This window comes from Nitrosophilus labii (genome assembly GCF_014466985.1).
In the GTDB taxonomy this organism is placed as follows: Bacteria; Campylobacterota; Campylobacteria; order Campylobacterales; family Nitratiruptoraceae; genus Nitrosophilus_A; species Nitrosophilus_A labii.
In genome coordinates, this window is sequence record NZ_AP022826.1 from 519,043 (window position 1) to 749,728 (window position 230,686).

The 230,686-nt window shown below is 33.5% G+C and carries 221 protein-coding genes, 2 tRNA genes and 4 pseudogenes (2 of these 227 running past the window's edge); 134 read left to right on the plus strand and 93 right to left on the minus strand.

Annotated elements, in window-relative coordinates:
- Positions 1 to 502 carry the start of a DNA gyrase subunit A gene (gyrA, locus tag NIL_RS02670; RefSeq protein ID WP_187648089.1) on the minus strand. It extends 1,967 nt beyond the left edge of the window, so 502 of the gene's 2,469 nt are visible here — the first part of the coding sequence; its start codon is at positions 500 to 502; its stop codon lies off the left edge, out of view.
- A gap of 76 nt (positions 503 to 578) precedes the next feature.
- Between gyrA and NIL_RS02675 the strand changes: the two genes are divergently transcribed.
- On the plus strand, positions 579 to 803 hold the full coding sequence (locus NIL_RS02675; protein WP_187648090.1) for a hypothetical protein: 225 nt from the start codon (positions 579 to 581) through the stop codon (positions 801 to 803).
- A 14-nt stretch (positions 804 to 817) separates the two neighbouring features.
- Here NIL_RS02675 and NIL_RS02680 read toward each other — a convergent pair whose 3' ends face one another.
- From NIL_RS02680 to NIL_RS02700, 5 genes are all read right to left on the minus strand, one after another.
- A complete protein-coding gene (locus NIL_RS02680) occupies positions 818 to 2,719 on the minus strand; it encodes a ferredoxin-like domain-containing protein (protein WP_187648091.1) in 1,902 nt (633 codons plus the stop codon).
- Positions 2,720 to 2,729: 10 nt separating this feature from the next.
- Positions 2,730 to 5,024: a molybdopterin oxidoreductase family protein gene (locus NIL_RS02685; protein ID WP_187648092.1), complete on the minus strand. Its 2,295-nt coding sequence runs from the start codon at positions 5,022 to 5,024 to the stop codon at positions 2,730 to 2,732.
- A gap of 255 nt (positions 5,025 to 5,279) precedes the next feature.
- Positions 5,280 to 6,854, minus strand: coding sequence for a DmsC/YnfH family molybdoenzyme membrane anchor subunit (locus tag NIL_RS02690; RefSeq protein ID WP_187648093.1), 1,575 nt, complete (start codon positions 6,852 to 6,854; stop codon positions 5,280 to 5,282).
- Positions 6,855 to 6,933: 79 nt separating this feature from the next.
- Positions 6,934 to 8,559: a bifunctional protein-serine/threonine kinase/phosphatase gene (locus NIL_RS02695; RefSeq protein ID WP_187648094.1), complete on the minus strand. Its 1,626-nt coding sequence runs from the start codon at positions 8,557 to 8,559 to the stop codon at positions 6,934 to 6,936.
- 257 nt (positions 8,560 to 8,816) lie between these two features.
- A complete protein-coding gene (locus NIL_RS02700) occupies positions 8,817 to 10,094 on the minus strand; it encodes an MFS transporter (RefSeq protein WP_187648095.1) in 1,278 nt (425 codons plus the stop codon).
- Positions 10,095 to 10,406: 312 nt separating this feature from the next.
- Between NIL_RS02700 and NIL_RS02705 the strand changes: the two genes are divergently transcribed.
- From NIL_RS02705 to NIL_RS02715, 3 genes are all read left to right on the plus strand, one after another.
- Complete coding sequence (locus NIL_RS02705) at positions 10,407 to 11,687, plus strand: ammonium transporter (RefSeq protein ID WP_187648096.1); 1,281 nt, start codon at positions 10,407 to 10,409, stop codon at positions 11,685 to 11,687.
- Between the two features lie 112 nt (positions 11,688 to 11,799).
- Complete coding sequence (locus NIL_RS02710) at positions 11,800 to 12,138, plus strand: P-II family nitrogen regulator (protein ID WP_187648097.1); 339 nt, start codon at positions 11,800 to 11,802, stop codon at positions 12,136 to 12,138.
- Between the two features lie 116 nt (positions 12,139 to 12,254).
- Positions 12,255 to 13,433 carry an ammonium transporter gene (locus NIL_RS02715; protein WP_187648098.1) on the plus strand — a complete coding sequence of 393 codons (1,179 nt, stop codon included), beginning with the start codon at positions 12,255 to 12,257 and terminating at the stop codon, positions 13,431 to 13,433.
- Positions 13,434 to 13,442: 9 nt separating this feature from the next.
- On the opposite strand, the gene NIL_RS02720 is transcribed toward NIL_RS02715, so the two are convergent.
- Genes NIL_RS02720 through NIL_RS02765 form a run of 10 tightly spaced genes read right to left on the minus strand, consistent with a single transcriptional unit; the run spans position 13,443 to position 27,100 of the window.
- Positions 13,443 to 16,514: an efflux RND transporter permease subunit gene (locus tag NIL_RS02720; protein WP_187648099.1), complete on the minus strand. Its 3,072-nt coding sequence runs from the start codon at positions 16,512 to 16,514 to the stop codon at positions 13,443 to 13,445.
- On the minus strand, positions 16,504 to 17,619 hold the full coding sequence (locus tag NIL_RS02725) for an efflux RND transporter periplasmic adaptor subunit (protein WP_187648100.1): 1,116 nt from the start codon (positions 17,617 to 17,619) through the stop codon (positions 16,504 to 16,506). The genes NIL_RS02720 and NIL_RS02725 overlap by 11 nt, the downstream gene beginning before the upstream one ends.
- Positions 17,616 to 18,938 (minus strand): TolC family protein, encoded by a 1,323-nt coding sequence (locus NIL_RS02730; RefSeq protein WP_187648101.1) that lies wholly within the window; start codon positions 18,936 to 18,938, stop codon positions 17,616 to 17,618. The genes NIL_RS02725 and NIL_RS02730 overlap by 4 nt, the downstream gene beginning before the upstream one ends.
- Positions 18,935 to 19,732: an acyl-CoA dehydratase activase gene (locus NIL_RS02735; protein ID WP_187648102.1), complete on the minus strand. Its 798-nt coding sequence runs from the start codon at positions 19,730 to 19,732 to the stop codon at positions 18,935 to 18,937. Before NIL_RS02735 ends, NIL_RS02730 begins: the two co-directional genes overlap by 4 nt.
- The gene (locus NIL_RS02740; RefSeq protein ID WP_197972119.1) at positions 19,729 to 21,033 is read right to left on the minus strand and encodes a double-cubane-cluster-containing anaerobic reductase; all 1,305 of its coding nucleotides are present in this window, start codon (positions 21,031 to 21,033) and stop codon (positions 19,729 to 19,731) included. The genes NIL_RS02735 and NIL_RS02740 overlap by 4 nt, the downstream gene beginning before the upstream one ends.
- The gene (locus NIL_RS02745; protein WP_187648103.1) at positions 20,999 to 21,964 is read right to left on the minus strand and encodes a 4Fe-4S binding protein; all 966 of its coding nucleotides are present in this window, start codon (positions 21,962 to 21,964) and stop codon (positions 20,999 to 21,001) included. The genes NIL_RS02740 and NIL_RS02745 overlap by 35 nt, the downstream gene beginning before the upstream one ends.
- Positions 21,954 to 24,251, minus strand: a complete 2,298-nt coding sequence (locus tag NIL_RS02750; protein WP_187648104.1) for a 4Fe-4S binding protein — start codon at positions 24,249 to 24,251, stop codon at positions 21,954 to 21,956. Before NIL_RS02750 ends, NIL_RS02745 begins: the two co-directional genes overlap by 11 nt.
- A gap of 10 nt (positions 24,252 to 24,261) precedes the next feature.
- Positions 24,262 to 24,909 (minus strand): urease accessory protein UreH domain-containing protein, encoded by a 648-nt coding sequence (locus tag NIL_RS02755; protein ID WP_187648105.1) that lies wholly within the window; start codon positions 24,907 to 24,909, stop codon positions 24,262 to 24,264.
- Between the two features lie 9 nt (positions 24,910 to 24,918).
- Complete coding sequence (locus NIL_RS02760) at positions 24,919 to 26,022, minus strand: TonB-dependent receptor (protein ID WP_187648565.1); 1,104 nt, start codon at positions 26,020 to 26,022, stop codon at positions 24,919 to 24,921.
- The gene (locus tag NIL_RS02765) at positions 26,000 to 27,100 is read right to left on the minus strand and encodes a TonB-dependent receptor plug domain-containing protein (RefSeq protein ID WP_187648106.1); all 1,101 of its coding nucleotides are present in this window, start codon (positions 27,098 to 27,100) and stop codon (positions 26,000 to 26,002) included. Before NIL_RS02765 ends, NIL_RS02760 begins: the two co-directional genes overlap by 23 nt.
- A 198-nt stretch (positions 27,101 to 27,298) precedes the next feature.
- Here NIL_RS02765 and NIL_RS02770 point away from each other — a divergent pair, with 198 nt between their 5' ends.
- From NIL_RS02770 to NIL_RS02830, 13 genes are all read left to right on the plus strand, one after another.
- On the plus strand, positions 27,299 to 28,663 hold the full coding sequence (locus tag NIL_RS02770) for a phosphomannomutase/phosphoglucomutase (RefSeq protein WP_187648107.1): 1,365 nt from the start codon (positions 27,299 to 27,301) through the stop codon (positions 28,661 to 28,663).
- 277 nt (positions 28,664 to 28,940) lie between these two features.
- Complete coding sequence (gene pyrC, locus NIL_RS02775) at positions 28,941 to 29,948, plus strand: dihydroorotase (protein ID WP_187648108.1); 1,008 nt, start codon at positions 28,941 to 28,943, stop codon at positions 29,946 to 29,948.
- The gene (locus tag NIL_RS02780) at positions 29,938 to 30,594 is read left to right on the plus strand and encodes a response regulator transcription factor (protein WP_187648109.1); all 657 of its coding nucleotides are present in this window, start codon (positions 29,938 to 29,940) and stop codon (positions 30,592 to 30,594) included. The genes pyrC and NIL_RS02780 overlap by 11 nt, the downstream gene beginning before the upstream one ends.
- Positions 30,584 to 31,429, plus strand: a complete 846-nt coding sequence (locus NIL_RS02785) for a sensor histidine kinase (RefSeq protein ID WP_187648110.1) — start codon at positions 30,584 to 30,586, stop codon at positions 31,427 to 31,429. The genes NIL_RS02780 and NIL_RS02785 overlap by 11 nt, the downstream gene beginning before the upstream one ends.
- Positions 31,430 to 31,480: 51 nt before the next feature.
- Positions 31,481 to 31,906 (plus strand): TonB-system energizer ExbB, encoded by a 426-nt coding sequence (exbB, locus tag NIL_RS02790; protein WP_187648111.1) that lies wholly within the window; start codon positions 31,481 to 31,483, stop codon positions 31,904 to 31,906.
- A complete protein-coding gene (exbD, locus tag NIL_RS02795; protein WP_187648112.1) occupies positions 31,896 to 32,270 on the plus strand; it encodes a TonB system transport protein ExbD in 375 nt (124 codons plus the stop codon). Before exbB ends, exbD begins: the two co-directional genes overlap by 11 nt.
- A gap of 9 nt (positions 32,271 to 32,279) precedes the next feature.
- Complete coding sequence (locus tag NIL_RS02800) at positions 32,280 to 33,134, plus strand: energy transducer TonB (protein ID WP_187648113.1); 855 nt, start codon at positions 32,280 to 32,282, stop codon at positions 33,132 to 33,134.
- 55 nt (positions 33,135 to 33,189) lie between these two features.
- Positions 33,190 to 34,302, plus strand: coding sequence for a nitrous oxide reductase accessory protein NosL (locus NIL_RS02805; protein WP_187648114.1), 1,113 nt, complete (start codon positions 33,190 to 33,192; stop codon positions 34,300 to 34,302).
- Positions 34,303 to 34,393: 91 nt separating this feature from the next.
- Positions 34,394 to 34,603: a hypothetical protein gene (locus tag NIL_RS02810; protein WP_187648115.1), complete on the plus strand. Its 210-nt coding sequence runs from the start codon at positions 34,394 to 34,396 to the stop codon at positions 34,601 to 34,603.
- A complete protein-coding gene (locus NIL_RS02815) occupies positions 34,584 to 35,753 on the plus strand; it encodes an ABC transporter permease (RefSeq protein WP_197972120.1) in 1,170 nt (389 codons plus the stop codon). Before NIL_RS02810 ends, NIL_RS02815 begins: the two co-directional genes overlap by 20 nt.
- Positions 35,754 to 35,833: 80 nt before the next feature.
- Complete coding sequence (locus NIL_RS02820; RefSeq protein WP_187648566.1) at positions 35,834 to 36,529, plus strand: ABC transporter ATP-binding protein; 696 nt, start codon at positions 35,834 to 35,836, stop codon at positions 36,527 to 36,529.
- Positions 36,526 to 37,491 carry a hypothetical protein gene (locus tag NIL_RS02825; protein ID WP_187648117.1) on the plus strand — a complete coding sequence of 322 codons (966 nt, stop codon included), beginning with the start codon at positions 36,526 to 36,528 and terminating at the stop codon, positions 37,489 to 37,491. Before NIL_RS02820 ends, NIL_RS02825 begins: the two co-directional genes overlap by 4 nt.
- Before the next feature lie 21 nt (positions 37,492 to 37,512).
- Complete coding sequence (locus tag NIL_RS02830; protein WP_187648118.1) at positions 37,513 to 38,001, plus strand: hypothetical protein; 489 nt, start codon at positions 37,513 to 37,515, stop codon at positions 37,999 to 38,001.
- Here NIL_RS02830 and NIL_RS02835 read toward each other — a convergent pair.
- Positions 37,998 to 38,291 carry a hypothetical protein gene (locus NIL_RS02835; protein ID WP_187648119.1) on the minus strand — a complete coding sequence of 98 codons (294 nt, stop codon included), beginning with the start codon at positions 38,289 to 38,291 and terminating at the stop codon, positions 37,998 to 38,000. The two genes, NIL_RS02830 and NIL_RS02835, sit on opposite strands and share 4 nt — an antisense overlap.
- Positions 38,292 to 38,386: 95 nt before the next feature.
- Here NIL_RS02835 and NIL_RS02840 point away from each other — a divergent pair, with 95 nt between their 5' ends.
- Positions 38,387 to 39,604 carry an IS256 family transposase gene (locus NIL_RS02840; RefSeq protein ID WP_187647782.1) on the plus strand — a complete coding sequence of 406 codons (1,218 nt, stop codon included), beginning with the start codon at positions 38,387 to 38,389 and terminating at the stop codon, positions 39,602 to 39,604.
- Between the two features lie 227 nt (positions 39,605 to 39,831).
- Positions 39,832 to 41,130: a conjugal transfer protein TraF gene (gene traF / locus NIL_RS02845; RefSeq protein ID WP_187648120.1), complete on the plus strand. Its 1,299-nt coding sequence runs from the start codon at positions 39,832 to 39,834 to the stop codon at positions 41,128 to 41,130.
- Positions 41,131 to 41,147: 17 nt separating this feature from the next.
- On the opposite strand, the gene groL is transcribed toward traF, so the two are convergent.
- Positions 41,148 to 42,788 carry a chaperonin GroEL gene (gene groL, locus NIL_RS02850; RefSeq protein WP_187648121.1) on the minus strand — a complete coding sequence of 547 codons (1,641 nt, stop codon included), beginning with the start codon at positions 42,786 to 42,788 and terminating at the stop codon, positions 41,148 to 41,150.
- Between the two features lie 11 nt (positions 42,789 to 42,799).
- Positions 42,800 to 43,069: a co-chaperone GroES gene (gene groES / locus NIL_RS02855; protein ID WP_187648122.1), complete on the minus strand. Its 270-nt coding sequence runs from the start codon at positions 43,067 to 43,069 to the stop codon at positions 42,800 to 42,802.
- 228 nt (positions 43,070 to 43,297) lie between these two features.
- Here groES and NIL_RS02860 point away from each other — a divergent pair, with 228 nt between their 5' ends.
- The 8 genes from NIL_RS02860 to NIL_RS02895 all read left to right on the plus strand — a co-directional run bounded on the left by NIL_RS02860 (position 43,298) and on the right by NIL_RS02895 (position 50,632).
- Positions 43,298 to 45,316 (plus strand): hypothetical protein, encoded by a 2,019-nt coding sequence (locus tag NIL_RS02860; protein ID WP_187648123.1) that lies wholly within the window; start codon positions 43,298 to 43,300, stop codon positions 45,314 to 45,316.
- A 194-nt stretch (positions 45,317 to 45,510) separates the two neighbouring features.
- Entirely contained in the window at positions 45,511 to 45,717 is a 207-nt protein-coding gene (locus tag NIL_RS02865) for a hypothetical protein (protein WP_187648124.1), read from the plus strand.
- 157 nt (positions 45,718 to 45,874) lie between these two features.
- Positions 45,875 to 45,951, plus strand: a tRNA-Met gene (locus tag NIL_RS02870).
- Positions 45,952 to 46,102: 151 nt separating this feature from the next.
- Entirely contained in the window at positions 46,103 to 46,585 is a 483-nt protein-coding gene (locus tag NIL_RS02875) for a phospholipase D-like domain-containing protein (RefSeq protein ID WP_187648125.1), read from the plus strand.
- Between the two features lie 4 nt (positions 46,586 to 46,589).
- Positions 46,590 to 46,802, plus strand: a complete 213-nt coding sequence (locus tag NIL_RS02880; RefSeq protein ID WP_187648126.1) for a DUF4391 domain-containing protein — start codon at positions 46,590 to 46,592, stop codon at positions 46,800 to 46,802.
- A complete protein-coding gene (locus tag NIL_RS02885; RefSeq protein WP_187648127.1) occupies positions 46,799 to 48,268 on the plus strand; it encodes an ATP-binding protein in 1,470 nt (489 codons plus the stop codon). Before NIL_RS02880 ends, NIL_RS02885 begins: the two co-directional genes overlap by 4 nt.
- Before the next feature lie 197 nt (positions 48,269 to 48,465).
- Complete coding sequence (locus NIL_RS02890) at positions 48,466 to 50,349, plus strand: site-specific DNA-methyltransferase (protein ID WP_187648128.1); 1,884 nt, start codon at positions 48,466 to 48,468, stop codon at positions 50,347 to 50,349.
- Between the two features lie 10 nt (positions 50,350 to 50,359).
- Positions 50,360 to 50,632 (plus strand): AAA family ATPase, encoded by a 273-nt coding sequence (locus tag NIL_RS02895; RefSeq protein WP_187648129.1) that lies wholly within the window; start codon positions 50,360 to 50,362, stop codon positions 50,630 to 50,632.
- A 76-nt stretch (positions 50,633 to 50,708) separates the two neighbouring features.
- Here the strand turns inward: NIL_RS02895 and NIL_RS02900 are convergent.
- Together NIL_RS02900 and NIL_RS02905 are read right to left on the minus strand one after the other, a co-directional pair.
- Positions 50,709 to 51,924 (minus strand): annotated as a pseudogene (locus tag NIL_RS02900) (IS256 family transposase).
- A 108-nt stretch (positions 51,925 to 52,032) separates the two neighbouring features.
- Complete coding sequence (locus NIL_RS02905) at positions 52,033 to 53,250, minus strand: IS256 family transposase (protein WP_187648130.1); 1,218 nt, start codon at positions 53,248 to 53,250, stop codon at positions 52,033 to 52,035.
- A gap of 368 nt (positions 53,251 to 53,618) precedes the next feature.
- Here NIL_RS02905 and NIL_RS02910 point away from each other — a divergent pair, with 368 nt between their 5' ends.
- The 3 genes from NIL_RS02910 to NIL_RS02920 are packed head-to-tail and all read left to right on the plus strand — an operon-like array spanning position 53,619 to position 55,749.
- Positions 53,619 to 54,728, plus strand: a complete 1,110-nt coding sequence (locus NIL_RS02910) for a flagellar hook-length control protein FliK (RefSeq protein WP_187648131.1) — start codon at positions 53,619 to 53,621, stop codon at positions 54,726 to 54,728.
- Between the two features lie 46 nt (positions 54,729 to 54,774).
- Positions 54,775 to 55,038 carry an EscU/YscU/HrcU family type III secretion system export apparatus switch protein gene (locus tag NIL_RS02915; RefSeq protein ID WP_187648132.1) on the plus strand — a complete coding sequence of 88 codons (264 nt, stop codon included), beginning with the start codon at positions 54,775 to 54,777 and terminating at the stop codon, positions 55,036 to 55,038.
- A gap of 9 nt (positions 55,039 to 55,047) precedes the next feature.
- Positions 55,048 to 55,749, plus strand: a complete 702-nt coding sequence (locus tag NIL_RS02920) for a hypothetical protein (RefSeq protein ID WP_187648133.1) — start codon at positions 55,048 to 55,050, stop codon at positions 55,747 to 55,749.
- Here the strand turns inward: NIL_RS02920 and recO are convergent.
- Positions 55,746 to 56,363: a recombination protein RecO gene (gene recO, locus NIL_RS02925; RefSeq protein ID WP_187648134.1), complete on the minus strand. Its 618-nt coding sequence runs from the start codon at positions 56,361 to 56,363 to the stop codon at positions 55,746 to 55,748. The two genes, NIL_RS02920 and recO, sit on opposite strands and share 4 nt — an antisense overlap.
- A 171-nt stretch (positions 56,364 to 56,534) precedes the next feature.
- On the opposite strand from recO, the gene gltB reads away from it, so the two are divergent.
- From gltB to NIL_RS02980, 11 genes are all read left to right on the plus strand, one after another.
- Positions 56,535 to 60,962 carry a glutamate synthase large subunit gene (gene gltB / locus NIL_RS02930; protein ID WP_187648135.1) on the plus strand — a complete coding sequence of 1,476 codons (4,428 nt, stop codon included), beginning with the start codon at positions 56,535 to 56,537 and terminating at the stop codon, positions 60,960 to 60,962.
- Between the two features lies 1 nt (position 60,963).
- Complete coding sequence (locus NIL_RS02935; protein ID WP_187648136.1) at positions 60,964 to 62,328, plus strand: glutamate synthase subunit beta; 1,365 nt, start codon at positions 60,964 to 60,966, stop codon at positions 62,326 to 62,328.
- Between the two features lie 5 nt (positions 62,329 to 62,333).
- Positions 62,334 to 63,056: an inositol monophosphatase family protein gene (locus NIL_RS02940; protein ID WP_197972123.1), complete on the plus strand. Its 723-nt coding sequence runs from the start codon at positions 62,334 to 62,336 to the stop codon at positions 63,054 to 63,056.
- A gap of 3 nt (positions 63,057 to 63,059) precedes the next feature.
- Complete coding sequence (gene accD, locus NIL_RS02945; RefSeq protein ID WP_187648137.1) at positions 63,060 to 63,923, plus strand: acetyl-CoA carboxylase, carboxyltransferase subunit beta; 864 nt, start codon at positions 63,060 to 63,062, stop codon at positions 63,921 to 63,923.
- A 2-nt stretch (positions 63,924 to 63,925) separates the two neighbouring features.
- Entirely contained in the window at positions 63,926 to 64,519 is a 594-nt protein-coding gene (locus NIL_RS02950) for a thiamine phosphate synthase (RefSeq protein WP_246434461.1), read from the plus strand.
- A 9-nt stretch (positions 64,520 to 64,528) separates the two neighbouring features.
- Positions 64,529 to 64,990 carry a 23S rRNA (pseudouridine(1915)-N(3))-methyltransferase RlmH gene (locus NIL_RS02955; protein ID WP_197972124.1) on the plus strand — a complete coding sequence of 154 codons (462 nt, stop codon included), beginning with the start codon at positions 64,529 to 64,531 and terminating at the stop codon, positions 64,988 to 64,990.
- A gap of 59 nt (positions 64,991 to 65,049) precedes the next feature.
- Positions 65,050 to 66,060, plus strand: a complete 1,011-nt coding sequence (locus NIL_RS02960; protein ID WP_187648138.1) for a hypothetical protein — start codon at positions 65,050 to 65,052, stop codon at positions 66,058 to 66,060.
- Positions 66,061 to 66,158: 98 nt separating this feature from the next.
- Complete coding sequence (gene dusB / locus NIL_RS02965; RefSeq protein ID WP_187648139.1) at positions 66,159 to 67,088, plus strand: tRNA dihydrouridine synthase DusB; 930 nt, start codon at positions 66,159 to 66,161, stop codon at positions 67,086 to 67,088.
- Positions 67,085 to 67,924: a CRISPR system precrRNA processing endoribonuclease RAMP protein Cas6 gene (cas6, locus tag NIL_RS02970; protein ID WP_187648140.1), complete on the plus strand. Its 840-nt coding sequence runs from the start codon at positions 67,085 to 67,087 to the stop codon at positions 67,922 to 67,924. The genes dusB and cas6 overlap by 4 nt, the downstream gene beginning before the upstream one ends.
- A gap of 578 nt (positions 67,925 to 68,502) precedes the next feature.
- Positions 68,503 to 69,762, plus strand: coding sequence for an IS110 family RNA-guided transposase (locus NIL_RS02975; protein WP_187647107.1), 1,260 nt, complete (start codon positions 68,503 to 68,505; stop codon positions 69,760 to 69,762).
- Between the two features lie 641 nt (positions 69,763 to 70,403).
- Entirely contained in the window at positions 70,404 to 70,658 is a 255-nt protein-coding gene (locus NIL_RS02980) for a hypothetical protein (protein ID WP_187648141.1), read from the plus strand.
- Between the two features lie 62 nt (positions 70,659 to 70,720).
- Here NIL_RS02980 and NIL_RS02985 read toward each other — a convergent pair whose 3' ends face one another.
- Positions 70,721 to 71,521, minus strand: a complete 801-nt coding sequence (locus NIL_RS02985) for a hypothetical protein (RefSeq protein WP_187648142.1) — start codon at positions 71,519 to 71,521, stop codon at positions 70,721 to 70,723.
- Positions 71,522 to 71,616: 95 nt separating this feature from the next.
- Between NIL_RS02985 and NIL_RS02990 the strand changes: the two genes are divergently transcribed.
- Genes NIL_RS02990 through NIL_RS03000 form a run of 3 tightly spaced genes read left to right on the plus strand, consistent with a single transcriptional unit; the run spans position 71,617 to position 76,040 of the window.
- Entirely contained in the window at positions 71,617 to 72,357 is a 741-nt protein-coding gene (locus NIL_RS02990) for a sulfite exporter TauE/SafE family protein (protein WP_197972125.1), read from the plus strand.
- A gap of 13 nt (positions 72,358 to 72,370) precedes the next feature.
- The gene (gene uvrA, locus NIL_RS02995) at positions 72,371 to 75,184 is read left to right on the plus strand and encodes an excinuclease ABC subunit UvrA (protein ID WP_187648143.1); all 2,814 of its coding nucleotides are present in this window, start codon (positions 72,371 to 72,373) and stop codon (positions 75,182 to 75,184) included.
- 43 nt (positions 75,185 to 75,227) lie between these two features.
- The gene (locus NIL_RS03000) at positions 75,228 to 76,040 is read left to right on the plus strand and encodes an HDOD domain-containing protein (protein WP_187648144.1); all 813 of its coding nucleotides are present in this window, start codon (positions 75,228 to 75,230) and stop codon (positions 76,038 to 76,040) included.
- Here the strand turns inward: NIL_RS03000 and NIL_RS03005 are convergent.
- A complete protein-coding gene (locus tag NIL_RS03005; protein WP_187648145.1) occupies positions 76,030 to 76,362 on the minus strand; it encodes a hypothetical protein in 333 nt (110 codons plus the stop codon). The two genes, NIL_RS03000 and NIL_RS03005, sit on opposite strands and share 11 nt — an antisense overlap.
- Positions 76,363 to 76,422: 60 nt before the next feature.
- On the opposite strand from NIL_RS03005, the gene polA reads away from it, so the two are divergent.
- Together polA and NIL_RS03015 are read left to right on the plus strand one after the other, a co-directional pair.
- Positions 76,423 to 79,086 carry a DNA polymerase I gene (gene polA / locus NIL_RS03010; protein WP_187648146.1) on the plus strand — a complete coding sequence of 888 codons (2,664 nt, stop codon included), beginning with the start codon at positions 76,423 to 76,425 and terminating at the stop codon, positions 79,084 to 79,086.
- A gap of 144 nt (positions 79,087 to 79,230) precedes the next feature.
- On the plus strand, positions 79,231 to 82,368 hold the full coding sequence (locus NIL_RS03015; protein WP_187648147.1) for a cytochrome c biogenesis protein CcsA: 3,138 nt from the start codon (positions 79,231 to 79,233) through the stop codon (positions 82,366 to 82,368).
- Between the two features lie 19 nt (positions 82,369 to 82,387).
- Here the strand turns inward: NIL_RS03015 and dnaJ are convergent, their stop codons facing one another.
- A complete protein-coding gene (dnaJ, locus tag NIL_RS03020) occupies positions 82,388 to 83,509 on the minus strand; it encodes a molecular chaperone DnaJ (RefSeq protein ID WP_187648571.1) in 1,122 nt (373 codons plus the stop codon).
- 176 nt (positions 83,510 to 83,685) lie between these two features.
- Between dnaJ and recR the strand changes: the two genes are divergently transcribed.
- The 3 genes from recR (at position 83,686) to NIL_RS03035 (ending at position 87,605) form a co-directional block, all read left to right on the plus strand.
- Positions 83,686 to 84,255 carry a recombination mediator RecR gene (gene recR, locus NIL_RS03025; protein ID WP_187648148.1) on the plus strand — a complete coding sequence of 190 codons (570 nt, stop codon included), beginning with the start codon at positions 83,686 to 83,688 and terminating at the stop codon, positions 84,253 to 84,255.
- Positions 84,256 to 84,360: 105 nt separating this feature from the next.
- Complete coding sequence (locus NIL_RS03030; protein ID WP_187648149.1) at positions 84,361 to 85,710, plus strand: class II 3-deoxy-7-phosphoheptulonate synthase; 1,350 nt, start codon at positions 84,361 to 84,363, stop codon at positions 85,708 to 85,710.
- Between the two features lie 143 nt (positions 85,711 to 85,853).
- Positions 85,854 to 87,605 (plus strand): oxygen-binding di-iron domain-containing protein, encoded by a 1,752-nt coding sequence (locus NIL_RS03035; protein WP_187648150.1) that lies wholly within the window; start codon positions 85,854 to 85,856, stop codon positions 87,603 to 87,605.
- Here NIL_RS03035 and NIL_RS03040 read toward each other — a convergent pair.
- The 10 genes from NIL_RS03040 to gatC form a co-directional block, all read right to left on the minus strand.
- Entirely contained in the window at positions 87,596 to 88,030 is a 435-nt protein-coding gene (locus tag NIL_RS03040; protein WP_187648151.1) for a DUF4395 domain-containing protein, read from the minus strand. The two genes, NIL_RS03035 and NIL_RS03040, sit on opposite strands and share 10 nt — an antisense overlap.
- On the minus strand, positions 88,020 to 89,204 hold the full coding sequence (nhaA, locus tag NIL_RS03045) for a Na+/H+ antiporter NhaA (protein WP_197972126.1): 1,185 nt from the start codon (positions 89,202 to 89,204) through the stop codon (positions 88,020 to 88,022). Before nhaA ends, NIL_RS03040 begins: the two co-directional genes overlap by 11 nt.
- A gap of 334 nt (positions 89,205 to 89,538) precedes the next feature.
- Positions 89,539 to 90,330: a shikimate dehydrogenase gene (locus tag NIL_RS03050; protein WP_187648152.1), complete on the minus strand. Its 792-nt coding sequence runs from the start codon at positions 90,328 to 90,330 to the stop codon at positions 89,539 to 89,541.
- Positions 90,327 to 91,748: an anthranilate synthase component I family protein gene (locus tag NIL_RS03055; RefSeq protein ID WP_187648153.1), complete on the minus strand. Its 1,422-nt coding sequence runs from the start codon at positions 91,746 to 91,748 to the stop codon at positions 90,327 to 90,329. The genes NIL_RS03050 and NIL_RS03055 overlap by 4 nt, the downstream gene beginning before the upstream one ends.
- Positions 91,745 to 92,461, minus strand: a complete 717-nt coding sequence (locus tag NIL_RS03060; RefSeq protein ID WP_187648154.1) for an SPOR domain-containing protein — start codon at positions 92,459 to 92,461, stop codon at positions 91,745 to 91,747. The genes NIL_RS03055 and NIL_RS03060 overlap by 4 nt, the downstream gene beginning before the upstream one ends.
- A 107-nt stretch (positions 92,462 to 92,568) precedes the next feature.
- Positions 92,569 to 93,816 carry a serine hydroxymethyltransferase gene (locus NIL_RS03065; protein WP_187648155.1) on the minus strand — a complete coding sequence of 416 codons (1,248 nt, stop codon included), beginning with the start codon at positions 93,814 to 93,816 and terminating at the stop codon, positions 92,569 to 92,571.
- Positions 93,813 to 95,333, minus strand: a complete 1,521-nt coding sequence (lysS, locus tag NIL_RS03070; protein ID WP_187648156.1) for a lysine--tRNA ligase — start codon at positions 95,331 to 95,333, stop codon at positions 93,813 to 93,815. The genes NIL_RS03065 and lysS overlap by 4 nt, the downstream gene beginning before the upstream one ends.
- Positions 95,334 to 95,346: 13 nt before the next feature.
- The gene (locus NIL_RS03075) at positions 95,347 to 95,970 is read right to left on the minus strand and encodes a CvpA family protein (RefSeq protein ID WP_187648157.1); all 624 of its coding nucleotides are present in this window, start codon (positions 95,968 to 95,970) and stop codon (positions 95,347 to 95,349) included.
- Between the two features lie 163 nt (positions 95,971 to 96,133).
- Positions 96,134 to 97,201, minus strand: a complete 1,068-nt coding sequence (locus NIL_RS03080) for a type IV pilus twitching motility protein PilT (protein ID WP_281389206.1) — start codon at positions 97,199 to 97,201, stop codon at positions 96,134 to 96,136.
- 13 nt (positions 97,202 to 97,214) lie between these two features.
- Entirely contained in the window at positions 97,215 to 97,505 is a 291-nt protein-coding gene (gene gatC, locus NIL_RS03085) for an Asp-tRNA(Asn)/Glu-tRNA(Gln) amidotransferase subunit GatC (protein WP_187648158.1), read from the minus strand.
- 148 nt (positions 97,506 to 97,653) lie between these two features.
- On the opposite strand from gatC, the gene NIL_RS03090 reads away from it, so the two are divergent.
- Genes NIL_RS03090 through NIL_RS03120 form a run of 7 tightly spaced genes read left to right on the plus strand, consistent with a single transcriptional unit; the run spans position 97,654 to position 103,363 of the window.
- Positions 97,654 to 98,259: a tetratricopeptide repeat protein gene (locus tag NIL_RS03090; protein ID WP_187648159.1), complete on the plus strand. Its 606-nt coding sequence runs from the start codon at positions 97,654 to 97,656 to the stop codon at positions 98,257 to 98,259.
- Complete coding sequence (locus NIL_RS03095; RefSeq protein ID WP_187648160.1) at positions 98,259 to 99,263, plus strand: hypothetical protein; 1,005 nt, start codon at positions 98,259 to 98,261, stop codon at positions 99,261 to 99,263. Before NIL_RS03090 ends, NIL_RS03095 begins: the two co-directional genes overlap by 1 nt.
- Positions 99,260 to 99,592 (plus strand): hypothetical protein, encoded by a 333-nt coding sequence (locus NIL_RS03100; RefSeq protein WP_187648161.1) that lies wholly within the window; start codon positions 99,260 to 99,262, stop codon positions 99,590 to 99,592. The genes NIL_RS03095 and NIL_RS03100 overlap by 4 nt, the downstream gene beginning before the upstream one ends.
- Positions 99,579 to 100,199 carry a type III pantothenate kinase gene (locus NIL_RS03105; RefSeq protein ID WP_187648162.1) on the plus strand — a complete coding sequence of 207 codons (621 nt, stop codon included), beginning with the start codon at positions 99,579 to 99,581 and terminating at the stop codon, positions 100,197 to 100,199. The genes NIL_RS03100 and NIL_RS03105 overlap by 14 nt, the downstream gene beginning before the upstream one ends.
- On the plus strand, positions 100,193 to 100,807 hold the full coding sequence (gene hisG, locus NIL_RS03110; protein ID WP_187648163.1) for an ATP phosphoribosyltransferase: 615 nt from the start codon (positions 100,193 to 100,195) through the stop codon (positions 100,805 to 100,807). The genes NIL_RS03105 and hisG overlap by 7 nt, the downstream gene beginning before the upstream one ends.
- Before the next feature lie 2 nt (positions 100,808 to 100,809).
- A complete protein-coding gene (locus tag NIL_RS03115) occupies positions 100,810 to 101,493 on the plus strand; it encodes a class I SAM-dependent DNA methyltransferase (RefSeq protein WP_187648164.1) in 684 nt (227 codons plus the stop codon).
- Positions 101,494 to 101,497: 4 nt separating this feature from the next.
- A complete protein-coding gene (locus NIL_RS03120) occupies positions 101,498 to 103,363 on the plus strand; it encodes an HDOD domain-containing protein (protein WP_187648165.1) in 1,866 nt (621 codons plus the stop codon).
- A 21-nt stretch (positions 103,364 to 103,384) separates the two neighbouring features.
- On the opposite strand, the gene rpsR is transcribed toward NIL_RS03120, so the two are convergent.
- The 5 genes from rpsR to NIL_RS03145 form a co-directional block, all read right to left on the minus strand.
- Entirely contained in the window at positions 103,385 to 103,657 is a 273-nt protein-coding gene (rpsR, locus tag NIL_RS03125; protein WP_187648166.1) for a 30S ribosomal protein S18, read from the minus strand.
- Positions 103,658 to 103,670: 13 nt separating this feature from the next.
- Positions 103,671 to 104,135, minus strand: coding sequence for a single-stranded DNA-binding protein (gene ssb, locus NIL_RS03130; protein WP_187648167.1), 465 nt, complete (start codon positions 104,133 to 104,135; stop codon positions 103,671 to 103,673).
- A gap of 12 nt (positions 104,136 to 104,147) precedes the next feature.
- Positions 104,148 to 104,513, minus strand: a complete 366-nt coding sequence (gene rpsF, locus NIL_RS03135; protein WP_187648168.1) for a 30S ribosomal protein S6 — start codon at positions 104,511 to 104,513, stop codon at positions 104,148 to 104,150.
- 77 nt (positions 104,514 to 104,590) lie between these two features.
- Positions 104,591 to 105,568, minus strand: a complete 978-nt coding sequence (holA, locus tag NIL_RS03140; protein WP_187648169.1) for a DNA polymerase III subunit delta — start codon at positions 105,566 to 105,568, stop codon at positions 104,591 to 104,593.
- 107 nt (positions 105,569 to 105,675) lie between these two features.
- Positions 105,676 to 107,625: a ribonuclease R family protein gene (locus NIL_RS03145; RefSeq protein ID WP_187648170.1), complete on the minus strand. Its 1,950-nt coding sequence runs from the start codon at positions 107,623 to 107,625 to the stop codon at positions 105,676 to 105,678.
- 137 nt (positions 107,626 to 107,762) lie between these two features.
- On the opposite strand from NIL_RS03145, the gene ilvC reads away from it, so the two are divergent.
- From ilvC to NIL_RS03170, 5 genes are all read left to right on the plus strand, one after another.
- On the plus strand, positions 107,763 to 108,785 hold the full coding sequence (ilvC, locus tag NIL_RS03150; protein WP_187648171.1) for a ketol-acid reductoisomerase: 1,023 nt from the start codon (positions 107,763 to 107,765) through the stop codon (positions 108,783 to 108,785).
- A gap of 39 nt (positions 108,786 to 108,824) precedes the next feature.
- Positions 108,825 to 109,808 (plus strand): divergent polysaccharide deacetylase family protein, encoded by a 984-nt coding sequence (locus NIL_RS03155; protein WP_187648172.1) that lies wholly within the window; start codon positions 108,825 to 108,827, stop codon positions 109,806 to 109,808.
- Between the two features lie 95 nt (positions 109,809 to 109,903).
- Positions 109,904 to 111,241: an SLC13 family permease gene (locus NIL_RS03160; RefSeq protein WP_187648173.1), complete on the plus strand. Its 1,338-nt coding sequence runs from the start codon at positions 109,904 to 109,906 to the stop codon at positions 111,239 to 111,241.
- Between the two features lie 8 nt (positions 111,242 to 111,249).
- Positions 111,250 to 112,020 carry a DNA-processing protein DprA gene (locus tag NIL_RS03165; RefSeq protein ID WP_187648174.1) on the plus strand — a complete coding sequence of 257 codons (771 nt, stop codon included), beginning with the start codon at positions 111,250 to 111,252 and terminating at the stop codon, positions 112,018 to 112,020.
- Between the two features lie 62 nt (positions 112,021 to 112,082).
- Positions 112,083 to 112,541 carry a hypothetical protein gene (locus NIL_RS03170; RefSeq protein WP_187648175.1) on the plus strand — a complete coding sequence of 153 codons (459 nt, stop codon included), beginning with the start codon at positions 112,083 to 112,085 and terminating at the stop codon, positions 112,539 to 112,541.
- Between the two features lie 4 nt (positions 112,542 to 112,545).
- Here the strand turns inward: NIL_RS03170 and NIL_RS03175 are convergent, their stop codons facing one another.
- Entirely contained in the window at positions 112,546 to 112,701 is a 156-nt protein-coding gene (locus tag NIL_RS03175) for a hypothetical protein (RefSeq protein WP_187648176.1), read from the minus strand.
- 132 nt (positions 112,702 to 112,833) lie between these two features.
- Here NIL_RS03175 and NIL_RS03180 point away from each other — a divergent pair, with 132 nt between their 5' ends.
- Both NIL_RS03180 and NIL_RS03185 read left to right on the plus strand, forming a co-directional pair.
- A complete protein-coding gene (locus NIL_RS03180; protein ID WP_370686705.1) occupies positions 112,834 to 113,937 on the plus strand; it encodes a S1C family serine protease in 1,104 nt (367 codons plus the stop codon).
- Positions 113,938 to 114,012: 75 nt separating this feature from the next.
- Entirely contained in the window at positions 114,013 to 115,134 is a 1,122-nt protein-coding gene (locus NIL_RS03185) for a multiheme c-type cytochrome (RefSeq protein WP_187648177.1), read from the plus strand.
- On the opposite strand, the gene NIL_RS03190 is transcribed toward NIL_RS03185, so the two are convergent.
- Entirely contained in the window at positions 115,124 to 115,630 is a 507-nt protein-coding gene (locus tag NIL_RS03190) for a ferritin-like domain-containing protein (RefSeq protein WP_187648178.1), read from the minus strand. The two genes, NIL_RS03185 and NIL_RS03190, sit on opposite strands and share 11 nt — an antisense overlap.
- Positions 115,631 to 115,896: 266 nt before the next feature.
- Between NIL_RS03190 and NIL_RS03195 the strand changes: the two genes are divergently transcribed.
- Positions 115,897 to 116,319 (plus strand): Fur family transcriptional regulator, encoded by a 423-nt coding sequence (locus NIL_RS03195; protein WP_187648179.1) that lies wholly within the window; start codon positions 115,897 to 115,899, stop codon positions 116,317 to 116,319.
- 65 nt (positions 116,320 to 116,384) lie between these two features.
- Here the strand turns inward: NIL_RS03195 and xth are convergent, their stop codons facing one another.
- The 8 genes from xth to hemW form a co-directional block, all read right to left on the minus strand.
- Positions 116,385 to 117,164 carry an exodeoxyribonuclease III gene (gene xth / locus NIL_RS03200; protein ID WP_187648180.1) on the minus strand — a complete coding sequence of 260 codons (780 nt, stop codon included), beginning with the start codon at positions 117,162 to 117,164 and terminating at the stop codon, positions 116,385 to 116,387.
- Positions 117,145 to 117,333: a hypothetical protein gene (locus NIL_RS03205; protein ID WP_187648181.1), complete on the minus strand. Its 189-nt coding sequence runs from the start codon at positions 117,331 to 117,333 to the stop codon at positions 117,145 to 117,147. The genes xth and NIL_RS03205 overlap by 20 nt, the downstream gene beginning before the upstream one ends.
- Position 117,334: 1 nt before the next feature.
- A complete protein-coding gene (locus NIL_RS03210) occupies positions 117,335 to 117,817 on the minus strand; it encodes a SixA phosphatase family protein (protein ID WP_187648182.1) in 483 nt (160 codons plus the stop codon).
- A complete protein-coding gene (locus NIL_RS03215) occupies positions 117,817 to 119,004 on the minus strand; it encodes an NAD(P)/FAD-dependent oxidoreductase (protein WP_187648183.1) in 1,188 nt (395 codons plus the stop codon). The genes NIL_RS03210 and NIL_RS03215 overlap by 1 nt, the downstream gene beginning before the upstream one ends.
- Positions 119,005 to 119,074: 70 nt before the next feature.
- Positions 119,075 to 120,103 carry a tRNA preQ1(34) S-adenosylmethionine ribosyltransferase-isomerase QueA gene (gene queA / locus NIL_RS03220; RefSeq protein WP_187648184.1) on the minus strand — a complete coding sequence of 343 codons (1,029 nt, stop codon included), beginning with the start codon at positions 120,101 to 120,103 and terminating at the stop codon, positions 119,075 to 119,077.
- The gene (tatC, locus tag NIL_RS03225) at positions 120,090 to 120,836 is read right to left on the minus strand and encodes a twin-arginine translocase subunit TatC (RefSeq protein WP_187648185.1); all 747 of its coding nucleotides are present in this window, start codon (positions 120,834 to 120,836) and stop codon (positions 120,090 to 120,092) included. The genes queA and tatC overlap by 14 nt, the downstream gene beginning before the upstream one ends.
- Positions 120,829 to 121,212, minus strand: a complete 384-nt coding sequence (gene tatB, locus NIL_RS03230; RefSeq protein WP_187648186.1) for a Sec-independent protein translocase protein TatB — start codon at positions 121,210 to 121,212, stop codon at positions 120,829 to 120,831. The genes tatC and tatB overlap by 8 nt, the downstream gene beginning before the upstream one ends.
- Before the next feature lie 86 nt (positions 121,213 to 121,298).
- Positions 121,299 to 122,351 (minus strand): radical SAM family heme chaperone HemW, encoded by a 1,053-nt coding sequence (gene hemW / locus NIL_RS03235; RefSeq protein WP_187648187.1) that lies wholly within the window; start codon positions 122,349 to 122,351, stop codon positions 121,299 to 121,301.
- A gap of 138 nt (positions 122,352 to 122,489) precedes the next feature.
- Between hemW and NIL_RS03240 the strand changes: the two genes are divergently transcribed.
- From NIL_RS03240 to NIL_RS03315, 16 genes are all read left to right on the plus strand, one after another.
- Entirely contained in the window at positions 122,490 to 122,960 is a 471-nt protein-coding gene (locus tag NIL_RS03240) for an RNA pyrophosphohydrolase (protein WP_187648575.1), read from the plus strand.
- Between the two features lie 104 nt (positions 122,961 to 123,064).
- On the plus strand, positions 123,065 to 124,270 hold the full coding sequence (locus NIL_RS03245; protein ID WP_187648188.1) for an aspartate kinase: 1,206 nt from the start codon (positions 123,065 to 123,067) through the stop codon (positions 124,268 to 124,270).
- Positions 124,271 to 124,363: 93 nt separating this feature from the next.
- Positions 124,364 to 124,909, plus strand: coding sequence for a HobA family DNA replication regulator (locus NIL_RS03250; protein WP_187648189.1), 546 nt, complete (start codon positions 124,364 to 124,366; stop codon positions 124,907 to 124,909).
- Positions 124,906 to 125,514 (plus strand): DNA polymerase III subunit delta', encoded by a 609-nt coding sequence (locus NIL_RS03255; protein WP_187648190.1) that lies wholly within the window; start codon positions 124,906 to 124,908, stop codon positions 125,512 to 125,514. Before NIL_RS03250 ends, NIL_RS03255 begins: the two co-directional genes overlap by 4 nt.
- Positions 125,515 to 125,560: 46 nt before the next feature.
- Positions 125,561 to 126,700, plus strand: coding sequence for a dihydropteroate synthase (folP, locus tag NIL_RS03260; RefSeq protein ID WP_187648191.1), 1,140 nt, complete (start codon positions 125,561 to 125,563; stop codon positions 126,698 to 126,700).
- On the plus strand, positions 126,697 to 127,857 hold the full coding sequence (locus NIL_RS03265) for a class I SAM-dependent rRNA methyltransferase (protein WP_187648192.1): 1,161 nt from the start codon (positions 126,697 to 126,699) through the stop codon (positions 127,855 to 127,857). Before folP ends, NIL_RS03265 begins: the two co-directional genes overlap by 4 nt.
- Before the next feature lie 328 nt (positions 127,858 to 128,185).
- A complete protein-coding gene (locus NIL_RS03270) occupies positions 128,186 to 129,175 on the plus strand; it encodes an MBL fold metallo-hydrolase (protein ID WP_187648193.1) in 990 nt (329 codons plus the stop codon).
- Positions 129,176 to 129,284: 109 nt separating this feature from the next.
- A complete protein-coding gene (locus NIL_RS03275; protein WP_187648194.1) occupies positions 129,285 to 130,382 on the plus strand; it encodes a PilZ domain-containing protein in 1,098 nt (365 codons plus the stop codon).
- Complete coding sequence (locus NIL_RS03280; protein ID WP_187648195.1) at positions 130,379 to 131,236, plus strand: cytochrome-c peroxidase; 858 nt, start codon at positions 130,379 to 130,381, stop codon at positions 131,234 to 131,236. The genes NIL_RS03275 and NIL_RS03280 overlap by 4 nt, the downstream gene beginning before the upstream one ends.
- Positions 131,229 to 133,280: an EAL domain-containing protein gene (locus tag NIL_RS03285; protein WP_187648196.1), complete on the plus strand. Its 2,052-nt coding sequence runs from the start codon at positions 131,229 to 131,231 to the stop codon at positions 133,278 to 133,280. The genes NIL_RS03280 and NIL_RS03285 overlap by 8 nt, the downstream gene beginning before the upstream one ends.
- Before the next feature lie 65 nt (positions 133,281 to 133,345).
- Positions 133,346 to 135,328: an NAD-dependent DNA ligase LigA gene (gene ligA, locus NIL_RS03290; RefSeq protein WP_187648197.1), complete on the plus strand. Its 1,983-nt coding sequence runs from the start codon at positions 133,346 to 133,348 to the stop codon at positions 135,326 to 135,328.
- A 7-nt stretch (positions 135,329 to 135,335) separates the two neighbouring features.
- The gene (gene tlyA, locus NIL_RS03295) at positions 135,336 to 136,055 is read left to right on the plus strand and encodes a 23S rRNA (cytidine-2'-O)-methyltransferase TlyA (protein ID WP_187648198.1); all 720 of its coding nucleotides are present in this window, start codon (positions 135,336 to 135,338) and stop codon (positions 136,053 to 136,055) included.
- Positions 136,052 to 136,885 (plus strand): bifunctional riboflavin kinase/FAD synthetase, encoded by an 834-nt coding sequence (locus NIL_RS03300; protein ID WP_246434462.1) that lies wholly within the window; start codon positions 136,052 to 136,054, stop codon positions 136,883 to 136,885. The genes tlyA and NIL_RS03300 overlap by 4 nt, the downstream gene beginning before the upstream one ends.
- Before the next feature lie 55 nt (positions 136,886 to 136,940).
- On the plus strand, positions 136,941 to 138,989 hold the full coding sequence (locus tag NIL_RS03305) for a thioredoxin domain-containing protein (RefSeq protein WP_187648199.1): 2,049 nt from the start codon (positions 136,941 to 136,943) through the stop codon (positions 138,987 to 138,989).
- A gap of 21 nt (positions 138,990 to 139,010) precedes the next feature.
- The gene (cmoA, locus tag NIL_RS03310; RefSeq protein WP_187648200.1) at positions 139,011 to 139,718 is read left to right on the plus strand and encodes a carboxy-S-adenosyl-L-methionine synthase CmoA; all 708 of its coding nucleotides are present in this window, start codon (positions 139,011 to 139,013) and stop codon (positions 139,716 to 139,718) included.
- 76 nt (positions 139,719 to 139,794) lie between these two features.
- Entirely contained in the window at positions 139,795 to 141,627 is a 1,833-nt protein-coding gene (locus NIL_RS03315) for a GGDEF domain-containing protein (protein WP_187648201.1), read from the plus strand.
- Here the strand turns inward: NIL_RS03315 and NIL_RS03320 are convergent.
- Genes NIL_RS03320 through NIL_RS03330 form a run of 3 tightly spaced genes read right to left on the minus strand, consistent with a single transcriptional unit; the run spans position 141,621 to position 143,323 of the window.
- Positions 141,621 to 141,872 carry a hypothetical protein gene (locus NIL_RS03320; protein WP_187648202.1) on the minus strand — a complete coding sequence of 84 codons (252 nt, stop codon included), beginning with the start codon at positions 141,870 to 141,872 and terminating at the stop codon, positions 141,621 to 141,623. The two genes, NIL_RS03315 and NIL_RS03320, sit on opposite strands and share 7 nt — an antisense overlap.
- Positions 141,869 to 142,888, minus strand: a complete 1,020-nt coding sequence (locus tag NIL_RS03325) for a DHH family phosphoesterase (protein ID WP_187648203.1) — start codon at positions 142,886 to 142,888, stop codon at positions 141,869 to 141,871. Before NIL_RS03325 ends, NIL_RS03320 begins: the two co-directional genes overlap by 4 nt.
- 33 nt (positions 142,889 to 142,921) lie before the next feature.
- Positions 142,922 to 143,323, minus strand: a complete 402-nt coding sequence (locus NIL_RS03330; protein ID WP_187648204.1) for an RrF2 family transcriptional regulator — start codon at positions 143,321 to 143,323, stop codon at positions 142,922 to 142,924.
- Between the two features lie 170 nt (positions 143,324 to 143,493).
- On the opposite strand from NIL_RS03330, the gene rpsO reads away from it, so the two are divergent.
- The 6 genes from rpsO (at position 143,494) to NIL_RS03360 (ending at position 149,758) form a co-directional block, all read left to right on the plus strand.
- Positions 143,494 to 143,763: a 30S ribosomal protein S15 gene (gene rpsO, locus NIL_RS03335; RefSeq protein ID WP_187648205.1), complete on the plus strand. Its 270-nt coding sequence runs from the start codon at positions 143,494 to 143,496 to the stop codon at positions 143,761 to 143,763.
- A 224-nt stretch (positions 143,764 to 143,987) separates the two neighbouring features.
- Complete coding sequence (locus tag NIL_RS03340; RefSeq protein WP_187648206.1) at positions 143,988 to 144,803, plus strand: HrcA family transcriptional regulator; 816 nt, start codon at positions 143,988 to 143,990, stop codon at positions 144,801 to 144,803.
- A gap of 3 nt (positions 144,804 to 144,806) precedes the next feature.
- The gene (gene grpE / locus NIL_RS03345; RefSeq protein ID WP_187648207.1) at positions 144,807 to 145,361 is read left to right on the plus strand and encodes a nucleotide exchange factor GrpE; all 555 of its coding nucleotides are present in this window, start codon (positions 144,807 to 144,809) and stop codon (positions 145,359 to 145,361) included.
- Between the two features lie 276 nt (positions 145,362 to 145,637).
- Positions 145,638 to 147,530: a molecular chaperone DnaK gene (gene dnaK, locus NIL_RS03350; RefSeq protein WP_187648208.1), complete on the plus strand. Its 1,893-nt coding sequence runs from the start codon at positions 145,638 to 145,640 to the stop codon at positions 147,528 to 147,530.
- Positions 147,531 to 147,659: 129 nt separating this feature from the next.
- Positions 147,660 to 149,252: a methyl-accepting chemotaxis protein gene (locus NIL_RS03355; protein WP_187648209.1), complete on the plus strand. Its 1,593-nt coding sequence runs from the start codon at positions 147,660 to 147,662 to the stop codon at positions 149,250 to 149,252.
- A complete protein-coding gene (locus tag NIL_RS03360; RefSeq protein ID WP_187648210.1) occupies positions 149,249 to 149,758 on the plus strand; it encodes a DNA-deoxyinosine glycosylase in 510 nt (169 codons plus the stop codon). The genes NIL_RS03355 and NIL_RS03360 overlap by 4 nt, the downstream gene beginning before the upstream one ends.
- Here NIL_RS03360 and NIL_RS03365 read toward each other — a convergent pair.
- Genes NIL_RS03365 through NIL_RS03375 form a run of 3 tightly spaced genes read right to left on the minus strand, consistent with a single transcriptional unit; the run spans position 149,717 to position 152,535 of the window.
- A complete protein-coding gene (locus NIL_RS03365) occupies positions 149,717 to 150,043 on the minus strand; it encodes a hypothetical protein (protein WP_187648211.1) in 327 nt (108 codons plus the stop codon). The two genes, NIL_RS03360 and NIL_RS03365, sit on opposite strands and share 42 nt — an antisense overlap.
- 51 nt (positions 150,044 to 150,094) lie before the next feature.
- On the minus strand, positions 150,095 to 150,613 hold the full coding sequence (gene msrA / locus NIL_RS03370; protein ID WP_197972155.1) for a peptide-methionine (S)-S-oxide reductase MsrA: 519 nt from the start codon (positions 150,611 to 150,613) through the stop codon (positions 150,095 to 150,097).
- Positions 150,613 to 152,535, minus strand: a complete 1,923-nt coding sequence (locus NIL_RS03375; protein WP_187648213.1) for a thioredoxin domain-containing protein — start codon at positions 152,533 to 152,535, stop codon at positions 150,613 to 150,615. The genes msrA and NIL_RS03375 overlap by 1 nt, the downstream gene beginning before the upstream one ends.
- A gap of 171 nt (positions 152,536 to 152,706) precedes the next feature.
- Here NIL_RS03375 and dsbD point away from each other — a divergent pair, with 171 nt between their 5' ends.
- The 3 genes from dsbD to NIL_RS03390 are packed head-to-tail and all read left to right on the plus strand — an operon-like array spanning position 152,707 to position 156,102.
- Positions 152,707 to 154,479, plus strand: a complete 1,773-nt coding sequence (dsbD, locus tag NIL_RS03380) for a protein-disulfide reductase DsbD (protein WP_187648214.1) — start codon at positions 152,707 to 152,709, stop codon at positions 154,477 to 154,479.
- 22 nt (positions 154,480 to 154,501) lie between these two features.
- Positions 154,502 to 154,903, plus strand: a complete 402-nt coding sequence (locus tag NIL_RS03385) for a thioredoxin family protein (RefSeq protein WP_187648215.1) — start codon at positions 154,502 to 154,504, stop codon at positions 154,901 to 154,903.
- Positions 154,904 to 154,959: 56 nt separating this feature from the next.
- Positions 154,960 to 156,102 (plus strand): amidohydrolase family protein, encoded by a 1,143-nt coding sequence (locus NIL_RS03390; protein ID WP_187648216.1) that lies wholly within the window; start codon positions 154,960 to 154,962, stop codon positions 156,100 to 156,102.
- A 33-nt stretch (positions 156,103 to 156,135) separates the two neighbouring features.
- Here NIL_RS03390 and NIL_RS03395 read toward each other — a convergent pair whose 3' ends face one another.
- Complete coding sequence (locus tag NIL_RS03395) at positions 156,136 to 156,489, minus strand: phosphate-starvation-inducible PsiE family protein (protein WP_187648217.1); 354 nt, start codon at positions 156,487 to 156,489, stop codon at positions 156,136 to 156,138.
- Positions 156,490 to 156,582: 93 nt separating this feature from the next.
- Here NIL_RS03395 and NIL_RS03400 point away from each other — a divergent pair, with 93 nt between their 5' ends.
- Positions 156,583 to 156,840, plus strand: a complete 258-nt coding sequence (locus NIL_RS03400) for a hypothetical protein (protein ID WP_187648218.1) — start codon at positions 156,583 to 156,585, stop codon at positions 156,838 to 156,840.
- Here the strand turns inward: NIL_RS03400 and NIL_RS03405 are convergent.
- Genes NIL_RS03405 through NIL_RS03430 form a run of 6 tightly spaced genes read right to left on the minus strand, consistent with a single transcriptional unit; the run spans position 156,832 to position 162,866 of the window.
- Entirely contained in the window at positions 156,832 to 157,689 is an 858-nt protein-coding gene (locus NIL_RS03405) for a lysylphosphatidylglycerol synthase transmembrane domain-containing protein (protein ID WP_187648219.1), read from the minus strand. The genes NIL_RS03400 and NIL_RS03405 overlap by 9 nt on opposite strands.
- A 17-nt stretch (positions 157,690 to 157,706) precedes the next feature.
- Positions 157,707 to 158,651: a glycosyltransferase family 2 protein gene (locus NIL_RS03410; RefSeq protein ID WP_187648220.1), complete on the minus strand. Its 945-nt coding sequence runs from the start codon at positions 158,649 to 158,651 to the stop codon at positions 157,707 to 157,709.
- On the minus strand, positions 158,648 to 160,180 hold the full coding sequence (locus tag NIL_RS03415; protein ID WP_187648221.1) for an ArnT family glycosyltransferase: 1,533 nt from the start codon (positions 160,178 to 160,180) through the stop codon (positions 158,648 to 158,650). Before NIL_RS03415 ends, NIL_RS03410 begins: the two co-directional genes overlap by 4 nt.
- The gene (locus NIL_RS03420) at positions 160,173 to 160,751 is read right to left on the minus strand and encodes a phosphatase PAP2 family protein (RefSeq protein ID WP_187648222.1); all 579 of its coding nucleotides are present in this window, start codon (positions 160,749 to 160,751) and stop codon (positions 160,173 to 160,175) included. Before NIL_RS03420 ends, NIL_RS03415 begins: the two co-directional genes overlap by 8 nt.
- The gene (locus NIL_RS03425; protein WP_187648223.1) at positions 160,748 to 161,416 is read right to left on the minus strand and encodes a phosphatase PAP2 family protein; all 669 of its coding nucleotides are present in this window, start codon (positions 161,414 to 161,416) and stop codon (positions 160,748 to 160,750) included. Before NIL_RS03425 ends, NIL_RS03420 begins: the two co-directional genes overlap by 4 nt.
- Position 161,417: 1 nt before the next feature.
- Positions 161,418 to 162,866 (minus strand): ArnT family glycosyltransferase, encoded by a 1,449-nt coding sequence (locus tag NIL_RS03430; protein ID WP_187648224.1) that lies wholly within the window; start codon positions 162,864 to 162,866, stop codon positions 161,418 to 161,420.
- A gap of 210 nt (positions 162,867 to 163,076) precedes the next feature.
- Here NIL_RS03430 and amrB point away from each other — a divergent pair, with 210 nt between their 5' ends.
- Positions 163,077 to 163,871: an AmmeMemoRadiSam system protein B gene (amrB, locus tag NIL_RS03435; protein WP_187648225.1), complete on the plus strand. Its 795-nt coding sequence runs from the start codon at positions 163,077 to 163,079 to the stop codon at positions 163,869 to 163,871.
- Positions 163,872 to 163,878: 7 nt separating this feature from the next.
- On the opposite strand, the gene truA is transcribed toward amrB, so the two are convergent.
- The 6 genes from truA to glmU all read right to left on the minus strand — a co-directional run bounded on the left by truA (position 163,879) and on the right by glmU (position 169,794).
- Positions 163,879 to 164,607, minus strand: a complete 729-nt coding sequence (gene truA / locus NIL_RS03440) for a tRNA pseudouridine(38-40) synthase TruA (RefSeq protein ID WP_187648226.1) — start codon at positions 164,605 to 164,607, stop codon at positions 163,879 to 163,881.
- Positions 164,607 to 165,629 (minus strand): LptF/LptG family permease, encoded by a 1,023-nt coding sequence (locus NIL_RS03445; RefSeq protein ID WP_187648227.1) that lies wholly within the window; start codon positions 165,627 to 165,629, stop codon positions 164,607 to 164,609. The genes truA and NIL_RS03445 overlap by 1 nt, the downstream gene beginning before the upstream one ends.
- Complete coding sequence (locus NIL_RS03450; RefSeq protein ID WP_197972129.1) at positions 165,622 to 166,458, minus strand: prepilin peptidase; 837 nt, start codon at positions 166,456 to 166,458, stop codon at positions 165,622 to 165,624. Before NIL_RS03450 ends, NIL_RS03445 begins: the two co-directional genes overlap by 8 nt.
- Positions 166,459 to 167,142, minus strand: coding sequence for a di-trans,poly-cis-decaprenylcistransferase (locus NIL_RS03455; RefSeq protein WP_187648228.1), 684 nt, complete (start codon positions 167,140 to 167,142; stop codon positions 166,459 to 166,461).
- On the minus strand, positions 167,135 to 168,406 hold the full coding sequence (gene coaBC / locus NIL_RS03460) for a bifunctional phosphopantothenoylcysteine decarboxylase/phosphopantothenate--cysteine ligase CoaBC (RefSeq protein ID WP_187648229.1): 1,272 nt from the start codon (positions 168,404 to 168,406) through the stop codon (positions 167,135 to 167,137). The genes NIL_RS03455 and coaBC overlap by 8 nt, the downstream gene beginning before the upstream one ends.
- A 98-nt stretch (positions 168,407 to 168,504) precedes the next feature.
- Positions 168,505 to 169,794 (minus strand): bifunctional UDP-N-acetylglucosamine diphosphorylase/glucosamine-1-phosphate N-acetyltransferase GlmU, encoded by a 1,290-nt coding sequence (gene glmU / locus NIL_RS03465; RefSeq protein ID WP_187648230.1) that lies wholly within the window; start codon positions 169,792 to 169,794, stop codon positions 168,505 to 168,507.
- An 86-nt stretch (positions 169,795 to 169,880) separates the two neighbouring features.
- Here glmU and trmA point away from each other — a divergent pair, with 86 nt between their 5' ends.
- On the plus strand, positions 169,881 to 171,008 hold the full coding sequence (gene trmA, locus NIL_RS03470) for a tRNA (uridine(54)-C5)-methyltransferase TrmA (protein ID WP_187648231.1): 1,128 nt from the start codon (positions 169,881 to 169,883) through the stop codon (positions 171,006 to 171,008).
- A 58-nt stretch (positions 171,009 to 171,066) separates the two neighbouring features.
- Here the strand turns inward: trmA and NIL_RS03475 are convergent, their stop codons facing one another.
- The 10 genes from NIL_RS03475 to folD form a co-directional block, all read right to left on the minus strand.
- Complete coding sequence (locus NIL_RS03475) at positions 171,067 to 171,579, minus strand: hemerythrin domain-containing protein (RefSeq protein ID WP_187648232.1); 513 nt, start codon at positions 171,577 to 171,579, stop codon at positions 171,067 to 171,069.
- A 432-nt stretch (positions 171,580 to 172,011) separates the two neighbouring features.
- Positions 172,012 to 173,112 carry a redox-regulated ATPase YchF gene (ychF, locus tag NIL_RS03480; RefSeq protein ID WP_187648233.1) on the minus strand — a complete coding sequence of 367 codons (1,101 nt, stop codon included), beginning with the start codon at positions 173,110 to 173,112 and terminating at the stop codon, positions 172,012 to 172,014.
- 141 nt (positions 173,113 to 173,253) lie between these two features.
- Positions 173,254 to 174,723, minus strand: a complete 1,470-nt coding sequence (locus tag NIL_RS03485; protein WP_187648234.1) for a leucyl aminopeptidase — start codon at positions 174,721 to 174,723, stop codon at positions 173,254 to 173,256.
- A gap of 26 nt (positions 174,724 to 174,749) precedes the next feature.
- A complete protein-coding gene (locus NIL_RS03490) occupies positions 174,750 to 175,424 on the minus strand; it encodes a DedA family protein (RefSeq protein WP_187648235.1) in 675 nt (224 codons plus the stop codon).
- A gap of 86 nt (positions 175,425 to 175,510) precedes the next feature.
- Positions 175,511 to 176,710 carry a tryptophan synthase subunit beta gene (gene trpB / locus NIL_RS03495; protein WP_187648236.1) on the minus strand — a complete coding sequence of 400 codons (1,200 nt, stop codon included), beginning with the start codon at positions 176,708 to 176,710 and terminating at the stop codon, positions 175,511 to 175,513.
- On the minus strand, positions 176,710 to 177,261 hold the full coding sequence (locus NIL_RS03500; protein WP_187648237.1) for an adenine phosphoribosyltransferase: 552 nt from the start codon (positions 177,259 to 177,261) through the stop codon (positions 176,710 to 176,712). The genes trpB and NIL_RS03500 overlap by 1 nt, the downstream gene beginning before the upstream one ends.
- A 261-nt stretch (positions 177,262 to 177,522) precedes the next feature.
- A complete protein-coding gene (gene rpiB / locus NIL_RS03505) occupies positions 177,523 to 177,966 on the minus strand; it encodes a ribose 5-phosphate isomerase B (protein ID WP_187648238.1) in 444 nt (147 codons plus the stop codon).
- Positions 177,967 to 178,662 carry a site-2 protease family protein gene (locus NIL_RS03510; RefSeq protein ID WP_187648239.1) on the minus strand — a complete coding sequence of 232 codons (696 nt, stop codon included), beginning with the start codon at positions 178,660 to 178,662 and terminating at the stop codon, positions 177,967 to 177,969.
- A gap of 93 nt (positions 178,663 to 178,755) precedes the next feature.
- Positions 178,756 to 179,517, minus strand: coding sequence for a signal peptidase I (gene lepB / locus NIL_RS03515; RefSeq protein ID WP_187648240.1), 762 nt, complete (start codon positions 179,515 to 179,517; stop codon positions 178,756 to 178,758).
- Positions 179,518 to 179,561: 44 nt separating this feature from the next.
- Positions 179,562 to 180,407, minus strand: a complete 846-nt coding sequence (folD, locus tag NIL_RS03520; protein WP_187648241.1) for a bifunctional methylenetetrahydrofolate dehydrogenase/methenyltetrahydrofolate cyclohydrolase FolD — start codon at positions 180,405 to 180,407, stop codon at positions 179,562 to 179,564.
- 80 nt (positions 180,408 to 180,487) lie between these two features.
- On the opposite strand from folD, the gene NIL_RS03525 reads away from it, so the two are divergent.
- Genes NIL_RS03525 through NIL_RS03550 form a run of 6 tightly spaced genes read left to right on the plus strand, consistent with a single transcriptional unit; the run spans position 180,488 to position 186,985 of the window.
- Positions 180,488 to 180,835 (plus strand): c-type cytochrome, encoded by a 348-nt coding sequence (locus tag NIL_RS03525; protein ID WP_187648242.1) that lies wholly within the window; start codon positions 180,488 to 180,490, stop codon positions 180,833 to 180,835.
- A complete protein-coding gene (locus NIL_RS03530; protein WP_187648243.1) occupies positions 180,832 to 181,776 on the plus strand; it encodes an HpcH/HpaI aldolase/citrate lyase family protein in 945 nt (314 codons plus the stop codon). The genes NIL_RS03525 and NIL_RS03530 overlap by 4 nt, the downstream gene beginning before the upstream one ends.
- 60 nt (positions 181,777 to 181,836) lie before the next feature.
- A complete protein-coding gene (locus tag NIL_RS03535) occupies positions 181,837 to 182,439 on the plus strand; it encodes an acyl-homoserine-lactone synthase (protein WP_197972130.1) in 603 nt (200 codons plus the stop codon).
- Positions 182,429 to 184,513, plus strand: a complete 2,085-nt coding sequence (locus NIL_RS03540; protein WP_197972131.1) for a TonB-dependent receptor — start codon at positions 182,429 to 182,431, stop codon at positions 184,511 to 184,513. Before NIL_RS03535 ends, NIL_RS03540 begins: the two co-directional genes overlap by 11 nt.
- A complete protein-coding gene (locus NIL_RS03545; protein ID WP_187648244.1) occupies positions 184,513 to 185,058 on the plus strand; it encodes a hypothetical protein in 546 nt (181 codons plus the stop codon). The genes NIL_RS03540 and NIL_RS03545 overlap by 1 nt, the downstream gene beginning before the upstream one ends.
- Positions 185,051 to 186,985, plus strand: coding sequence for an EAL domain-containing protein (locus NIL_RS03550; RefSeq protein WP_187648245.1), 1,935 nt, complete (start codon positions 185,051 to 185,053; stop codon positions 186,983 to 186,985). The genes NIL_RS03545 and NIL_RS03550 overlap by 8 nt, the downstream gene beginning before the upstream one ends.
- Here NIL_RS03550 and NIL_RS03555 read toward each other — a convergent pair.
- The gene (locus NIL_RS03555; protein ID WP_197972132.1) at positions 186,975 to 187,907 is read right to left on the minus strand and encodes an energy transducer TonB; all 933 of its coding nucleotides are present in this window, start codon (positions 187,905 to 187,907) and stop codon (positions 186,975 to 186,977) included. The two genes, NIL_RS03550 and NIL_RS03555, sit on opposite strands and share 11 nt — an antisense overlap.
- A gap of 142 nt (positions 187,908 to 188,049) precedes the next feature.
- On the opposite strand from NIL_RS03555, the gene hemL reads away from it, so the two are divergent.
- From hemL to NIL_RS03570, 3 genes are read left to right on the plus strand one after another with little or no spacing between them, the layout of a single operon-like run.
- Positions 188,050 to 189,330 (plus strand): glutamate-1-semialdehyde 2,1-aminomutase, encoded by a 1,281-nt coding sequence (gene hemL / locus NIL_RS03560; RefSeq protein ID WP_187648246.1) that lies wholly within the window; start codon positions 188,050 to 188,052, stop codon positions 189,328 to 189,330.
- An 18-nt stretch (positions 189,331 to 189,348) separates the two neighbouring features.
- On the plus strand, positions 189,349 to 189,651 hold the full coding sequence (locus tag NIL_RS03565) for an AtpZ/AtpI family protein (protein ID WP_187648247.1): 303 nt from the start codon (positions 189,349 to 189,351) through the stop codon (positions 189,649 to 189,651).
- Positions 189,648 to 190,151 (plus strand): hypothetical protein, encoded by a 504-nt coding sequence (locus tag NIL_RS03570; protein WP_187648248.1) that lies wholly within the window; start codon positions 189,648 to 189,650, stop codon positions 190,149 to 190,151. Before NIL_RS03565 ends, NIL_RS03570 begins: the two co-directional genes overlap by 4 nt.
- Here the strand turns inward: NIL_RS03570 and NIL_RS03575 are convergent.
- Both NIL_RS03575 and rpoD read right to left on the minus strand, forming a co-directional pair.
- Positions 190,141 to 190,830, minus strand: coding sequence for a hypothetical protein (locus NIL_RS03575; RefSeq protein ID WP_187648249.1), 690 nt, complete (start codon positions 190,828 to 190,830; stop codon positions 190,141 to 190,143). The genes NIL_RS03570 and NIL_RS03575 overlap by 11 nt on opposite strands.
- Before the next feature lie 49 nt (positions 190,831 to 190,879).
- Positions 190,880 to 192,727, minus strand: a complete 1,848-nt coding sequence (gene rpoD, locus NIL_RS03580) for an RNA polymerase sigma factor RpoD (RefSeq protein WP_187648250.1) — start codon at positions 192,725 to 192,727, stop codon at positions 190,880 to 190,882.
- A gap of 178 nt (positions 192,728 to 192,905) precedes the next feature.
- On the opposite strand from rpoD, the gene NIL_RS03585 reads away from it, so the two are divergent.
- The 14 genes from NIL_RS03585 to NIL_RS03650 all read left to right on the plus strand — a co-directional run bounded on the left by NIL_RS03585 (position 192,906) and on the right by NIL_RS03650 (position 207,508).
- Positions 192,906 to 193,409: a 3-isopropylmalate dehydratase small subunit gene (locus NIL_RS03585; RefSeq protein WP_187648251.1), complete on the plus strand. Its 504-nt coding sequence runs from the start codon at positions 192,906 to 192,908 to the stop codon at positions 193,407 to 193,409.
- A gap of 66 nt (positions 193,410 to 193,475) precedes the next feature.
- Complete coding sequence (gene leuB / locus NIL_RS03590; protein ID WP_187648252.1) at positions 193,476 to 194,546, plus strand: 3-isopropylmalate dehydrogenase; 1,071 nt, start codon at positions 193,476 to 193,478, stop codon at positions 194,544 to 194,546.
- On the plus strand, positions 194,530 to 195,717 hold the full coding sequence (locus NIL_RS03595; protein ID WP_187648253.1) for a tRNA nucleotidyltransferase/poly(A) polymerase-related protein: 1,188 nt from the start codon (positions 194,530 to 194,532) through the stop codon (positions 195,715 to 195,717). The genes leuB and NIL_RS03595 overlap by 17 nt, the downstream gene beginning before the upstream one ends.
- Entirely contained in the window at positions 195,714 to 196,550 is an 837-nt protein-coding gene (purU, locus tag NIL_RS03600) for a formyltetrahydrofolate deformylase (protein ID WP_187648254.1), read from the plus strand. The genes NIL_RS03595 and purU overlap by 4 nt, the downstream gene beginning before the upstream one ends.
- A 16-nt stretch (positions 196,551 to 196,566) precedes the next feature.
- Positions 196,567 to 197,037, plus strand: a complete 471-nt coding sequence (locus NIL_RS03605) for a tRNA (cytidine(34)-2'-O)-methyltransferase (RefSeq protein WP_187648255.1) — start codon at positions 196,567 to 196,569, stop codon at positions 197,035 to 197,037.
- Positions 197,038 to 197,379: 342 nt separating this feature from the next.
- On the plus strand, positions 197,380 to 197,619 hold the full coding sequence (locus NIL_RS03610) for a ribbon-helix-helix domain-containing protein (RefSeq protein ID WP_187648256.1): 240 nt from the start codon (positions 197,380 to 197,382) through the stop codon (positions 197,617 to 197,619).
- Complete coding sequence (locus NIL_RS03615) at positions 197,597 to 198,019, plus strand: type II toxin-antitoxin system VapC family toxin (protein WP_187648257.1); 423 nt, start codon at positions 197,597 to 197,599, stop codon at positions 198,017 to 198,019. The genes NIL_RS03610 and NIL_RS03615 overlap by 23 nt, the downstream gene beginning before the upstream one ends.
- 2 nt (positions 198,020 to 198,021) lie before the next feature.
- The gene (gene glyS, locus NIL_RS03620; RefSeq protein WP_187648258.1) at positions 198,022 to 200,070 is read left to right on the plus strand and encodes a glycine--tRNA ligase subunit beta; all 2,049 of its coding nucleotides are present in this window, start codon (positions 198,022 to 198,024) and stop codon (positions 200,068 to 200,070) included.
- Between the two features lie 22 nt (positions 200,071 to 200,092).
- On the plus strand, positions 200,093 to 201,199 hold the full coding sequence (locus NIL_RS03625) for an NAD(P)/FAD-dependent oxidoreductase (RefSeq protein ID WP_187648259.1): 1,107 nt from the start codon (positions 200,093 to 200,095) through the stop codon (positions 201,197 to 201,199).
- Positions 201,196 to 202,137 (plus strand): ferrochelatase, encoded by a 942-nt coding sequence (gene hemH / locus NIL_RS03630; RefSeq protein ID WP_187648260.1) that lies wholly within the window; start codon positions 201,196 to 201,198, stop codon positions 202,135 to 202,137. The genes NIL_RS03625 and hemH overlap by 4 nt, the downstream gene beginning before the upstream one ends.
- The gene (locus tag NIL_RS03635; RefSeq protein WP_187648261.1) at positions 202,134 to 203,405 is read left to right on the plus strand and encodes a glucose-6-phosphate isomerase; all 1,272 of its coding nucleotides are present in this window, start codon (positions 202,134 to 202,136) and stop codon (positions 203,403 to 203,405) included. The genes hemH and NIL_RS03635 overlap by 4 nt, the downstream gene beginning before the upstream one ends.
- A gap of 226 nt (positions 203,406 to 203,631) precedes the next feature.
- Positions 203,632 to 204,534, plus strand: coding sequence for a histone deacetylase family protein (locus NIL_RS03640; RefSeq protein ID WP_187648262.1), 903 nt, complete (start codon positions 203,632 to 203,634; stop codon positions 204,532 to 204,534).
- Positions 204,535 to 204,641: 107 nt separating this feature from the next.
- Positions 204,642 to 205,751, plus strand: coding sequence for a multiheme c-type cytochrome (locus NIL_RS03645; RefSeq protein WP_187648263.1), 1,110 nt, complete (start codon positions 204,642 to 204,644; stop codon positions 205,749 to 205,751).
- A 23-nt stretch (positions 205,752 to 205,774) separates the two neighbouring features.
- Complete coding sequence (locus NIL_RS03650; protein ID WP_187648264.1) at positions 205,775 to 207,508, plus strand: ABC transporter ATP-binding protein; 1,734 nt, start codon at positions 205,775 to 205,777, stop codon at positions 207,506 to 207,508.
- A 4-nt stretch (positions 207,509 to 207,512) separates the two neighbouring features.
- On the opposite strand, the gene NIL_RS03655 is transcribed toward NIL_RS03650, so the two are convergent.
- Positions 207,513 to 207,905, minus strand: a complete 393-nt coding sequence (locus tag NIL_RS03655) for a hypothetical protein (RefSeq protein WP_187648265.1) — start codon at positions 207,903 to 207,905, stop codon at positions 207,513 to 207,515.
- A gap of 166 nt (positions 207,906 to 208,071) precedes the next feature.
- Between NIL_RS03655 and NIL_RS03660 the strand changes: the two are divergent.
- Positions 208,072 to 208,662 (plus strand): annotated as a pseudogene (locus NIL_RS03660) (helix-turn-helix domain-containing protein); the annotation flags it as partial.
- A gap of 117 nt (positions 208,663 to 208,779) precedes the next feature.
- On the opposite strand, the pseudogene NIL_RS03665 reads toward NIL_RS03660, so the two are convergent.
- The 5 genes and pseudogenes from NIL_RS03665 to NIL_RS03685 form a co-directional block, all read right to left on the minus strand.
- Positions 208,780 to 209,995, minus strand: a pseudogene (locus tag NIL_RS03665) (IS256 family transposase).
- A gap of 27 nt (positions 209,996 to 210,022) precedes the next feature.
- Entirely contained in the window at positions 210,023 to 210,820 is a 798-nt protein-coding gene (istB, locus tag NIL_RS03670; protein WP_187648267.1) for an IS21-like element helper ATPase IstB, read from the minus strand.
- Complete coding sequence (locus tag NIL_RS03675) at positions 210,807 to 211,271, minus strand: transposase (RefSeq protein WP_187647546.1); 465 nt, start codon at positions 211,269 to 211,271, stop codon at positions 210,807 to 210,809. Before NIL_RS03675 ends, istB begins: the two co-directional genes overlap by 14 nt.
- A gap of 6 nt (positions 211,272 to 211,277) precedes the next feature.
- Entirely contained in the window at positions 211,278 to 211,898 is a 621-nt protein-coding gene (istA, locus tag NIL_RS03680; protein ID WP_187647547.1) for an IS21 family transposase, read from the minus strand.
- Positions 211,899 to 212,040: 142 nt separating this feature from the next.
- Positions 212,041 to 212,850, minus strand: a pseudogene (locus NIL_RS03685) (DDE-type integrase/transposase/recombinase); the annotation flags it as partial.
- 134 nt (positions 212,851 to 212,984) lie between these two features.
- On the opposite strand from NIL_RS03685, the gene NIL_RS03690 reads away from it, so the two are divergent.
- The 3 genes from NIL_RS03690 (at position 212,985) to NIL_RS03700 (ending at position 214,876) form a co-directional block, all read left to right on the plus strand.
- On the plus strand, positions 212,985 to 213,179 hold the full coding sequence (locus NIL_RS03690) for a helix-turn-helix transcriptional regulator (protein WP_187648268.1): 195 nt from the start codon (positions 212,985 to 212,987) through the stop codon (positions 213,177 to 213,179).
- Between the two features lie 16 nt (positions 213,180 to 213,195).
- Entirely contained in the window at positions 213,196 to 214,029 is an 834-nt protein-coding gene (locus NIL_RS03695) for a hypothetical protein (RefSeq protein WP_187648269.1), read from the plus strand.
- A gap of 544 nt (positions 214,030 to 214,573) precedes the next feature.
- Positions 214,574 to 214,876 carry an STAS-like domain-containing protein gene (locus NIL_RS03700; protein ID WP_187648270.1) on the plus strand — a complete coding sequence of 101 codons (303 nt, stop codon included), beginning with the start codon at positions 214,574 to 214,576 and terminating at the stop codon, positions 214,874 to 214,876.
- Here NIL_RS03700 and NIL_RS03705 read toward each other — a convergent pair.
- The 4 genes from NIL_RS03705 to NIL_RS03720 form a co-directional block, all read right to left on the minus strand.
- Positions 214,873 to 215,685, minus strand: coding sequence for an ATP-binding protein (locus tag NIL_RS03705; protein WP_187648271.1), 813 nt, complete (start codon positions 215,683 to 215,685; stop codon positions 214,873 to 214,875). The two genes, NIL_RS03700 and NIL_RS03705, sit on opposite strands and share 4 nt — an antisense overlap.
- A 179-nt stretch (positions 215,686 to 215,864) precedes the next feature.
- A complete protein-coding gene (locus tag NIL_RS03710) occupies positions 215,865 to 216,653 on the minus strand; it encodes a tyrosine-type recombinase/integrase (protein ID WP_187648581.1) in 789 nt (262 codons plus the stop codon).
- On the minus strand, positions 216,626 to 217,072 hold the full coding sequence (locus NIL_RS03715; protein ID WP_187648272.1) for an Arm DNA-binding domain-containing protein: 447 nt from the start codon (positions 217,070 to 217,072) through the stop codon (positions 216,626 to 216,628). The genes NIL_RS03710 and NIL_RS03715 overlap by 28 nt, the downstream gene beginning before the upstream one ends.
- A gap of 275 nt (positions 217,073 to 217,347) precedes the next feature.
- A tRNA-Glu gene (locus tag NIL_RS03720) sits at positions 217,348 to 217,422 on the minus strand.
- Between the two features lie 272 nt (positions 217,423 to 217,694).
- Between NIL_RS03720 and NIL_RS03725 the strand changes: the two genes are divergently transcribed.
- The 6 genes from NIL_RS03725 to NIL_RS03750 all read left to right on the plus strand — a co-directional run bounded on the left by NIL_RS03725 (position 217,695) and on the right by NIL_RS03750 (position 220,889).
- Positions 217,695 to 218,141 carry a hypothetical protein gene (locus tag NIL_RS03725; RefSeq protein WP_187648273.1) on the plus strand — a complete coding sequence of 149 codons (447 nt, stop codon included), beginning with the start codon at positions 217,695 to 217,697 and terminating at the stop codon, positions 218,139 to 218,141.
- Between the two features lie 79 nt (positions 218,142 to 218,220).
- The gene (locus NIL_RS03730) at positions 218,221 to 218,565 is read left to right on the plus strand and encodes a hypothetical protein (RefSeq protein WP_187648274.1); all 345 of its coding nucleotides are present in this window, start codon (positions 218,221 to 218,223) and stop codon (positions 218,563 to 218,565) included.
- Between the two features lie 33 nt (positions 218,566 to 218,598).
- Positions 218,599 to 219,840 (plus strand): hypothetical protein, encoded by a 1,242-nt coding sequence (locus NIL_RS03735; RefSeq protein ID WP_187648275.1) that lies wholly within the window; start codon positions 218,599 to 218,601, stop codon positions 219,838 to 219,840.
- Between the two features lie 18 nt (positions 219,841 to 219,858).
- Complete coding sequence (locus NIL_RS03740) at positions 219,859 to 220,167, plus strand: metal-sulfur cluster assembly factor (RefSeq protein WP_187648276.1); 309 nt, start codon at positions 219,859 to 219,861, stop codon at positions 220,165 to 220,167.
- Positions 220,168 to 220,398 (plus strand): hypothetical protein, encoded by a 231-nt coding sequence (locus NIL_RS03745; RefSeq protein ID WP_187648277.1) that lies wholly within the window; start codon positions 220,168 to 220,170, stop codon positions 220,396 to 220,398.
- Positions 220,389 to 220,889: a DUF1858 domain-containing protein gene (locus NIL_RS03750; RefSeq protein ID WP_187648278.1), complete on the plus strand. Its 501-nt coding sequence runs from the start codon at positions 220,389 to 220,391 to the stop codon at positions 220,887 to 220,889. Before NIL_RS03745 ends, NIL_RS03750 begins: the two co-directional genes overlap by 10 nt.
- 6 nt (positions 220,890 to 220,895) lie before the next feature.
- Here the strand turns inward: NIL_RS03750 and NIL_RS03755 are convergent, their stop codons facing one another.
- Complete coding sequence (locus tag NIL_RS03755) at positions 220,896 to 221,495, minus strand: FmdE family protein (protein WP_187648279.1); 600 nt, start codon at positions 221,493 to 221,495, stop codon at positions 220,896 to 220,898.
- Between the two features lie 102 nt (positions 221,496 to 221,597).
- On the opposite strand from NIL_RS03755, the gene NIL_RS03760 reads away from it, so the two are divergent.
- The 9 genes from NIL_RS03760 to NIL_RS03800 form a co-directional block, all read left to right on the plus strand.
- On the plus strand, positions 221,598 to 222,260 hold the full coding sequence (locus tag NIL_RS03760; RefSeq protein WP_187648280.1) for a Crp/Fnr family transcriptional regulator: 663 nt from the start codon (positions 221,598 to 221,600) through the stop codon (positions 222,258 to 222,260).
- 9 nt (positions 222,261 to 222,269) lie between these two features.
- Positions 222,270 to 223,601, plus strand: a complete 1,332-nt coding sequence (locus NIL_RS03765) for a type IV pili methyl-accepting chemotaxis transducer N-terminal domain-containing protein (RefSeq protein WP_187648281.1) — start codon at positions 222,270 to 222,272, stop codon at positions 223,599 to 223,601.
- Between the two features lie 396 nt (positions 223,602 to 223,997).
- Entirely contained in the window at positions 223,998 to 226,808 is a 2,811-nt protein-coding gene (gene napA / locus NIL_RS03770; RefSeq protein WP_187648282.1) for a nitrate reductase catalytic subunit NapA, read from the plus strand.
- Positions 226,809 to 226,858: 50 nt separating this feature from the next.
- Entirely contained in the window at positions 226,859 to 227,671 is an 813-nt protein-coding gene (gene napG, locus NIL_RS03775; RefSeq protein WP_187648582.1) for a ferredoxin-type protein NapG, read from the plus strand.
- Positions 227,664 to 228,503, plus strand: coding sequence for a quinol dehydrogenase ferredoxin subunit NapH (gene napH, locus NIL_RS03780; protein ID WP_187648283.1), 840 nt, complete (start codon positions 227,664 to 227,666; stop codon positions 228,501 to 228,503). The genes napG and napH overlap by 8 nt, the downstream gene beginning before the upstream one ends.
- Positions 228,484 to 229,065 carry a nitrate reductase cytochrome c-type subunit gene (locus NIL_RS03785; protein WP_187648284.1) on the plus strand — a complete coding sequence of 194 codons (582 nt, stop codon included), beginning with the start codon at positions 228,484 to 228,486 and terminating at the stop codon, positions 229,063 to 229,065. The genes napH and NIL_RS03785 overlap by 20 nt, the downstream gene beginning before the upstream one ends.
- On the plus strand, positions 229,065 to 229,547 hold the full coding sequence (locus NIL_RS03790) for a 4Fe-4S binding protein (protein ID WP_187648285.1): 483 nt from the start codon (positions 229,065 to 229,067) through the stop codon (positions 229,545 to 229,547). The genes NIL_RS03785 and NIL_RS03790 overlap by 1 nt, the downstream gene beginning before the upstream one ends.
- Positions 229,544 to 230,488, plus strand: coding sequence for a WD40 repeat domain-containing protein (locus NIL_RS03795; protein WP_187648286.1), 945 nt, complete (start codon positions 229,544 to 229,546; stop codon positions 230,486 to 230,488). The genes NIL_RS03790 and NIL_RS03795 overlap by 4 nt, the downstream gene beginning before the upstream one ends.
- Positions 230,485 to 230,686 carry the 5' portion of a chaperone NapD gene (locus NIL_RS03800; protein WP_187648287.1) on the plus strand. It continues 149 nt past the right edge of the window, so 202 of the gene's 351 nt are visible here — the first part of the coding sequence; its start codon is at positions 230,485 to 230,487; its stop codon lies beyond the right edge, outside the window. The genes NIL_RS03795 and NIL_RS03800 overlap by 4 nt, the downstream gene beginning before the upstream one ends.

Below are 230,686 nucleotides of genomic sequence, written 5' to 3' on the forward strand. Positions count from 1 at the left end.
TTGGAACTCTGCTTGGCAATACATCAGGTTCTGTTAGAGTATCGTCGTAGTTTGGAACGAAATCTACCGTATCTTTATCTATATCTCTTAAAAGCTCTTCAGCCAAAGAGGTCATTCTAGCTTCGGTATATCTCATTGCCGCAGGGTTGTCTCCGTCAATGGAGCCAAAATTCCCCTGTCCGTCAACCAAAGGTATTCTCATTGAAAATGGTTGAGCCATTCTAACAAGTGCATCATAGACTGCTGTATCCCCGTGAGGGTGATACTTACCTATTACGTCCCCTACGATTCTGGCACTCTTTTTATAAGCAGCTCTGCTTGTTAGGCCAAGTTCGTTCATCGCATATAAAATGCGTCTATGGACAGGCTTTAGACCATCTCTTGCGTCTGGCAAAGCACGGCCTATAATAACGCTCATAGAGTAGTCAAGATAGCTAGCCTTAACACTCTCTTCTATGTCTATTTCTTGTATATCTTGACTCTTTTCAAAAAGATCAGCCATCAATTTACCTCTATTTAGAAAAATTTTAGATATTATATCTTTTCAACTCTTATTGATGGTTTAATTAGGGAAAGTTATGGATATAAATAAAAAAGTTTTACTTTTGGCTATCTATAAAAAAGAGGAAAACGAGAGCTTTAAAGATATAGTTTTAATGTTGGAAAATAGTAGAGTGTTTTCACTAAAAGAGGGAAAAAGGCTGTTAAAAGAGCTTAAGAAGGAGAAGTTTTTAAACGATAGCGGGCTAACGATTAAAGGATTGACGAAAGCAAAAGAGATAGAAAACGAGTTTAAGCTCTGATTTGCAGTAAAAATTTACCACAAATCGATATCTTTTAAAATTTCGCTAAACACTTGATATCTCTCTTTTATGTTTGGATGCACCATTTTATATACTATATCGGCTACCTCTTTTGGTAAATTTTTGTTAAGTTTTAAAGGATGAACAGGTTTGGATGAGCCAATAGGCCAAAAGTTGTAAACCTCGAGATATGCTTTATTAGCCGTTAACTCTTTGTATATCTCGTTTCCAAAATCAAATATCTCCAAAGGCTCAAATCTGCCGATAGGTTTATGTTTTAATAGGTTAAATCGATAATTTACTCCTTTTGTTTTAAGGTAGTAGTTAAACTTCATTAAAAAGGCTATCGCGCCGCTTGAAAATCCATTTAAGACTCTTTCGAAAAAGGTTTCGAAGTTTTCGTTTTTGCTTCTGTTTGTTTTAAACTCTTCCATAAGTTCCAAGATAAGGTATTTAGCAAATCTCAAAGGAACGGATTTTAAGATAGTACGAGCCTCTTTAGATTTTGTCAGGCTTCCTCCCATCAAAATGTCTACGCCAAACTCTACTACTCCTTTAACTTTCGCTTTTGCTCCTACAAAACCTATATCTCCAAATTCATGTATTCCGCATCCCTTTACGCAGCCGCTCCAGTACATTCTAACTTTTGCTTTGTTTGCGTCGATATTTTCGCTTAAAAATTGTGCCATTTCTATAGCATCGGGTTTATTTGGTATTACTCCAAAGTTGCATTCGTTTTTTCCGGTGCAAGCGATAAGATTGTTGAAAAAGGGAGAGTCAATATTTTTATATTTTTTAAAATAGTTGTGGTTTAAAACTTCTTCACAATTTTTTACTCCAGTGATATATAAATTTTGTTCTACCGATATTCTAAGGTCTTTTCCGAACTCCTCAGCTAAATTTGCCGCTTCTATCATATCGGTACCGCTAAATATACCCCCTGGGACTATTGAGTGAAGAGCGAAAGAGCCGTCTTTTAACTGAACTCTTCCTTGATTGTTATCAAAATGCTCCATTTTACAAAGTGTCTCTCCAGCGCTTTGGAAATCTGTTGCGCTGAACTCTTTTAGAGCTTTGATAAAATTTTCCATTCCTACGGCTTCTATCAAAAAGTAGAGCCTGTTTTTGTTTCTGTTGTCTCTAAAACCGTACTCTTTATAAAGGTTTATAAGATTTTCAAAAAACTCTACAACCTCTTCTTGAGTCAGAAAAATATCTGCACTTTTTGCGATTTTACCTACTTTCCCTCCAAGATAGACATTGTATCCGTAGATACCATCTTTCATTGCTAACACAAAACAGCAATCATGTCCATAAACATTACATCTGTTAACTACGCTTCCGCTTATAGAGGTATTAAATTTTCTTGGAAGAGTTCCTATCCACTCATCCTTTTTCAAAAAAAGTTCTTGAAGTTTTAAAAGAGTAGGGTGGCTCTCCAAAAAGTTATCCATAGCTAATCCATCAAGAGGGTCGGTGACTATGTTTCTTAAATTGTCTATTCCTGTTTGATAGGTTGTTATACCAACACTTTCAAGTTTTTCAAAAATTTGCCCAATATCTTCTATATGTAGATTTCTAAGTTCTACTTGCATTCTTGTGGTAAGGTCGATATAGTCTTTTCCAAACTCTTTAGCACACTCTCCTAAAATTTTTGCCTGGTTAGGAGTAAGTATGCCTCCTGGGATTCTAACTCTTAACATAAACTGTTTAGGCGTAAACTCATTTTTGTCAAAAAGGCCGAAATATTTCAAAAATATGTTTTTATCTTCTTCGCTAATTGCTTCATATCCTTTTTTTGCAAGCTCTTGAAGTCTTTCATAAGCCTTTTTTGGGGACAATTTAGCTTTGATTTTTTCGATTTTGTTTATTTTAGCGCTTCTTTTTTCTTTTACTTCAATCAATCTTTTTAACATATACATCCTTTTAGCTTTGAATGTTGATTTTATCTTCTATTTTGTTCTTTTCACTACTTTTTTCACAAACAGCTTCGTAAGAGATCTCTCCGGCGATATTTTCTTTTAAAACTATACCTTTTGGAACTTTTTCGGAGTGTAACTGAACGGCGGTCTGTTTGAAGTTTGGCTCGCCGCTTTTTGGATCAAATAGAGATTGAGTCAATATATTTATAAGCTGAGTATTGTAGTGAAAAGGTACAAATACCGTTCCTGGTGCGACTCTTTGTGTGACTTTTACAACTAGATTTTCAACTTTGCCTCTAGAAGAGCTTATAGTTATACGATCATAATTTTTAACTTTTAGTTTTTCGGCATCAAGAGGATTTATCTCGCACCAAGCTTCAGGAGCTAAATCGTCCAAAATCTTTATCTGTCCTGTTTTGGTTCTAGTGTGAAAATGTTCAACCGTTCTACCCGTATTTAATATAAGAGGAAACTCTTTTGATATATCTTCTTGTAGAGGCTCCCAATGGGCATTTATAAATTTTGCTTTGCCATCTTCATGTTCAAAAGGCATATCTTTGCTATAGAGCCGTTTGCATCCATTAGGATACTTTTCGTTGCACGGCCACTGAATCCCTCCCATATTTTCTATCTTTTCATAACTCATACCGCTGTAGTCGCAAAGTCTGCCGCGAGAAATTTTTCTAATCTCCTCAAATGCGTCTTTAGGCTCTTTCCAATCTTTAAAAAGAAGCTCTTTAACTCCGAAATATTGGCTAAACTCCAGAATTATTTCAAAATCGCTTTTGGAGTCGGCAGGAGGTTCTACCGCTTTGTTGGCTTTGTTACATCTTCTTTCGCTATTTGTATAACAACCCTCTTTCTCTCCCCAAGTAGCTGCAGCAAAAACTACGTCGGCAATCTTTGCCGTATCGCTCATAAACGCGTCTTGAACTACTAAAATATCCAACTTTTTTAGTGCTCTTCTAAGCATTTTTTGGTTTGGAAAACTTATCAAAGGATTTGTGCATACCACCCATAACGCCTTTATCTCACCTCTATCTATAGCTTCAATTATTTCGGTATATTTATATCCTCTGTGATCAGGTATCATCTCTATAGGCACGTTTATAAGAGCTGCGAACTCCTCTCTATCTTTTTGACTTTCGAATTTTCTGTAGCCCGGGATTGATGAGGTAAATCCGAACTCTCTGGTTCCCATGGCATTGCATTGTCCTGTTATAGAAAAAGGAGCACACCCCTCTTTGCCGATTTTTCCAGTCATAATGGCTAGATTATTTATGGCACTTACGGTATCGGTACCTTGATAAGACTGATTGACTCCCATCGTCCAACAAATAAGGCTCTTTTCGCTTTTTGCGTACAGTTTTGCAAGATTGTATAGCTCTTTAGTCTCAATTCCTGTTATATGAGCCACGTGTCCGGGTTGATAATCTTGTATATGTTTAACAAACTCTCTCCAGCCTAGGGCTCTATCTTTGATAAATCTCTCATCGTACCATCCTTGTTCCCAGATTATATAAGCTAATCCGTTTAATAGCGCCAAATCTGTTCTAGGTTTTATAGGTACGTATATATTGGCTAGTCTCGCCGTTTTTGAGCGTCTAGGATCTATCACCACTATCTTTTTGTTTTTTCTGTTTTTCATAAGATGGTGAACTATTATAGGATGGTTATCGGCAAGGTTTGCTCCTATGACAAATACCGCATCGGCTTTTGCTATATCTTCGTAGCTTCCTACCGGTCCATCGCTATCGAAACTCTGTTTATATCCCATAACCGCACTTGCCATACATAAGGTTGTATTTCCGTCGTAATTTCTAGTATCGAGTCCTAATTGGACAAATTTTCCAAGAGCGTAAAACTCTTCAGTCAAAAGCTGTCCTGTAGAGATTACCGCAACGGCGTTTTTCCCGTAAATTTCTTGAACTTTTTTAAAACCTTCAAACGCTTTTTCGTAAGCCTCACTCCAACTAACGTTTGTTAGTTTTCCGTTTTTTTTGACTTTGGGATATAGTGCTCTGTTTGAAGCGTAGAGAATATAATGTTCGCTTAAGCCTTTTGGACATAGGGTGCCTAGATTTACGTTATGAGCCGGATCTCCTTTGGTATATGTGGCTTTGCCGTTTTTAACGCCTATATAAAGTCCGCATCCCACACCGCAATAGCCGCAGGTAGATTTTACCCAGAAATCGGGTTTTTTCTCTTTAGATATTTTTCCAAAGAGTGGATCGTCGGCAAGTGCGTATTTATCCTCTTTGATATCTAAACCTAAAAAATCTTTAATCTTTCCTATCATTTTAACTCCCTCTTATTTACCATTAAACATCAGCTATTTATTAAATTGAATGCTTTAAAAATTACCAAATTTCACTCAGGCGAGTTGAAATTTTTAGTAAAACTAACGCTTAAATATCTTATTAAAAAGTACAAATGCAAGCGCCCTTACGGGGTTGAGTGCACTTTTTTCGCCTAAGGGCGAACATAAAATTTTCAAGCTAAAATTTCAAAGCCTTCGTTCAATTTGTAATTTTTCATAGGTTTCCATTACTAATCATCTTTGGTTTCCAGCAAAAAAGTTTCCTGGCATTCCGGTTTTAACGGCACTACTGTAAAATAGCAATCTTCCAGCCAATTCACTACCAAAAGATATGAGTACGGCTAAAGCGATCGACAAAAAGGCAAAACTACTTGAACCAGCATTTAACGCTATTACCGCTGTAAGAGGCAAAAATATGGCGCCTATAGGCAAAGAGTTTTTTCGAAAACCGTAAAGTTTTTTAAAATCTTTTTCTAAAAGCTTTTTAGCTCTGCTTATCTGATAATAGAAAGGATCCTCTTTTTTTATAGTGTCGTAAAATCTTTGCGACTCATAAAAGAGATACATCTGTATACTTCCTAAAAGTATCGATAATGAAAGCAAGATATTAACTACCGAGAAATCCTTCGTTAGAGTGGCAATTGCCGCTAAGATCAAAGTGCCAATATAACCGGTGCTAAAAAATCGATATGTGGTACTTTTTCTGTTCCAGGTAGGCTTTGCCGGAATTTTATAGATCATAGATTGGGCGTAGATACCGTAAGTGCCGGTTATTGCCGTTACTATCTCTAAAACCACTCTTAAAAAACCCTCTTCTTCAAAATAGTAAAACAGAGTCACTACTCCCATTAGAGCCGTAAAGATACCTAAAAAGAGCGCCTCTTTACTAAGCCAGGAAGATTTTAGGTTTTTCATAGCGCTAAGTGCTTTTACGGGACGTCCAAGATGAAGAGCAGACAATGGTAGCCCGATGGCGCTTAATGCAAAAACAGTAAAAGCCATTGCGAAATTGGGCTCAGGTAAAGAGGTGATTTTACTTGCTATATCTCCCAACAAAAGTGCCAAGAAACCGATAAAACTTACCTGAGTTAAAACTGTCATAAAAACAAGTGGCAACTCTTTGTGTGCCGGTTTTATGAGATCTCTATCGGCCGGTTCTAAAGTTTTTGGCATATTTTCGGGTAGAGTAAATCTTGTAGTGGAGTTGGTTACTCTTGCATCAATAAGTCCAGGTGCGTTTCCTTCTTCATCTATTTTGCCATTTAGCCACTCCTCTTTGTTTACTACCTCTATCTCTATAGCGCCTTCTGGACATGCTTGAACACAGGCTGTAGTTTGGTTGTTTTCTATCCTCTCAAAGCACATATGGCATTTTGTTACGATATGGCGCTCTTCATGAAAAACAGGTACGTCGTAAGGACAGTTCCAAGTACAGTATTGACACCCTATGCAAGCTTCGTCGTCGTGGATTACGATGCCGTTGTCTAGCTTTATATAGCTTTGGGTAGGACAACCTTTGAGACACCACGGATCGATACAGTGATTACAACTCATAGAAAAAAATATCTGGCTTACGTTTGGAAAAACTCCTCCTTCAACTTCTCCAACTCTTCTCCATTTTACGTCAAAAGGATTGTTGTTTTGTTCGTTGCAGGCAACTTCACAACAATGACAACCTATACATTTAGTCGCGTCAAAATGAAACCTATACTGTTCGCCCGGTTTTAACTTTGGAAGATCTATAGAGTAGTTTCCGCACTGCATACCGGTTTTGGCTTTATAGTTTATAAAACTCTCAACCGCGCTCATATTTTTCCTTGATATTTGTTTTATTTATATTATAGTAATAATTGTTCTAAAAATATTACATAAACTGATTAAAAAATAGTCACTTTAAAAGAAGCATTATTAAAATGAAATTTACAATCAAAGAGACTATAAAGGCGCTTTTATAAACTTTTACCGGTTCCTTTTCTAGCAGCGTAGCGTTTGGATCAAAATAGGGTTTTACCTTTTCCGGATTGTTAAGCTCAAAGTCCATTTCGCTGTAGTGTTGATATCTATTGGAGGGATCGATCTCTATAGCTCTTAATATTATTGTTTCGAACCATTGCGGTACGGCTCTATTAAACTCTTTTACTCTTTTTGCTCTTTTAAAGGTAGGATTTTGAAAAGGCTCAATCTCTCCATAAGGCAACTTTTGAGTGAGCACTTCGTATAGAGTTACGCCAATTGCGAATATTTCGGTAGATTCGTTTATAGAGGAGCCTTTAAATCTTTCGGGCGCTAGGTAAGATGGAGTTCCTGCTCTATTGGTTAGAGAAAATATCTCTACGATAGAGCCGAAATCAACCAATTTAAAAATCTCTTTATCTCCTCTTTTAGTTATGATGATATTTTCCAGTTTGATATCTCCGTGGACTAGATTATATTTTAAAAGATAATTTGAAGCTCCAATGAGAAATTTGGCAAGATTGATCGCCTCTTCAATATGTAGGTTTCTTTTTGAGACTCTCTGCTTTAATGTTTCGCCTTCGATATACTCCATTACATAGTATCGAACGCTTCTATTTTTAGGTATAACCGCTTTTGGAAAAAATCCTGCTTTTAATCTTTTAGCATTCCAGGCTTCTTGAACGAAAAGATCAAGAAGTTTTTTATCTTGTGCAGCCTCGGCGGGAGGAAATTTCATAACATATCTAACACCCTTTTTTTCTACCAACCAAGTTCTTTTGTTTTGTATAAGAGGTTTTATAAGTCTATATCCGTCTATGATTTCATCTTTTTTTATATTCTGCGGGATAGGTAGGTTTTGCTGTTTGAGTTGGGCTCTTATATCTAGCTCTTTAATCTCTATTACCACTGCACTTGTATCATCTGGAAGATTGTCTTTTACTTTTTTACTAGCAAACTTTATTAAAGAGTTAGCATCAAGTTTAAGTCTTTCTTTAATCTCCTCTTTGGATAAAACTGATGTAACCCCATCACTGCAAAGGAGTATCTTATCTTTAGGTTGAATGAAGTTTTCAAAAAAATATGGTTCAATACTATTATTCATACCGATAGCCTGAGTTAAAATGTTACTACCTTTTTCTAAAATATGATCAAATGAGAGTTTTTGAAGTTTCCCTTTTCTTAAAAGATAGATTGGACTGTCTCCTACGTTTGCACCGTACAATCTATTGCCTTCTATCACAACAATACTTATAGTAGTTAAAAACTCTGGTTTTTCAAACTCTAAGATAGATTCTTTGTATAAAATTTCATTTATATTTTTTATGAAAGTTAGCAAAGATTTTTCTATACTCCAGCTAGAAGGCCTGGATTTAAAATTGTTTAGCATATAGCTAACGACTCTGTTTGCGGCTTCCCTCCCGGCTTGAGCGCTTCCTACGCCGTCGCAGATGATACCTACTACTATATCGTCAAAAATCCTAACCGCATAAGAATCATCGCTTAAAAGCTCTTTTCCTTTTGCCAGTCCGAAGGCACTAACTTTAAAGTTCTCTTTCATTGTCCAATTCCAAAAAGGTCTAAAATCATAAATTGAGTGTTCTGAATAAATAGCAAATTTCGCTCAAGCGAGTTATCATTTTTGCTTTTGGCAACGCTTAAAAATTTTATTAAAAAGTGCGAACGCAAGCGCCCCTTCGGGGTTAAGCGTACTTTTTTGCTCTTATGACCAACATAAAATTTTCAAGCTAAAATGATAAAGCTTTCGCTCAATTTCTATTTATTCAGAGGTTTCAATTAGTTGTTTATATCAAATCTCTAAATCCTTCCCCCAGCTTGTAATCCCCAAGTTGTTCTCCATCTAGTCTTAACCAAACTTATGCCGATTATTGCTAATATCACTATTGTTGCAAATATAAAAAAGCCTGTATTGTAGCTATTAAAGGCCGCTTTGCTCCATCCTAACGTCTTAACTAGAGCTGTCCCTCCAAGTCCTCCGGCACATCCGACTATGCCCGTCATTATACCCATATCTTTACCAAATCTTTGCGGAACAAGTTGGAAAACGGCTCCGTTTGCCATCCCTAAAAATGCCATAATAGTAAAAAGTACTATAATGGCTATATAGAAATTGCTAACGATAGTTGCGTTTAATATCGCCATAGCCGCTACTATTCCGTAAAATATATATAGCGATTTTACCCCGCCCATTTTATCGGCGATTGCGCCTCCAACAGGTCTTAGTATCGCTCCTGCAAATATACAAAGAGCTCCAAAATATCCGGCTACTACTTTTACGTTCGACTCGCTTAAGATTTTTAGCCCTATTTCGGCCATTTCCGGTTTGTAAACATCCATCAAATATACTTTCATATAGTTTGCAAATCCTACGAAACCGCCAAAACTTACTGCATAAAAGAGACTAAACCACCAAGTATCTTTATCTTTTAAAAGTTTTAGATAATCACTCGGTTTTTTCTTTCTGGGAGTATAGATCTCCGGCGGCGCGTCCTTTGCCATCAATATATAGGTTATTAAGATAATCGTCGATAAAACGCCTCCAACCAAAAATACTGAAGGCCATCCCCAAATTTCCGCAATTTTTGGTGCAAATATATAGTCTATCACCACACCGATATTTCCCGCACCGGCAAGTCCCAAAACTAAGCCTTGTAAACGAGGTGGATACCACTGTCCGGCTTGAGGAAGAGCTACCGCAAAACTAGCTCCGGCAAATCCTAAACCGAAAGCGACGGCTAGTAATTCTTGATAGGTAATGTTTTCGCCTCTAAAAAAGGTATAAAAGAGTGAAACTATCACTATTGATTGGGCTATTATTGCGGTTTTTTTTGCTCCAATATTGTCAACAAAAAAACCTAACAAAATTCTAAGGATGGCTCCTCCCAATATAGGAATCGCAAGTAGTGTTGCCTTTTGGTTTGGATCTAGTATAAAACCTTGTTTTGCTAAAGATTCGGCTATTTCGTTAGCAAGAGGTCCAAGCATAGTCCAAACCATAAAACTAAAATCAAAATATAAAAAAGCAGCGATTAGCGTGGGTAGATGACCCGCACTCTTTAATTCACCCAGCTTCATCATTTCTCCTTGTTTTTTTGATTGTAAAATTATAACAGCTATTTATTTATAAAATATACAGAAAAATGGTTAAAAAATATACAATAGATATATTTTATTGTTTTTGCTTTTATAAATTCGCCTGTTTCTATCTATATAATAGACAGTAAAGAGATTACAGATTTATATATTTAATATATTGATTAATATTATTAGGTGGATTTATAATATACTCGTTGCTTATTAACTGGTTAAAAATTAATCAATAACAATATGAAAAAATATCTTATTTGTTGATACAATTTTCTTGAGCAAATCATAAAAGGAGAAGTGATGAAGAGAGTTTGGCTTATGCTTTTGGCTTTAATGCCATCTTTGCTTTTAGCGGAAGATAAACTAAACAGCGGTGATACCGCTTGGATGATTGTTGCTACGGCGTTTGTTATGCTTATGACGCCAGCTGGTTTAGCACTTTTTTATGGAGGTATGACAAGAGCTAAAAACGTACTAAATACCTATATGATGGTATTTATGGCGTACGTAATAGGCTCAATTGTATGGGTTTTATGGGGTTATTCACTTGCTTTTAACGGTGATGGAGCTATCATAGGTGATCTTAGCAAGATTTTTCTAAATGGAGTTACCGTAGACTCTTTGAGCGGTTCGTATCCTGAATTTGTATTTATAGCTTTTCAAGGAACTTTTGCAGCTATTACGGTAGCTATAGCTAGCGGTTCGGTAATAGAGAGATTAAAATTTTCTACGTGGCTAATATTTACAGTTTTTTGGGTAACTTTCGTATATGTTCCGATTGCCCATATGGTTTGGGGTGGTGGATTTTTGTACAATGACGGCGCTTTAGACTTTGCCGGCGGCACGGTTGTACATATGAACGGAGGTTTGGCTGGTCTTATAATGGCTTTGATGTTAGGTCGTAGAAAAGGTTATCCAAAAGAGCCTATGAAACCTTCAAGTATTATTTTAACCGCTGTTGGTGCCGCGCTACTTTGGTTTGGATGGTTTGGTTTTAACGCTGGAAGCGAATTTGCCGCAGACGGTGTAGCAGGAAGCGCTCTTTTGGTAACTAACTTTGCAGCTGCTGTTGGTGCTTTGACTTGGGTAATAATTGAGTGGATAAGATATAAAAAACCAACACTTCTTGGTGCCGCTACAGGTGCGATAGCCGGTCTAGTTGCTATAACTCCGGCAGCAGGGTTTGTGGATGTTTTCGGAGCTTTGGTTATCGGAGCTGGAGGTTCAGTTTTTGGATTTTTCGGAATTACTTGGATGAAAAAAGTTTTCAAATATGACGATAGTCTTGACGCTTTTGGTGTACACTTTTTAGCAGGACTTTGGGGAGCGATAGCAACTGGAATCTTTGCGTTGCAAAATCTTGCTTGGGACGGAAGCCCTCTAAAAGATAATGGAGATAGAGCGGCTCAGATGTTAATACAGCTTGAATCTGTCGTAGTTACTATGATCTATACAGCTGTAGCAACTGCTGTAGTTTACTTTATCTCTAGCCTTATAACTGGCGGTGGAAGAGTTGACGAAGAGACTGAGACTAGAGGTCTTGACGAAGCTGTACACGGTGAAAGAGGTTTTAATCTATAATTTGGTATCATTTTAAAAAATAGGGTGAAGGTTGAAGGTTGAAGGGCGAAAATGAAAGTTACTCTTTCTCCTTTATCCTTCTTCCTTCGTCCTTACAATAAAAGGAGAAGAGATGAAAAAAGTTGAAGCTGTTATTAAACCTTTTAAACTTGAAGACGTAAAAGAGGGATTAGCCGAGATTGGCATTACCGGTATGACTGTAACAGAAGTTAAAGGTTATGGAAGACAACAAGGACATAGTGAGTTATATAGAGGAGCCGAATACGCCGTAGATTTTTTACCAAAGATTAAGATAGAGGTTGTAGTACCGGCCGATGAAGTGGATAACGTTATAGAAAAGATTATAGAAAATGCAAGAACCGGTAAAATAGGAGATGGAAAAATATTTGTTACCGATATTGAAAAGGTAGTTAGAATTAGAACGGGTGAAACCGACGAAGAGGCTCTATAAAGCTGGTTAAAAATTGTGCATTTAGTTTAAGTTATAGTTAAAAGTGGTTAAAAAATAATCATCTATTATCCCATCCTTTTGATAGAATAATAAAAAATTTTCACAAAGGATGGGATATGGATGTAAGTCAATTTTCTTACGTTATAGATACTCTCTTTGCGCTTTTTGCGATGACTCTCATAATCTTAATGGTTCCTGGCTTTGCTATGCTAGAAGCGGGACTTGTTAGAACCAAAAACGTTACTGCCGTTTTAACCGTCAATACAATGATATATGCGGTTGCTTCTATAATGTTTTTATTAGTCGGCTATCAGTTGGCTTTTGGTGGCTGGGAAAACGACTCGATGAGTAAATGGGCTGCGTTTTTGTTTCAGATGGCTTTTGTTGGTAAAACCGTCAATATTATGAGCGGAGGTGTAAGTGAGAGGACAAAGGTTATTCCTTTGACGATTTTTACTATAGTTATGGCGGCTCTTATCTATCCGGTGGTAGTTAACTGGACTTGGGGAGCCAACTTTTTAGAGGGAACTATCTTAGATATTAGTTCGATGCACGATCTAGCAGGCTCTACTGTTATTCACTCTACGGGAGCTTGGGCGTTACTGGCGGCTATTTTGATAATCGGTCCAAGACACGGTAGATACGTAAATGGAAAAATAAAAGTTATTCCGGCTTCTAATATCCCTTTGGTAGTATTGGGAGCTTTTTTACTTTGGATTGGATGGTTCGGTTTTAACGGAGGAAGCGTTGGCACTATAAGCTCAAAAGAGAACGCCGATGCTGTAGCTTTAACGATAATGAATACCAATACCGCAGGTCTTGCGGGAGCTATTGTGGTTGGGATTATAATGTATTTAAGATATAAAAAGTTTGATATAACTATGATTTTAAACGGTGCGCTAGGAGGGCTTGTGGCAATCACTGCTGGAGCGGATCTTTTCGATATCTATACGCCTATTTTGATTGGTGCGATAGGCGGCGCTCTAGTAGCCTTTTTCGTTCCATTTTTCGATCGCCTTAAAATCGACGATCCAGTTGGTGCGCTTTCCGTTCACTTGGTAAACGGTATTTGGGGAACTATAGCTGTTGGGATATTTGTAAAAGATGTGTCTTTATGGGCTCAAATAAAAGGAATATTGGTAGTAGCGGTATTTGCTTTTATAAGTTCTTATCTAGTTCTTTGGGCAATAAACAAAGTAATTCCTTTTAGGGCAAACGATGATGAACAGTTAGAAGGTTTAGACATTTTAGAGTGCGGTATCGAGTCATATCCGGAGTTTAAAAGGGCGATATAGTTTTCGCCCTTATCTTCTTATATCTTCAATTATTATATACAATGATGGTACTAAAATAAGAGTTATAAATGTAGCAAACAAGATTCCAAATCCTAGTGAAATAGCCATAGGGATCAAAAATTTTGCCTGTCTAGATGTTTCAAAAATCATAGGCATTAATCCGGCAAAAGTTGTAAGTGTAGTTAAAAAGACTGGCCTAAATCTTTGAATAGCCGCTTCTTTAGCGGTTTTTAAGGCGCTAAAACCAAATTTTTCTCTATATTCGTTAGCAAATTTGATCATTATCAAAGAGTCGTTTACTACTATCCCAGAAAGCGCGATTATTCCAAATAGGCTTATTACGCTAAGGCTATAGCCCATCAAAAGATGTCCTAAAATGGCTCCGATGATCCCAAAAGGGATACTTATCATCACTATAAATGGTTGAATGTAACTTTTAAAAGGTATTGCTAAAAGTAGATAGATAACGGCTAATGAGATTATAAAACTAAATTTGAGACTAGATAGATTTTCTCTCATCTCAGTCTGCCTTCCTTCAAAGCTGTAATTGATACTTGGGAACTCTTTTTTTATCTCTTTTAAGACGCTATCTTGCAAATCGTTTAAAACTTCCAAAGCTTTACTTCTTGGCCTAATATCCGCTTCAACTGTAACTACTCTTTTGCCGTCTTTTCGTATTATTTCCATTGGAGAGTAGTTCCATCTTATATCTATGAGATTTAAAAGAGGAACTTCGTTTCCATCTTTGGTAGTTAGATACATATTGTCAAAATAGTAAAGAAGTTTTCTCTCTTTTAGAGGAGTTTTAGCCATAATTTTTACTTCGTCGGCTCCTACGATAATCCTTTGAGCCTCATAACCGTAAAATCTTCCTCTTATCTCTCTCGCTATAGTTTGAGCGTCAAAGCCCAAAATATAGGCCAACGGTTTTAAAACAAATCTTATCTCCTCTTTTGAGCTGGATATCCCTGCGTCTATATTGAAAACACCGGGATAGTTTTTTAAGCTTTGAGCCACCATTTGAGCCGTTTTTTTGAGCACGTTCTCATCAAAGTGGCTAAGTTCTACGGCAATCGGAGAGCCGTGAGCGCCTACCGAAGCGCTGGAGAAAAATTGCAAAGTTTCTACTCCTTCGATTTTTCCTGTCCTTTTTCTCCACTTTTTACCAAATTCTAAAGTGGACATTATCTCTTTTCTAATATCCGGATCGGCAAGATATACTCTAACTTCCGCACTATTAGCTCCTCCTCTTCCGACTCTAGCGTAGATTCCTTTGACTAGTTCATCTCCTCTATCTATACTCTTTTTAAGTTCTTGAGCGCTCTTTATGAGCTTTAAAACCGCCTCTTTGGTTTTTTCTACGTCGCTACCAGCTGGAAGTCTTATATATGCTCTAACATAGTCCGCTTCGGTGTCCGGAAATAACTGCATTCCCATTCTACCGCTTAGAGCGTAAGAGAGGGCAAGAACAAATAGAGACAAAAACAGCACTATCGTTGCGTATCTGTGACGTAAAACCAGATTTAAAAATTTCCCAAAACTAAATCTAACCCATCTTCTAAAAGCTTTTGAAAATCTTTTTTGAAAGCTTAATTTCTCTTTTTTGACTGAGTATGTTAAGTGCGACGGTAAAATAAATATAGATTCAAGCCAAGATATAACGAAAACGGCCGTTACCACAAGAGGAATAGCTTCAAAAATCTTTCCTGTTACTCCCGGCACGAAAAGTATCGGCATAAATGCTACTATATTGGTCAAGATACTAAAGGATACCGGTACCGCCATCTCTTTAGCGCCAAGCACCGAAGCGTTTAGAGGTTTGCAGCCTCTTTCTCTATATTTATAGATATTTTCGCCTACCACTATCGCATCGTCAACTACGATACCTAACGCAATAATAAATGCAAACAAAGAGATCATACTAATGGATATGTCTAAGATAGGAAAGAGTAAAAAAGAGCCCAAAAAGGAGATTGGTATCCCCATCATAACCCAAAAAGCAAGCCTAGGTTCTAAAAATAAAGACAAGGTTATGAGTACCAACACTAGTCCAAGAGCGGCGTTTTTTAAAAGTAGCTTTACCCTATCTTCAAAAACGTCCGCACCGCTTGATAATACCTCTAAGTTAAGATTTGGAGGCAAAAACTCTTTTGCCGTTTGTAGTTTTTCATCTACTATTTTTGAGATCTCTATAGGTGAGAAACTTTGCGGATTTCTTACCTCCATCCTGATTGCAGGCTTTCCGTTATAAAACGCAAAATAGTCTTCGTCTTCAAAGACCTCTTCGATTTTAGCAATATCTTTTAGTTTGACTATTTTGCCCTCTTTTGTGGTGATGATAGGGATATTTTCAAAATCTATAGGCTTTTCTCCCCTTTGGGAGAGTTTTAGTATCACCTCTCCCCTAGGCGTTTTAACTACTCCCGAAGATAACTCAAGAGAGTTGGCTCTAACTATATCGCTTATATCTTTCGTACTTAGTCCATATTTTCTTAAAATATCGTTTTTTATCTCTATGCTTATTTGAAGAGGAGATAGACCGTAAATATCGATTTTGGATATTTTTGGATTAGATAGAAGATGGTATTTTACTTTTAGGGCGTATTTGTATAAAGAGACCCGATCGCTTTTGCCGTATAGTATCAAAGAGATTGTTCTTCTTTCGTAGCTTCTTTTAGTGATTATCGGTTTTTCCGCCTCTTTTGGAAAAGTTCTTATCCTAAAGATAGCGTTTTCTATATCGTTTTGCAAAGTCTGTAAATCATATCCTCTAAAAGCTTCAACGTCTACCGTTGCGCTTCCCTCTCTTGCTACCGCTCTAAATCTTTTGATCCCTTCTACCGAGCTTATAGCTTCTTCGATAGGCAAAATTATCGCTTTTTCTATTTCGGTGGGTGATGCTTGAGGATAGGAGACTCTTATGCGAACTTCGTCTCTTTCGTAATCAGGAAAAACCTCCTGTTTTACGTAATTTAACATAAAAATCCCGCCCGCTAACAAAAAGATCATTAAAAGATTTGCTACTACTGGATTTTTTACCATCCAACTGATTGGAGTGTTAAAATCGGCCCTACATCTCATCTTTAGCCTTTGAGACTCGAACTTTCATATTTTCAAAAATGGTACTAAGATTGCTGATAACTACGTCATATCCTTTGAGATTATCGGCGCTTATGTAGGCGAACTCTTTATCCTCCCAAAGAGGCTCTTTTTGGATGATGTGTAGTCGGTTATCTTTGACGATCCAGATTTTATTGTTGGCTCTAATGGCGTATCTTGGGATTTTTGCTACGTTTTTGACTTTTTTGCCTACAATGTGGGTTTTTAGAAAATCGTTTAAAAATATCTCTCTTTTTAGCGGATCTTTTAAAAGGAAGATAAGTTTAGCTAGTTTACTAGTATCGTCTAGATCTTTTTTTATAGTAAACAAAGAGGCTTTTGTTTTGTTTTTAATTAAAACGTATGAGTTTTGATCTAAATATTTTAGTTTTTTTGGCTCTATTAGTGTTTTTATTAAAAATCTATCAGCCCTAGCGGTTTTTAAAAGAGTTTTGGAAGGAGAAACCACGTCTTTTAAAGCTACGAAACTATCTAGTACGATTAGATCGAACGGAGCTTTTATATCGCATCTTTTTATTTGAAGAAGGGTTAGCTCAAGATCGGCTTTAGCGGCTTTAAGCTGCGCTTTAGCATCTTCTATGTAAGGGATTCTTAAGACAAACTCTTTATCCTCTTTGGTTATGTTTCCCTCAAAATATCTAAACTCCTCTTTTGCTCTTTTTTGTTTTTGAATCTCTTCAACTAAATTTAGTTTTGCCCTTTTTAACGCGGCCTCCTTTTTCTCAATTTCTAGTAAAAAGTCGCTTTTATCCAGTTTTATGAGAAGCTCGCCTTTTTTTATTAGAGCTCCTTGAACTATTTTTGGATTTATCCAGATCACTTCTGAAGAGACTCTGGGCTTTATCTCTAAAACTCTAAAAGGGGTGACTTTTGATAGCTGAAATTGACTAAAATGAAAATCTCCTATAAGAGGTTTTTGAACTTTTACCATAGGAGCCCATCTTTTATGATGAGCTTTTTTGTGCATTTTAGGTTTATGCGTTAGCCACTGATAGGATTGATACAAAGATATTGCAAATAGTGTTGCCACAGCCAAGTAAAAGAGTAGTTTAATAATCTTTTTCAACTTTCATCCTTTTGCCAACCTGATGTAGTAGCTTTGTAAAAATCGACTATCAAAAGTAGAAGATCTCTTTTTGCTTTTAATATACTATTTAGATCATCTATCACTCTTATCTCATAATCGACAAGATTATACAAGCTGCTCTCTCCCGCTAAATATGCCTTCTTTTCAACTTTTAGTTCTCTTTTATCGTTTTGGATCTTTTGATTTAGATAATATAGGTATCTTTTTTGATCTTCAATCTTTTTTCTAATCTCCGCCGCCTCTTTCGTAGCCTCTAGAAGCGCTTGTTTATATTGATATAGCAGCTGTTTAGTTTTGTGCTCCGCGGCTTTTGCCGCGCTTTTTTTAGCCTCTTTATCAAAAATGATAGCGTTTATCGCCGCAGAAGCGCTTAAAAACCAGTTATCAAAAAGTTTGGATATGTTTTTTATATCAGAACTTATGGATGAGGTGATAGAAAAAGATGGATACTGCTCTTTTATAGCCGCGCCGTAGGCGTAATCTTGCGAAATCAGCCTTAGGTATAGTGACTTAATATCCGGTCTTTGGGCTATTTGTGATACGCTAATATCCGGGATTTTTATATCCGTTTTTAAGAAATCGGCTTTGACGAAGAGGCTATCTTCTATATCTTTAGATAGCAACGTTTTTAAAGAGTTTAGATAGATATTTTGATAAATCTTTGTAATTTTTAGTCTATATTCAATATCTTCAAGAGCTGTTTTTTGATTGAAAATTTGCGAAATCTTAGCCTCTTTACTAATATAGTTTCTTTTTAAGAAATCGAGTTTTTTTAAAGCTAGCTCTCTTTTTTTTACCAAAAGTTTTTCATTCTCTTTTTCGTAGCCTAAATAGATATAGTTTTTTGCTATTTCGCTGCTTATTAAGATCTTTGCGCTTTTAAGATCCTCTTTTGTAGATTTGAAACTAAACAGGTTCTTTTTTGTCTTATCTGAGAGTTTTTTGAAAAGATCTAATTCATATTTGAAAGTTATAGAACCTTCTAAATTTTCATCAATAAAGCTTTCGTTATCTTTATAATAGTTACTCTTTATTGAGGCGCTTACGGATGGATAGAGCGAAGATAGAGAATTTTTATACAGATATCTATACTCTTTTATTTTTTCCGTATAATATTTTATATCGTAACTATTTTTAAGAGAGGCCAAGATAATAGCGTTTAACTCCTCATTTTTAAAAACTCTCCACCACTTTTGGGGACGCTCTTTTTGTTGTGTATATTTTGGGATATCGATTTTTTGTTTTTCTACGTAACATCCGTTTAATATTAGAGCAATAATAGGCCAAAGATACCTCATAGCTCTTCATACGCCTCTTTTGCCAAAATAGCCGCGCCTAATGCAGTAGTGATTTGCGGATTTTTTGGAATGGCGAGCCTTCTTCCAAGCTCAAACTCTATAGCCTCTACCAAGCCTTTATTGAGAGCAGGCCCTCCGTCAAAATATATAACGTCGTTAAGTCCAACTTTTTTTGCGAGTCTAATAATTCTTTTTGCGATGGAGTAGTGGATACCGGTTACGATATCTTCCACCTTATGTTCGTTTCCTAGTAAAGAGATGATTTCAGACTCTGCAAAAACGGCGCAAGTACTGTTAATAGGAAGGGGAGTGCCTCTTGATTTGAAGTGATACTCCCCAAGCTCTTCCACGCCGATTTCAAGTTTTGCGGCGGCTACATCTAAAAATTTACCTGTACCTGCCGCACATCTGTCGTTCATAGCAAAATTTACCACGTTTCCTTCCTCATCCAGCGAAATCGCCTTTGAGTCTTGTCCGCCTAGATTTATAATGGTCCTAATCGTTCCAAACTCTTTGCCGGCATATCTCGCTCCTATGGCGTTTGCCGTGATTTCGCTAATGGTTTCGTCCGCTTCTTTAAAAAGCTTTCTTCCATATCCGGTAGAAACTATATATTTTAGATTCTCTTTTTTTAAATCGACCTCTTTTAGTAAAAGTTCTAGATTCTCTTTTGCGTATTTATAAAACATACTACCGCTACCGGCTATTTTTGAGCCTAAAATCTCAAGTTCTTCGTTTATTATAACAATTTTTATAGCGGTTGAGCCAATGTCGATCCCGGCAAAACAGTTCATCGTTTTTTTCTCCTCCTAACTTTTAAAGATTCTATAAAGGCTTCTATTCTAGTTGAGAGCTGTCCGCCTTGAGCAGGACTATAATCGGACTCAACGTATAGCATTGGGATCCCTAGACTCTCCATCTCTTTGGCTATACTTCTTTGCTCCATCTCGTAAACTTGACAACCTGCAAAAGATTGATAAACCACTCCTTCTACCTCGTAATCTATGATCAACTCTTTGAGTCTTCTTTTTCTATCTTCGTTTTGCGTAAAGATGGGGCAAGTACACCCTTTGAGATATCGATCCGCGATTGAATCGACCATATCGTACATAAACCACTCATCAACCGAAACCATATCGTTTAATAGCCTATTTGCCGAACAGCTCTCATCGGCTACTATAATGCCGTCGGCTAGCTCTATCATCATAGGAAGCTTTAGATTTGGAAATATGGGAGGAGAGCCGGTATAAAGAATTCTTGGAGATCTTTTTCCGGCCGGGTTATATTTGGCTTTTGCCTTCTCTTTTACCTCTTTATAAACTCTTTTAACCGCCTCCGTCCATTTTTCGATATCGTCAAAAAAGAAGGCGTTGGTTATGAGAAACATATCTTTGCCAAGAATCGGAGAGGGTTTTAGTTTTCTAAGTTCGTTTAAGTCGTGGTATATTTTTTGAGCTTTACCCACTTTTTTGATCGACTCTTTCACCTTTTTTCTGTTGATCTTGACTCCTAGCTCTTTTTGGAGATCTTTAGTAAATTTTCTAATAGTTCTTCGCCAATACTCTCTGCTCTCTTCGCTCTCTTTTACTCTTGGAAACTCTAGATGATACATCTCATAACCCATATCTTCTATCATCGATATGGCTTTGGTTTTTTGATCACAAGTTGTAGGATGTATGACAAGATCTAGTTTTTGTGCGGCCGGGATATCTTTATTGGAAAGCATTCCAAGAGTCGCTTTTACCAAAGAGCAGGATTTTGTAGGCATAAACTCTCCGCCAAGCTGTTCGTCGGTATAAAAACCGTTACACAATCTAACGGGTACCGCATCGGCGGCATAGATGATTTCGTAGGGAACCTGTATGCACATAGTTCCTACTGTAGGCTTATCAAAATGTAGTTTTTCTCCCTTACAGTAGATTTTTTCGTATAAATCGTAAAAATAGCTCATAGATTCTAGATTATCTTTAAAATCGTTTTTAAGAGAGTCTAAAATCTTTACCGCCTCCATAGCCTCGTGGCGTCTATGTCTTGTTTTTGGATCTTCCATTTTTCTTAATCTATTTGTCATCTTCAAACCCCATTCTTTTTGCAAATCCGCCTTTTGTAGATTTAAATATAGTCCATTTTACTATATCTACTTTTAAGGCGTCCTCTTCGGGACACGCTCCAACGCACTTTAAACAGAAAATACAGTCGTCTCTTAAAATATTTTTACTTGTGACGTCATCTGCTATATCTTTGATCTGCATATCGCATACCCTATAACAATCACCGCATTTAGTACATTTTAAACCATCTTTTTTTAGCCTCAAAAGCGCAAAGGGGCTAAAAATGTAGTGCATAGCGCTCATAGGACAAAAAAAACAAAAAAACCTCTTTTTGATAAAAGAGCCGACAAAAAACAGAATAGTAAAAGTTATACCAAAAGCGGTTAAAAACATTGCAGTTTTTGATGAAAAATCTATATACCATTGGCTAAAATCTCCAACAAACATAGGAGTAATGACTCTTCCGGGACACATTTTACAAAATGCGGCTCTCCACTCTCCGCTTAGCAGTCCAGCTCCTATCATAAGAGGAAATATTACTACAATTACCAAAAAGATATATTTTATCTTTTTTAGTTTCTCAAATTGACTTTGCGTATAAGTAGAGTAGGGGATCTTGAAAAATTTACGTAAAGATGTGATCCAATCTTGCATAGTCCCAAGGGGACAGATATATCCGCACCAGGCTTTATTGAAAATGATAAACCAGGCCAAAAAGGTTAAAAACCCGGTTAAAACTCCAATACTGGCCATACTAAAGAGTCTATCCCATCCTCTTGCAAGTTGATGTTGCAGAGGCATAAAGTAGCACATCCCTCCGTTTTCATCGTTATAACCGCAAGAAAACATCGGCATTTCTCTTCCAAGATCGATAGCTAGATATCCGCCGTATATAAAAATGACAAAGAAAAAGAGCTGTATCCAAAACCTAAATTTTCTTATATCTATTTTGTTGATTTTATCTCTAATCTTCATCTATTCTTACCTCTTTAAATGGTTTTTGCGTTTTAAGTCTGTAAAAAAGGATCCCTGCGCTTATAGCTAAAAGGAGTATGATAGAGATCAACAGCGCGTATGCGTATGATTGAAACTCGTTTCTATTAGGAGAGTATGTGCCGTAATATGTGGCTTCATATACGTTCTCATCCTTTTCATACTTTGTCGTTACCAAAAACTTTTCTCTATATCTTTTGTTATACTTTTCGATAGGAGGGTAGTAATCTTTTATAAGTTTAATAGAGGCGATCCCTTTGTCGTTTGTAAACAGACTTTTTTGCCATCCAAACTCAGTTTTTAAGGTGACTATTGCATTTTTTAGAGGTTTGCTGTCAAAAAGCACCAAAAATCTTAACTCTTCCCCGGTGGTAAGTCTTGAGTAGAATGTTTCGTTGTCGTTTCTGAGTCTTAAGATATCTATAGGTATAGATTTGTTAGTTTTGGGAGCCATTTTGTTTTTATCGTAAACCGCGTGTTCGGAGTGGTCAAATCTTTTAAACTCAAATTTAGCTACTTTTATGTAGTTTTTGTTATCTCCTTTAAACTCTCCTACGTAGTATAGAGTGTAATATCCGCTCTTTGGCATCTTGTAAGTTAGACTTAAACAGCCTCTTTTTTTTGGATGTAGGCGTTGTGTCTTAGCGTCAGCGTCTATTAGGAGAAATTTTCCTTCTATTTTAGTTACGCATTTTGGAGAGTCTAGTTCGCCGCTAACGATATAGACTCTCTTTTTAGGTACTTCTGTTGGCACTCTTCTAACATAGGCTCTTCTTTTCCCAAGTCTATCGGTTAACCAGATGGTATCTTTGTAGGTTGGGACAATCTTTTGGATATTTTGACTTTTTTGTTTCATATAAGTTGCTACGTTTTGATGATTGTGTCCTCTTGGCTTTCTACCGTAAGTATCTATTACGTAATCTCTATATAGATTTACCGAGATAAAAAAGATTATCAGTAAAGAGGCAAAAGGAAAAGCCAACAATTTTCTCGTCTTAGTAGATTCAATCAGCTCAAATCTTCTATATAAGATATAAAATGCCCATATAACGCCTATCCATCTAAAAAGGTGAAAAATCGCCAACCATTTATCTCCTCTTTTAGCCAAAGGCTCAACGTCTAGGGAAAAGCCAAAACCCCAAGCAAAACCCTCTACAATTCTTTCATAGTTTCCGGTAAAGAAAAACTCTAGCGCGTGTCCCATAGAGGCTAGTATAAAAAGAGGGGCAAAAGCGTAGCCTAGCGTATAAAAAGTGGTCGAAAAATCTTTTTTTAAGATTTTCGATGCTATCCACATCCCGATAACGGCGGCCAAAATCGTAAACAAAGTAGCGTATAAAAATGCGAACATTCCTACGGCGTCAGCACCTCCGAAATCTATAAACTTTTTAAAAAATTGAGCCGTTTTGTACCAGATAAACTCTTGAGCTATGTTGCTTCTTCCAAGTCCATGATGAAAAGCCATAGATATAGGAATAGCGGCTAAGATAAGTATATATACCCAAACTTCCGCTTTTAAGATTTTGAACTTTTTATATAGAGAAAAACCGGGTTTTGTGAAGCGAAAATTGATAGCCGCGCAAGATTTCGTACACTCCATACACAAAGTACAATCGCTCATAGAGTTTTTTTTGTTGAAGTTAAACGGGCTTAGTCCATACGGGCAGCTTTTGGCGCAATCAAAAGTTTTACACTCTTTGCAGGCTTCCTGGTATGAGCCAAACCAAGTAAAAGAGAGTTTAGAGTAGGCTCTAAGAGCGGTACCTATGGGACAGATATATTTACAATAACTCATATCTTTATAGAGATAGTAAAACAAAAAGGCTACAACCGTCATCACCGCAAAGAGGATTGCACTTCCAAGAGGGGTTCTGTAGACTCCAGGAAATATATAGTAAACTCCCCACCATCCTAAAAATAGAAGCATTATACCTATGTATCTATTTTCAAGCCAAGAGGGCATTCTCTTTTTTAATCCAAAATCGGTGATATATTTACCTAAAAAGCCGTGAGGGCATATACCGCAAAAGATTCTTCCAAAAGTTGGAAGTGTGGTTACTATAAAAAGCGGCCAAAATATCCCCCAAAATACTGCTCGCGTAAAGCTGTTCTCTTTTGTAGGCTCCACAAATCCTAGATAGATTGCGTAAAAAAAGATAAAGAGTGCCAAAATCCTTACGGTAAAAATAAACTTTTCGTTTTTAAAGATAGTTTTTAAGATAGGTATTCGAAATATATCGTTTGTAGCTCTTTTTATGTATCTTACCATTATCTATCCTTTATAGTTTTATGTTGCCAGTCAATATAAAAAGACCGGTTGTAAAAAGTAAAAGAGCCGAGGCTATCTGGATACTTTTTTTATAGCGAGCAAACTGCAAAAGCAACTCTTTTATGATGGGTGATAGGAAAAGTCCGTAAAATAGTAGTGTAAACAGTACTGCACCAATACCAAAAAGTAGTCCGTATATCAAAGCCAATATTGGTGAAGAACTGTTTGCACTAAAAGCGATTAGTGCTAAGTTGGGCGCGCATAGGTTAAATGAGAACAAAAAACCTAGTAAAAAGTAGTTACTATTTTTGACGGTTCTAACTTTGCATGAGCTAGCGCAATTTCGGCTAAAGAGAATATCGTAAAAGATCTTAAATGATAAAAAAACCACCGTTAACCCGGTTAAAATCTGCCATATCTGGTTACTGTTTAATAAGTTTTTTAAACTTTGAGAAAAGAAAAAGGCTAAAAAAGAGATAGTAACATACGTTAAGACTCTTCCCAAACTAAAAAAGGTTACAATCTTTAAAGAGGTGGTTATAGTTGAAGAGTTTATTACTAATATAGGAGTTAGAAGGGGAGCGCAAGAGAGAAAGCATAGAGACAATCCGTAAGAAAGCCCCGTAATAAAGATGGTTATAAACGCTCCCGCTTCCATTTTTAACCTTTAAAAAGAGTATTTTATACCAGCATAATAAACCCTACCTGGATCTACAGTAATACTTGCGTCTTCTGCATCAAGTTTTCCGTCTCCACTTCTATCACTAAATAGATAGACGGTTCTATAGTATTGGTTATCGGTAACGTTATCAATGCGTACGAAAAACTCTAGATCCTTTCCTCTTAATTTGGTATTGTATCTAGCTTGAATGTTTAGAACTCCGTATGACGGCATCTTTACGAAATTTGTCTCATCTGAGTAATAGCTTGATTGCCAGTACCACTCGTTGATCAGTTTCCATTTAGGAGTTAATTTGATATAGGTGAAAAGATCAAATTTATGATGAGGAGTTCTAGGTAGTTGATTGCCGTTAATTTCATAAGTCTGATCTCCCGTAGATCTATAAGTGGGTGCTAAATCGACTGTGAACGGAATATGAGAAGTATAATAGGCGTCAAGATAGGTATATGAAAAGTCAAAGGCTAGTTTTTTGCTCTTATCGCTTCCCAAAGAGAGCTCTACACCTTTACTTCTAGCATCTCCTACATTATCAAAATATACGTTAGAACCGTAAGAGTAGTATGTTCCCCCGTTTCTAGCTATAATATCTTTAGTATCTAGGATATAAGCCGATATGTCGTATCTAAAGCTGTTGTTAAGAGCATACTTTTTACCTCTAAAACCTATTTCGTAATTTATAGTAGTTTCGGTATCGATATCTGGGTTGTTCGCCGTATATCTGTTGGGATTGAAATCTGCTGCGTAAAGCTCGTAAACTCTTGGATTTCTAAATCCGGTAGAGATGTTTGTGTAAAATGTATCGTTTGAGGTTAGTTGATAGGTAGCTCCTACTCTATAAGAGAAGTTTTCAAAACTGTGATCTCTATTTACATTGTTTAGACTCCATACAGTTCCGTTATAGTCGTAACTTTGCTCTTCATACTCATACTCTTCTTTATCGTATCTAGCGTTGAAAACAGCTGTTAGTTTAGAGGTTATCTTATGCTTTGTTTCGCCGTAAATCCCTAGTCTATCTTCGATTGCATTAGAGTCGCTCCACTCTCCTTTATAGTAAGTACCCCTTCTACTAGTATAAGTTACTGTAGTGATATCGTACTCTTTTAACTCTCTTTCTCCTACGTCTAAACCTAATCATATAGGCTAGATTGCCGATAGTGTCTCTATACTCTGTTTTTAGCCCTTTTTGGTAGATATCTTCTGTACTATCTCTTGTGTAAGTATCTTCATAACCGTCGCTGTTTAGATCTTGTGGAGAGGCTTCATAGTCGTATAGATCTACGTAGTAGTAAACATTTGCCAAAAGATTTGCACCATTATCGAAATCTTTGCTATAAGTTATAAAATATTTATCTATATCTGAGTAATAGTCGTGATTCCAAGGAAGATCCGGATCGCTAGCACCGGTAGGATCAGTTTTTGCCGTAGTTACTCCGGTTACACTACCTCTTGAGCTCTCTTCATATTTTCTTGTTATATCGGCACCGAAGGTGATTTCGCTCATATCGTCTATAAAGTATGTAAATTTTCCGCTGACTGATTTTGACCAGTTTTCGCTCATATCCCAGTATCCGTCGGTGTAACGGTAAGCGGCGATTATGTTTGCTAGGTATTTTTCGGTAGCTTTATACGCTGAGGCTCTATAGTTTTGATAGCTGTAGCTTCCAAATTCGGCTTCTACTTTAACCATATCTTTGTTTTTAGGTTTTTTGGTTGTTATGATAACGGCTCCGGCAAGAGCGTTTGGTCCATATAGATAAGAGGCTCCCCCTTTTATCACTTTAATGCTTTCTATCTCATCTAAGTTAAATTTTACTTTCCCTCCGTTTTGTAAAACAGGAACTCCATCTATAACTATGGCAACTCCCGTATCTTCCCACATAAACTCTTGTTGAGCCACCCCTCTCATATGTATCTCTACTATGTCTCCTGCTCGAACATCAGCTGTGATACCAGGTATAGTTCGAAGGATCTCGTTTATGTTTTTTGGGTCGATTATCTCAATCTTTTTTTCATCGATGACATCCGTTTTTGAAACTTCCGTTTTTGGGTCGGTAAAAATATCTTCGATAGTAGAAGACTCTACGACTATATTATCTAAAGATAGCTCCTCAGCGCATATCAAAGAGGAAAAGAGCGCTACACCTAACAATAAAAAATTTTTTTTCATTTAGGTACTCCTTTTGTGGTGTGTATCGAAAGGAAGTATAATGAATAAGTGTTAATTAACTGTTAAATAAAACTTAAATAAAAATTTATATCTTAAAAATTATAAAAATATCCCTTTTTTGTTATTTTTTATCTATTTGACTTAAAGTGTGTGATATAATTTGAGCTGTTTTTTAGATAAAAATTTAAGGAGTTAACATTGCATTCGATATTTAGAGAGTATGATATAAGAGGAATATTTGATATAGAGCTTAATGAAACAATAGTTAAAAAAATAGGTTATTTTTTAGGCAAAAGAGTAAAAAAGTTTGGTAAGTATGTTGCTATAGGATATGATGCGAGGCTGCATTCTCCAACTCTTTTTAATTGGTTAACTAGCGGGTTTAACAAGGCTGGAGTGGAAGTTTTAAGTATGGGGATGGTTCCAACGCCGGTAAACTATTTTAGTAATTATCAAGAGTTTGATATTGAGGACAAAAAGATAACTCCCTCGGCTTCAGTTATGATAACAGGTTCGCACAATCCTCCGGAGTATAACGGTTTTAAGATAACGATAGATAAAAAACCTTTTTTTGGTGAAGATATATATAAGCTTGGCGATGAGGTGGTAGGTAGCGATATTGTTATTGAAGACAATGAAAAATATCACTTTATAGATGCGAAAGATAAGTATATAGAGTATATGAACGAAAAATTTTCCCATATATCTTCTTTAGATAAAAAGATAGCCGTAGATTGCGGTAACGGCGTAGCTGGAATAGTAATAGAGCCTATTTTTAACTCTTTAAAACTAGATTTTAACTCTTTGTACTGCGAGCCTGACGGAACTTTTCCCAACCACCATCCAGACCCAAGCGAAGAAGAGAACCTAAAAGATCTAAAAGAGGCTTTAAAAGAGGCTGATTTAGGTTTTGCCTATGACGGAGATGCGGATAGAATAGCTTTTTTAACCAAAGAGCATAATTTCAAAGGAGATGAATTAGCTATAATTTTTGCTAAAGAGATAGAAAATCCGGTAGTCGTCGGCGAGGTAAAATGTTCCGGGATAATGTATGAAGAGATAAACAAAATAGGCAAAGCGATTATGTATAAAACGGGACATAGTAATCTTAAGGTAAAGATGAAAGAGGTAGGCGCCGATTTGGCGGCCGAAGTTAGCGGTCATATCTTTTTCGCCGATAGATATTTTGGTTATGATGACGCTATATACGCTACACTTAGGGTTTTAGAATTGATTAAAAATGGCGTTGATTTTGATGCTCAGATTGCAAAACTTCCAAAAGTTTATAATACACCTGAAATCAAGATAGAAACTAGTGAAGAGAAAAAGTTTGAGATTATTGAAAAATTAAAAGAGTCTTTAAAAAATCCCCCCGCGGATTTTCCAAAAATAGAAGAGATTATTGATGTTGATGGAGTAAGGGTTGTTTTTGAGGAGGGTTGGGCTCTTGTTAGAGCAAGCAATACAACACCGGTTTTAGTGACTAGATTTGAGGCTAAAGATAAAGAGAGGGCAGAGTATTATCAAAAAAAGATTTTAGAAATTTTAGATATGATTATGTAACTATTAGTATATTGAACGCTCTGAAAAATTACCAAATTTCACTCAAGCAAGTTGTAATTTTTCCTTTTAGGAAAGCTTGAAAATTTTATTAAAAAGTACTAAGCAAGCGTACTTTTTTCGCTTTATGGCGAACATAAAATTTTCAAGCTAAAATTACAAAGCTTTCGCTCAATTTATAATTTTTCAGAGGTCTCTATTAGTTATTAGTGTATTGGTAATCTTTGTTTAATACACTAAATATATCATCAACAAATAAAAGATAACAAAAAGGATATAAATGCAAATAAAGCTAAATTCTCCTCTTGATATGCATCTACATTTAAGAGACGGCGATATGTTAAAAACTGTAGCGCCTCTAAGCGCCAAAACATTTAGCGGCGCTATAATTATGCCCAATCTCGTCCCACCAATAACGACTAAAGAGGCGCTTTTAAGCTATAAAGAGAGGATCTTAAAAGCTATAGGCAGAGAGAATTTTATACCCTATATGACACTCTTTTTTAAAACCGACTACGATTATGAGTTTTTAAAAGATATAAAAGATGAGATTTTAGCGATAAAGCTCTATCCTGCTGGGATTACAACAAACAGTGAAGATGGTGTGGATAATTTCAGTATAGATTCTTTAGCTCCTATTTTAGAGGCTATGAGCGAGCTTGGTATAGTTTTATGTGTTCACGGAGAGACGAACGGTTTTGTAATGGATAGAGAGGCTGAGTTTATCCCTATATACGAAAAAATCGCAAAAAGATTTCCCAAACTAAAGATTATCATGGAACATATAACCACAAAAGAGGCGGTAGAGGCTTTGGATAGGTACGAAAATCTTTACGCTACCATAACTCTACATCATCTTTTTATAACTTTGGACGATGTAGCAGGAGGTCTTTTGAGACCACATCTGTTTTGTAAACCGATCGCCAAAAGACCCGAAGATAGAATGGCATTGAGGAAGGTGGCTTTTAGCGCTCATGAAAAGGTGATGTTCGGAAGCGATTCCGCGCCTCACCCAAGAGACAAAAAAGAGGCTCCCGGATGTGCTGCCGGGGTATTTACGGCTCCCGTTGCTCTACCGGCTCTAGCGCAAATCTTTTATGAAGCGGGAGCCATAGAAAATCTTCAAAAGTTTGTTAGCCAAAACGCTCAAAATATTTACGGCGTTACACCTCCTTTAAAAGAGGTGATTTTAGAAATGGAGAGTTTTGAAGTTCCTAAAGAATATAACGGCGTCGTACCTATGTTTGCAGGTGAGAGTTTAAGTTGGAGAGTAAAAGATGTCATTTAAAATACTTCTTTTGGAAGATGATAAACTTTTTGCCGAAACGATAGAGGATTTTTTAGAAGAGGAGAACTTTATCGTAAGTGTTGTGGATGACGCTAAAAAAGCGCTTAATAGGTGTTATAAAGGAAAATATGATCTATATATATTTGACGTAAAAGTTCCTTATATGAGCGGATTTGATCTTTTAAAAGAGTTAAGAAACTCCGGAGATGATACTCCTACTATCTTTATAACTTCGCTAAAAGAGAAAGAGGATCTATCAGAAGGTTTTATGGCCGGAGCCGACGATTATCTAAAAAAACCGGTAGATCTTGAGGAACTTCTTTTTAGAATTAAAGCAATTCTTAAAAGAAGTGTTGGAGAAGAGCTTATCTCTTTTGGAGAGTTTAGATTTGATATGAAAAGAAAGATCTTAACGAAAAACGATAAAGAGATAGAGTTAAACCCAAAAGAGCTTGAACTATTGGCGCTTCTTTTAAAAAATAGAGGAAAAACCGTTACGAAAGAGATGATTTTTGAAACTCTTTGGAATCCAGACGAGATTATAAGCGAAGGGGCATTAAGGGTGTATATAAACAACATTAAAAAAACTATAGGTAAAGAGTATATAACAAATATAAGAGGGGTTGGTTACAGATTTGAAAAATAGTTCTGAAATAATAAAGTTTTTAATCTTATTTGTCATTATTAGCGCTATTTTACTTATAATCCAGTTTATAACTTTAAAATTTTTGGGATTTACCGAAGAAAATTTTATGTACGCCTCTTTAATCACTCTATTTTTTTCTATATTTTTCGGTTTTTTGCTCTCTAAATTTTCTCTAACTTCGGTGATACAAACAAATAGACTCTTAGATAGACTTTTAAAGGATACCCTGCATGAACTCAATATTCCCGTAGCTACTATTTTAGCAAACGTTAGTATGATCAAAAGAAGAGAAAAAGATGAAAAGAAGCTAAAAAGATTATCAAGGATCCAAAAAGCATCCGAGCAGCTTTTAAATCTTTACAAAGATTTAGACTATTTCATAAAAAGAGAGATACAAAAAGTTAATTATGAGGTGTTTAATCTTAAAGAGTTGGTAGAAGATAGGATAAACTTTTTTGAAGACGTAAAAAATAGTATTGAAATATATACAGATTTAAAAGAGGTTTATGTAAAAGCTGACAAAAGTGGTTTTTCAAAAACTATAGACAATCTTCTCTCAAACGCTATCAAATATAACAAAAAAGATGGTTTTATAAAAATAGTTCTTAACAAAAAAGAGCTTGTTTTCGAAGATAGTGGCATAGGGATGGATGAGAGCGAGATTGTTAAGATTTTTGAGAGATATTATCAATCTTCCGATTCAAAAAGTGGGTACGGTATAGGACTCAATATCGTTAAATCTTTTTGTGACGAAAATGGTATATTGATTTCAATAGATTCAAAAAAGGGAATTGGTACGAAAATTTCATTAAACATTCAGAAAATTTTAACTTAAAATTAACATTTTTTTGTAAAAATTAGGTAATTAAAAATTTAAAGGTTATGGATGCATGGTTTAAAAGAGCTTGTGGATTACGGAGTAATAGGATTATTGGGGGTTATGAGTTTTGTAGCGGTGTGGCTAGCGATAGAGAGATATCTTTTTTATAGAAAAGTTGACTTAAACAAATATAAAGATAAAAACGAGTTAGAGATAGATCTTAGCAACAATCTTTCTATGATTGCTACCATAGCTTCAAACGCTCCTTATATAGGACTTTTAGGAACGGTTTTAGGGATAATGCTTACATTTTATACGATGGGACAACAGGGGATGGTTCAGACTAAAGAGATTATGATAGGTTTGGCTCTAGCTCTTAAAGCAACTGCTATGGGTCTGATTGTAGCTATTCCCGCTTCTATTTTTTACAATCTTCTTATAAGAAAGATGGAAGTTTTGATTGCAAAATGGGAAAGTATGCATGAAAATTAAAAAGTTTGACTCTATAAACGTAATACCTTTTATAGATATTATGTTGGTTTTATTGGTTATCGTTTTGACAACCGCTTCTTTTATAGCTAAAGGGGCTATACCTTTAGATCTTCCTAAAGGTGAGAGCTCAAAAGAGCTTCCTTTGAAAAAGATAGAGATATCTATAACGAAAGAGGGAAGGATATTTTATAACTCAAAAGAGACTAACATTGAAGAACTTAAAGGGTTACTTGCAAAAGTTAACAAAAAAGATAATGTTGTGATTAGAAGCGATAAAAACTCAAAGTTTGAATATTTTGTTCAGGTTATCGATATCTTGAAAAATAGAGATATCGACAATATAACTATAGTTACCGTAAAATAGAAGGGCAAAATGAAAAAAAGTTTTTTTCTCTCTTTACTTTTTCATACTATTTTGTTTTCTGCCTTTTTTTATCTTTTCGAGGAGCTTGAAATTGCAAAAAAAGGGGAAAAAGTAATATCGGTAACTATGTTAGAGCTAAAAAAGGTTGCTCTTTCAAACAACTCTTGTAATTGTGGATGTAATGTTCCTAAGCCAAAAGAGGTTAAAAAAAAGGAACCGGTAAAAAAGATTGAAAAGAAGATAGAACAAAAACCCAAGCCTGAACCCAAACCTGAACCCAAACCAAAGCCAAAGCCCAAACCGAAACCCAAGCCAAAACCCAAACCGAAACCCAAATCGAAACCCAAATCGAAACCCAAGCCGAAACCCAAGCCGAAACCTGAACCTAAGCCCGAACCTAAGCCTAAGCCTGAGCCAAAACCTAAACCGGAACCTAAAAAAGAGAATACTTTTAAAGAGAACGTAGAAAAGATTCAAGAGATTAAAGATACAGATGAACTTCAAAAAGTTGCCGATACCTCTGAGCTTTGTGAAGACACTGCGGTAGTTAACAAAACTTCTGTGGCAAAACCCGCAATGAGTCAAAAAGAGTTTAATCTCTTTTTAAGTAAGATAAAAGAGGCGGTAGAAAGACACAAAAAATATCCAAGAATCGCAAGAAGACTTCGTAAAGAGGGGGTGGTAATAATTGAGTTTAAATTATACCCCAATGGAGAGATAAAAGAGTTAAAAATCTTACAAAGTGCGGGAAAGATTTTAGATAGATGTACTAAAAAATGTATAGAAAAAGCCTCTTTAGAGTTTCCAAAACCTCTAGAAACCGTAGTTTTAAAGATTCCAATCGAGTATAAACTTAGAAATTAACGTTATATTAATGTTAAGATTATATTATAAAGATATAATTTTTAAAGGAGTCGTTATGAAGATTTTCCTAAGGATATTTGCTGTATTTACACTATTGTTTGTCTTTGGCGTTTCATTGCAAGCTGCGAAGTTTTCGAAAATGTCACAAAATCCTCAGTTGATCCAAGAGGGTGATACGAAGATGTGGTGCGGTATATGTGGGATGAATTTAAAAATGTTTTACAAAACTTCTCACGCCGTAATTTTAAAAGATGGAACAAAAAAGCAGTACTGCTCTATTAGATGTTTAGCCGTAGACTATCCAAACATAAAAGATAAGATAAAAGAGATTTTAGTTGCCGATGCAAAATCGGATAAACTTATACCGGCTAAAAAGGCTTTTTACGTTGTGGGAAGCAAAGTTCCGGGCACAATGAGTAGAGTGAGTAAAATCGCTTTTGCTTCCAAAAAAGATGCTCAAGATTTCGTCAAAAAGTATGGAGGAGAGATAGTCGATTTTGATATTGCTTTTAAAATGGCTAAAGGTAGTTTGAAAAAAGATATTGCGATGGTGCAAAATAAAAAACGTAAGATGATGTATCCAAAAGGAAAAATGATATATAAAAAGATGTGTAAAGAGGATATTGATAAGTCAAAATTTAAAAATATCGCGCAGTTGAAAAGTTATATATTAAAAAGCGGTGTTTGCGGTAATGTAAAAGGTAAAAAACTTCAAGCTTTAGCTCTATATATCTGGGAGGTTAAAGGTAACGATAATAAAGAGCAAAAACTAAGAATCTCTGTTCCAAAAAAGGCAAAATGTCCCGTTTGCGGTATGTTTGTCTCAAAGTATCCTAGATGGGCTGCCGAAGTGGTTACAAAAGATAACAAAAAGCTCTATTTTGACGGCGTAAAAGATATGTTTAAATTTCTTTTAGATCCTAATAAGTATGGTTATGAAAATCTAAAGGTAAAAAGAGTTTTGGTTACCGACTATTATCATCAAGTAGCTATACCTGCAAAAAGGGCATATTACGTTATAGGTAGTGACGTTTTAGGACCTATGGGAAACGAGCTTATACCTTTTAAATATAAAAAAGACGCTAAAACATTTTTAAAAGATCATAAAGGTAAAAAGATATTGAGATTTAAAGAGATTGACCAAAAGGTGATTGAAGAGCTTGAATAGACACTTAATATATCTGTACATATTTATGACTATATCTTTTATGATAGCGATAGGGGAGTATAGCTATATTTATACAAAAAAGAGGGGTATTATGACTAAAAAAGAGGCGGTAGCGATTTTAAAGATGCCCGACCTTGCTACTTCTACTGAGGCGCACTTTATTAGGCATAGAAGCGTTTCGGATCTGTTCGAGGTTTTTGGAATGGGTCCTTCGCTACTGCCCTATTTTCCTTCTGATTATACTTATGCTCCGCCTTCTTATCTCAATGCCGGAGGCAAAATTGAACCTAAAACTCCTTGATTTTTCTATCGGTTCATTAAAAAGAAGATTTTGGAAGAACTTTTCTATCTTTTTGATCTTCTCTTGTTTAATATCGCTGCTATTTTCAATATTTTTAATCTCCTTTTCAATTAAAAAGGAGCTCTATTTAACTCTTGATTCACTTCCCGAAATCTATCTACAAAAAGTGGCTGCCGGGAAGATGGAAAATATGAGTTTAGAGAGAGTTTTTGAAGTTGAAGATATAGCCGGTGTCGAAAGCGCCTATCCAAGGATATGGGGATATTACTATTATCAAAGAGCCGGGGTCAATTTTAGCGTTGTCGGTTTGGATTTTGATCTGCCTAGTTTTAAAAAAAGTTTCAATGGGGCTATAGAGAGCTTTAGTAATGTTAGCGATAAAAAGTTTATGGTAGTAGGTGAGGGCGTAAAAAGGATCTTACAAGAAAATTTCTACACCGACTCTTTTAACTTTATAAAGCCTGACGGAGATTTTTTAAATCTAAAAATTGCCGGTGTTTTTAAAGCCGACTCCTCCCTTGAGAGCAGCGATACAATTTTGGTTCCGATAGAAATCGCAAGAGAGATTTTTGATCTTGCCGAAGAGGAGATAACAGATATCGTAGTAAAGGTTCCAAACCCTTTAGAAGTAAAAACCGTAGCCGAAAAACTAAGAAATCTCTATCCCGACTGCAGGGTTATAACAAAAGAGGATATAAAAGCTTCATATCAAAACGTTTTTGACTTTAAAAGCGGCATTTTTCTAACTCTTTTTATCACTTCTTTTTTCGCTTTTTTTATACTAGTTTTTGAAAAAGCGAGTTCCGTTGGCAGGGAGCAGATAAAAGAGATAGGGATACTAAAAGCTTTGGGTTGGGAGATCTCGGATATCTTAAAACTAAAGTTTTTAGAGAGTTCACTACTCTCACTTAGCTCTTTTATAGTAGGTTTTTTGATAAGCTATTTTTGGGTCTATATACTTAATGCGCCTCTTTTAAAAAATATTTTTACCGGTTATTCCGTGTTAAAACCAAAGTTCGAGTTGATACCAGTTTTTGATCCTGGACTTTTTGTAACGATATTTTTAGCTACGGTTCCTATATATATCGCAGCTACGATAATACCCTCTTGGAGAGCTTCGGTAATAGATCCGGAAGAGGCGATAAGATAGTGGAAAGACGGGGGTAAGGAGATAAGGTGATAAGGAGTGAGGAGGTAAGGTTGAAAAAGGATGAAGGAGTGAAGGATGAGATTATTGTTGTAAAGAATGTAACAAAAATTTACAATTTTGAAACTAATAAAGAGATCGTTGCTTTAAAAGATATAAATTTTAATGTAAAATCGGGTGAATTTGTTATTTTGATGGGGCCAAGCGGTAGCGGAAAGAGTACTCTTTTATCCGTAATAGCCGCATTAACAAAGCCGACAGAAGGAAGAGTTATAGTAAAAAATGAGCCTTTATCGAAACTTTCAGATAGATTTGCCGCACTTTTTAGGAGAGAAAATATAGGGTTTATTTTCCAAAAGTTTAATCTTTTGGAAGATTTGAGCGTTTTTGATAACGTAATATTACCGCTAATTCCTTCCGATATATCCTCAAAACTTCTTGAAGAAAAAGCGTACGAGGCGATGAGAAAGTTTTCTATAGAACATAAAAAAGATGAAAAGGTTAGAAAGTTATCGGGCGGTGAACAGCAGCGCTGCGCTATAGCTAGAGCTTTGATAAACAATCCTAATATAATCTTAGCCGATGAACCTACAGCAAATCTAGACGCTAAATTGACCGCCGATTTTATAGAGATTTTAAGAGGATTAAAAAAAGAGGGCAAAACCATAATAGTCGCTACACACGATCCGAGATTTGAAAAGTTGGATTTTATCGACACTCTAGTATATATTCAAGATGGAACAATCGTAAAAAATAGTGCGATACAAAGAGTTGAGTGATGTTTTTGACGCCGGAAGTGTTTATAAATATTTTTGTCGATTTTTTAATATATATCTTTTTTATTATAGCTTTTTATATATCGGTGCAGATTGTTAGATATTTTGAGGTACAAAAAGATACTCTTTTTCAGTACACGCTTCAGCGAAGATCCTATCTAGTTTCCGTAGTAGTAGAGTTTGGTCTTTTTTTTAAAATCATTCTCTTTTTCTACTTCATATTTACTCTTGACAAATTATCAAATATTATACCAGGCGCTATGTGTGCGGCGGGGGTGATTACCGCAAACGAGTATGGAGTTTGGCTTTTAACCGTAAAACTTTTAAATCTATTTCTTTTTGGCCTTTGGCTTTTGGCCAATAAAGAGGATTTAAACAGTAAAGATTATAGATTTACAAAATTTAAATTTAAGTTTTTTATCTTTTTATTTATGTTGCTTAGTATTGAGATTTTTTTGGAGTATCTCTACTTTAACTCTATAGATATCTCTAAAATAGTGAGTTGTTGCGGGGTTTTGTTTAATCCTGTAAAAACTTCTGCCGTCTCTTTTTTGTTGGAGATTCCAAAAGAGATTGTAGTTGCGCTCTTTTATTTTATCTTTTTACTCTCTTTGATGAGTTGGATTTTAAAAAAGAGTTTGCCATATTTTTTATCAAATCTTATCTTTTTACCTCTTTCTATATTGGTGATAATAGTTTTTTTTAGTCCGTATATTTATGAGCTTCCTACCCATAAATGCCCTTTTTGTTTTTTGCAAAAAGAGTACTATCACATAGGATATTTTATATATAGCTCTCTTTTTTTGGGTACTTTTTTCGCTTATGCAAACTGGTTTGAGAAATTTTTTTTTAAAAAAGAGTCTCAATATTTTAAAATCTCAATATTTTTTAATACAATTTTTGTAATTATTGTAACTTTATATGTTCTTATTTACTATCTTAAAAACGGAGTATGGTTATTTTAGTAGCTAAAGAAGGAGAGAAAGTTGAAAAAGTTGATATATATTTTAATTGTTTTAGCGATAATTTTTACGGGATGTGAAAAAATAGGAGTATATAAAGAGGGCAATACTGAAAAAAAAGCTTTAGAGTTTAAGCCAAAAGAGGTACAGTGCGTAGAGTGTACTATGCAGTTAGAAACTAAAGAGCATTCCGCTCAAGCGGTACTGCCAAACGGAAGAACATATTTTTTTGACGATATAGGCTGTATGGCTTTTTGGCTTAAAAAACAGAAAAATAAAGAAGATATTAAGTTATGGGTATATACCGACGATACGAAAAGATATATTGATGCTAGAAAGGCTTGCTATAGGTTAGGAGATATAACGCCTATGAATTACGGTTTTGGCGCTTATGAAAAAAAAGTTAAAAACTGTGTCGATTTTTCTACATTTTTACAGATGATGTATAGAGGCGAAAATATGACAAATCCAGCTATAAGAAAGAAGTATTTAAGAGAGGATAACCCCTCTTAGGCATACGTAGAAAAAGTTGAACCTTCAGTAATTGTTGAGGTAGTAGTTGTTTGAGTAGTTACTCCTAGTATGTCCATTATAGACGTAGTTAACTCGGCGCTATCCATAGAAGTGTAATCAAGTTGCGTAATTTGTGAGATATAGTTTTGTCTATCCTCTTTTGGAAGAGATTGCAGTTGGCTTTTTACAGTTTCTCTATCTTCCGGAGATAAAGACTGCATTATATCTTTCATTTGTGAATTACCGTTTGTGTTTGAAGCACCGTAGATAGTGTACACTAAAGTTCGCAATTTCACTTGAAGACTCTTTTTTAGATTTTGAAATCTTCAAAAGAGTTGGATAGACTTCCCAGTGAGGAATAAAGCAAACAGGAGGAAGCCTATCCATGAGGAATAATAGCAAAAAAATAGATGAAACAAAAATATTCAAAGAGATAATGACACAGTTTGTAGTTGATGAAGATCCACTTTTATCAATGATGAAATGGATGATGGAACAGTTGATGAAGATAGAGTCCGAGATGAAAGTTGGAGCTAAAAAAGGTGAGCATAATAGTGAGAGAAAAAGCTATTTCAGCGGTTATCGTCCAAGAAGATTCGATACAAGACTAGGCACTGTATATCTGATGGTTCCAAAGATCAGAAAAGGAGGCTATATTCCATTTTTCATAACAGAGAGAAAAAGGAGCGAACAGGCTTTAATTGCAATGGTACAAGAGGCATACGTTAATGGAGTATCCACAAGAAAGATAGAGCGTTTAGCCAAAGAGTTGGGGATAGAAAATATTAGTGCTTCGCAAGTATCTCAAATCAATAAAGGGCTAGATGAACAAGTAAAAGAGTTTCGAAACAGACCGCTGCAAAAAGAGTATCCATTCGTTTGGGTTGATGCTTTGTATGAGAAAGTGAGAAACTATGAAGGAAGAGTGGTATCTACCGCTATTATGATAGCTTATGGTGTGACATTGGAAGGAAAAAGAGAAGTATTGGCGATCGAGCCTTTTGTCAATGAAAGCGTAGAGAGCTGGAAGAGTTTTTTTGATAAACTCAAACAAAGAGGCATAGAAAAGATTGCCCTTCTTGTCAGTGATGCACATTTAGGGATTCAAAAGGCTTTCAAAGAGAGTTTTATTGGCGCATCATGGCAACGGTGTAAAGTCCATTTTATGCGTAATATCCTGGCTCATGTTCCACCTAAAGCAAAAGAGAAATTTGCAGCCAAACTCAAACAAATCTGGCTGCAAAACAGCAAAAAGGAAGCTTATCTTATAGCCCAAGCTATTATCGATGAATATGGCAAAAAATTCCCTGAAGCTACCCAAGTGCTTCAAAATGGATTGGAAGACTCTTTGCAGTTTTATCACTTCCCGCAAATTGATAAAAGGAGGATAAGTTCGACAAATGTGTTAGAAAGAATCAACAAGGAGATTAGAAGACGCTCTAAAGTAGTATCTGTTTTTCCATCAAGAGAGTCCTATATTAGACTCATTACCACATACTTGATGGAGTACACTGAAGACTGGGAGATTGAGAGAAGCTATATTCATCCACAAAAGCTTCAAGAGGTGATGGAAATCTATGAGGTGCAGCTTAAAGCTGCTTGATATCCAATGAAATACAACTTGCTGGAAAGTAAAATTGCGAACAAAACTTGACAGTATCGATTTAATAGTTTTAAAAAAATATAAAATTAACTATATTTTTGTTACAAAAATGGTATTTTTTAATATAAATTGATTCAATTAAAAGATTTTTTTTATACTTAATAAAAGTTTAAATATACATATATAATAATCTATATCTGTATCTAAATCAAATTTGAGGAGTTTGTATGGAAAAAAAGGCAATTTCATATATTGCTGCCGCAATGTTAGCAAGTTCGGCTTTTGGTATGGAGTTTCAGCCTCTAGGTTTTGAGAGTATTTCAATGGGTGGAGCAGGTGTTGCTTCTGCGAAAGGTTCAATGGCAGGCTACTATAATCCCGCACTTTTGGCAAAAAGCCCCAATGTAGTAGAGATAAGTTTAGGAGGTGGTGTTGGTATTAGAGAAAATAATCTAGCAGATAATCTCGATACTTTAAATAAGGCCGAATTTATTGATACGCTAGATAGAATAGCTAACAATGCTCCTGTAAGTGGCAGTAACAGTGATACTGATAAAAAAAATATTCAGCTTTCTCTTGATACGTTAAAAAAGATTGGTGATGAAAACGGTCTTGCATTGATGCCTACCGCGTTTTTCAGTGCTCAGATCAAAAATTACGCTTTAGGTGTTTTTGGCTTTGGCGAAGGAACTGCTACGGCAGTTATAGATAGAAATAGACTAGATTTGATTGTAGAAGATAACGGAAACTATTATAAATATGATCCCATAACCGATACTTATTCTACTACCAATTATAATGATTATGTAAATAACTCTATCGAATATGCGGTAAATAACGGGACTACTTATTTAAAATTAACCGGTCTTTCAGTAGTAGAGGTACCTATAAGTTATGCTCAAAGTTATAATATAAATAAAATCGGAGAGCTTAGCATCGGACTTAGTTTAAAATATATGCAAGGTATTACTTATAATGGAAGTGTAAGTATAGATACAAAATCTGGAGATGTTAACGATAACTTAGATAATGCGGATAAAACATCAAGCTCATTTGGCGTAGATTTAGGAATGCTCTATATCCCTGAAAAATTGTCTGATTTAACAATAGGAGTCGTCGGAAAAAATTTAAACTCACCGGAATTTGATACGATCGATCCAAACGTTTCTTATACCGTTGATCCTCAGGTTAGAATGGGTATAGCATATACCGGCATCAGTAGCCTTGATATTGCATTGGATGTGGATTTAACCGAAAATGAAACTTTTATAAAAGGGTTTGATTCGAGATATATAGGTGGAGGATTCAATTGGCATCCTACAAGCTGGTTTTCTTTAAGAGCTGGGCTTATGGATAATCTTTCAGACAGTACAGAAGGAGTTATATATACAGCCGGTTTAGGTTTTGGGCTTAAATGGTTTAGTTTTGATATATCTGCTCAGCTATCAAGTAAAAACGGATATTATGACGGAGAAGAGATACCTAAATACGCGAAAGTTAACTTTGCATTGGTTTCAAGATTTTAGTTAAGGGTCGAGTGGGCTTAGAAGCCCATTCCTCCACCCATTCCACCCATATCAGGCATTGCTGGAGCCGCCGGTTTTTCTTCTTTAATCTCACTAACTGTTGCTTCAGTTGTTAGAAGCAAGCTAGCAACTGATACCGCGTTTTGAAGCGCGACTCTTTCAACTTTTGCCGGGTCAACGATACCAGCTTCGAACATATCAACATATTCTCCAGTTGCAGCGTTGAAACCTATATTTTCATTATCAGCATTTTCAACATTATTAGCTACTACACCAGGATCGTATCCAGCATTTTCAGCAATCTGTTTTAATGGAGCTTTAATCGCTCTTAAGATGATTTCAGCACCTATCTGTTCATCGCCTGAAAGTTCAAGGCTTACTTTGCTTGCAGCTCTTACAAGCGCTGTACCTCCACCTATAACTATACCTTCTTCAACAGCAGCTTTAGTAGCACTTAATGCGTCATCAACTCTATCTTTTTTCTCTTTCATCTCAGTTTCGGTAGCAGCGCCTACTTTGATAACTGCAACACCGCCACTTAGTTTTGCTAATCTTTCTTGAAGTTTTTCTTTGTCATATTCGCTTGTTGTAACTTCGATTTGAGCTTTAATCTCTTTGACTCTAGCTTCTACCGCCTCTTTAGAACCTTTTCCGCCAACAATTGTCGTGTTTTCTTTGTCGATTACAACTCTATCAGCTTGTCCAAGATCTTCCAAAGTTGCGTTTTCTAAAGTTCTACCAAGTTCTTCGCTGATTACTTGACCGCCTGTTAGGATAGCGATGTCTTGTAACATAGCTTTTCTTCTATCGCCAAATCCAGGAGCTTTAACAGCGGCAACGTTTAGTGTTCCTCTTAGTTTGTTGACAACCAAAGTGGCTAAAGCTTCACCCTCTACATCTTCAGCTATTATTAGAAGAGGTTTGTTTCCTGTTTGTACAATCTTTTCTAAAAGAGGCAACAGATCTTTCATATTGCTGATTTTTTTATCATAGAGCAAAATGTATGCATTTTCTAAAACTGCTTCCATATTGTCTGCATCGGTAACAAAATATGGACTTAGATAACCTCTATCGAACTGCATACCTTCTACAACGTCAAGCTCATCGTGAAGAGATTTACCTTCTTCAACGGTTATAACTCCGTCTTTACCAACTTTCTCCATAGCTTCAGCGATCAAATCACCGATTTTAGGATCGTTGTTAGCACTGATAGTCGCAACTTGTGCTATCTCTTTTTTATCTTTAACCTCTTTAGCTATCTTTTTGAGTTCTTCTACGATAGCTTCAGCGGCTTTATCCATACCTCTTTTTACTTCAATAGGATTAGCACCTGCTGTAATGTTTCTAAGGCCCTCTTTGAAGATGCTGTAAGCTAAAACTGTAGCAGTAGTTGTTCCGTCACCGGCTTCGTCTGCTGTTTTGCTTGCAACCTCTTTTACAAGTTGCGCTCCCATATTTTCAACAGTATTTGGAAGCTCGATCTCTTTTGCAACACTTACTCCGTCTTTTGTAATGCTAGGAGCTCCAAAGCTTTTTTGGATCAAAACATTTCTACCCCTTGGTCCCATTGTAACTTTTACAGCATCAGCAAGTTTTCTAACACCTTCAAATAGTTCGTTTCTTGCTATATCACTAAAATGAATCTCTTTTGCAGCCATCTATCGCCTCCTTATTTTAAAATTCCTAAAATATCGTCTGTTTGAAGTATCAAATACTCTTTACCTTCTAGATTGATCTCAGTTCCGGAATATTTTGCAAATACAACTCTATCGCCAACTTTGATATGTCCCTCTTCTTCAACTTCAGGACCTATTGCTAAAACATTTCCTTCAAGCGGTTTTTCTTTAGCGTTATCAGGGATGATAATACCAGAAGGTGTTTTTGCAGGTTCTTCAACTCTTTCAACTAAAACTCTGTTACCAAGCGGTTGAAAATTCATTTGATCCTCCTTTTATCAGTTAATTTGTTTTTATTTTAAGCTATTAGCACTCACTCTTTTTGAGTGATAAAATTGTATATAAATAAAGCTTAAAAATAGTTTAAATATTATAAAAGTTTAGTCGTCTAGACTAAAAATAAATGATAACATAAATAAAAACTTTATAAAAAAATAGTTTAATATGTAATCTGATATAATGATAAATGTTACAAAATGAGGAGATCTGTTATGAAAAAGATTTTGATAGGCATAATTGTAGTAGTTTCTATACTGATAGTTTTAAGTTATGTAATATTCTTTACTTCATTTGGGAACTCTTTATTGAAACCTGTTATAGAATCTCAGATAAACAAAAAACTTCCTCAAAAAATCGTTTTGCAAACCTTTAAACTCTCACCAAGTGATATAAAGCTTTATATAAAGCTAGAAAAAGGCTCTTATGTAAAAGCAGAAGGAGAATACTCTTTATTTTCAAAATCGTTTGATATCGATTATGATGTTAAAATAGCGGAGCTTTCAAAAATTTCGCCTTTAACTGGCGTTAATCTTAGAGGTCCATTTGCTACGAAAGGAAGTGTTAAGGGTGATCTTAAACGTATAAACATTGTCGGAAAAACGGATATTGCAAAAAGCGACGGCCAATATACTCTTTTATTGAAAGATTTAGAGCCGGCCTCTTTAGAAGCAAATATAAATGGAATGCATATTGAAGATCTTTTATATATGGTTTATCAGCCAAGATTTTTAGCGGGGACTATTCAAATAATAGTGGATATACCTAACTTAAATCCAAAAAGTCTTGATGGCAAAGTAAGCGTAAATATGCTTGACGGGGTAATAAATAGAGAGATAATGAAAAAGGATTTTAACGTAACTTTACCCAAGACAGATATAAAGTTTGCGCTTGATGCAAAACTAGATAAGACAAAAGTGGATTACGTAGCCGATATTGCGTCAAATTTGGCAAAGATCGACTCTAAAGGAGAAGTAGATATAGATAGGTTGGCTTTTGATATAAAATACGCCTTAAACATAAAAGAGCTTGCTCTATTTCGTCCGATAGCAAAGATTAATATACAAGGTCCATTCAAAACGCAGGGAACGGTAAAGGGTGATAATAAACTTTTAGAAATATTGGGTAAAAGTGACATTGCTTCAAGCATTACCAACTATAATCTAATTTTGAAAGATTTTAAACCTGACGTTGCCAAAGTTGATATTAAAGGAGCAAAACTTGCGAAGATTTTATATATGCTTTCGCAGCCGATATATGCGGATGCCTCTATAGACGTACATGCGAAAATTAAGAGTTTTGATATGGAAAATCTCTCCGGAGAGGTTGTAACTTATGTTAAAGAAGGAAAAACTTTTCCGAAAGTTTTATATAAAGAGTTTAACTTAACAGATGCAAAAGTCGGTTTTAACGTAACGCAAAGAACGATTATTGAGAATTCTATTGCCAAAACCGTATTGAAAGTGGACTCAACAGTTGCTAAAGCTGATATGAAAAACGGCGTTTACGATATCAAAAAAAATATCTTTACATCCGACTTTACTCTTTTCGTTCCTGATCTAGATAAGCTATATTTTGCGACTAAAAAACACTTAAAAGGGGATATCAAAATAATCGGAAAAATAAAAAAGGATAAAGACTTACTAGTAATGGCTCATAGTGAAACATTAGGTGGAAAAGTAGATTTCAAACTTCTAAATGATAAGATTACCAAAAAGATAAGAGATATAAAAGTGACAGCGCTAACGGATATGCTTATCTATCCAAGAGTATTTGACTCTACAATGGATGCCGATTTAACCTATAATATAAAGAGCAAAAAAGGTGTATTAAGCGCTAAACTTTTAAAAGGGAGAATTCTGCCAAACCAAATGACATTTTTACTCAGTCAGATGGCGAAATTTGACATAACCAAAGAGATATATGAAGAAACTATAATCGACAGCAAAATAGACGATAAAGTTTTCATTTCAAATCTTGATATGAAAAGCAGGCTAACTCATATAACCTCAAAAAACGCTCTTTTAGATATGAACAAAAACAGAGTCGATACAAAGCTTAGGATTGATATAAGAAAAAGACCGGTATATGTAAAAGTAAAAGGAGATATAAACAAACCAAAAGTTAGTATTGATGCAAAAGAGCTCTTAAAAGATAAGCTCGAAAAGAAGCTTGAAAAAAAGATTCCACAAAAGTATAAAGAGCCTTTAAAGGAGATTTTAAAACTTTTTTAACATATTTGAAAAATTTATTGATTTTAGATTTCAACGCTAGATATTCTCCACATATAAATCTTCTATTACATATTAAATCTATTTAAGTCTATATAACTTTAGAAAATACTTAATTATAAATTATTATTATTTTTTGTAATAGTTTTTGAGTACTTTTATTGTAACATTTTGGTGACAAAAATCAAGGAGGGGTGATGAAAAAAATTGTTTTATTAACATTTGCTGGAGCATTGTTGCTACTAAAGGGGGAGCAGATAAATCCGTTTTGGTTTCAAGAAAACGAAGAAAACAATATCAAAAAAAGTTATATTGATCAAAGCGATAAAAATTGGATAAATCCATACTGGTTCCAAAATAGTGATGCTGCGAAAGAGAAGGTAGAAGACTACGAAAACCGATAATGATTACAAGAGCTCAAAAACTAGTGAGCTCTTGTAAAAATATAAGATTAGAACTTCTTTATGAAAATTTTTCTTTAAATATATACTAAATGTTTAAAGATTTATAATATTTATTGACAACTAAAATATTTTGAAGTATAATTTCGTCTGTTTTTAAGGCTGGGTAGCTCAGCTGGTGAGAGCGCTGGTCTCATAAGCCGGAGGTCGACGGTTCGAGTCCGTCCCCAGCTACCACTTCTTTTTTTTTTAAACTTCCTAACTCCACATATTCCATCAAATTAAAAGCAAATCACTGATTTTGTTTTTGATATAATAGTCGAATATTAATTATTTGAACTATTAAAAAAAAATAAAAAAACAATAGAAAATACAAAAAGAAAATAAAGTGATAAAAACTTTTGATAATCATTTTGAAAAAGTTGGAGATGATTTAAAAAATATCTTGAGAGATTCAAATCTTTACGTTAGTGCAAATAAATTTTCAATCTATGGATACAAAGCGTTAAAGAAAGAGTTAAATAAAATTAAAAATATGAAATTTATTTTTTCAACTCCTCTCTTTTTGGATGATACAAACAAAAATAGAAAAATCTTCGCCATCAGCAAAAAATCAATAAGCGCAACTGAATTTGAAATCGATTTAAAAAACAAAATGGATAATAGTTATATTGCAAAAGAGTGTAAAAGTTGGATAGAGAAAAAAGCCCAATTTAAAGCCGTTAAAGGGAATTTTGCCATTACAAATATGATAATAACAGAAAATGAAACTTCTTATGCTCTTTATCTGGGGATTGATGAATTTAGCAGCGCCGGATTTGGTTATAAGAAAGATAACTCTATTTTAAAGCCTATTACTAAAAAACCTTGAAGAGATGGACTCAACTTGCGTTTATCATCATAAAGGAAAAAAAGAAGATTTTCAAGAAGCAATTGAGCTGCAAAACAAAATAGAATCACTTAAAAAAGAGATAAACTCTTTAAAAAACAAAATCAAAAAAGAGAAGCAATTTAAGTATAAAGTAGATCTCAATAAACAACTTCATATATTACAAGTTAAATTAGAATCTTTGAAAGAAAAAATATGAGTATAGATAGGAGTGAAGAGTATATAGTGTCTTTAGTAAAGGAGTTATTAAAACAACCAAAAGAGAGTGAATGGTTAGAGTTTAAACATAACAATAAAGACCCTCAAATGATTGGGGAATATATAAGCGCTTTATCAAATTCTGCCGCTTTGCATAGAAAAACAAATGCATATATGATATGGGGTGTTGATGATACTACTCATAAACTTTTAGGAACTTCTTTTTCTCCATCTCAAACAAAAGTAGGCGGTGAAGCATTAGAAAATTGGCTTTTAAGATTACTTGAGCCTAAAATTGAATTTAAATTTTATGAAGTTGAAATAGAAGATAAAAAAGTTGTTTTATTAGAAATTGCTCCAGCTTATAGACATCCGGTTAGATTTAAGGGAGTTGAATATATACGATTTTTCTCTTATAAAAAAAAGTTAAAAGATTTACCTGAAAAGGAAAGAGATCTATGGAGAATATTTGATAATATTCCTTTTGAAAGACAAATTGCAGTTGATAATTTGGAAGAGAGTGAAGTTTTAAAGTATTTAGAATATACAGCTTATTTTGAGCTTTTAGATTTACCGCTTCCGGAAAATAGATTAGCTATATTAAAAGCTTTAGAAGATGATGAGCTGATTAAAAAGCAAGATAATGGTAAATTTGCCATTACAAATCTTGGAGCTATACTTTTTGCTAAAGATTTAAATAAATTTAACCATTTAAAAAGAAAAGCCATAAGAGTTATCCAATATAAAGATAATACAAAATTTGAAACTATCAAAGAGATACGGGGTAAAAAAGGATATGCAGTCGGTTTTGAAGGACTTATAGAATATATAAACAATATTTTGCCTTCAAACGAAATTATAGAAAAAGCTTTTAGAAAAACTATTAAAATGTATCCTGAACTTGCTATTAGAGAGTTGGTTGCAAATGCAATTATCCATCAAGATTTTTTTCAAACCGGAAACTCTGTTATGATTGAAATATACAATAATAGAATAGAGATAACAAATCCAGGAGAACCACTAGTTGATACTGATAGATTTTTGGATACTCCTCCAAAATCGAGAAATGAGATTTTGGCTTCATTTATGAGAAGAATAAATATTTGCGAAGAAAGAGGAAGCGGTATCGATAAAGTTGTGGCGCTTACAGAAACATATCAACTTCCAGCGCCAGTTTTTAGAGTAACAAATGGATATACCATAAGCATACTTTTTGCTCATAAAGAATTAAGAGAGATGAATCGAAAAGATAAAATTTGGGCTTGTTATTTACATGCAAGTTTAAGATATATACAAAATAATTTTATGACTAATACCTCTTTAAGAGATAGATTTGGAATCGAAGTTAAAAACCGTTCTATGGTTTCAAAAATAATAAATGAAACTTTAAAAGCAGGTAAAATTGTAATTTATGATGAAAGTGTAGGAACAAAAGCAAGAGAATATATACCATGGTGGGCAAGGTAATAAAAAATTTGTTTGATTGTTGTTTGATAAATTTGCTTCACCGTTGCTTCATTAATACTTTAAAGATATGTAGTTGGTGTATAAAAAAGCCTAAAATATGGGTGGTTGTTAATATTAATTTGCTTCACCGTTGCTTCATTATGGATAAAAATTTGTTTGATTGTTGTTTGATTTCAATAAAAGAAAAGGATTGAATAATGCAAAAATTAAAACTCAATACAAAAAATTTAGTAGATGAGAATATCCAAAAATTAGCAGACATTTTCCCAAATGTAGTGAAAGAGGGTAAGGTCGATTTTGAGCTTTTAAAGCAGATGTTGAGCGATGTTTTGATAGATGGATGCAAAGAGAGATATGGGCTAAACTGGGTAGGTAAAAGAGAGTCGATTCTCAAAGCAAACACTCCCATAAATAAAACTTTAAGACCCATAAAAGAAAAGTCGGTTGATTTTGAAAATACTAAAAATGTTTATATCGAAGGCGATAATTTTGAGGCTTTAAAAATTATACAAGAGAGCTATCTAACCAAAATCAAAATGATCTACATCGACCCACCATACAATACGGGAACTGCTATGATTTATAAAAATGATTATTCTATAAGTGAAGATGAATATCAGAATGAAATAAATGCAGTTGATGAAGAAGGAGTAAAACTTTTTAAAAACACAGACAGCAACGGACGATTTCATAGCGATTGGCTGAATATGATGTATGAAAGGTTGTTAGTTGCAAGAGATTTGCTAAGAGAAGATGGATTAATGATAATGGCGATAGACCATAACGAATTACATAACTTAATACATTTGGGAGATGAAGTTTTTGGCGAAACAAATAGATTAGGAATTATTAGTGTAGTTCACAAACCTGAAGGAAGAAATCAGGCAAAATTTTTTGGAACTAGTAATGAGTATATGATTTTTTATGCTAAGAATAAAGATAATATTAACTTCAACCAGGTAATTTTGGACGAAAATCTAAAAAATGAATATCCGTATACTGATGAAAAAGGAAATTATAAATTAAAAAACTTCATTAGATTATCTGATGGAAAATACAGTTTGAGAGTCAATAAACCAGATTTTTGGTATCCAATATTTGTAAGTCCAGATTTGCAAGAGTTGACTTTAGAAGAAAAACATAATTATTTTAAGATTTATCCAATAACCGATAGTGGACAAGAAAGAACTTGGAAAACTACACCTCAAACTACTCAAGAACGAATTAAAAATAAGTTATTAGTTGCAAAAAAAGAAAATAATTCAATAAAAATTTATGAAAAATTATATGAAAATCAAGTAATAAAAACTCATTGGATTGATAAAAAATACCACGGATATCATTATGGAACAAAATTGGTAGATAATTTACTTGGAGCTAAGACATTTGATTTTCCAAAATCTTTATACCTAATTATTGACATATTAAAACTCACTACATCGCAAAACGACATCATCCTCGATTTTTTCAGCGGTTCAGCCACAACAGCTCATGCGGTAATGGAGCTCAATGCCGAAGATGGAGGAAACAGACAGTTTATAATGGTGCAAATCCCAGAAATTGTTGATGAAAAAAGCGAAGCTTATAAAGCCGGTTTTAGAACTATTGCCGAAATTGGAAGAGAGCGCATCATCCGCGCAGCTGAAAAAATAAAATCCCAATATACCAATCCACTAGACTTTGGCTTCCGCTACTTCAAAGTCGATACCTCAAACTTCAAAGAAGCAAAAGATATAAGCGAAATAACTCAAGAAAATCTTTTTGAAACTATCGAAAACATCAAGCCAGACAGAAACGACCTTGACTTACTTTTTGAAGTTATCTTAAATCTTGGACTTGAACTAACTCTAAAAATCGAAACAAAAGAGATTTTGGACAAAAAAGTCTATTTTGTAGAACAAAACTCCCTTATAGCCTGCTTTGATGATAACATAGACGACACTTTAGCCAAAGAGTTAGCTACTTATGAGCCATTAAAAGTAGTCTTAAAAGATAGCAGCTTCAAAAGCGATAGCGATAAAATCAATTTCGAACAAACTTTTAAAGAACTCAGCCCAGAGAGTGACATTTGGGTGGTGTAAAGGAAAAGCTATGATAACAAAAATCATTATGAAAAATATCGCTACTTATGATGAAATTGGTGTAGAAATTAAAGATTTAAAAAAGGTAAATTTTTTCTTTGGTTATAATGGCACAGGAAAATCAACAGTTGCTAAATATTTGTATAATTTAACATTAGAAGAACATAAGCAAGATTCAAGATTTAACAATTGTAATCATGCTGGATATAATAAAGAAGAGCATCAAATATTAGTTTTTAATGAAGATTTTATACAAAGAAATTTTATTGAAAGTAATTCATGATAATGTCAAGAAAAATTCGCAATTTTCCTTGGGACTGTAAAATAAACTGTGTAAACCACCTAAAGCCCTTAAAACCTTAGCGTGTATATTTTTGCATAATTTCACTGAAAAATATACAAAGCTGAGGATAGATTTCACTCCAGCTTCTGATTTTTGTATTACTCCATTTGTGCTGTACCTCCTGTGTGGCAAGATAAAGAAGCTTAAAAGCTGAATCGATGGTTGGAAAAGAACCCACAGACTTTGTTCTTTTTTTAATATTTGAATTTATCGATTCTATGGGATTTGTCGTATAAATCAGTTTTCTTATAGCTTGGGGATATTTAAAAAATGTAGATAGCTCATTCCAGTTAGATTGCCAAGACTGGGTAATATGGGGATATTTTTGACCCCATTTGTCATTAAAATTTGTAAGAGCAAGCTCTGCTTCTTCTTCGGTTGATGAAGTGTAGATACTCTTTAAATCTTTAGCTACCTCTTTTCTATCTTTCCAAGATACAAATTTTAGGCTATTTCTGATCTGGTGTACAATACATCTTTGAATTTCTGCCTTTGGATAAACTGCCTCTATAGCCTCTTTAAATCCATTTAGTCCGTCTATTGCAAATATCAATACATCTTCAACACCTCTGTTTTTTATCTCATTTAAAAGTGTTAACCACTGTTTAGAACTTTCATTTTCACCTATCCATATACCAAGAATATCTTTTTTCCCTTCAAGAGTTATGCCTAGCATTATATATGCAGCAATATTTTTAACTACTCTATCCACTCTTATTTTTAAAACTGTAGCATCCATAAATATTATCGGATATATTGCCTCTAGCGGACGACTATGCCACTCTTTTGCCTTATCTATTATTGCTTCTGTTATATTGGAAATTGTCTGAATAGAAAGTTCATATCCATATAAATCATCAAGATGGTGTTGAAATCTGTTCACTCATCCCTTTTGCATATAAAGACAAAATTAAATCTTCTGTCCCCTTTATGAGAGTCTGTCGTTTCTTGATAAGCTTTGGTTCGAAGGTAGCGTTTCTGTCTCTTGGTATCTTAACCTCTATATCCCCATATTTGGACTTTAAAGTTTTTTCACTGTATCCATTACGATAATTTGGATTATCTGAAACTTGATGCTTCTCATATCCTAAATGCTCAGTTAACTCTACTTCTGTAGCAGTCTGATAAACCTCTTTTAAAAGACCTTTGAATTCTTCCAAGATCTCATCAATATCTATCCCCTTTCCCTCTTTGATAGCTTTTTTTACCTCTTCTGTATTGATATACCTCATTGTGTAAATCCTTTTTATTCTTTAATTTTATCTAATCTTTTTATAAGGATTTACACAGTTATATTTACACTCCCTTTTCCTTCCCAGCAAGTTGTATTTCATTGGATATCAAGCAGCTTTAAGCTGCGCTTCATAGATTTCCATCACCTCTTGAAGCTTTTGTGGATGAATATAGCTTCTCTCAATCTCCCAGTCTTCAGTGTACTCCATCAAGTATGTGGTAATGAGTCTAATATAGGACTCTCTTGATGGAAAAACAGATACTACTTTAGAGCGTCTTCTAATCTCCTTGTTGATTCTTTCTAACACATTTGTCGAACTTATCCTCCTTTTATCAATTTGCGGGAAGTGATAAAACTGCAGTGAATCTTCTAGTCCTTCTTGAAGCACTTCAATTGCTTCAGGGAACTTTTTGCCATATTCATCGATAATAGCTTGGGCTATAAGATAAGCTTCCTTTTTGCTGTTTTGCAGCCAGATTTGTTTGAGTTTTGCTGCAAATTTCTCTTTTGCTTTAGGTGGAACATGAGCCAGGATATTACGCATAAAATGGACTTTACACCGTTGCCATGATGCGCCAATAAAACTCTCTTTGAAAGCCTTTTGAATCCCTAAATGTACATCACTGATAAGCAATGCTATTTTTTGTAATCCTCTTTCTTTGAGTCTCTCAAAGAAATTTCTCCAAGTTTCATAAGACTCATTGATAAATGGCTCTATGGCTAATACTTCTCTTTTGCCTTCTAGTGTTACACCATAAGCTATCATAATAGCGGTAGATACCACTCTTCCTTCATAGTTTCTCACTTTCTCATACAAAGCATCAACCCAAACGAATGGATACTCTTTTTGCAGCGGTCTGTTTCGAAACTCTTTTACTTGTTCATCTAGCCCTTTATTGATTTGAGATACTTGCGAAGCACTAATATTTTCTATCCCCAACTCTTTGGCCAAACGCTCTATCTTTCTTGTGGATACTCCATTAACGTATGCCTCTTGTACCATTGCAATTAAAGCCTGTTCGCTCCTTTTTCTCTCTGTTATGAAAAATGGAATATAGCCTCCTTTTCTGATCTTTGGAACCATCAGATATACAGTGCCTAGTCTTGTATCGAATCTTCTTGGACGATAACCGCTGAAATAGCTTTTTCTCTCACTATTATGCTCACCTTTTTTAGCTCCAACTTTCATCTCGGACTCTATCTTCATCAACTGTTCCATCATCCATTTCATCATTGATAAAAGTGGATCTTCATCAACTACAAACTGTGTCATTATCTCTTTGAATATTTTTGTTTCATCTATTTTTTTGCTATTATTCCTCATGGATAGGCTTCCTCCTGTTTGCTTTATTCCTCACTGGGAAGTCTATCCAACTCTTTTGAAGATTTCAAAATCTAAAAAAGAGTCTTCAAGTGAAATTGCGAACTTTAGTGTACACTATCAATTTTATTCAAGAATTAATTAAAACTTTGATAAACCTAAATAAAAGAATTATCGTTATTACACAAATGAGGAGGTTTTCGTAAAGATAGTGTACACTACCAATATACTTGAGAATGAACAAGGAAATCAGGAGAAGATCAAAAGTCGTCTCAATATTTCTGGGAAGTAAAATTGCGAACTTTTCTTGACATTATTATATTTGATAATAAATTTTTTCTTTCTCAACAGTTATTTTGTTATAATAAATTATGATTCACTTCAAGCCGTATACCGAACCGTTCGAATTTCTTTTTTTAACTAAACCTCTTGGCAAATCAATTAGTTTCAAAACTGGAGAGACTATCAAAGCTGAAGTAATAGATGTTTTGCCAAACGGGGCTATTATAGCTCGTATTAAAGACCAACATGTAGCTATTAAAACGGAAATTCCTCTTCAAAAAGATACTACGCTTCTTCTTAGAGTTATGGATAGCTCCACTACGGATAAAAAGCTAAAACTTCAACTTATAGAACAGTCTAAATCTAGTAAAAATCTTCAATATATAGAAGAGTCAATAAAGAAATTGGATATTAAAGATAATAAAGATGTGATATTTAAAATCATAGAAAATAGCCAAAATAGAGAATTGGTTTTAAAATCATTGGTTGATAAGGGATTGTTAGAAGAGTTAAATAGTATAAACAACAAAATAAAAGAGCTGTTTTCAGTTTTAAAAAATAGTGAAGAGATATCAACAAACAACTTAAATAGAATCAGTTTGATATTTAAAGATATAAAAGAATTAAATCATAAAAATTTGGAAGAGATTATAAAAAATAGCGGGGTATTGTTTGAAACAAAGTTAAAAAAATTTGCTGAAAAAAAAATAGATTCTAAAACAATACAGAGTGATTTAAAATCTATTTTGTATGATATATTGCAAGATGTTAAAGATGAGAAAATAAAAGAAGATATTCATACCGTTTTAAATCAGATAGAGACTTTTCAGCTTTTATCAAAGATAACGGAAAGTTTTTATACCTTTTTACCTATTTTTTGGGATTCCTTAAAAGACGGAAATATCGCTATTAAAAAGAATGAAGAAAAAGATCACTATTTATGTAAAATCACTTTAGATTTCCAAGATTTGGGTTTTATAGATACGGCAGTTTTCCTGTACAAAAAAGATTTAAAAATAGATTTTTTTATAGAAAATCCGAGGCTAAAAAATCAGATCAAAAAAAATATCGAACTTTTGAAATCTGAGTTGAGTGATGAGGGCTTTTTGAATATTTTTATAAATTTTTCATCTAAAAAAGATGATAATGATTTGGAAAAACTTCTTAATTTTAAGTCAATAGTCGATATTAAGGTATAATGGGTTGGTACTTGAGAGTTGAGAGTGTATAGTGAAAGAGTATCAAATGGATAATTTAAAAAAAGAGGCCGTTGCTCTAAAATATAATCGTGAAATAGATAGTGCGCCTAAAGTCATAGCCAAGGGTAAAGGAGTTGTCGCTCAAAATATTTTGGAGTTTGCAAAAGAGCATAATATTCCTATCAAAGAAGACCCTGAACTTGTTCAGATTCTTTCAAAATTGGAGATTGATAAGGAGATACCGCCGGAGCTTTATAAAGCAGTTGCAAAGATATTAATATATATCTATAAAAGCAAAGAGAAATTATAGGAGATTAAAATGGGTTTTCATTTAAGTATAACGGGTGAAGCTAAGATCGTTAAAATCTATAACGTTACGAGACTTAATATTGAAGGTATTGATATATCTACATATAACTTGGAAGATAGGGAGGAGATAATAGAACTTTTTGAGATAGTAAACGATTTTGTAGAGTCGGGCGAAGCCGACGTATATGAGATGCATACCGAGATTCGTGGAGTAGATCCAGAAACTTGTAAACTTAAAATATCAAACGGCAAAGAGAAAGAGCTATCACTAGATGAGATAACGTTAAAAAATCGGAAATTGGATGAGAATTTACAAAATATGTTAAATGCCAATGTTGGAGAGATTTTTTTTGTAAGAACTTTTCAAGGAGAAGCGTTATGGGATTTTGATAGCGATATAGATGAAGAGAATATTGAGGCAAATCTTTTAGAGTTAGGCTACCTAGACTGCTCTTTCATGGATAAATATGAGATTATGCGGGAAGATATATACGATCTGCTTTGCGATACCGTAACTACCGATTATATCAGATATAGAGGCGAAGGGTTTGAACTTTTAGATTTTGTTTTTCATCCTATACATATCTTTTCGGAACTGTATATCGTAAAAGAGGATCCTATTTCAGAGACTAAAATATTGCAAAAAGTTGAATCGGGAGGAAGAAGACTAGCAGGTACGGACTTGGACGTTGATGAACTAGAAAACAATTAAAATCCCTGCATTATGATATTCCAAAGTTTATCAACATATATATCTTCTAAAAAAAGGGTGGAGTTTTCATCGAAAAGATACTCGATTCCTTTTCGTGGCAATATATCGGAGTGAATACATTCAGAATGGGAAGGTAAAAATCCCCTTGTTAACGAAAGATTTTTTTCTATTTTTTGTTGGCATATAAAACAGTTTAAATCTCTATGTAATCTTCCCTCTTTTTTTAAAATGGTTGTATATTTTTCTATAGCTACTCTTTTTGGATTTTGTTCTCCCCATATCGTGGCACTTTTGTTTAAAATATCAAAATAAAACTCGTCTAATTCGTATAAATCTTTTAGATGTTCAAAAAATCTTTGGATAAACTGCTGCCAAAGAATGACTCTTTGACTTTCAAAAAGCCAGCTATATCCTAAGTGAGTAATATTTCTAAGTCTAGGAAGATAAGCTTTTGTAGAGTACTCTATCTCAAAATCTATTTTATATCCTAGATTCAATATACTGTGCCTTGCACCGTAAAATCTGTAAAGAGTATATAAATGTTTTTTCGTTAAGATATTAACTATGAGATCTTCGTTTTTGGCCCTTGTTATTTTTAGGATAAAGCCTTGCATTTACTACCTTGAAGTTATTTACGAAATTTCACACATCTTTTTAAAAAATCCAAAATATATTTTTATAAGAGTTTATTAACTAAAAATGAAGTAAAATATTATAATTTTTCTATATACAAAAATAGAGTTTAAAGTTAGTTTAAACGACTACTTAAATGAAGGGGTAGATTGATGGATATTCTAAGAAGTTACAAAGACAACTGTGGATTCGGACTACTTGCCGATTTGTACAACAGGCCGAGCCACAAAAATGTTTTGGATGCGATAAAGTCATTGGAAAGAATGATGCACAGAGGCGCTATCGCAGCTGACGGAAAAAGCGGCGATGGTAGCGGACTTCTCTTTTCTCTTCCTAAAAAATTTTTAGAAAAAAAAGTTGCAGAAGCCGGTGTAGCGCTTCCGGAAAAATATGCAGTAGCTATGGTTTTTTATAAAAATGAAGATAATCTAAGAGTTTTTGAAGAGGTGTGCGAAGCAAACGACCTTAAAGTTTTATTTATAAGAGAAGTTCCGGTAGATAAAAGCGCTTTAGGCGACTTAGCTTTAAAAACCCTTCCAAAAATAGTTCAGATTTTTGTAGCGCCTGATTCTTTAATGGCAACCAAGAGATTTGAGGCTTTACTTTATTTGACCAGAAGAGAGATCGAAAATATTTTAAAAGATGATAAAGATTTTTATATTCCTACGTTTTCAAACAGAGTGATAGCCTATAAAGGGCTGGTTATGCCTACATATATTAAAAAGTTTTATCCAGATCTCGAAGATGAGGATTTTGAAGCTAGTTTCGCACTTTTTCACCAAAGATTTTCTACAAACACACTTCCTGAATGGAGACTTGCTCAGCCCTTTAGAGCAATTGCGCATAACGGTGAGATCAACTCTATAACCGCAAATAGATTTAACGTTTTGGCTAAATGTGAAGCCGTAAAAAGTGAAGTTTTCAGCGACGAAGAGATGAAAAAGATTTTACCGGTTATGGAAGAGGGGGCGAGCGATAGCAAAAGTTTGGATAATTTCTTTGAATTTTTAATAGTAAACGGTATGGATTTTTTCAAAGCGGCGAGAGCTTTGGTTCCAGCGCCTTGGCAAAACGCCCCTCATATGGATGCGAGTCTTAGGGCTTATTATGAATATACTAGTACCTGTTTTGAGGCTTGGGACGGACCTGCCGCGATTAGTATGACGGACGGGAGATATATAGGATGTGTTCTAGATAGAAACGGACTTAGACCCGCCAAATATATAGTTACTAATGATGAAAGACTGATTATAGCTAGTGAATTTGGTATTTTGCAGATTCCGGAAGAGAATATTTTAGAAAGAGGCAGACTCCAAAGCGGTGAGATGATCGCTTTAGATATGAAATATGGAAAGATTCTTAAAAACGAGGATATAAACGAGTTTTTAAAAAATTCAAACCCATACGGCAAATGGTTAAACGAAAATATGGTATATCTTCAAGAGCATGTGGATAATCCTTTCGGAAATCTTGAAGATTATAAGATAGAAGATATTGTTCATAAACAGAGATTTTACAATATAACGCATGAAGTCATAGAACAAGTTATAGAGCCTATGATAAAAGACGGTAAAGAGGCGGTAGGCTCTATGGGTGACGATACGCCATTGGCTGCTTTTAGTAAATACCAAAGAAGCTTTACCGACTTTTTTAAGCAAAAATTTGCTCAAGTAACAAACCCGCCGATAGATCCTATAAGAGAAAAAATAGTTATGAGTCTCAATACCGGTTTTGGTGAGATTCATAATATCTTAGACGAGAGTCCTAGCCATGCCGAAAGATTAAAGTCCGTTTCACCTATATTGATCAAAGAGAAACTAGACGTACTTATCTCTTACGGCGATGAAAAACATCCTAGATTTAAGCCAAATTATAAAGTAAAAAGTTTTTCTACCGCTTTTGAAAAAGATTTGAAAAAATCGTTAAACAAGCTCGCCGATGAAGTTGTCGAAGCCGTTAAAAAGGAAGGAATAAGAATAGTTATTTTAGATGATAGAGAACTTGATCAGTTCAAAAAGACTATCCCTATGGCTATGGCTATAGGCAAAATAAACCAAACACTTCTTGAAGAAAAAATCAGACATTTAGTTTCTATCATAGCCGTAACGGGAGAAGTATATGATTCGCATTCGGCTGCGGTTATGATAGGATACGGCGCGGCGGCGGTTTATCCGTATCTTTTGTTTGCTACCGTTTATGAGAATTTGAAAAAGAAAAAAGATTTAAGCGCTTATGAGATAAGAAACGAGTTTAAAAACGTATATAAAGCTTTAAACGGCGGTTTACTCAAAATTATGTCCAAAATGGGTATCAGTACGATAGCCTCTTATAGAAGTAGCGCGCTTTTTGATGTTATCGGACTTCATGAGAGTATCGTTGAAGAGTGTTTTAAAGGTTCATACTGTCATCTAAGCGGATTGACGTATGAAGATATCGAAGAGAGACTTGAAACTTATCATAAAAAAGCATACGAGATAGATTTGACTAGGAGGATTTTCCCGCTAGAACTCGGAGGCTTTTATAAATATATCGATAAGACCGAGTATCATGACTTTTCGCCAAATACCGTCAATCAGATCCATACCGCTTCCATAACCGGAGACAAAGAGGATTTTAAAAAGTTAAAGAGTATGGTTGATGGACGCGGTTTTAAGATGATTAGAGATTTTTTAGAGTTTAACAGCGATAGAAAACCTATAAGTATTGATGAGGTTGAACCTGTTCAAAATATTTTTAAAAGATTTGCAAGCGCGGCTATGAGTCTTGGTTCTATCAGTCCCGAAGCTCACGAATGTATAGCGGAAGCCATGAACAAAATCGGCGGTCAAAGCAACTCAGGCGAGGGAGGTGAAGACCCGGCAAGATTTGGAACCATAAAAAACTCCAAAATCAAACAGATAGCTTCAGGTAGATTTGGCGTGACTCCCGCTTATCTTAGAAGTGCCGAAGAGATTCAGATAAAAATTGCGCAAGGTGCAAAACCGGGTGAGGGTGGTCAGCTTCCCGGACACAAGGTAACGGAGCTTATCGCAAAACTTAGACATACAATCCCGGGAGTAACTCTCATATCTCCTCCGCCTCATCACGATATTTATTCTATCGAGGATTTGGCACAGTTGATTTTTGATCTAAAACAGATAAATCCAGACGCCCAAATAGCGGTTAAACTCGTCTCAACGGCAGGTGTTGGTACGATAGCTACAGGCGTGGCAAAAGCTTACGCGGATAAGATCATCATCTCTGGAGGTGAAGGCGGAACGGGTGCGGCTCCTCTTAGCTCGATAAAATTTGCGGGCAATCCTTGGGAACTAGGACTAGCTGAAGCGCATAACGCGCTAAAAGCCAACCATTTAAGAGGTTTTGTGCATCTTCAAACGGATGGAGGATTAAAAACAGGTCTCGATATAGTCAAAGCCGCCCTTTTAGGAGCCGAAAGTTACGCTTTTGGAACCGGTGTACTGACAATACTAGGATGTAAAATACTTAGAGTATGCCATCTAAACAGATGTACGGTAGGTATAGCGACTCAGCATAAATTTTTAAGAGACCATTATGTGGGAACCGTAGATAGACTAATCAACTATTTTACTCTATTGGCTGAAGACGTTAGAGAGATTTTGGCCTCTTTAGGGTATAGAAGTTTAGATGAGATTATCGGCAGAAGCGATCTTTTAAAAGTTGTGGATAATGAGTTTGCCAAAAAATTTGACTTTAGCTCGGTATTGCAAAGGCTTGAGGGTCCTGAAACTTGCCAAGTTAAGGCAAACGAGCCTTTTGACAAAAACGAATATGAAAAAGAGATACTAAAAGAGGTTTATCCTGCTATCGAAAATCCTGAGGTAAATGTTAGAGTAAGAAAGAAAATCGAAAATATCAACAGAAGTTTTGGTGCTAGGATTAGCGGCGAGATTGCTAAATATTACGGTGATGCCGGACTTAAAGAAGATGCTATAAAGATTGAACTTGAAGGTGTAGCGGGACAATCTTTGGGAGCCTTCTTAATAAACGGCGTAACGATTCACTTAACTGGCGCTGCTAACGATTATGTCGGAAAAGGTATGAACGGCGGAAAAATAGTGATAACCGGTAAAAAACATAGGGAAAATTTCTCATTAGCCGGAAATACCTGTCTATATGGAGCTACGGGAGGGAAACTTTTCGTAGCTGGAAGCGTAGGAGAGAGATTTGCCGTAAGAAACTCAGGGGCTTTAGCCGTCGTCGAAGGAACTGGTGATCACGCCTGCGAATATATGACGGGAGGAATAGTTGTAGTTCTTGGAAAAACCGGAATCAATTTTGGTGCAGGTATGACTGGAGGATTAGCTTTTGTTTACGATATAGAGCATGAGTTTGTGGAAAAAATAAATCAAGAACTTATAGAAGCAAGAAGAATAGATACTGACGAGTTCGATGAAGCAAGGCACTATCTAAAAAGACTTTTAAAAATATACTATGCCGAGACTAAGAGCGAAAAGGCTAGAAAAATACTTGATAATTTTAGAATGGAACTTAGAAATTTCTGGATGGTACGACCTAAAGAGTTGACGAAAGTACCTCTAAACCTTGAGGAAGGGGAATAATATGCAGAGTTTTATTTTTACTGAAAGAGTTGATCCGAAAAAGAGAGCAATAAACGAAAGAATAAAAGATTTCAGCGAAATTTACGAAGTTTACAATCCTAACGAGGCCTCGTTACAGTCTGAGAGATGTGTTCAGTGCGGAGATCCCTACTGTCACAATAGATGTCCTTTGCACAACTTTATACCTCACTGGTTAAAAGCGGTAGCAGAGGGTGATTTGGAGTTGGCTTTTAAACTTTCTAACGACTCTTCACCGTTTCCTGAAGTTATGGGAAGAATCTGCCCGCATGATAGACTTTGCGAAGGTCACTGTACGTTAAATGAAGGTTACGGAGCCGTTACTATAGGACCTGTTGAGACATATATAAGCGAAGAGGGTTTCAAACGTGGTTTAAGGCCGGAGTTTCCTGGAATCACTACAGATAAAAAAGTTGCTATTATAGGTTCGGGACCTGCCGGGCTTTCCGCCGCTACGTTTTTGTTGAGAGCGGGTATAGAGCCTCATGTATATGAAAAAGAGGATCGTGCAGGCGGACTTTTAACGTATGGAATCCCTGGTTTTAAACTTGATAAAAGAGTAATTCAAAGAAGAATAGATTGGATGATAGAAGCGGGGATGAAGCTCTATCTAAATACTGAGGTAGGAAAAGATATCACTTTTGATTATCTTTTAGAAAATTATGATGCGGTTTTTATAGGTATAGGTGCTAAAAAATCTAGAATGCCGGGAATAGCCGGTGAAAACGCAAAAGGCGCTATGCCGGCAATGAAATTTTTGGTAAATATACAAAGAAAGCTTTTCGGTGACGATTACGATACCTCTATAAATGTAAAAGATAAAACTGTTGTTGTTGTGGGTGGTGGTGACACGGCTATGGACTGTGTCAGAACTTCCATAAGAGAAGGGGCTAAAAAGGTTATCTGTGCATATAGAAGAGACGTAAAGAGTATGCCAGGAAGTAGAAAAGAGTATCAAAATGCCGTAGAAGAGGGCGGAGAGTTTATCTTTAACGTGGCTCCAAAAGAGGTTTTAACTAATGAAGAGGGTAGGGTTATAGGCCTTAAAATGGTTAAAACTATTGTTAGCGGCAAAAAACTGGAAGAGATAAAAGGAAGTGAATTTAGATTGGATGCGGATGTTGTTATTTTTGCTCTTGGATTTTCAAACACTCCTTTGGAGTTTCTATCAAAAAACGGAATAGAGACTAATGAATGGGGAGCGATTATCGTAGATGAAAATTATGAAACTACAAAGCCCGGAGTGTTTGCCGGCGGCGATTGTTATAGAGGGGCGGATTTAGTAGTTACGGCCGCGTATGATGGCCGTGAAGCAGCTAAAGCGATAATCAAAAAGATTTTAGAGTAGAAAAATTGATAGAAAAATTTTTTAAAGATTGCAAAGAGGCTAGCAAAAAGATATATACTCTTATACAAAACGGTTTAAGTGATTCATATCTTGAATACACCACTATCGGAGCCGGAGGAGATAGAAGCTTAAAAATAGATCTTTATGCTGAGAAGATATTTTGTGACTATCTAAAAAAATATGGCAAAATTGTATCTGAAGAGAGTGGAATTGTGGGAGAGGGTGAAAATGAAATCATCCTCGACCCAATTGACGGAAGCGACAATCTTTTTTCTGGTTTTCCTTATTATGGTTCTTCTATAGCTTTAAAAAAAGATGAAAAAACCTTGTTTTCATTTATAGTTAATTTTGCTAACGGAGATTTTTTTATAAAAAGTGAAAATTTTTATAAAAAAGGCTCCTTGCTTTATGAAGGTTTAAAAGATGTTAGGATTGTAAAAAGAGGAAAAATAGGGCTATTTGAAAAAGCGTACGCCAATCCTGAATTGGTTAAATATTTCAAAGAAGCCAATATCAAGTTTAGAACTCCTGGAGCCGTAGCTCTTTCTTTAGCTTATGCCCATAATGTAGAGTTTGTTTTGTTTGCAGGGAAGATAAGAGAGTATGATATAGCAGCCGGTCTTCATCAGTGTGAAGATTTAAATCTGTTTTATAATAAAGATTATATTTTAGTTAGTAAAAATGTAGAGTTATTTGATAAGATAAAAGGAATACTTTTTAAAGGATGAGAGGTGAAATTTAGCAGTTTCTTTGAAAAGATTAGAAAGTCTCAGCCTACCAAGGCCGAACAGCCTAGTCACTGGATAAAATGTCCAGAGTGTAACGCTTTGATGTATTATAAAGAGGTAATAAACAGAAAACATGTTTGCCCTAAATGCGGTTACCATTTTAGAATAGGGGCCGTTGAGAGAATCGAGATCTTATGTGATGAAGGAACTTTTGTAGAACATGATGCAAATCTTGAACCTATGGATCGTTTAAAGTTTGTAGATAAGAAAAGCTATAAAAAAAGAATAGAAGAGAATAAAAAGAAAACAGATAGAAACAGCTCTACAATAAGCGGAACTTGCAAGATTGAGGGAGTTGAAACGGAACTTGTAGTTTTTGATTTTGCTTTTATGGGAGGAAGCTTAGGTTCCGTTGAAGGCGAAAAGATAGTAAGAGCGGTAAATAGAGCCATAGAGAGAAGAAACCCTCTAGTTATAGTTAGCGCTAGCGGGGGAGCTAGGATGCAAGAGAGTACTTTTAGCCTTATGCAGATGAGTAAAACCAGTGCGGCACTTGCTAGGTTGGACAATGAAAAACTTCCCTTTATTTCCGTGTTGACGGATCCTACCATGGGTGGAGTAAGCGCATCTTTCGCGATGCTTGGAGATATCATTATGGCTGAACCTGGAGCTTTGATAGGTTTTGCGGGACAAAGAGTTATAAAACAGACGATTGGCGCAGATTTACCGGAAGGTTTTCAAAGGTCAGAGTTTTTACTAGAACACGGTCTTATAGATATGATCGTAGATAGAAACGATATGAAAAGAACGATAGCTGATCTTTTAAAATATTTTATGGACGCTAAAACAAAAACCGGAGAATTATAACTTTGACAAAAATTTACGGACTTTGCGACAAAGAGCTTTTGGACTATTTTGAAATCTCTTTGGAAGAGTACGTAAAAATTGCACATTTTTACGATGTTGAGTGGATTCAATACAGAGATAAAAAATCTGATATAGAGCAAAAGAGAGAGAACTTAAAACTTTTAAAAAAGATTTGGTCTAAGACTTTGATTGTCAATGACCATATAGAGTTAGCACAGTTTGCTGACGGGATACATTTGGGACAAGAAGATTTTTTAAGTTTTTTAGAAAGTTTTGGTTTTAGAAGCAGATATGAAGCCGTAAAGGCGCTAAGAAAGATTGTGGGTAAAAAAGTTATAGGTCTTTCTACTCATAATGAGGAAGAGATAAAAGAGGCAAATATTTTGGATTTGGATTATATAGGACTTGGCGCATATAGACACAGCGGTACTAAACAAGTAGAAAATATTCTAGGCGATAGGGTGAAGGAATTGGTAAAAATCTCCAGACATCCGGTAGCTGTGATAGGAGGAGTTAGAGTATATGACAATATTAGCTCAGCCACTTTTAAGGTGATCGGCTCAGATCTTTTTAAAAAATGGCTTACTTTTAGTTAAAGGTTTTCCTTGCATAAAATAGATATATATATGATTTCAAAAAAAGATGACAAATGTTATGAAAGTATAAGTAAAGAGTTTTTGAAAATGAGCAAAAAATACGCCTCCATAGAACTTCATACAATCTTTAACAAAAAGATAAACCAAGCACAAAGTAAAACCGAAAAAGAGGCTAAAAAAAGTTATACGGAAGCTTTAGAACCTTTTTTGAAAAACGGCTACAACATCGCTTTGGATCCTCTAGGAGTAGAGCTTGATAGCATTGAGTTTGCAAAAATGATGAAAAATTCTCCTAAGATCAACTTTTTCATAGGTGGTGCATACGGTTTTGAGGAGGAGTTTTTAAAAATGTGCGATAAAAGTATAAGTCTTAGTAGACTTACTTTTAGCCATAAAATAGCTAAACTTGTTCTTTTGGAACAGATTTACAGAGCTTTTACTATAATAAACTTACATCCATATCATAAATAATTTAATAAAGTTATGGTAAAGTTATAAAAAGATAAATATTTTTTAATATAGGAGTTAACATGCATCTAAAAAGATATACTTTTTTCTCTTTTTTGCTGATAGGTGCCATAGGGCTTTTTATCTATTCTCAAATAGAAGCCAAATACACTTTTGAAATTTTCGGAATCCCAGTAACATTGCCGATAGCCGCTTGGATTGTTTTGCCGATGTTTTTGTTGTATTTTGCTTCGCTTTTCCATATGGCTTACTACTCTTTTAAAGGTTATTTAAAAGGTAAAAAGTATAAAAAAGATTATGAAACAATTGTTAAGTCCGTTTTTAACGCAATATTAAGAGAGCCGAAACAAAACTACTATAAAACGCAAGAGTTTAGAAATCTAGGGGCCGTAACCGATAGAGCAAATATCTTTTTAAACGAGTATAATTTTGACTGCAAAGAGGATATTTTAAAAAAGGCCGCACAGTACGTAAAAGATATTGAAAGAGGAGAATACGTTGAGATAAAAGAGTTGACTTTTTCACCAACCAATCCCATTTATCAAAAAAACCTTGAGAACAGAATGGCGGAGGAACCTACCTATAGCGGCGTGATACTAAGAAAATGTAACGAGTTCGGTATAGATATGTGCAGAAAGGCTTTAAAAGTTTTTATAACTTTTGCCGAAATATCCAAGATTAAAGATTATGCGAAAATTTTCGACAAAGATACGCTTTACGAACTTTTTGAAATCGCTAAAGATGAAGAAAGAAATCTTGAATTAAATATTACGGATATTATCTACATATTGCAAGAGTCTCAAATAACTATGAGTGCGAATGATTATATCGAACTTGCTAAAAAGGTAAAAGAGCTTTATCTTCCGGATGAGAGACTTAAACTTTTCGAACTCCTAAAAAACAGTGATGAAAAAGCGGAGGTAGGATTTATTTATACTTTATTGGATCTTGAGATGATAGATAGAGCAAAAGACGAGTTAGAAAACAGCGAAGAGAACGAATTTTTGAACTTTAAAGCCTTTTTAGAACTTAAAGAGTGTGGTAGAAACTATCCGCTAGAACTTTTTGTATAGGTTTTAGAGGCTTTTTTTAGCTTCTAAAATCTTTGCTTCAAATTTGCTTTTAGCTTAAAAATATTTTAAAATACCCTCAAAAAAATCAGAGGATAATAATGAGTCTAGATTTTGATAAACCTTTGTATGTTTTAGCGCCTTTAGCCGGATTTACGGATCTTCCGTTTAGGAGTGTTGTTAAAAAGTTTGGAGCAGACCTAACCGTAAGCGAGATGATAAGCTCTAACGCCTTGGTTTATGACTCAAAAAAAACCTTTAAAATGCTTGAAAAATCACCGCTAGAAACTCCTTATGCCGTTCAGATAGCCGGAAACGACAAAGAGATCGTCAAAGAGGCGGTACTGAAACTAAACGAAATCGACGGCATAGATATCATCGATCTAAATGCGGGTTGTCCGGTTCCTAAAGTTGTTAAAAATGGTGCGGGAAGCGCTCTTTTAAAAGATATGAAAAAACTTGGCGAGATTGTTGAAACTATAAAAAAGTATAGCAAAAAAGAGTATATGAGCGTAAAAGTGAGGCTGGGATTTAGCGAAAAGATACCCGAAGATATAGCCAAGACTTGCGAAAGTGCAGGGGCGGATTTTATAACCGTTCACGGCAGAACCAGAAGCGGTTTTTTTAAAAGCGAGGTGGATTACGAGGCTATCGCTAGAGCTAAAGAGTCCGTAAAGATTCCGGTTATCGCAAACGGCGATATAGACAGTTTCGACAAAGCGGAGTATGTTTTAAGTATAACAAAATGCGACGGCGTAATGATAGGCAGAGGCGCCGTAGGTAATCCTTGGATATTTTATCAGTTAAAAAACACTAAAGCGGATGTGAGCGAAAGTATAAAAAAAGAGATAATACTCGAACACTTTGATCAAATGATAGAGTTTTACGGAGATTACGGCGCCGTAATGTTTAGAAAACATCTTCACACATATTCAAAAGGGTATAAAGGCGCCGCTAGCTTTAGAGACAAGATAAACAGAATTACCGATCCAAAAGAGATGAGAGAAGAGATAGAGAGATTTTTTTCATGAGATATATAAAGATAGCGGTTACCTCTAAAAGAAGCGCAACAAGACCTCCAAGGTTTATAGGTTCAATGGTTAGAGGCTGTTTTGGCGTATCTTTAAAAAAGATAGTTTGTATAAATCCCTCTTACGAATGCGGCGGCTGTTTTGCTAAGGATGATTGTATCTATTTTGATTTTTTCGAGAAGAAAAATCATATACACAGATTTAGACTAGATATCGAAATTGATCCTCAAAAGATCGATTTTTCTATCTATCTTTTTGAAAAAAGCTGTGATAGATACCCTTATATATTAAGCGCCGTTCATAAGATGTTTTACGATACGGGATTTGGAAAAAAGAGAGAAAAACTTCCTTTGGAGAGGATTGTTTGTAATGATACTTTGATTTTTGAAAATGGAGAGTTTTTACAGAAGAAGATTGAATCGGCTCTTTTTAGCTGTGAAACTTTTAGTAAAGATATCTGTCTATCGTTTATTACTCCACTTCGTATAAAATATGAAAATAGACTATTGACTCAAACCCCATCTTTGCGGCATCTGATCCAGTCTATCTATAATCGCTATTTAACTATATTGGGTTTGAAGCCTCAAAAGCTCCCTTTTGAGCCAAAAGGAGTAGTTGGAAGTAGCGATATAAAGTTTTTGGAACTTCAAAGATACTCAAATAGACAAAAAACTAAAATGAATCTAGGCGGTATCATAGGCGAAATGGAGATAAAAGAGATCGATAAAGAGAGTTTTGAACTTTTAAAACTAGCTGAAATCATAGGCATTGGAAAGCAGACCGTATTTGGTCTTGGAAAAATTAAAGTGACAGATATGGTCGCTGAAACTAAGTAAAATATAATATAAAAGATAACATAAACACAGTTTTCATTAAAGTTTCATTTAAGCATTAAACAAAACTTAAAGTGTCGATTTTATGGGGAACTATCTTCTTAAGAGAGGCTAAAAATGGGTTATAAAGCAAACTTTAAGAAAACTGCTGTTAAACTAGAATCTCGATTTTATGGGTATTTGAAAGCAAAATGTTGCTGTTACAACTAAGACCCGATTTGAAGGGGATTGAGACATAAAATTTAAATATCCATTTTTTTCATCCATCCATTCAGTTACAACTAAGACCCGATTTGAAGGGGATTGAGACCCTTGTTGCCCAAAACTATCAATACCACATATTTTTACAATGTTACAACTAAGACCCGATTTGAAGGGGATTGAGACTTTTTTTATTTTTCTTTTCATCTTAAACTCCTACTAATAAAATTGCTAAAATAGCTCAAGAGATAAGCAGGTAAGACCCCATTTTATATAGATCACTGCCCATGGAAGGAGGGCAAATCTCAAAGGAGTTTGTCACCTGCTTACAATCCCAATAGGTTGATTGGGCGCTAAGCCCCTGTCACGATGGAGACAGGATGAAAGCAGGCGCCTGCTTATCTGTTGAGCTTATATTTTTTTCATTTGAAAGGAGGATTGGAATGCGTTGGTTTCTTGGAATCGATATCTCCAAAAGCAGTTTCGATACCACACTGTTAGATGGAAAAAGTGGCAAACTCCATCACGATAGATTCACAATGGACAAAGAGGGGCTCGATGCACTTATGAAGCATCTTACTCCTTTGCCCAAAGACTCTCTGTTTATCGTGATGGAATCAACCGGCATCTACCATCTTCCCTTGCTCGCTTTTTTGCTAGAACAAGGGTTTACATGCAGTGTGATCAATCCCACACTGCTCAAACACCACATCCAATCCTCTACACTGAGAAAGAGCAAGACCGACCGCAAGGACGCTTTGGCCATCGCCCGGTTTGCCTCGATGCACCATGCTTCGTTGAAGCCTGCAAATCTGGACGCTTTAAGAAGTATCCGACCTCTTCTAAGAGAGCGTGAAGCTCTCAGTAAAGAGGTAGCCAAACTCAAAACAGACATCAAAGCCTTGGTCGATCAGCTCTTTCCAGAACTTTCAAAGAACACCAATATCTTTACCCGGAGCATCTTGCATCTGCTCCTGCAAGCTCCTTCACGCAAACGCGTTAGGAACTTGAAGGAGAAGAAGATTCAGCGTATTTTAGACAAAGCCAGTGGCAACAAAGTTAGACTCTCAGCCAAAGAGATTCTTGCTTTGGCTAAAAACTCTATAGGCATCAACAATCCCCATCTAGAAACAGTACTCCAATCAAAAATCAGAAGATTGGAGCATGTCCAATCTGAGATTGAAACTCTCGAAAAAGCCATCGAAGAAGCCGTGAAGGAAGAAAGGCTCGATGATGATATCCACACCCTCACTTCCATCCCTGGTATTGGGACTACTACGGCTACAAACTTTGTTGCTGAAATTGGCTCTATCAAGCGTTTCGCTTCAGTCAAACAGCTTTGTGCCTTTATTGGGTTTGACCCAGCCATCCGTCAAAGTGGTAGCTCCATTGATAGCAAAGGACATATCTCCAAAAGGGGACACGCCTCGCTTCGAAGAACCCTTTGGCAGATGGCGATAGGAGTGATTCGATGCCTTCCCAAATACAAAGCCTATTATGAAAAGAAACGTCAAGAAGGCAAAACCTTCAAACAAGCTGTTGTCGCTGTGGGCAACAAATTGCTTCGTCTGCTATTTACGCTGTTAAAGAACAAAATGCCATTTCACGAGGAATTGGCTATGAAAGGTGTAACTGCGTAACACCTCTCTTATCTATTTTTGAAAGGGTTTGTTTATAGTTGACTCCTTTTTTTATTTGTTACAACTAAGACCCGATTTGAAGGGGATTGAGACTGTCTTTCAAGCCAAAGACATAAATCTTGTACAATATCTAAGTTACAACTAAGACCCGATTTGAAGGGGATTGAGACTAGTTGTTCGAGTTCATCATCATGTGGTATATCGGCGTTTAATGTTACAACTAAGACCCGATTAGAAGGGGATTGAGACTAGCAATTTCTTTCATCGACATATCAGATTGGCACATATGTTACAACTAAGACCCGATTAGAAGGGGATTGAGACCCCACAATGTATACTTTATCCATTTTTTCTCCTTATTACTTAGAGGTTACAACTAAGACCCGATTAGAAGTGAGCGAGGGTAAAGCGAAGCTTTAGAACGATAACTGCTTATCGTTTGTGCCCGAGCGAAAGCCTTGAGTATATGCGAGTTTGAAAATCTAGGATTTTCGTGATGAGCATACGAAAGGCTGGTGTACCTAGAAGAAAATCGAGCGAGCAAAGCAAGCGAAGATTTTCGGTTATCTCACTTTGAGGGGATTTGGACTCGATGTTATTTTCTTAATCTCTTTAGGCACATTTGCCTTAAGTTTTTATTTATGAAAAATAATGGTCAAAAGTTTTGTCTATTTTTACATTTTTGTTACAATCAAAATATGTTAAAAGTGATAGAAAAAACGTTAGATTTTATATTTACGCAGGTTAGTGTCTTTGTTGTTTCTCTCTTTCTATCTATAGTAGTTATAGTTTTGCTCTATTGTGCCGATATAAACCTTGATAATGTTACGGTAGTGATCGTTGCAATTACGGGGTATGCTTTTTATATATCTACCTCATTTAAAAGTCTGTTTTAAAGAGATCTTCCCTGATGATAGTTTAAAAGCAGATTTGATAAGTTTTATATGAGGTAAGTGTTTTAAAACTCCTTGCTAGCCTTTTCTTTATAGAGATCAAATTCGTTAAGAGGTTCGTTATCGGTTTTTTGTGAAAAAATATTTTCTATATGGCTTTGACTCTCCTCTACTAGCTTGTTAAAATCCTCTTCGTTTTCTATATCGCTTTGTTTATATTTGCCTAGCAAGATATTTGTGCTTCCGATGATAACAAGATAGTTTACGCCTCTAAAAGATATAAGCGCTAGTTTATTGTGTTCGTCAAGCGATTTTTCAAATCTTATATTGAGTTCTTTCTCTTTGGGATTTTCTACGTTTATTCTCTTTTTTTTGATTTTAGGTGTTTTTTTGGCGCTAAACATAAATACGATCAAGATAAAAAGAGCGGCGCTGAAAACTCCGCCTACTATCAGCAAAAAAATATCGGAATCTTTCTTTTTTTCCTTTTTTGTCTTTGTAGTTGGTGAAAGTTTTTTTATCATCAGTTTGAGGCCGAAACCGTCGCTTGTTTTGGCGGCAAGCACCGCCGCTTTTTCTACGGTATAGATGATAAGTTCGCTATCTCTCTCTTTTGGAACAAGCTCTATTTGATAGACGAAGGGAGTGTCGATTTTTTTAAGCCATGTTTTACGAATCTTGGCGTCTTTTAAGATGATGATGATTTTTTCTTTATCTACTTTTTGAACTATAGAGCCGTTGTAAGGAGTGTCAAAATGGAACAGTACCTCTATGCTATTTTTATTTTTTAACTCTTTTATATTGACGTTTAAAATATTTGAAGCGTATATCGTTACTGTAAAGATAAAAATAGTTAAATATCTCAAACTGACTCTCCGTTTTTGTTAGATTACATTAATTATAAAAAAAATTTTATTAATACTCTCTTTTTTTGTATAATCCGTTTCAAAAAAGGGATAAAGTGGTCATAGAGCTCTCTTTGGTTGGCGTATTTGTAGGTTTTTTATCGGGTTTTTTTGGTATTGGCGGAGGAATGATACTGGTTCCTCTCTTAATGGCTTTAGGTATAGATATCAAAGAAGCCGTCGGGATATCGGTTATGCAAATGGTTTTTTCTTCTCTTTTTGGAACGTATCTAAATTATAAAAAAAATATTTTTAGATTTAATGAGGGGTTTTTCTTAGGACTTGGCGGATTTTTAGGCGCGTTTGGTAGCGGTTATTTTTTGACGTTGGTTGATTCGAAGATTTTAGAGTATCTTTTTTTATCTTTTTTGATTTTTGCTTTTTATAGATTTTTTAAAAAGAGTGTTGAAAATACTCAAGAGAAAAAATTACCGCAAACCTTACTTTTTTTTGTGGGAATGTTTATAGGATTGTTCGCTATCTCTATAGGCGTAGGGGGTTCGATTTTAGTTACTCCTATACTTGTGGGACTCTTTCATTTTGAACTGAAAAAAGCCGTTTCTATGGGACTTTTTTTCGTAATCTTTTCTTCTTTGTCCGGTTTTTTAAGTTTGTCGATTTTTGGGCATATCGATTATGTTTCAGGTTTTATAGTGGGCGTTTCTTCACTTATAGGCGTATTTTTTGGTATAAAAACGGCACATAAAATAGATGGAAAAAGATTTAAAAATCTTCTTTTAGTGCTTTACTTTGTCGTTTTTGTTTTGATTATTAAAGAGATATTTTTTAACGGGTAAAAAGAGGAGTAGTATGGATTTTATAGAGATTTTTGGAGCTAGAGAGAATAACTTAAAAGATATTCATCTTAAACTGCCTAAAAACAGACTGATAGTATTTACCGGACTTTCCGGAAGCGGAAAGAGTACGCTTGCTTTTGAAACTCTTTACGCCGAAGGGCAAAGAAGATATATAGAGTCGTTATCTTCATACGCTAGACAGTTTTTGGAGCGTTTGGAAAAGCCCGACGTAGATAAGATAGAGGGACTTACGCCCGCTATAGCGATAGAACAAAAAACGACTAGTAAAAATCCTAGAAGTACCGTAGGGACTATTACGGAGATTTATGATTATCTAAGACTTTTATACGCAAGAGTAGGGCTTCAACACTGCCATCTTTGCGGTAAGCCCATATCTCATATGAGCGCCGAGGATATTATAAACGAGGTTTTAAAACTCCCGGAAGGAGCAAAACTGGTTATTATGGCTCCTCTTGTAAGAGAAAAAAAGGGAAGTTTTTCTGAACTTATAGAAAGTTTAAGACACAAAGGCTATGTTAGAGCTATGATAGACGGCGTTATGGTAAGACTCGATGAAGATATCGAGCTCTCAAAAACAAAAAAACATACCATAAAGGCCGTTATAGATAGAGTAGTGGTAAAAGATGACAATAGAAGTAGAATAGCCGCAGACGTTGAGAAAGCGTTAAAAGAGTCTTATGGCGAAGTTGAACTGCAGATCATAAACTATAAAGATCTAAACCTTGAAAAAGAGCATATCCATTACAGCGAACACCTAGCATGTTTTGACTGTAAGGTTAGTTTTGAACCGCTTGAGCCTCTTAGTTTTTCCTTTAACTCCCCAAAAGGAGCTTGTCCCGTTTGTGACGGATTGGGTATTAGATATACTCTTGATCTTGCCAAAATCATAGACGAATCTTTGCCTATCGAAAAAGGAGCCGTTAAGATACTTTACGGATACAACAGAAGCTACTATTTTACGTTTTTAAAGGCTTTTTGCGAAGTTGTGGGTATCGATACCACAAAAACTTTCGAGGAGTTGGAGGAATATGAAAAAAAGGCTATTTTATATGGAAGCGCCGAAGAGGTTAGGTTTAAGTGGAAAACCCACAATATTATGAGAATTTGGCCCGGAGTAGTTAAAATAGCTTACGATATGTTTAAAGAGGAAAAAGAACTTAACGAGTATATGAGCGAAAAAGTGTGCGATAAGTGTAAAGGATATAGACTAAAGCCTGAGAGCTTGGCAGTTAGGGTTGCTGGGAAAACGATAGCGGATATCTTGGATATGTCGATTGACGAGTGTTATAAGTTTTTTAACGAGGAGCGACATTTTGAGTATTTGACAAAACAGCAAAAAGTTATAGCCGCTCCTGTACTAAAAGAGATAAGAGAGAGACTCTTTTTTTTGGTTGATGTAGGTCTTGGATATCTTAGTTTGGGAAGAGACGCAAGAACAATAAGCGGCGGAGAAGCGCAAAGAATCAGAATCGCTTCTCAGATAGGTAGCGGACTAACGGGCGTTATGTACGTATTGGACGAACCGAGTATAGGTTTGCATGAAAGAGATACGCAAAAGCTTATAAGAACTTTGAAAAATCTACAAAAAAAGGGAAATACGGTTATAGTAGTCGAACATGACAAAGAGACTATAGAGAGTGCTGATTTTATAGTAGATATAGGGCCGGGTGCAGGGAGATTTGGCGGAGAGGTAGTTTTTAGCGGAACTTTGGAGGAGCTAAAAAAAAGTGATACTTTGACGGCGCAGTATCTTACCGGCAAAAAAAAGATAGAGTATAAGTTTTATAGAGAACAAAATGAGTGGATAGAGATAAAAAACGTAAATGTTAACAATATAAAAAATTTAAACGTAAAAATTCCTCTTAGAAATTTTGTGGCGGTAACGGGAGTAAGCGGTAGCGGTAAAAGTTCTTTAGTACTTCAGACACTTTTGCCCGTAGCTAAAGAGATTTTAAACAGAGCGAAAAAGGTGAAAAAGGTTGCGGGCGTAGAGATTGAGGGGTTGGGAAATCTAGATAAAGTGATATATCTAGATCAAAGTCCCATAGGTAGAACTCCAAGAAGCAATCCTGCAACATATACGGGTGTTATGGATGAGATAAGAAATCTTTTTGCAAAAACAAAAGAGGCTCAGATACGAGGATATTCTCCGGGACGCTTTAGTTTTAACGTCAAAGGAGGCCGCTGCGAAAAGTGTAAAGGGGAAGGGGAGATTAAGATAGAGATGCATTTTCTACCGGATATAATGGTAAAATGTGATGCTTGTAAAGGAAAAAGATATAATTCTCAAACGCTAGAGATAGAGTATAAAGGTAAAAATATAGCAGACGTACTAGCTATGAGCGTGGACGAAGCTATAGAGTTTTTTAAAAATATCCCAAAAATCTACCAAAAGTTAAAAACTTTACAAGATGTAGGTCTTGGATATATAACTCTTGGACAAAATGCGGTTACTTTAAGTGGAGGTGAAGCACAGAGGATTAAACTTTCGCGAGAACTTAGCCGAAAGGATACCGGTAATACTCTATATATATTGGATGAGCCTACAACCGGCTTACATTTTGCCGATGTTGATAGGTTAACTAAAGTACTGCACCATCTAGTTGAGTTAGGAAATAGTGTGATTGTTATAGAACACAATCTCGACGTTATTAAAAATGCCGATTATATTATCGATATGGGTCCGGAGGGCGGTAAAAAGGGCGGAAAAATTATAGCCGAGGGCTCTCCAGAGTATATAGCGAAAAATCATAAAACACTAGGTAGTTTTACCGGTAAATTTTTGGCTAAAGAGTTTAAAGTATAATTATAAAATATAGCTAGTCAAAATAAAAAAATTAGGTGTGAAGATGAGAGAGTCGCTAGTAAAAAGGATAAGAAGTTTGCCCCCTTTACCAAAAACCGTAGAAGAGTTTGAAAAAGCCTATAACGATCCCAATGTAAGTTTGGAAGAGATAGCAAAAATTTTGTCTAATGACCCTATGATTGTGGCAAATATTTTAAAAAGAGTCAATTCTCCTTTTTACGCTCTTCGTGAAGAGATAACGGATATTACTCACGCTATATCTTTACTGGGGCTTTCTGAAGTAAAAGCGGTGGTTTTGGAAAACTCCATAAAAAAACTTTTAAATATCGATATGGAACCTTACGGTATAACCGCCGAAGAGTTTGCTCATATATCCCATCTTCAAAACCATTTGATGTATAGATGGTATAGGAAAGTAGATAGTAGAAAACTTAAAGTACTTAACTTAGCCTCTTTTTTACAGGAAATGGGTAAGATCATCATAGCCGATGAGATAATAAAAGAGGATTTAGTATATCCTTTTAAGTCGGAAATTGAGACAGCGGCTGATATTGCATCTGTAGAAAAGATTTTTGTTGAAGCTTCTACTGCTATAGTTACTGCTGAAATGTTCGAATATTGGGGATTTGATGAGTTGTTTGTAAACTCTATAAAATATTCCGACGATTTTAAAAACGCTCCTGAAGAGTGTTATGAGTATTCAAGAGCTTTATATATAGTAAAGAGTGCGGTTCCGGTAAATATGCCCCTAAAAGAGGCTGCAATAAATAGAGCGGAAAAAACCGCTTTAGAAGAAGGATTAAAGATAGAATTTTTAAGCGAGGCTATAGAGAGTTTGAAAAATATTACTTTTTAAAACACTCTAGAGCCTCTTCTTTACTCATCGCTTTTCCCCAACACATTTTCTCTTTTTTTAACATTTTAAGATCTCTTTTTAGTATATTTTTATAGTAGGTTTTGGGAAAGGTATTGCAAATAAGCAGCGAAAGCTGATCGCTTTTTTGGTTAAGAGGATATTTTTTTATACACTTTTTCGCATCTTCTAGTTTAAGGCACTCTAATCTTTTTTGATAGATTTCCATAATGGAGTTTATCTGTATTATATTTTCTTCTCTGATTTTGGAAAAATCTTTTGCAAAAACATATATCGTTAACAAAAAGGTTAATAAAATTCTCATAACTTCCCTTTTGGAAAATTTTTATAAAATTATACATAAATTTGTGCGGCAAGGATAAAGATGAAAACTTTAACGATCATAGACACTTTCGGTTTTTTTTTCAGAAACTATTACGCTCTTCCTCCTCTTAAAAGCAAAAAGGGTTTTCCTACCGGACTTTTAACCGGTTTTATAAATTTTATATACAACCTATCTAAAGAGCATCAAAGTGATTATCTACTTTTTGCATTAGATAGCGAGGGTTCCTCTTTTAGAAACGATATAGATAAAAACTATAAAGCTCAGCGTCCTGAAGCACCGCCTGAACTTTTACAGCAATTACCGGTTGCTATTGACTGGATAGATAAGATGGGCTTTAAACAGCTAAAACATGAAGGGGTAGAAGCTGATGACATAATAGCTTCGATAGTTAAATGCGCTAAAGCGAAAGGGGTAAAAGTCAGGATAGTTAGCCATGATAAAGATCTTTATCAATTGATTGATGATGGAAATGTGGTTTTATACGATCCGATAAAAAAAGAGGAGATAGACGAAGAGAGAGCTGTAAAAAAGTTTGGCGTAGAGCCTAAACATATAAAAGATTTTCTTGCCCTTACCGGAGACAGTGCTGATAATATACCCGGAGTAAGAGGTATTGGGCCAAAAACGGCTGCAAAACTGATAAATGAGTTTGGCAACGTTGAAAATATCTACGAAAATATTGATAAAGTTAAACCTGAACGCATAAAAAGACTTCTTACAGAGGGCAAAGAGCTTGCATTTTTAAGTAAAAAGTTAGTACAACTCAAAGATGACCTTTTTGAAGATTGTAACCTTAAAGAGTTTGAATTTCCGCAAATAAACCCTATATTAAAAATAGCGGATGAACTGATAGATTATAATATAACTTCTGTTTTAAACAGACTAAAAGCCAAACCTCTTATAGAAAAAAAAGAGGAGAGTGTAGAGTTTGAGGCTATTTTACTAGATAGTAAAGAGAAGATGATGGAAGTTATAGACTCAATACCCAAAGATGCTATAGTGGCTTTTGATACGGAAACGGATTCGTTAGATACCAAAAACGCAAATATTGTTGGGTTTAGTTTCTGTTTTGATAAAAAAAGAGCATATTACGTACCAGTAGGTCATAAATATCTTGGAGTAGGTGACCAAGTCTCTTTGGAGGATGCTTTAAAAGGTGTAAAAAAGATTTTAGAAAGAAGATTTTTTGGACACAATCTAAAGTTTGATCTATCTTTGTTATACGCTCACGGTTTAAAAGAGACAGTTTGCTATGCGGATACTATGATACTTGCTTGGCTGGTTGATCCTGAAAGTTCGGTAGGATTGGACTCTTTGGCGAAAAGATACTTTTCTCACTCTATGATAACTTACAAAGAAACCGTTAAAAAAGGCGAAGATTTTTCCTTGGTAAACATCGAAGAGGCAACAAAGTATGCGGCAGAAGATGCTTTTATAACTTATCTTTTATATTTTCAACTCTTACAAGAATTAAAAAATAAAGACTCCGAACATCTTTATAATGTAGCTAAAGAGGTCGAGTATCCTTTTATCAATACGCTTATCTGGATGGAGAAAGCGGGAATCAAGGTTGATATCGGATTTTTTGAAAAACTTCTTGTAAAAACACAAAAACGCTTGGAGGAACTGACAAAAAAGATTTATGAACTAGCCGGTTCGGAGTTTAATATCAATTCTACAAAACAGTTAGGATACGTTCTTTTTGAGAAACTGAAACTCCCGCCTGTTAAAAAGACAAAAACCGGATATAGTACAAATGAGTCTGTTTTAAATGAGCTAAAAGATAAACATGAGATTATAAAAGAGATTTTAGAGTATAGAGAGCTTTTTAAACTTAAAACCACATATATAGAGCCTCTTTTGAAACTTGGCTCTAAAGATAAAGAAAATCGCATATATACCTCTTTTATACAGACTGGAACCGCAACCGGAAGGCTTAGTTCTAAAAATCCGAACCTTCAAAACATTCCTGTAAAAACCGAAGTGGGTAGAGAGATAAGGTATGGTTTTATTGCAGATGAGGGAAAACTTTTGATAGGTATAGACTATTCTCAAATCGAGCTTAGACTTCTTGCCCATTTTAGTAAAGATCCCTCTTTAATCAAAGCTTTTATGGAAGATAAAGATATTCACTTAGAAACTGCTCAAAAACTGTTCGAAGAGGATGCAAAAGAGAAGAGAAATATTGCAAAAAGTATCAATTTCGGTCTCATTTACGGAATGGGAAGTAGGAAACTGGCTCAAACTTTAGGTATAAGTACAAAGGAGGCTAAAACTATAATAGAGAGCTATTTTGCTTCTTTTCCTACGGTTAAAAGTTTTTTGGAATCTGTTGAGAATTTTGCAAAAGAAAAAGGTTACGTCGAGACTCTTCTTGGTAGAAGAAGATATTTCGATTTTGCTCATGCGAGCGCCGTTCAGATAGCAGCCTATTTGAGAGAAGCCACAAATACGGTTTTTCAAGGTAGTGCTGCTGATCTTATAAAATTAGCGATGAATAAAATAAAAGAAGAAATTAATAAAAAAAATTATCCGGCAAAAATAATTTTACAGATTCATGACGAACTTATTTTCGAAGTTCAAGAGAGTGAAGCGGAAGAACTTGCCCATATTTTCAAGGATATTATGGAAAATATTTATGTATTAAAAATTCCTCTAAAGTGCAGCGTGTCAGTTTCAAAAAGGTGGGGAGAGTTAAAATAGATAAAAAAAAAGATAAAAAAAAGTTATAAAGTCCCTAAACTCGGGACTTTAAACTTAAAATCAATAACTAACTTAACAATAATTACACTCTTTAGGTAAAAACTTATTAAAATCTTATCTTCTACTAAATTCCGAGGTCTGATAATGGTTAAATATTTAAAAAGTCTTTTTTTGTCAATAAAATCTGCAATTATTTATATGTTTATTTTTGCTATATCTATAGGGGTAGCTACGTTTATAGAAAACGACTATGGAACGCAAACCGCTAAAGCTTTGATCTATAACGCTAGATGGTTTGAAATTTTAATGATTATTTTAGCGGTGAATCTTATGTATAATATTTTTAGATTTAGACTTTTTCGTAAAGAGAAGTGGATAACCGGAGTTTTTCATTTTGCTTTTATAATCATATTGATCGGTGCTGCGGTTACAAGATATTTCGGATATGAAGGGATAATGCATATAAGAGAGGGTACGACTCAAGATAAAATAGTTTCTGATAGAACATACGTTTTAGTTGATATCGTTAAAGAGGGTAAAAGCTACCATTTCGAATCTCCGATACTTCTTTCAGCAATAGGCGAAAACCGTTTTAAAAAGAGTATAAATTTAGGTAATGAAGAGTTGATATTGGAGCTTAAAAGATACGTTCCAAACGCCAAGATAGAGTTTGTAAAAGATAAAAACGGGGAAAGTGTTGTATCTTTAATGATTTCTGCTGGCGGCGAAGTTGAAAATGTTACTTTGAAAAGAGGTGAATCTATTGATCTGGGTTCTTTTGTTTTAAGTTTCGAAGATAGCGTTAAAACAGAAAAAAAAGTGGTTAAAATCGAAGAGAAAGAGGGCAAACTCTATATAGATTCTCCCTTTGAAGTGCGTATTTTAAGTATGTCCGATAAAAAAGAACAAACTCTTAATAAGCACGAAAAACTTCCGTTTGAGAGGGGAAAACTCTATAGTATAAGCGGCGTAAATATAGTGGTTAAAGATTACCAAAAAGGAGTAAAGCCGATTCTTGTCTCGAAAGGTGCGAAGGTAAAAGAGAAAAATATACAAGACGCCCTTGTGTTTGAGTTAAGCTCAAAAGGAAGAAAAAAAGAGTTAACCCTTTTTGGCAAACCTAACCAAATCGGAAATCCGGTATATACCGAATTAGGAGATATGAAAATAACCGTCACCTACGGTTCAAAAATAATAAAACTCCCTTTTGCTCTAAAGCTTGTAGATTTTCAAATAGAAAAATATCCCGGTTCTATGAGTCCTTCTTCATACGCTAGTGAAGTGGTGTTGATTGATAATGAAAAAAAAGTTGTTATGCCTTATAAAATATATATGAATAATGTCTTAGATTATAGAGGATATAGATTTTTCCAAAGCTCTTACGATATGGATGAAAAAGGTACTATACTGTCTGTTAATCACGATCCGGGAACTATAATAACTTATATAGGATATACTTTACTGTTTTTAGGGATGATTTTTCATCTTTTTACGCCTCAAAGCAGATTTATGAAACTTATACGCCTTACTAAAAGAGTGCAAAAGAAACGTCAAGCTATGCTTATGAGCTCGGTTTTGTTGGTGGTTTTATTTTTACCTTTTAGTCTGTTAGCCGCAGAAAATGAGTCAAAAGATCCTTTAAAAATAGCTAAATCTTTTGATAAAAATCATGCCGAAAAATTTGGGGAATTATTAGTACAAGATAGAGACGGAAGAATAGAACCTGTAGATACTCTATCTAGAATGGTATTGGCAAAAGTTACAAAAAAAGAAAAATTTTTGGGACTTTCTTCAAATCAAGTTTTTTTAGGAATGACGATAAAACCAAATATCTGGCAAAATATAAAAATGATATATGTACACCATCCAAAACTTAAAGAGATTTTGGGTTTGAAAAGTGAAGAAAAATATGCCTCTTTTAAAGAGTTTTTTGATCAAAACGGCAATTATCTTATAGAAAAGTATGTACAAGTAGCAGTTGCAAAAAAACCCTCTCAAAGAGATAAACTTGATAAAGAGGTTATAAAAGTTGATGAGAGAGTTAACGTATGTTATCTTGTTTATACCGGCGAACTTTTAAGAATCTTTCCAAAACCCAACGATAAAAATCAAAAATGGTACTCTCCTATTGAAGCTATCAAGACATTTCCTCCAAAACAAGCAGAGCTTGTACGTCTTATAACCGCTAGCTATTTTTCCAATATTGACGAAGCTCTTGTAAGCGGTGATTGGGAGAAGGCCGATAAAGCTTTAGAGGTTATTAAAGATTATCAAAAGTATTACGGCGCTTCTATAATACCTAGTAAAACTAAACTAAAAGCGGAACTTTTGTACAACAAGTTAGATATTTTCAATAGATTAGTTCCATACTATACGATTATAGGTTTTTTACTTTTGATCTTAATCTTAGTAAATCTAATAAATCCAAAAATAAAGATAGAAGCCGTTATAAAGATAGGTCTATTTTTTATAATTTTGGGATTTTTAGCTCAAACTTTTGGTCTTGGGCTTAGATGGTATGTGGCCGGACATGCACCTTGGAGTGACGGTTACGAGTCTATGGTTTACATATCTTGGGCTATAGTTCTTGCCGGATTTTTCTTTTCAAAAAACTCTCCGATAGCTCTAGCTGCAACCGCTTTACTTAGCGGGCTAATCCTTTTCGTAGCTCATCTTAATTGGCTTGATCCTCAAATAACCAATCTCGTTCCCGTTTTAAAATCGTACTGGCTTATGATTCACGTTTCGGTTATTACGGCAAGTTACGGCTTTTTGGGGCTTAGCGCTCTTTTAGCCTTTATAGTCTTGATACTCTATATTTTTATGAACGAAAACAATAAAAAAATACTTATTCTTACGATAAAAGAGCTTACGTATACAAACGAAATGAGTCTTATTGTAGGGCTTATTTTAGTGACAATCGGAAACTTTTTAGGGGGCGTTTGGGCAAATGAGAGTTGGGGAAGATATTGGGGATGGGATCCTAAAGAGACTTGGGCTTTGGTAACGATCCTTATCTATGCTTGTGTAGAACATATGAGACTAGTTCCTAAACTAAACGGACTTTTTTTGTATAACGTAGCTTCTTTGCTTGCTTTTTCCTCGGTTATAATGACCTATTTTGGGGTAAATTTCTATCTATCCGGGCTTCATTCGTATGCTCAAGGAGATCCTGTACCTATCCCAACTTGGGTCTATTACGCCGTAGCGCTTCTGTTTTCGTTAATAGCCGCCGCTTACTATAAAAGAAGAAAATTGAACGTAGATTTGAGGATGAATTAAAGACGGTTAGAACCGTCTTTTATTTATTGAACCAACTTTTTATTTTATCGAAAACGGATTCAAACTTTTTTTCGTGAGGTTTACTCTCTATACCGAAACTCTCTTGAAGTTTTTCTAGAAGCTCTTTTTGCTCATTAGTCAATTTTTTAGGATATTCTATCTTGATTTGTGCTATTAGGTTGCCGACTCTTCCTGTCCTTACGTTTTTAGCTCCCTCTCCTTTAAAGACAAACTGCTGTTTATCTTTTGCGCCGGATGGTAGTTTCAACTCCTTTTCACCTCTTGGAGTAGGTATTTTTATAGTTTGACCTAAAATCGCTTGAGTGAAAAATACAGGAACTTCAAGATATATATCGTCGTTGTATCTAACAAAATGTTCGTCTTCCTCAACATAGAAAGTTATATAAAGATCGCCTCTTTCGCCTTTGACGCCGATATTTCCTTTTTTACCTACTCTAATTCTATCTTCGTTGTCTATTCCCTCTGGTATGTTTATTTTAATCTTTTCTTTAACGCGTTCATATCCCAATCCTTTACATTCATTACACTTTTGCGCCGCAATTTTCCCGCTTCCTGAGCATCTTGGGCAAGTTTGAGAAAATGTCATAAATCCTTGTCTATAGAAAATCTGTCCTCTACCGCCGCATTCGGAACAGGTTATTATGTTTGCGTTTTCGGCACCTGTACCTTTGCAGGCATTACAAGGAACTTTATACTCATACTCTATCTCTTTTTGTGTTCCAAAAAACGCTTCGTTAAATGAGATAGTCATCTCTAAAGACAAATCTAGAGGATATTTTTGTTCGTCTCTTCTTCTACCAAATCCAAATCCTCCAAAACTCCCGCCAAAAACCGATTCGAAAAAGTCCATAATATCTTCGTATGAACTGTGGCTAAAACCCTCAAAACCTTGATTTTCTAGCCCTCTTTTTCCGTATCTATCATATAGAGCTCTTTTTTCTTTATCGCTTAAAACTTGGTATGCTTCATTTATCATCTTAAATTTTTCTTCAGCCTCTTTGTTTCCAGGATTTCTGTCGGGATGATACTTTAGAGCTAGTTTTCTGTATGCTTTTTTAATCTCTTCAAAAGATGCGTTTCTATTAACTTCTAAAAGTTCATAATAGTCTATATCTATCAAGATGCCACCTCTCATTTAAGTCTTTTTTAAGCAGGGCTGATTTTAGCAAAAAAAGAGTAATAAATCAATTGTACAAGAGTATGAATTAAGTTCATTTTATAAGTTTTATAACATTTAAATTTAAACTCCACATTACTTATTATTGTATAATTTCAAAAAAAATCGGAGTGTAGCCGTTGAAAAGAGGTTTTAAAAAATTTGACGAATTGGTAAACGTTTTAGAATCTTTACCCACTATAGGAAAGAAGAGTGCGATGAGACTTGCTTTTTATATGGTTATGGAAGATAGTTTTAATGCACTAAAAATTGCGCATACGATAGAGAGTGCGGTAAGAGATATAAGAAAATGCAAAAGATGCGGTGGGCTTAGCGAAGATGAGCTCTGCCATATCTGTAGCGATGAGCGAAGAGATGGATCTATGCTATGTATAGTGGAAAATGCTAAAGATATTTTGATCATAGAAGAGAGTCGTGAGTTTAATGGAAAATATTTTGTTTTAGACTCTTTAGAAGATAGGATAGATGAACTAAAAAGTTTAATAAAAGAGGAGGGGGTTAAAGAGATTATATTTGCGTTAACTCCTTCTATAGCAAATGACGCCGTTATGATATTTATAGAAGATAATTTAAAAGATTTCGATATTACTTTTACGAAGATTGCGCAAGGAGTTCCGACGGGAGTTAGTTTAGAAAACGTAGATACACTATCTTTGACTAAAGCGTTAAAAGATAGAGTCAAAGTATAAAAAAAAATTTTCTTTTGAAAAATATTATAAATTATACTACAATAGCTTGTAAAAAAATAAGAAATTTTTAGATATAATTTCGCAATTTTTATAAAGGAAGATAAGATGAGTTGGAGTCCGAAAAGTTGGAGAGATTTTCCTATAAAACAGCAACCTACATACAAAGATATAAACAGACTAAAAGAGATAGAAAAAGAGCTTAGTACATACCCGCCTCTGATTTTTGCGGGTGAAGCTAGGGATTTGAAAGAGAAGTTATCAGAAGTGGCCAACGGAAAAGCCTTTTTACTTCAAGGCGGCGATTGTGCTGAGAGTTTTGCCAATTTCAATGCGGCAAATATAAGAAATCTTTTTAAGGTATTGCTGCAAATGAATATGGTTTTGATGTACTCATCAGGTAAACCTATAGTCAAGATAGGAAGAATTGCGGGACAGTATGCAAAACCTAGAAGTAGTGATTTTGAAGAGGTTGATGGAGTAAAACTTCCAAGTTATAGGGGAGATATAGTAAATGATATAGATTTTACTTCCGAAGCTAGAGAGGCTAAACCAGAAAAACTTCTTGAAGCTTACTATAAATCTGCCGCAACTTTAAATCTTTTAAGGGCTTTTGCAAGAGGGGGATTTGCATCTTTAGACAAAGTTCATAAATGGAACGTAGATTTTGTTAAAAATAAAGATTTAGGCGAAAAGTTTGAAGAGCTTGCCTGTAAGATAACAGAATCTCTCAAATTTATGGAAGCGTGCGGGATAGATATAAAAAATACGCCGCAACTAAGTCAAACCGTGCTTTACACTTCTCATGAGGCCTTGCTTTTAAATTATGAAGAGGGTCTTACTAGAAAGGATACTTTTACGGGAGAGTGGTACGATTGCTCTGCTCACTTTTTATGGATAGGCGATAGAACTAGAGACGTAAACGGCGCCCATGTAGAATTTTTTAGAGGTATTAAAAACCCAATCGGGGTAAAAGTTGGTCCATCGATGAAAAAAGATGAACTTTTAGAGCTAATTGATAGGCTAAATCCCGAAAATGAACCGGGAAGACTTACCTTAATAGTCAGGATGGGAGCAGACAAGATAGGCGAGTTTTTTCCACCACTTTTAAGAGTAGTTAAAGATGCCGGTAAAAATGTGGTTTGGAGTTGTGATCCTATGCATGGTAACACCTATAAAACCGAAAGTGGATTAAAAACTAGAGATTTTGAGAAAATCTTAAGCGAAGTAAAACAGTTTTTTCAGATTCATAAAGCAGAAGGCACATATGCCGGCGGGATTCATCTTGAGATGACCGGTTCGGATGTTACAGAGTGTACTGGAAGTATAAGTAGCTCTATAACTGCTGAAGGATTAAAGAGTAGATACCATACGCAGTGTGATCCAAGACTAAACGCTGATCAGGCTTTGGAACTCTCTTTTATGATTGCTGAAACTATGAAAGATATTAAAAACTAAATAAAAGAGGGTTTTGTCCCTCTTTCTGCTCTTAATATTGCCCATCTTATACTTTTAAATATGATACATTTCACAAAATTATGCTATGATAATTTTTATCAAAAAAACTATTAAAAAATATTAATAAAATTTAGGAATTAACAATGGATATGGAAACTATTGATTATAAAAATCCAATAGAAATAGCTCCTAAAGTTTGGTGGGTAGGATATGTTTTACCTGATGATCCATTTCAATGTCATGTATATCTTATAGAAAACGGCGAAAATTCTATTTTGATTGATCCTGGGTCAAAACTCACCTGGGATGTCACTAGAAAAAAAATTTTAAATATAATACCCCTAGAGAATATAAAATATATTATATGTCATCATCAAGATCCCGATATAACCTCTTGTATTGACGATCTTTTAAGCGAAATAGGAACTAAAGATAGATATATCGTAACTCATTGGCGTACAGCTACCCTACTAAAACATTATAATTGGGGTATAGATTTTTATGAAGTTGATCAAAACGGCTGGAAACTAAAAGCAGACGATAGAGAAATAGAGTTTGTTTTTACTCCTTATATGCATTTTGCGGGAAATATATGCAGTTTCGATAAAAAAAATAAAATACTATTTTCAAGCGATATATTTGGGGCTTTTACGGAAACTTTTAGGCTTTTTGTAGATGACCCCAAAAAATATTTTGAACAAATGAAACTTTTTCATACTCATTATATGCCTAGCAGAGAGATAGTAAATCACGGTTTAGATATGATAGAAAAAAAAGATCCTCAACTGATAGCTCCGCAACACGGTTCTATTATTCCAAAAAAAATGATACCCTATCTTATATCACGACTTAGAAAGTTAGACGTTGGTATTTATTTACAGTTTAGCGGATATAAAAATGTTCATCGTCTTACAAAAGCAAATGAGATACTTTCTAAAATTTTTGAACAGATATCTTTTACTACAACTACTATATATGAAAAAATTGGTACCGTTATGATGTTAATGAATGAACTTTTTGCTTTAGAAAGAGTAGTGTGTTTGAGCAGTATAGATGGGAAAGTAATAATATTTGATACATTTATAGATCATCCCAAAGAGACCTTACTTGAAGAAAAAAATCTTTTTGAATTAGTAGAAGAAACATTATCAAAAGAAGGGAGTAGTTTTTATTTAAATAAAATAGTAGATGTAGATTTGCATAACGAGTATCTTGCTTATCCTTTCGTTACTTATAATGAGCATCACTCGGTGAACGGAGTATGTTATTTTCTCTTTTCAAAAGAAGAGATCATTAACGAAGAAGATAAAGAGATTTTAAAAAACTTTAAAAAACTTTTTTCTATTATGCTCATGAAAGAGATAGGGCATTATCGTATCCAAAAAGAGCGAAATGAACTATTGTACAAGGTTATTACAGATAGTTTAACAAAACTTTATAACAGATATTATTTGGAGGAGATAGCCTCTAAAGAGTTTAATAAAGCAAAAAGACATGGATATCCCTTAAGTGTTGTGATGATAGATATCGATAATTTTAAGGATATAAATGATAATTACGGACATGATGTTGGAGATATAGTTCTTAAAGATTTTGCCCGTATTTTACAAATAAATCTTCGAGAGAGCGATTTTCTTTTTAGGTTTGGCGGAGAAGAGTTTTTGATATTGATGCCTTTTACAACCAATAAAGATGCAAAAAAGGTGATTGAGAGGATTCGTAGAGCTTTATCTGGAAAAGGAGGCCTTAAGGTAGCCGATAAAACTATATATTATACATTTAGTGCCGGAATATCACAATACAGTAATGAAAAGTCGGTTATGGAGCTTATTAAAAAGGCTGATAAAATGATGTATTTGGCTAAACAAAAAGGTAAAAATAGAACTCAGTTGTAATATCGTTTTATCAAACTATAGATTTTACAACCAGCACAAAAATCAAAAAATGCTTCAAGAAGAGCAAATGTTATAAATATCAAAGAGACTATTACGGCGGGAATATGAAGTTGAAAAGTATATAAGATTATTAGATTGAAAGAGATTATAGTTCCCAAAATCTTAGCGAATTTTTTGGGAGCCTCATCAACATCCTTTTGAGGAAGATTTAAAATATCTTTACACTTTTTTGCAACAGGCTTAAATAAACCGGATTTATTACGTGATGAGAGTTTTAATATATAATCAAACAGTAAAATCAAAGGAAAAATAAACGAACAAGTTACTATAAAAACGGTAACTATAATAGCGCTAATGAAAGCCTCTATTCTTTCCAAATATGAATCTGTTCTATTTTGTGATATTGGGCAGGAATTAGCTTTCATCATTTCTCCTATCTATTTTTATAGTTTTAAGAATAATAAAACCTATAATACCAGATAAAAAAGAGCCTATTAAAATTGCAAGTTTATCGGCATATTTGTATATTTCGCTATCATTAAAAGCTAAAGAATCTACAAAAAGACTCATTGTAAACCCTATTCCGGTTAAAACCGAGACGCCATATAGCTGTATCCAGTTACTGTTTTGAGGAAGTGATGCGACTTTTAGTTTTATAGCAAGCCAACTAAAACCAAAAACTCCCAACTGTTTTCCTATAAACAAGCCAAGCATAATACCTAGAGGAACGGAACCGAATATTTCATTAATCGATATACCCCTTAAATCTACGCCGGCGTTTACGAAAGCAAAAAGAGGGAGAATAAAAAAAGCTACCCAGTAATGTAAGTCATGCTCCATCTCTTTAAGCATTGAAAACTTTTTTCCATTTTTATCTGTGGAATATAAAGGAATCATAAAAGCTAGCGCTACTCCTGCTAAAGTCGCATGAACTCCAGATTTTAATACACTTACCCAAAGGATAATTCCAACAATTATATATGCAGCCTTTTTTACTACTCCGACTCTATTCATTATAAATAAAACCAGTAGGGATATAGAAGCTATAACGATGGAAACGACAGATAAATTACTGGTATAAAATAGAGCAATTATTATAATAGCGCCTATATCGTCGATAATAGCAAGTGCCATTAAAAATATTTTAAGCGAAACCGGTACTCTGTTGCCTAATAAAGAGAGTATTCCAAGAGCAAAAGCTATATCTGTAGCGGTCGGAATAGCCCAACCGTTAAGAGCGAAAGGATCTTCAAGATTGAAAGCTATGAATATCAAAGCCGGGACTATCATGCCTCCTATTGCCGCTATTGTTGGCAATATAGCCTGTTTGATCGATGATAGATGTCCTTCTAAAACCTCTCTTTTAACCTCTAAACCTATTAAAAAGAAAAATATTGCCATAAGCCCATCATTAACCCATAAAAGAAGTGGCTTTGCTATCTGCAGGTCCGCAAATCTTATCTCTACAGGGGTGTGTAAAAAGTTGTTGTAGAACTCCGATAATGGACTATTTTGTAAAATTAACGCTAAAAAAGTAACAAAAATCAGTAAAATACCAGCCGTAGACTCTTTTTGTATAAAATCTTCTAATATTTTCAAAGCTATCCTTTTAACAATAGTTAAAAATTATTTTATACTTTAATAAAAACTTTTAATCTATAAAATATTAAATAGATTCTAAAATATAGTCTCAAGAATTAATTAAGTTTGGAGTATTAAAAAATGGAGTATTAAAAAATAATTTAATGCTCTGAAAACTACAAAATTTCACTCAGGAGAGTTGGAATTTTTAGTAAAACTAACGCTTGAAAATTTTATTAAAAAGTGCTAAGCAAGCGCACTTTTTTAGTCTTTTGGCGAACATAAAATTTTCAAGCTAAAATTTCAAATCCTTCGTTTAATTTGTAATTTTTCAAAGATCTAAATTTCATATTTATAAAGACTTTAGTCCGCTGCGCATATATTTTGATATATCTTTTTTATCATATTTAAAATCGGTAAAAATCTCAAATGCTAAAACTCCTTGATATAAAAGCATATCTTCCCCATCTTTTGCCGTTAGTCCAAGCTTTTTAGCCAAAGCCAAAAATGGGGTATTTTTAGCGTAAATAACATCAACAGCATATTTTGCAGACTCAAATAGTTTAACAAGAATATCTTCTTTCAAAGGAAGAGAGTTATTATCCAGTCCCGCACTTGTAGTATTTATAATCAAATCAAAATGTTTTATTTCAAATTTTTCCCAGGAGTAACACTTATAGCCTTTTTTCTTGAAAGTATCTAATCTTTTTTCACTTCTATTTAATATGGCAAACTCTATATTTTTTTCGTTGAATATTTCGGCTATAGCCTTAGCGGTACCACCAGCTCCTAAAATAAGAGCGTTTTTGAACTCGAAGTTTTTTATACTTTCTAAAAATCCCGATGCGTCAGTATTGTAGCCTATTAATTTGCCGTTATTCTCAACAATGGTATTTACGGCACCTATTTTTGAAGCAATTCCTCTTATCTCGTCGCACGCTTTATATGCCTCTTCTTTGTAAGGAACCGTTATATTTGCCCCTTTGAGTTTTAGTTCAAAAAATTTCTCTTTTAGCCTATTTCCGTCATTTAAAGAGTATCTAGTATAACAACTTTTTATACCAAAAGCTTTAAAAGCGCTGTTGTGCATAAGAGGCGATTTTGAGTGGCTTACCGGATTTCCGAATATACAAAAAAGAGTCATGTTTGTATCTCGCTTAATATTTTTAAAGTATTCATCAAAGCGCCAAGTTTGTTTTTGACCTCTAGATACTCTAGTTCAGGTTTACTATCGGCAACTATACCAGCGCCTGCTTGTAGTATTATCTCGTTATCTTTTATAAGAGCCGTTCTTATGGTAATAGCGCTATCCATATTGCTGTTAAATCCAAAATATCCTATACTTCCGCTATAATAGCCTCTTTTTAGTCCTTCAAACTCGGCAATCAGCTCCATAGCTCTAATCTTAGGAGCCCCAGTCATTGTTCCTGCCGTAAAAGTTGCCATAAAAAGATCGAACATATCATATTTAGGATCAAGCTCGGCCTCCACATCGCTTACCATATGCATTACATGAGAATATTTTTCAACTCTCATAAGAGCAGAAACCTCTACCGTACCTTTTTTTGCAACTCGTCCAACATCGTTTCTGCCAAGATCCACAAGCATAATATGCTCGGCTTTCTCTTTGGGATCGTTTATCATCTCATATTCGAGTTCTTTGTCTCTTTTTATATCTTTTCCTCTTTTTCTAGTTCCGGCAATCGGCCTTAGTAAAATTCTTTCGTCAGTTAGTCTTATCATGACTTCAGGCGAGCTTCCTGCGATAGCAAAATCATTATACTCCAAAAGATAAAGATAGGGTGATGGATTTAAACTTCTTAAAGCTCTATAGAAACTAAACCTATCGACTACGGCTTTTTGTATAAGTCTATTTGACATTACTATCTGAAAAACGTCTCCGCTTCTAATCATCTCTTTTGACTTTTTAACCATTTCAAAAAACTCTTCTTTGCTAAAAGCAAAATAGGCTTCATCGATGATTTTAGCCGGTTTTAGCGGAGTATAAGCATAAGTACCGAGCAGATCGGATTTTAGTTTGTTAAAGATTTGATTTTTTATCTCTTCTTCAGAGGTTATTAGTGTTAGTTTTGAGTTTTTATGTGAATAGGCTACGATAAGCTTTGGTCTTATCATATCAAAGTCTGGTATATTCGTTTCATCTTTTAGATTTTCCATATACTTTTTTAAAACAGGTTCAAATTTAGCAACCATATCGTACCCGATATAACCTATAAAACCGTCAATAAAACCTACGCCAAGCTCTTTCGAGCACTTTTTATAGTACTCAATATCGATTTTTTTATAGTAGTTTTTTAAAAAAATAAGAGGATTTTCCTCAATTTCCTCTATTTCGCCTTTTTCGTTTTTATAAAAACTTTTTCCCTCTTTATGCCATACTCTCTCTTTTTCTCCCGCAACTATATAGCTGAAATTTCCTTCACTCGTATATACTACGCTTTCGAACAAAAAAGTCGTCTCTTTGGGAAAATAGTTTTTGATCTTTTCGTAAATAGCAATAGGCGTAAATTCATCAAGTAAAAAACTATTTGAAAATATCATTCTTTTATCCTAACTATAAATGCATCTTTTTTAACTGTTTTTTTGATACTTGAAAGCGCTTTTTTAGCTTCGGCTCTTGTTTTGTAAGGTCCTATTAAAACTTTTTTTACTTCACTACTGTTTTTAATTACGGTTTTTATAATATAGTCGTATCCGCTTTTTTGAATTTTATCTAAAAATTTTTTATTTGGCGAAAACTTGTAAAAGGCGCCTACTTGAATGTAGTATTCTCCTTTAGTGACCGTTTTGTAAGTTTTTTTGTCACTTATTTTAGTATCTGCTTGAATCTCTTTTTTTTGTTGAGTCTTTTTAACTGGTTTTTTATCGAACTCTTGCGCAGGAGTAGTTTTTTGTAAATCTTCAGTTTTTTGCTCTTCTATAACCTCTTCAACTATTTTTTCAAATTTCTCTTCAGGTTCAGTTGTTTCTTCTTTTATAATAGGTACTTGTTTATAATCTTCATCTATTTTATCTTCCGTAGGTGTAGCAGACTCCGTTGCGAAAAAATCTTCATTTTCCGTTTCATTGTCGCCGGATGTTATTTTTACTATGGAGATTACAATAATCAGCAGAAGTATTACGCTTCCAGCTAGCAGAGCAATTTTTTTAATATCTATTTTTTTATCTTTTTTATCGAGAATTATATCATCAAGTTCATTTGAAAACTCTTTTTTCTCCTGTTTTTCAGGCTCTTTTGAATTGAAAATATCCATTTTGAATCCTTGTTGTGACGAAGTGGTTATTTATTATAAATAGATTTTACTAAATTATGGGTTAAAATATCGATTATAAGAGGCAAGCGAGGTACTCCTCGCTATTTTTAGTAAGTGGGTTGTTCGTAGATAACGAAATTTCTTGCAAGCTCCATAAGCTCATCTTTAACTTTTGCCTGAAGCTTGGTGTTGTTTATATCATCTAAAATATCGGCGATTCTAGTAGCGATAAGTTCAAACTCTTTCTCTTTCATACCTCTGCTAGTTAGTGCGGGGCTTCCTATCCTGATCCCGCTAGTTACAAAAGGACTTCTTGTTTCCCCTGGAACCGTGTTTTTGTTGACAGTAATTCCTGCTCTTCCTAAAGCTTCATCTGCATCTTTTCCGCTAAAATCTTTATCCAAGAAGCTAACAAGAATAAGGTGGTTGTCCGTTCCGCCGCTAACTACGTTGTATCCTCTTTTTATTAAAACTTCGGCTAAAACGGAAGCGTTTTTCTTAACCTGTTTTGCGTACTCTTTCCATTCAGGCTTTAGATTTTCTCCAAAACCTACGGCTTTTGCCGCTATTACGTGAACTAAAGGTCCGCCTTGAATTCCAGGAAAGATAGCACTGTTTATTTTTTTTGCAATATCAGGATCATTTGTCATTATCATACCGCCTCTTGGACCTCTTAAAGTTTTGTGAGTAGTAGTAGTTACCACATCACAGTATGGAAACGGACTTGGGTGTTCTCCGGCTGCTACTAGGCCGGCTATATGTGCTATATCCGCAAAAAGTATAGCTCCAACTTCGTCTGCTATCTCTCTAAATTTTTTGAAATCTATCTCTCTAGGATAAGCGCTAGCTCCACAGACAATAATTTTTGGTTTTACGATTTTTGCTATGTCTAAAACTCTATCGTAATCTATCCAACCCTCACTATTTACGCCGTAAAAAAAGCTTTGGTAAAGTTTGCCGCTAGAGCTTACTTTTGCTCCGTGAGTTAGATGACCTCCATGACTTAAATCCATTCCCAAAATCTTGTCATACGGTTTCAAAAGAGCCATATAAACCGCTTGGTTTGCTTGACTTCCAGAGTGTGGTTGAACATTTACATATTCGCATCCAAACAGTTTTTTAGCTCTTTGTATAGCTAGATTTTCTATAGCATCGGCGTTTTCGCAGCCTCCATAATATCTCTTTCCGGGATATCCTTCGGCGTATTTGTTAGTAAAAACGCTTCCCATAGCCTCCATCACGGCTGGACTGGTAAAGTTTTCACTAGCTATCATCTCAAGATGATCGGTTTGTCTTTTCAGTTCATTTTCGATTATCTGATAAACTTCACTGTCATAATCTCTTAAAATACTCATTCTTCTTCCTTTTTTTCGTTTTGTTTTGTTTCGTCTGTTTTTGGTTTCATTGCGGGAAATAAAATAACGTCTCTTATAGTGTGTTGATTGGTTAGCAGCATTACCAATCTATCTATGCCTATACCTTCTCCCGCAGTAGGAGGCATACCGTAACCCAAAGCTCTAACAAAATCTTCATCCATGTGCATTGCTTCGTCGTCAACTTCTTTATTGGCTACTTGCTCTTTAAATCTTTCATATTGATCCAAAGGATCGTTAAGCTCGTTAAAACCGTTTGCTATCTCTTTTCCGGCAATGAAGAGTTCGAATCTCTCTGCTATATTTGGATCTTCATCGCTTCTTCTAGCAAGAGGACTTATATCGATAGGAAAGTGTGTAACAAATGTTGGATTTATCAGCTTCTTTTCAACAAAATTATCAAAAAGTTCAGCCTGCAAAGAGCCTAAAGGTAGTCTTTCGTCAACCTCTATATCTTTTGATTTTAAAAACTCTATAATTTTATCTCTATTTTCAACTATTTCAGGATCAACTCCGCCTATTTGGACAATTGCGTCTTTATATTTTACTCTTTTAAAAGGTGTTGTAAAGTCAATTGTATATTCACCGTATGTTAGCTGTTTTGGAAGAGAGAGTTTTTCAAAAATATAATCAAAAAGATCCTCTGTTAGCTTCATTAAATCTTCGTAAGTGTGATATGCCCAGTAAAATTCAATCATCGTAAATTCAGGGTTGTGAGTAGCATCCATCCCTTCGTTTCTAAAGTTTCTGTTTATCTCAAAAACTGCTTCAAAACCGCCTACGACCAATCTTTTTAGATATAGTTCCGGTGCGATTCTTAGATATCTATCAATGCCTAAAGCGTTGTGGTGAGTTATAAAAGGTCTGGCGTTTGCACCTCCTGGGATTGGGTGCATCATAGGCGTTTCAACTTCTAAAAAGCCCTGTTTTTCAAAAAACTCTCTTATAAAACTAACTACCTTGCTTCTAGTTCTGAAAATATCTCGTACTTCGGGATTCATAATCATATCAAGATATCTTTGTCGATATCTTAACTCTTTATCTTGAAGTCCATGATATTTTTCGGGAAGAGGAATTATCGCTTTTGTAACAAGATTTAGTTTTTCTACATGTAGTGTAAGCTCACCGGTTTTTGTAATGAAGGGATATCCGTAAGCTTCTATGATATCACCTACTTCAATCAGCTTTTTTACTTTTTTAAACCATTCATCTCCAAGAGCGTCTTTGTTAAAATAGATCTGAACTACTCCCGTATCATCTTCAATTTTCGCAAATGCCGCTTTACCCATAAGTCTTAAAAATTTGATTCTACCTATTAAAGAAACCTTTTTTGAATAATCTTTTTTTTCTTCTAAATCTTTTACGTATGCAAATTTTTCTAAAAACTCTTTATTGGTAATCTCTTTTTTGAAACCGGTTCCATAAGGATTTACTCCCGCGTCTCTTAGTTCATTGGCTTTTTGGATTCTTAGTTTCTCATACTGGTTGTCAAAAATCAATCTCCATCCTTTACTATTTTTTTGTTTCGTTGTTTTCAAGAGTTTGTTCGATTTTCTCTTTTATCTGTTTAATAGTTTCGTTTTTGATACTCTTTTTGATATCTTCTTGTACCTGAGTGGTTTTCTCTTCCACTTTTTGGGTAATCTCTTTAGGATTTAGTTTTATGATGTAGCTTCCCGTTTTTTCCATTAAAGGGAAAAGGAGTGAGTTTTTAGTATATTTTTCAACCGTGTTTTTTGCTGCTTCGATATTAGAAACTGCGAAAACGATAACCGAAAGTATCAAAAAAATTTTTGCGGCACCGAACAAAAAACCCGCTATTCTATCTATAAGTCCCATACCGCTTGCGCTGCTTAGCTTTGCAAATAGTTTTCCAACTAGTAACATTGCTAGCCAAAAAGCCGCTAAAGTTATTAAAAATCCCACAAAAGAGAGAGCGGCAGGATTTTTTATCTGAAAAATATTTTGACTTATAAACTCACCAACATTTTGCCCGTAATGTGAACCTATATAAATACCGCCTATTATTCCTATAAGTCCAAAAACCTCTTTGATAAAGCCGTCAATGAGTCCTTTTAAACCCAAAAGAATAACAATGATGCCAACTACTAAGTCAAAATATGAGAAGCCATCCATTTTTATATCCTATAAGTTTGATTTTAAAGCGCAATTATACAATTTTTGTATAAAAAGGTAAATGGTTTAAAATAAGATAAAGAGGTTGTTAGGCAAAAGGCAATAGACGAAAAAGATTAAAAAGAACATAAATTTTATCTTTTCGCCTATTACCTAATTATGCCTACAAAGCCTGGATGAGATTTTTTAGTTCTTCGGGCCTATTGGAATATCTTAATGCATCTTCTTTTGAAATTACATGATTTTTAAGCAGTTTTAAAATAACTTGCGTTTGTGTTTGCATTCCCGTTTGTTGTTGGTTTAGTTGCATTTGTGAATAGATCTGGTGAGTTTTGTTTTCCCTTATTAGGTTTGCAATTGCTGGAGTATTAATAAGAATTTCAAATGTTGCTACTCTTCCCCCACCTATTTTTGGTATAAGCGCTTGAGAGATAACCGCGACTAAACTTGTTGAGAGCATAGCTCTTACTTGAGGCTGTTCATCTCCGCTAAATACGTCAATAATTCTGTTTACGGTTTGAGATGCCGAGTTTGTATGCAAAGTTCCAAGAACCAAATGACCTGTTTCCGCCGCCGTTAATGCCGCTGAGATAGTCTCTTTATCCCTCATCTCACCGATCAATATAATATCTGGATCTTCCCGCAACGCATATTTCAAAGCGATTGCAAAAGATTTTGTATCTGAGCCTACTTCTCTGTGGGAAAATAGTGATTTTTTATTTTCATGAACAAACTCTACAGGATCTTCAATTGTTAGGATATGTTTTCTTTCATGTGTATTTATCTCGTTTAACATGGCAGCTAGAGTAGTTGATTTACCGCTTCCTGTAGGTCCGGTTACTAGGATTAGACCTTTTTCCCTTTTGATTATCTGATAAAAGATTTCAGGGGCGTTTATATCTTCTAGTGTTGGAACTTTTAGAGGAATTATCCTAAATGCGGCTGCAATATCACCTAAAGTAGTGTAGTAGTTTACTCTGAATCTTCCAACATTTGGCACCATTAAAGCAAAATCCAGCTCACCCTCTTCTTCGAAAATCTTTTTCTGTTTATCCGTAATTATGCCGTAACACATCTCCTCAATCTGTTTACCGTCTAACTTAGGAAGATTTAAAGGAATCAGTTTGCCGTCGATTCTTATTTGTGGTTCGCTTCCGCTAACCAAGTGTAGATCTGAGGCTTTATAAGCTATAACACTTTTTAAAAGTTTTCTTATGTCCAACTCACTCATAAAAAATCCTAAATTACTCTATGATTTTTGGCACTATGAAAAAATTGTCTGAAGATTTCGGAGCGTGCTTAAGAATTTTTTTACCTATCTCTTCGTTTAACACAGGTTCGTCTTTTCTAAAAGTAGAACCTCCTTCAAGTGTTGTAAAAGTAGCTTCTAGGTTGGAGAGTTCAAGTTCGTTAAGGTTTTCTACGAATTCTAAGAATCTATTTAGCTCTTTTAATATCTCATCTTTTTTGGTTTCATCTACTTGAATTTGAGATAAAACTTCAAGTCTATGTAACAATTTAGAATCTATTTGCATATTTTCTCCTAAAAACGTATTTAGTTTTAGTTAGTTTGTTTAATGCTATTTTACCATAAATAATATGCTTTTTATGTTTCATTTGATAATATACTGCGTTATAATAATAGTAAAATTTTAGCGCATAGCGCAAGAAAAAGGGGAAAAATTGGGTGTAAAAGAGAATATAGAGTATATAAAGGAGGAGCTCTCCAACGAAGAGAAAATGCTTGAACAGATTGTCAAGGCAGAAAGGTTTTACAAAAGGCATAAAAAGACTCTTATAACATTAATCTTTGCAGCAATTTTAGGCTTTATGGCTTATGTTGGATATGAATTGGTAAGAGAGCACAACCTAAAACTCTCTAATGAAGCTTACTTGAAGCTTCTTGCAAATCCAAAGGATAGTGAGGCGTTAAAAACGTTAAAAGAGAAAAATCCTACACTTTATACCGTTTTTGAGTTTAGAGAAGCCATAAAAAATAACGACGCTAAAAAGCTTGAAGAGATAGCTTCAAAGGATATATCCATAATATCTAATATAGCAAAATATCAAGCCGCATCTCTTTTAAGGGAACAAGAAAAATTGAAAAGTTATCAATTTGATCAAAAAGCAATATTGAGGGATTTAGCTATTTTAGATGAAGCCTTTTTACTATATGAAAAAGATAGTATAAAAGAGGCTAGAGAAAAGCTTAAAAACGTAAAAGAAAACTCTATTGTTTACCCTTATGCACAATTTTTGCTTCATTATGGAATAAAAGGAAATATGTAATGAAAAAGTTTTATTTTGTTTTTTTTATCTCCTTTTTGTTTTTTAGTGGTTGTAGCTCCAAACAGTATTTTGAGCCTAAAGAGATTGCTGGAAAAGTGGAGTTTGACAAAGAATTACCGGCAAAGATGATAGATGTTACTAGAGACGGTGCTACATTAGAAAACGGACAAGTTATAACTGAGGAGGGTCTTCTTGATGTCAAGCTTCCACAAGGTTTTGAATTTATAGGAGATGGAGAAGAGTATATCGTTGGGGCTAATAATTGTGGAGATATAGTCATAATTGATAAAAAAAGTAAAAAAACTGTTTTTAAAAAACATTTTGATTTAAAAAGAGCCAGTGCCGCAAAAATAAAAGGGGATATATTAGCTTTAGTTTTTGATACTAATGAGATCATGGTTGTAGATTTTAAAAAAGATGAAGAACTTTATTCTCAAAAATCGGATAAGATCTATTCAGTAGATACTAAAATAGCTTCGCCATATTTTTTAGGAGAGCTAATTTTGTTTCCTACATTAGACGGGAAGATAATAATAGTTGATAAAGTAGGTAAAAGGGCGATAAGAAATATTTTAGTCGGTACTGAAAAGTTTTTAAATAATATCATATTTTTAAATGTTTTAAACAATAGGTTAATAGCGGCTACACCAAATAAAGTTGTTTCAGTTAACCCTAAAAATATAAATACTATAAATATTGATTTAAGTGATATTCTTTTTGTAAAAGATGCCGTTTATATTTTGGCTAAAGATGGAAGAGTAATAATGACAGACCCAGATCTTAATATCTTAAAAACCAGAAAATACCCTTTTGCCCACTTTACGGGTATTGTTTACGGCGAATATATATACATAATTGAAAAAGAGGGTTATATCATCGCTACTGATCACTCTTTAAGAGTTTCTAATGTTTTTGAACTTTCAGATAAGATAGAAGACTATATTTTTACCTCTAAGGATAAGATTTTTTACAAAGACAAGTTTTTCCAATTGAATAAAAAATGAAAAAAATTGTTGGAATTTTTAAAGATAAGAATATAGTTTTTAAAGAGTTAAAGAGGATTCTTTTAAGTGAACTTGGAATAAGAAAGAGATACGAAGTTTTTGAAGGAGTAGATATCAAAAACAGATTCTATCTTGTTTTCAAGGTAGAAAGAAAAAGCAGATTCCTCTCTAAAAACGCCGAAGATTTAATAGATATCTACCATAAAGTTTCAAAAGAGAAAGAGCACAGTTTTAGATATGTATGTGTTCTTTTTTTAACGCCTTTTTGTTCGAAAGCAAAAGATATTTTATTGAGCAAGGATTTTAAGGTAATAGATGCTACTTTGTGATATAGGAAACAGTTTTGCACATTTTTGTGATGGAAAGAGAGTTTGGAGAGAAGAGCCAGATAGCTTTTTAGAAAAATATTTGGATAAAAAGGTCTATTTTATAAATGTTAATGAAGATTTTAAAAAATCGTTAATCAAAGCTAAAAACTGGATAGATTTGGAAAAATATACAGATTTCGATACAAATTATAAAGGTATGGGAATAGATAGAAAAGTATTATGTATTGCGGTAGAAGATGGCGTCGCAGTAGATGCGGGTAGTGCGATAACTGTTGATTTGATGGAGAAAGGGGTTCACAAAGGCGGTTTTATAATTCCGGGATTTAAAAGAATCGAAGAGAGTTACTCTTTGATTTCGAAAAGACTTAGATTTAAACTCGACTTCGATATAGACTTAAACAATATTCCTCAAAACACTAAGAGTGCAATTAGTTATGGCGCTGTTAAGCCGGTGGTTTTGGCTATACAAGATTTTGCCAAAAATAAGAAAATTTATTTAACAGGCGGAGACGGAGAAAAGATTTTGCCTTTTTTGAATAATGCGGAGTATGATGAAAAATTGATATTTAAAGGGATGAAAAAGATAATAAAGGAAAAGTTATGCTAACTATTGCGCTTCCCAAAGGTAGGATAGCAAAAGAGACTTTAGAGATATTTGAAAAAATTTTCGATAAAAAGTTTCAGTTTGGAGAAAGAAAACTAATTTTGGAAGATGATAATTTTAGATTTTTACTTGTGAGAAATCAAGATGTTCCAACGTATGTTTATCATCAAGCAGCCGATATAGGTGTAGTAGGTTTAGATGTTTTGGAAGAACAAAGACTTGATCTTGTCAGACTTCTTGATATGAATATAGGTATATGTAAAGTTGCAATTGGAATAAAAAAAGAAGAGGAATTAGACTTTTCTAAACCATCTTTCAAAGTAGCGACTAAAATGGTAAATATCGCTAGAGATTTTTTTTCAAAAAGGGCTATTCCGGTTGAGATAATAAAACTTTACGGCTCTATAGAACTAGCACCGTTAATCGGGCTTGCAGATATGATTGTTGATATTGTTGAAACCGGTGAAACTATGAAACAAAACGGTTTAAAACCCGCGTATACCATTATGGAGTCAAGCGCTCATCTTATAGCCAATAAAAACAGTTTTTACGCAAAAAAAGATGAGATACTCGATATCTATGAAAAGATATCTTTGACAATAAAAGGATAGATTTGAGTTTAGATTTATACGCTAAAATTGAGCCTTATCTTGGATTTGAAAAAGAGGTGGGCGAACTTCATGATATTTTTTTGGAAAAACTTTTAAATTTAGGAGCGAAAAAGGTTCTTGATATTGGGTGCGGAAGCGGCGATTTTTTAGTAAAAGCTAAAAAAGCAGGAATAGAGATAGAAGGTATTGATCTTAGTTTTAATATGGTCCAAAACGCTTTAAAAAAAGGAGTAAATGCTTATCATAAAGACTTATGTGAAGTTGATGATAAATATGATGCGGCAGTGGCTATTTTTGATGTTTTAAACTACCTTAACTCCGAAAATTTCAAAAAATTCCTCTGTTGTGTCGATAATGTTTTAGTAAAAAATGGCCATTTTATTTGCGATATAAATACTCTTTACGGTTTTGAAGAGATAGCGCAAGGGGTTGTCGCTATCGATAAAGATAATACTTTTATATCTATAGAGGCAGAGTTTGAAAATAAAGAGTTAAGAACTAAGATAGTAATGTTTGAAAAAGGGGATAACGGTTGCTATAAGAAAAGTAGAGGAGAAATAGTACAATATTATCACGATATCGATAGCTTAAAAAGCTGTAAAGGTTTGAAACTTACGGACATGGATTTTATAGCACTTTTTTCCGATATTTCAGATAAAGTAATATTAACTTACGAAAAGGTATAAAAAAATGGGGCTTTTTGGTTTTGGAAAAAATAAAAAAAAAGAAGAAAAAGCTGTAGCCGAAAATAAAAAAGAGGAGAAATTAAGTAAAAGAAGCTATGATAGATATCATGTGCAAGGTCTTTATGTTCCAGGTTTTGGCGAAGTTTTAGATATTTCCAAAGCAGGAGCGGCAATAAAAAAAGTAGAAGTAGATGAGATAAAAAGAGAGAGTATAGATATAGAGCTTGAAAATGTAGAGGTTAAAGCTAAGATAAAAAGACAGACTCTAAAAGAGGTCGGAGTAAATTTCGAAGATGAGCTAAATACTGAAGAGATAATAAAAAAACATATTAGAAAACCTAAAAAATATATATTTAAAAACAAGATGCCCGTTTCAAAAATAGATTTTGACGAAGACGGGACACTTGAAAAGATAAAAGCTGTAATAAACTTGATGTTGGAGCTTGACGACCCAAATACTTCCGTAGAAAAGTTTAAAACTCACATAGAAGCACTACCAGTTTTAAGAGAAAAAATTTTAAAGAAAGCAAATACGGTAGAATCGGCAGGCAAATCTAAAATAGAAAATGTTACTACAGCTATTACTAGAATAGGTTTTGAAGAGACTAAAAAGGTTGTGTATAATTATATTAATGCTCAAATATCATTATCAAATGAAAATTTTACAAACTTTGAGCATTATGAGTTTTATAACATTTTAAAATCTTCTATTTTTAAAAAACTTGCTCCTCTTTTTTCTTTTAGAGATATTAGAAGCGAAGGTAGATCGCTCTTGACTACAGATATTATAGGAATAGAGCTTTTGATAAATATAGCTCCAAAAGATTTTAAAAATATATACAAATCTCCAAAAGAGCTTTACTCTTATACCTCTAGAATATATGAAGAAAAAATTTTCGGTATTAATTTTTTAGATGTAAATAGAGACTATTTTGTAAATCGTCTAGGACTATTTAGATATCTATATGATGGATATATATTGGCTCATTTATCTCGTCATCCATATCTTGAGTTTAGTAACGATTTTAATATAATGTTAAGTTCTAGAAAACTTAGATTTTCCTATATAGCATATTTGACAATTTTGGCTTTGGAGTTTATCTTATCTAAAGATAAAAAGAGTGGAACTATATTTTTAAATAGATTAAAAAGATTCGGGCTTGATAGTTCTAAAGCACTATCTTTTTTAAATGAAACCATATTTGAGGCAAATGAGATTCTTGAAAAGTTAGAAGTCGAAAATAAAATTAGACCTGTATCATATCCCAATATAGCTTTGGGGGTAGAAAAAAGTTTTGGCAAGGAGCTTCATATTTCTGCTTTTATAGAAAAGATGGATTTTGTATCGAAAAATGGGGTAAAAAGAATCGCTTTTAGGTATGAAGATCCTTTTTGTGCAATGATGTTTATAGATAATGCTTTAAACTCTTTAGAGTTTAACTTCTATGATTTGCCCTTTTGTATCGTACCATCGCAAAATCTTAAAGATGATGAGTTAAAAATAGAAACATTTAACGGTTTTGACTTGGTGATTTTTAAAGATATAGAAAAACTTCCGAAAAATATTATGGATGACTTTTTAAAATTGTGGAAAGATTTTGAAGGTAAGATTTTTGTGACATATAGTGCTTACTCAATGATCGATTTTAACCAAAAAAAGCTGCACTCCCTATTTAAAGACTATATTATAGAGATACCTTCTTGTTTTGATCATAAATATATTTATAAATCGATGTTGGAAATAGCATGTAGTGAACTAAATAAAGATTTAAATATGAATATATGTTCTGTTTCCGAATTTTTAAATGATGTTTATTCGATTGATTCAATATATAAAGTAGGCGTGGAGAAATTTTTTAGAGAGTCTTAAAGGAGCAAAAGCTCCTTTAAATTAAAACAGAGGCTTAATCTCTTCAAATGGATTTGCGATAACTCTTTTTCTATCAACTATATATGGAACGATAGCAGCGTGTCTTGCTCTTTTGATAGCCTCTTCTACCATCTCTTGATGTTTTTTACAGTTTCCTGTAAGACGTCTAGGCATAATTTTATATCTCTCACTTAAAGAGTGTTTTATAAGCTCCACATCTTTATAGTCTATAAACGTAACTTTAGCTTCGCAATATTTACAATATCTTTTTTTGAACTTTCTTTTTTCTGCCATAATTATCTCCTAACTAAAATGGTATTTCGTCATCTTCAATATCAATTTCTGGAATTTCCGGTTTAGAAGCTGTTTTTTGGTACTCGCTTTGAACCGGCCTTTGGCTGTTTGCTTCTGAAGTCGGTTCAGCAATAGGGCTTATTGTCTGTTCCTCTCTTCCCCCTATCATCTGTAAGTTATCCACAGCAACTGAGTGTTTGCTTCTTTTTTGTCCAGAAGAGTCAACCCACTGCTCGAAAACAAGCCTTCCTTCTATAAGAACTTTTCTACCTTTAGAAAGGTATTGGTTGGCAATCTCCGCAGCTCTACCAAAAAGAGTGATGTCTATAAAGCAGACCTCCTCTTTTTGTTCTCCTGTTTGAGTTTTGAATCTTCTGTTGGTGGCTATGGCCGTTTTTGCTATAGCCGTGCCGTTTTGGGTATATCTAAGCTCTATATCTCTTGTGAGATTTCCGAGCAGTACGACTCTGTTATACATAGTTATTTCCTGTTATTTGGCTGCTTCTTCAGTTGCTTTAGTCTGTTTTTGTGCTTTTTGAACCATTCTTTCCCAAGCCGCTATATCTTTTTTAGTTTCATATTTGATAGTCAAAAATCTTATAACATCTTCCGTGATTCTGTAGATTCTCTCTAGCTCTCTAACAGTTTGTGAAGGTGCTTTGAAATATATAACAAAGTAGTGTCCTCTTTCAAACTTCTGTATAGGATAAGCAAGTCTTCTTACACCAAAGTCTTCATACCCGGCTACTTCGCCACCATTTTTTTCTATAACTTCTTTTATGAAGTTAAATCTTGCCTGAGTCTCTTCTTCAGTAAGAGTAGGCTTTAACACAAAAAGTGTTTCGTAATATCTCATCTTTTCTCCTTTTGGCTATATATCCGGCAAAGCCGGCAAGGTTATTTTAGATTACTCTAAAATAGGTGCTGATGTTATCATAACAAAGCTTGTATTTTTATTAAAGTTGAAAATAAATAACTCTTTTTTTCTATATTGGAAACACTTTTTAGGACGAGTTCACTATCTTGAAGAGCTTTAAAAATATCCAAGAAATTTTGTTCTTTTAGTTTTATAGCTAATTGCACCCTCTCTTTTTCGATCTGAGGTGGAAGTTTATAGCCCAAAACCTCACGTGAATCGAATCTTCCGTTAAGTTTGATGTATGAATGAAACATAAAAAGTTGCTGTAAAAAATTTTCCAGGCCCAAAATAACTCTGATTTCGTTTATCTCTTCCTCTTCTAACTTTTTTAAAATTTTCAAAATAGGCTTTTTATTTAAAAGATCAATATAAAATTTTTCAAGATTGATGGTATTAAGAGGATAGACAAGTTCATCTATCTCCTTTGAGCCTATTTTTTCTTTATTTATTGACAATTTTTCAAGTTCTTTCAAAGCCAACTCTATATTTATATCAAGCCATAAAAGAAGATGGTTAAGAGAGTAGTTGTCTATATCTATCCCTTTTTTTTGCGCAAATGCGGAAAGTATGGCTTGTGCTTCATAGAGAGTTGCCTTAAAAAATCTAACACTTTGAGCTCTTTTTTTCTTATCGAATGATTTTTCCACTTTTTTTGCATCGTTTGAGTAGAGTTCAAATATAAAAAAACTGTTTTCGTTTTTGTTGCAAATATCTACTAAAGTATCAAGTTCGTTTTTTGGCAACAATTTTTCATGTTTGATGATTAAAAGATTGGTATCTCCAAACAAAGATGATTGAGAAAGATAGTTTTTTGCCCCCTCGAAACTGTATTCGTCAAAATAGTAAACCAATCTATTCTCTTTGTCAGGAGAGAGTAGTTGGGCAATCTTGTTAGAGTATTCCTTTATATAAAAAGGCTCTTCGCCATAAAGCAGTATAGATTTTAGATTGTATCCTTTGTTTAAAAGCTCGTCTAGGGCTTTTTTGTACATAAGTTGCCTTTGTTTACTTAATTTTCCAATGGAATGCTCTGAAAAATTACCAAATTTCACTCAGGTGAGTTAAAATTTTCTATTAAATTTGTAATTTTGCAGAAATCTCAATTTATAATTGATGAATCTTCTTCAACCCTTCTTGTAATTTTCCCTATAATTTTTGTAGTAGCGATATCGGCATCTATAATTTCAATGTATAGCTTATCAAAAAGTTCCACATCCACTTTCGGTAGAAATACTCTAGCTCCAGCTATTTCATCTTCAATTACCGCAATAGGTGTAGATTCCGGATCGGTAACTATAGCAAAAAACTCTTTTTTGATATTTTCTTTAGCCCATCTAGCAAATTTTCTATCCATAAAATCCCACTCTACTTTTGCGGCTTCACGCTCTAGTTCACTTATTTTAACCGTTAGTGGTTCAATGTTTCTCATAATGAAATCTAACCGTTTTTTATCGTTTTTTAAGATAGCTTTTAAAAGCCTGTGAAGCGTAAGATCGGAATACCTTCTAATAGGCGAGGTAAAATGGGTATACGCTTCAAATCCTAGACCGAAATGGCCTATATTTTCAGCCGTATAAGCTGCCTGTTTTTGCGTTCTTATTAAAAGTTTGTCAACATATTGTTTGATATTTTTTTCACTTGCTTGTTCTTGAATCGATAAAAATAGAGAGTGTAACGATTTGAACTCTTTTGTAAAAATTCCTATGGTTGCTAGTTCGTTTAAAAGTTCTTCGATTTTTTCTGGACTCGGTTCTTCATGTGTTCTAAAGATTCCGTATTCGAACATTTTAGCGGCGGCTTTGTTGGCCAAAAGCATACAATCTTCTATTAAAGCGTGTGAGGGGGTGTCTGTTTCGATATGTGTAGCGAGAAGATTATGGTTATCATCTAACTCCATTCTTATTTCAGGATTTGAAAACTCAAATCCTTTTTGAAGCCTTTTTTCTCTTATTTTTGAGGTAAGTTTGTAAAGAGGAAGAAGAAACTCCAAAATCTCTTTGTCTGTTTCGTCTAAATTATCAAATTTTCCATCTAAAAACTCATCGACTCTGTCATAGCTATATTTTCTTCTAGATTTTATTATTGCGTCAAAAAACTCCTCATTTTTGGGTTCTAAATTTTCATCTAGTATTATTTTACACACAAATGCTAGTCTTAAAACGTCTGGTTTTAAAGAGCAAACCCCTTCACTTAACGCTTTTGGCAGCATAGGTATTGATTTATGGGGAAAATAGATAGAAAAACCTCTCTCTTTTGCTTCCTTGTCTATATGTCCGTACATTGTTACATATTCGCTTACATCCGCAATAGCTACATATAGCGTATTCTCTTTTATATCGTAATATATCGCATCGTCATGATCTTTTGCAGTTACAGGATCTATAGTGCAAAATGGCAGATGTGAAAGATCTACTCTTTCAGGATAGAGCTCAGGTTCAATGTAGTCAGGATACGCTTTTGCTTCAAGTTCGGCTTCAGCTGAAAACTCCTCTTTTTTGTTATATAGAGCCAAAGAGATTTTTTCATCAACTTTTGGATCATCCAAAACACCTAAAATTTCAGTAATTATCTGATGTTCATTGTCTATTTTTGCTACCGTTTTATCAGGGAGTTTTTTTAAAGATTTTTTTGAAGCTTTAACAGCAAGCGGTAGGGCGGTTTTTATATTTAAAAACTGCAGTTTTTCGGCATCAAAGACTCCTACGCTAAATTTAAATGCTTTTTGGACTATAAAAACTACCTTAGCCGAAGGTCTTCCTTTTGATTTGAAGATCCTTTTTGCTATGACTAAATCCCCTTTAGCGGCACCATTTAAATGTTCTGGCTCTATCAAAAGATCTTTTGCCTTAATGCCAATTTGCTCTAGATATCCAGTTCCGTTTCTGGAGATATCTACTTTTCCTACTCTGTATCTGGAGCTGATTTTTAAAACTTTTCCGTCATCTTTTACGATTTTAAGTTTTATAAGTTCGTTTACCAAAGGCCAGTCACTTCTTGGGACATCTTTTTTCAAAATACCTTTGATAAGTTTTATCATTAATTCTTTCATCTTTTTCCTATGTTTGATTTTTCCAAATTGAACGATTTACTATGCATAATTAATATATTATATCAAACTTGCTTTTTTTAGTCTATTTTTACCTCTTTTTGGATAGAATTAGCCAAAATTTTCAAAAAAGGAAGAATATGGCTCTAAATATCTATTATGATAAAGATTGCGATTTAAATATCATAAAGAGCAAAAAAGTAGCAATTATAGGTTTTGGTAGTCAGGGACATGCACATGCCGAAAACCTAAGAGATAGCGGAGTAGATGTAAAAATTGGGTTATACAGAGGCGGAAGAAGCTGGGAGAAGGCCAAAAACAAAGGCTTTGACGTTTTGGATGTTGCAGATGCGGCTAAATGGGCCGATGTTGTGATGGTTTTGATACCAGATGAGATTCAAGCCGATGTTTACAAAGCGGATATCGAACCTTATCTTGAAGCCGGAAACGCTTTGGCTTTCGGGCATGGATTTAATATTCATTTTGGACAGATTATTCCAAAACCTGAAATTGACGTTATTATGATAGCACCGAAAGCTCCAGGTCACACTGTTAGAAGTGAGTTTGTAAAGGGAGGGGGTATTCCTGATCTAATAGCAGTTTATCAAAACGCTACTGGAAATGCCAAAGAACTTGCATTAAGTTATGCTTGTGCTATAGGTGGCGGTAGAACTGGGATTATCGAAACAACTTTCAAAGATGAGACAGAAACGGATCTATTTGGAGAGCAAGCCGTTCTTTGTGGTGGTGTAACGGCTTTGGTTCAGGCTGGATTTGAGACTTTGACAGAAGCCGGATATGCTCCTGAGATGGCTTACTTTGAGTGTTTACACGAACTTAAACTGATCGTTGATTTAATGTATGAAGGCGGTATTGCTAATATGAGATACTCTATAAGTAATACGGCGGAATATGGCGATTATGTAAGTGGACCTAGAGTTATTAACGAAGAGTCTAAAAAGGCTATGAAAGAGATCCTAAAAGAGATTCAAAACGGGAAATTTGCAAAAGATTTTATTCTTGAAAGACATGCCGGATATGCAAGAATGCATGCTGAGAGAAACAGAATGAAAGAGTCTTTGATAGAGCAAACCGGCGAAAAACTAAGAGCTATGATGCCATGGATCACTGCAAATAAAATTGTTGATCAAGACAAAAATTAAACAAAGAGCTCTTGCTCTTTGTTTAAATGAGAATAGAATTTGGCTAAAAGAAAGAAAAGAGCCTATCAAAAAAGAAAAACTACAAAAAAATTCAATCTTCAATATCTAAATCTAAAAATCTTTTTTTTAATTTTAGTAGTTTTTTTATTTTCTGGTATAAGTGGTTACATTTTTTATAAAATAGGATTTGATAAAGGGTACGAGAAAGCCTCTTTGATTGCTAAAAGTAAGATAGAGGCAATAAAAAATGAGGAAAATCGAGCTCTGCAAAAACATTTAAAAGAGTATATGTCTGAAATAAAAGATTATAAGCAAAATGTTTATAAAGAGATTAAAGAGAAAAAAGAGATAGAACAAAAAGTTTTTGTCACTAAACCTAAACTGGCGATTATTATAGATGATGTAGCTTTTTACTACCAGGTAAAGGAGTTAAAATCGTTAGATTTTCCAATAAACCCTTCTTTGTTTCCGCCAAGTAACAGGCATCCTAATACTCCAAAATATGCAAAAGAGTTTAAATTTTATATGGTTCATTTGCCATTGGAAGCTAAAAATTTTTCATCTGCGGAAGCACAAACGCTTTTGACCACTTCTACTTATAATGAGATAGAAGATAGAATAAAATATATAAAAAAGTGGTTTCCCGAGGTGAAATATTTAAACAATCATACGGGTAGTGCGTTTACTGCCGATAAAGAGGCGATGAAAAGGTTGATAACGGTTTTGCGAAAGTATGGATTGAAGTTTATTGATAGTAGAACAACCGCTTTAACCAAAGTGGAAGTTGTAGAAAAGGAGTTTGGAGAAAAGTATCTTGCAAGAGATGTTTTTTTAGATAATGAACAAAATATCGACTATATAAAAGGTCAGCTAAAAAAAGCCGTCAAAATAGCAAAAAAAAGAGGTTACGCCATCGCTATCGGTCATCCACATCCAAAAACTATCGAAGCTTTAAGAAAGTCTAAAGATATTTTAAAAGAAGTGAAGTTAGTATATATTGATGAGTTAGATATAAAACATTAGTAATTGGTATATTGGTTATTTGTATATTGAGAAGATGCAAAAATAGTAAACTAATATACAAATACACCAATATACTAAAGAAATAAAGGCAAATTATGCGTAAGCTATTAATTGCTATGGGTATATCTTTACTCCTTTTTGTTTTAAGTTCTTATGTGTTTGAACCACTCCAAGCAAGACTAATAGGAGTTGTTGCCTTTTTAGTGGTGTTATGGAGTAATGAAGGGCTTCCTTTAGGGATAGTCTCTTTATTTCCTCTTATACTTTTTCCAGCTTTAGGAATAGTTGAGTTAAAAAGTGTTGCTCCAAACTACTCTAAACCTATCATATTTTTATTTATAGGCGGTTTCTTACTTGCAGTTGCTATGCAAAAGACAAAGCTACACGAAATAATCGCCCAAAAACTCTTATCTTTTTTTCCAAATACTCCAAAAGGGATAATTTACTCTTTGGCTATAACTTCGGCAGCTCTAAGTTCATTTTTATCAAATACTACAGTTACGCTTATGATAATGCCGATAGCTCTTTTTTTAACGCATAATCTTAAACTTAAGGTAAGGTTTTTGATAGCGACAGCTTACGGTGCTAGCATAGGAGGTATTTTTACCCCAATCGGTACTCCTCCTAACTTAATATTTTTAGGGTTTTTAGAAGATATAAGCATAAAAGCTCCTACGTTTTTAGAGTGGATGATGTTGACTCTTCCTATCGTAGCCTCAATGCTTCTTGTTGTTCCTTATCTTCTTTCAAGAAGCGTAAAAGATGAGGTTTTAGGTGCAAAAGTTGGTGCTAAAATAACATCTTTGACAACACAGCAGAAAAAATTATCTATAATTTTGATAGTTCTTATTTTGCTTCTTGTTTTAAACGCTCCCATAAAACCTTTTTACAGTGGATTTGGATTAAATGAGAAGATAATTTTGCTTCTATTTGGTATTTTGCCATTTTTGCCTGGAGTAGGTATATTGAAATGGGAAGATTTCAAAGAGATACCTTATGAAATTGTCTTTTTGTTTGGTGCAGGATTTAGTATAGCTACAGCATTTATAAAAACCGGCCTTGCCTCCACTTTGGCATCATACTTTGAAATCTTTTCGGGTGTTCCTATGTTGCTGATTCTTTTTTTAGTGGCACTATTTGTCTCTTTCTCTACGGAAATAACGAGCAATACCGCTTTAACCTCCATAGCTTTGCCTATCTTTTACGAATTTGCCAAAAATAGCTCACTAAATCCAGAGATTTTACTATTTACAGCGACTATTGCGGCTAGTTATGCTTTTATGCTTCCGATTGCCACACCTCCTAATGCCATAATTATGTCTAGTAGAGTCATCAAAGTAAAAGAGATGGTAAAAATCGGTTTTTTTATTAACTTGATCGGAGTATTTGTGGTATCTTTTGTGGCTATAGTTTTTTGGAACAACTATTTTTAGGTTTTTTTATGAAAGAAATAGAAGCAAAAAAGATTGAAGAGTTTAAAGAGCTTAATTTAGATAAGATTTACTATATAGGGGATATCTCTCTTTTACAAAAGCCTAAAATCTCTATAGTTGGAACCAGAAGACCGTCAAACTATACGAAAGATTTTACTTTTAAACTTGCAAAAATGTTATCACAAAGAGGATATGTTATAGTAAGCGGTGCGGCTATGGGGGTGGATGCTTTAGCGCATAAAGGTGCCGAAGCTAAAAATACTATAGCCGTTATGCCGGGTGGAGTAGATATAAGATATCCAGCGGTGAATATATCTTTGATAAAGAAGATAGAAGAGAACGGTTTAGTGATAAGCCGTTTTGAGAAAGGTTTTAAACCCGCTCCTTGGAGTTTTGTTGTTAGAAACGAGATGGTTGTGGCATTGGGAGAGTTTTTGATCATAACCCAAGCCGATATAGGTAGCGGTTCGATGAGAAGTGCCGAGATTGCCTTAAAACAGAAAAAGAAGATCTATGTTTTGCCGCACAGAGCAAATGAGAGTTTAGGAACAAACTATCTTTTGAAAAACTCTTTGGCTGAGCCTATTTACGATATTGATGAATTTTGTGAAAGATTTAAAACTTTAAACTTAAAGAGCGATCCTTTTACTGAGTATCTAAAAAGTTCTCCTCTTTACGAAGATGCAGTAAAAAAATATTCTCAAAAAATTTTTGAAGCCGAAGTAATGGGAGATATAGAGATAATTAGCGGTAAAATTGTATATAAAGGAAATCGGTAAGAGTTTGAAAAAGAGCTACAATAGCCTAATTACAAAGATAAAAATTTTTATTTGGAGGTGTTATGAAAAGAGTTCCTTTGGGAAAATATGCAAAATTTTTAAGAAAAAGCAGGTTTGAAATAATTAAACTTACACTTCAAAACAAAATTGCTTTTGAAGAGGTAGTTGAAAACGGTAAAAAAATAACATATATTTTGGTAGATGATGAGACTTATGAAAGTATATACTCTAAAAGCGCCAAAAATGATAATAATATAAAACTATATTGCAAAAAGAGTGAAGAGTTTTTAAAAAGTTTAAAAGAAAGTGATTTTGAAAAGATAAAAATATTGGTTTTAGATGATGAAAAAGTTCTGTTTTTAAAAGATTTTGTAAAAGATATTGTAGATATTGAGGCTGTTTTTGAAGGTGATGAACAAATTGTAATAGTGTTTAAGGGATTGAAAGATAAAAAAGTGCTTCTTTTGAGATTTGAAGAAGAAAAAATCAAAAGTATTGCCGCACCTAAAAGATGCGGCTAAACTTTTACTTTTTGGAAGTTTTTTGTTGGCTTGTTTTTGATTCGATATAATCTTTTTTGATCATCTCTTTCTCGCCATCTTGGAACCAGTATGGATTAAGATACTCTCCTGCGAAACTTACCGCTGCAAATGTAACCAAACCTAAAACTATCTTTTTCATAACATCTCCTTGTTTTTTTATTTGAACATGAGAATTATACTCATTATTGCTTAAATAGGACTTAAATTGTCCTAATTAAATTTTTTGTTTTTATAAAGCCTATTTTTAGTAAAATTTCTTAAAAAAAGAGGGATAAAGGTGAATTTTTATAAAAGAGTTTTAACATTTACACTTGCTTTGATGCTTTTGATGATTGTTTGGGAAATGATTCCTTTTTTGGAAGTTTTGATATCTGCAAAACCTAAACCTGTAACTCCAAGAGGTGAGCTCAGTTCCATAGAGAAAACAAATATAGAGATTTTTGAAAAAAACAAAGATAGTGTTGTATACATATCAACACTACAAACCGTTGTGGATTATTGGAGTCTTAGCGTATTTAACGTGCCAAGAGGAACAGGTAGCGGGTTTATTTGGGATGAGTTTGGACATATAGTGACAAACTATCACGTTATAGAGGGAGCAAGTGAAGCTAGAGTAAGACTTAGTAACGGTCAAGATTACGATGCAGTTTTAGTTGGTGCAGATCCTAGCCACGATCTAGCTGTTTTAAAAATAAAACCTATTCCCGGGGTTATGAAGCCGGTTATTATTGGTAGTAGCAAAGATTTAAGAGTAGGGCAGATAGTTTATGCCATAGGAAATCCTTTCGGTTTAGATTGGACTATGACTACAGGAATAATTTCTGCTTTGGATAGAGTTATAGATGAGGGAGAGGGAGTAAAAATAAAACATGCAATCCAAACTGATGCGGCGATAAATCCCGGAAATTCAGGAGGGCCTTTACTAGATAGCGCTGGAAGAGTTATAGGTGTCAATACCGCTATTTATAGTCCTAGTGGAGCGAATGCCGGTATAGGCTTTGCTATACCTGTTGATCTGGTAAATAGAGTCGTATCTCAGCTTATTGCTTATGGTAAATATATAAAACCTACTCTTGGGATAGAGAGTGATGATAGGATGAATGCTCTTTTAAAAAAGAGATTCGGTATTGAGGGAGTGGCTGTTTTAGGAGTACAACCTGGAAGCGGTGCTTTTAAAGTAGGATTGGTTCCCGCAAAAATCTATGCGGACGGTTCTATAATGTTTGGAGATATTATAACCGCTATAGATGGAAAAAAAGTGGCTACTTTTAAAGAGTTGGAAGAGTATCTCGATGAAAAATCTATAGGAGATGAAGTTGTTATAGAAGTTTTAAGAGGCAAAAAACGTATGAAAATACCCGTTATATTGGGATAGCCGATTTTTAATATTTATCAATCACTAAAATATATTTTTTTATAATATCACAAAAAAATTTTAGGAAATAGTAAAATGAAAAAGAGTTTTTTATTGCTTCTAATTTTAACTATCTCTATTTTAGCGGAAGAGTTTACCGCAAATAAGGTATGTAAAGCTTGCCATCCTCTGATATATAAAGAGTATGTGAGTTCAATGCATTTTAAATCTACTATTTTTAGAGATAAGATACACAGAAAAATATTTTCGATTCACCCTCTTTCAAAAAAAGAGAGATATCAGTGTGCAAAATGTCATACTCCTACTGATAAAGAGCTGTTAAATAAGTGTGAGTCTTCACAAAAAGCTATGCCTAAAAGTGATAGCAAAGGACAACAAGAGGCGATTTCATGCTCTTACTGTCATAGGATTAAAGATATAAAAGAGCATGCTAAAATGAATCAAAATATTATTAACGATAAAAAAAGATATTTTTACGCCGATGATAAAAATATAGAGGGAGTTAAAGAGTATAGTATAAAAAAAGGTGTTTTCGTATCTAGAAGCGGCTCTCCTTATCATACTATTGATACTACCAATGAACTTTTTAAAAACGGTAAAGTCTGTTTAGGATGTCATTCTCATAAGCGAAACCAAAAAGATTTCCTTATATGTAAAACGGAGTTTGAGGATAGCAGTAAGGAAAACTGTATAACTTGTCATATGCCAAAGGTTGGCGGAAGTTTTGTAAATCATATAGATACTAAAATTCATAGGTATCATGGGTTTAGCGGAGTTTTCAACACTCCAGAGTTTTTGAGCAAATATATAGAGTTAAGTATTAAAAAAGATAAGTTTTTAACTATAAAGATAAAAAACAGAGCACCGCATAATATTTTTTTACATCCTATGAGAGTTGCTGCTTTAAAGGTAACTATAACAAATAAGGGAAAAAAAATAGCAGAGTTTGAGAAGAGATTTTTAAAGATTTACGGCAAAAACGGTAAGAAAGCTCCACTTTGGGAGGCTACTGAGATTTTAAAAGATACTACGTTAAAAGCAAAAGAGAGTAAAAATGTGACTTTTGAGTATATTCCTAAAGAAAAAGACGTTATAAAAGTTGAATTTGGATTTTATATTATAAATCCCGTTTTAGCTAAAAAACTAGATTTAAAAGAGTTTTCAGATTTTAAAGTTTTACGAACAGTTATCTTTTAAACTGTTCGATAAATTCGCTGATATCTTCATAAAGTGCTTGTAAATCTTCTTCATGCTCAACTTCATCGGCTAAAATGGAAGATACTATATCATAGGTCACTATATCTTTTCCTTGAGTCATTTCAGCCAATTTAGAGTAGATATCAATTGCACACTGCTCACCTTTGATGGCTTGGTCCAATATGTTTAAAACATCAGGATTTGTAGGGGCTTCATAACTGCAGTTTGCATAAGAAAACCAATCTTTTGGATGAAGTAAAGGTGTTCCACCAAGCTGTAAAATCCTATCTGCTATCATAGTTGCATGTCTAAGCTCATCTGCCGCATGTTGATTTAGTTCTGCTACAACTGAATCTTTCATAATACCTTTTATTACTTTAGACTCTATAAAATATTGATAATATGCCAACCATTCGTCAGCATATGCTTTGCTTAAAAGTGCAATAACTTCATTTGCATCAATTCCTTTTAGTATACTTATACCTTTTCTTGCCATTTTTCTCTCCTATTTTATTATTGTTTAACAGACAAAAATTAAAGGAAAAAATTTATCCTTTTAGAAAGTATTGCATTATGTTGCTTAATTTAGTATTAAATAAGAAAAAATATCAACTAAAAAATTTTGTGTCAAATAATATATATTATTTGACAAAATTGTAAGTTTATAGTATATATAGGTTTAAGTGTTAAATATCTATAGTCAAGAGATATTAAATGATAATATGTTAAAAATCTTGATTTAAAAGTAAAAGAGGGGAATTTATGCAAGAATTAGATTTTTCTAATCTACTAAAAAAGTATGATCTTAAAGCAACACCACAAAGAGTTATTTTTTTAAGAGAGTTGCAAAAGGCGGGACATTTGAGTATAGAAGAGCTAGAAAGTAGAGTTAAGAGCGTCATTCCTACTATATCTACCGCAACGATATATAAAAATATAAATTCGATGGTTCAAAAAGGTCTTTTACATGAAGTTAAACTTCCAGGAATAAAAACAAAATATGAGATTACAAAAAATAGACATGCTCATTTTTTTTGTGAAAGCTGTCAAAAAGTTTTAGATATTGAAATAAATACATCATGTATTTATCAAGAGATAGATAAAGAGTTTAGTATAAACGAGGTTAATATTTCTATTCAAGGAATATGCAAAGAGTGTATGAAAGATAATAAAAAAGTATCTTGATTTTTCTACTCTGAATATTTTTAAAGTATATATAAGCTATAGGAGATTATTTCGATGATTTATTATTATATTTCAAAGACCGCAACTACTGGTGCATGATCGCTAGGGGTAGGTTTACGTCTGCGTCTCGTCCACATATCTACTTCTATGTTTTTAGAATTTAAAGTTAAAATAGGAGAAGTCAAAATATAATCTATCCTCATTCCCTCATCTCTCCAAACAGCAGCGTTTCTATAATCCCACCAGGTAAATCCATGTTTTTTTGGATGAAATTTTCTATATAAATCAACCAGTCCAATTGATAAAAGTTCTTCAAAACTTTCCCTCTCATCATCCATAAATCCCACTGTTCCTCTTAACACCTCAGGCTCCCACACATCTATCTCATCTCGAGCCACATTCATATCTCCTACTAATGCTATCTTATCTACGCTAATATCAAAACCGTTTAGGATATACTCTTTTAGGTGTCTGTAAAACTCCAATTTATAAGCGTGTCTATCTCCTTCAATATCGCCGTGTGGAACATATACGTTTAATATATCTATACCTTTGATCTTTGCTCTAATGAATCTCTTTTCTTTATCCCAGTACTCATCGCCAAAACCTTTTTGAACATTTTCAAAACCTAGTTTTGAGCAGATTGCTACCCCGTTATATGCTTTTTGTCCGTAAACCTCACACAAAAACCCTAGTTTTTCAAAATCTTCAAAAGGAAAATTTTTATCTTCGCACTTTAACTCTTGTAGGCATAAAACATCAAGTTCTATCTTTTCGGTAAGCCATCTTAGGAGAAGATCTTTTCTAGCCCGAATCGAATTGACATTAAATGTGGCTATTTTCATTCTCTTCCTCTTTTAAAGAATCTAAAATGATTTTATTTAATTGGTCTTTATCTATCTCTTGATGCGAGATCTTTTTTTTAGGTTTTCTAAATTCAAGATAGGTACCTACTAATACAAAAACGATGATAAATATTAAAATAGCAACTCTAGATACTGTATCAGTGCTCATTTTAAATATTTAATCTTTTAAGTAGTTTGGGAGATAGAAAAGATTTAAGTTCCATCTCTTCTAGATTTATACCTTCACACTCTATAATAGAGGATTTTTTAACATCAATACTTAGAAAACTACATCCTAAAAGTTCACCCACAATTTCAGAAATATCCGGTTCATGTCCTACAAGAGCTATATTCTCATAATTTTCATACTCTTTTATCAAAGTTTTAAAATCTGTATATGATGCTCCCGGATTTAAAAGCGGCGTGGTTTGGTAAATTGCCTTAGGATAATATTTGTGAATAATTTTAGCGGTTTGTATAGACCTTAATGCTTTTGAAGATAAGATAATCTCTATCTCAAATATATGAGAGATTTTTTCAAAAAAATCTTCGCTAACTTTGATACCTTTTTCACTTAAAGGTCTTAACATATCATCATCATGCCACTCTTCTCTTTTAAAAGCTTTTGCATGTCTTACAAACAATATTTTCATCATAAAGCCTTTTTGTAAAGTTTCAAGATTTTATATCCTTTCAAAGCTTTAATTTTCAAAGGTATTTTATAATACTTCTCTATGCCTTTTTTTATAAGCCATCCCAAAACTCCATATATGTTAAATCCAAAGGGAGTTGAAACTATCGCAAATTTTCCACCTAGTGCTATAGCTAAACCTCTTAGCTTAATATCTACTTTTTCTAAAGGCTCTCCGCTTATATGAAAAATAGTGTTTTTTGCAGCCAAAACCCCGCTTTGCTCGGCACTTTGAGCAGTTGGAGGTATAGTTTTCCCATATTTATCCAGAAGTTTTGCCGCATCTCCTATTGCAAAAATATTTTCTTTAATTCTCAAATATTCGTCAACAATCAAAAATCCTTTTTCATCTTTTTGAAAATTTAGACTCTTTATAAACGGTGATGGCTCAATCCCGCCTGTGAAGATTGCAAAGTCAAAATCAATATGTTGACCATTATCTAAAATAACCCTTTGTTCATTAATCTCTTTTACATAATTTCTAACAATCTCCACTCCCAACTCAGTAAGTCTTTGGACACTCTTTTTTCTTGTGCTTTCGCTTTGCCCTTTTAGTATATGTTTAGAGAGAAGTTTTATGTGTATATTTCCACATGTAAGAGCATTGTTTTTAGAATATTTATTAAAAAAGGATCTCATTTCAGCTGCTATTTCGACACCGCTTAATCCTCCTCCTATTACGACTATATTGAAACTTTTTTTGGCGATTTGGGGCTCTAGTCTATCAAAAAGCTCTTTTTCGAAATACTGTTTTACTTTAAGTGCTGCCCTTAGGCTTTTAACTCCCAATGAGTTTTTTCCTTTTTCTTCGAATCCTTTCAAAAATTTTGTAACACTTCCAGTTGCTATGATAAGATAATCAAACTCATACTCTCTGTTTTTACATACGAGTATATTCTCTTTTATATCTAAAGCCTCATCACATACAAATTTGAAATTTTTTTCAAAACTTGCGACAAGAGTGGGAAGATATACGAATGTGTCTTCAATCGGAATTTTGGAAGCTACAAGATCGTAACTTTCTGTTTGCAGATAGTGATAAGTGTGTTGGTCTATTAAAGTTACTTCTATATCTTCATTATATAGTGCAAATGTCTCTAAAGCTTTTATACCGCCATAGCCTCCTCCGACAATAATGATCTTTTTCATGTTCCTTCCTTAGTAAGGGTTAATCTATTATAGAAGTATAAAACTTAAATAGTAATAACTTTTAAACTTTTTACAATATCAGCATCGCATCTCCGTAGCTGTAAAATCTATACTTTTTCTCTATTGCTAGTTTATAAAGCTCTATAGTCTTTTCAACCCCTATAAATGAAGCCACAAGCATAATTAAAGTAGATTTTGGCAAATGAAAGTTTGTTAAAATGTGGTTTACTCTACGAGGAGGATTTAAAGGATTTAAAAAGAGATCACATTCACCTAAAGGTTTTTTGGTTTTAGTGTAATGCTCTACAGTTCTGGTAACCGTTGTACCTACCGCTAATATTTTGGCTTCTGAATCTATAAGTTTTTGAGTATCTTTTGGTATTTCATAATATTCGCTATGCATTTTGTGTTCTATTATATTTTCGGTTTCTACGGGCTTAAATGTTCCTGCGCCTACATGCAAAGTTACAAATTTTGTATCGAACTCTTTTTTGATCTTTTCCAAAAGTTCTTTTGTAAAATGCAAAGATGCCGTAGGTGCGGCAACAGCACCTGCTTTTTGGGCAAATAGGGGCTGATAGTTTGTTTCATCCTCTTTTTTATCTTCTCTGTCGATATAAGGAGGCAGAGGTATGTGACCAATTTTATCTAAAATGTGTAAAAGTCCTTCAAAACCTATCTTCTTTTCCTGTAGGTAAAACTCTACAACTCTACTTCCATCCTCTTCCAAAGAGATTACTTTGGCTTTTAACCCCAAATCAAATAGCAAAATGGTTTTAGGTTTTACTTTTCCTCTTATAAATACGGAAAAAGTGTGATTTTTTAAAGGTCGATTAAGCAAAAGTTCCACTTTTCCGCCGCTGCTTTTTTTGCCAAATATTCTAGCTTTGATTACTTTGGTATTATTAAAGATTATATGGGTATTTTTAGGTAGAAAGGAGCCAAGTTCTTTGAAGATAGTGTGTGTTACACTATCTTTTTTTCTATCGTAAACTAAAAGTTTTGCACTATCTGGAGGATTTGCTGGTTCTTTAGCTATAAGCGATGGAGGAAGATAGTAGTCGTAACTATCTACCTTTAAAGGATCAAGAGTTTTCATTCTCTTTTTCGTCTTCTTGCTCTTTTTGGGCAGGATTTATCATTTTAGCTATTAAAATGGAAACACCGTAAAGAATCACCAAAGGTCCTGCCATCAAAAGTTGAGAAAGAACATCAGGAGGTGTTAAAAGAGCGGCAACCGCAAAGATGATGATAATCGCATATTTAAAAAAAGATTTCAAACTCTCATCAGTTACAAGACCAAGCATTGCGAGAAAAAATGTAATAACAGGAAGTTCGAACGAAATACCAAAACCAAACATTAGTTTAGTAAAAAAACCCACATATTCTCCAATACTAGGAAGTGCGGTAAAGAGTTGGCTTCCAAAGTTTATAAGGTAGCTAAAACCAAATGGAAATACAACATAGTAAGCAAAAAGAGCTCCTAATACGAACATAAGAGTAGCCGAAAAGACAAATGGAAGAACCATCTTTTTTTCATGCTCATATAGTCCAGGTGCTATAAAAAGCCATAACTGCCAAAAAATTACAGGCAAAGAGAGTATGATAGAGGCGAAAAAGGATACTTTAAGGGCTGTAAAAAAAGCCTCTCCAACTTTTGTAAAAATTACGTTGCTTCCGGAAGGTAAAGCCTCTTTTAAGGGCATTATCATCCAATCTAATATATACTCCCAAAAGCCGAAGCAGATTATAAACATAACAAAAATAGTGGCTATAGATATGAGAAGCCTTTTCCTAAGTTCTGCCAAATGAGGTTTTAACTCTTCAAACATTCGCTTTATCCTTATCTTCTAATTCTGGTTTTCTTTTTTTAAACTTTACTACTTCTTTTTTAGCCTCTTTTTTTTCAAGTGCTTCTTCAATCTCTTTAGACTCTTCCAAAACATCTTCAAAATCACTTAAATGGGCAATACTTTCTATCTCTTTGCTTACAGTTCCTATCTTCTTTTTATATTCTAAAGCCTCTTCTTTTAGCTCGCTTATTTTTATCTCTTCTTCTAAGGAGTTTTTAGCATCATTTACCGCTCTTTTTACACTTTTGAAAAACTTTGCAACATCGACTAAAAATTTAGGTAATTTTTCGGGTCCTAAAAAGATGATTGCTACTACGGCAATCATTAATAATTCAGTAAATCCCATACCAAACATATTTTAAACCTTTATATAGGATAATTTGAGTTAAATTCTACATAAAAAGAGATTACAAAAGTATAAAGAGTATTATAAACCTTTATTTATCCTATCAAGTAAAGAGCTATTTCATCGGCTAAAAAGAAGTTTTTGTTATATAGTCTGTTTTGTTTTTCATATATCTTATTTTCATTTTTCAAAATTTCTGCTCTTTTTAGCATATTTTCATTCAAAATTTTTATATCTACTCCAACAATACTTCTAAAACCTAGAAAAATCTTTTCTGATATAAGATCTTCATTGCTTAAATTTTCTATTGAAATCTTTAGAGGTTCTTTTATATACTCTTCGATATCATTGCATACGTAAAATCTACGATTTTTTAAAAAACCAACCGCTGAGCAACCTACGCCTATATAATCTCTGTGTTGCCAATATCCCAAGTTGTGTTTAGATTTATAATTGCCGAAATTGGAAATTTCGTATTGTTCGAATTTTTCTTTTATCATATCTGCTATGAAATAGCCAATATACTCATCATCTTTTTTAACCTCTTTTTTCCCAAAAAACGGTGTGTTCTCTTCTAAAGTGAGTGCATAAGCGCTTATATGATTTATAGGAAGGCGAAAGGCAGTGTCTATATCTTTTTTTAAAAGTTTTTCAGTATCTAGAGCTGTTTCGTAGATGATATCAATCGAGATATTTTCAAATCCGCATCTATAGGCATTTTCAACAGCGTTAATTGCCTGTTTTGAGTTGTGAGATCTTCCTAAAAATTTCAATTTTTTGTTATCAAAACTTTGAACGCCGAAACTTATCCTATTTACCCCAAAATTTCTCATATTTGTAAGCCACTCTTGTTTGGCACTGTTTGGATTGGCTTCAACGGTTATTTCCACGTTTTCTTTTAGATAAGGTTCTATTTTTTTAAAAAAGTTTTCATAATACAAAGCATCTAAAGTTGAAGGAGTTCCTCCACCTATAAAAACTGACTCTATACTTTTCTTTTTTACTTCAAATCTTTTTAATTCAAAATCTAATTGCTTTAAAAGAGAATTGATATATGCTACTTTTAGATGATGCTTTTCTACGTAAGAGTTAAAACTACAATAAAAACATTTGCTATCGCAAAAGGGTATATGAACATATAAAAGCAAGTTAATCCTTTTAAAAAAAATATTTTCTTTGAGAATGTAGTTTAACTATTAACCTATTCTAATTAGATTTTAAATAGTTATAAGTTAATATATCAAAACTTTTAACTAATACAATTTTATAAAAAGGTTCCATAAAAGATAATGAACGAAAAAAGATATAGACCAAATGTAGCGGCTATTATAGTGTCACATAAATATCCACAAAAGGTAGAGTTTCTTATCGCTCTTAGAAATGACGTGGATAATGCTTGGCAGTTTCCGCAAGGAGGGATAGATGAGGGAGAAAGTCCCCAGAGTGCTCTGTTTAGAGAGTTGAAAGAGGAGATAGGAACTGATGAAATAGAGATAATAGCCGAATATCCAACATGGATTAGTTACGATTTTCCTAAAGTTATAGCAAAAAAGATGTATCCTTATGACGGTCAAAAACAGAAATATTTTCTTGTAAGGTTAAAACCGTGTGCGAAAATAGACCTTAAAACCAAAGAACCGGAGTTTAGAGAGTATAAATTTGTGCCATACAAGGATCTTTTCAAACACATAACCTATTTCAAAAGACCTATATATAAAAAGGTTATAGATTTTTTTAAAAAAGAAGGGTATATTTGAAGTTTTAAGTTAGAAGTTTGAAGTTTTAAGTTAGAAGTTTGAAGTTGGAGGTCTTGAAACTTGAAACTTGAAACTTCAAAACTTGAAACTAACAAAGGATTTAGATGCTAATTGTTCAAAAATATGGCGGAACAAGTGTAGGAAATCTTGAAAGAATCGAAAATGTAGCCAAAAGGGTTGCTAAAACCAAAAAAGAGGATAACGATGTAGTTGTCGTGGTTTCAGCAATGAGCGGTGAAACGAATAAACTTATAGAGTATGCAAAACATTTTAGCAAAACTCCAAGTCGTGAAGATATGGATCTTTTACTAAGTTCAGGTGAAAGAGTGACTGCAGCTTTGCTTTCGATAGCTTTGAATGAGATGGGTTATCCGACTGTAGCTATGACGGGACGCCAGGCAGGAATTGTTACAGATAGCTCACATACTACTGCAAGGATTGAAAAAATAGATCCAAAACCGATTAAAAATGAGCTCCAAAAAGGCAAAATTGTAGTAGTGGCTGGATTTCAAGGTATCAGTAAAGACGGGAAAGTTACCACTCTAGGCAGAGGAGGCAGTGATCTAACGGCAGTTGCGCTTGCTGGAGCATTGAATGCCGATAAGTGTGAGATTTATTCTGATGTGGACGGTATTTATACTACAGACCCTAGAATAGAGCCTAAAGCCAAAAAACTTGACAAAATAAGTTATGACGAGATGTTGGAACTTGCAAGTTTGGGAGCTAAAGTTTTACAAAACAGAAGCGTTGAACTTGCAAAAAAATTGGGAGTGATTATTGAGGCTAAAAGTAGTTTTAACGAAAATCCAGGAACAATCATAACAAAGGAAGAAGATATCATGGAAAAGCCATTGGTAAGCGGAATAGCACTAGATAAAAACCAAGCACGTGTTAGTTTAAGAGGAGTTGTGGACAGACCGGGAATTGCAGCTGAGATTTTCAAAGCGCTTGCTGAAGAGAATATCAATGTAGATATGATAGTTCAAACCATTGGACAAGATGAAAAAACAAATTTGGACTTTACAGTACCTGAGAATGAACTTGAGAGAGTAAAAAAGATTATGGAAAGATTTAAAGAAGAGTATGAGTCTATTGACTATGATCCTCGTATCGCAAAAGTATCTATTGTGGGTGTGGGTATGAAATCTCATAGTGGTGTTGCAAGCAAAGCTTTTGAAACATTGGCTAAAGAGAATATAAATATTGAGATGATTAGCACTAGCGAAATTAAGATTTCGATGATAATAGATGAAAAATATAGTGAACTTGCTGTTAGAGCTTTGCATGATGCGTATGAGTTATATAGATGATACGGAGTAATTAGTGAGTAGTGAATTATTTATTATTTTTTACTTATCACTCATCACCCGTTACTTGTCATGATTTACTAAATAGAGGAACAGATGGAATTTGATAAATGGACTCTTAATGCTATTAGGTATGATGAAACTATGATGAGTTGGATGGAGGAGAGAAGGTATGATTGGGTACCTCTTGCCTCTTCGGCTCTTGAAAAGATAGTTTCTGGTTATAGTATCATTTTAATTACAGACAAAGAGAGAGAGTGGTTTGCCGAATATATTTTATATAGTATAAACAAGCCTAATAAAAATAGACCTTTCGTTCCTACATATATTTTAAAAGATATAATCCCATATATAGACAATATAAAAAAAGAGGAAGATATAGAGTTGCTTTATGATATGATAAATCTCTCTTTCAAAGAGGAATACTTTTTTTGGTATATAGGAAAGGGAGATACACCTCGTTCAATGATAGCAAAAAGAAAAGATGACAGCTTTTTATGGATAATGGATGAGCAGATGCAAAACAACTTTTATCTAAAATCCTATGATGATACTTTGGATTTAAAGCTTTTTCAACTATTTAGACTATTCGATAAAAGCCTAGATGCTACTATATTTGGAGAGATTGAACTTAAAATATGATTGAGCTAAAAAGCCAGATAATTGTTACCCATAATTTTGAAAGATCTCTCGAATTTTTTAAAGAACGTATAAAACCTGGTTATCTGCATATAATTCAAAGGGATGAGTTTAAAATCGAAGATGCGAAAGATGCAATAAAAGAGGCTTATATCGCTACTGAAAAGGAAAAATATATAGTTCTAGCGGCCCAAAAGTACAATATCTACTCTCAAAATACCCTTCTTAAAATATTGGAAGAGCCTCCTTCTAACGTAGTGTTTATTGTTATTACGAAAGCCAAATCTTCTTTATTGCCTACCATAAGATCGAGACTCCCGATAGTCTCTTTAAAAAAAGAAAAAAAAGAGCTTTTTGATATAGATATTAAAAATGTAGATTTAAAGTTTGTTTATTCATTTTTGCAAGAGAGCAAAAAAATGCAAAGAGATGAGGCCAAAGAAGTTGTAAAAGCACTTTTGAAAAGCTCTTTTGAAAGTAATCTTAAACTCAAAGAGGAAGAACTAGACCAATTTGCAAAAGCTTTAAGGCTTTTAGAATTAAATTCAAATGTTCAAAATGTTTTAACAACACTCTTTTTAATAATTTTAGAAGCAAAAAGAAGATAATTAAGTACTTTTTAGATTTTACTAATATCTAATATCAAGGAATAAAATGCAGATTAAGAGAATCTCTTCAAATAGTGATATTGTAAAAATTATGGAAGAATTGAGTGTTGATAAGCCCGGTATTAAAATTATGTCCAAAAAGTCAGAAATTTATTTTTTTTATATCAAAGATCTTCATATAGGAGCGGCAAATATTTTAAAACAAGACGCTCTCTCTGTTGGAGCGGATCTTGCTTTACCAAACGGTGCTATTACTTGCAGTTTCAAAAAGTGCGATGCTTTGCTAATAGGGACTAAAAAACACATAGAGATTTTATCAAGAAAAGAGCTGGCACAGCCATATGGATTAAAAGAGTTGGCAAGAGAATTAAAACGTTATATCAAAAAGAGTAATTTTGAGCTAAAGATTATGGGTGTAATAAATGCAAATGATGAGAGTTTTTATCCTAGAAGCAGATTCAAAGGAGAACGCGCTTTAGAAGCTATAGAAAAGATGATAGAGGATGGAGCCGATATTATAGATATTGGAGGGGTATCCACAAGACCAGGAAGTGATGAAGTAGATGAAAATATAGAGTTTGAGAGAGTAAAAGATATAATCGATTTTATCTATAGAACTAGGCTTTTTGAACAAGTCAATTTTAGTATCGATAGTTACAGACCAAAAATAGTGGAATATGCTTTGGATAGAGGTTTTTCTATCGCAAACGATATTACGGGACTTGAAAATGACGAGATGGCAAAAGTGGTTGCAAAATATGGAGTAAAAGTTGTTTTAATGCATAAAAAAGGTGAACCTAAAACAATGCAGATTGATCCAAGATATGAAGATGTTGTACTAGAAGTAGCGGAGTTTTTTAAAAAAAGAATAGAAAAAGCAGAAAAGTTTGGTATAACAAGAGAAAATATCGTTTTAGATCCAGGTATCGGTTTTGGAAAAAGGGTTGAACATAATCTGGAACTTTTAAAGTGTTTGAGTAATTTTAAAAAATTTGGATGTGAGATTTTGGTAGGGGCAAGCAGGAAATCGATGATAGATAAGATAATTCCAACTCCGGTAGAAAAGAGACTTCCAGGAACTCTAGCGATACATCTAAAGGCTTATGAAGAGGGAGCATCTATCATAAGATGTCACGATGTTAAAGAGCATAGACAGGCTTTTGCCGTATATGAAAGGATGAGATGAAAAAAGTTGTTATTAACAAAAAAGCGGCAAAAACTTTGAGAGAGTTTTTTCCTTGGATATATAGAAGCGATATAATCGATCATCAAAAGTTTGAAGCGGGAGAGTTGGTAAAAATAGTTGATGAAGAAGGAAAATCACTAGGAATTGGGTATATCAATCTAAATAGTGTTATTTCTATCAGAGTTTTGGATTTTAAAATTCAAAATGTAGATAAAGATTTTTTTATAAAGCGTATTAAAGATGCTTTGCAACAAAGAGTCGATATATACTCTAACGCTTTTAGAGTGATCCACTCTGAAGCGGATATGCTTCCGGGACTCATAGTTGATAGATATGATGAGTATCTATCTTTGCAGATAAATACGGCTGGAATGTTAAGATATAAAGATATTATTTTGGAAGCTTTAGTAGAAGTGTTAAGACCTAAAGGCGTAGTTATCGATGCTGATAGATACAGTTTGCAAAAGGAAGGGGTAGAGGTCTTTGAGCCTAAAATAGTAGGAAAAGTTCCTAATAATATCATTTTTGAAGAAAATGGCATAAAGTTTAGCGTAGATATAACTAGCGGACAAAAGACGGGGTTTTATCTTGACCAAAGAAGAAACAGAGAGATAGTTAGCAGATATATTAAACAAAAATCCAAAGTTTTGGATCTCTTTTGTAATATCGGCGGGTTTGGACTTTATGCGGCTAAAAAAGCGGATGCTGATGTGGAGCTTGTCGATATCTCTAAAGAGGCGATTGAAAAAGCGAAAAATAATTTTAAATTAAATAATGTAGAGGGCAAGTTTGTATGCGAAAATGTTTTTGATTACTTAAGAGTTTTGAGAGCAGGTGTAAAGAAGTATGATATGATTATCATTGATCCTCCCTCTTTTGCTAAGAATAAAAACCAAAAAAAGGGAGCTTTAAGAGGCTTTAAAGATTTAATGGTAAATGCTTTGAAAATCGCAGATAATCAGGGATATATAGCTATATTTTCTTGCTCATATTATGTATATGAAGAGGATTTGGTGCAAATTGCGCTAAAAGCGTCTAAAGATACGAAAAAGAGACTAAAAATAGTTGAAGTTCTATACCAAGATATTGATCATCCTTATGTAGTTAATATACCAACTTCCAAATATCTAAAAGGATTTTTGTTTAAGGTTTTATAGTATTGTTAATTGAGTGTTCTAAATAAATAGCAAATTTCGCTCAAGCAAGTTATCATTTTTGCTTTCGGCAACGCTTGAAAATTTTATTAAAAAGTGCGAACGGGAGGAGCGTTAAGCCAGCACAAACTGCTTTGCGTTGGTAGCTCCGCACGGCGAGGCGTTTATACAAACTTGCATAGCCTACGCCAGGGGAGCGCCCCTTCGGGGTTGAGCGCACTTTTTTGCTCTTATGACCAACATAAAATTTTCAAGCTAAAATGACAAAGCTTTCGCTCAATTTCTATTTATTTAGAGGTTTCAATTATAAAAGAATCATAAAAGGCGACATTTGGGGCAAAAAACAAGATATCTCTTAAACGAAAGATTAGAGACTATAAAATCAGATTTTAGAGGAGTTCCGTATAAAAAAGGCAAATTTACCGGTGAATTTAGTGCAAGAGAACAAAAAATCTCTGTTAAGGCTAAAAATGTTTTTTCTTTTATAAAAAAGTTTATAAAAAAAGAGATTAAATTTGAAAAAAGTTCTTTGCCTATTATAAAAGATAGAAGCTTTTTATATGAAAAAGAGAATTTCATTATTTGGCTCGGGCATGCCTCCTTTTTGATACAATGCTCCCAAAAAAGGTTTTTGACCGATCCTTGTTTTCATACGATGCCTTTGAAAAAAAGGATAACTCCAGCTCCGTATCATATAAGAGAGTTAGGAGATATAGACTATCTTTTGATATCTCATGGTCATCACGATCATCTTGATTTAAAGAGTATAAAATATGCAAAAACACAGATAAAGATGGCACTATTACCTCTTAAGATGGGGCGGCTTTTAAAAAGAGCAAATCCTCATATAAAGTTTCAAGAGGCAAGCTGGTATCAGAAATATGATCTGAAAGAGAGAGATATCGAGGTTTTTTTTCTCCCCGCACACCATTGGCACAGAAGAAATATTTTTGATTATAACAGAGTATTGTGGGGAAGTTTTTTGATAAAATGTAGAGGTAAAAATATCTTTTTTGTGGGAGATAGCGGTTATAATACCCATTTTAGAGAGATAAAAAATATTTTTAAAAAAATAGATATAGTTATAATGCCAATAAATCCTCCGTATGTCATAAGCGGTAGTCATATGACCCATAAAGAGACTATTAAAGCGATAAAAGATTTGAATCCAGAATTTATCATTCCTATGCACTATGGTACTTTCAATCTTACTACACAATCTACAAGTGAACTTCTTTCTTGGTTTAAAAATCTAAAAAATCGTGAAGATATTAAGGCAAAACTTATTTTGCCCGACATCGGAGAAAAAAAAGTTATTTGAATTTTAATAGAAATTATATATAATCTTTATTGTTTAAAGATTAAAGAAAAATTAAATTTTTTTATGGTTAAAATAGTTATGTTCATTAGTTTTCCATTTAAGGCAAAAAATGTTGGAACTTCCTATTGAAGAGATATTTAAGAATTTAGAGAACGAAAAAGATTTTTTTGAAAGTTTTAAAGACGAGTTTTCTAAGATTTTTGCGGAAAATATATCTCTTGCAAAACCTGGCCTTATGTCTATGTCTGCCCTTGAGACTTTCGGTATAAAGCTTTATGTACTTCTATTTAGTTTTAAAAAAAATCCTCTTAAAGAACTCTATTTGCTATCAAAAAATATGGCACAAAATGATATTAATCTAAATCCTGTGATAATAAAAGTTTTATTAAATAGCATAGGAATGTTTGCTTTGTATCTTTCAGAAAAGGAGAGCTCGATAGAAAAACTGAAAAATTTAATAATTTTAATTGATTTATATTTAACTACAATTGATAAAGCGTATATGGATTATCTTGAAGAAATCAAAGAAGATCTTGAAACTAAAAAAGAAGAGAGCAATGAAATCATACTTTCGCTCTTTGAGAAAATTAAAATAAATAACGATGAACTTGAGATTTTGGATTTTTATAAAGAGCTTCCAGTGGTACTGAAAAGCAAAGTTTTAAAAATAGACAATAAAAACAAAACTATCGAAGTTTCTATAAAAACTGGTAAATTCGGGTATTTAAAAAAAGAAGATAGTTGTTTTTTGAAACATAAATATTTCCCAAAATCGATTTTTGCAAATATTTTAGATAGTAATCCAAAAAACGAGACGTTAATTCTTTATAATTTTAAATTTACGGAAATAGCTCAGGAAAAAAGAAAATTTGTAAGAGTTCAGCCAAAAGAGAAGATTGAAACGAAGATAATCTTTTCAGGAAAAATCTATAAGGGGTATATTAAAGATATTTCCGTTGGTGGTGTTGGTATTTTGATGAAAGACTTTAAAGATTTGAAGGTTGGATTGACTATCGAGTTATATTTTAAACTTTTTACGGGAGAAGTAAATACACAAGGGATAATTAGACATATATCTAAAATAGGTAATTTTGTCTCAGTTGGAGTAGAGTTTTTATCACACTCTGATATAAAAAGAGAGGAAGTAATTTCTGGATATGTCATACATAGACAATTTGAGATTTTAAAGGAGCTAAAGAGTTTATGATGAGGGTTGCTCTTTTTACTTTTATATTTTTTTCTCTACTGTTTGCAAAAGGCCCTATTGAGCCTATTCCAAAAAGATTAATAGTAGATAAACAGAAAGCTAAAATAGGTAAGATCTTATTTTATGATCCTAATCTTTCAAAAGATAAAAAAGTATCTTGTGCTACTTGTCATAAGAAAGAGTATGGTGGAGCAAACAACGAGGAAAAAGGAACCGGAGTATTTGGCAGAAAGACGAAATACAATGTGCCATCAATATACAATCTGAGATTTCAGTATGTATACGGTTGGAAAAACAAAAAATATGACTTAAAGAAGAAAATTGAAGAAGTTATGAAAAATCCAAATATTATGGAAGCCGATTTTAATGAGATAGTAGCTTATATTAATAGTAATAATTTTTTAAAAAAGATTTTTTCAAAAGCTTATAAAAATATAAACAAAGATGCTGTTATTGACGCTCTTTATAATTACCTTTTAACTCTCAATACAACTGAATCTAAGTTTGATAGATATCTTTTAGGATATGAAGAGCTTTCTTCAAAAGAAAAAAGCGGTTTTGAACTTTTCAAAAGATATGGTTGTATTGCATGTCATAATGGAAAAAGCTTGGGAGGCCATTTTTATTTTAAACGCGGATATTTTTTGGATGAGAACAATCAAGAGTTTATAAAATGTCCGTCACTTAGAAACGTAGAAGAAAGTGCACCATATTTTCATGACGGTAAGATTAAAACTTTAGAAGAGGCTATAAAGTGGATGGCTAGAGCACAGCTTGGAAGAGATATAAGTGATGAGAATGCTCAAAAGATAGCAGAGTTTTTGAAATGTTTGACAGGAAAAGTAAATGATTAAATGGATTAGACTTTTTGTTGTTGTTATTTTTCTAATTTTTTTCGCTCTTTATGTTAAAAAGATTTTGGATTATGAAAATGTTTCGAAACTTTTTAGTTTTGAAAATAAAATAGACAATCTTGGAAGTTTTAACCACTTTTTGAACGACGAGATTGAAAAGATAGTAGGATATAGGTATGTAAACTATGATGACATAATTGAAAATATTAAAAAGTTTAAAAAGAGTTTTGAAGAGATAAAAAAAGATGAGTTAGTAGATAAAATCGGTTTGAGAGACAAACTTGAAAAGGTATATGAAAAGTTTGAAAAAGAGATGTATATAATCGAAAGGATTATACAAGAATCAGCAGTTATAAAGAGTTCATTTTTATATCTTCCTTCTTTGGAAAAAGAGATTATGGTATCAGGTTTACGGGATAAAAAAGTGATAGAATCTATTCATGAAGTCTTGGAGATACTTTCATATCAGATTTTTTTAAGAGACAAAAATATAAACGGAAAGTTTTATGAAAAAATAGATATTATTAAAAATTTCAAAACAGACGACAAAAAGTTAGCTAATGCATTGAAAAATTTTTATAATCATTCTATGCTCATATACAACTCTATAGGAAACTTGACTCCTCTTTTAATAAATTTTCAAATAATAAATAAAAATTTAACTAAAACTATAGATAAATTAACAATTGCTATCTATAAATATGAAGAAAATTTAAAAAAGAGAAATCTTTTTATTGAAGGTTTGCTGCATAGCTCAATGTTTATTTTTGCCGGAATGATTTTTTATCTTATCAATAAAGAGCAAAAAATAGAGAATGAACTAAAAAGAATGGCCGAATATGACTATTTAACAGGTCTTCCTAACAGATATAGACTTTTGAAAGACCTTAAAAACATAAAAAAGTTAAAAAAATGGGTTTATATAGTTAGATTTGATATAGACAATTTTGCATATATTAATGAAAAGTTTGGAACTGCGATTGGCGATAAGGTTTTGAGATTTTTCACTGAGATTTTAAATAAACATTGTCCAAAAAGTGTTTATAGAGTTACTTCTGATGAATTTGTTGCATTATGTAAAACTGAAAAAGAGGAGGATATCCTCTATTTTTTTAAAAACCTAAGCAATGATATTAAAAAACATTCTCCCTACTATTTTACAATAAGTGCCGGAGCTTATAAACTAACAGAGGATTTCGATATAGAAAAACTAAACTATTATCTACACTCTGCTATATACAGTGCTAAAAAGAGAGGGGGAGATAATCTAGTTTTTTATAGTGACAAAGATTTTTTCATAAAAGAGTATCAATATTTTTCCAATATTGGAACTGAAATAAAAAAAGAGATAGAAGAATCCATAAAAGAGGATAGATTTTTTTTGTGTTTTCAGCCTATTTGGAAGACAAAGGAAAAGAAGATTGTAAAATATGAGGTTTTGGTAAGGTTGCAAAAAAACAATACAATTATACCTCCTGTAGATTTCATAGAACTTGCAGAAAAGTTCAATCTTATAGGTAAAATTACTAGAATAGTAATAAAAAAGGCTTTTAGAGTCTTTAAAGAAAAAAGAATTCCTATCTCTATAAACCTTTCCGCTTTAGATATATTGGACGAAACTCTTATAGAGTTTATAGTCCAACAGAGCAAAAATTTTAAAGTAGAAAACAGATTTATTACTTTTGAAGTTACCGAAACGGCAGTTGTAAACGATATTGATAAGGGAATTGGCTTTATTAAAGAGCTTAGAAAATATGGATTTAAGTTTGCAATAGACGATTTTGGAGTTGGTTACAGCTCATTAAAATATATTTATGATATGCCTGTCGATTATATAAAAATAGACGGCTCTTTTATAAGAAAACTTGATAAAGATGAAAATATGAAAGAGTTTGTAAAAAATATAAATACAATTATAAAAAGCTCTAATAAACTCTCAATTGCCGAATATGTAGAGAATGAGAAGATATTGAAAATTCTTGAAGAGATTGGCGTGGATTATGCTCAAGGCTATTTTATAGGAAAACCCTCTTTTACTATCTAAACTAAGACAAAAAAACTCTTTTAAACCTTATCTTGTTATAATTTTTAAAAAAATAAAGGTGCTCAATGATAAAAAACCAAAAAGAGTATAAAGAGGCTGTTGAAACTTTAAAAAAATGGGCATACGCCTACTATGTATTGAATGATCCTTTAGTTTCTGACGAAGTATATGACAAACTATACCGTGAAGTAGAGGAGTTTGAAAAAGTTCATCCAGATGAAATAGAACCTACATCTCCAACCCAAAGAGTGGGTGCAGAACCAGCAAAAGAGTTTAAAAAAGTAAAACATCTTACAAAAATGTGGAGTATGGAAGATGTTTTTAATGAAAACGAACTAAATGACTGGATAAATAGAGTATATAAAAATGCCAAAACAAATGAAGTTGACTTTTATATAGAACCGAAATTTGATGGTGCAAGTTTAAATCTTATTTACGAAAATGGTCTTTTAAAAAGTGCGGCAACCAGAGGCGATGGGGAAATAGGCGAAGATGTTACAGCAAACGCGAAAACTATTGCTTCTATTCCTTTGGGGATAGATTATAAAGGAGTGATAGAGATAAGAGGCGAAGTAGTAATAAGAAAAGACGATTTTGAAAAACTAAATCAAGAGAGAGTTGAAAAAGGTGAAACTCCCTTTGCCAATCCCAGAAACGCAGCTGCTGGAAGTCTTAGACAATTAGATCCAAAAATAACTGCAAAAAGAAAGCTGTTTTTCTATCCTTGGGGAGTGGGATACAATACGCTAAACTATAAAAACTTAAAAGATTTAATGGATTTTGTTTACTCTTTTGGATTTATTAAGCCTTTTAAAAGAGCCATCTGTAAAAATTTGGATGAGATAGAAAATATATATGAAGAGTTTAGAGCCATAAGAGACGGTTTTCCGGTAATGCTAGATGGTATGGTTGTAAAGGTAAACCAAATAGAGCTTCATGAAAAACTTGGATATACCGTTAAATATCCAAGATGGATGGTTGCGTACAAATTTCCCGCAGTTGAAAAGATGACGACAGTGTTAGACATAATCCCGCAGGTTGGAAGAACGGGGGTAATCACTCCCGTAGCTATAGTTGAACCTGTGGAGATTGAAGGCGTGGTAGTAGAGCGGGCAACGCTACACAACTATTCTGAGATAGAGAGAAAAGATCTAAGAATCAAAGATAAAGTTATCATCATAAGAAGCGGTGACGTAATCCCGGAGATAACTAAAGTTTTAAAAGAGTATAGAACAGGCAATGAGAAAAAGGTTGAAAGACCAAAAAACTGTCCCGTATGCGGAGAACCCGTACTAGATGAAGGGATACTTATAAAGTGCCAAAATCTAAGTTGTCCCGCGCGTGTAGTAAACTCTATAATCTATTTTGCCTCAAAACAGTGTTTGGATATAGAGGGGTTAGGCGAAAATACGGTAAAACTTCTATATAAAGAGAGTTTGGTAAAAGATATAATCGATATTTTCTATCTAAAAAAAGAGGATCTTCTCAAACTTCCAGGTTTTGCAGAGAAAAAAGCCGAAAATCTTATCAAAGCTATAAAAAAAGTAAAAGGTGTAGAGTGCTGGAGGTTTATAAACGCTTTGGGAATAGAGCATATTGGCGAAGTAGCTAGTAAAAAACTTTGCGAAAAGTTTGGGTTAGATTGGTTTAGAACCAAAGAGGAAGAACTAATAAACATAGAGGGTTTTGGTCCCGAAATGGTTAAATCGATAATGGAGTTTGTAAAGGTTAATAGAGAGAAAATTGAGAAGCTAATAGAGCTTATTCAGCCAACTATACCTAAAAAAGAGGAGGTCAAAGAGACTCTTTTCACTGGTAAAACAGTAGTTCTTACAGGAACTATGAGAGAATCTCGCTCTAAAATCAAAGAACTGTTAGAGTCTTTTGGGGCACATGTGACAAATACAGTTTCGCCTCATACTGACTATGTTTTCTACGGTGAAAACGCAGGAAGCAAATATGAGAAGGCAAAAAAGTTAGGAGTGACTCTAGTGCCAGAAGATAAGATGTGGGATATGATCGAAGAGGTACAAAAAGAGATAAAGTGAGTATTTTGTGAGACTGGATAAGTTTTTATTTGAAAAAGGTTATGTTCAAAGCAGAAGTAGAGCGAAAGAGTATATACAGAATGGTTTTGTAAAAGTTGATGGTAGAGTTATAAAGAGTTCTTCTTTTAAAGTTGGCGAAGAGAGTATGATTGAGATCTTGAAAAAAGATGAGTATGTAAGCAGAGCCGCGGAAAAACTTAAAAGTTTTTTAAAAGGAGGTGAATATGAGTTTATCAAAGGCTCTATTTGCCTCGATGTGGGAGCTAGTACAGGGGGCTTTACTCAAGTTTTGCTCCAAAAAGGAGCTTTGAGGGTTTACGCTTTGGATGTTGGCTCTTCTCAATTGTATGAAACTTTAAAAAAAGATAAAAGAGTTGTTAACCTGGAAAAAACAGATATAAGAGATTTTTTCCCGCTAAAAAGATTTGAGGTAGTTACTTGTGATGTCTCGTTTATAAGCCTTCATAAGATATTATCTGAACTAGATAGAGTATCAAAGGGCGATTTGATAATACTTTTTAAGCCTCAATATGAAGTGGGAAAAGATGTAAAAAGAGACAAAAAAGGCGTCGTTTTGGATAATGAAGCTATCCAAAATGCTAAAGAGAGGTTTGAAAAAGAGTGTGAAAAACTAGGCTGGAGGCTTGTTAGAAAAGAGGTTTCAGTTGTAAAAGGGAAAGAAGGAAATGAAGAGTTTTTTTACCATTTTAAAAAGGATATAGGTTGATTGGTAAAAATATGAGTGAGATAGAAGATATAGCTTTGGGCGCATTTGATGGAATGCATCTAGGCCATAAAGCTCTTTTTGATAGGCTTAGTGAAAAAGGTGCCGTAGTAATTATAGACAAGCACAATGCAAATATAACTCCCGGCAGATATAGATGTGAATATGTAGATCGCCCTTGTTTTTTTTATGATATAAAAGATATAAAAGAACTTGACGCAAAAGGTTTTTTGGAAAGAGTAAAAAAAGATTTCCCTAAGCTTAAAAAGATAGTAGTCGGTTACGATTTTGCATTTGGAAAAGATAGAAAATACTCTATTGAAGATTTAAAAAAATATTTTGACGGTGTGATTGAAGTGGTAGATGAGGTCAAAAAAGATGGTATTTCTGTTCACTCAAGAGTAATAAGAGAGTTTATCAAAAAAGGTGATATAAAAAGAGCCAATACTCTTTTAGGCCATACATATAAGATAGTTGGAGAGGTTGTAAAAGGACAGGGACTCGGCAAGAAAAAACTATATCCTACAGTAAATGTCAACCCTAAAGATTTCGTTTTGCCCAAAAACGGTGTTTATGCAACTATAACCGATGTAAACGGTTTTTATGAGCCTTCCGTAACTTTTATAGGAAAAAGAGTTTCAACTGACAAAATATTTTCAGTAGAGTCTCATATCATAGGTAAAGATATAGGAGAGGCTAAAGGGGAAGTGACGATTTTGTTTTTTGATAGAATAAGAGACAATAAAAAATTTGACAATTTAGAAGATCTGAAAAAGCAGATAGAAAAGGATATAGATATTGCTCTTGAAATTGTTAAAGAGCATATTATATAAGAATTAACGTCTATTATTCTCAATTTTCAATCCCAAATTTAAATCAAGGAAAATGATGAAAAAACTTATATTGTTGATTATTGCAATAAGTTTTCTGTCTGCCGGTCATAAATATACAAACGCATTGATTTATGAAGAATCCCCATACTTACTTCAACATGCTCACAATCCCGTAAATTGGCTTCCATGGGGAGAAGAGGCTTTTAAAAAAGCAAAAAGAGAGCATAAACCCATTTTTTTATCTATAGGCTATAGTACTTGCCACTGGTGTCACGTGATGGAGGAGGAGTCTTTTGAAAATGAGGAGATAGCCAAACTAATAAACGAAAATTTTATACCAATAAAGGTGGATAAAGAGGAGCGTCCCGATATTGATAAATATTACCAAAAAGTTTATCAAGTGATTCATCAAAGAAGTGGAGGCTGGCCTTTAACCATAATACTAACGGAGGATTTGAAACCTTTTTTTGCAGCTACTTACATTCCTCCAGAAGATGGATATGGGGTTAAAGGGTTAAAAACTATTTTACCTGTTTTGGCAAAAGCATATATAAACAATAGGGAAACAATAGAAAAAAGAGCCGACGCCATTCTATCTTTAATGAAAAAAGTAGAGAATGCTGAATATGTTCCGGTTCATCTAGATTTGAGTATCGCTAAAAAGTTTCTTATGCAAACAAAAGAGTATTTTGATCCGGTCTATAAAGGTTTTTCAAAACGTATAAAATTTCCCGAATCCAGTAGAATAAGAGCTTTGATAGATATTTATATGATCACAAAAGAAAAGAGTGCTTTGAAAATGGCTAATGAAACGCTAATAGCTATGGCAAAATGGGGCATTTACGATCAAATAAACGGTGCTTTTTTCAGGTATACCACAGATAGAAAATGGCAAATCCCACATTTTGAGAAGATGTTATATACAAATGCCGAGTTAATAGACGTTTATACAAGAATGTATAAGATTACAAAAAATCCTCTTTTTAAAAAAGTTGTTGAAGAGACTATTAAAGAGATTGATACAAGATTTGGATACGAAGGACTCTATTTTAGTGCAAGCGATGCGGATACGGAGGGAGTAGAAGGGGGATTTTTTATCTACGATTATCAAAAAACTTTCGACTATTTTGTTAAAAACGGTTTTAATAAACAAAAAGCAGAAAAAACATTGGCTTTTTTTGGGATAAAAAAGGATGGAAATATAGACGGTGATTACTCAAATCCATATATAGACTCTGAAATTGAGCTAAATGATAATGATAAAAGTAAAGCTTTGAAACTTTTAAGAGAGATTAGAAAAAAAAGAAAATACCCCTTTATAGATAAAAAGATTATAGCCGCATGGAACGCTATGTATATAGATGCCAAGTTGAGTGCATATTATATACGTGATTACTTCAAAAAAGAGGCATTGAGTTCGTTAAATACATTGATAGAGAAGATGTATATAGACGGAGTATTGTATCACCAATATATCCCCCCATTTAAGCCTACAAAAAAAGCGTTTTTGGAAGATTATGCCTATTTGGTAAAAGCTTTGTTAAGTGCATACGAGTACACTCTTGAAAAAAGATATCTCGAGCTTGCAAACAAATTTTTAAAAGAGGCTAAGGAGAAATTTTTCAAAAAAGGCAAATGGTATTTAAGCAATGAAAAGTTTAGAACAGTTGCGGATCTTAACGATAGCTATTATACCTCCGCCCTATCGGTTATGATACATAACTTTTTAACGATTGGGGCATTAAAAGAAGAGTTGAAATATTTAGAAGATGCAAACTATATCATAAATAGGCATTCCGCTTTGATTTTTCATGATCCAGCAGCTTTCCCCGAAGCGACAAGAGCCGTACTTAGGTTAAAAGTAGGAGATGTTATCATAAAAAGTATGAAAGAGAAGATTTTAAAAAATCTAAAAAGAGTTTTAGATATCAAATATCCTTATATTTTTGTAAAAGAGGAAGATACTGAGCAATTTTTGGCTTGCAAGATCGATACCTGTTTTATTAGCGACTATGATTTAAATAAAGTTATTGAAAAGATAGAAAATCTTTTAAAATTTGAAAAAAAAGGCATTAAAGTTAAGTGGGATAAGAAGATTGAGTAGTACTCTAATAACGGAGAATGGATGGAAGATAAAGTTTTTAGCAAACCTATAAAAAAACAGTTTGAATTTGATGAGGAAGTAGCGTCTGTATTTGACGATATGATAAATAGATCCGTTCCTTTTTATAAGGAGGTTTTGGAACTAGTATCTACATTAGCCGTTAAAAACGTAGAAAATAACGGGTTGATTTACGATCTAGGGTGTTCTACAGGATCTACTTTAATTGAGATTTTCGCTATAAGTGGCAAAAAACTAAGACTTGTAGGTTTAGACAGTTCAAAAGCTATGATAGAAAGAGCCAAAAGAAAAGCAAAAGCATATAACGCAACCATAGAATTTATTGAGGGAGATATTTTAGAGTTTAGTTTCGAAAAGGCAGATCTTTTTATATCGAATTACACTTTGCAGTTTATTAGACCGTTAAAAAGAGATAAACTTGTCAAAAAGATATATAACTCATTAAAAGAAGACGGGATTTTTATATTTAGTGAAAAAGTGATTAGTGAAGATAAGATACTTAATAAACAGCTCATTGATATCTATTTTGATTTTAAAAAAAGACAAGGGTATAGTGATTTTGAGATTATGCAAAAAAGAGAGGCTCTTGAAAACGTATTGGTACCCTATAGCGTAAAAGAGAATGAAGAGATGATTAAAAATGCCGGTTTTAAATATTGTGAAACCATATTTAGATGGGCCAACTTTGTGACTTTTTTTGCAAGAAAATAGATATTTAAAGATAAATTAAAGATATTTATTTAAAATAAACAAACCTTAATAGAACTTAACTAAAGAAAGTTTCTAAATGAACCTAAAGAAAAGATTTAATCTGTTTTTAGTTCTTTTTGTTTTTGCTATATTGATACCTACAATAATAATATTAATTGTTAGTTTTAGAGACTACTCCTTAAAAAATGCCACTAACAAAGCTCACATTGTAGCCAATATCGTCAAAGACGGTCTTACGACGCATATGGAAAATCACATAATGGATAAAAGAGAGCTGTTTTTATCAAAAATTAAAAGAATAGATGGAGTAAAAGAGTTAAAGATACTTCGTTCTGAAAATGTTGAAAAACAGTTTGGAAAAAGTATAGAGAGTTTTCAAAAAATAGACTCATTGGAAAAGGAAGTTTTAAAAACGGGAGAAAAAAAAAGTAAGATTATAGAAACAAAGGATAAAGTATTTTTAAAAGTTGCAATTCCTTACGTAGCCTCTGCTTATGATATTCCAAACTGCTTAAAATGTCACAATGCTAAAGAAGGGGAAGTTTTAGGCGCTATTAGTATGGAGTTTGATATAACCGATGTTAGAGAAAACTCTTTAGTTACTATCGGAAAAATAGCGTTTTTGATTTTTATAATCTTTGTTATAGGACTTTTATTTATTAATTTTTATACCAAAAAATATGTAGGTTTTTTTGTAAATCTTAAAGGAATTATTCAAAAAGCTTATGAGGGTGACTACAGTGGAAGGCTTGAAACTTTTAAAGATAAAGAATTATCTGAAATTAGTAAAGGATTAAACGCTCTTTTTGAAAAAATAGAAAGAAGTCTAAGTTCTATCACCAAAAGTGTGAATTATTTCATAAATTTTAAAGCAAAAAGTAGCGATCCTTTGTTGTCGGTTCAAGAACTTGTGTATGAGCTTGCCTCTATATACAAATTTAAAAATATTATTGAAAAAGATAAAAACAAATTTCAAATATATAACAGGATTATAGAGCTTTTACACAATAAGTATGAAATATACGATTTTATTTTTTATGAGATAGATAAGAAATCTGGTATCAGAAAAATTATATATAACAATTTAAATGAAGAGATATGTTGCAGTGCCAATGAGGAGATCAATCTATGTAGAGCATTTAGAACACAAAACAGAGTGATCTCCGATAAATATCTTCATATTTGCGAAGCTTCAAAAAGCGAAAAATTTTATCTATGTTTACCTTTAAAGATTACGGATGATTATTCGATAGTTTTATCTTTTGTAACATCTGCTAAAAATGAACACAACAGAGTTAAAGAGATTGTTGATAATTTGAAAAATTATCTAAATGTATCTAAAACAGCAATTGAGACTCAGATATTACTTGAAGAACTCAAAGATCTGAGTTTAAAAGATAGAATGACAGGGGCCTATAATAGAAGATATTTAGATATATTTGTCAAAGAGAGCATTCCTAAAGCTCTAAGGAGTGGTACGCCATATTCTATCTTAATGCTTGATATTGACCATTTTAAGATGGTTAATGACAAATACGGACATGATGCCGGAGATAAAACTATAAAAGAGTTGGTAAATAATATTTCGGCCAATATCAGGGAGTCTGATGTTATTGTTAGATTTGGTGGCGAAGAGTTTTTGGTTTTACTTTATGATTGTAATAAAGAAGATGCCAAAAAAGTTGCACAAAAAATAAAAGATAACTTTAACTCTAAAAAAATAGATGTAGGTAAAGCTGAGATTAGAAAAACGGTTAGTGTAGGAATTTCTGAATTTCCTAAAGATACGAAACAGTTTTGGCAGGCTATCAAGTTTGCAGATATTGCTCTTTATAGAGCAAAAGAGGAGGGGAGAAATAAAATAGTAATTTATAATCTCCAGATGTTTAAAATGACTGAAGATTATTGATTTGTAAAAAGAGAAGGGCGGCTTTTTTTTAGATACTCAATTACTTTTATTATCTCTTCATAACTCATTTTTCCATCCTCTTCAAAAACCTCATCCATGGCTTTTATATAGGCATCTATAGCCCGAGGTATCATTTTTTTAGGGACACCCGCATAATATAGCGCTACGCTTAGCATATCAGCTATTTGCATAGCCATCTCTTCGATCTCAAACTCATCTAGATTGTTTTTTAACTCTTTTTTCACTCTTTTTCCTTTAAAAGTTCTTCTATATAATATTTTAATTCTAAATAGCTAAACTGCTCTTTAAAACCTTTGATCTTACCTCCACTAGCGTTAGGATGCCCACCGCCTTCAGCTATTTCGTAAGCCATTTTTGATACGTCTATTTGATTGTTTGCTCTAAGACTAAAGGTGCCTCTATTGTTTACATTCATAAAAAAATGAAAAGAGGGATTTTTGCTTAAAAAGCCGTTTCCAACAATAGAACTATTTTGGATTCCAAAGGTTAGTATCCCTTTTTTTCCCTTATAATAAATAGTCATTTCCTCCTTTTTGTTATTGAGTAGATTTACCATATATTGAGTAACCATATTGTCAAGGGTATCTTTTTTGTCTTTTATAAAAAATCTTTTTTTTAGCATGTAGATATTGTCGTCTAATTCGATATGTCCATACTCTTTATCGATATATTCGAGGGCAAACTCCAATAGAGAGTGTTTGTAGATTACGTTCTCTTTAGGAAACATAAACCTATTTATCTCTTTTGCTTCATCTACAAGTCTCATAGAGACTTTACCAAACTCAAATAGAGTATCTTCTTGAAGCCAGATATCAACAGCGTTTATAGCATTTATTAATTTTTCAATATTTGTCAGGTTATATTTTTGACTGAAAAAATCATATGTTATTTTAGAAGCAGATCTTGTTATATCAAGATAATACCATTTGAATGTTTGAGCACTTTCTAAACCGGTGGCATGATGGTCTAGTAGTTGTAACTCTATCTCATATCCATTATTTTGAAACTTTTTTACTTTTTCATCCAAATATTTTGATTCTTCTAATGTCAGATTAAGATCAGTAATTAAGATGAAGTTTTTTTTATCTTTTTCTAAACTGTTTAATATCTGATCTATTCTTACTAAAACCTCTTCTCCATAATTTGCGTTTAAATACTCTATATTTTCAAAAATATTTTTAGTTACATATTGACATCCGTAACCGTCAAGATCCGTATGAGAGAGATGAAAAACTTTCAAGTTAGTTCCTTTAATGTGTAAATCAAAAAATATCTATTCCATAAGGTCTTGCAAAGTGAGTTCTTCTAAAAAGATATCGATTTTATTTTGAAGCTTGTTTAAAAATGGCCAGAGTGTACAAAAACTTCCTTTATTGCTTGGACAATACTCTTGAGCCGGTGAACAGTCAAAAACACTAATATTTTTTCCTTCGGCCGATTTGGCAATCTCTTTTATAGATAACTCTTTAGGGGATTTTGCAAGCATAAATCCACCTGTTGCTCCTTTGAACGACTTAAGTATTCCTTGTCTAGCTAGATTTTGTAAAATCTTTGCCAAAAAACTTTTTGGAATACCAAGTTGTCTTGAAAGCATATCAGTTCCCATAGGCTCATTTCTTTTCGCTATTAAAATCAATGAAAGCAATGCATATTCCGTAGCCCTTGTAAATAACATCTTTTACCTCGTTAAATATCTTTTTGGGTTAAATTATACAAAATTTATCCTATTTTTTATTTGAGCTTACTTTGTAACTATTTGTATAAAGAAATTGAAAAGAAAAACTTGCAAAAATATTATATTTAGATATAATGTCACTTTCAAAACAGACCAATCAGGAGGCTAACATGGCTTTGGATTCGGCGAAGAAACAAGAGATCATCGCTAAATTTGCAACAAGTGAGAACGATACAGGTTCACCAGCAGTTCAAATCGCTCTTTTGACAGAGAGAATCAAATATCTGACTGAGCATTTAAAAGAGCATAAAAAAGATCACTCTTCAAGACTTGGACTTTTAAAGCTTGTAGGTCAGAGAAAAAGACTTTTGAGATACTTAAAGAAAAAAGATTACGATAAGTATCAAGAAGTTATAACTGCTTTAAATATAAGAGGATAAAAGGTATCTTTACCTTTTTCCTTATATTTATACTCCTTTAGTACCTCTAAGAATATCTCTTTTTTTATTTTCATCCATCTTGGTTTATTTATTTAATTTTCTTAAGCACTATGATGTTATTATCTGTTTATATTATTTTATTCTATGTCAAGTTATTGATGTAAAATAACTTGACATAATCTAACTCAATGTTATATAATAACTTCAGCAATTAAAGAGTATGAGTGCTAAAGAGTGAAAAAATGAAAGATAAAAAAGAGGTTATTTTAAACACAATAATCAAAGAATATATAAAAAACCCTATACCTGTGAGTTCTAAATATCTTCAATCGAAGTTGGATATTAAAATCTCATCGGCTACAATAAGAAACTATTTTAAAAAAATGGTAGAAGAAGGGGAACTTGAACAGTTTCATATAAGTAGCGGAAGAGTTCCGGCACTACATACTCTTAAAAATTATTGGAAAAAAAAGTTAGACGTAAATAGAGAATTAAATATTGAAAATAGTACAAAGATAAAAGAGTTTACGAAAAATTACAATATATTTTGTGAATTTAAGTTTTTTGAACCAAATAGACTTAAAGAGGTAATTGATCATAAAAATAGATTTTTGATACTTGAATTTGAAAAGAATGAGTTTATAATAGATTATAGCGAACCTTTTTATAGATTTTTTAATGAATTTATAGGTGTTGAAGTAAGCGATTTGGTAAATATCTGTAAACAGATAGGTCTTACGACTTTAGCAAAAAAACTAAATGCAGTATCAAACGAAGATATAAATATAGAAGGTATCAAAGAGCTTTTGGAATTGATTTCCAATAATAGAGAGTGGGGTAATAGATATATCAAAGATATTCTAGATGGAACTATTTTGGACAAGCTCAAACCCGGGCTCTATTTTGAAGAGCTTCTTCCAAAAGGATATCTTGCTTATAATAGTAATGCAAAAATAGAAAAAAGAGATGCAAAGATGCTTTGTATAGGAGCTCTTTGTAGAGATTACGAGAGTTTTTTTAAAAATTTGACAAAGGAGTGAAAAATGGCTGAAGAAAAAGAACAAGAGAAAAAGGTTGAAGTAAAATCTCAAGAAGAGCAAAACGAGCAACAAAAGGAGTCTAACGATATTCAAAAAGAGCTTAATGAACTAAAAAATAAACTTGAAGAGTGTGAAGATAAGTATGTAAGAGTACATGCAGATTTTGAAAACACAAAAAAGAGACTTGAAAGAGAGAAATATCAAGCTATAGAGTATGCTTTAGAAAAATTTGCGCAAGATTTGTTGCCGGCTCTTGATAGTTTAGATATGGCTTTGGCAGCTGTAAGCGCTGAAAATTTAAAGGCCGAAGAGGCTGTAGAGCAGTTAAAAGAGGGTATAAAACTTACAATTGAGCAGTTTATAAAAGCTTTTGGAAAACATGGTATCGAAGTAATAGAAATAGAAGAGGGGGGAGAGTTTAATCCGCATCTTCACGAAGCTCTGCTTCAAGTAGAAGACGCCGAGAAAAAGGCTGGCGAAATAGTTCAAATTATCCAAAAAGGTTATAAGTATAAAGAAAGAGTACTTAGACCTGCTAAGGTTAGTGTCGCTAAATGAGCGAGGATAAGCCGTAGGCTTAAGAGGTAAACTGCTTTGCCTCTGTATCCGAGCGAAAGCTGCGACTATATGCGAATCCTAAGCTTTGCTTAGTGATGTGCATAGAAGCAGCTGATTTACCTTGGAGCAAATCGTAGCTTTGAAGAAGTTCACGATTTGCGGTTAGAAAAATTATTGCCAGTTTTATTAATAAATTGCTACAAAAGTAGCAGAAAAGTTTAGCCAAACCGGCTAAAATATGTATAAGACTAAAGAAATTAATTAAAAGGAGAAAAAATGGGAAAAGTATTGGGAATCGATTTAGGAACAACTAACTCATGTATGTCAGTTTATGAAGGAAAAGAGGCAAAAGTTATACCAAATAAAGAAGGAAAAAACACTACTCCTTCCGTTGTTGCTTTTACAGATAAAGGAGAAGTTTTAGTAGGTGATCCCGCTAAAAGGCAGATGGTAACAAATCCTACTAGAACAATCTATTCTGTAAAAAGAATTATGGGTTTGATGTGCAATGAAGATAAAGCACAAGAAGCCAAAAAGAGGCTTCCATATCAGATTGTAGATAGAAACGGAGCTTGTGCCGTTGAAGTTGAAGGAAAAGTTTATACTCCTCAAGAGATAAGTGCAAAAATATTGATGAAACTAAAAGAGGATGCCGAGAGTTATCTTGGCGAAGAGGTTACCGAAGCTGTTATTACCGTTCCAGCATACTTTAACGATGCTCAAAGAAAAGCTACCAAAGAGGCAGGAGTTATTGCGGGATTAAACGTTCTTAGAATTATAAACGAGCCTACTGCTGCGGCATTAGCTTACGGTCTAGATAAAAAAGAGGCGGAAAAGATAGTTGTTTACGATCTAGGTGGTGGTACTTTTGACGTAACAATCCTTGAGACAGGTGACAACGTAGTTGAAGTTTTGGCAACAGGTGGTGACGCTTTCTTAGGTGGTGATGATTTTGACAACAAAATTATTGACTGGTTGGTTGAAGAGTTCAAAGCCGAAAACGGAATAGATTTAAAACAAGATGTTATGGCTCTTCAAAGATTAAAAGAAGCAGCAGAAAATGCTAAAAAAGAGCTTAGTTCAGCAACGGAAACAGAGATTAACTTACCGTTTATCACAGCTGACCAGACAGGTCCTAAACATTTAGTTAAAAAAATAACAAGAGCGAAATTTGAATCAATGATCGAAGATTTGGTTGAACAGACTATCAGAAAATGTGAAGAGGTTCTAAAAGATTCAGGACTCTCTAAAGATGAGATCAATGAAGTTGTTATGGTTGGTGGTTCAACAAGGATACCTTTTGTACAACAAAAAGTTAAAGAGTTTTTTGGAAAAGAGCTTAACAAATCTGTAAACCCTGATGAAGTTGTTGCAGTAGGCGCAGCGATTCAAGGAGCTGTGCTAAAAGGTGATGTTAAAGATGTGTTGCTTTTAGATGTTGTACCGTTAAGTTTAGGAATCGAGACTCTTGGCGGCGTTATGACAAAACTTATCGAAAAAGGTACTACTTTGCCGGTTAAGAAAACTCAGATTTTCAGCACAGCAGAAGACAACCAACCTGCAGTTACGATACATGTATTACAAGGTGAAAGAGAGCTTGCAAAAGATAACAAATCTTTAGGTCAATTTACTCTTGAAGGTATTCCGCCTGCACCAAGGGGAGTGCCGCAAATCGAAGTTACCTTCGATATCGATGCAAACGGTATTTTAACTGTTTCGGCTAAAGATAAAGCAACAGGCAAGGCCCAAGAGATTAAGATTACGGGCTCTAGCGGTCTGAGCGAAGAAGAGATAGAAAAAATGATTAAAGATGCTGAAGCGCACAAAGAGGAAGATAGAAAAAGAAAAGAGCTTATAGAAACCAAAAACCAAGCTGACGCTTTGGCTTATCAGACCCAAAAGAGTCTAAAAGAGGTTGGTGATCAAATAAGCGCTGAAGATAAAGCTGCTATAGAAAAAGCTCTTAATGAACTTAAAGAGACATTAAAAGATGAAAACGCTACTAAAGAGCAGATAGAGGCTAAAGTACAAACACTTACCCAAGTTAGCCATAAACTTGCTGAAGCCATGTATAAAAAAGAGCAAGGCGGAACAACCGAGGCAAAAGGCGGAACAGAGAGTAAAAAAAGCGGTGGTGATGACGAAGTTATAGACGCTGAAGTAGAGTAATATATTTCGGTATGGTTAATCCATACCGAATAGCATGATTCTCTAGTTTGCTACTTTAAACTTCAATTAATATTATAAATATTAAAATCATTATTGAATCATAAAAAATCCTTATAACTGGAACTACCCATGGTAAGAGCCTGCAGTAAAAAAAACTTTTTTTGCACTTCTATAAAGAGTAAGTTTATTTTAAATCTAGTTTTATCGCTGCTCGCTTTTTTAACTACAATATATTTTAGTTACACTATTGCAACTAATGAGATAAAAGATGTAATGAGATACGATATTAACTCAGTTGCGGATGCTTTAGAAAAAGAGATAGAGTATATAGCAAAAATAAAGCTCGATGCTATAAACGATCCGGAATTTAAAAAGAAAATTTATGAGATTAAAATCGGACGAAGTGGGTATGTATATTTTGTAGATAAAAAAGGAAATTTTGTAGTTCATCCAAAAAAAGAGGGTAAAAATTTTGCTGGGCACGATTATGTTGATTATATAAGAACTCATAAAGAAGGTGGAATATATGAGTATATTTCAGCTGCAACGGGACAAGACAAAATAGTTGCATTTAGATATATCGAGCCTTGGGAGGTTTGGGTAGTTCCCGGAACCAATAAAGCTGATTATTTTGAAGCTTTGAAGAAAAAGTTTTTGATTTTAATCTCAATTTTGGGATTTATGGTTGTTTTGGTTTTAACGTTAATCAACTATATAACTGGTACAAGTATTTTAAAACCTGTTCAAAGACTTGATGAAGTTGCTAAGGATATAGCTCATGGTGAAGGGGATCTAACTAAAAGACTTCCAGAAGAGTCTACCGATGAGATTGGTATTGTTACAAGATATCTAAATAAGTTTATAGATAAAATTTCTAAAACTATAAAAGAGACTAAGACTCAGTTTTTTAATACAGTTAAAATAGTAGAAAAGATAGATAATATTACAAAAGATCTTTCCAAAAGCGCACAAAAAGAGTATGAGTTATCTGAAAGTACGGTTCATTTAGCTGATGATATTATAAAAACTACTGAAAACACCAAAAAAATCGCTGAAGAGACTAAACAAAAGATTTGTAACGCCAAAGAGTATATGGAGAATATTTTAAAAAATATCTATGAGATATCAGAAACTATGAAAAAAACATCCGATATTGAAAATAGTATAAATGAGATTTTTGGTCAGCTCGAAAGAGAGATAAAAATGGTAGAAAATATTACGACGATTATTTCAGAAATAGCAAATCAGACAAATCTTTTAGCATTGAACGCTGCAATAGAAGCGGCTAGAGCCGGTGAACACGGTAAAGGTTTTTCGGTTGTAGCCGAAGAGGTTAGAAAGCTAGCGGAAAGGACGCAAGAGGGTTTGGATAGTATTAATAAAACTGTTGAAAATGTTATAAAAACTATATCAAAATCAAAAAGTTTTATAATAGAAAATAGTGAAAATATGAAAAATTTAGTTGAGAAAAATAGGGCTTCTACTAAAATTATTACTGAATTATCTAACAATCTTGAGAAAAGTGTTTCTATGAGTATTAAGACCTATGAAAACTCGATGAATATATCAGATAAAAGTAAAAATATATATGAACAAATATCGACAATTGCAAATCTTTCTAAAGAGAATGATAAAGATATTCAAGAGATTTCTAAGATATCGAAAGAGTTGCTAAATTCAACTAAAACATTAGAGTTTATGTTGGTTCAGTTTAAATTATGATAGAGTATCACCCCTTTGAACCTATTGTTTTTGAAGACTCTAAAATTTTGGTTTTGGGTTCGTTTCCTAGTTTTGACTCTTTTAAAAATAGTTTCTATTACGGTCACAAGCACAATCAGTTCTGGAGACTGCTAGCCGATATTTTTAATGATATAGTTCCAAATAATATCGAAGAGAAGATTATTTTTTTAAAAAAGCATAAAATTGCTCTTTGGGATATGGTAAAAAGTTGTAAAAGAGAGAGTTCATTAGATAGCACTCTTAAACATATTGAGATAAACGATATTGAAACTTTTTTAAAAGAGAATCCCTCAATTGAGAAGATTTACTTTACCGGTAGGAAATCGCAAGAGCTTTTTGAAAAAAATTTTTCTCATTTAAATATAAAAAGATATTACCTTCCTTCGCCATCTCCGGCCTACAGAAAGTTACGCTATGAAGAGAAACTAAAAATATGGCGCAAATTAATCAAACTCGGCTACGAAAAATCCACTGATGAAAAATAGAGTGATAGTTACAAGAGGTAAAAGGATAGGCCAGGTTTTTTTTGTTTTGTTCAGTAAAAGCGCAAAGAGAAACCCCCAACCAATCATCAGTGCCAAGATGTGCAATAGTAAAAGAGGTGTGTAGATAACAAGATATCTACTAAATATTGTGCTTCCTGTTAATATTGTCAGTAAAAACATCTTTTTTAGAGCCGATTGAATATCTTTATCAAATGTAAACTTTTTATAAATAAAAAATAGTGCTGTTAATATTATAATCGATAAAAACAGTATGAACTTAACCATATCTCATTCTCTTATAATAAACGTTTCTGTTTTCCAATATAGTGTATAATGTCAGACTTTATCTTCAAATTCTCTTAAAAACTTCTGCAGTTTTGGAGCTATAACAACTTGACAATAATCTTGATAAGGATTATTATCATAATAGTTTTGATGATACTCTTCGGCTTCGTAAAACGCTTCAAAAGGCTCTATTGTAGTGACGATTTTGTTGTTAAATTTTGGATTTAGCTTTTCTATAACCTCTTTGGCTATTTTTTCTTGAGACTCGTTTAGAGGAAAAATAACGCTTCTATATTGGGTTCCTATATCGACTCCTTGTCTATTTAGTTGTGTTGGATCGTGTATAGAAAAAAAGATCTCCAAAAGCTCTTCGTAACTAATAATATTATCGTCAAAAATTATCTTTACCACTTCTGCATGACCGGTCGCCGCGCTACAAACTTGTTCGTATGTGGGATTTTTTCTTTTTCCGCCGCTATAGCCGCTTATAACCTCTTTTACACCCTTTATTCTTTTAAATATTGCTTCTAAACACCAAAAGCAGCCTCCTCCCAAAATTGCTTCTTGAATCACTTTAGCTCCTTTAATTTTTCAAGGGCTTTGTTGCAATCACTTACAGATGCAAAACAGCTAAAAGAGTTACAGAACACAATATCCTTTATCTCCTCCTCTTTTAAGAGAGTAAATGGGTGTATAAAGTCGATCTTGTTTATACAATCAACTATCTTTTCCTCTCTTGCTTTAATTACCAAGTCATCTTTTAAAAATCTTATAATATCTTCTACAAAAAGAGCGCAGTATGGTAAAAACTTATATATCTTTTCGCTGTAATACTCTAAAGTGATAAATGAGAATTTTTTATATTTTTCATCAAATATAGAACCTAAACTCAACATAACACTAACCATCATAGCCGCACTACTTGGATAAGTGGCGTCTGTATAGTCCGCGTCGGTTTTAAATTCGCCTTTACTAAAATACCACTTTCCCTCACTCCAATAATCAACTAATGCATCGTTTGTCAATTTTACACTTAAAGCTAGATACTCTTCATTTAGGGTTGTTTTGTACGCTTCAAGAAGAGCGTATGCTAGATACGCGTAATCTTCTAAAAATGCTTCTATTTTGGGTTCTTTGTCTAACATAGCTACATGGTATAGTTTATCGTCTATATACATCTTTTCTATAAGCTTTTTCATTGACTCTTCAGCCATTTCAAAAAATCTATTGTCTATTCGGGCTGCTTTATAGAGAGTGGCTATCATCATCGCATTCCATGAAGTTATAACTTTTTTATCGATAAATGGATACTCTCTTTTTTCTCTTATCTCTTTTAAAGATTTAAAAACTCTATCTTTATGCTCAAAATTTTCGCATTCCAATCTAATTATATTTTTACCTTCGAAATTCCCTTTTTTTGTAACCGAAAGCCTCTTTAAGATCTCTTCTATCTCATTATCACTAAATCCGTCCTTTTTTAATTTTTCTACAACCTCTTCATATTCGTAAACGAAATATTTTCCTTCTTCTCCTTCGCTATCAGCATCGCTTGCACTGTAAAAAAGCGCACTCTCTTGCATCTTTTTTTCCATAAACTCTATTATCTCGTACCCAATATCTTTATAAAACTCCTCCTTTGTAGCAAAATAGGCATTTAAGTAACTGTTTGCTATAAGAGCGTTGTCGTACGTCATCTTCTCAAAATGGGGTACCAGCCACTTTTCATCAACGCTGTATCTGCAAAAACCGCCATCTATCAAATCTCTAATACCTCCTTTTGCCATATTTTTGAGAGTATTTGTAGCCATTTTAAGAGCCTCTTCATTTTCATTTAGCTGATAAATTTTTAAAAGAGTATTTATGATGGAGGTTTGAGGAAATTTAGGTTTTGAGCTAAAACCCCCGTTTTTAGGATCATATATTGAAGAGACCGATTTTATAAACTTATCTATTATGGAAAGTTCTAGTTTAACCGCTTTTTTGGGACTATCGGCACATTTTAAATATTTTGTTATCTCTTTAGCTTGAGATAAAATTTCCTCTGGGTCTTTTTGCCATACCTCAATGATTTTTTCTATAAGCTGCTTAAAACCCATCATGTTGTATCTAGGTTCGGGTGGTATATAGGTTCCGGCAAAAAAAGGCTCTTTTTGAGGTGTCATAAAAATACTAAGAGGCCATCCTCCAGCTCTTTGGTTTAAAAGTTGGTAAACTTCCTGGTAATATTTATCTATATCTGGTCTTTCTTCACGGTCTAGTTTTATGCTTATGAAGTGTTCATTTAAAATTTGGCCTATTTTTTCATTTTCAAAAACTTCTTTCTCCATCATATGACACCAGTGGCAGCTACTGTATCCTATAGATAAAAAGATGGGCTTATTCTCTTTTTTCGCTTTTTCAAAAGCTTCTTCACACCATGGATACCAATCTACCGGATTGTTTGCGTGTTGCTGTAGATAAGGTGAATGTTCGTTTATAAGTCTATTTGGCATAAAATTTTCCTTTTATATTTTGTTGTGATTAACAACCTAAAAATATTTGACTGTCTATATATAAGACTAAAGCAAATTTGGTTAAAATAACATTAACTTCTAATTAAATTAAAGAGTATAAAGTAAACTTTTTGACGCTATTATAATAAAAACTAATACTTGGAGTCTAGTATGAAAAAATTTCTAACTATTTTTACTCTATTTTTTTACTCTTATCTTTTTGCATTTACTCCCGCAGGGTTGGATAGAGAGATAATAGAGCCAGAAGTTGCTTTTAAACCTAGCATAGTAAAAGAGAAGAACGCTTTCTTAGTTCGAATAAAATTGGCCAAAGATATCTATCTTTATCAAGATAAAGTAAAAGTTGAACTAATAGAGCCCAAAAGGAAAAATATTTTATTAAAACTTCCTCCGGCAGAGGATTTTCATGATACTAAGGTATATTTTAATGAACTTAAATTCAAAATCCCTTTTAGCGAACTTCCTGAAGGAAAGATAAAACTAAAACTTTCCTATCAAGGGTGTTCAAAAGCCGGGCTTTGCTACGCACCTATGGAAAAAGATTATGTTTTTGAGATAAAAAAGAGCCAAAAAAGTGAGATATTTGAAGATAAGAAACAAAAAAGTGTGGCTAGTGAAGAGGAGAAGATTGCTTCAACTTTGAAAAACGAGAGTTTGTGGGTTGTTTTGATAACCTTTTTTGGATTTGGACTTTTACTGGCTCTTACTCCTTGTGTTTTTCCTATGATTCCTATTCTGTCTTCGATTATCATTGGAGCTAAAAATATAACCGTCAAAAAGGCTTTTATCTACTCTCTCGTTTATGTTTTGGCAATGGCTTTGACTTACACTGTAGCCGGCGTTTTAGCCGGACTTTTTGGTTCCAATATACAAGCTGCGTTTCAAAATCCGTGGATAATTTCGATTTTTGCTCTCATTTTTGTTGCTTTGGCATTTAGTATGTTCGGATTTTACGAAATCGGCTTGCCGGCATCTTTACAGACAAAACTTACTAAAAAAAGTGATGAAGCAGGAAGCAGAGGAGGAGTTATAGGTGTTGCTATAATGGGCTTTTTATCAGCCTTGATAGTGGGGCCTTGCGTGGCTCCTCCACTTGCGGGTGCACTTATCTACATAGGACAAACCGGTGACGCTTTACTGGGAGGTCTTGCACTTTTTTCTCTTAGTATGGGTATGGGGGCTCCGCTTTTGCTTATAGGGACTGGAGCTGGAAAATTTATGCCAAAACCAGGACCTTGGATGACCGGAGTTTCAAAAGTTTTTGGCGTAGTGATGCTTGGAGTCGCTATCTGGATGATAGAAAGAATCTTGCCACCGTCAGTTACGCTTCTTTTATGGGCAGCTTTGTTTATAGGAAGTGCTATATATCTTAGAGTTTTTGAAAATATAGAAAAAGGTTCTCACTGGTTTGAGTATCTCAAAAAAAGTGTTGGAATGCTTATGTTCGTTTACGGGCTCTTTTTGTTTTTCGGCGCTTTTACCGGTGCTAGCAATCTTTTTGATCCTTTGAAAGTTTTGAAACAAAAAACTTCTATTGTGACTAAGACCACTAAAAAAGAGAGTAACTTTAAAAAGATATACTCTATAAAAGAGCTTCAAGAGATACTTAAAAGTAGCGACAAACCAGTACTATTAGATTTTTATGCAGATTGGTGTGTAAGTTGTAAAGAGCTAGAGCACATTACTTTTGCGGATGAGAGGGTTAGAAAAGAGTTTGAGGATTTTATGTTTGTTAAAGCCGATGTTACGGCTAACTCTAAAGAAAACAGAGAACTTTTGAAAAAGTTTTCTGTATTTGGTCCTCCCGCAATACTCTTTTTTAAAGATGGAAAAGAGTTAAAAAAGTATAGAGTTATAGGATATAAAGAACCGGAACTGTTTTTGAAGATACTGAAAGATGTAAAGAAGTCATTAGGTAAATAATCGTTAATTATTGGAGGAGATTATGAGAATTTTTGCTATTTTGATGATAACAGTTTTCCTTTTTGCGGCGGATTTTGATTGGGTCGATAGTTTACAAAAAGCAAAAGAGTTAGCCAAAAAAGAGAGTAAACCGATTATGGTTATGGTTGAACAAAAGGGGTGTGAAGCCTGTGAATATATGGATGAGGTTGCTTTTGAAGATCAAAAACTTTCGGAGTTTGTAGAAAACTTTTTTATTCCTGTAAAGATTGATATAGACATAGCCAAATCGTTAGGGTTGAAAGCTTTTGGAACGCCTACATTTTACTTTTTGGACAAAAATGGCAAAAAGATTGGCAGACAGCTTGTTGGAGCCGCTACCGCTAAAGTTTTCCTTGAAAAGTTAAAAGAGTATAAGAAGATGAGTGAAGTTTTTAGTCGTTAGTTATTGATTTATTAGATATAATTAGAGCTATATTTCAAATAGATGTGAGGATAAAAATGGTAATAAAAAATGCCAAGATAGTAGATATACATGGTACTTATGAAAGTGATGTTTTAGTAAAAAATAAAAAAATAGAAAAAATTGGCAATAATCTAAAAGATGATGAGATTTATGATGCAAACGGCGCTTATTTGCTACCTGGACTTGTTGATCTGAATGTAAAATTTTGTGATGACAAAGTTAACGTTCAAAATATAAGGAAATTATCAAAAGATGCATTAAATGGTGGGGTTACAACCGTTGTTTTAAATCCAGATTTAAATCCCGCTCTAGATAATGAGATAATCTTGGAGTTTATCAAATCTGAAAACGAATTCAAGAATTTTTGTGAAATATTGCCTATGATAAAAGCGACTATGGGAGATGATTCTCAAAGTATGTCCGAAATTGCCATACTTTTGAAGAAGGGGGCTGTTGCACCGTTTTTCTACTCGGATATAGACTCTTTTTTGATATGCAGAATTTTTGAGTATGCAAAAATGTATAATGTTCCTCTTCATTGCAGGGCAAGAAATGCTTCTATAAAAAGTGTAGGGGTAATGCACGAAGGAGAGATCTCTTCAAGATTGGGGCTCGGCGGTATAAACGAGATGGAAGAGGTAAGCGAGGTTGCCAAAATTATAGAATTTGCTAAATATTACGATGTTGAGGTAGTCTTTAAATCTTTATCGGTTTCAAGAAGTATAGAGCTTATTAAAAAAGCAAAAGAGGAGGGAATCAGAGTTTATGCGGAAGTATCTATTCATCATCTTCTAAAAACTGACAAAGAGTGTGAAGGATATAATACGACTGCAAAAATCGATCCTCCTTTGAGAGATGAAAAAAACCACCAAAAACTTCTAAAACATCTAAAAGAGGGAGATATAGACTTTTTAACATCTCTTCACTCTCCAAAATCCACCGTTCAAAAAGATATAAGTTTCGATGAGGCGGCTTTTGGGGTTGATGCCATAGGAGATTATCTTCAAACTCTTTATAAAACTTTAGTTGAAAGTAAAATTCTTACTTTTTCACAACTTTTAAAACTTATATGTCAAAATCCGGCAAAAATTTTAGGTAAAGAAAATGGTGAAATTAAAGAAGGGTTTGAAGATAGTTTGATACTTTTTAACAAAAAAGAGGTAAAAAAGATTCTTTGAAATTTTGTTAAGTTACATAAAGTAAAGTAGTTTTTATGGCTGATTTTGTGAAGTTACGGTATAAGTGATTTTAATTGAGAGATATCTCAGCAAAAAAAGAGCAAAAATTATAGATAGTAAAACCGTAACTCTTATATGGTCAATATTTTGGTGGATGAACGCTATAAGAAGTTCTCTTATGGAGTAGATGATAGAGGTGTCTACCATATATCGTATTTTTACTCTTTGCTTTTTAAAAAAAATAAATATCATCTGAATAACTTCGATGATAACTATAAATTCCAAAAGCACTATAACAGTGTTGTAAAAATCACTTTTTGTAATGAGTATAGCGGCAAAAATAAAACTTGCAACTAGTACTTCAAAATAATCTTTTAGTTTTTTCATTTTTCTCCTTTTTCGAAATAATAGGAAGAGATTATTACACTATAATTTCAAAAGAGAGAGTTTTTGTAGCTACTTTGTTATAGAAGGGTGTATATGAAAAAAGATAAATTAGATTTGAGTAAAGAAAATATCAAAAAACTTCACGATAGATGTAAAATGGGTGAAGAGGATCTATACACGTTTTTGAAAAAAGAGTTTTTGGATATGATAATAGAAGATAGACTAAAATATTTAGCGACAGTGCTTAATGATCATTTTGAGGATTATGAGTTCGATAAAAATGCAGAACGTATCAGTGATGAGGGATATTCGATAGTGAAGTTTTTTCCTAAAAAAGATAGATCAATCTGATTTTATCAACGGTTTATGTATAAAAAATATTCCGATTGAGGAAGATATAAGTGTTATCAAAAAAAATATAAAAGAAAATGCCACTCCGCTAGCCGGATCTTGGCCAATTAGTTTAAGACCGTAGAGAAAAGTGAGCTCCCTTGCTCCCACTCCGCCTACGGTAAGAGGTAAAACGGCTACGACCGAGGAGATAAGAAAAAGAGTTAAAAAGTCGATTATAGGAGGGGTTTGGGGTAGGGCTTTGATGATAAAGTATGCACATATTAACTGCAGTGCCTGAACTATAAACCCTAAAATAGTAGTCTCTTTTAGATAAGTAAGAAAATTTTTAAAAAGTTTTTTGTGAAGATATAAAAATATTGGATATGCTAAAAGAGCGCATATAAGAGCTAAAAAACCTAACTGTTCGAAAAGTTTTGTAAATGAGCTAAAAAAAAAGAGTATTGCGCATAGAAAGAGAAGTGCTACTAGTCCACTAATACGATCTATTAATGTTGCATTTACCAAAGATATCACTGGAGTTTGAAATTTTTTTCTCAAAAGATATATCTTATATCCGTCTCCGCCTATGCCTCCAGGCAAAAAGAGATTGTAAAACATTCCTACGTAATATAGTCTTAGGTTCTCTATCTGCGTTAACTCTATATTTAGATCTTTAAAGTAGTAATTTAGCCTAATAGAGCTTACAATCTTTGATATGTTAAAAGCTATAAAAGCTAAAATAAGCCAAAAAAAATCTACCTCTTTTAAGATAGATACAAGTTTTTTAGTGTCTATGTTTGATAGGACGAAAAATAGTAAAATAAAAGATATGGCAATTTTAACGGCTGTTTTTATACTCTTTTTCAACTTTCGATATCCAGTATTTAACGACTATTTTTCCCTATGAAAATCTCTTTTATAACATACGGTTTTTTATTTTGAGACTCATAGTATGTTCTCATCATAATTTCAGCTAAAAATCCAGTGGTTATAAGCTGGATACCCCCCAATGTTAGCATTATTCCAAGAAGCAAAAGAGGCCTTCCGCCTATATCGCTTCCAAAAAGTTTCAATATAAAAAGATAAAAGTTTATAAGCATTCCCACACCAAACATACCAAAACCTAAAGTTCCAAAAAGGTGCATAGGTTTTGTTGCGTATTTTTGGAAAAAAAGCATAAGCATTAGATCACTTATAACTTTAAATGTTCTTCCTATGCCGTATTTACTTACACCATGAATTCTTGGATGGTGACGTACTGGCATTTCAGTCATTTTGGCTCCGTAAAGTTCGGCTAAAACTGGGATAAATCTATGTAGTTCACCGTAAAGACCTAGATTTTTAGCCACATCTTTTTTAAAAAGTTTCAAAGTACAGCCGTAATCACTTATATATACGCCTGTTGATTTTCTAATGATCCAGTTTGCTATTTTGCTTGGGATTTTTCTAAGAACAAGCCCATCTTGTCTTTTTGCTCTGATCCCGGCGACGACGTCCCAGCCTTCTTTTTCTAGTTTTTCCATCATTATAGGGATATCTCTAGGATCGTTTTGCAAATCTCCGTCAATAGTGGCTATAAGCTCTCCTTCTGCCGCATCAATTCCTGCTGCCATTGCCGTAGTTTGACCAAAGTTTCTGTTAAAGACTATCAGTTTACATCTTTCGTCTGCTTCTTCTTTTATTTTTTCTACCGTTTTGTCACTAGAGCCGTCATCAACGAAGATAAGTTCATAATCGATTCCTTCAAGCGCCTCTCTTAAAGCTTTAAAAAGGGGCTTGATATTTTCTTCTTCGTTCATTACCGGAATAACAACAGAGAGTTTTTTCATTTTTCTACCTTTATTAAAGCAATTCCGTTCTTTTTATAAATAATTTTGTAATTTTCTATATTTTTTAATGCGGTTATTTTAGTCAAAACTATATCGCCAGATTTCGGTGCTCTTTTTTTTACAAATTTTTCACTATAGAGAATGAAACTTGGCGTATTTAGTTTATACATAACTACGTCGTAATCATATTTTTTAGCTATTAGTGCAGCTTCTTTTATAGGAAGCTGAGCTATTTTGCCGTATGTAGGTATTACGAAAAAGTTTATGGCTATAACAGACAAAAAACCGAGTAATACCGATTTTGTAATTTTATCAAAATGTTTATTAAAGCTAAGAGATATCAAAAAAAGGATAGAAAAACCGAAAAACAGCCTATATGTCAGCGTAAAATAGATTGGTGATTCTTTAATGATCTCTTTTGCAAACTCGTCTTTTACGTTATCTTTAATAGCAAGTGCGATTTCCGGTAAGAAAAGAAGTATTAAAAAGAGAATCAGAGCTGGAAGCATATATAAAAGGTCGTTTTTGATATCTTTAAGATAGATTGCCATTATAAAAAAGAGCGGTGTATACCCGTAGATCACATAATGAGGGAGTTTGGTTCCGGAAAAGGAGAAGAAAAGAAAAACGAATAAAAACCATATTCCAAAAAAAAGATAAAGATCGTTTCTAAACCATGTTTTTACTTTTGATATCGCTTTTAAAAAGAGAGTCGTGTAGGGTAAAATACCCGCTAGCACTACCGGAACGTAATAAAAAAGTGAACCCCCGTGTCCTTCAAAAGATGTTTTGAAACGGGAGATATTGTGTTTTAGAAAAAATCCTTCGATAAACTTCATTCCCTGATCCATATATTCTAAAATGTACCATGGTAGGGCTATAGCTGAAAATATAATTAGTCCAATGGGATTGAAAACGGTTTTAAAAAAGAGTTTTAGATCTTTTTTTATTAAAAGATAGATAAAAGTTACCGCAAGAGGTATCAAGATAGCTACAGGTCCTTTTGTCAAAACTCCAAAACCTATGGCACCAAAAGCTAGATAGAGATATTTTTTATCTTTTTTATCGAGATAGAGATAGACAAAAAACATAGAGTAGGCTATGAACATATTTAAAAGTGCATCGGCGATGGCCGCTTTTGCGATAATGGTAATCTGTAAAGAGGTTATCATCAAAAAAGTTGCCAAAAACGCAGTTTGTTCCTCAAAATATCTTCTTGCAAACCAGTAGATCCCAAGTGCCCAAAAAGTTGCTGCTATTGCTGAAGGGAGTCTGAAAGCAAACTCATTTAGTCCAAATATCTTAACGCTTATAGCTTGTAGCCAGTAGATTAGAATAGGTTTGTCAAATCTCAGCTCCCCGTTTAAGTAAGTTGTGATGAAGTTACCGTTTTGTAGCATCTCTCTAGTTGCTTCGCTGAAAGCTCCTTCGTCTAGATCAAAAAGCGGAGCGAAAGAAAGCGTTGCAAAAAAACTCAAAAATATGGCCAGAGCTAGCAAAAAATCTTTATATCTTAAAATTTTACCCATGATTATTCCTGAAAAGTTTTTTATAAATTATATAAGAAGTAATACTCCCAAGAAGAGCTCCCGCCAAAACATCGCTGAGGTAATGGGCATCTAAAACAATTCGGCTAAATCCAATAAGCGTTGCTAAAGATAAGAAAATATATCTGAATTTTGGCCAGACAAAAGAAAGAGATACCATAGCGGCAAATGCTATCGTGGTATGACCTGAAGGAAATGAAGCTACGTTGTATCCCACGTCAAACCAGCTAAAGCCGTATAGGTTTTCGCTAAAGAGCATCTTTGGACGATATCTTGCAAAGATGATTTTCAAAATATTTACTACTACTCCGGATAAGGCAACGCTTGAAAAAACAAAAAAAGCGTATCTTTTTATAAGCTCTTTTTTGCGGTATATTAGGTAAACTAATAAAGAGGGAATTAAGTATAGTTCAGCTCTTCCAAAAAAAGTGACGATCTCGAAAAAATCTCTTAAATCTCTATTCTTTTCAAAAAATATTGCTATATCTTTATCAAAAAAGAAAATAGATACAATAATCGTTAAAATGGCTAAAAAAAGTACTAAATATCTCATCTTTTTCTCTCAAATATAAAATAGTAAACTACTCTTGCTGTAAAATAGACAAAAAAGGCACTAAATATCACATCGCTTAAAAAATGTCCCCCTTGTAAAATTCTCACAAAACCTACAATGACTCCCCATGAGATTGCGGCTAAAGCGGCTAAAATCTTGGTTTTTTTATCTCTAAAAAGAGGCACTAAAGCAATAAAAAAGAATGCGGCGGCTGCGTGTCCGCTGGTAAATGAGCAGTTTTTTTCGCATTGGTCTGTTTTTATAAAAGGAGGCGTAAACTTTTTTTCTCCGCCAAACTGCTCTATTTGTACGGGTCTGGCTCTACCCCAGTTGTTTTTGAAAATCATATTTACAATGAGACCTGGACCCAATATAAGGATTATAAGAAGATAAGCGATAACCTTTTTTTTAACTCCCAAAAACTCTTTTTTAAAAACAGTATCGGCAATAAACAAAACCAAAAGAGCGATGGAAAAACTTGCCGTTAAGATTATGGTTGCTTTATAGATTAATTTTGCAAAAGTAGTATTGGCAAGATAAAATCCGGCACTATCTTTATAAAAATATGAACTAATTTTTATATCTATTTGCGGATATATCAAAAAAAGAACTCCTGTTAATAAAAAAAGAATTATCATAAAAATATCAAACTTTTTTATCTCCACACTAATACCCTTTAAACCCTTGAAGATAAAAGATATGATACACTCTTACATAGTCTTTATAAAGTCTTATTTTAATTGTTCCTATTTTTTTTGATTCTTCAAATCTTGAAATAACGTCCGGTATAGATGATCTTTTAGTAACAAATATAAAATCTTCTCCTCTATATCCGTTTAGATCAATAGTTAGATCGTAATGGTTTCTAAGTTTTCTATGAGGATTCCAAAAACCTGCATCAAAAGGATGAGGTTTTATGTAGTAGATAAGCTGAGCCATAATCTCTCTATCATCTGTGAGCAGCTTTGCCTTAGGATACTCATTTAAGACTTTAGATACTTCGTTTGCAAGTTTGCTCCATCCAAGAACTCTTTTATAGGGATCATTTTTGGAGGTGAGTTCGATATTTAAAATGTTTGCAAGAGCATGATAATGATAGACTACAAGAGCCAAAACTATGTTTACGGCGATACCTACCTTTAAAACTGAGACTCTATTTTTATAGATAAGATATGCCGCAACCAGTATTGTAGCCGCTATATATGTGGGAGCCGCCCAGTTGGCAAAGGCACGGCTTAAAAAGCTTTGCAAAGTGATAATACCTAAAAAAGGTAACGTAAAAGAGTATAAGAGTCTAAACCTATCATCTTTTATGAAAGGTTTGAAAATCAAAAACAGCAAAACTGCAAAGAAGATAGGCCCAAAAACTCCAAATTGCGCTCCTAAAAACTCAAACATCTTATCGAAATGAAAAAGATCTCTATCTATCTCGCTTATCTCTTTTGTATGCAAAAAACTTACAAAATGGTGTCTGTAGTTCCAGATGAGATTTGGCATATAAACAAGGGCTGCCAAAATCATAGTCATATAGAGTTTTGGATTTTTCAAAAATTTTCTATTTTCTTTGGAAAAAATAATATATAAAAATACACTGATAACGAAAATAATCATTGTATATTTGCTAAGAAGACCAAAACCCGCACTAAAACCAGCTGTTATCCAGTATATATCTTTGTTGGTTTTTAAAGCTTTTATAAAGAGTAAAAGGGTCAAAGACCAAAAAAGAAGTAAAACAACGTCTGTAGAGATGATCATCGAAGAGAGCGAGACTGCCGGTAGGGTTATAAAGACGGCGCCACTCCAAAAGGCGATCTTTTCGTCAAATAGCTCTTTTGCGATAAAGTAAATTATAAGAGTAGTGATAGGATAAAAAATAAGCGCGGGCAGTTTTACACATATTTCGCTATCACCGCATACAGAGGTAAAAAGAGCTATAACCCAGGCGATCATAGGAGGTTTTGAGTAGTAGCCCAAATCGAAACTTCTAGACCATCCCCAATAATAGGCTTCGTCCATATATAGATCGATATTTGAAGAGTAAAGAACTAAAAATCTATATAGAGTTATAACCGATATTACTGCTATTAGTGCGCTAAATCTGCTTTTTTCGCTCAAAAAGGTACCTTTAAGGTGGTTTGCATAAAAAATTTTTTTGTATTATACTAAAGAAGAGTTGTTTATAAACTGATAGTTTTGATATAAGGGCACCTCTAAAAACTATTTATAGCTTATAGAAAGTAAAGATGGTGTAAGATTTGGATGAAAAATTTTGAGGGTTAGCCGAAGCTAAATTGTTGAAATTTTTTGCCCATAAAAGGAACAAAGATGATTAGAGAGGCAAGCGTAGCCGGAGCTTTTTATCCAGGTAGATGTAACGATATAGAAGAAATGATAGGAAATTTTAACGTAATTTTAGATAGAGCGTTAAGTGATAGCGACGTTTGGAACATTGAGCCAAAAGCTATAATCTCTCCTCACGCAGGATATATTTATAGCGGTTTTACGGCAAATATCGTCTATAGAGTTCTTGCCAACTCTAACCCAAAGAGAGTTGTAGTGATAGGTCCAAGCCACAGAGTTTATCTAAACGGCATAAGTGGAAGTTTTTTCGATAGTTATGAGACTCCATGCGGAGATTTAAAGATCGACAAAGAGTATCTAACATATCTTTCCTCCCTGTTTGATATAGCTTTTGTCAAAGAGGCTCACAATGAGCACAGTACCGAAGTTCAGATGCCGTTTATTAAGCACTATATGGGTAACGCAAGTGTAATAGAGCTGGTTTATGGAGATTTAGATCCTCTAACTCTATCTAAAATCTGTATAGAGGTTTTAAGCGATCCAAATAACGCTATCGTAATCAGCACAGATCTAAGCCACTACTACTCTTTAAAAGAGGCTCAAAAGATAGATAGGTTCTGTTTAAAAGGGGTAAACGACTTAGATATCGATATGCTTCATCAAGGTTGCGAGGCTTGCGGAAAGATTGGGGTAGAAGCGATCATATTGGCCGCTAAAACACTCGGTCTCAAACCTAGAATACTCGATTATAGAACCAGTGCGGATGCAAGCGGCGATGAAACTACGGTAGTCGGATATATGAGCGCTGTTTTTTTGTAACGATCTGTTAATTGTAAATAACTTTACAAAGATATAATCCGTAAGGAGGAGCTAAAGAGGTAGAGTATTTCTTTTTGCATAAAAGCTGTTCTTTTAGCTCTTTTTGACCCATTTCGCCTTTTCCGATTTTAAGCAAAAAATCTACCATCATTCTTATCTGGCTTCTTAAAAAACCGTTTGCTTCAAAGTAGAAAATTTTGTAATTTTTATATTTATAAAGTTTCGCTTTATATATTTCTCTTACACTGCTTTTTACATCACTGCCGCTTTTTTGGAAATATTTAAAATCATATCTCCCCTCAAAGAGAGTGATTGCTTCTTTTATCTTTTCGAAATCAATATTTTTAACAAATGTGACATAATTAGACTCAAAAGGGTTTGGCTCTTGTTCACTTAAGATATATCTGTAAGCTCTTCTTTTTGCACTGTATCTTGCGTGAAAATCTTCTGAGACTATCATTATTTTTTTGATTCTGATGGAAGGGAAGAGTCTTTTGTTTAGATGGAGTCTTAGTTTCTCTAGGTCACTCCAGTAAGTGGGCAAGTCAAAATGGATCACCTGCGCCGTAGCGTGAACTCCCGTATCGGTTCTGCCACTTGCTGTGATTTTTGAATGGATTTGCAGACTCTTTAACGCCTTTTGTAAAGTATTGGCTACTGTTTTTTGGGTATGTTTTTGAGATTGAAATCCGAAAAATCTGCTTCCATCATAAGCTATTATAGATTTGACTCTCATTAATACCTCTTTTTGACTCTTTTAAAATATAAAATATACCCCGTTATTATCCATAAAGGCAATATGAACAAGATAGCGTAAAATGGAAACTGTTTTGAAAGAACAAAAGATAGAGTATAAAAAGAGACAATAGTAGCTATTATCCAAAGGTATGTTCTATTTTTTTCATATCTGGGGTTGATTATGCCAAAGGCTAAAATAAAAAAGACCGAAATGGCTGGAAATAGAGAAACAAGTGTAAATATACTCAGATCAAAAGCTCTGGTTTTGTTTGAAACACTTTCAAACCAATACTCTATAACGTTTTTATATCTTTTTCCCTGGATAACGCTTAAATCGTTCAGTGTCATCATATCAAATTCGATTTCGGTTAATTTTTCTTTTTCGTAAGTGTATCCTCGACCGTTTTTCAGGACAAATTTTAAACCCTCTTTATTTGATACTATCAATGCCTCTTTTGCAACGATAAAGTTCTCTTTGTTCATAACCTTTTGGTTGTATAAAATCACATCTTCAAATCTGTTTTCTCCTTTTTTCCCTCCTATAAAAAGCAGCCAGTCTCCGAATTTTTGACCAAATTCGCTAGGTTTTATGTTAAATACCGCTTCCGCTTTTTTATAAATAATAAATCCTTTATACATCTGTTTAGCCTGAGGTATGATTCCTATAGATAATATAAGCAGCGTCAAGGTTGTTAAAAGAGCCGTTTTTCCAAAAATATGGGCTATTTTGTTCGGTTTTATTCCTAGGCTGAAGATAACTACCATTTCATAATCGTAAGAGAGTTTGGAAAGAGTCATAACAGCGGATGCGAAAAAGGCTATTGGAATGGTATAAAAGAGAATTTGTGGCAATACGTATAGATATAGTTGAATAAGCTCAAAAAAGTTTACTTTTATAACGGAAGTTATGGAGACTATTTTAACGAAAAAAATAAGTGAAGCTATGGAAAATAGCGGTAAAAATAGAGAGAAAAACATAGTTGAAAAGTTTCTATTGAGATATTTTGCGAGTCTAACCATTGATAAACCACTCTAAAAGGGTGTTGAGTTTTTCGTCAAAAAGATATACTGTAAAAAAGGCCATTGCTAAAAATGGAATATAAGGCAGTTCCACTTCTTTTTTACTTACTTTAAGAAAAATAGAAGCCGGAATAGCCAAAATCGCCGAAAGAAATATTGCAATAACTGAGAGTTTTACTCCCAAGACAGCTCCTATGGTTGCCGCTACTATTATGTCGCCTTCTCCCATAGCCTCTATCATTACCGGTTGAGGGAAATAGCTCTTTAGCCAAGGTGCGCTTTTTAATCTACGTTTTAAACGAAACTCTTCTTTTAGGGAAACGTAATAGCTTACGTAAAATCTTAAAAGAGAGAAAGCTCCGGCTAGAAGTAACGCGTTTATAAAGTTTTGTAAAATAGTCGGTGAAGTGAAAAAAGATAGAGTTAAGGCGCTTAAGTTGATGGAGTCTGGCACCGCTTTATACTCAAAGTCTATCAAAGATAGTGCAAGGAGCAACGCAAATGTTAAAGAGAGTAAAAAAGAGTATGGATTAACACCGTTTTTGAGAAAAATTAGTAAAAATATGAGTGCGCTTAACAACTCAACGATGGGGTATCTCAAAGAAATTTTCTCTTTGCAGTAGGCGCATTTTCCTTGCAAAAATATCCAAGAAAAGATTGGTATATTGTGATACCACTTTAAGTTATTGTTACAATGTGGACAGTGGCTAGAAGGGTAGGCTATGTTTAAATCTCTTGGCGTTCTATATATTAGTACGTTTAAAAAAGAGCCTATGCTTGCGCCTAAAATCGCTATAAATATTAAAATTATTGTATCAGTTCCACTCAACTATATCCCCCCGAAACGTCTCTCTCTTTTTTTAAACTCGTCTATTATATTTTCAAGCTCTTTTTTTGTAAAATCCGGCCACAAAGTTTTTATAAAAAAAAGCTCGGCATAAGCGGCTCTCCAAAGAAGAAAGTTTGAAAGTCTCATTTCTCCTCCAGTTCTAAGCAGCAAATCCGCCTCTCCAAGTCTGGATGTATCAAGAAACTGGTCAAAATTATCTTCACTTAGGACGACACCCGCTTTGCAAGCTCTATTTGCCGCTCTTACTATCTCATCTCTGCCACCATAATTTAGAGCTAAAACCTGTATAAGTTTTTCATTGTTTTTTGTTTCTTCTTTGGTTATTTCTATCCTTTCTTTCAAAGAAGCGCTAAAAGGAGAGATATCCCCTATGGTTTCAAACCTAACTCCCTCTTTTTGATATAACGGAAGCTCTTTTTTTAAGTATTTCTCTAGCAGTTTCATTAAAAATTCCACTTCATGTTTAGGGCGCTTCCAGTTTTCAGTACTGAAAGCAAACAGTGTCAAGACTTTGACTTCAGGATGGTTGGCGCAGTAGGTGGTTATCTCTCTTACAACTTCAGCGCCTTTTTCATGTCCCTTAACTCTTGGAAGTCCTCTTTTTTTAGCCCATCTACCGTTCCCGTCCATAATGATGGCTATATGTCTTGGGGTATTACTCATCTAGTTCCTTAACGATTTCGGATATATCTAAAGATAACTCGAGTTTATCTTTTAAAGGGCTTTGGAAAGTTCTCTTTTTTGAGATATAAACAATAGAGTTTTTATCGCTGCCAAATTTTGTCGCTCCTTTGACAAGATTTAAACAGACCGCATCCAAATCTTTTTTCTCTAGCATATTTTTGGCGTTTTGCAAAGCTTTATCTTCGTCGGTTTCAGCTTTGAATCCTATTGCGACAATACCATCTTTATTTAAAGTTTGCAAAATATCTATATTTTTAGTCAGTTCCAAACACCACTCCTCGCCCAACATCTCTTTTTTAAGTTTACCCTCTTGCGGAAATTTTGGTTTATAATCACTTACAGCAGCGGCCATAAAAAGGTATGGCTTTTTGTGAATAAGCTTTGGTGTAGAGAGGTCGTTTATAAGATCTGGTTTTTTCAAAACTCCTTTTTTTGCGACCTCTATCCTCTCTTTTAGATATTCATACATCTGTTCGGCGCTTTGAACTTTAAAAACTTCAACTGGAGGCAAGTCATCAAAATCTTTTGTGGTTATAAATTCTACCTTAGCACCTTTTAGATATAAGGCAATAACTAGAGCTCTTGCCTGTTTTCCGCTTGAAAAATTGGATAGATATCTTACATCATCTATCTTTTCGACCGTTCCGCTTCCTGTAATTATTGTGTATCTATCTTCCCAAAAACTATCTTTTAAAAGCTCTCTTGCGGTTTCGTAAAAGATTGTTTTTACTTCGGCTAAAGCCCCTTCGCCAACGGTTTTGCAAGCAAGTTCTTTTGTTTGGGGCTCTACTATTTTGTAACCGTTTAGTTTTAGAAGTTTCAGGCTAGCTTGTGTAAAGTTGTTTTTATACATATTTGTATTTGCGGCCGGAGCTAAAATTTTTGGTTTGGCAAATGCGAGAGCCGTTTGTAAAAGAAGATTGTCTGCTATACCGTTTGAGAGTTTGTTTAGCGTATTTGCCGTTGCGGGCGCGATAACCAATATATCGTAATCTTCACATACGCCGATATGGTTGTTTTTAGTAGTCCAATCTTCACTATTTTCATCAAGAACTTTTTCACTTCCGGCAGCTTCGAAAGTAAGCGGAGAGATAAATCTTTTGGCGCTTTGGGTCATAATAATTTTTACTTTTGCTCCGCTTTTTACAAAAAGTCTTAATAATTCAATAGATTTATAGATAGAAATGCTGCCAGTTACACCAAGTAATATTTTTTTTCCTTTTAAAATTTGCATATATTTCATTTATTTCCTTGTTATTGGTATATTGGTTATTGGTGTATTGGTAAAAATTAAATTAAATTAGGTAAACCAATACACAAATATGCGAATATACAAATATACTATTTATTAAAAAACTTATAATAAAAATCTTTAACTATTTTAAGAGGTGTTCTACTTATTGCCAAAGAGCCTTTTGGAACATCTTTAGTAACCGTAGTTCCAGCGGCTATTATAACATCATCTTCTATTTTAACCGGTGCTACAAGCTGGGTATCGCTTCCAACGAATACGTTTTTACCTATAACTGTTTTATATTTGCTTTTGCCGTCGTAGTTACAAGTAATGGTTCCTGCACCTATGTTTGTTCCCTCATCGATTTCGCTATCTCCAAGATAACTAAGATGTCCCGCTTTAACACCTAGTAGTTTACTTTTTTTAACCTCAACGAAATTTCCTATATGTGTATCTTTTAAAAAACTTCCAGGTCTAATTCTAGCCATAGGCCCAATGGTGCAGTATTCGATATGGCTCTCTTCAATGACCGAGTTTGCTTTTATGTGAGAATTTTTTATAAACGAGTCTCCTTTTATAACAACTCCACTTTCTATTTCGCACTCTCCTTCGAACTTGACTCCTTCTTCTATGAAGACAGTTTTTGGAAGTCTTATGATAACTCCATTTAGCATTAGCTCATTTTTTATTCTATCTTGCATAATCTCTTCTGCATGAGCTAAATCTAGTTTTGAGTTTACCCCTTTAAAATCTTCTTCTTTTACGTAGAGCGGCTTTATCGTATAACCTTTTTGGTTTGCTAGGGTTATAATATCTGTTAGGTAATACTCTTTTTGGGCATTTTCGTTTGAAAGTTTTGGTAAAAACTCTTCTAAAATCTCACGCTTTATTAGATATACTCCGGCATTTACTGTTTTAGTCTCTAGCTCTTCTTTCGTAGCGTCTTTTTGTTCCACTATTTTTACAACTTTTCCATCTTTAATGATTACTCTTCCGTATCCGGAAGGATTTTCTAATTCGATCACACTCATAACGATATCTGCTTTTAAAACTACAAAGCTTTTTAATTCGTCAGCTGTGATTAAAGGCATATCTCCGTTTAGAATCAAAACTTTATCGCTCTTGGTTTTAAGTTCTTTAAGTGCTCCGCCGGTTCCGGGAAAATTTTTAAGATCTTGAATGTGGAATTTAACGTTTTCAAAATATCTTTTTATAACATCTTTTACAGCTTCAGCTTCGTGTCCTAAAACTACCGTTACATCTTCACTTATTTTTAAAGCCTCTTTTATTATGTGATATATCATAGGTTTGCCGCTTATTTTATGTAAAACTTTGGGCAGGGCCGATTTCATTCTAGTTCCTTTGCCCGCGGCTAGTATCACTACAGATAGACTCATGTATAACCTTTAGATATAATTTCAACAAAAGTTACGCTTTTTACCAGCGTTCAAAATATTAACAAAAAAGTTATAAAGAAGAGATAATGGAGTGTAAATACTTTAGCAGATGTGGAAGCTGTAAAATATTTGATTTAGGATATGAAGGGCAGCTGAAACTAAAAATTGATGAGAACAAAAGACTATTTGAGGAGTTAGGAGCTAAAAAGTTTGAGGTTGTAAGCTCACCAGATTCCAATTTTCGGGCACGTGCTGAATTTCGTATCTATCACTCCTCATCTAAAATTTTTTATGCTATGCATTCTTTGGAGGGGAAAGGACTTGTAGTGATAGACGAGTGCCCTATGACATCCAAACCTATTTTCGAACTTATGCCAAAACTCATAAAAGAGCTTGAGAGTATGCTTATCTTAAAAGAGAGACTTTTTGCTATAGAGTTTTTGAGCTCTTTAAATGAAGAGATACTAGTTACTTTGATATACCATAAAAAGCTAGATGAGGAGTGGGCGAAAGAGGCTCAAAAAGTTCAAAAACTATTTGATATATCCATAATAGGCAGAAGCAGAGGTCAAAAAGTTGTTTTAAAAAAAGATTTTATAACGGAAGAGTTGAGGGTTTTTGATAAGAGTTACAGATTTATACAGAAGGAGGGGAGTTTTACACAACCTAATCCTTATATCAACCAAAAGATGATAGAGTGGACAAAAGAGGCTTCAAAAGGTTTTGGTAAAGATCTGCTTGAACTCTATTGCGGAGCCGGAAATTTTACGATCCCATTAAGTGAAAATTTCAATAAGGTATTGGCGACCGAAATATCAAAAACCTCTATAAAAGCGGCTTTGAAAAATTGTGAGTTAAACGGTACCAATAATGTAAAGTTTGTTAGACTTAGCAGTGAAGAGTTTGTTGAAGCTTATGAAGAGAAAAGGTCTTTTTCAAGACTGAAAAATGCACAAATAGACCTAAAAGAGTATGATTTTTCAACGATTTTCGTCGATCCTCCTCGAGCTGGACTAGATGAGACAACAAGAACGTTATCAAAAAAGTTTGAAAATATCATCTACATCTCCTGTAATCCAAAAACGATGTATAGGGATCTACAAGAGATCATAAAAACGCATAAAATCGAAAAATTTGCATTTTTCGATCAATTTCCATATACAAACCATTTAGAGTGCGGTGCAATTTTGAAAATGAGTAAGAAAAAGTATTAAGAGGTTAACTTGTAGAGACTATACTAACTTTATTAATTGAAAGAAAAGATATAAAAAGTTACGGCTTATAAAGAGAATAGAGTCTTTTTTCTTCAAGTTCTACTCTTTTTGTTAAGACGTTTCCTATATTTTCTAATTCATTCAAAAAATCGTTATTATATTTTTGATACATTTGATAATCATTATATTTTCTAATAAAATTCAAAACTTCTTTAGCTATTGTTGCCATTTCATGTTCAACATCTTTTATGAATTTTTCATAAGTTTTATTATCGCTATATTTTTTTTCTAAATATGTATATAGTTGAGAATCTTCGACCATTAGATGGACTTCCAATGTTAACTTGAAATCATGAAGTTTTTCTGAAATATCTTTGTAATTTGAGGGATTATTTTCATATAATTCTTTGATTTCACTATAAATTTTAAATAATGTCTTATGGTCATTTTTTAAATCATCAATAAGACTTTCATTAAAATCTTCGTTTTTTTGGAATTCGGTGTTATATTTACTTTTTCTATCATCCCTTTTTTCTTTAAATAGGTTTAATAGTTTTTTAATAAAATCCACTTTTTATCCTTTTTTTTATAAAAATAATAATAGAAACTAATGATAAAATATTATTATATAGTTTTCCTTAGATTTAGTTTATAAAAATTTTATTTAATATAAATATGAATCAATAAATCGATTTTTTTAGATATATTTTTAAAATTTTACAATTATTTACTGAATTTTGAGAAAGATAGAGAATTTATATAGTTTGTATAGAAAATCTGTAGTTAATACTTTATATAATAGCTGCCTTTTGGAATATTTAACACATTATTGAAACTTTTAAGATAAATTGAATTGTAGATGATAAACATTTTAAAAATTAATATCGAATTTGTACTTATATTCAATAATTATTATTAATATAAAGTGGTGAGCTCACAGAAGTAGTGAGCTCTCATATTTAAGTTTAAGTTGGATAATTCACTAAGTATCTGTTCAATTAACTTATACGTTAAATCTAAAGTGCATAACATCTCCATCTTGCACTATATACTCTTTTCCTTCTAGTCTCATTTTACCAGCCTCTTTGGCACCTTGTTCCCCACCATGTTTTATAAAATCTTCATAACTTATAACTTCGGCTCTAATAAAACCTTTTTCAAAGTCGTTGTGAATGACGCCGGCTGCTTGAGGCGCTGTCCATCCTCTTTTTATAGTCCAGCTTCTAACCTCTTTGACACCGGCCGTAAAGTAGCTTATAAGTCCAAGTCTATCAAAAGCTGTTCTTATGATCTTATCAAGTCCGCTCTCATTTACACCCAAATCGTCTAAAAACTCTTTTGCTTCCTCTTCATCTAAAGCGACAAGCTCTTCTTCCACTTTAGCGCAAAGCTTTATAACATCAGCTCCCACTTCTTTTGCATGCTCTTTTACTTTTTGAACATATTCGTTATCTTCTAGTAGTCCATCCTCATCTACGTTAGCGGCGTAAATAATCGGTTTTGCACTTAAAAATCTAAGTTCTTTGTTTAAAGTTTTCAAATCTTCATCATCTTTTTTTGAAAAAATCGAAACAGGCTTTAGCTCTTCTAAATGCTTTTTAAGTTCGTTTGCCATTTCAAGAAGAGTTTTAGCTTTTTTGTCTGATTTTGCCTGGCGAGTAAGTTTTTCTATCTTTCTTTCAAGTTGTTGAAGGTCTGCAAAGATAAGTTCACTCTCTATTATCTCTATGTCTCTTATCGGATCTACTCCGCCTTCTACGTGAGTGATATTTTCATCTTCAAAACATCTAACCATATGTAAAATCATATCTGTTTCACGTATATTGCTTAAAAACTGGTTTCCAAGTCCTTCACCTTTACTTGCACCTTTTACCAGACCTGCAATATCAACAAAATCTATAGTAGAGTGTAAAATTCGCTGTGGATTTACAATCTTTGCCAACTCTTCAAGTCTGTTATCCGGCACCGGAACAACGGCTTTATTAGGCTCGATTGTGCAAAAAGGGTAGTTTGCGCTTTCAGCGTTTTGAGCTTTCGTAAGGGCGTTGAAAGTTGTTGATTTGCCCACATTTGGAAGTCCTACTATGCCTACACTAAGTCCCATATCATTCCTTAAACTCTTTTAATTTTGGCGAAATTATAACATAAGATATTTTGGTGATTGGTGTATTGGTTATTGGTATATTAGTTAAGATTTTTCCCAATAAACAAATACACCAATATACCAATATACCAATATACTGAATTATGGATGTTTTTTATCGAAAACAAACTCTTTTTGAAGCCATTTTATGGCAAGTCTGACTCCCGCCCCGCTTGCTCCATAAGGGTTATAACCCCACTCCTTTTGAACAAATGCAGGTCCCGCGATGTCAAGATGAACCCATTTATCTTTGTTTTTCTCTTCTATAAATTCGCTTAAAAAGAGTGCTGCTGTAATGGCGCCACCGTATCTGCTAGAAGAGATGTTGGATATATCGGCTATCTTACTTTCAAGAAGTTTTGGAAGATATCTATTGAATGGAAGTTCCGCCGCCAACTCTCCACTTGCTTTTGCCGCCTCTAAGATTCTCTTTTTTAGTTCATTGTTGTGTCCCATAACACCCGTCGTATATTCGCCCAAAGCTACTACACAGGCTCCAGTTAAAGTTGCAAAATCCAAAATATAATCGGGCTCAACCTTTTCTTGAGCGTAACATAGACAATCTGCTAAAACTAGTCTTCCTTCTGCATCAGTGTTTTTAACCTCTATTGTTTTTGAGTTTTTAGCTTTTAGTACGTCGTCTGGTTTGTAGGCATTACCGCTAACCATATTTTCTGCAGCTCCGACTATGGCGTGAATCTCTACAGGAAGCTCCATCTTTTTGGCGGCTTTTATGATTCCTAAAACTGCGCAGGCTCCGCTTTTGTCAGCTTTCATAGTAACCATGTAATCGCTAGGTTTCAAACTAAGCCCTCCGCTATCGTACGTTAAACCTTTTCCTACCAGAGCGATTTTTGCTTTTGCGTTTTCCGGTTTATAGCTAAGATGGATAAGTCTTGGGGGATTTGTGCTAGCTTTTGCAACTGCTAAAAATGCGCCCATCCCCTCCTTTTCTAGCTCTTTTTCATCTAATATTTTACATTCTAAATCTTCTTCATTTGCCATTTTTTCAGCTAATTTTGCCAAAGTTACTGGATTTATTTCGTTTGGTGGAGTATTTATGATATCTCTGACAAAATTTGTAGCTTCTGCTACAATAACTGCTTCTTTTATACTCTTTTTAGCGTTTTTAGTTGTAAAGTTCTTATCAGAATAGTCCTCTTTAGCTATATATATGGTTTCAAGATCACTTTTTTGTTTTTTGCTTTTATACTTATCAAACTCGTATACTCCTAGTACCATTCCTTCTACTACGGCTTTGATGTTTGTAATAGGACAGTTTTGGATATAAACCCCAATTTTTGCAGATTTAAATTTTTTATTTTTTATAGTTTTAATAGCCTTTGCAGCAGCTATACGTATCTCATCATGTTCTAGATTTTTTGCTCCTACATATACTCTTCTTTGGTGAGGTAGAAATGCAACCTCTTCTGGTTCGGCTTTAAAGTTTAAAAGTTTAAGTTCATATTTATCTTTTACCCATTTATGCTCAAAGTTTTTTTCTATAATAAATACTATCTCTAAATCAGCGTCTATATCTGATACCTTTTTCTCTATTAGCTCAAATTTCATATATCCCCCTTTAATTTTGTCTAAAACTATTTCTGCGTTACTTTATGAAAATAGTAGTATAATCCTCCACCAAGAACCACTGCTACCGGAAGTGCTATATACCAATGTTCTTTAGCCCAATGTAAAATTTTTAAAATCTCTTCGCCAAAAATGTATGCCGGGATTATTGTAATAGAAGCCCAAGCGAAGGCACTTATAAAGTTTATAAACGCAAACTTTTTTGCGCTATATCTAGTAAGTCCAATCGCCATCGGGATAACCGTTCTAAGCCCGTACATATATCTTTGTATAAATATTACCGGCCAACCGTACTTTTTTAGTAAAAGATGAGCAAGTGCAAATTTTCTTCTTTGATTTTTAAGTTGGGAGTGAATATACTTTTTGTTGTATCTACCTATGTAAAAGTAGATCTGATCTCCTATAAATCCGCCAAGACCAGCTACCACAATAGCTAAAGGTAGCGTCATATGACCGGTGTGGCACATTACTCCCGCCATAACTAAACCCGTTTCACCCTCCATAATACTCCAGATAAAGAGTATTACGTATCCGTAAATTTTTAGGAGATTTGTTAATTTTTCTTCAAGGTCGTCACCAGGTGCCTGATAGAGTTCATACGCTATAAAACCTATTACAACCAATATCAATATAACGACAACGTTAACAAAATGTTCTCTATTTTTGTCGAAAAATTTTTTCATTTAGTCCTTTCATATTTAGTAATTAGTAATTAGTAATTGGCTTATGAAGATGATATATTTTTATTAACTCCATTTCCTAATTACGTTTAATCAAATGATAATAGTTGCTTTGCCTGAACCATATCTTTATCGCCTCTACCCGATAAGTTTACTACGATAAGCGAATTTTCTATATTTTCCATCTTTTTTAGATATGCAATGGCATGCGAACTTTCAAAGGCTGGGATAATCCCCTCTTTTTGGCTAAGCCATACAAAGGCGTCAAGGGCTTCTTGATCAGTAATATGATCATATTTTACCACTCCAAGATCCTTTAGATATGAGTGCTCCGGACCAATTCCTGGATAGTCTAGGCCGGCGCTTATAGAGTGGGCTTCAAGTATTTGCCCCTCTTCGTCTTGTAAAACGTAGCTCATTTGTCCATGTAAAATCCCGGGACTGCCTTTCGCTAAACTAGCCCCATGCTTACCTGTTTCAAGACCTAAACCGCCAGCTTCGATTCCTATACATTTTGTCTCTTCTTCATCTAGAAAAGCGTTAAAGATCCCCATAGCGTTACTTCCACCGCCGATACAGGCTATTACGTAATTTGGAAGTCTGTTTTCGGCTTTTAAGATCTGTGCTTTTGTTTCGTAGCCAATAATTCCTTGAAAATCTCTTACCATCATCGGATAAGGATGAGGTCCGGCAACTGTTCCTATTACGTAAAAGGTGTCTCTAGCGTTCGTTACCCAGTGTCTAATCGCTTCATTCATAGCGTCTTTAAGTGTTTTGGAACCGTTTTTAACCGAATGTACTTTAGCGCCTAAAAGTTTCATTCTAAAGACGTTTAATTCTTGTCTTTTGACATCTTTTTCACCCATAAAAATTTCACATTCAAGACCAAAAAGTGCAGCCATAGTTGCAGTAGCTACACCGTGTTGACCCGCACCAGTTTCGGCTATAACTCTCTTTTTACCAAGTTTTTTGGCAAGTAGTCCTTGTAAAATAGTATTATTTATCTTATGAGCTCCGGTATGATTTAGATCTTCTCTTTTAAGGTATATCGTAGCGCCAAGCTCTTTTGAGATATTTTGGGCATAATAAAGGGGAGTAGGCCTTCCTACGTATTGTTCGAGATAGTATTTTGCCTCTTTCCAGAACTCTTCGTTAAATCTGAGTTTTTTATAGCTCTCTTCTAGTTCAAAAAGTATGGGCATTAAAGTTTCGGGAACGTATCTTCCTCCAAATTTTCCAAAATGACCGAAACTATCAGGATCGTATTTGCTCTTTTTTGGTATATACATTACTCAATCTCCAATACGCTATAAACGTTTGTAAGTTTTTTAAGTTTAGCTTCACCGTTTAAAAATTTTAGATTTATAATAAAACAGACTTCAACCACATTTTCATGAATTTTATTTATAAGTTTTACGGCTGCTTCAGCAGTTCCTCCCGTAGCTATTAGATCGTCTATAAGTAATACTTTGGCTCCTTCTTCTTTTCTAAAAGCATCTATGTGGATCTCAATCTCATCATAACCGTACTCTAAAGAGTATTTTTCACTTACTGTAGTATAAGGAAGTTTTCCTTTTTTTCTAACTGGAATAAAACCGATACCTAGTCTCGTAGCTAATGCGGCACCAAATATAAAACCTCTGCTTTCAATACCAGCAATAAAGTCAAGATTATAATCTTTATATCTCTCTTCTAAGTGTTCCATTAAAAGAGAAAAAGCTTCTTTGTTGTTTAAAAGTGTAGTAATATCTTTAAAAACGATTCCAGGCTTTGGAAAATCCGGTATGTCTCTTATTGAAGAGAGTAAAAAGTCTTTTTCTTCTTTTTTTAGCTCTTTCATTACGGCTCCTTAAATCAAAAAATCAGAAGTTTCAAAATAGCCATAGCTACTATCAATATCCCGAACATAATATATCCAGCAGTTTCTATACCCATTTTAGCTCCTTTTTATATGTGGGTGTGAGTGTGGGTGGGTGTGAGTTTTTAGTATTGGTGTTAGTGTTAGCGACCACATTCACTTCCCTTGTCTCCTAAAATAAATTCCAATCTTCAATGTCTAATGTTCCTAATATACTAATAGACAAATACACAAATTACTTAATCACTTTGATTGCTCTAATGCCATTATTTTTTTAACCCTGTTAGCATGTCTTCCACCCTCAAACTCAGTGGTACACCAAGCTTCCACTATTGACTCTATTTCACCTCTACCGACGACTCTCTCTCCAAAACATAAAATATTTGCATCATTATGTGCTCTTGCCATTTTAGCCGTATAATAATCGTAAACTTCAGCTGCTCTAATACCTTTTATCTTATTTGCGGCTATGCTCATCCCTATCCCGGTTCCACAGATAAGTACTCCTTGGCTTCCGGGATTTTGAGCAACTTTTTTTGCAACTTTTTGCGCAAAATCTGGATAATCAACCCTAGAATCATCTTTAGGGCCAAGATCTTCCACAACATAACCTCTATTTAAAAAGAGTTTTTTTACAAACTCTTTTACGGCAAACCCGGCATGGTCCGTAGCAATATATACTTTCATTCAAATCCTTTCGATACTGTTTATCAAAGATATCAGATCTATTCCGGCAAATATAGACAATAGATATAAAATATAATAAATAGGAATGAATAAAATCGTACTCAAGGGGGTTGCAATGATAATTATCAAGATAATCATACCATAAGGAAATATTTTATGGTAAAAATCGACTATTTTATAAAGTTTTAGTTTTTGTGCTAAATGCATTACTGCGTTTGCACCGTCAAGAGGAGGAATAGGCCAGAGATTGAAAACGCCTAGTACTACGTTAATAAGTACGGAATGGGCTAAAAATAGAATCATCACAGTTTCAAATAGGGAGTTTGGCTCTCCTAAAAAGGCTATCAAAATAGCAAAAAAAGCGGCCAAAGCGAAGTTGTATGTTATACCAGCTAAACTTACGGCAATCGCTGCATTTTCTCCGCCGTTTCTTATTACTGTGTTTATATTGACGGGGACCGGTTTAGCCCATCCAAAAAGAAAACCAGCATTGCTAAAATATAAAAGCGCGGGCACTATGATAGTTCCGACAAGATCAATATGTTTTATTGGGTTAATACTCAATCTTCCTTCATTTTTTGCTGTATCATCACCATATTTGTATGCCACTAACGCATGCATTATCTCATGACCGATTATAGCTATTGCTAATGCTAATATCATTGTAAAAATATTTAAAATTTTAATATATTCCAAAAAATTCCTTGTATATTTGGTATATATGTATATTGTTTATATTGGTATCTTATAGTGGAATTATCTAATATACCAATAACCATTTACCAATAACTATCTGTTTTTCATCTCCTCTTCTATCTCTTCTACGCTCTTTCCTACTCTATCCCATCTTATTTCGTAATTTTTATCCCAGCTAAAATAGATAAACCAAGGCTTTCCTACAATCAGTCTATATGGAACGCTGCCCCAAAATCTACTATCATTTGAGTGATCTCTGTTGTCTCCCATCATAAAAAATTCGCCTTTTGGAACCTCAATAGGACCGAAATTAAAGATCTCTTGCGGGTATCTTCCGTCATTTATTACTTCAGGATCGTTGTGTATGCCTGGATGCTCTTTTCTATAAGGATTTTTTACCCATAACAAACCGTTTATTTCGACTATATCTTCTTTAGGAAAATTTTGTTTTACAAACTCGTTTCCTTCATGAGGGTGCAAATAGAGCTCTTTGTTATGAAGAAAAAGATAATCGCCTCCTACGGCTACGCATCTCTTTACGTAATGTATCTTTTCGTTTACTGGATATCTAAAAATAACAATATCTCCTCTTTTGGGTTTTGGTCCCTCAATCAGGTGACCGTCGTTATCTGTATCGGGAAGAACAGGGATCTCTAACCAGGGTATATGGGGAGTAGGAACTCCGTAGGCAAATTTTTTTACAAATAGATGATCACCTATTAAAAGGGTGTTTTTCATACTTCCACTAGGAATAACGAAAGCTTGGGCAACAAAAAATATTATTAACAAAACTATTATGACGGTACCTGTCCATGTATTAGACCAGTGATAAAGTTTTATAAGTCTATCTTTCAATTTATTTCCTTCTATATTTGTTGATTTAATATTTACGTAAATATTTAGTTACGGTTTTTAGCTGCTTTGATAGTATTTTTTAAAAGCATTGCTATTGTCATAGGACCTACACCGCCAGGCACCGGTGTTATGTAACTTGCTTTTTTGCTTACATTTTCAAAATCAACATCTCCAACAATTTTACCGTTATCAAGTTTATTAATGCCTATATCTATAACTATAGCTCCTTCTTTTACCATATCTTCAGTGATTAGGTTTGGTTTACCCACTCCAACGACCAATAGATCTGTTCTTTTAGTGTGAGATTTGAGATCTTTGGTAAAAATATGGCAAATATCGACCGTTGCAAAATCGTTTAGCAAAAGTGCGGCCATTGGCTTACCCACAATATTGCTAGCACCGACTACACAAGCGTCCATACCTTTAATATCTATTTGATACTCTTTTAACAACTCCATAACTCCAAGAGGGGTACAAGGAACAAAACTGTCAAGCCCTTGATTGAGTCTGCCAAAATTATAGGGATGAAAACCGTCAACATCTTTTTTCGGATCGATTACTTCCAATATTTTTGTTGTGTCTATATGTTTTGGCAAAGGGAGTTGAACCAGAATGCCGTCAATATTTGGATTTTGATTCATCATTTCAATGGTTTCAATAATCTCTTTTTCGCTGATCTCTTCTGGCATCTCATGAGTTATGGAGTAGATTCCGACCTCTTTACAAGAACGAGCTTTCATTTTGACGTATGTGTGGCTTGCAGGATCGTTTCCTACAAGAATAACTGCTAGTCCTGGAACTATATCTTTCTCTTTTTTTAGAAGTTCAACCTCTTTTCTCACTTCCTCTTTTATTTTTAGTGATAAAGCTTTACCATCTAAAATAGTCATAATTTCCTCTTCAAATTTTTTTAGGTATGATATCAAAAATAGATTTTGTTTTGGTTTAAATCCTATATAAAGGGAATTTGTTGAGAATTGTTTTACTATTTATTCTTCTTATTTCTCTTTTTGCAGACGACTCTTTCATAACCAGATACGAATATGCGAAAATGCTTTATGAAAATCCTAGAGGTATTGGGTGTCAACATTGTCACGGAGTAAAAGGAGAGGGATCGATAATCGCTAAATACAAAGATAAAAAAGGGGTAAAGTATCTAAAAGCTCCTGATATTAGAGATGTGGATTATAAAAGGTTTTATAAAAAACTGAATTCTAGAAAGATTAAGAGCGCAATGCCTAGCTATTTTTTAACAAGAAGCGAGATAAAAACGCTTTACTACTATATAAAGATGATAAATAGTGAGGATAAGAGATGATTTTTGAAAAGAGTTTTATAGATGAGCTAGAGAGTTTAGTGGAAAAAAAAGATTTAAAAGCTATTGAAAAATATATCCTCAAACTAAAAAGAGAAAAAACTAAAAAGATTGTTTATAGATCAGCTTTAATGGTCTCTGCACATAGGCCGAAACATTTAAATAAACTTGACTCTTTAGAAGCCGATATCGCCATTATAAACTTAGAAGATGGAGTAAGTAAAGAACTAAAGCCGACTGCGTTGAGGTTGACGGCTCTATTTTTATCTCACATAAAAAGAAGTGATTCTTTATTGGTAGTTAGAGTAAATCCTCTTGATAACGGTGGAAAAGAGGAGATAGAGTATCTAAATAAATTCAAACCGGACGCCATCAGAGTTCCTAAAGTCAAAACTCCAAAAGATGTGGAAAAAGCTTTGGAGTTAATTGATAAAGAGATAGATTTGCATCTATCTATAGAGACAAAAGAGGCTTTTTTAAATCTCGAGAGTTTGAGGGTAAATGAAAGGGTAAAAGTTTTCTATCTAGGTATTTTGGATCTTTTAAGCGATCTAGATATTTTTCAGCAGATTTTAGAGATAAAAAATCCTACTATCGATCATATATTGAGTCGTTTTTTGGTAGTCTCTAAAGCTAGTTGCGTTTTACCCGTATCTTTTGTGTATCAAGATTATAAAAATTTAAATGAGTTTGAGGATTGGTGTAGATACGAAAAAAATATGGGTTATAGAGTAAAAGGTTGTATATCGCCCGCTCAAGTGGAGATAGCCAATAGAGTTTTCGGTTTATCTAAAGAGATTTTGGAAAGAGCTGAATATATAAAAATGAGATTTGAGGAGATGAAAAACAAAGGAATTACAGGATTCACTGATGAAAAATATGGTTTTATAGATGAGCCTATATACAAAGATGCCGTAAATATTCTCAGAAAATCGATGATATAAAAAAAAGTTAATAAAAAATATTATATGATTTAATAATTTTTTTTTATTGTAAGGTAGATTATGTATAGGTATATAAAAGTAAAAAATAATAAAAAACTTTTGAATGATATTTTTAGATTTAGGTGCAAGATATTGTGTGATGAATTAAAATACTTTGATAAAAAAAGATATCCGGATGGTTTAGAGAGAGACGAATATGATAAATATTCAGAACATTATGCTGTTTTAGACGAGAAAGGAGAGATAGCTGCTACGGTTAGATTGATTCATCATTCTCCGATAGGTTATCCTACGGAAAATCATATGAGAGTTTTTGAAAATATTAAAAAAAGTCTAAAAAGAGATAAGCTAGGAGAAATATCTAGGATATTTATATCAAAACAGTATAGAAATTTAAAAGATAGTAGAAAAATAATAGAAAAACTTATAAGTATGATTTACATAGATTTAAAAAACAACGATATAGAATATACTTTTGGCGCACTTGAGAAAAGTTTTTTAAGACTTTTAAAAATATATAATATTAATTATGAAATAATTGGAGATTTGCAAGAATATGGAGGAGTTAGATATCCTTGTTTACTATATACTTCCTCTTTAGAAAAAGATAAACCTCAAGTTGTTGAGTGTTATAAGATTTGGAAGGTAGGAAATGGTCATTAAAAAACTTTTTTTGTTATTAATATTAATTTCATCATTCTTGTATGCCCAATACGATAAAAATGAATCGATAAAAAAAAAGGATATAGAAGAGATTATTATAGATATTGTTAATGATTTAAAAGAATTAACGGAAATTGCTACAGTTACAAAAAAGAATGAAGCTTACCAGCCTTATATAGTATCAACTTTTAGTGGAAAAGAGTTAGAAAAATTAGGAATAAAAAATCTTAAAGAGGCTCTAGAACTAATTCCGGGCGTAGATATGACGACTGATAATATTGATAATAAAACCCCTGTTTTTAGAGGTTCCAATCCATTTGCTTACGGTCAATCAAAGTTAATTGTTGATGGTGTAGTAGTAAATAATGTAATGTTTGATTCATATAATGAATTTTTATATATGCCGATTGAGATTATTAAAAGGATAGAAGTTGTAAGAGGTCCTGGAAGTAAAACTGATGGAATTAACGCTTATGCCGGCTCTATTAAAGTTATAACTTACGCAGAACAGTTTAAAGGTATGAAGACACAAGATAAAATGTTTTTAAATATAGGTTCTTATGAATATAGAGGTGGAGGTTTTTTAAAAAACTATAAAAATGGAGCACTCAATATCTTTACCGATTTTTATTATCAACAAGACGATAAGTTTTTGCCTGCTGGAAAAGATATGTTATCTACTGGGACTTATGGGAACTATAACAGTCAATTTTCTCAAAGTGGAGATGCTCCTTTATGGACAAAAAATTACTCTTTGGGAGTCACTTTAAATTATAAAGATTTTACGTTAAAAGCAAGGAAGCTTTTTTATAAGCATGGAAGTGCTTACGGGATCAATTATATGTTGCCTGAAAGCGATAACCATACTAAGTTTTTAAATGACTATATTGAACTTGGATTAGATAGATACGTTAATGAGCTTAAAGTAGCTGCAAAAGTTGGAGTTAAAATTGACGAATTTTATAGTGATGCTAGATTGGCACCGCCGGGCATAGTCTTTCCTAATCCGCTAGATAACAACAATTTAGTTCAGTATACCAACGGTTTTTACGGGATTCACAATACAAAACAGAGAACTATGTATCATTCACTCTTTTTTGATTATTCAAAGATTGATAACCATAAGATCAAATTTGGCTATTTACTTTCAAGAGAAGAAACTTATAAAGTTACAACAAAAACTACAGATAGATTTGGAATTTTACCAGGGCTTATCGATTATAGCGATACGTATCCATTTTTTGATAAAGATGCGAAAAGAGATACTCTGATACTCTCCTTTCAAGACGATTTTGATATAAATGAAAATGTAACAATAAGTTATGGAGTCAATATCGAGGATAATACGCATATAGATCCACAAGTAAACCCGCGAGTTGCCTCTGTATTTAGAATAAAAGAAAATATATATAAATTAATTTATAGCAGATCAATTAGAAATCCTTCTTGGCAAGAACTATATACTATAAACAACAGCTCAAGAGTCGGAAATCCAAACTTAAAGCCAGAAATAGTAAATGCATTTGAAGCAGCATATATAAGAAAATTTTCTGTAGATAGTTATATGCAGTTTAATATTTTTTATCTAAAAAATAGAGACCAAATCAATAAAATAAACTCTCAAAACAGATATGAAAATGCGCAAAATACCGATATTTATGGATTTGAGTTTGAGTATAAAAGAATGCTTGGACAAAAGAGCAAGTTTTGTGGAAACTACTCTTATGTAGATGGAGAGGATGATAAAGGTGAACAGTTAGCAAATGTAGCAAAACATATGATTAAAACTTTTTTGGTTTACGAACTAACTCCACAGATTGATGTTAATATTATAGGAAAATACGTAGGAGATAAAAGAAGATTCTCTTTTGATTCAAGAGATAGTTTAAAAGGGTATGTCACTTTGGATTTAGGATTTAATTATGAAAATTTAAAATATAATTATTCAGTAAATTTAATCGTTAAAAATATTTTTGATGCTGACGTAAGATATCCTTCAGAGCCTGATACTTATACAGAAGATTATAGACAAGAAGGAAGAAACATGATGATATCTTTTAGGAAAGAGTTTTGATGAAAAGAGTAGTTATTATTATATTTTTAACAAATATTTTACTTTTTGCGTATAGTTACGATGATTTTTTATTGAAAACCCAGGCAAAAATTTATCCAAAACTTATTCTACTTGATAAAAAAATAGATAAAAAATTAATAGACGGAAAGATTCAAGTAGGAATCGTTTACGATAACGATGATTTTTTTACCGCTTTGTTGATAAAAAAACTGATAAAAAGTATGTATGGCAATAAGTTAGATGGATATAGTTTCAAAATAATTCCTATAAATATGTTAAATATTTTAAATGAAAAATTGAATATTTTTTCATATCTATATATTTTAAAATCTATTCCTGATCGATTAAAAACGCTTTCGCTATATGTTAAAAAATATAGAATTGTAACATTTACGTATGATAAAAACGATTTGCAATATGGTTTTTTGTTTTCTATAAATTTGGAAAAAAAACCGATTCTATATATGAATAGAAAGGCGTTGGAAAAAGAGTTCGATTTTGTACCTTCTCTATTTCAAATCGTCAGGTTGATAGATAATGTTTAACATATCTCTATCAAACAAGATCTTGATCTACTTTTTTCTTATAACTGTTTCTATTATAATTTCTACTTATCTAGTTTTAGAAAAAATTACGAAACAGGCTTTTTATGACGCTGAACTTGAAAAAGCAAAAATTATTGCAAAAACAGTAACTCCTCTTCTAGCATTGGATCTCTTTTTGGGTCTTGATGATAACATTAATAAAATTTTAAAAGAGCTTTCAAAAAATGAGAATATATTATCAGTTTCAATTATAAAGGGTAATGAGATATATAAAGAGTTCAAAAAAAAGATATCTAACGATGAAGACTCTTTTCTGGTTTCAAGAAGAATTGTTCAGCCAAATTCAAACAAAATTTTAGGTAGGCTCGAGATACTATATTCTAGTAAACATTATAAAAATTTAGTAAAAAAATATCAAAAGGCACTATTTATTTTTTTAGCAGTTCTTTGGATTTTAATTTTATTGTTTGGGTACTATTTAAATATATTGATAAAGCCTCTTAGAAATATTGCAAAAGATTTGGAAAATTATGATCCGAAAAATAGTATAAGGTTTAAGTATGTTGAAAAAAGTGATGAGATAGGCGCAATCTCTAAAGCGTTAAATAAAATGCAAGGTAAAATTAAAGATTATTCTAAAAGACTTGAGAGTATGAATAAAATTTTAGAAAAAAAGGTTGAAATAAAGACTAAGGAGCTAAAAGAGCAGCTATATTTAGATTCTTTGACGAAACTGCCCAACAGATTTAGTCTTGTAAAAGATATTCAAAGTGCGAAAAAGAGTAGTTTAATAATTATTAATATTGACGATTTTAAGCAAATAAACGATTTTTTCGGGCATGAAACCGGGGATAAAATCTTGAAAGGTTTTGCAAATAGACTTAGAAATCTATTAAAAACTGAGTTTCCTAAAATTTATAGGCTATCTGGAGATGAGTTTGCTCTTTTTTTTAACAAAAAGATGACTAAAGGAGATTTAGAGTACTTTATAGAGATTTTAATGAAAAATATTGAAAACATGACTTTTATACATAATGATAATGAGCTTAATATCAGAGTAACTATTGGAGCTGCTATAGAAACTAACTCTCCTTTGGAAAAAGCAGATATAGCTTTGAAATTAGCTAGAAAAGAGAGAGTTCCATATAAGATTTATGACAAAGATTTGAAGATAGAAAAACAGTATAAAGAGAATATAGAGTGGGTAAAAAAGATAAAAAAAGCTATAGATAAAAATAGAATAGTTCCATATTTTCAACCTATATTTAGTACAAGTGAATTTAAATTAAAAGGGTATGAGTGTTTGATGAGACTGGTTGAAGAAAATGGCGAATGTATTACTCCTACCAATTTTTTAGAGATTGCAAAAAAGAGTAGATACTATACTTATTTAACAAAGATTATGTTTGAAAAAAGTTGCAGTTATTTTTCAAATCTTGATTGTACATTCTCTTTCAATCTTTCGATTGAAGATATATCGAATCCTGAAATTATAGAGTTTATAAAAGAGACGATAGATAGATACAAAGTTTATGAAAAAACGATTTTTGAGATTGTTGAGTCCGAAGGTATAGAAAATTTTGAAGAGGTGTCTGTTTTTATTGAAAATATGAAACAACTTGGCGCTAAAATAGCTATAGATGATTTTGGTTCAGGATATTCCAATTTTGAGTATTTGGCAAAACTTACTATTGATTATATAAAGATTGACGGCTCTTTGATAAAAAATATCGATAAAGATGAGGATTCTAGAATTGTTGTAGAGATAATAGTTGATTATGCTAAGAAAAAGGGTATTAAAACTGTTGCAGAATTTGTAGGCAATGAAAAAATATATAAAACAGTTAAAAAAATTGGAGTTGACTTTGCTCAAGGTTATTATATAGGTAAGCCTGGACCGACTACTATTTTTGATATCAATAAATAATTTTGTATTGAACGAAAATTCTTATTTTAGTCTTCTCTTTAGGCCTTGGATAATCTTTATAGGCTGAAAGTATTGTTTCGAGACTATTTTTGTCTAGTATCTCGTAACTAGAGCTTTTTATGATCTTTAAATCACTTATATCTCCGTTTGGATGAAGATAAAACTCAACGATATTTACTCCCTCTTGTCTTGTTTTCACGGCAAATTCTGGATAGCCTCTTATATATAGATATTTTTGAGTAATTTTTCCGATAGCTGAGAGATTGTTTTTTATAAACTCTTTTTGTCCTTTAGTAAAGGAATCAAACTCGCCCTGGTAAAGTTCGTTTATTTTTTGATCTTCCATCGATTTACTTATCTCTTGTAAAGAGGGTAGTTTGGATTGCTTTAAAAAAGAGACTAGGTTTTTTTCTTCACTTTTTTTTGTCTCTTTTTTTGTTTGTTGCGTCTTTTTAAAAAGTTTTTCAAGTTTTGGAATTTTTTCCTCTTTTTTTGGTTGGATAGATTTTTGTTTCGACTTTTTTATCTCCTGTTTGGCAACTTTTATAGGTTTAATATTTTTAACTTTTTTGGTGATATTATATTCTTTAGATTTTACGATTTTACTCTTTTTTAAGACCTTCTTTTTCATTTTTTGAATATTTTTAACAATCTTTTTTTCAGGTTTTTTTTCAACTTGTTCAATTTTTTTAACTATTTTTTCTCTTTTTTGTAAAACCTCTTTTTTTACTCTTTTTGGCTCTATCTGTTTTTTGGGAGTTGTTTTTTTGACTATTTTTTTAGATTCGGAAGTTTTTTGGGGCATGCTTTTATCTAAATTGACTCTACTTAGGTTCATATTGATAGAGGATTTTTGCTTCCTGTTAAACTTTTGTGCCTCAACCTCTTTTAAAAGAGTTAAAAAAACAATAAAAAGAATCAAATATAATACTAAAGTTATTAAAAATGAGAACAAATATCTATATCTATAAATCATAAAGTGATTATAATCTTTTAAAAGCTATTAATCAATATTTTTATACAATTTTATTAATAGTTTAAATATATTAAACAAAGGATGTAAAATGTTTAAAAACAGTTTAAAAGCTTTCGATGAGGCGCAAAATTATATTCCCGGAGGTGTAGATTCACCCGTTAGAGCATTTAAAAACGTTGGTGGAACACCGGTTTTTATTGAGAGGGGAGAAGGGGCTTATCTTATAGATATAGATTCAAATAGATATATAGACTATGTACAAAGCTGGGGACCTTTAATCTTTGGTCACGCTAATGAAGAGACTTTGAATGCAGTTTTTGAAACGGCAAAGAAGGGTTTGAGTTTTGGAGCTCCTACACTTTTAGAAACAGAACTAGCAAAAGAGATTGTAGAACTTTTCGACTCTATAGACAAGGTTAGATTTGTAAATAGCGGAACAGAGGCCGTAATGAGCGCTATTAGACTTGCAAGGGGATTTACCGGGCGTGACGATATAGTAAAGTTTGAAGGCTGTTACCACGGCCATAGCGACTCTCTTTTGGTTCAAGCTGGAAGTGGGGCTGCAACTTTTGGTAATCCAAGTAGTCCAGGGGTTCCTTCGGATCTGACAAAACATACCCTTTTAGCCAAATACAACGATATAGAGAGTGTAAAAAGGTGTTTTGAAGCTAGTGATGATATTGCTTGTGTCATTATTGAACCTATTGCGGGCAATATGGGATTAGTTCCTGCCAAAGAAGAGTTTTTGGTTTCTCTTAGAGAGCTTTGTGATGAAAAAGGAGCACTTTTAATTTTTGATGAAGTTATGAGCGGATTTAGAGCTAGCTTAAAAGGTGCATCTGGATTGACCTCGGTTAAACCTGATTTAGTAACTTTAGGTAAAGTTATAGGAGGGGGAATGCCCGTAGGGGCTTTTGGAGGAAAAGCAGAGATTATGAATCAATTGTCTCCAGAAGGCCCCGTTTATCAGGCAGGCACTCTAAGCGGTAATCCCGTAGCAATGGCTGCCGGACTTATAACTGTAAGAAGACTAAAAAAAGATCCTACAATTTACGAAACTCTTGAAAAAAGAGCGAAAAATTTAGTTAAAGGACTAAAAGAGGCCGCAGATAATGCTTCTGTACCTTTACAAATAGATGTTAGAGGAAGTATGTTTGGATTTTTCTTTAATGAAAACGAGGTTAAAAATTTTGACGATGCTTTGAAGTCAGATACGAAAAGATTTGCCAAGTTTCATCAAGAGATGTTAAAAAGAGGGGTCTATTTTGCTTGTAGTCAGTTTGAAACAGGTTTTATTTCTACTCCTATTACTGATGAGTTGATAGATGAAACCGTAGAAAAGACTAAAGAGGTTTTTAAACTGATATAAAAATTTTAAAGGGAAGAAATGGAAGAGAAGCCGCCAAAATATAGAAAAATAATCGAGGGAGCGGAGGCTCTCTCATTGGGAGTATCTGTTGTTGTAGCAATTTTAATAGGCGTGGGTCTGGGTCTGTGGATGAAAAGTATGTTCGGATACTCTTGGCTTTTATGGTTGGGTGTTTTTTGGGGTGTTAGTGCAGCTATTTTAAATATCTATAAAGCATATCAAAAACAAAAAAATGAGTTAGAAGAGCTGGCAAAAGATCCCAAATATAAAAATTATCAAATAAAAGATAAAGATGAAGAACTACAAGAGTTTAAAAAATGAGAAACTTTTTCTTTATCTTAATAGTTTTAGATCTATTAATAATTCTTTATTTTTTGACCAATAAAGATTATCTTTATATTTTAAATACTCAAGTAGCTTTGATATCCTCTCTAATAGTCACCGGTGGCTCTTTTTTAGGTTATAGAAGAGTAGTTTTAAAAAGAGCTAAAGAGCAAAATATTTTAGATGATAAAGATTTGATAGATAAAATCGAAGATCCATATAATCTTTATGAAGAAGAGCTAAAAGAGTCCCAAATTGACGCAAAACAGATTTTCGAAGAGGAGAAAAAAAGATTAAAGAGTCCAAAAGAGAGTATAAAAAACTTCATTTTAACTAGTAGCGGTTTTTTATCTATATATAGAATATTTGGATATCTTTTTTTGGTTGTTTCGGTTTTGATTCTTATAGATAAGAAGATGTTTGATGCCATAGCATATATGGTGGGACTATCTTTAGTGCCTATTTCGGCTATGGTTTTTACTTTTGTTAGGAAGTGATCATCGGAATATTGAGTGTTATTTTATTAGACTCAATTTCAAGGTAAGAGTTGATTGTTTTTGCGAGATTTTTAAGCTTTTCTATATCATCTTTGTCAAATCTTTTTCCTATAATTTCTATAGCAAAAAGCGTATATTTTTTATCTCTTATTTTGATATATTCACCTATATTTATATGCAATTTGATTTTTATCTGATCCGAATCTTTAAATCTATCAAAAATTTTATTGAGAAGTTTTATAAATCTTTCGGTATTGAGTTTAATTTCAGGTAATGTAGGATCTATATCTTTAACAAATTTCGCTTTACTTTTAGTTGCGTTTGCGCTTATGCAAAGATCTATCAAAGCATATATATTTACAAGATCAGCATCACTCTCTTCAATAGTTTCTATTTTGAGTTCCGGATATCTGTAAAGTCTTAGTCCTATCTCTTCATCATTTTCGTATCCTACGCATACTGCGAAAAATTTGTATCTTCCATATTCTAAATTTACAAAAGTTGTTTTAAAACCGTAACTATTGCTTGCATAACTTAATGCTAATTGATACAGTTCATGGGAGGATATGTAGCCAAGTAGATATTGTGCTTCTTGATTTACGGACATAACTTTTCCGTTTTTGTTGAAAAGGATAAAAGGATTATAATCATACTCTATAAATTTTTCATAAAAATCCATAATCTTCCTTAAGACGGATAGATTTAGAGGCAAAATTGCCTCTAAAAGCCTATTCTTCTATATAATTTTTCAGTTTTTTGCCGACTTTTGGATGTTTTAGTTTTTTAATCGCACTAGATTCTATCTGTCTTACTCTCTCTCTTGTAACGTTTAACTCTTTTCCTATCTCCTCTAAAGTCCTATCGCTTTCATCAGGCATCAGACCAAATCTCATTCTAATAACGGCTTTTTCCCTTTCGTTTAATTGATCCAAGACATCTTCTATTTGATGTTTTAAATCCTCTTTAAGAATTGCCTCAAGAGGATTTACGGTACTTTTATCCTCTATAAAATCACCAAACTTACCGTCCTCGTCACTTCCTATAGGAGCTTCAAGACTTATAGGCTCTTTGGTTATTTTAATAACGTTTTTGACTTTATCTACACTTAATCCCACCTCTTTGGCTATAGTTTCTACATCAGGCTCTTTTCCAGTCTCTTGTAGATGTTTTCTTATTATTTTGTTAATTCTGTTTATAGTTTCAATCATATGGATAGGTATTCTTATAGTTCTTGCCTGATCCGCAATCGCTCTAGATATTGCCTGTCTTATCCACCATGTAGCATAAGTAGAAAATTTATATCCCTTTTTGTATTCAAATTTATCAACTGCTTTCATCAAACCAATATTTCCCTCTTGGATCAGATCCAAAAACGGCAATCCTCTATTGGTATATCTTTTAGCGATGGAAACCACAAGTCTTAAGTTTGATTTGGCCATTCTGGTTTTGGCCTCTTCACTTATCTTTTTTCCTCTTTTAATCTGTTCTAATATTTCTTGAAGCTTTTCAGGTTCAAGGTTAAAACCTTTTTTACTTGCCTCTTTAGCTAAAAATAGCTTTTTAATATCCATATATGTGCTCACCATGGTTGCTTCAGGTACGGCTGCGGCAATATCTTCTTTACTCATATTTGTTATATTTTTCAAAATCTTTCTATGGTTTTCTCTTAGATGTTCGTTAAATAGAGGCAATTTATACTCTAATCTTTTTAGCTCTTTTTCAAATCCTTCGTCACTTTTTAGAGCCGTTTCTATAGATTTTACAAGTTCATTTATGAGTTTACTAGTAGGGCCTAGTTCCATCAGTTTTTCTTTTAAGATCTTTTTTTTGTACGTTAAAAGTAATTGGTGATATAACTTCTCCTCATCGCTTGCATCTTTCGGAACTTCTTTGTCTCTAACTTTTAACCAATCCTTTTTTGCTTTTTCTAAAGCTTTGAAGGCTTCTATAACCTTTTTTTCTCTCTTGGTTCTTTTACTATTTTGTTTATCTTCTGCGCTTTCATCACTATCTTCGTTTTCATCTTCTTCCTCAAAACTTTTAAATAGCTCTTTTACTCTTCTTTCTCTGTTGATTAAAGGTTCTTTATAATCAAGTATAAAATCTATTAAATAAGGGATTGAACATATAGCGTCTAGTATAATATCTTCGCCAATTTCTATCTTTTTTGATAGTTCAATCTCTTCCTCTTTTGTAAGAAGAGGAATCTGTCCCATCTCTCTTAAATACATTCTAACCGGACTATCGCTTCTGCTCCATTCAAGAAGCTCTTTTTCTTTCATAAGATCGAACTCTTCCGCTAGCTCTTCTTCCGATAGACTCTTTTTTGCTTCCTCTTTTTTTTCTTTTTCTTCAATATTTAAAAGTTTCGCCGCTTCAGCAGATGTGATAAGCTTTACGTTATATTTGTCAGTTAAAGACTTAACTTTTTTTGCTTGAGCCAAAGTAGGCTGTTTATCGAAAGCTTCCACAACCTTTTCATATGTCAAATTGGAGTTTTTGTGCTCTTCAAAAAGCTCTTCAAGTTTTTTATTTAGGTTTTTTGTTTTGGAAGTAGTTGTTTTAGTAGCAGCCATATTGAGTTTGCTCCTTATAAAATTTGTCTAATGCCCAAATCTTGCCCGATTATACACAAAAATATTTAAAAAATAATTAATAATTTTAATTATATTAAACTTACTTGAATGAAAGTTTTATTTTTTTTCAATTTTTGGTAAAATCACTTAAATTTTTTAAGGCTGGAAGGAATTTGATATGAATATTATAACAGGTAAGGTTTGGAAATTTGGTGACAATATAGATACCGATCTTATCATAGCTGCACGATATCTTACAACTTCGGATCCCCATGAACTTGCAAAACATGTTATGGAAGACGCAGATCCTGAGTTTGCAAAAAAAATGAATCCTGGTGATATTATTGTGGCGGGAGAAAATTTTGGTTGCGGAAGTAGCCGAGAGCATGCCCCAATAGCTTTGAAGGCTGCAGGAGTAGCTGCAGTGGTAGCAAAAAGTTTTGCAAGAATATTTTATAGAAACGCATTTAATATGGGATTGCCGATTTTTGAGTTAAAAGATTCCGATAAGATAAATGAAGGAGATTTGATCTCAATCGATATGGATAAAGGAATCATCAAAGATGTCAATAAAAATATAGAGTATAAATTCTCTCCTATACCGCCTTTTATGCAAGAACTTCTTGCTTGTGGCGGTCTTATAAATTATGCAAAAGCGGAGATGTTAAAAAAGGGTGAGTAGTTAACTGATTGAGTTGTTTGCTTATTGTTATCGAATAACCTTTTTAACTAAAACTATGGAGGAAAGATGAGAAAATACAAAATAGCCGTTATCAAAGGTGACGGTATAGGTCCCGAGATTGTAGATGAAGCTATAAAAGTACTAGATGCCGTAAGTGTGAAAGAGGGTTTTGAGCTCTCTTACAAAGAGTATCTGATGGGTGGGGCCGCTTACGACGTTTTTGGTGATCCTCTACCGGAAGAGACTGTAGAGGGGGCTAAAAATGCTGATGCTATACTTTTTGGAGCTATCGGCGGTGAGAAATGGGACAGTTTACCTAGAGACAAAAGACCCGAAACCGGGCTTTTGAAACTTAGGAAAGCTCTTGGCGTATATGCAAATTTAAGACCTGTTACCGTATATGACGAACTTATCAATGCAAGTACTTTAAAACCGGAAGTTATAAAAGGTGTGGACCTTTTAGTGGTGAGAGAACTAATAGGCGGTATATACTTTGGTCAGCCAAGAGCGTTTGAGGAGGATAGAGCTTATAACACGATGGTTTATACTAAAGCAGAGATTGAAAGAATCGCAAAGATCGCTTTTGAGATAGCTCAAAAAAGAAGGCTCAAAGTTACATCTGTAGATAAAGCTAATGTGCTAGAAGTGAGTCAGCTTTGGAGAGAGACCGTAGAAGAGGTTGCTAAAGATTATCCTGAAGTTACGCTAGAACATATGTATGTAGATAATGCGGCTATGCAACTAGTTCGCGATCCGAAACAGTTTGACGTTATCTTAACCGGAAATATTTTCGGTGATATTTTAAGCGATGAAGCTAGTATGTTAAGCGGTTCTATCGGTCTTTTGCCAAGTGCTTCGGTGGGCGATAAACACGGACTTTATGAGCCTATTCATGGAAGCGCACCGGATATAGCCGGACAGGGTATTGCAAACCCTATAGCTACGATTGCTAGCGCTAGTATGATGTTAAGATATCAAGTTGGAGAAGATAAAGCGGCAGATAGAATAGATAGAGCTATAAAGAGAGTTTTGAAAGAGGGTTACAGAACAAAAGATTTAAGCGGTTTTGACGCCAAAGAGATAGTTACCACAAACGAGATGGGCTCGCTAATAGCGCAATATGCTTCCGAAGATTAAAAACGGGGAGCTTTTCCCCGATTATGAAACATTTCTTCCAAAAAATCTTCAAAAAGAGATTGGTTTTTTAAAAGATTTCTTCAAACCTTATACGGATAGAGTCTATCTTGTAGGCGGTGCTGTTAGAGATATGATAAGAAAAAGATATCATAAAGAAAATATAGAGATTGTTGATCTAGATATTGAGGTATATGGAGTTGATAAAACTTTTTTCGAATCTCTTATGCAAAAACTAAATGCTAAAGGGGTCGGCAAGTCGTTTTTCGTATATAAATATAAAGAAAACATTGATATATCTCTTCCTAGGGTTGAAAGTAAAATCGGCAAAGGGCATAAAGGTTTCAAAGTGGAGCTTGCTAAAAGCGAGAAAGAGGCTTCTAGGAGGCGTGATTTTAAGATGAACGCTTTGATGTTAAATATATTTGATGGAAAGATTTTGGATTTTTGGGGAGGAATTGAGGATATATTTAAAAAAAGAATATCCATTATCGATGAAGAAAAATTCAAAGAAGATAGCCTAAGAGTCTTAAGAGCTATGCAGTTTAGCGCTAGATTTGGCTATAAGATAGAGAAAAAATCTTGTGAAATTATGAAAGATATAGAGCTAAATGATCTCAGCAGCGAGAGGATTTTTTGGGAATTTGAGAAGATGTTCAAAGCTAAAAATCTCCATTTTGGCCTCTATTATCTTTTAGTTTTAGGCATTTTTAAAAAGATTTTTAATCTAGAACCAAATAGAGATTTTTTTTTCAGAACTGCTTTTGAACTTGCCAAAAATCGACATCTTTTTGAAAAAGAGATCTATAAGTTCTATTTTTTATATATTATTGGAAAAAATCTTCATAAAAACTTTTTCTATTTTTTGGATATTTTAAAAACCCCTAATGAGTATTATAAAATCTTTAAAAGACAAAAACATTTGCCAAGAAGCAGAAGTGATCGTTTTTTGGTTGCACTTTCGATAATTTATCCTCTAAAAAACTGGTTAGGAAATTATAAAGAAGATGTTAAAATTAGAGCGAAAAAATTAGGTTTTTGGGATAGAAGTTTTGATGGTGGAATATATCCTAAAGAGCTTTTAAAAAAAGGATTTATCGGTAAAGAGCTAGGGACTGAGCTAAAAAGAAGAAGACTTGATATGATAAGAAAAAATTTCAAAGGAAAAGAATGAGAAACTATAGAGTTTTGATAGATTGCAAAGATGAGAAAGGACTAGTTTTTAAAGTTTCTAAAATATTTTTTGAAAATAGTTTAAATATTGAAAAAAATGACGAGTTCGTCGATAAAACAAACGGAAAATTTTTTATGAGAAGCGAAGTAAGCGGCAAAATAGATAAAAACCTTCTTGAAAACTCTTTAAAAGAGGCGTTGCCGGCTGAGGCTAACATAAAGGTAATTGAGCCTAGAAGAAAAAAGATTGTTTTAATGGCGACTAAAGAATCGCATGTCTTAGGAGATATTCTTATCCGCCATTATGATGGGGAATTAGAAGCGGATATCGTTGCTGTTATATCAAATTATGATATTTTAAGACCTCTTGTTGAGAAGTTTGGAATCGACTATTTTCACGTTCCCGTAGAGACACTTCAAAGAAGTGAGCACGAAGAGAAAATTTTGGCACTTCTTGAGATGTTTGAAAAGATAGATTATATAGTATTGGCAAAATATATGAGGATTTTAACGCCAGATTTCGTTCAAAAATATGAAAACAAAATCATCAATATCCACCACTCTTTTTTGCCGGCTTTTATAGGAGCCAATCCTTACAAACAAGCGTATGATAGGGGTGTTAAGATTATAGGGGCTACGGCGCATTTTGTAAACAATAATCTTGATGAAGGACCTATTATAGCTCAAGACGTGATACACGTAGATCACACATATTCCTGGCAGGATATGAGAAATGCTGGTAGAGACGTTGAAAAAGTGGTTCTTGCCAAAGCGTTGAAACTTGCTTTAGAAGATAGAATTTTCGTATATGCGAACAAGACGGTAATATTTTAGTAGTCCGAAATCTAAAATGTTTAACATAGTTTTAGTAAATCCTCAAATCCCGCCAAATACCGGAAATATAGGTAGACTTTGTGTTAATACTAACTCAACTTTGCATTTAGTAAAGCCCTTAGGATTTGATATAAGCGAAAAAGCGGTTAAAAGGGCAGGGTTGGACTACTGGGAAAAGCTTGATTTGGTTATTTGGGAGAGTTTAGAAGAGTTTTATAAAGAGAATAAAAAGTATCTTGATAGATTTTTTTTCGCAACTACCAAATCGAAAAAGCCGTATTTTGAGGTTACTTTTAAACCCGGAGATTTTTTAATATTTGGTAGCGAAACCAAAGGTCTTCCTATGGAGTTTATGCGAAAAAATTGGCAAAACGCAATTACTATTCCAATGTGCGAAAACGGAAGAAGTTTAAATCTTTCTGTTAGTGTTGGAATTATTTTATACGAAGCGATAAAACAAAATATTGATAGTTTTTGTGGACATTAGATATTGACGAGGAGGTGAGTATGATGAGTGGGATGATATTTGGAATTGGGAATTAGGAATTGGGAAATTGAATTTTTAATTAAATAGTTTAGTAGGACTATTAGTTATAAAGCAACTTAACTATTTTAACCAATTTCCAATTCCCAATTCCTAATTCCCAATAAACCAAAGGTTTTATATGAAAGAGATTATAGATACTATTGTTGTTATTTTATTTGTTTTATTTATGGTGTGGTTGATAGTTGGTTATCATCACCAAAAAGGACACCATAAAAGAGGAGAGGATGAAGATTGAAATGTATTACAAAATGTGATACAATTTTAAAAAAAAGGATATATAATATGCTTTGTATTAGAGTTGATAAAGAGCTTGAACAGAAGATAGAGACTTTTTCTAAAGAGTTTAATATCACAAAATCAAAGCTTGTAAAAGAGGCTATTAAAGAGTATCTATCTAAAAAAACCCCATATGAGCTGGGGAAAAAATATTTTGGAAAGTATGGAAGCGGCGAAAAAGATTTATCAACAACATACAAATCGAAAATAAAAGAAAAAATATATGGAAAAAATCATAATAGATAGCGGCACAATTATTGCTCTTTTTGATAAAAATGATAAGTTTCATAAAAAAGTTTTGGACTTTTTAAAGGATTTCAAAGGAAAACTCTATTCTACATGGCCCGTCATTACGGAAGTTTCCCATATTTTAGATTTTAATTTGCAAGTGCAGATAGATTTTTTAAAATGGGTTAGCATTGGAGGGATAGAGATCGTCAGTTTAGATAATGAAGATTTAATAAATATTATAAATTATATGGAGAAATATCTTGATGTTCCTATGGATTTGGCAGACTCCTCTTTGATTGTGTTATCAAATAAATTAAATATCGACAAAATTCTAACTATTGATAGAGATTTTTATATTTATAGAAACAGTAAGAAAATTCATCTTGTAAACGTTTTAGAACAATGTAAAGGATAGATATGTTAAAACCGCTTTTAATAGAGATTGGTGTCGAGGAACTTCCTGCACTACCTTTTTTAAAAGAGCTTCCAAATATCGAAAAAAAGTGGGAGAAAATTTTAGAAGAGAACTCTTTAGTTTGCGAATTTGAGTTTTTTTACACTCCAAGAAGGTTGGTTCTGTGGCATCCTAAATTTCCCGTAAAACAGCCAGATTTCGAAGAGGAGCTTTATGGCGCCCCCATTGAGATAGCCTTTAAAGACTCTGAACCTACCAAAGCGGCTTTAAGTTTTGCTAAAAAGTGCGGTGTTGATGTTGCGAGTTTGGGTCGAGCCCAAAAAGGAAACAAAGAGGTTTTGTACTATAAAAGGACTATTAAAGGAAAAGAGGCCAAAGAGCTTTTTGAAGATATGATAGTAAAGTGGCTTAAATCCCTAAATTTCGGAAAAGCTATGAGATGGGGAAGCCTTAAAGAGGAGTTCATAAGGCCTATTAGATGGGCTATAGTAAATCTGGAAAAAGAGTTCTTCGAATATAAAATATACGGTATAAACTCTTCAAACTTCACATACAGCCATAGATCGGTTACGATGGATAAGATAGAACTAAAAGACGCAAAAGATTATTTTGAAAAGCTTGAAAAAAACGGGGTAATTCTCTATCAAGATAAAAGATACGAAAAGATTTTACAAGAGTTTGAAGAACTTGAGAAAAATGAGAGTATCCATATAGAAAAAGATGAAGAGCTTTTAGATGAGGTTGTTGCTATTACCGAGTATCCTACCGCTTTAAAAGGCGAATTTGAGGAGCAATTTTTAGAGCTTCCTCCAGAAGTTATCATCACTAGTATGAAAGGGCATCAAAGATATTTTCCGATATTTAAAAACGGTTCTTTATATAACGGTTTTGTTGTAGTTTCTAATGCTAAAACCGATGATTTTTCGCTAGTTGTAAAAGGAAATGAGAGAGTTTTGAGAGCCAGACTATCAGACGCTCTTTTCTTTTGGGAAAACGATCTTAAAAAAGGACTCGACCCTGAAGGATTGAAAGATGTTACGTTTATGGATGAGCTCGGCTCTTTATTTGACAAAGAGTTAAGAGAGCTAAAAGTTGCTCTAACTCTTTTTGAAAAGTACAAAAATAGACTTATTGAACAAACCTCTTTGAACGAAGGTGAGCTAAAAGCCCTAATAGAAAGAGCGGTTATGCTCTCAAAAGCCGATCTACTGACGGAAATGGTTTATGAATTTACTGAACTTCAGGGGGTTATGGGGTATTATTATGCTCTAAAGCAAAAAGAGGATGAGTTAGTTGCTTTGGCTATTAAAGAGCAGTATTATCCTAAGGGAGAAGATAGCGAGCTTCCTACAACTTTGTTTACTTCATTGATATCTATATCTGTTAAATTAGACACGCTGATGGCTCTATTTAGTATAGGAAAGATTCCAACAGGTTCACGAGATCCTTTCGCTCTTAGAAGAGCAGCTTTGGGTATTATTAAGATTGTTCTAGCTGAAGAGATCCCTTTTGACGTCTCAAAAATTTTTGAAGAGTTAAAAGATGAGTATAAAGAGTTTGATACCAAAATATTGGAAGAGTTTTTTATAGAGAGGATATATCACTCTTTCGATGTGAATCCTTCCGTCGTAAAAGCCGTAATAGGGAGCGGAGAGAGAGATATTTTAGAGATTGCCAAAAAGATAGAGGCTTTAAAAAGCATAGTTGAGAGTGATGATTTCAAAGAGATTTTTACCACTTTTAAAAGAGTTGCGAATATCGTAAAAGATGTAGATATTGAAAAAGAGACAACAGTTAAAGAGACTCTTTTTGAAAGCAAATATGAACATGAGCTTTGGGATAGTTTTAATGAAATTTTGAAAAAAGATTATGATAGATATGAGTCTAAACTAGATGCTCTTTTTGGATTAAAACCGGTTATTGACAGATTTTTTGATCACGTTTTAGTAAACGTAGATGAGGAAAAGATAAAAAACAATCGAAAAAATCTAATCGCCTCAATCTATAAAGAGTTTAAAAAGATAGCTGATATCAAGGAGATATCGATTTAAATTTACTTAATTAGAGGTTGTTGTGATTTATGATTTTATAGTCATTGGAGCCGGTAGTGCTGGTGCTCATACCGCTTACTTTTTGAAAAAAGGCGGAGCCAAAGTTTTAGTATTGGAACAAAATGAAATAGCAAGCGGAGGTAGCGGAGCCGCCGGTGCTTTTATATCTCCTAGACTAGGGCGTGGAGGCCCTCTTCAAAAAGTTACCAACGAAGCTTTCAGATTTAGCGTAGATTTTTATAAAAAAAATTTCTCGCACCTTTTTCATCAAACGGGTATATTAAGAGTTCCAAAAGATGATGAGGATGCTAAAAAATTTGAAGAGTATAAAAAGTTTTTAGACGTAGAGCATACTATACTCTCTTCTGATGAGATAGAGGATTTAAAAGATTATGCAAAAAAATTTGGAGGTATCTTTTTTAAAGATGGAGGCGTAATAAATGCTAAAAATCTTTGTGAAGAGCTCTTAAAAGATATCGATGTAAAATGCGCTATCTTGGTAAAAGAGTTGAAAAAAGAGGATAATTTTTTTAATGTGGAAGGATTTAAAGGTAAAAGTGTAATCTTAGCTACCGGAGCTTGGGACGAACTTTTAAATGAGAGTTATATCAAGATTGGCAAAGTAGCCGGGATCAGGTTTGACGTTAAAAGCTCTTTAAATCTCCCATACTCGGTGCATAAAAAGATATCCATATCGAAGAAAATAGAAGATAAAATCGTTATAGGCGCAACCCATAAAAGATTGGAAAATATAAATCAAAACTTTTGTAGGCCTGATGGCTCTTTACTGCAAGAGGCAAAGAAAATGGCGGAATTTGAAGAGATAGAACTTTTGCAGATGTATTGCGGTGTAAGATCTAGCGTTAATGATCATCTACCTATCGTAGGAGAGTTGATAGATTTAAAAGAGGCGTTAAAACTTTTTAAAGGTGTGAAAAAAAAGCCGAAAAAAAGTGAGTTACCGAGAGAAAAAGGAGTTTATATTATAAATGGATTTGGAGGTAGAGGTTTTGTTTTTGGTCCCTACTTGGCTAAAATATTATCAGATTTTATAATTAACTCTAAAGAGATAGATGAAAGGGTCGATATGGACAGATATTTTTACAGATTTTTAAAGAGGCTTAAATGAAAGCTATAGTTCTTTTAAATATGGGCGGTCCAAATAGTTTGGAAGAGGTAGAACTATTTTTAAAAAATATGTTTAACGATCCAAATATATTACCGATCAAAAATGAGCTTTTAAGAAAATTGGTAGCTTTTATGATAACATTTTCTAGAAAAAAAGAGGCTAGAACAAACTATGAAAAACTTGGAGGAAAAAGTCCTTTAAACCTTTATACGAAGAAGCTTATCGAAAAACTTTCAAAGTATCTGCCACAACTTTATATAACGGCTGCTATGAGATATACTCCTCCCTTTGCCAAAGAGGCTATAAAAGAGCTTATATCAAGAGGTGTAGATGAAGTTTTCTTGATCCCCTTGTATCCTCAATATTCGAAAACTACAGTTAAATCCTCATTAGAGGATTTTTACAATACCGCAAAAGGTTACGGTTTTCACGCTAGATTTCACGATATCTCAAATTTTTACAAAAATAGACTCTATAATGAAGCTATTATAGAGAAGATTGAAGAGACTTTAAAAGATGATGAAGCAAATGAGTTTGATCTGATCTTTTCGGCTCACTCTCTACCAAAAAAGATTATCAAAAGCGGTGATCCTTACCAATTTGAAGTAGAAGAGCATGTAAATATTTTAAAAGAGATGTTAAAAGAGAAGGGAGTCAAATTTAAAAATGTACATCTAGCCTATCAGTCAAAATTGGGACCGGTTCAATGGTTAGAGCCTTCACTAGAAGATAAGTTAAAAGAGTTGGATAACAAAAAAGTGATTATTTATCCTATTTCATTTATACTAGACAACAGCGAAACGCTTTTTGAGCTTCATATAGAATACGCCCATATTGCAAAAGAGTTGGGATTTGAAGATTATAGAGTGGCTGAATGCGTAAATGATAGCGATAAGTTTTGTGAGGCTTTGGTAGATATATATAAAGGGATGCGATGATAAAAAAGAGACTCTTTTTTGAACCTGAAATTAAAAAGGACGGTTTGGCAAAGATTGAGGAAGCTTATGAAAAGATAATAAAAGAGATGAAAGAAGGTATTTCGGGATATTACGATCTTCCCGTAAATCAAGATAGCATTGTTGAAGAAATTTACGATTTTATCTCAAAAAATCATTATTTATCAAATAATCTTATAAAAGATCTGGTAGTTATCGGTATAGGCGGATCTTCGCTTGGAACTAGAGCTATAGATACTCTTTTGAAATTTAGCCATAACAGAAATATCGTAAATATACATTTTTTAGAAAATTTAGATCCACTTTATCTAACAAACAGTATCAAAAAGATAGATCTAAGTAGAGCTTTCATAGTAGTTATATCAAAATCTGGAACGACTATAGAGACTATCTCTATAACAAAGTATATCTTCTCATTGATGCAAGATCCTATAAAGGGACTTGATCTTGAACATAAAATAGCCGTTATAACCGATAAAGACTCTCCTTTGGATAGACTTGCAGTTGAGAGGGGCTGGAAAACGTTTCATATACCAAAAAATGTAGGCGGAAGATTTTCGGTTTTGTGTCCCGTAGGACTTTTCCCCTTAGCTGTTTTGGGGTATGACGTTAGAGAGCTTTTAGAGGGTGCAAAAATAATGAGGGATGAGTTTTTAACACAAGGTACAAAACTTTTAATGTTTAAAAAAGCTTACTATTATTACAAAAATAGAAAAAAGAAAAATATAAATATTCTTTTTTCTTACTCTTCTATGTTTGAAGCGTTTAACAAGTGGTATATACAGCTTTGGGGAGAGAGTCTTGGCAAAAAAAGAAAAGATACAGAAAGAGTTGGACTTACACCTATAGGTCTTATAGGCTCCATCGATCAGCACTCCTTTTTGCAACTAATAGTTGAAGGACCAAAAGATAAAACGGTAACCTTTTTAAAGCTTAAAAACTTTGAACTACCTATTACAGTGCCTCATATCTCTTTGCCATATCTCGAAACTACCGATTTTGTAAATGGCAGAAGATTTCAAACTATTATCAATACTCAGTGCGATGCAACTATGGAGTCCATAATGGAGGCTGATGTTCCAGTTGATCTTATTGAGATAAACGAACTTAACGAAAATAGTGCCGGATATTTGATCTACTACTTTGAGTTGCTAACTTCTGCGGTGGGAACAATGCTTGATATTGATACTTACAATCAGCCGGGAGTAGAAAAAGGAAAGCAAAAGCTAAAAATTAAATTATCGAAGTAGTTGTATTTTAGTCGTTAGTATGGAGTATGAAGTTAGGAGTGAAGAGTGATAGTGATAGTTTTATCCCTTATCACGAATCACGAATAGATAGAGATGAAGGGGGAGATAGAAGGTAGAAGGATGAAGGTAGAAAGGGGGGGGAGGTGAAGGGTGTTAGTGTTGGTATTGGTGCAAATTCCCAATTCCAAATTTCTAATTCCCAATTCCATTAAACTAAGGTTAAAATATGGTTGGATATATATATGATGAAATATTTACTATGCACGATACCGCAGAGCATATCGAGAACAAAAACAGAATTGTTGTCATAGACGAAATTTTAAAAGAGTTTGATTTAAAACGTTATAATGTAAAAAGAGCTACAAAAGAAGAACTTTATAAAATACATGAAAAACATTATGTAGATTGGGTAGAGAGTGCATACGATAATGGCTATAGGATAATTTTAAATGAAGACACGATTCTCTCTCCTATGAGTTACGAAGTAGCATTAACGGCCTCCGGTTCAACTAAACCTATAATCGACTCTTTTAAAAGAGGAGAAATAAAAAGAGCCTTTTTAAATATCCGCCCACCGGGACATCATGCCGAAAAAAGAACAGGGCAGGGTTTTTGTATATTTAACAATATTGCTTTAATGGCAAGATATGCTCAAAGTGTAGGCTATAAAAAAGTTATGATAATCGATTTTGACGTTCATCACGGGAACGGTACGCAAGATATATTTTATGAAGATGATACAGTGTTTTTCTTTAGCACCCATGAGAGAAACAACTACCCTTACTTTACTGGAAGTGAAGATGAGATTGGAAAAGGTAAAGGCAAAGGTTATAATCTAAATAGACCTTATGATGATTACTGCGATGATGAGACATTTTTAAAACTTTATGATGACCTTCCAAAATGGTTTGATTTTGATATTGTTTTAGTTAGTGCTGGATATGATTTGATGAGGGATGAGTTTATCTCAACCGCGCAGATTAGTTTTGAAGGACTTAGAGCGCTCATTCGAAAAATTTTAGATTTTGCAAAGGATAAACCGATTGCTTTTTTACTAGAAGGTGGATATAACTTAGACTCTTTAGCAAAGAGTGCAAAAATAACCGTTAAAGAGCTTATTGATTATTAAAGCTACTGTTTTAACTCTTTTATAAAAGATTTTTTGATACAGGTCATTTTTTAATCTTTCTTATAATAATTATAATAACATATAATCTAAAAAAGTGAGAGTGAGAGATGAGAAAAGTTTTATTGCTGCTTTTTATCGTAAAAAGTGCTATTTTAGCAAATATTTTTGCTGGTAGCGCAACTACTAAGTCTATGGAGATAAAAGGAGATTTTGCAAAGACTAAGCAGTGTATAAGATGCCATTTAGATATATATGAAGAGTATAAAAATTCTCCACACTTTAACTCCACTACAAAAAATGATTCTATCCATAAAGCGGTATGGGAGGCGTACAAAAGTGCTAAAAATGCTAAAAAATATGTTTGCGGCAAATGTCATACTCCAACTGTTAAGGATCTCAAATTGATAAATAGTCAAAAATATGAAGAGGAGTATAACGAGGCGATTGCTTGCGCATATTGCCACAGGATTGAGGCAATTAAAGAGCATCCAAAAGCGAATGAAAATATTATTTTAGATAAAAAAGGTGTATATTACGGGACTAGAAATCCTCAAATAAGATCAGAGTATCATAAGATAATCAAAACAAATCTTATTCATAAAAATGGTGATACTTGTATGGGCTGTCACTCCCATAAGCAAAACGGCAACGGTTTTGTGGTATGTAAAACCGATAGTAATAACACTTTAGAACAAAACTGCATTACCTGTCATATGCCTCAAGTTGAAGGTTCTCTTTCAGATAGGGTAAATACTCCAACACATGCGTTTCATGGATTTGCAGGGGTAAAAAACAATCCTAAAATGTTGGCGAAATATGTAGATTTAAAAGTGATTCCAAAAAATGGCTATTTTTTAGTTGAAATTTTTAATCATGCACCACATGATCTTCTTTTACATCCTATGAGAGCGGCAAAACTTATTGTTGAGATTTATAAGGGTGAAAAGCTTATTAAAAGAGTTGAACAAATGTTTGAGAGAGTCATAGGAAAAGATGGCAAGCCTACACCTCCTTGGGTTGCCGATAGTGTCATAAAAGATAGTATGATTAAAGCTAAAGAAAAAAGAGTAGTAAAAATAGATGAAGATATTAAAGGAAAAAGAGTAGTTGCAAAAATCGGCTTTTATAAAGTAAAACCTGCTCTTGCAAAAAAGTTTAATCTAGAGGAATTTGTAAAATTTAATATATTAAAAGAGGCAGAATTTAAAAGAGATTAAAACTTTTTAGATAAAATCCTTTTATGGAAAATCGATATAGTTGGAAAAAGATATATGAGCTTTTAAAAAGAGATAAAAAACGTTTTATTATAGCTCAAATAGTGGCCATTTTAGCTACATTGGCAAGTGTTCCTACACCTCTTTTGATGCCGGTGTTAGTTGATGAGATCTTGTTAGATAGACCGGGTTGGATTCTTGGTACAATAGACAAGATTTTGGGTAGCGGAAGTGCATTTTACTATACTATTATTGTGTTGATGGCTGTGCTTTTTTTGAGGTTTTCGTATGTAGCTTTAAACGTTTTGCAAAATAGGATTTTTGAGACAATCTCAAAAAAGATAACATATAAGATTAGAAAAGATGTTTTAACTCATTTAGAGAGAGTCTCAATGGCCGAATATGAGCTTTTGGGAAGTGGAAGCGTTGCCTCAAGGCTGGTAACCGACATAGAGACTTTAGATAAGTTTCTAAGTATCTCCATAAGCAGACTTCTAATTTCCGTACTATCATTGATAGGAATTTGTGTTGTTTTGCTCTTTATTCATTGGCAGTTGGCGCTTTTTATACTTTTTTTAAATCCTATGGTAGTTGTTTTTTCTACTAAACTATCAAGATATGTTGCAAAGCTTAAAAGAGAAGAAAATAGTGCTATCGAGATCTTTCAAAAGGCGTTGATAGAAACGCTAGAGGTTTTTGAGCAGATACGTGCCGCTAATAAAGAGAGATATTTTTTTGAAAATATTATTAAAAAGGCTAAAGAGGTAAAAGAAAAATCTATCACTTTTAGTTGGAAAAGCGATGCTGCTTCAAGGCTTAGTTTTTTAGTTTTTGTATCCGGTTTTGAGATTTTCAGGGCTGCTGGTATTTTGGCTGTTGCTTACTCTGATCTTAGTATCGGTTTGATGTTGGCAATATTCGGCTATCTTTGGTTTATGATGACTCCCATACAGGAGATTTTGGGTATTCAGTACGCTTACAAAAATGCAAACGTGGCTCTAGAGAGGATAAACGAGCTACTAGCTTTAAAAAAGGAGCCAAAATATCCACATCTAAAAAATCCTTTTAATGAAGGTAGAGCTATAGAGATTAGACTAGAGAATGTATATTTTGGCTATAAAGAGAACAAAGAGATATTAAAAGATCTAAATATGACGATACCGGCGGGTAAAAAGACGGCAATCGTTGGTGCTAGCGGAAGCGGTAAAACAACTCTTTCTAGGATTTTAGTCGGTTTTTATCCAATAAATAGTGGTGAGGTTTACTATAACGGAGTCTCTATTAAAGAGATTGGTTTAGACGTAGTTAGAGAAAACGTCTCTTTAGTTTTACAAACTCCAGTTCTTTTTAACGATACGGTGAGATTTAATATAACTTTAGGTAAAAAGTTCGATGAAGAAAAGCTTCAAGAGGCGTTAAGAATGGCTCAGTTGGAAGATGTGGTGAAAGATATGGAAAAAGGTTTAGATACTCTTGTAGGCAAAGGAGGCATAAAACTTTCCGGAGGGCAAAGGCAGCGTATAGCGATAGCTAGAATGATTTTACAAAATCCTAAAGTAGTAATCTTTGACGAATCTACCTCAGCTATAGACATAGATACCGAGAAGAAACTTTTTAATTCGCTAAAAGATTTCTTAAAAAACAGAACTACTATTATAATTGCCCATAGAGCTAGTACTATAATGCAAGCAGATTATATCTATATTTTAGATAATGGAAAGATAGTGAAAAAAGGAAAGTTTAACGAGTTAAAGATATAAGATGTTATTTACTATCTTTAGTTTTTTTCTCTCTTGTTTCTTCTTTGGTTAGATCTATAACGAACTCTTTTCCGCCGTATCCATCTTTTGAACAGTGAGCTCTAAAGATTAGTTTTTTGGTTCCTTTGGGTATCTTGAATCCATAAAGGTCAGAGTAGATGATCTTCTCATTTGGATGAGGTTTAAAAACAACTCTAGGCGCAATAAGTTTTCTGTTTTGATTTAAGATTTGCCAATGATCTACAAAATGTTTTTCGTCTACGTCTTTATGCTTTATATGCACATAAGCTACGTAGCTACCTCCAAAACTTTTTTTGATTTTAGCCTCTACAACATCTGCTTTTTCGGCATATAGAAAGGTTAAAAAGGCAATTAAAACGATACTAGGCTTTTTCACTTACACTCACCATTTTTTAGTTTTGAAAAATTATATCACAAAAGAGAAAATAAAAATAGCAAATTGAGTAGTTTTTATGAATAATGAAGATGCAGTTACGAAAATAAAAAAGTAGTGGCCTGTACAGATTCAAAAAGATATGGCACTCCTATAAGGAGGGAAGGGAGTGCAAATCAGATACACGTTGCTAGGGGTCAAAGGGTATAAAAGATTAGAAAGGATATACTACAATTCGCTTATGATAAGCGAGGAGGCAAGAAGAAGAAAAAAGATTTTAGATTTTTGGCAAAAGTATGGATTGGAAGCTACAATAGATGCTTTTGGAGTAAGTAGAAGAACACTATATCGCTGGAAAAGAGCTTTAAAAGAGGCAAAAGGAGATGTTGTCTTACTTAATCCAAAATCTACAAGACCTAAAAAAGTCAGAAAATCGAAAGTCTCTTTGGAAATAGTGCAAGAGATAAAAAGATTGAGAGAAAAATATCCCAATATAGGCAGGGCGAAACTCTATCATCTTTTAAAACCTTTTTGTGAAAAAAAAGGAATAAAAACTCCTTCAGAATCAACAATAGGAAGAATAATAGCAAAAGCTCCTGATAAAATGAGATTATTCCCATATCGTATAGACACTAAAGGTAGAGTTAAACCCAAAAAAAGAGAAAGGAAAAATCGTAAACCAAAAAATCTTAAAACTAAACCTATGCAGCTTTGGGGAATTGATACAATACAAAATGTCAAGTGCAACCTAAAAATGTACCAGAGGTGCAAAGTAAAAATGTACCACTTAGTAACAGAAAAATTGTTGTGTTTTAAGAGATAGATTCAAGTGGGACTGTAAAATAAACTGTGTAAACCACCTAAAGCCCTTAAAACCTTAGCGTGTATATTTTTGCATAATTTCACTGAAAAATATACAAAGCTGAGGATAGATTTCACTCCAGCTTCTGATTTTTGTATTACTCCATTTGTGCTGTACCTCCTGTGTGGCAAGATAAAGAAGCTTAAAAGCTGAATCGATGGTTGGAAAAGAACCCACAGACTTTGTTCTTTTTTTAATATTTGAATTTATCGATTCTATGGGATTTGTCGTATAAATCAGTTTTCTTATAGCTTGGGGATATTTAAAAAATGTAGATAGCTCATTCCAGTTAGATTGCCAAGACTGGGTAATATGGGGATATTTTTGACCCCATTTGTCATTAAAATTTGTAAGAGCAAGCTCTGCTTCTTCTTCGGTTGATGAAGTGTAGATACTCTTTAAATCTTTAGCTACCTCTTTTCTATCTTTCCAAGATACAAATTTTAGGCTATTTCTGATCTGGTGTACAATACATCTTTGAATTTCTGCCTTTGGATAAACTGCCTCTATAGCCTCTTTAAATCCATTTAGTCCGTCTATTGCAAATATCAATACATCTTCAACACCTCTGTTTTTTATCTCATTTAAAAGTGTTAACCACTGTTTAGAACTTTCATTTTCACCTATCCATATACCAAGAATATCTTTTTTCCCTTCAAGAGTTATGCCTAGCATTATATATGCAGCAATATTTTTAACTACTCTATCCACTCTTATTTTTAAAACTGTAGCATCCATAAATATTATCGGATATATTGCCTCTAGCGGACGACTATGCCACTCTTTTGCCTTATCTATTATTGCTTCTGTTATATTGGAAATTGTCTGAATAGAAAGTTCATACCCATATAAATCATCAAGATGGTGTTGAAATCTGTTCACTCATCCCTTTTGCATATAAAGACAAAATTAAATCTTCTGTCCCCTTTATGAGAGTCTGTCGCTTCTTGATAAGCTTTGGTTCGAAGGTAGCGTTTCTGTCTCTTGGTATCTTAACCTCTATATCCCCATATTTGGACTTTAAAGTTTTTTCACTGTACCCATTACGATAATTTGGATTATCTGAAACTTGATGCTTCTCATATCCTAAATGCTCAGTTAACTCTACTTCTGTAGCAGTCTGATAAACCTCTTTTAAAAGACCTTTGAATTCTTCCAAGATCTCATCAATATCTATCCCCTTTCCCTCTTTGATAGCTTTTTTTACCTCTTCTGTATTGATATACCTCATTGTGTAAATCCTTTTTATTCTTTAATTTTATCTAATCTTTTTATAAGGATTTACACAGTTATATTTACACTCTCTTCTTTTTTGCTTGAGTCTGTAACTTTCACTTTGGATATTGAGTATATGGCTATGGTGAACTAGCCTATCAAGTATTGCTGTAGTTAACGCTTCATCATTGTTGAGTACCTCCTTGAATTTTGTAAAAGATAGATTGCTTGTAATGATAATTGATCCTATCTCATACCGTTTGTTGATAACCTGGAAAAAAAGATTGGCCTGATTTTCATTGAGCTTGATATAGCCAAACTCATCTATGATTAAAAGTTTTGTTGGATTGATAACCTTTTTGAAATAGTGCTGCAATCTATTTGTCTGCTGTGCAATTTCAAGCTGTAGCAATAGAACAGCTGCAGTGATGAATTTTGTTTTTATTCTTGCCTGGGTAGCTAAATATCCCAAAGCTATGGCAAGATGAGTTTTTCCTACACCACTTGGACCTATAAGCAGGATATTTTGGGCATTTTCAATAAATCTTAAAGTTGAGAGTTCATTGATAAGATTTCTATCTACACTTGAAGCTTTAAAATCAAACATTTCCAGAGTCTTTACTTTTGGAAAGCCTGCCATCTTCAATGTCGTTTCTCTTGAGCGCTCTATCTTCTTTTGATATTCATACTCAAACAACTTTAATAAAAATTGAGAGTATGAAAGATTGTTATGAACCGTCTCTTGTGCTATGGATGCAAAGCTCTCTTTGATGGCCGGTAGTTTAAAAATCGTTGCATACTCTTGAATCTGTTCGTTTATGCTTTTATCAGTTTGTGGCATAGACATCTCCTGCAATGGAATTAAGACTATCTTGGTATAACAAAGCATCATACTCTTTCAATGTGCTTTTTGATTCTTGGTTGAAAGCAATAATGGAATTTTTTGGTATATAATTTGTATCTGTTTTATATCTGTTTTTAGTTTTTTTGTTTGAAGGCTCTACTGTTTGAACAAGTGGCAGTAGAGCCTTCTGTTCTAACAGAAAAAGTTTTATCGGTTTCTCTTTTGTTGTTGCGTGAATTCTTTCATTGGTTACTGCAAGCCACCTAAATATTTGGCTATTTAAAGAAGCGCAATCTATTTGTAAAGGTGAGTTTTTCAGTTTAGCTTTTAATGGAATATAGAAGTTTCTTTTTACATATCCGATAAACCGCTCAACTTTTCCTTTAGTTTGTGCTCTATATGGTTTACATAGTATTGGAGTAAAGCCATACTCTTTTGAAAAATACAAAAACTTCTAATTAAATTTATGCTTTGTAGCTCCATAAGCATTTCTTTGAATTACAACACTTTTTAGATTATCATACAGTATGCTTTTTGGAACCCCTTCAAAGAAATCGAAAGCTTTTTTATGGCACTCTTGAAATGTCTCTTGTCTCATATTGTCTGTAAAATAGACATATGCGTATCTGCTGTATCCTAAAATCATCACAAATGCATATATCGGATTTTTGCCTCCTTTTATTACGCTCCAGTCCACTTGGGCTTGAACTCCTGGAGCAGTCTCAAATCTAATGACTTTTTCCTCTTTTAAAGGCAGGAACTCTTTATATAAACTGCTCATATAGCTTTGCAGTATCCTTATCTTTCCTTCATACCCTTTATCTACTATTTCACGGTATATTACACTGGAAGGAATTTTATTGGGCAAAGCATCAGCAATTCTTTGTCTGATATAGTTTTTAAATGGATCCAGCTTAGATTTATATTCAACTTTTTTTCTTGGTTTTAGCCCTTTTTCTTTGAGTCTTTTAGATATAGTTCTTCTATCAAGCCCTGTCATTCTTGCAATTGCTCTTATGCTGTAGCCTTGTTTATAGAGTGTATGGATCATAATAAACTCCTCATATGTAATCATTACGCCCCCAAGTAAAAAAATCACTGGAAGCAATTTATCATATTCTCTTATTTTTGAACACTCTTTAGTGGTACATTTTCATATTGCGTATCTGGTACATTTTAGCATTGCAGGTGACATTAGGGCTTTTAGGATATGTTCAATAATGTGTGAGATCTTTTTGTTCTATTAAAGCGTCAAACTCTTTTTTGAATTCACTACCATTGTCAGAAAGGATTGCTAAAGAGCTTTTTTGATAGAGTTTAATTGAAGATATGCCATCTATGAGAGCTTCAAGAGCTTTTGCCGTATGTTTAGCATGTTTGGATGGAATTGCGACTGCGAAGGCTATACGGCTTACAGGATCTATCATTGTCATAATATATCGTTTTATGCCATTTGATACTTTTTGTATTGTATCAATTCCCCAAAGCTGCATAGGTTTAGTTTTAAGATTTTTTGGTTTACGATTTTTCCTTTCTCTTTTTTTGGGTTTAACTCTACCTTTAGTGTCTATACGATATGGGAATAATCTCATTTTATCAGGAGCTTTTGCTATTATTCTTCCTATTGTTGATTCTGAAGGAGTTTTTATTCCTTTTTTTTCACAAAAAGGTTTTAAAAGATGATAGAGTTTCGCCCTGCCTATATTGGGATATTTTTCTCTCAATCTTTTTATCTCTTGCACTATTTCCAAAGAGACTTTCGATTTTCTGACTTTTTTAGGTCTTGTAGATTTTGGATTAAGTAAGACAACATCTCCTTTTGCCTCTTTTAAAGCTCTTTTCCAGCGATATAGTGTTCTTCTACTTACTCCAAAAGCATCTATTGTAGCTTCCAATCCATACTTTTGCCAAAAATCTAAAATCTTTTTTCTTCTTCTTGCCTCCTCGCTTATCATAAGCGAATTGTAGTATATCCTTTCTAATCTTTTATACCCTTTGACCCCTAGCAACGTGTATCTGATTTGCACTCCCTTCCCTCCTTATAGGAGTGCCATATCTTTTTGAATCTGTGCAATCAAAAATACAAATCTTCAGCTTGGAATTGAACATAAAGTCAAAAACTATATCAATCAATCTTTAAAAACTTTAAAAAGGAGCGAATATGCAATTGCAAGAGCTTAATACTCATCCTCTTAAACGTCTCAATATCAAGCAGGTTCAAGAGATGGTAGGTTTAAAAAAATCTGCAATATACCAAAAAGTAAAAGAAGAAAAGTTTCCTAAACCTCATAAAGATGGCCGATCGACTTTTTGGTTCTATCAGGATATTGTTAATTATTTGTTACAGTTTAAGTAGTTTTTAAGGAAAAATCATGAGAAAAGAGCAACTAACTTTGTTTGATGTTCAAACAAAAATAGAAAATTCTTCGTCTACCGTTGATGAACTTAGAGTTCCTATTTTTGCGCCTGTATCAAAAATTGTCAAAAATTCACGGACATATAAGGATTTTATAGAAAACAAAAATGTTCGTGTTGTAAAAACAAAATGGGGAACAGTAGAGATAAGAAATAGACTTCTGACTGATACGCATAAATCTATAATTGATGTAATTCTAAGTGTACATAAAAAAACTAAACGTTTAACAGATGGCAGCATCGCTATATATTTTTCTTTATATGAAGCCTGGAAAATGTATCAAAATAGCAATAATGCAAAAAGTAAAAATGCAAAATGGTTCAAAGAAAAAATAGATGAGATAAGGGATACTGTCATAAAATACAAAGATAACCATGGAAACGAATTTGACTTTAATATAATTTCGCATCAGGCTTACAGTGAAAAAGAGGATTCATATGGAATTGTTTTTGACGCAAGATATGTTAAATTTTATGAAAACGGTTTATCAGTCAATTACAAAAGAGAGGTAGCAAACCTTTTAGAGCTTGAAAGTCCTCTTCTAAGATCAATAATAAGATTTTTCTTTACACATAAACAACTTAACTTAAATATAATGGACATATTTGAAACAATAGGCTTTCCAATGGAAAGCGATAGATCTATTAGATACGCAAAAAAAGAAGTAAAAGAAAACATTGATACTCTTGAAAAGTTTGGTATCCTGTATAACCCAAAAAATGAGACATTTTACTATCAAGGGTTGAATTCTGTAAAAATTTTACCAGCTTGTATAAATGCTATTGAATAGATGGGGCGGTTACAAAAAAACCGCCCCTCTATAAGAACTATAATATCTATATAGTTCTATAAATATCTGCAAAATACCCCAATCACGCTTCCGCAATACCCCAATCACGCTTCCGCAATACCCCAATCACGCTTCCGTTTTATGTTTAAGTTTTTTAATTTTTAGAATATAAATATCTATATTTTAAAGCTTTTTGTATTTATTTCAGTATTAAAATCCCATAAAATCGCAGTTTTATTAGTTTTAGTATTTAAGATTATATACCCCAACCACGCTTCCGAGAAAAACTTAAATGACCTAATTATGGGTATATTAACAATCATAATTATTTAAGAAAACTAAATCATAAGGACATTTTGGTTCTACAAAGATATTGTTAATTATTTGTTACAGTTTAGGTAATTGATTATAAGTATATATGTAACTATTTACACGAAATATAATATTTTATATAATTCGTTTTTCAAAAAAAGGTATTTATGATCTTAATTGTTATATACTTAGTTATGAAAGCTTTTAAGAGCTATATAAAAAAGGGTGTACCATGAGTGTGGTAATCAATGTAAAGCGAGAAATAGGTGGATTTGATTTTGCAGGTTCAAGAGGCAGTGGTGAAATTATCAGAAAGAAAATAAAACCTATTCTTGATGAAGGAGATAAAGTAACTCTTGACTTTGTAGGAATAAATGGTATTACGCAATCTTTTGCAGATGAAATATTCGGGATTTTTATACGAGCTTTTGGAGTTGGATATATCAAAGATAAACTCTTGATAGTTAACGCAAATGAAAATATTCGAAAAATCATCAATTTTGTAGTATCTTACTCAAAAAAACGAACAGCCTAATAGAGCTGTTCATCATCACCATCTTCAATTAACATATTTATAATATCATCATATGTTAATGTAATATTGTTCAGGTGTAACTCAAATGCAACAATCACCCCCTTATAAGGACATTCTAATTTCTTTTTTACCGGATAATTATAAATATCTTCTTTATATATTCCGTCATTAGAAATGATGATAAATTGTCCACCTATATGCTTGACAAATTTTTGAAACGCATATAAGCCAAACCCAGCATTTCGTTCTTGTCCATAAATTTTTTTAGCAGATGCTGTAAATCCTTTCTCTAGAGCTTTTTCTATAGCATCATATTCTGTAGTAATATATGGAGCTTCAGTTTTCACATTTTTTAAAAATCCAATACCCCTATCAGCTATTGCAAACTGCACAACATTTTTTTGTGGATAGTATTGAGCCATAGCATATCCACCTACAATAGAGTGTGAATGATCTATTACATTATTCATCATTTCGGTAAAAAGATATTGCAAGAGATTTTTTATATCTTCTTTATCCTCTCCAGTAATATCTATGTTTTTCAACAATACATTTGTAAGATGCTGCGATATTTCTTCTATCTTCGCTCTACTTATTATATGTTCGATAGGTGAGTAAGTTTTCCATTCTTTATAGTTTCCATCCAGCATATGATCAATATATGAGTTGTTTGTTTTATGAACTCTTCCGTTATCTTCTCCAAAAGCTTTATACACACAAACAAATACTGGTTCAACCCATTTAATCTTTGCAAAATCGATAGAATTAAAATCCAGATATTGTTCAATATTTGATATTTTTATTTCCATTATTTACCTTATAATTTTTTTAGAGTATATTAAGTCTCGTTTGAAAGACGAGAAAGTCAATATTTTTTAAATACATAAAAATTATACATAATATACGAAACTGAAACAAATGTCTCTATCTTTTATTATAATGTAAGAGAAAATTGTTGCATGATTAAAATTTTTTAAGGGAAAAAATCTTAAATGATTCTCCCCTCATTACCTTTTAATCTATCAATGTAATCGCTCCACCACTGCATTAAGCGAATTCTTTCTGGCAGATATTGCGCTTTGTTGTAGGTTTGTTTTACGCTGTTTGGAATGGTATGAGCCATTTGCATCTCTATTGCATCGGAATGAACTCCGTGTATATGCATGTTTTCATGCAAAATTGTGCTTGCCGTATGTCTAAATCCGTGTCCGGTAATAAGGCCTTTGTATCCGAGCCTATGGAGAGCTTGGTTGATAGTGTTTTCTGATAGTGGGATGTAATATGATTTGTAGGAGGGGAAAACGTATATACTACAATCTTTACTTATCGGTTCCATAAATTTGATAATTTCAATCATGCTACTGGTAAGAGGGACGATGTGAGGCTTTTTTAATTTCATCTTGTGTCCCGGTATGATCCAAATTCTTTTTTCAAAATCAAACTCTTTCCATTCGGCATTCCTTATATTTGAAGGTTTTAAAAAAACGTATGGCATAAGTTTTAAAGCCATGCGGGGAGATGCATCACCAAAATAGTTATCAATAGCGATAAGCAGTTCTCTTAATCGGTTTTCATCCGTGATATGGGGTAGATTTTTATGTCGTTTGGGTTTTAAAAGGATGGATTTATCTATATCGGCTAAAATATTTCTTTTGGCAAATCCCAGCGTTACCGCATATTTATATATCCGTTCAAGAATATTAAAAATTCTTCTGTTGGTTTCATCTTTGTTGCTTTTTTCGAGTCTTTTTACGATAGATATGATATCAGCCTTGATATTGCGTTAATATCCTTTTCTCCTATAAAAGGAAAGAGATGAAGTTCCAATTTTCTAACATAGCCCGTTTTTGTCTCTTTATTCATACGTTTTGGAACCTGTAAATTGAGATATTCAAGAGCAATATCTTTAAAAAGATATTTGGCTTTTGTGGCAGTGGAAGGATTAATACCCTCCAGTATCATTTTTCGGTACTTCTCCCTTTTTTCTCTTGCCTCTTTTTGTGATATTTGAGGATATTTTCCAAGGGACATAGAAGATCTTTTACCCATAAAACTATAATCAAATCTCCACCATTTTCTGCCGTCTTTTTCAACTATCATATATAGACCGTAACCATCGGCCAATTTATACATTTTATCTTTCGGTTTTGAGTTTTTGATTTGAGTATCGGTGAGAGGTTTAACTATTTTAGGCATTTTGACTCCTTATATTTTCTTCTTTACATATATACATAATTGGAGTCAAATCGAAGATAGTGTAGTATAATTTACATATATGAGGGATAAGTAATTTAGACATTTTTATCCTTTTGCGGTAAATTTAGTCACTAAAAAAATCTAACCGCAAAAACAACTGTAAAAAAAGTTGTATAGTGATGGATTTAAATGGAAATTAACGGAAGCGCAAAAGTGATAAATTTTCGATTTGTTGGGAATATTTGGAAGATTTTGGAATTTTACGGAAAAAGTGATGGCGACCCCAGGGGGACTCGAACCCCCGTCACCGCCGTGAAAGGGCGGTGTCCTAACCGCTAGACGATGGGGCCACATCGTCAAATCGAATTGAAATTATACAAAAAATATTTTGATGTTTTCTTAAGTAGTTAAGATAGTTTTCGTAATTTCAGAATATATAAGACTTATTTTTTTATTTATAAGGAAAAATTTTAAGATATTCCTCCATTAAAGTAAAAATTGATAAAAGTTAAGAAAAAAAAGTAAGAAATAGCGTATACTAATCTTTATAAAAGTTATTGTTATTGATAGGGAATCTTCTTCTAAAAAAGATTTCAAAATAAACCAAAATAAGGAGTTTAAGTTGGAAATAGCATTATATTTTCATCTTCTAGCAGCAACTGCTTGGATTGGTGGTTCAGTGTTTCTTTTTGCATTAGGAATTTTTTTAAGAGATAAAGTTGCACAAAAAAACGTATATTTGCATATCGGACCGCTATATGGCTATTTTGAATCTGTTTGGCTTATAGTGCTTATTGGAACAGGTCTGCATATGTTTTTTGGACATGGTTTAGATCAAGTATTAAAAGTGGCTTTAGACTCAAGTCTTGGTCAGGTTATATTGATAAAGATTTTATTGGTAACTGCAATAACAATTTTTACAGTAGTACATATGTATATAGCTTTTAAAACTCACGGAAAAGAGAGAACTAAGATAGAGCTTTTAATCTCCAGAGCAAGTTCTATGATGATCTTTGTACTCAATTTAGTTATATTGTGGTATGCGGCCGAGTTAAGAACAATGCTTTAGTTTTTGATTTTAATCAATGATAAAATGGGAAGTTACTCTTATAATTAGGATATATTTAATCTGAATTAAGGAGAAGGTTATGGATTTACCTCAAAACGCACAAAAGGTGGAAGTTCCAGGAGCTACTGTCGATTTTTATAGATTTGAAAAAGATGGTGATACATACTATATCTTTGATACTAGTCGATGTGGACCGCCAGAACCAATGGTTAATGCAATGTCTGGGTTAAAACTAGTTAAAGACCCTAATACAAAGTTAATTATGATTAATCACAAAAAACCTATGGGATTGTTAGATAAAATTGGTAATAATTACGATATTCAAATAGAAAATCTACCAGATGGGAGAGTTAAGCTTATTTTTAGTTATATTGAGGGGTCAAGCGAAAAAGCAAATCTTAACGACTCATCTTGTCACGGTTAATTACTCCTTAAAATTTATATCAAAGGAGATGCTATGTTCAATATTTCAAGGGAGTTTGCGCCTCCCTTTAAGCTAATAGTGCCTTTTTTTATAGTTGGAACTATTTTTTATATTTTATCAGCTGCTGCACTTCTTTTTATAAGCTTTGATTATGATTATATGCAGATGAGTATAGCAGGATGGGTACATCTGTTTTTATTGGGATATGTGATGATGATAATTTTTGGCGCTATGGCACAATTGATCCCAGTTGTTTTAGAGACGGGACATTTTAGCGTAGATTTTTATTATGTTATTTTTCCACTGCTTCTGTTTGGAACTATTATTATGGTTATGGGTTTTTGGTCAAATCCTATTTTGCTCAGTTTTGGCGGTATTTTAGTTTTAGCAGCTATGGGAATTTTTGCTATTGAAGTATTTTTAACCATAAAAAAGACCGATTTAAACACTTTAACAGTCAAATGCGTAAAAGTGTCCAATATATTCCTGCTACTTGGAATATTGAGCGGCTTTTTACTCTCTTTGACAATATCGGGTTTTTTGGGAGTAGATATAAACTCTATTTTAAAAGCTCATGTTTATGCGGTAGTTGGTGGTTATATTATGATTACCATAATGGGGATAACTTTGATACTACTTCCTATGTTTGGTTTGGCTCACGGTTTTGACGAAAGACCTGTAAACTTGGCTTTTAAGATAATGAGTTATTCTGTTGCTTTAGTAATGTTAGGAGCATTTTTAGATTTTACAGTTTTGACCAATTTGGGATATATCGGCGCTTTTGCGTCTGTGATGTTCTATTTTTATCAGATATTTTTGATTTATAAAACAAGAGTTAGAAAAGAGAGTGATATCTGGTATAAATCAATATTTTTTTCTTATCTCTCTTTGTTGTTTTCTTGGATTTTAGGATTTGTTTATCTGCTCTCAACAGATTATAGGCCGCTTTTATACGGTGCTGTATGGTTTTTGTTTATGGGATTTTTCTCTTTTTTGATAAATGGCCATCTTTACAAAATCGTTCCTTTTTTAGTTTGGTTTCATAGATATGCACCACTTGTAGGAAAAGAGAAAGTTCCTATGCTTCATGAAATGTATCCTAAAAAACAGGCTGAATATGAGTTTTGGTTTACGATGGGCGGTACATTAATTGCTGGATTTGGTCTTATAATAGAATCAGCAGATTTTTTCAAAGCCGGAGTAGCTTTTTTATTTATAGGAAGTATCTTTTTGGGAACTTCATTAAAATGGATGTTAAATTTTGGAAGAAACTGAAAGGGGGTAGGTGAATATATGGCAAAAGTTACAAAAGAACAGGTTTATGATGCTATCAGAACTGTTATCGATCCTGAAGTAGGTTTTAATTTAGTTGATATGGGGTTGATTTATGATGTTGATATAGATGATGAAAATAGCGTACATGTAAAGATGACGCTTTCAACTAGAGGATGTCCGTTGCATCAGATGATGCAGCAATGGGTCAAAGAGGCAGTTGAGAGGATTCCTGAGGTAAAAGAGGTAACCGTTGAGATTGTGTGGGATCCTCCTTGGAATATCTCAATGGCAAGTGATAATGTTAAAAAAGCGCTTGGAGCAGGATAATTGAAAAAAGAGTTAAAAAGAGAGTTGCGCCATTTATATGGTGCTGCAATTCTCTTTTTTTATTATTTAAAATTACCGTTATTAATAGGAATACCTATACTATATATCTTTTTAGATTATGAAAGAAATATTTTTTTAGATATTTTATGGCTAATCTCACTGTTTTTAATTTTGAAAGATATTTTTGTACTATTAAAAAGATTTAAAAATGGAGAAAAGTTGTGGAGATAACACTAGATACTAAAATATATGATTTGTTAAAAGAGTATCCTTTTATGGAGGATAAGCTTATAGAGATAAACCCTAAATATAAAAAGTTGAAAAATCCGGTTCTTAGAAGAACTGTCGCAAGGATTGCTTCTATTAAGCAGGCTGCTTTGGTAGGGGGAATGGAACCTATAGAGCTTTTAAATCTTATAAGAAAAGAGGTTGGTCAGCCTCCCCTAGAAAATGTACCTGAAAAAGATGTTAACATTCAAAAAGTTCCCGAGTGGGTAACCAAAGAGCCCAGTGTAGAGCTTGACGGAAATAGGCTTTTAGATGAAGGGAAAAATCCATTGGCGGAGATTAATAAGAACTTGAAAGAGTTAAAAAAGGATGAGACAATATTGTTAAAAACAGACTTTTTCCCAGCGCCTTTAGTGGATGAAATCAAAAAGAGAGGCTATGAAGTATTTAGTGCAAATTCGAAAGAGGTCTATTTTACATATATAAAAAAATAGTCGATATCAATCGATATCGACCATTTGTGCCCATTTCTCTTTAGATAGTAAGATTTTTTTCACTCTTTCTTGCCATAATTTTTTAAATAGATCTTTTTCTTCCTTAGTTGCTTGATTTGTCATAATTTTTTGCATAAGTTGTTGCTGTCTAGGATCTGGGGCAATTGTTGGTGCATAACTAATATCTACGAAAGTCCCATTATCCGTTCTTTGCAGTCTTATCTCTTTTGGTATATCTTGAGAGAAAAGAAGTTTATTGGCTCTATTGAATTTTCCTCCGATTCCTTTAAAACCTCCTTCTTCACTTACTCCGCATATAAAAGCTATTGTGTTTCCAATAACACCTTCTACACCTTCGTTTTTTGCGCCTTTAACCATAATCTTTATTTCACCTCTTACTGGTAAAGAATCGCCATATAGTTTTTTTAAGCCAAGTTTTGTCATAAGGTATGCACCTGCGACTGTAGGACAAGAGTGTCCGGCAAACTTTACTACATCGAGATAGTTTATCTCTATTTCTCCATTTTCTACAGCTCCTAAAAAATCGGCTAGAGGGTCATATAGTAAGATAGGTTCAACTTTTTTGAAAAACTCTGGATAGTTCATAATGTTCCTTTTTTTTATATCAATTTTTTATTTTTTTGCTGCAATCTATAATAATATCGAAAAAATCTTTTTGATATAATGACATATATCAAAAGGTGGGATATGGCATTACAAGCAAAAGTTGAGGATTTAAAAGGGCTTTTCCTATTTGACGGCATGAGTGACGAACAGTTAGATGAGATAGCTTCTTTTGTAAAACTAAAAAAATATGCTGCAAAAGATATAATCTACTATGAAAACGACATAAAAAAACAGCTCTACTATCTTAAAACCGGTCATGTAAAAGTTTATAAAGTCGATAGATTTGATAACGAAATATTTCTTTACGATATAAAAAGTGATAACATGATAACCAAAATTAGTTCCTTATCTGATAATACTATAAACTGTTTTGGAAATATTGAATGTTTAGAACCGTGTGAAGTATTGATAATAGATTATGAAAAATTTAAAAATTTTTGTATTGCAAATCCTCAAATACTATTAAGAGTTGTAGAGATATTTGCTAAAAGAAATCAGATGTTGGAGTGTTTAATAAATAGAGAACTAGTATATGATGGAGTTGCTAAGGTCGCTTTTACTTTAGTGAATGAACTTGATACATTCAATAGATTAAAAAAACAAGAAGTAGCTTATAGACTCAATATTCAACCAGAAACACTATCAAGAATTTTGAAAAAGCTTATAAAAAGAGATTTGATAAAGAGTGAACAAGGAATTATTGAGATTTTGGATTTAGAGGGGCTTAAAGAGATTTATGAATGAGGATGAATTATGAAAAAGATAACTTCACAGATAAAATTTATTGGCGGTGCATTATCTTTAGTTATTATTGCAATAGTTGCATCGGTAATATATATAAATCAAAAAAGCAAATATGATTCAATAGTAATAAATATCGCAGGCAAACAAAGAATGCTTACACAAAAGATAAGTAAAGAGATTTTTCGTTTAAAAACTGCTAGAGAGATAAATTTGAACGAGTTAAACGAAGCAGAAAAACTTTTTGATACAAATTTAAAAGATCTTTTAGAGGGTAATATAGAAAGAGGGATATACGCTCCTCCTACTCAAGAGATTATGGAACAACTTACAAGAGTGAAAAAACTTTGGGAACCGTTTAAGAAAAAAGTAGATAGATTTAAAAAATTAATAACAAAAATCGAGGTAGAAAAAAACTTTGTAATAGAAAACAATGAGTATTTATTGGAGATTTCCGATAAAGTTGTTAAAAAGATGGTTGATGCCAATATAGACGCAACTTATATAGATAAAGCCGGAAGACAAAGAATGTTAAGTCAAAGAATGATGTATTTTTTACTTCTTTATCTAAATGAAGGAGAGCCTAAATACTATAGAGTTTTTTATGAGACTCTTCATCTTTATGATTCTACACTAAAGCAGTTTTATAGTGATAAAAGAGTAATGGAAAAAGAAAAATTGAATCAGATACTAGAAAACAACTATATTTTTTGGAAAGAGTATATAGCTCATGCTAAAGAACTGATTGAATTGCAAGGTAAGTTAAACGATATAGTTGATTATGTAAATCAGTTTAACAATGTTCTTTTAAACGGTATGGATCAAGCCGTTTCTATGTATACGATATATTCAGAAAAACAACGAACTTTGCTTGAAGATATAGAAAATATTTTAGCTATGATTGCATTGGTTATTATGTTTTACTCATTTTTTCTTATAAGAAATATTCAAAAACATTTTGAAGAGTTTTTGGAAAAATCAAAATCTTTTGTCAGTTTTGATTTTGATAAAGAAGAACCAAAAATTTGTGAAAATGTAGATGAATTGACTATAGCTTCTAAAAGATTGGAAAATTTTATCCAGAGAGTCGATAAGATGATTATAGATGCTCAAGATGCTATTAAAGCTTCCGAACATCTTACCAAGGAGCTTAGCGACGTTAGTGAAATACTAGAAAAAAATGCGAAAGTTATAGACAAGTCAAAAAGAATTGAATTGGAAAAATATCTTGATACTAGTGAAGATATTGCTATTCAATCTTTAGAGGATTTAGAGAGAAGTGCTAAATTGTTACAAAAGCTTCATGAAAATTTATCAAATATTCTTAAAAAGACAAAAAGATAGTATTATTAAAACTGCTTTGAATAATTATCAAAATGTTTAGTTTAAAAAAAATCTTAGTGTTATGTTATATTAATTGTATCAAAACTAAAGCTAATACTATTATATAGTAGTATAAAATTTTGCTCGATCTATTTCAAGACTACAAATGTAATGTTAAATTGTTTTCCCATTTATCTTTCAATTTATATTTTCTTCTATTTTGTTCTTTAAAATATATATTACTTTTAAAAATGACACAGCAATGTCACTAATAAAGACATAAATAATCTTAATTATTTTAATAACTATATTTTATTATTTTGACTCAAGTCAAGGCGAGGAGTTTAGAAAATCTATAAAATTTTTTCGTTAATTCACAATTGCCGAGTTACGGCAAAATCTTATGAGGAGGCATATATGGCACTTAGTCGTAGAGATTTTTTAAAAAGTAGTGCTGCCGCTGCAGCAGCTAGTGCGGTTGGACTTAGTGTTCCAAAAGAGCTTGAAGCTGCAAGCAAGACGGCTGAATCTGGATGGAGATGGGATAAGGCGGTTTGTCGTTTTTGTGGTACTGGTTGTGGTATTATGATCGCTACTAAAGATGATAGAATCGTTGCAGTTAAAGGTGACCCACTTGCTCCTGTTAACAGAGGTCTTAACTGTATTAAAGGGTATTTTACCGCTAAGATTATGTATGGTGCCGACAGGCTAACTACGCCGTTATTGAGAGTTAACGAAAAAGGCGAGTTTGATAAAAAAGGTAAGTTTAAACCTGTAAGTTGGAAGAGAGCTTATGATGAGATGGAGAAGCAATTCAAAAAAGCCTATAATGAGCTTGGACCAACAGGAGTGGCATTTTTTGGTTCAGGACAATATACGGTTCAGGAGGGATACGCAGCTGCAAAACTTATGAAAGCTGGATTTAGGAGTAACAATATTGACCCAAATGCTAGACACTGTATGGCTAGCGCGGTTGCAGGCTTTATTCAAACTTTTGGTATAGATGAACCAGCAGGTTGTTATGATGATATTGAGCTTACTGACACTATCGTGGCTTGGGGATCTAATATGGCAGAGATGCACCCGATTCTTTGGGCAAGATGTACTGATAGGAAACTTTCAAATCCAGATAGAGTAAAAGTTGTGGTGCTATCTACCTACGTTCATAGAAGCTGTGACCTTGCAGATGAAGTTATTATATTTAAACCTAGTACTGATCTTGCTATTTGGAACTACATTGCAAGAAGTATTGTTTATGATCATCCTGATGTAATAGATTGGGACTTTGTTAAAGAATATACAATATTTGCAACAGGTTTTCCAGATATTGGTTACGGAATGAGAAGTCCAAAAAATGCTAAAGATCTTGGATATTCTACGAAAGAGTTAGAAACGATTTCAAAACAAGCAGAAAAAGAGCTAACTGATGCTGAAAGAGTTGCATTAAGTCCATTGGGACTTGGAAATACTAAGAAACTTAAGATGAAACATGCTAAAGCAGCGGGTAAACACTGGAGTATCAGTTTTGAAGAGTTCAAAAAAGGTTTAGAGCCATATACACTTGATTACGTAGCAAGTGTAGCAAAAGGTGATCCTGATGAGTCTTTGGATGAATTTAAAAGAAAATTAAAACTTCTTAAAGATCTATATGTTGAAAAAGGAAGAAAAGTAGTATCTTTCTGGACGATGGGTATGAACCAGCATACAAGAGGTACTTGGGTTAACGAACAAAGCTATATGGTTCACTTTTTACTAGGAAAACAGGCCAAACCTGGTGATGGCGCATTCTCTTTAACGGGTCAGCCTAGTGCATGTGGTACGGCAAGAGAGGTTGGAACATTTGCCCATAGATTACCGGCAGATATGGTAGTTAAAAATCCAAAACATAGAGCTATCTCTGAAAAGATATGGAGACTTCCAAAAGGTACTCTCAATCCTAAAGTTGGTAGCCATATAGTTAAAATTATGAGAGACCTTGAAGATGGTAAGATAAAATTTGCTTGGGTGCATGTATGTAACCCATGGCAAGATACGGCAAATGCAAATCACTGGATCAAAGCGGCAAGAACTATGGATAACTTTATAGTAGTAAGTGACGGTTATCCTGGAATAAGCGCTAAAGTTGCTGACCTTATCTTACCAAGTGCTATGATATATGAAAAATGGGGAGCTTACGGAAACGCAGAAAGAAGAACTCAGCACTGGAGACAGCAGGTAACTCCTGTTGGAGAAGCTATGCCAGATTTATGGCAATATACTGAATTTGCAAAGAGATTTAAATTAAAAGAGGTTTGGAAAGAGCACAGATTACCAGACGGAACCGTTCTGCCAGATGTTTTAGATGAAGCGAAGAAGATGGGTTACAGTCCTGAAGATACGCTTTTTGATGTACTTTTTGCTAATGATTACTTAAAATCATTTAAGTGGCCTGATCCAATAGGTGAAGGTTTCCAAAATACTGAAGCTGAAGGCGATAAGAGAAACGTCAAAGGCACAGATGGAAAACCTTTTAAAGGATATGGTTTCTTTATCCAAAAAGCTCTTTGGGAAGAGTATAGAAAGTTTGGTGAAGGACATGGACACGATTATGCGCCATTTGACGTATATCATAAAGTAAGAGGACTTAGATGGCCTGTTGTTAACGGAAAAGATACTCCTTGGAGATTCAATGTTAACTATGATCCATATGCTAAGATGGAAAAAGAAAAAGGTCATGTTAAAGGCGAATTTGCGTTCTATGGACACGCACTTAAAGCTATACCTCAAGGTAGCTTGACAGGTCCAGATAAAAATAAACCTAAAATCCATCTACCAAACAAAGCAAAAATATTCTTTAGGCCATATATGGAGCCACCTGAAACTCCAGATAATGAATATGATACTTGGCTATGTACAGGTAGGGTTCTTGAACATTGGCATAGCGGTACTATGACAATGAGAGTTCCTGAATTATATAGAGCTGTTCCTGAAGCACTTTGTTATATGCATCCTGAAGATGCTAAAAAACGTGGTGTTAAAAGAGGAGACCTTGTTTGGGTAGAAAGTAGACGTGGCAAAGTTAAAGCAAGAGTCGAAACAAGAGGAAGAAACAGACCGCCAAAAGGACTTGTTTTCGTTCCTTGGTTTGATGAGAGGGTATATATTAATAAAGTTTGCTTGGATGCAACATGTCCAATATCTAAACAGACTGATTATAAAAAATGTGCAGTTAAAATCTACAAAGCATAAAGGAAGGAATTGTTTTGAGCAATTCTGGAATTGAAAAAAAGGGGGTGGGGATGGATGAGAAAAAGTCTTCAAAAGTTAACGATAGAAGAAGATTTCTTATCCAAATGGCACAAAATGTTGCCATAGCTGGAGTAGGTGGCTTACTGTGGAGTGCCTATGTAGACGAGGTGAAAGCAGCGCCTTTGATACTTAGGCCTCCTGGAGCCAAAAAAGAGAATGAGTTTATAAGTCTTTGCATAAAGTGTGGGCTTTGTGTAGAAGCCTGCCCATATGATACTTTAATATTGGCAAAACCTGGAGACAATAAACCCACAGGTACGCCTTACTTTATTCCAAGGGATATTCCGTGCTATATGTGTGAAGATATCCCTTGTGTTCCACCTTGCCCTACTGGAGCCTTAGATAGTGATTCGGTTTCTGTGGTCAAGGATGGACAAAAGGTCTTTGACATCATGAAAATGAGGATGGGCGTAGCTATAGTCGATATGAAATCATGTATCGCATTTTGGGGAATCCAGTGTGATGCGTGCTATAGAGCTTGTCCAATTTTAGATAAAGCCATATATTTAGAGTATAGAAAAAATGAAAGAACAGGTAAACATGCGTTTTTGTTGCCTGTAGTGGATCCAGACTACTGTACTGGCTGTGGATTGTGTGAACACGCATGTGTAACTAAAGAGCCAGCAATAAGAGTTTTGCCAAGAGAAGTTGCTCTTGGTGAAGTTGGTAAACATTATGTTAAGGGATGGGATAAATCTGACGAAAAGCGTCTAAAAGGATCAAAAGGTATTGAAACCACAGTAACCGAAAGAAGTAAAAAGAGTGCTATCGAATCTTTAAATGAAGGGATAGACTTTGAATAGATTCATATATAAACATAGATTTTTGATCCTAAGGCGCTTAACTCAGATTTCAATACTTATTCTTTATATAGGTGCGAATATTTGGGGTTGGAAGATCCTTCAAGGAAATCTTAGTTCTTCCAATCTCTTAGAAACAGTTCCTTTAGCTGATCCTTATGCTGTTATGCAGATATTTGCGACAGGAAGTATCGTTGCTATGGATGCACTTCTAGGTGCAGTTATTATAACTCTATTTTATATGGTTTTTGGTGGACGAGCCTTTTGTAGTTATGTCTGTCCTGTAAATATGGTAACAGATCTTGCAAACTGGATTAGACGAAAATTTGAACTTGATAGGGTCGAGAAAAAATGGTGGGCTAGCCGCAATATAAGATATTGGGTAATGGGTTTGTCGTTTATTTTATCCTTTGCATTAGGTACGGCTGCCTTTGAACTAGTTAGCCCTGTCTCTATGACTCATAGAGGACTTGTGTTTGGTATGGGTTTTGGATGGGCTGCTATAGCCACCATTTTTCTTTTTGATCTGTTTGTATTGAAAAATGGCTGGTGTGGGCATATATGTCCTCTCGGTGGGTTTTACTCTTTGATAGGTAGATTTAGCCTATTTAGAGTAAGACATAATCAGCCAAACTGTACTTTGTGTATGAAGTGTAAAGATGTATGTCCAGAAAAAGAGGTTCTTTATATGATTGGAAAGAAGAGTATGAGCGTCAATATGGGCGAATGTACTCTTTGTGGTAGATGTGTAGAAGTTTGTGACGATGATGCTCTAAACTTTAGTATAAGAGATTTTGTTAAAAAAGGAGAAGATTATGAAGTTAAACAAAGTTAAAGGAGTTGGTTTCTCATTTGTATTATTAGCACTTCTAGCTGCTGGTTGTGGCGCAGCTAATCAAAAAATGATCGATGATACTCAGCTTAGCTACAGAAATGTTCCTTTGACGGATGAAAAAGATGTGGCTCCTCCGCCGGTTGAATTCACAAAGGCGGCTCCTGGAACTGCTAAAAGATTTCAAAGAAGTTATGAAAATGCGCCGCCAATGATACCACACAGTGTTGAAGGTCTTTTGCCTATTACAAAAGATAATAATGCCTGTTTAGGTTGTCATTTACCAAGTGTTGCTAAAAGTATGGGTGCAACACCTCTTTCGCCGACACACTTTAAAGATTTCTTTGCTGAAACAAAGGAGAAATTACAAAAATTTGATGGAGCCTCTAAAGTTCATCAAGGAAAAGATGATATTGCTCCACAAAGATTTAACTGTTCTCAATGCCATGCACCTCAGGCTAACGTCAAGCCTTTAGTTGCAAATAAGTTTAAGCCGGAATTTAGAAGTCCAGAAACTAAAAGCAAATCTACGCTGCTTGAACAGCTAAATGAGGGGATTCAGTAGTGTCAAATAGGCGAGAGTTTTTCAGAAGTTTTGTTAAGCCTATTAAAAAAGAGGAGGTGGAATACCTCCACCCTCCTTATTTTAAAGAGCTGTCCGATTTTGAAAAATGCAAAGAGTGTGAAGATAAAAAATGTGTCGATGTGTGTGAAGAGAAAATCGTAAAAATTGTAGATAATAAGCCTGTTTTGTATTTTTCAGAGTCGGGTTGTACATTTTGTGATGAGTGTGCTAATGTTTGTAAATTGGAAGTATTAAGTATAGAAAACAAAAAAGATATCGGAAAAGCCAAAATTGATATTTTAAAATGTATAGCTTGGAATAAAACTGTATGTAGTTTATGCAACGATATATGTGATGAGAGAGCTATAAAGTTTTATTCATTTTTTAATCCGGAGATTGATAATAATCTTTGTAACGGTTGCGGTTTTTGTCTCAATGTTTGTCCAACATATGCTATTGAAATTAAAAGGGGGATGGTTTGAAAAAAGCAGCTGTTTTTATTCTTTTCGCGATATTTTCACTTTTTGCCGATATTAAACCTATAGAAGATATTAAAATAAACGGTGCTGTACTGGATATGGTTGTTGTTGGAGATAATGTATATGTAGCTACAGATAAAAGTAAAGTTATAGTTTATGACTTAAATTTAAAAATGCTACAAGAGATAAAAGTTAGAAAAATAAAAGATTTTGTAGGAGAGCTTATAGATTCAGATATATATAGTGTAGATGTAATTGATAAAAAAGTTTTACTTTTAGCTCAAGCCGAAGATGGCTATAGTGAGTTATTTATCTATGAAGACGGAAAACTTGAAAAAGTTTTAGATAAAAGTTTGATGTTTTATGCAAAGGCGGCAAAGTTTGTGGATAAAGATAGTGTTATTATGGCTTTAATGAGTGATGAAGTGGTTTTATATAATATAAGAGATAAAAAAGTAGTTTATAAAAAGAGTGCTGGAGAATATTTTTTTTCCGCAATGGCTATAAATAAAGCTAGAACTAAAGTTGTTATTGGAGATGAAGGAGGAGAGGTAGTAGTTTTAGATACAAAAACAGGTGATGTAATAAAAAAATTTGTAGATATTAACAAAGACAAAATCTTATCTTTGTCAATTAACCAAGATTTTGTAACTGCAGGCGGTAGGGATCAAACACTAGTTATTTATAATCTTAATTTAGGAACAAACAAGAAGATCAAAGGCGAATTTTTTGTTTATGTTGTATCAATTTCTCCAAGTAGCAGCTTAATTGCTTATGGTGATAATGAAAAATATGATATAAAAGTGATAGATTCAATAAATCTAGATAGAAAATTTCTTTTAAAAGGGCATAAAAACATAATAAATAAAATTGTTTTTATAAATGACAATATTTTGATTAGCGGTTCAGAAAGCGGGGAAATCAAAAAATGGAGGTTAAAATGAATATTTCAAGTTGCGTTGTGAGATGTCATCCAAATGATTTGGAATCTGTTAAAAAAAGAGTTGAAGATAGTGGAGTTTGTGATATTCATATAGTTGATGAAAAAGGTTATATTGTAGTAACAATAGAAGGTGAAGGAATAGAGGAGGAGATAAATAAATTAAAAACTTTACAGTTTTTAGAGGGTGTATTAAGTGCGG

Coding starts and splice junctions, on each gene's coding strand:
- NIL_RS03080 (WP_281389206.1), bottom strand. CDS start 97,201: ATGAGTGAGTTGGACATAAGAAAACTTTTAAAAAGTGTTATAGCTTAT.
- cmoA (WP_187648200.1), top strand. CDS start 139,011: ATGGAAGATAAAGTTTTTAGCAAACCTATAAAAAAACAGTTTGAATTT.
- holA (WP_187648169.1), bottom strand. CDS start 105,568: ATGTACAAAAAAGCCCTAGACGAGCTTTTAAACAAAGGATACAATCTA.
- NIL_RS02865 (WP_187648124.1), top strand. CDS start 45,511: ATGAAAAAAATTGTTTTATTAACATTTGCTGGAGCATTGTTGCTACTA.
- NIL_RS03455 (WP_187648228.1), bottom strand. CDS start 167,142: ATGAGTAATACCCCAAGACATATAGCCATCATTATGGACGGGAACGGT.
- NIL_RS02685 (WP_187648092.1), bottom strand. CDS start 5,024: ATGATAGGAAAGATTAAAGATTTTTTAGGTTTAGATATCAAAGAGGAT.
- coaBC (WP_187648229.1), bottom strand. CDS start 168,406: ATGAAATATATGCAAATTTTAAAAGGAAAAAAAATATTACTTGGTGTA.
- rpiB (WP_187648238.1), bottom strand. CDS start 177,966: ATGAAAGTATATATTGCTACGGACCATGCCGGGTTTGCCGTAAAAGAG.
- NIL_RS03215 (WP_187648183.1), bottom strand. CDS start 119,004: ATGAAAAAGATCATTATTGTCGGAGGAGGCTATGGCGGTATAAAAGCT.
- NIL_RS03060 (WP_187648154.1), bottom strand. CDS start 92,461: ATGGATATTTTCAATTCAAAAGAGCCTGAAAAACAGGAGAAAAAAGAG.
- hemH (WP_187648260.1), top strand. CDS start 201,196: ATGAAAGCTATAGTTCTTTTAAATATGGGCGGTCCAAATAGTTTGGAA.
- ilvC (WP_187648171.1), top strand. CDS start 107,763: ATGGCTCTAAATATCTATTATGATAAAGATTGCGATTTAAATATCATA.
- NIL_RS03165 (WP_187648174.1), top strand. CDS start 111,250: ATGAAAGAAATAGAAGCAAAAAAGATTGAAGAGTTTAAAGAGCTTAAT.
- NIL_RS03040 (WP_187648151.1), bottom strand. CDS start 88,030: ATGAAAGCTAATTCCTGCCCAATATCACAAAATAGAACAGATTCATAT.
- ychF (WP_187648233.1), bottom strand. CDS start 173,112: ATGGGACTTAGTGTAGGCATAGTAGGACTTCCAAATGTGGGCAAATCA.
- ligA (WP_187648197.1), top strand. CDS start 133,346: ATGATAAAAAACCAAAAAGAGTATAAAGAGGCTGTTGAAACTTTAAAA.
- NIL_RS03530 (WP_187648243.1), top strand. CDS start 180,832: ATGATTTTTGAAAAGAGTTTTATAGATGAGCTAGAGAGTTTAGTGGAA.
- NIL_RS03550 (WP_187648245.1), top strand. CDS start 185,051: ATGTTTAACATATCTCTATCAAACAAGATCTTGATCTACTTTTTTCTT.
- NIL_RS03755 (WP_187648279.1), bottom strand. CDS start 221,495: ATGAACTATCCAGAGTTTTTCAAAAAAGTTGAACCTATCTTACTATAT.
- dusB (WP_187648139.1), top strand. CDS start 66,159: ATGAGTCTAGATTTTGATAAACCTTTGTATGTTTTAGCGCCTTTAGCC.
- exbD (WP_187648112.1), top strand. CDS start 31,896: ATGAAAATTAAAAAGTTTGACTCTATAAACGTAATACCTTTTATAGAT.
- NIL_RS02960 (WP_187648138.1), top strand. CDS start 65,050: ATGCATCTAAAAAGATATACTTTTTTCTCTTTTTTGCTGATAGGTGCC.
- glyS (WP_187648258.1), top strand. CDS start 198,022: ATGTTAAAACCGCTTTTAATAGAGATTGGTGTCGAGGAACTTCCTGCA.
- istB (WP_187648267.1), bottom strand. CDS start 210,820: ATGCCACAAACTGATAAAAGCATAAACGAACAGATTCAAGAGTATGCA.
- napG (WP_187648582.1), top strand. CDS start 226,859: ATGGATGAGAAAAAGTCTTCAAAAGTTAACGATAGAAGAAGATTTCTT.
- xth (WP_187648180.1), bottom strand. CDS start 117,164: ATGAAAATAGCCACATTTAATGTCAATTCGATTCGGGCTAGAAAAGAT.
- NIL_RS03540 (WP_197972131.1), top strand. CDS start 182,429: ATGGTCATTAAAAAACTTTTTTTGTTATTAATATTAATTTCATCATTC.
- groL (WP_187648121.1), bottom strand. CDS start 42,788: ATGGCTGCAAAAGAGATTCATTTTAGTGATATAGCAAGAAACGAACTA.
- trmA (WP_187648231.1), top strand. CDS start 169,881: ATGGAGTGTAAATACTTTAGCAGATGTGGAAGCTGTAAAATATTTGAT.
- NIL_RS03740 (WP_187648276.1), top strand. CDS start 219,859: ATGGCAAAAGTTACAAAAGAACAGGTTTATGATGCTATCAGAACTGTT.
- NIL_RS03645 (WP_187648263.1), top strand. CDS start 204,642: ATGAGAAAAGTTTTATTGCTGCTTTTTATCGTAAAAAGTGCTATTTTA.
- NIL_RS03410 (WP_187648220.1), bottom strand. CDS start 158,651: ATGAAAAAACTCTCTGTTGTTATTCCGGTAATGAACGAAGAAGAAAAT.
- NIL_RS03760 (WP_187648280.1), top strand. CDS start 221,598: ATGGCATTACAAGCAAAAGTTGAGGATTTAAAAGGGCTTTTCCTATTT.
- NIL_RS03075 (WP_187648157.1), bottom strand. CDS start 95,970: ATGGATGGCTTCTCATATTTTGACTTAGTAGTTGGCATCATTGTTATT.
- NIL_RS03205 (WP_187648181.1), bottom strand. CDS start 117,333: ATGAGCACTGATACAGTATCTAGAGTTGCTATTTTAATATTTATCATC.
- grpE (WP_187648207.1), top strand. CDS start 144,807: ATGGCTGAAGAAAAAGAACAAGAGAAAAAGGTTGAAGTAAAATCTCAA.
- NIL_RS03145 (WP_187648170.1), bottom strand. CDS start 107,625: ATGAAAGAATTAATGATAAAACTTATCAAAGGTATTTTGAAAAAAGAT.
- NIL_RS03415 (WP_187648221.1), bottom strand. CDS start 160,180: ATGGGTAAAATTTTAAGATATAAAGATTTTTTGCTAGCTCTGGCCATA.
- folD (WP_187648241.1), bottom strand. CDS start 180,407: ATGACTATTTTAGATGGTAAAGCTTTATCACTAAAAATAAAAGAGGAA.
- NIL_RS03565 (WP_187648247.1), top strand. CDS start 189,349: ATGGAAGAGAAGCCGCCAAAATATAGAAAAATAATCGAGGGAGCGGAG.
- NIL_RS03595 (WP_187648253.1), top strand. CDS start 194,530: ATGCTTCCGAAGATTAAAAACGGGGAGCTTTTCCCCGATTATGAAACA.
- NIL_RS02880 (WP_187648126.1), top strand. CDS start 46,590: ATGGACTCAACTTGCGTTTATCATCATAAAGGAAAAAAAGAAGATTTT.
- NIL_RS02810 (WP_187648115.1), top strand. CDS start 34,394: ATGACTAAAAAAGAGGCGGTAGCGATTTTAAAGATGCCCGACCTTGCT.
- truA (WP_187648226.1), bottom strand. CDS start 164,607: ATGAGAGTCAAATCTATAATAGCTTATGATGGAAGCAGATTTTTCGGA.
- NIL_RS03100 (WP_187648161.1), top strand. CDS start 99,260: ATGAAAAAAATTGTTGGAATTTTTAAAGATAAGAATATAGTTTTTAAA.
- NIL_RS03280 (WP_187648195.1), top strand. CDS start 130,379: ATGATGAGGGTTGCTCTTTTTACTTTTATATTTTTTTCTCTACTGTTT.
- NIL_RS02895 (WP_187648129.1), top strand. CDS start 50,360: ATGATAACAAAAATCATTATGAAAAATATCGCTACTTATGATGAAATT.
- NIL_RS03210 (WP_187648182.1), bottom strand. CDS start 117,817: ATGAAAATATTGTTTGTAAGACATGCAAAAGCTTTTAAAAGAGAAGAG.
- NIL_RS02715 (WP_187648098.1), top strand. CDS start 12,255: ATGGATGTAAGTCAATTTTCTTACGTTATAGATACTCTCTTTGCGCTT.
- NIL_RS03400 (WP_187648218.1), top strand. CDS start 156,583: ATGAAAAAAGATAAATTAGATTTGAGTAAAGAAAATATCAAAAAACTT.
- NIL_RS03285 (WP_187648196.1), top strand. CDS start 131,229: ATGATTAAATGGATTAGACTTTTTGTTGTTGTTATTTTTCTAATTTTT.
- NIL_RS02680 (WP_187648091.1), bottom strand. CDS start 2,719: ATGTTAAAAAGATTGATTGAAGTAAAAGAAAAAAGAAGCGCTAAAATA.
- NIL_RS03545 (WP_187648244.1), top strand. CDS start 184,513: ATGAAAAGAGTAGTTATTATTATATTTTTAACAAATATTTTACTTTTT.
- rpsF (WP_187648168.1), bottom strand. CDS start 104,513: ATGAGATATTACGAAACACTTTTTGTGTTAAAGCCTACTCTTACTGAA.
- NIL_RS02805 (WP_187648114.1), top strand. CDS start 33,190: ATGAAGATTTTCCTAAGGATATTTGCTGTATTTACACTATTGTTTGTC.
- NIL_RS03735 (WP_187648275.1), top strand. CDS start 218,599: ATGTTCAATATTTCAAGGGAGTTTGCGCCTCCCTTTAAGCTAATAGTG.
- NIL_RS03385 (WP_187648215.1), top strand. CDS start 154,502: ATGAGAATTTTTGCTATTTTGATGATAACAGTTTTCCTTTTTGCGGCG.
- NIL_RS03700 (WP_187648270.1), top strand. CDS start 214,574: ATGAGTGTGGTAATCAATGTAAAGCGAGAAATAGGTGGATTTGATTTT.
- NIL_RS03185 (WP_187648177.1), top strand. CDS start 114,013: ATGAAAAAGAGTTTTTTATTGCTTCTAATTTTAACTATCTCTATTTTA.
- gatC (WP_187648158.1), bottom strand. CDS start 97,505: ATGCAAATAGATTCTAAATTGTTACATAGACTTGAAGTTTTATCTCAA.
- exbB (WP_187648111.1), top strand. CDS start 31,481: ATGCATGGTTTAAAAGAGCTTGTGGATTACGGAGTAATAGGATTATTG.
- NIL_RS03005 (WP_187648145.1), bottom strand. CDS start 76,362: ATGAGAATTTTATTAACCTTTTTGTTAACGATATATGTTTTTGCAAAA.
- traF (WP_187648120.1), top strand. CDS start 39,832: ATGGAAAAAAAGGCAATTTCATATATTGCTGCCGCAATGTTAGCAAGT.
- NIL_RS03360 (WP_187648210.1), top strand. CDS start 149,249: ATGATAGAGTATCACCCCTTTGAACCTATTGTTTTTGAAGACTCTAAA.
- folP (WP_187648191.1), top strand. CDS start 125,561: ATGCAGATTAAGAGAATCTCTTCAAATAGTGATATTGTAAAAATTATG.
- NIL_RS03705 (WP_187648271.1), bottom strand. CDS start 215,685: ATGGAAATAAAAATATCAAATATTGAACAATATCTGGATTTTAATTCT.
- NIL_RS03585 (WP_187648251.1), top strand. CDS start 192,906: ATGAATATTATAACAGGTAAGGTTTGGAAATTTGGTGACAATATAGAT.
- trpB (WP_187648236.1), bottom strand. CDS start 176,710: ATGTATATACCAAAAAAGAGCAAATACGATCCTGATAGTTTCGGTCAT.
- NIL_RS03390 (WP_187648216.1), top strand. CDS start 154,960: ATGGTAATAAAAAATGCCAAGATAGTAGATATACATGGTACTTATGAA.
- NIL_RS02935 (WP_187648136.1), top strand. CDS start 60,964: ATGCAGAGTTTTATTTTTACTGAAAGAGTTGATCCGAAAAAGAGAGCA.
- NIL_RS03395 (WP_187648217.1), bottom strand. CDS start 156,489: ATGAAAAAACTAAAAGATTATTTTGAAGTACTAGTTGCAAGTTTTATT.
- NIL_RS03035 (WP_187648150.1), top strand. CDS start 85,854: ATGGATATGGAAACTATTGATTATAAAAATCCAATAGAAATAGCTCCT.
- groES (WP_187648122.1), bottom strand. CDS start 43,069: ATGAATTTTCAACCGCTTGGTAACAGAGTTTTAGTTGAAAGAGTTGAA.
- NIL_RS03195 (WP_187648179.1), top strand. CDS start 115,897: ATGCAAGAATTAGATTTTTCTAATCTACTAAAAAAGTATGATCTTAAA.
- NIL_RS03640 (WP_187648262.1), top strand. CDS start 203,632: ATGGTTGGATATATATATGATGAAATATTTACTATGCACGATACCGCA.
- NIL_RS02675 (WP_187648090.1), top strand. CDS start 579: ATGGATATAAATAAAAAAGTTTTACTTTTGGCTATCTATAAAAAAGAG.
- tatC (WP_187648185.1), bottom strand. CDS start 120,836: ATGTTTGAAGAGTTAAAACCTCATTTGGCAGAACTTAGGAAAAGGCTT.
- hemL (WP_187648246.1), top strand. CDS start 188,050: ATGTTTAAAAACAGTTTAAAAGCTTTCGATGAGGCGCAAAATTATATT.
- NIL_RS03355 (WP_187648209.1), top strand. CDS start 147,660: ATGGTAAGAGCCTGCAGTAAAAAAAACTTTTTTTGCACTTCTATAAAG.
- NIL_RS03120 (WP_187648165.1), top strand. CDS start 101,498: ATGGGGCTTTTTGGTTTTGGAAAAAATAAAAAAAAAGAAGAAAAAGCT.
- pyrC (WP_187648108.1), top strand. CDS start 28,941: ATGCAAATAAAGCTAAATTCTCCTCTTGATATGCATCTACATTTAAGA.
- amrB (WP_187648225.1), top strand. CDS start 163,077: ATGATTAGAGAGGCAAGCGTAGCCGGAGCTTTTTATCCAGGTAGATGT.
- NIL_RS02920 (WP_187648133.1), top strand. CDS start 55,048: ATGGGTTTTCATTTAAGTATAACGGGTGAAGCTAAGATCGTTAAAATC.
- NIL_RS02720 (WP_187648099.1), bottom strand. CDS start 16,514: ATGAGATGTAGGGCCGATTTTAACACTCCAATCAGTTGGATGGTAAAA.
- uvrA (WP_187648143.1), top strand. CDS start 72,371: ATGGATTTTATAGAGATTTTTGGAGCTAGAGAGAATAACTTAAAAGAT.
- NIL_RS03015 (WP_187648147.1), top strand. CDS start 79,231: ATGGTTAAATATTTAAAAAGTCTTTTTTTGTCAATAAAATCTGCAATT.
- NIL_RS03105 (WP_187648162.1), top strand. CDS start 99,579: ATGCTACTTTGTGATATAGGAAACAGTTTTGCACATTTTTGTGATGGA.
- NIL_RS03050 (WP_187648152.1), bottom strand. CDS start 90,330: ATGACTCTTTTTTGTATATTCGGAAATCCGGTAAGCCACTCAAAATCG.
- NIL_RS02780 (WP_187648109.1), top strand. CDS start 29,938: ATGTCATTTAAAATACTTCTTTTGGAAGATGATAAACTTTTTGCCGAA.
- queA (WP_187648184.1), bottom strand. CDS start 120,103: ATGAAAACTCTTGATCCTTTAAAGGTAGATAGTTACGACTACTATCTT.
- NIL_RS03615 (WP_187648257.1), top strand. CDS start 197,597: ATGGAAAAAATCATAATAGATAGCGGCACAATTATTGCTCTTTTTGAT.
- NIL_RS03635 (WP_187648261.1), top strand. CDS start 202,134: ATGATAAAAAAGAGACTCTTTTTTGAACCTGAAATTAAAAAGGACGGT.
- NIL_RS03275 (WP_187648194.1), top strand. CDS start 129,285: ATGTTGGAACTTCCTATTGAAGAGATATTTAAGAATTTAGAGAACGAA.
- NIL_RS03715 (WP_187648272.1), bottom strand. CDS start 217,072: ATGCCTAAAATAGTTAAACCTCTCACCGATACTCAAATCAAAAACTCA.
- NIL_RS03175 (WP_187648176.1), bottom strand. CDS start 112,701: ATGAAAAAGATAGTTTTAGGTTTGGTTACATTTGCAGCGGTAAGTTTC.
- NIL_RS03535 (WP_197972130.1), top strand. CDS start 181,837: ATGTATAGGTATATAAAAGTAAAAAATAATAAAAAACTTTTGAATGAT.
- rpsO (WP_187648205.1), top strand. CDS start 143,494: ATGGCTTTGGATTCGGCGAAGAAACAAGAGATCATCGCTAAATTTGCA.
- NIL_RS03265 (WP_187648192.1), top strand. CDS start 126,697: ATGAAAAAAGTTGTTATTAACAAAAAAGCGGCAAAAACTTTGAGAGAG.
- NIL_RS02750 (WP_187648104.1), bottom strand. CDS start 24,251: ATGGTAAGATACATAAAAAGAGCTACAAACGATATATTTCGAATACCT.
- NIL_RS03315 (WP_187648201.1), top strand. CDS start 139,795: ATGAACCTAAAGAAAAGATTTAATCTGTTTTTAGTTCTTTTTGTTTTT.
- NIL_RS02915 (WP_187648132.1), top strand. CDS start 54,775: ATGGATAATTTAAAAAAAGAGGCCGTTGCTCTAAAATATAATCGTGAA.
- NIL_RS03785 (WP_187648284.1), top strand. CDS start 228,484: ATGAAGTTAAACAAAGTTAAAGGAGTTGGTTTCTCATTTGTATTATTA.
- NIL_RS02800 (WP_187648113.1), top strand. CDS start 32,280: ATGAAAAAAAGTTTTTTTCTCTCTTTACTTTTTCATACTATTTTGTTT.
- NIL_RS03490 (WP_187648235.1), bottom strand. CDS start 175,424: ATGAAAAAATTTTTCGACAAAAATAGAGAACATTTTGTTAACGTTGTC.
- NIL_RS03000 (WP_187648144.1), top strand. CDS start 75,228: ATGAGAGAGTCGCTAGTAAAAAGGATAAGAAGTTTGCCCCCTTTACCA.
- rpsR (WP_187648166.1), bottom strand. CDS start 103,657: ATGGCAGAAAAAAGAAAGTTCAAAAAAAGATATTGTAAATATTGCGAA.
- hisG (WP_187648163.1), top strand. CDS start 100,193: ATGCTAACTATTGCGCTTCCCAAAGGTAGGATAGCAAAAGAGACTTTA.
- NIL_RS03255 (WP_187648190.1), top strand. CDS start 124,906: ATGATTGAGCTAAAAAGCCAGATAATTGTTACCCATAATTTTGAAAGA.
- NIL_RS03610 (WP_187648256.1), top strand. CDS start 197,380: ATGCTTTGTATTAGAGTTGATAAAGAGCTTGAACAGAAGATAGAGACT.
- NIL_RS03030 (WP_187648149.1), top strand. CDS start 84,361: ATGAGTTGGAGTCCGAAAAGTTGGAGAGATTTTCCTATAAAACAGCAA.
- NIL_RS03500 (WP_187648237.1), bottom strand. CDS start 177,261: ATGAAAGAGCTAAAAAAAGAAGAAAAAGACTTTTTACTCTCTTCAATA.
- NIL_RS03570 (WP_187648248.1), top strand. CDS start 189,648: ATGAGAAACTTTTTCTTTATCTTAATAGTTTTAGATCTATTAATAATT.
- NIL_RS03190 (WP_187648178.1), bottom strand. CDS start 115,630: ATGGCAAGAAAAGGTATAAGTATACTAAAAGGAATTGATGCAAATGAA.
- istA (WP_187647547.1), bottom strand. CDS start 211,898: ATGATTACATATGAGGAGTTTATTATGATCCATACACTCTATAAACAA.
- NIL_RS03650 (WP_187648264.1), top strand. CDS start 205,775: ATGGAAAATCGATATAGTTGGAAAAAGATATATGAGCTTTTAAAAAGA.
- NIL_RS02755 (WP_187648105.1), bottom strand. CDS start 24,909: ATGGAAGCGGGAGCGTTTATAACCATCTTTATTACGGGGCTTTCTTAC.
- glmU (WP_187648230.1), bottom strand. CDS start 169,794: ATGAGTCTATCTGTAGTGATACTAGCCGCGGGCAAAGGAACTAGAATG.
- NIL_RS03575 (WP_187648249.1), bottom strand. CDS start 190,830: ATGGATTTTTATGAAAAATTTATAGAGTATGATTATAATCCTTTTATC.
- NIL_RS02890 (WP_187648128.1), top strand. CDS start 48,466: ATGCAAAAATTAAAACTCAATACAAAAAATTTAGTAGATGAGAATATC.
- NIL_RS03765 (WP_187648281.1), top strand. CDS start 222,270: ATGAAAAAGATAACTTCACAGATAAAATTTATTGGCGGTGCATTATCT.
- NIL_RS02730 (WP_187648101.1), bottom strand. CDS start 18,938: ATGAGGTATCTTTGGCCTATTATTGCTCTAATATTAAACGGATGTTAC.
- NIL_RS02905 (WP_187648130.1), bottom strand. CDS start 53,250: ATGAGGAATAATAGCAAAAAAATAGATGAAACAAAAATATTCAAAGAG.
- NIL_RS03065 (WP_187648155.1), bottom strand. CDS start 93,816: ATGAGTATTTTAAGAGATTATGACAGTGAAGTTTATCAGATAATCGAA.
- NIL_RS02710 (WP_187648097.1), top strand. CDS start 11,800: ATGAAAAAAGTTGAAGCTGTTATTAAACCTTTTAAACTTGAAGACGTA.
- NIL_RS03420 (WP_187648222.1), bottom strand. CDS start 160,751: ATGAGATATTTAGTACTTTTTTTAGCCATTTTAACGATTATTGTATCT.
- NIL_RS03095 (WP_187648160.1), top strand. CDS start 98,259: ATGAAAAAGTTTTATTTTGTTTTTTTTATCTCCTTTTTGTTTTTTAGT.
- NIL_RS03365 (WP_187648211.1), bottom strand. CDS start 150,043: ATGGTTAAGTTCATACTGTTTTTATCGATTATAATATTAACAGCACTA.
- NIL_RS02735 (WP_187648102.1), bottom strand. CDS start 19,732: ATGAACTGTTTTGCCGGGATCGACATTGGCTCAACCGCTATAAAAATT.
- NIL_RS03330 (WP_187648204.1), bottom strand. CDS start 143,323: ATGTTATTTACAAGGGCTACGGAATATGCATTGCTTTCATTGATTTTA.
- recO (WP_187648134.1), bottom strand. CDS start 56,363: ATGCAAGGCTTTATCCTAAAAATAACAAGGGCCAAAAACGAAGATCTC.
- NIL_RS03730 (WP_187648274.1), top strand. CDS start 218,221: ATGGATTTACCTCAAAACGCACAAAAGGTGGAAGTTCCAGGAGCTACT.
- NIL_RS03485 (WP_187648234.1), bottom strand. CDS start 174,723: ATGAAATTTGAGCTAATAGAGAAAAAGGTATCAGATATAGACGCTGAT.
- dsbD (WP_187648214.1), top strand. CDS start 152,707: ATGAAAAAATTTCTAACTATTTTTACTCTATTTTTTTACTCTTATCTT.
- NIL_RS02700 (WP_187648095.1), bottom strand. CDS start 10,094: ATGAAGCTGGGTGAATTAAAGAGTGCGGGTCATCTACCCACGCTAATC.
- ssb (WP_187648167.1), bottom strand. CDS start 104,135: ATGTATAACAGAGTCGTACTGCTCGGAAATCTCACAAGAGATATAGAG.
- NIL_RS03160 (WP_187648173.1), top strand. CDS start 109,904: ATGCGTAAGCTATTAATTGCTATGGGTATATCTTTACTCCTTTTTGTT.
- NIL_RS02975 (WP_187647107.1), top strand. CDS start 68,503: ATGAAAGCAGGCGCCTGCTTATCTGTTGAGCTTATATTTTTTTCATTT.
- tatB (WP_187648186.1), bottom strand. CDS start 121,212: ATGTTTGGTATGGGATTTACTGAATTATTAATGATTGCCGTAGTAGCA.
- NIL_RS03245 (WP_187648188.1), top strand. CDS start 123,065: ATGCTAATTGTTCAAAAATATGGCGGAACAAGTGTAGGAAATCTTGAA.
- NIL_RS03055 (WP_187648153.1), bottom strand. CDS start 91,748: ATGATATTTTCAAATAGTTTTTTACTTGATGAATTTACGCCTATTGCT.
- NIL_RS02745 (WP_187648103.1), bottom strand. CDS start 21,964: ATGAAGATTAGAGATAAAATCAACAAAATAGATATAAGAAAATTTAGG.
- NIL_RS03690 (WP_187648268.1), top strand. CDS start 212,985: ATGCAATTGCAAGAGCTTAATACTCATCCTCTTAAACGTCTCAATATC.
- NIL_RS03605 (WP_187648255.1), top strand. CDS start 196,567: ATGTTTAACATAGTTTTAGTAAATCCTCAAATCCCGCCAAATACCGGA.
- NIL_RS02860 (WP_187648123.1), top strand. CDS start 43,298: ATGAAAAAGATTTTGATAGGCATAATTGTAGTAGTTTCTATACTGATA.
- NIL_RS03445 (WP_187648227.1), bottom strand. CDS start 165,629: ATGGTTAGACTCGCAAAATATCTCAATAGAAACTTTTCAACTATGTTT.
- NIL_RS02690 (WP_187648093.1), bottom strand. CDS start 6,854: ATGAGCGCGGTTGAGAGTTTTATAAACTATAAAGCCAAAACCGGTATG.
- dnaK (WP_187648208.1), top strand. CDS start 145,638: ATGGGAAAAGTATTGGGAATCGATTTAGGAACAACTAACTCATGTATG.
- NIL_RS03250 (WP_187648189.1), top strand. CDS start 124,364: ATGGAATTTGATAAATGGACTCTTAATGCTATTAGGTATGATGAAACT.
- NIL_RS02840 (WP_187647782.1), top strand. CDS start 38,387: ATGAGGAATAATAGCAAAAAAATAGATGAAACAAAAATATTCAAAGAG.
- NIL_RS03695 (WP_187648269.1), top strand. CDS start 213,196: ATGAGAAAAGAGCAACTAACTTTGTTTGATGTTCAAACAAAAATAGAA.
- NIL_RS02695 (WP_187648094.1), bottom strand. CDS start 8,559: ATGAAAGAGAACTTTAAAGTTAGTGCCTTCGGACTGGCAAAAGGAAAA.
- leuB (WP_187648252.1), top strand. CDS start 193,476: ATGAGAAAATACAAAATAGCCGTTATCAAAGGTGACGGTATAGGTCCC.
- NIL_RS02980 (WP_187648141.1), top strand. CDS start 70,404: ATGAAAAATAATGGTCAAAAGTTTTGTCTATTTTTACATTTTTGTTAC.
- cas6 (WP_187648140.1), top strand. CDS start 67,085: ATGAGATATATAAAGATAGCGGTTACCTCTAAAAGAAGCGCAACAAGA.
- NIL_RS03170 (WP_187648175.1), top strand. CDS start 112,083: ATGAAAAGAGTTCCTTTGGGAAAATATGCAAAATTTTTAAGAAAAAGC.
- NIL_RS03375 (WP_187648213.1), bottom strand. CDS start 152,535: ATGCCAAATAGACTTATAAACGAACATTCACCTTATCTACAGCAACAC.
- polA (WP_187648146.1), top strand. CDS start 76,423: ATGAAAACTTTAACGATCATAGACACTTTCGGTTTTTTTTTCAGAAAC.
- NIL_RS02765 (WP_187648106.1), bottom strand. CDS start 27,100: ATGAAAAAAAATTTTTTATTGTTAGGTGTAGCGCTCTTTTCCTCTTTG.
- NIL_RS02885 (WP_187648127.1), top strand. CDS start 46,799: ATGAGTATAGATAGGAGTGAAGAGTATATAGTGTCTTTAGTAAAGGAG.
- rpoD (WP_187648250.1), bottom strand. CDS start 192,727: ATGGCTGCTACTAAAACAACTACTTCCAAAACAAAAAACCTAAATAAA.
- purU (WP_187648254.1), top strand. CDS start 195,714: ATGAGAAACTATAGAGTTTTGATAGATTGCAAAGATGAGAAAGGACTA.
- NIL_RS03305 (WP_187648199.1), top strand. CDS start 136,941: ATGAAAAAACTTATATTGTTGATTATTGCAATAAGTTTTCTGTCTGCC.
- napA (WP_187648282.1), top strand. CDS start 223,998: ATGGCACTTAGTCGTAGAGATTTTTTAAAAAGTAGTGCTGCCGCTGCA.
- gltB (WP_187648135.1), top strand. CDS start 56,535: ATGGATATTCTAAGAAGTTACAAAGACAACTGTGGATTCGGACTACTT.
- NIL_RS02910 (WP_187648131.1), top strand. CDS start 53,619: ATGATTCACTTCAAGCCGTATACCGAACCGTTCGAATTTCTTTTTTTA.
- NIL_RS02705 (WP_187648096.1), top strand. CDS start 10,407: ATGAAGAGAGTTTGGCTTATGCTTTTGGCTTTAATGCCATCTTTGCTT.